This window comes from Tenacibaculum aquaeponti (assembly GCF_057221555.1).
Genome location: NZ_CM170147.1, coordinates 3,410,687 through 3,641,372, shown reverse-complemented (window position 1 = coordinate 3,641,372; position 230,686 = coordinate 3,410,687). Strand labels below are relative to the sequence as shown.

Annotated in this window: 203 protein-coding genes, 3 tRNA genes and 1 other RNA gene (2 of these 207 cut by a window edge); 116 read left to right on the top strand and 91 right to left on the bottom strand. The window is 29.1% G+C overall.

Annotated elements, in window-relative coordinates; all coding sequences use genetic code 11:
* From AC2TEO_RS16615 to AC2TEO_RS16595, 5 genes are all read right to left on the bottom strand, one after another.
* Nucleotides 1-1,380, bottom strand: partial view of a glycoside hydrolase family 3 N-terminal domain-containing protein gene (locus AC2TEO_RS16615; RefSeq protein WP_442265894.1) — the 5' portion only. 876 nt of this gene lie to the left of the window's left edge; 1,380 of the gene's 2,256 nt are visible here — the first part of the coding sequence; the start codon lies at nt 1,378-1,380; its stop codon lies beyond the left edge, outside the window.
* Nucleotides 1,381-1,392: 12 nt separating this feature from the next.
* Nucleotides 1,393-2,367, bottom strand: coding sequence for an SMP-30/gluconolactonase/LRE family protein (locus AC2TEO_RS16610; protein WP_442265893.1), 975 nt, complete (start codon nt 2,365-2,367; stop codon nt 1,393-1,395).
* A gap of 1 nt (nt 2,368) precedes the next feature.
* Nucleotides 2,369-5,575 carry a VCBS repeat-containing protein gene (locus tag AC2TEO_RS16605; RefSeq protein ID WP_442265892.1) on the bottom strand — a complete coding sequence of 1,069 codons (3,207 nt, stop codon included), beginning with the start codon at nt 5,573-5,575 and terminating at the stop codon, nt 2,369-2,371.
* A 187-nt stretch (nt 5,576-5,762) separates the two neighbouring features.
* Nucleotides 5,763-7,301 carry a RagB/SusD family nutrient uptake outer membrane protein gene (locus AC2TEO_RS16600; protein ID WP_442265891.1) on the bottom strand — a complete coding sequence of 513 codons (1,539 nt, stop codon included), beginning with the start codon at nt 7,299-7,301 and terminating at the stop codon, nt 5,763-5,765.
* Nucleotides 7,302-7,330: 29 nt separating this feature from the next.
* Nucleotides 7,331-10,366, bottom strand: coding sequence for a SusC/RagA family TonB-linked outer membrane protein (locus AC2TEO_RS16595; RefSeq protein WP_442265890.1), 3,036 nt, complete (start codon nt 10,364-10,366; stop codon nt 7,331-7,333).
* A gap of 234 nt (nt 10,367-10,600) precedes the next feature.
* On the opposite strand from AC2TEO_RS16595, the gene AC2TEO_RS16590 reads away from it, so the two are divergent.
* On the top strand, nt 10,601-11,473 hold the full coding sequence (locus AC2TEO_RS16590) for a helix-turn-helix domain-containing protein (RefSeq protein ID WP_442265889.1): 873 nt from the start codon (nt 10,601-10,603) through the stop codon (nt 11,471-11,473).
* 220 nt (nt 11,474-11,693) lie between these two features.
* A complete protein-coding gene (gene bglX, locus AC2TEO_RS16585; RefSeq protein ID WP_442265888.1) occupies nt 11,694-13,904 on the top strand; it encodes a beta-glucosidase BglX in 2,211 nt (736 codons plus the stop codon).
* A 136-nt stretch (nt 13,905-14,040) separates the two neighbouring features.
* On the opposite strand, the gene AC2TEO_RS16580 is transcribed toward bglX, so the two are convergent.
* Nucleotides 14,041-14,751: a S24 family peptidase gene (locus AC2TEO_RS16580; protein WP_442265887.1), complete on the bottom strand. Its 711-nt coding sequence runs from the start codon at nt 14,749-14,751 to the stop codon at nt 14,041-14,043.
* Between the two features lie 492 nt (nt 14,752-15,243).
* On the opposite strand from AC2TEO_RS16580, the gene AC2TEO_RS16575 reads away from it, so the two are divergent.
* The 5 genes from AC2TEO_RS16575 to AC2TEO_RS16555 all read left to right on the top strand — a co-directional run bounded on the left by AC2TEO_RS16575 (nt 15,244) and on the right by AC2TEO_RS16555 (nt 16,922).
* Entirely contained in the window at nt 15,244-15,408 is a 165-nt protein-coding gene (locus tag AC2TEO_RS16575; protein WP_299682998.1) for a hypothetical protein, read from the top strand.
* The gene (locus tag AC2TEO_RS16570; protein WP_299682996.1) at nt 15,383-15,634 is read left to right on the top strand and encodes a hypothetical protein; all 252 of its coding nucleotides are present in this window, start codon (nt 15,383-15,385) and stop codon (nt 15,632-15,634) included. The genes AC2TEO_RS16575 and AC2TEO_RS16570 overlap by 26 nt, the downstream gene beginning before the upstream one ends.
* 17 nt (nt 15,635-15,651) lie before the next feature.
* Nucleotides 15,652-16,299: a DUF3164 family protein gene (locus AC2TEO_RS16565; RefSeq protein WP_442265886.1), complete on the top strand. Its 648-nt coding sequence runs from the start codon at nt 15,652-15,654 to the stop codon at nt 16,297-16,299.
* A gap of 205 nt (nt 16,300-16,504) precedes the next feature.
* Nucleotides 16,505-16,639, top strand: coding sequence for a hypothetical protein (locus AC2TEO_RS16560; protein WP_299682990.1), 135 nt, complete (start codon nt 16,505-16,507; stop codon nt 16,637-16,639).
* A gap of 85 nt (nt 16,640-16,724) precedes the next feature.
* Nucleotides 16,725-16,922: a hypothetical protein gene (locus AC2TEO_RS16555; RefSeq protein ID WP_442265885.1), complete on the top strand. Its 198-nt coding sequence runs from the start codon at nt 16,725-16,727 to the stop codon at nt 16,920-16,922.
* Here the strand turns inward: AC2TEO_RS16555 and AC2TEO_RS16550 are convergent.
* Complete coding sequence (locus AC2TEO_RS16550) at nt 16,919-17,377, bottom strand: hypothetical protein (protein WP_442265884.1); 459 nt, start codon at nt 17,375-17,377, stop codon at nt 16,919-16,921. The two genes, AC2TEO_RS16555 and AC2TEO_RS16550, sit on opposite strands and share 4 nt — an antisense overlap.
* Before the next feature lie 19 nt (nt 17,378-17,396).
* The gene (locus tag AC2TEO_RS16545; RefSeq protein ID WP_442265883.1) at nt 17,397-17,690 is read right to left on the bottom strand and encodes an oxidase; all 294 of its coding nucleotides are present in this window, start codon (nt 17,688-17,690) and stop codon (nt 17,397-17,399) included.
* Nucleotides 17,691-17,971: 281 nt separating this feature from the next.
* On the opposite strand from AC2TEO_RS16545, the gene AC2TEO_RS16540 reads away from it, so the two are divergent.
* The 22 genes from AC2TEO_RS16540 to AC2TEO_RS16435 all read left to right on the top strand — a co-directional run bounded on the left by AC2TEO_RS16540 (nt 17,972) and on the right by AC2TEO_RS16435 (nt 39,998).
* Nucleotides 17,972-18,421, top strand: a complete 450-nt coding sequence (locus tag AC2TEO_RS16540; protein ID WP_442265882.1) for an N-acetylmuramoyl-L-alanine amidase — start codon at nt 17,972-17,974, stop codon at nt 18,419-18,421.
* Between the two features lie 9 nt (nt 18,422-18,430).
* Entirely contained in the window at nt 18,431-18,925 is a 495-nt protein-coding gene (locus tag AC2TEO_RS16535) for a hypothetical protein (protein ID WP_442265881.1), read from the top strand.
* Nucleotides 18,926-18,929: 4 nt separating this feature from the next.
* Nucleotides 18,930-20,099 (top strand): DUF2586 family protein, encoded by a 1,170-nt coding sequence (locus AC2TEO_RS16530; protein WP_442265880.1) that lies wholly within the window; start codon nt 18,930-18,932, stop codon nt 20,097-20,099.
* A 43-nt stretch (nt 20,100-20,142) separates the two neighbouring features.
* The gene (locus AC2TEO_RS16525; RefSeq protein ID WP_299682975.1) at nt 20,143-20,568 is read left to right on the top strand and encodes a hypothetical protein; all 426 of its coding nucleotides are present in this window, start codon (nt 20,143-20,145) and stop codon (nt 20,566-20,568) included.
* Between the two features lie 192 nt (nt 20,569-20,760).
* Nucleotides 20,761-21,051, top strand: a complete 291-nt coding sequence (locus AC2TEO_RS16520) for a hypothetical protein (RefSeq protein ID WP_442265879.1) — start codon at nt 20,761-20,763, stop codon at nt 21,049-21,051.
* Nucleotides 21,052-21,230: 179 nt separating this feature from the next.
* A complete protein-coding gene (locus tag AC2TEO_RS16515) occupies nt 21,231-23,408 on the top strand; it encodes a hypothetical protein (protein ID WP_442265878.1) in 2,178 nt (725 codons plus the stop codon).
* Nucleotides 23,408-23,980 carry a DUF6046 domain-containing protein gene (locus AC2TEO_RS16510; protein WP_442265877.1) on the top strand — a complete coding sequence of 191 codons (573 nt, stop codon included), beginning with the start codon at nt 23,408-23,410 and terminating at the stop codon, nt 23,978-23,980. Before AC2TEO_RS16515 ends, AC2TEO_RS16510 begins: the two co-directional genes overlap by 1 nt.
* Nucleotides 23,981-23,987: 7 nt before the next feature.
* Nucleotides 23,988-25,061 carry a contractile injection system protein, VgrG/Pvc8 family gene (locus tag AC2TEO_RS16505; RefSeq protein ID WP_442265876.1) on the top strand — a complete coding sequence of 358 codons (1,074 nt, stop codon included), beginning with the start codon at nt 23,988-23,990 and terminating at the stop codon, nt 25,059-25,061.
* Between the two features lies 1 nt (nt 25,062).
* Nucleotides 25,063-25,641 carry a hypothetical protein gene (locus AC2TEO_RS16500; protein ID WP_442265875.1) on the top strand — a complete coding sequence of 193 codons (579 nt, stop codon included), beginning with the start codon at nt 25,063-25,065 and terminating at the stop codon, nt 25,639-25,641.
* 2 nt (nt 25,642-25,643) lie between these two features.
* Nucleotides 25,644-25,829 carry a hypothetical protein gene (locus AC2TEO_RS16495; RefSeq protein WP_442265874.1) on the top strand — a complete coding sequence of 62 codons (186 nt, stop codon included), beginning with the start codon at nt 25,644-25,646 and terminating at the stop codon, nt 25,827-25,829.
* Between the two features lies 1 nt (nt 25,830).
* On the top strand, nt 25,831-26,145 hold the full coding sequence (locus AC2TEO_RS16490) for a hypothetical protein (RefSeq protein ID WP_442265873.1): 315 nt from the start codon (nt 25,831-25,833) through the stop codon (nt 26,143-26,145).
* Nucleotides 26,146-26,269: 124 nt separating this feature from the next.
* A complete protein-coding gene (locus AC2TEO_RS16485; protein WP_442265872.1) occupies nt 26,270-26,686 on the top strand; it encodes a hypothetical protein in 417 nt (138 codons plus the stop codon).
* Nucleotides 26,687-26,798: 112 nt separating this feature from the next.
* Nucleotides 26,799-27,173: a hypothetical protein gene (locus AC2TEO_RS16480; protein ID WP_442265871.1), complete on the top strand. Its 375-nt coding sequence runs from the start codon at nt 26,799-26,801 to the stop codon at nt 27,171-27,173.
* 26 nt (nt 27,174-27,199) lie between these two features.
* Complete coding sequence (locus AC2TEO_RS16475; protein ID WP_442265870.1) at nt 27,200-28,849, top strand: hypothetical protein; 1,650 nt, start codon at nt 27,200-27,202, stop codon at nt 28,847-28,849.
* Between the two features lie 18 nt (nt 28,850-28,867).
* Entirely contained in the window at nt 28,868-31,087 is a 2,220-nt protein-coding gene (locus tag AC2TEO_RS16470; RefSeq protein ID WP_442265869.1) for a hypothetical protein, read from the top strand.
* Between the two features lie 36 nt (nt 31,088-31,123).
* The gene (locus AC2TEO_RS16465; protein WP_442265868.1) at nt 31,124-32,380 is read left to right on the top strand and encodes a hypothetical protein; all 1,257 of its coding nucleotides are present in this window, start codon (nt 31,124-31,126) and stop codon (nt 32,378-32,380) included.
* A gap of 24 nt (nt 32,381-32,404) precedes the next feature.
* Nucleotides 32,405-34,522, top strand: a complete 2,118-nt coding sequence (locus AC2TEO_RS16460; protein ID WP_442265867.1) for a hypothetical protein — start codon at nt 32,405-32,407, stop codon at nt 34,520-34,522.
* 673 nt (nt 34,523-35,195) lie between these two features.
* The gene (locus AC2TEO_RS16455) at nt 35,196-36,065 is read left to right on the top strand and encodes a nucleotidyltransferase (RefSeq protein WP_442265866.1); all 870 of its coding nucleotides are present in this window, start codon (nt 35,196-35,198) and stop codon (nt 36,063-36,065) included.
* 10 nt (nt 36,066-36,075) lie between these two features.
* Nucleotides 36,076-36,540 carry a hypothetical protein gene (locus tag AC2TEO_RS16450; RefSeq protein WP_442265865.1) on the top strand — a complete coding sequence of 155 codons (465 nt, stop codon included), beginning with the start codon at nt 36,076-36,078 and terminating at the stop codon, nt 36,538-36,540.
* Complete coding sequence (locus AC2TEO_RS16445) at nt 36,533-37,615, top strand: hypothetical protein (protein WP_442265864.1); 1,083 nt, start codon at nt 36,533-36,535, stop codon at nt 37,613-37,615. Before AC2TEO_RS16450 ends, AC2TEO_RS16445 begins: the two co-directional genes overlap by 8 nt.
* Before the next feature lie 245 nt (nt 37,616-37,860).
* Nucleotides 37,861-38,355: a phosphoglycerate mutase family protein gene (locus tag AC2TEO_RS16440; RefSeq protein ID WP_442265863.1), complete on the top strand. Its 495-nt coding sequence runs from the start codon at nt 37,861-37,863 to the stop codon at nt 38,353-38,355.
* 371 nt (nt 38,356-38,726) lie between these two features.
* Nucleotides 38,727-39,998 (top strand): S8 family serine peptidase, encoded by a 1,272-nt coding sequence (locus AC2TEO_RS16435; RefSeq protein ID WP_442265862.1) that lies wholly within the window; start codon nt 38,727-38,729, stop codon nt 39,996-39,998.
* A gap of 93 nt (nt 39,999-40,091) precedes the next feature.
* On the opposite strand, the gene AC2TEO_RS16430 is transcribed toward AC2TEO_RS16435, so the two are convergent.
* The 6 genes from AC2TEO_RS16430 to AC2TEO_RS16405 form a co-directional block, all read right to left on the bottom strand.
* Nucleotides 40,092-40,457, bottom strand: a complete 366-nt coding sequence (locus tag AC2TEO_RS16430) for a hypothetical protein (RefSeq protein ID WP_442265861.1) — start codon at nt 40,455-40,457, stop codon at nt 40,092-40,094.
* Nucleotides 40,458-40,936: 479 nt separating this feature from the next.
* The gene (locus AC2TEO_RS16425; protein WP_442265860.1) at nt 40,937-43,258 is read right to left on the bottom strand and encodes a GH92 family glycosyl hydrolase; all 2,322 of its coding nucleotides are present in this window, start codon (nt 43,256-43,258) and stop codon (nt 40,937-40,939) included.
* Between the two features lie 394 nt (nt 43,259-43,652).
* Complete coding sequence (locus tag AC2TEO_RS16420; RefSeq protein ID WP_442265859.1) at nt 43,653-44,993, bottom strand: serine hydrolase domain-containing protein; 1,341 nt, start codon at nt 44,991-44,993, stop codon at nt 43,653-43,655.
* Nucleotides 44,994-45,058: 65 nt separating this feature from the next.
* Nucleotides 45,059-45,862: a helix-turn-helix transcriptional regulator gene (locus tag AC2TEO_RS16415; RefSeq protein WP_442265858.1), complete on the bottom strand. Its 804-nt coding sequence runs from the start codon at nt 45,860-45,862 to the stop codon at nt 45,059-45,061.
* 222 nt (nt 45,863-46,084) lie between these two features.
* A complete protein-coding gene (locus AC2TEO_RS16410; RefSeq protein ID WP_442265857.1) occupies nt 46,085-46,252 on the bottom strand; it encodes a hypothetical protein in 168 nt (55 codons plus the stop codon).
* Nucleotides 46,253-46,270: 18 nt separating this feature from the next.
* Nucleotides 46,271-49,603, bottom strand: coding sequence for a leucine-rich repeat protein (locus tag AC2TEO_RS16405; RefSeq protein WP_442265856.1), 3,333 nt, complete (start codon nt 49,601-49,603; stop codon nt 46,271-46,273).
* A gap of 583 nt (nt 49,604-50,186) precedes the next feature.
* On the opposite strand from AC2TEO_RS16405, the gene AC2TEO_RS16400 reads away from it, so the two are divergent.
* From AC2TEO_RS16400 to AC2TEO_RS16375, 6 genes are all read left to right on the top strand, one after another.
* Nucleotides 50,187-50,342 (top strand): hypothetical protein, encoded by a 156-nt coding sequence (locus AC2TEO_RS16400; protein ID WP_442265855.1) that lies wholly within the window; start codon nt 50,187-50,189, stop codon nt 50,340-50,342.
* Nucleotides 50,343-50,381: 39 nt separating this feature from the next.
* A complete protein-coding gene (locus AC2TEO_RS16395; RefSeq protein ID WP_442265854.1) occupies nt 50,382-50,546 on the top strand; it encodes a hypothetical protein in 165 nt (54 codons plus the stop codon).
* Nucleotides 50,547-50,615: 69 nt separating this feature from the next.
* Nucleotides 50,616-50,780, top strand: a complete 165-nt coding sequence (locus AC2TEO_RS16390; RefSeq protein ID WP_442265853.1) for a hypothetical protein — start codon at nt 50,616-50,618, stop codon at nt 50,778-50,780.
* 68 nt (nt 50,781-50,848) lie between these two features.
* Nucleotides 50,849-51,817: an ATP-grasp domain-containing protein gene (locus AC2TEO_RS16385; protein ID WP_442265852.1), complete on the top strand. Its 969-nt coding sequence runs from the start codon at nt 50,849-50,851 to the stop codon at nt 51,815-51,817.
* Entirely contained in the window at nt 51,814-51,993 is a 180-nt protein-coding gene (locus AC2TEO_RS16380) for a hypothetical protein (RefSeq protein ID WP_442265851.1), read from the top strand. Before AC2TEO_RS16385 ends, AC2TEO_RS16380 begins: the two co-directional genes overlap by 4 nt.
* 4 nt (nt 51,994-51,997) lie before the next feature.
* A complete protein-coding gene (locus AC2TEO_RS16375) occupies nt 51,998-52,882 on the top strand; it encodes a hypothetical protein (protein ID WP_442265850.1) in 885 nt (294 codons plus the stop codon).
* 13 nt (nt 52,883-52,895) lie between these two features.
* Here the strand turns inward: AC2TEO_RS16375 and AC2TEO_RS16370 are convergent, their stop codons facing one another.
* From AC2TEO_RS16370 to AC2TEO_RS16350, 5 genes are all read right to left on the bottom strand, one after another.
* Entirely contained in the window at nt 52,896-55,802 is a 2,907-nt protein-coding gene (locus tag AC2TEO_RS16370) for a sensor histidine kinase (RefSeq protein WP_442265849.1), read from the bottom strand.
* Nucleotides 55,803-55,908: 106 nt separating this feature from the next.
* Nucleotides 55,909-56,403: a DinB family protein gene (locus AC2TEO_RS16365; RefSeq protein WP_442265848.1), complete on the bottom strand. Its 495-nt coding sequence runs from the start codon at nt 56,401-56,403 to the stop codon at nt 55,909-55,911.
* Between the two features lie 26 nt (nt 56,404-56,429).
* Nucleotides 56,430-57,206 (bottom strand): alpha/beta hydrolase-fold protein, encoded by a 777-nt coding sequence (locus AC2TEO_RS16360; protein ID WP_442265847.1) that lies wholly within the window; start codon nt 57,204-57,206, stop codon nt 56,430-56,432.
* An 11-nt stretch (nt 57,207-57,217) separates the two neighbouring features.
* Complete coding sequence (locus tag AC2TEO_RS16355) at nt 57,218-57,745, bottom strand: peroxiredoxin family protein (RefSeq protein ID WP_442265846.1); 528 nt, start codon at nt 57,743-57,745, stop codon at nt 57,218-57,220.
* Nucleotides 57,746-57,778: 33 nt separating this feature from the next.
* Nucleotides 57,779-58,516, bottom strand: coding sequence for a LytR/AlgR family response regulator transcription factor (locus AC2TEO_RS16350; protein WP_442265845.1), 738 nt, complete (start codon nt 58,514-58,516; stop codon nt 57,779-57,781).
* 495 nt (nt 58,517-59,011) lie between these two features.
* Between AC2TEO_RS16350 and AC2TEO_RS16345 the strand changes: the two genes are divergently transcribed.
* The 6 genes from AC2TEO_RS16345 (at nt 59,012) to AC2TEO_RS16320 (ending at nt 65,356) form a co-directional block, all read left to right on the top strand.
* On the top strand, nt 59,012-60,154 hold the full coding sequence (locus tag AC2TEO_RS16345; RefSeq protein WP_442265844.1) for a helix-turn-helix domain-containing protein: 1,143 nt from the start codon (nt 59,012-59,014) through the stop codon (nt 60,152-60,154).
* A gap of 193 nt (nt 60,155-60,347) precedes the next feature.
* On the top strand, nt 60,348-62,273 hold the full coding sequence (locus AC2TEO_RS16340; protein WP_442265843.1) for a LolA-like protein: 1,926 nt from the start codon (nt 60,348-60,350) through the stop codon (nt 62,271-62,273).
* A 16-nt stretch (nt 62,274-62,289) separates the two neighbouring features.
* A complete protein-coding gene (locus AC2TEO_RS16335) occupies nt 62,290-62,844 on the top strand; it encodes a DUF6624 domain-containing protein (RefSeq protein ID WP_442265842.1) in 555 nt (184 codons plus the stop codon).
* Between the two features lie 16 nt (nt 62,845-62,860).
* On the top strand, nt 62,861-64,240 hold the full coding sequence (locus tag AC2TEO_RS16330; RefSeq protein ID WP_442265841.1) for a S41 family peptidase: 1,380 nt from the start codon (nt 62,861-62,863) through the stop codon (nt 64,238-64,240).
* Between the two features lie 241 nt (nt 64,241-64,481).
* Entirely contained in the window at nt 64,482-64,640 is a 159-nt protein-coding gene (locus AC2TEO_RS16325; protein WP_442265840.1) for a hypothetical protein, read from the top strand.
* Nucleotides 64,641-64,651: 11 nt separating this feature from the next.
* A complete protein-coding gene (locus AC2TEO_RS16320; RefSeq protein WP_442265839.1) occupies nt 64,652-65,356 on the top strand; it encodes a hypothetical protein in 705 nt (234 codons plus the stop codon).
* A gap of 203 nt (nt 65,357-65,559) precedes the next feature.
* On the opposite strand, the gene AC2TEO_RS16315 is transcribed toward AC2TEO_RS16320, so the two are convergent.
* From AC2TEO_RS16315 to AC2TEO_RS16300, 4 genes are all read right to left on the bottom strand, one after another.
* Nucleotides 65,560-65,633, bottom strand: a tRNA-Arg gene (locus AC2TEO_RS16315).
* A 14-nt stretch (nt 65,634-65,647) separates the two neighbouring features.
* A tRNA-Pro gene (locus AC2TEO_RS16310) sits at nt 65,648-65,722 on the bottom strand.
* A gap of 21 nt (nt 65,723-65,743) precedes the next feature.
* A tRNA-Ser gene (locus AC2TEO_RS16305) sits at nt 65,744-65,825 on the bottom strand.
* An 85-nt stretch (nt 65,826-65,910) separates the two neighbouring features.
* Nucleotides 65,911-67,971 carry an HD family phosphohydrolase gene (locus AC2TEO_RS16300; protein WP_442265838.1) on the bottom strand — a complete coding sequence of 687 codons (2,061 nt, stop codon included), beginning with the start codon at nt 67,969-67,971 and terminating at the stop codon, nt 65,911-65,913.
* A gap of 98 nt (nt 67,972-68,069) precedes the next feature.
* Here AC2TEO_RS16300 and AC2TEO_RS16295 point away from each other — a divergent pair, with 98 nt between their 5' ends.
* The 3 genes from AC2TEO_RS16295 to AC2TEO_RS16285 all read left to right on the top strand — a co-directional run bounded on the left by AC2TEO_RS16295 (nt 68,070) and on the right by AC2TEO_RS16285 (nt 71,414).
* The gene (locus tag AC2TEO_RS16295; RefSeq protein WP_442265837.1) at nt 68,070-69,245 is read left to right on the top strand and encodes an acetyl-CoA C-acyltransferase; all 1,176 of its coding nucleotides are present in this window, start codon (nt 68,070-68,072) and stop codon (nt 69,243-69,245) included.
* 18 nt (nt 69,246-69,263) lie between these two features.
* A complete protein-coding gene (locus AC2TEO_RS16290) occupies nt 69,264-70,031 on the top strand; it encodes a C40 family peptidase (protein WP_442265836.1) in 768 nt (255 codons plus the stop codon).
* Between the two features lie 88 nt (nt 70,032-70,119).
* A protein-coding gene (locus tag AC2TEO_RS16285) for an IS3 family transposase (protein ID WP_442265835.1) occupies nt 70,120-71,414 on the top strand; the annotation gives its coding sequence in 2 pieces (ribosomal slippage) (nt 70,120-70,486 and nt 70,486-71,414; 1,296 coding nt in all).
* Nucleotides 71,415-71,472: 58 nt separating this feature from the next.
* On the opposite strand, the gene AC2TEO_RS16280 is transcribed toward AC2TEO_RS16285, so the two are convergent.
* Complete coding sequence (locus tag AC2TEO_RS16280) at nt 71,473-72,717, bottom strand: tetratricopeptide repeat protein (protein WP_442265834.1); 1,245 nt, start codon at nt 72,715-72,717, stop codon at nt 71,473-71,475.
* A gap of 32 nt (nt 72,718-72,749) precedes the next feature.
* The gene (gene gyrA, locus AC2TEO_RS16275) at nt 72,750-75,239 is read right to left on the bottom strand and encodes a DNA gyrase subunit A (protein WP_442265833.1); all 2,490 of its coding nucleotides are present in this window, start codon (nt 75,237-75,239) and stop codon (nt 72,750-72,752) included.
* A gap of 299 nt (nt 75,240-75,538) precedes the next feature.
* Between gyrA and AC2TEO_RS16270 the strand changes: the two genes are divergently transcribed.
* The 4 genes from AC2TEO_RS16270 to AC2TEO_RS16255 are packed head-to-tail and all read left to right on the top strand — an operon-like array spanning nt 75,539 to nt 81,331.
* On the top strand, nt 75,539-78,097 hold the full coding sequence (locus AC2TEO_RS16270) for an ATP-dependent Clp protease ATP-binding subunit (RefSeq protein ID WP_442265832.1): 2,559 nt from the start codon (nt 75,539-75,541) through the stop codon (nt 78,095-78,097).
* Between the two features lie 55 nt (nt 78,098-78,152).
* Complete coding sequence (locus AC2TEO_RS16265; protein ID WP_442265831.1) at nt 78,153-79,079, top strand: septum formation inhibitor Maf; 927 nt, start codon at nt 78,153-78,155, stop codon at nt 79,077-79,079.
* Nucleotides 79,080-79,137: 58 nt separating this feature from the next.
* Nucleotides 79,138-80,274 carry a hypothetical protein gene (locus AC2TEO_RS16260; protein ID WP_442265830.1) on the top strand — a complete coding sequence of 379 codons (1,137 nt, stop codon included), beginning with the start codon at nt 79,138-79,140 and terminating at the stop codon, nt 80,272-80,274.
* Nucleotides 80,264-81,331 carry a nucleotidyltransferase family protein gene (locus AC2TEO_RS16255; RefSeq protein WP_442265829.1) on the top strand — a complete coding sequence of 356 codons (1,068 nt, stop codon included), beginning with the start codon at nt 80,264-80,266 and terminating at the stop codon, nt 81,329-81,331. Before AC2TEO_RS16260 ends, AC2TEO_RS16255 begins: the two co-directional genes overlap by 11 nt.
* Here AC2TEO_RS16255 and AC2TEO_RS16250 read toward each other — a convergent pair.
* Complete coding sequence (locus AC2TEO_RS16250; protein ID WP_442265828.1) at nt 81,293-82,651, bottom strand: UDP-N-acetylmuramate--L-alanine ligase; 1,359 nt, start codon at nt 82,649-82,651, stop codon at nt 81,293-81,295. The two genes, AC2TEO_RS16255 and AC2TEO_RS16250, sit on opposite strands and share 39 nt — an antisense overlap.
* Before the next feature lie 111 nt (nt 82,652-82,762).
* Between AC2TEO_RS16250 and AC2TEO_RS16245 the strand changes: the two genes are divergently transcribed.
* The 4 genes from AC2TEO_RS16245 to AC2TEO_RS16230 all read left to right on the top strand — a co-directional run bounded on the left by AC2TEO_RS16245 (nt 82,763) and on the right by AC2TEO_RS16230 (nt 95,239).
* The gene (locus tag AC2TEO_RS16245) at nt 82,763-85,666 is read left to right on the top strand and encodes a T9SS type B sorting domain-containing protein (RefSeq protein WP_442265827.1); all 2,904 of its coding nucleotides are present in this window, start codon (nt 82,763-82,765) and stop codon (nt 85,664-85,666) included.
* 9 nt (nt 85,667-85,675) lie between these two features.
* Complete coding sequence (locus AC2TEO_RS16240) at nt 85,676-86,626, top strand: PorP/SprF family type IX secretion system membrane protein (protein ID WP_442265826.1); 951 nt, start codon at nt 85,676-85,678, stop codon at nt 86,624-86,626.
* A gap of 10 nt (nt 86,627-86,636) precedes the next feature.
* A complete protein-coding gene (locus AC2TEO_RS16235; RefSeq protein ID WP_442265825.1) occupies nt 86,637-88,697 on the top strand; it encodes an OmpA family protein in 2,061 nt (686 codons plus the stop codon).
* Nucleotides 88,698-88,855: 158 nt separating this feature from the next.
* A complete protein-coding gene (locus AC2TEO_RS16230; RefSeq protein WP_442265824.1) occupies nt 88,856-95,239 on the top strand; it encodes an alpha-2-macroglobulin family protein in 6,384 nt (2,127 codons plus the stop codon).
* Nucleotides 95,240-95,977: 738 nt separating this feature from the next.
* Here the strand turns inward: AC2TEO_RS16230 and AC2TEO_RS16225 are convergent.
* Nucleotides 95,978-96,847 carry a hypothetical protein gene (locus tag AC2TEO_RS16225; protein WP_442265823.1) on the bottom strand — a complete coding sequence of 290 codons (870 nt, stop codon included), beginning with the start codon at nt 96,845-96,847 and terminating at the stop codon, nt 95,978-95,980.
* 169 nt (nt 96,848-97,016) lie between these two features.
* On the opposite strand from AC2TEO_RS16225, the gene AC2TEO_RS16220 reads away from it, so the two are divergent.
* The 17 genes from AC2TEO_RS16220 to AC2TEO_RS16140 all read left to right on the top strand — a co-directional run bounded on the left by AC2TEO_RS16220 (nt 97,017) and on the right by AC2TEO_RS16140 (nt 116,353).
* Nucleotides 97,017-99,296, top strand: coding sequence for a purple acid phosphatase family protein (locus AC2TEO_RS16220; protein WP_442265822.1), 2,280 nt, complete (start codon nt 97,017-97,019; stop codon nt 99,294-99,296).
* Nucleotides 99,297-99,709: 413 nt separating this feature from the next.
* Nucleotides 99,710-101,110 (top strand): type III PLP-dependent enzyme domain-containing protein, encoded by a 1,401-nt coding sequence (locus tag AC2TEO_RS16215; RefSeq protein WP_442265821.1) that lies wholly within the window; start codon nt 99,710-99,712, stop codon nt 101,108-101,110.
* Complete coding sequence (gene speB, locus AC2TEO_RS16210; RefSeq protein ID WP_442265820.1) at nt 101,097-102,038, top strand: agmatinase; 942 nt, start codon at nt 101,097-101,099, stop codon at nt 102,036-102,038. Before AC2TEO_RS16215 ends, speB begins: the two co-directional genes overlap by 14 nt.
* Nucleotides 102,025-103,005, top strand: coding sequence for a deoxyhypusine synthase family protein (locus AC2TEO_RS16205; RefSeq protein ID WP_442265819.1), 981 nt, complete (start codon nt 102,025-102,027; stop codon nt 103,003-103,005). Before speB ends, AC2TEO_RS16205 begins: the two co-directional genes overlap by 14 nt.
* 5 nt (nt 103,006-103,010) lie before the next feature.
* Entirely contained in the window at nt 103,011-103,283 is a 273-nt protein-coding gene (locus tag AC2TEO_RS16200; protein ID WP_442265818.1) for a hypothetical protein, read from the top strand.
* Nucleotides 103,284-103,298: 15 nt separating this feature from the next.
* Nucleotides 103,299-103,562, top strand: a complete 264-nt coding sequence (locus AC2TEO_RS16195; RefSeq protein ID WP_442265817.1) for a hypothetical protein — start codon at nt 103,299-103,301, stop codon at nt 103,560-103,562.
* Nucleotide 103,563: 1 nt separating this feature from the next.
* Entirely contained in the window at nt 103,564-103,977 is a 414-nt protein-coding gene (locus tag AC2TEO_RS16190) for a VOC family protein (RefSeq protein WP_442265816.1), read from the top strand.
* A 118-nt stretch (nt 103,978-104,095) separates the two neighbouring features.
* A complete protein-coding gene (locus AC2TEO_RS16185; protein ID WP_442265815.1) occupies nt 104,096-105,520 on the top strand; it encodes an ATP-grasp domain-containing protein in 1,425 nt (474 codons plus the stop codon).
* On the top strand, nt 105,520-106,488 hold the full coding sequence (locus AC2TEO_RS16180) for a succinylglutamate desuccinylase/aspartoacylase family protein (RefSeq protein WP_442265814.1): 969 nt from the start codon (nt 105,520-105,522) through the stop codon (nt 106,486-106,488). Before AC2TEO_RS16185 ends, AC2TEO_RS16180 begins: the two co-directional genes overlap by 1 nt.
* A 232-nt stretch (nt 106,489-106,720) precedes the next feature.
* Entirely contained in the window at nt 106,721-107,140 is a 420-nt protein-coding gene (locus AC2TEO_RS16175; RefSeq protein ID WP_442265813.1) for an HYC_CC_PP family protein, read from the top strand.
* A gap of 99 nt (nt 107,141-107,239) precedes the next feature.
* Nucleotides 107,240-110,959 (top strand): efflux RND transporter permease subunit, encoded by a 3,720-nt coding sequence (locus AC2TEO_RS16170; RefSeq protein ID WP_442265812.1) that lies wholly within the window; start codon nt 107,240-107,242, stop codon nt 110,957-110,959.
* Nucleotides 110,949-112,178, top strand: coding sequence for a TolC family protein (locus tag AC2TEO_RS16165; protein ID WP_442265811.1), 1,230 nt, complete (start codon nt 110,949-110,951; stop codon nt 112,176-112,178). Before AC2TEO_RS16170 ends, AC2TEO_RS16165 begins: the two co-directional genes overlap by 11 nt.
* On the top strand, nt 112,175-112,903 hold the full coding sequence (locus AC2TEO_RS16160; protein WP_442265810.1) for a heavy-metal-associated domain-containing protein: 729 nt from the start codon (nt 112,175-112,177) through the stop codon (nt 112,901-112,903). The genes AC2TEO_RS16165 and AC2TEO_RS16160 overlap by 4 nt, the downstream gene beginning before the upstream one ends.
* 23 nt (nt 112,904-112,926) lie before the next feature.
* Nucleotides 112,927-113,490, top strand: coding sequence for a DUF2911 domain-containing protein (locus AC2TEO_RS16155; protein ID WP_442265809.1), 564 nt, complete (start codon nt 112,927-112,929; stop codon nt 113,488-113,490).
* A complete protein-coding gene (locus AC2TEO_RS16150; RefSeq protein WP_442265808.1) occupies nt 113,487-114,197 on the top strand; it encodes a PepSY domain-containing protein in 711 nt (236 codons plus the stop codon). Before AC2TEO_RS16155 ends, AC2TEO_RS16150 begins: the two co-directional genes overlap by 4 nt.
* Nucleotides 114,198-114,199: 2 nt before the next feature.
* Nucleotides 114,200-115,900: an efflux RND transporter periplasmic adaptor subunit gene (locus AC2TEO_RS16145; RefSeq protein WP_442265807.1), complete on the top strand. Its 1,701-nt coding sequence runs from the start codon at nt 114,200-114,202 to the stop codon at nt 115,898-115,900.
* Between the two features lie 18 nt (nt 115,901-115,918).
* Nucleotides 115,919-116,353, top strand: coding sequence for a cation transporter (locus AC2TEO_RS16140; RefSeq protein WP_442265806.1), 435 nt, complete (start codon nt 115,919-115,921; stop codon nt 116,351-116,353).
* Between the two features lie 135 nt (nt 116,354-116,488).
* Here AC2TEO_RS16140 and AC2TEO_RS16135 read toward each other — a convergent pair whose 3' ends face one another.
* Both AC2TEO_RS16135 and AC2TEO_RS16130 read right to left on the bottom strand, forming a co-directional pair.
* Nucleotides 116,489-117,253, bottom strand: coding sequence for a hypothetical protein (locus AC2TEO_RS16135; RefSeq protein WP_442265805.1), 765 nt, complete (start codon nt 117,251-117,253; stop codon nt 116,489-116,491).
* A 141-nt stretch (nt 117,254-117,394) separates the two neighbouring features.
* Nucleotides 117,395-118,168, bottom strand: coding sequence for a helix-turn-helix domain-containing protein (locus AC2TEO_RS16130; protein WP_442265804.1), 774 nt, complete (start codon nt 118,166-118,168; stop codon nt 117,395-117,397).
* Between the two features lie 580 nt (nt 118,169-118,748).
* Here AC2TEO_RS16130 and AC2TEO_RS16125 point away from each other — a divergent pair.
* The 11 genes from AC2TEO_RS16125 to AC2TEO_RS16075 all read left to right on the top strand — a co-directional run bounded on the left by AC2TEO_RS16125 (nt 118,749) and on the right by AC2TEO_RS16075 (nt 134,184).
* Nucleotides 118,749-119,993, top strand: coding sequence for a tyrosine-type recombinase/integrase (locus tag AC2TEO_RS16125; RefSeq protein WP_442265803.1), 1,245 nt, complete (start codon nt 118,749-118,751; stop codon nt 119,991-119,993).
* An 8-nt stretch (nt 119,994-120,001) separates the two neighbouring features.
* Complete coding sequence (locus tag AC2TEO_RS16120) at nt 120,002-120,889, top strand: hypothetical protein (RefSeq protein WP_442265802.1); 888 nt, start codon at nt 120,002-120,004, stop codon at nt 120,887-120,889.
* A gap of 230 nt (nt 120,890-121,119) precedes the next feature.
* Nucleotides 121,120-121,413, top strand: a complete 294-nt coding sequence (locus tag AC2TEO_RS16115; RefSeq protein ID WP_253056035.1) for a helix-turn-helix domain-containing protein — start codon at nt 121,120-121,122, stop codon at nt 121,411-121,413.
* Between the two features lies 1 nt (nt 121,414).
* A complete protein-coding gene (locus AC2TEO_RS16110) occupies nt 121,415-121,735 on the top strand; it encodes a hypothetical protein (RefSeq protein WP_442265801.1) in 321 nt (106 codons plus the stop codon).
* Nucleotides 121,736-121,740: 5 nt separating this feature from the next.
* Nucleotides 121,741-122,949: a primase-helicase family protein gene (locus AC2TEO_RS16105; RefSeq protein WP_442265800.1), complete on the top strand. Its 1,209-nt coding sequence runs from the start codon at nt 121,741-121,743 to the stop codon at nt 122,947-122,949.
* A gap of 717 nt (nt 122,950-123,666) precedes the next feature.
* Nucleotides 123,667-126,036 carry an EcoAI/FtnUII family type I restriction enzme subunit R gene (gene hsdR / locus AC2TEO_RS16100; protein WP_442265799.1) on the top strand — a complete coding sequence of 790 codons (2,370 nt, stop codon included), beginning with the start codon at nt 123,667-123,669 and terminating at the stop codon, nt 126,034-126,036.
* The gene (locus AC2TEO_RS16095) at nt 126,036-127,466 is read left to right on the top strand and encodes an N-6 DNA methylase (protein WP_442265798.1); all 1,431 of its coding nucleotides are present in this window, start codon (nt 126,036-126,038) and stop codon (nt 127,464-127,466) included. Before hsdR ends, AC2TEO_RS16095 begins: the two co-directional genes overlap by 1 nt.
* Nucleotide 127,467: 1 nt before the next feature.
* Nucleotides 127,468-129,171, top strand: a complete 1,704-nt coding sequence (locus tag AC2TEO_RS16090; RefSeq protein ID WP_442265797.1) for a restriction endonuclease subunit S — start codon at nt 127,468-127,470, stop codon at nt 129,169-129,171.
* Nucleotides 129,172-129,191: 20 nt separating this feature from the next.
* Nucleotides 129,192-131,063, top strand: a complete 1,872-nt coding sequence (locus AC2TEO_RS16085) for an ATP-dependent nuclease (RefSeq protein WP_442265796.1) — start codon at nt 129,192-129,194, stop codon at nt 131,061-131,063.
* A gap of 5 nt (nt 131,064-131,068) precedes the next feature.
* Nucleotides 131,069-133,204 (top strand): AAA family ATPase, encoded by a 2,136-nt coding sequence (locus AC2TEO_RS16080; RefSeq protein WP_442265795.1) that lies wholly within the window; start codon nt 131,069-131,071, stop codon nt 133,202-133,204.
* Nucleotides 133,201-134,184, top strand: a complete 984-nt coding sequence (locus tag AC2TEO_RS16075; RefSeq protein ID WP_442265794.1) for a hypothetical protein — start codon at nt 133,201-133,203, stop codon at nt 134,182-134,184. The genes AC2TEO_RS16080 and AC2TEO_RS16075 overlap by 4 nt, the downstream gene beginning before the upstream one ends.
* A gap of 389 nt (nt 134,185-134,573) precedes the next feature.
* Here AC2TEO_RS16075 and ssrA read toward each other — a convergent pair.
* Nucleotides 134,574-134,971: a transfer-messenger RNA gene (ssrA, locus tag AC2TEO_RS16070) on the bottom strand.
* 401 nt (nt 134,972-135,372) lie between these two features.
* Here ssrA and AC2TEO_RS16065 point away from each other — a divergent pair.
* Complete coding sequence (locus AC2TEO_RS16065; RefSeq protein WP_442265793.1) at nt 135,373-136,911, top strand: helix-turn-helix domain-containing protein; 1,539 nt, start codon at nt 135,373-135,375, stop codon at nt 136,909-136,911.
* Nucleotides 136,912-136,929: 18 nt separating this feature from the next.
* Here the strand turns inward: AC2TEO_RS16065 and AC2TEO_RS16060 are convergent, their stop codons facing one another.
* Nucleotides 136,930-137,091, bottom strand: a complete 162-nt coding sequence (locus AC2TEO_RS16060) for a hypothetical protein (RefSeq protein WP_442265792.1) — start codon at nt 137,089-137,091, stop codon at nt 136,930-136,932.
* A 281-nt stretch (nt 137,092-137,372) separates the two neighbouring features.
* On the opposite strand from AC2TEO_RS16060, the gene AC2TEO_RS16055 reads away from it, so the two are divergent.
* From AC2TEO_RS16055 to AC2TEO_RS16035, 5 genes are all read left to right on the top strand, one after another.
* On the top strand, nt 137,373-137,585 hold the full coding sequence (locus AC2TEO_RS16055; protein ID WP_442265791.1) for a hypothetical protein: 213 nt from the start codon (nt 137,373-137,375) through the stop codon (nt 137,583-137,585).
* Between the two features lie 23 nt (nt 137,586-137,608).
* On the top strand, nt 137,609-137,776 hold the full coding sequence (locus AC2TEO_RS16050) for a hypothetical protein (RefSeq protein WP_442265790.1): 168 nt from the start codon (nt 137,609-137,611) through the stop codon (nt 137,774-137,776).
* Nucleotides 137,777-137,968: 192 nt separating this feature from the next.
* Nucleotides 137,969-139,177 carry an NAD(P)-dependent oxidoreductase gene (locus AC2TEO_RS16045; protein ID WP_442265789.1) on the top strand — a complete coding sequence of 403 codons (1,209 nt, stop codon included), beginning with the start codon at nt 137,969-137,971 and terminating at the stop codon, nt 139,175-139,177.
* Nucleotides 139,178-139,822 (top strand): DUF2459 domain-containing protein, encoded by a 645-nt coding sequence (locus AC2TEO_RS16040; protein WP_442265788.1) that lies wholly within the window; start codon nt 139,178-139,180, stop codon nt 139,820-139,822.
* Nucleotides 139,822-140,037, top strand: coding sequence for a DUF3820 family protein (locus AC2TEO_RS16035; RefSeq protein ID WP_095073421.1), 216 nt, complete (start codon nt 139,822-139,824; stop codon nt 140,035-140,037). Before AC2TEO_RS16040 ends, AC2TEO_RS16035 begins: the two co-directional genes overlap by 1 nt.
* A 44-nt stretch (nt 140,038-140,081) precedes the next feature.
* On the opposite strand, the gene AC2TEO_RS16030 is transcribed toward AC2TEO_RS16035, so the two are convergent.
* The 6 genes from AC2TEO_RS16030 to AC2TEO_RS16005 form a co-directional block, all read right to left on the bottom strand.
* Nucleotides 140,082-140,984 carry a transporter gene (locus AC2TEO_RS16030; protein ID WP_442265787.1) on the bottom strand — a complete coding sequence of 301 codons (903 nt, stop codon included), beginning with the start codon at nt 140,982-140,984 and terminating at the stop codon, nt 140,082-140,084.
* Nucleotides 140,985-141,124: 140 nt separating this feature from the next.
* Nucleotides 141,125-141,775 carry a DUF1361 domain-containing protein gene (locus AC2TEO_RS16025; RefSeq protein ID WP_442265786.1) on the bottom strand — a complete coding sequence of 217 codons (651 nt, stop codon included), beginning with the start codon at nt 141,773-141,775 and terminating at the stop codon, nt 141,125-141,127.
* Between the two features lies 1 nt (nt 141,776).
* Nucleotides 141,777-142,169: a ribosomal maturation YjgA family protein gene (locus tag AC2TEO_RS16020; RefSeq protein WP_442265785.1), complete on the bottom strand. Its 393-nt coding sequence runs from the start codon at nt 142,167-142,169 to the stop codon at nt 141,777-141,779.
* A complete protein-coding gene (gene creD / locus AC2TEO_RS16015) occupies nt 142,162-143,571 on the bottom strand; it encodes a cell envelope integrity protein CreD (protein ID WP_442265784.1) in 1,410 nt (469 codons plus the stop codon). The genes AC2TEO_RS16020 and creD overlap by 8 nt, the downstream gene beginning before the upstream one ends.
* Before the next feature lie 146 nt (nt 143,572-143,717).
* Nucleotides 143,718-144,014 (bottom strand): winged helix-turn-helix domain-containing protein, encoded by a 297-nt coding sequence (locus tag AC2TEO_RS16010; protein WP_442265783.1) that lies wholly within the window; start codon nt 144,012-144,014, stop codon nt 143,718-143,720.
* Between the two features lie 13 nt (nt 144,015-144,027).
* Nucleotides 144,028-144,642, bottom strand: coding sequence for a hypothetical protein (locus tag AC2TEO_RS16005; RefSeq protein WP_442265782.1), 615 nt, complete (start codon nt 144,640-144,642; stop codon nt 144,028-144,030).
* A gap of 70 nt (nt 144,643-144,712) precedes the next feature.
* Between AC2TEO_RS16005 and AC2TEO_RS16000 the strand changes: the two genes are divergently transcribed.
* Entirely contained in the window at nt 144,713-145,027 is a 315-nt protein-coding gene (locus AC2TEO_RS16000; RefSeq protein WP_442265781.1) for a hypothetical protein, read from the top strand.
* A gap of 268 nt (nt 145,028-145,295) precedes the next feature.
* Here AC2TEO_RS16000 and AC2TEO_RS15995 read toward each other — a convergent pair whose 3' ends face one another.
* The 3 genes from AC2TEO_RS15995 to AC2TEO_RS15985 are packed head-to-tail and all read right to left on the bottom strand — an operon-like array spanning nt 145,296 to nt 148,964.
* A complete protein-coding gene (locus AC2TEO_RS15995) occupies nt 145,296-146,240 on the bottom strand; it encodes a transglutaminase domain-containing protein (protein WP_442265780.1) in 945 nt (314 codons plus the stop codon).
* A gap of 44 nt (nt 146,241-146,284) precedes the next feature.
* The gene (locus tag AC2TEO_RS15990) at nt 146,285-147,628 is read right to left on the bottom strand and encodes a sensor histidine kinase (RefSeq protein ID WP_442265779.1); all 1,344 of its coding nucleotides are present in this window, start codon (nt 147,626-147,628) and stop codon (nt 146,285-146,287) included.
* Nucleotides 147,618-148,964, bottom strand: a complete 1,347-nt coding sequence (locus AC2TEO_RS15985; RefSeq protein WP_442265778.1) for a sigma-54-dependent transcriptional regulator — start codon at nt 148,962-148,964, stop codon at nt 147,618-147,620. Before AC2TEO_RS15985 ends, AC2TEO_RS15990 begins: the two co-directional genes overlap by 11 nt.
* A gap of 206 nt (nt 148,965-149,170) precedes the next feature.
* On the opposite strand from AC2TEO_RS15985, the gene AC2TEO_RS15980 reads away from it, so the two are divergent.
* From AC2TEO_RS15980 to AC2TEO_RS15965, 4 genes are all read left to right on the top strand, one after another.
* A complete protein-coding gene (locus tag AC2TEO_RS15980; RefSeq protein ID WP_442265777.1) occupies nt 149,171-150,421 on the top strand; it encodes an efflux RND transporter periplasmic adaptor subunit in 1,251 nt (416 codons plus the stop codon).
* 23 nt (nt 150,422-150,444) lie between these two features.
* Nucleotides 150,445-151,122: an ABC transporter ATP-binding protein gene (locus AC2TEO_RS15975; RefSeq protein WP_442265776.1), complete on the top strand. Its 678-nt coding sequence runs from the start codon at nt 150,445-150,447 to the stop codon at nt 151,120-151,122.
* A gap of 31 nt (nt 151,123-151,153) precedes the next feature.
* Entirely contained in the window at nt 151,154-153,601 is a 2,448-nt protein-coding gene (locus tag AC2TEO_RS15970; RefSeq protein ID WP_442265775.1) for an ABC transporter permease, read from the top strand.
* Between the two features lie 282 nt (nt 153,602-153,883).
* Nucleotides 153,884-154,759 (top strand): DUF4846 domain-containing protein, encoded by an 876-nt coding sequence (locus AC2TEO_RS15965; protein ID WP_442265774.1) that lies wholly within the window; start codon nt 153,884-153,886, stop codon nt 154,757-154,759.
* A 2-nt stretch (nt 154,760-154,761) separates the two neighbouring features.
* Here the strand turns inward: AC2TEO_RS15965 and kdsA are convergent, their stop codons facing one another.
* On the bottom strand, nt 154,762-155,580 hold the full coding sequence (gene kdsA, locus AC2TEO_RS15960) for a 3-deoxy-8-phosphooctulonate synthase (RefSeq protein ID WP_442265773.1): 819 nt from the start codon (nt 155,578-155,580) through the stop codon (nt 154,762-154,764).
* 64 nt (nt 155,581-155,644) lie between these two features.
* Here kdsA and AC2TEO_RS15955 point away from each other — a divergent pair, with 64 nt between their 5' ends.
* The 3 genes from AC2TEO_RS15955 (at nt 155,645) to AC2TEO_RS15945 (ending at nt 159,076) form a co-directional block, all read left to right on the top strand.
* Nucleotides 155,645-156,736, top strand: a complete 1,092-nt coding sequence (locus AC2TEO_RS15955) for a M20/M25/M40 family metallo-hydrolase (RefSeq protein ID WP_442265772.1) — start codon at nt 155,645-155,647, stop codon at nt 156,734-156,736.
* A 248-nt stretch (nt 156,737-156,984) separates the two neighbouring features.
* Nucleotides 156,985-158,481 (top strand): S8 family peptidase, encoded by a 1,497-nt coding sequence (locus tag AC2TEO_RS15950; protein ID WP_442265771.1) that lies wholly within the window; start codon nt 156,985-156,987, stop codon nt 158,479-158,481.
* Between the two features lie 199 nt (nt 158,482-158,680).
* The gene (locus AC2TEO_RS15945) at nt 158,681-159,076 is read left to right on the top strand and encodes a hypothetical protein (protein WP_442265770.1); all 396 of its coding nucleotides are present in this window, start codon (nt 158,681-158,683) and stop codon (nt 159,074-159,076) included.
* A 60-nt stretch (nt 159,077-159,136) separates the two neighbouring features.
* Here the strand turns inward: AC2TEO_RS15945 and AC2TEO_RS15940 are convergent, their stop codons facing one another.
* The 8 genes from AC2TEO_RS15940 to AC2TEO_RS15905 form a co-directional block, all read right to left on the bottom strand.
* Entirely contained in the window at nt 159,137-159,964 is an 828-nt protein-coding gene (locus AC2TEO_RS15940; protein ID WP_442265769.1) for a M57 family metalloprotease, read from the bottom strand.
* A gap of 1,513 nt (nt 159,965-161,477) precedes the next feature.
* Complete coding sequence (locus AC2TEO_RS15935) at nt 161,478-161,750, bottom strand: hypothetical protein (RefSeq protein WP_442265768.1); 273 nt, start codon at nt 161,748-161,750, stop codon at nt 161,478-161,480.
* A 1-nt stretch (nt 161,751) separates the two neighbouring features.
* Nucleotides 161,752-162,027 carry an ATP-dependent Clp protease adaptor ClpS gene (locus tag AC2TEO_RS15930; RefSeq protein ID WP_299680178.1) on the bottom strand — a complete coding sequence of 92 codons (276 nt, stop codon included), beginning with the start codon at nt 162,025-162,027 and terminating at the stop codon, nt 161,752-161,754.
* Nucleotides 162,028-162,035: 8 nt separating this feature from the next.
* Nucleotides 162,036-162,869 (bottom strand): 50S ribosomal protein L11 methyltransferase, encoded by an 834-nt coding sequence (gene prmA, locus AC2TEO_RS15925; protein ID WP_442265767.1) that lies wholly within the window; start codon nt 162,867-162,869, stop codon nt 162,036-162,038.
* Complete coding sequence (tpiA, locus tag AC2TEO_RS15920; RefSeq protein ID WP_442265766.1) at nt 162,870-163,628, bottom strand: triose-phosphate isomerase; 759 nt, start codon at nt 163,626-163,628, stop codon at nt 162,870-162,872.
* 158 nt (nt 163,629-163,786) lie between these two features.
* The gene (locus AC2TEO_RS15915) at nt 163,787-164,272 is read right to left on the bottom strand and encodes a TlpA family protein disulfide reductase (RefSeq protein ID WP_442265765.1); all 486 of its coding nucleotides are present in this window, start codon (nt 164,270-164,272) and stop codon (nt 163,787-163,789) included.
* Entirely contained in the window at nt 164,273-164,734 is a 462-nt protein-coding gene (locus tag AC2TEO_RS15910) for a TlpA family protein disulfide reductase (protein WP_442265764.1), read from the bottom strand.
* Complete coding sequence (locus AC2TEO_RS15905) at nt 164,735-165,811, bottom strand: ABC transporter permease (RefSeq protein ID WP_442265763.1); 1,077 nt, start codon at nt 165,809-165,811, stop codon at nt 164,735-164,737.
* Between the two features lie 64 nt (nt 165,812-165,875).
* On the opposite strand from AC2TEO_RS15905, the gene pyrF reads away from it, so the two are divergent.
* A complete protein-coding gene (gene pyrF, locus AC2TEO_RS15900; RefSeq protein ID WP_442265762.1) occupies nt 165,876-166,685 on the top strand; it encodes an orotidine-5'-phosphate decarboxylase in 810 nt (269 codons plus the stop codon).
* Nucleotides 166,686-166,951: 266 nt separating this feature from the next.
* On the opposite strand, the gene AC2TEO_RS15895 is transcribed toward pyrF, so the two are convergent.
* Both AC2TEO_RS15895 and AC2TEO_RS15890 read right to left on the bottom strand, forming a co-directional pair.
* Entirely contained in the window at nt 166,952-168,367 is a 1,416-nt protein-coding gene (locus AC2TEO_RS15895) for a RagB/SusD family nutrient uptake outer membrane protein (protein WP_442265761.1), read from the bottom strand.
* 18 nt (nt 168,368-168,385) lie between these two features.
* Nucleotides 168,386-171,373 (bottom strand): SusC/RagA family TonB-linked outer membrane protein, encoded by a 2,988-nt coding sequence (locus AC2TEO_RS15890; protein WP_442265760.1) that lies wholly within the window; start codon nt 171,371-171,373, stop codon nt 168,386-168,388.
* Nucleotides 171,374-171,608: 235 nt separating this feature from the next.
* Here AC2TEO_RS15890 and AC2TEO_RS15885 point away from each other — a divergent pair, with 235 nt between their 5' ends.
* A complete protein-coding gene (locus AC2TEO_RS15885) occupies nt 171,609-172,382 on the top strand; it encodes a LytR/AlgR family response regulator transcription factor (RefSeq protein WP_442265759.1) in 774 nt (257 codons plus the stop codon).
* 27 nt (nt 172,383-172,409) lie between these two features.
* Nucleotides 172,410-173,210 carry an ABC transporter substrate-binding protein gene (locus AC2TEO_RS15880; protein ID WP_442265758.1) on the top strand — a complete coding sequence of 267 codons (801 nt, stop codon included), beginning with the start codon at nt 172,410-172,412 and terminating at the stop codon, nt 173,208-173,210.
* Here AC2TEO_RS15880 and AC2TEO_RS15875 read toward each other — a convergent pair.
* Genes AC2TEO_RS15875 through AC2TEO_RS15865 form a run of 3 tightly spaced genes read right to left on the bottom strand, consistent with a single transcriptional unit; the run spans nt 173,190 to nt 174,367 of the window.
* Nucleotides 173,190-173,375, bottom strand: a complete 186-nt coding sequence (locus AC2TEO_RS15875; RefSeq protein WP_442265757.1) for a Lacal_2735 family protein — start codon at nt 173,373-173,375, stop codon at nt 173,190-173,192. The genes AC2TEO_RS15880 and AC2TEO_RS15875 overlap by 21 nt on opposite strands.
* Before the next feature lie 59 nt (nt 173,376-173,434).
* The gene (locus tag AC2TEO_RS15870; RefSeq protein WP_442265756.1) at nt 173,435-174,145 is read right to left on the bottom strand and encodes a DUF4197 domain-containing protein; all 711 of its coding nucleotides are present in this window, start codon (nt 174,143-174,145) and stop codon (nt 173,435-173,437) included.
* A gap of 51 nt (nt 174,146-174,196) precedes the next feature.
* Nucleotides 174,197-174,367, bottom strand: coding sequence for a C1orf53 family protein (locus AC2TEO_RS15865; protein ID WP_442265755.1), 171 nt, complete (start codon nt 174,365-174,367; stop codon nt 174,197-174,199).
* A 140-nt stretch (nt 174,368-174,507) separates the two neighbouring features.
* On the opposite strand from AC2TEO_RS15865, the gene AC2TEO_RS15860 reads away from it, so the two are divergent.
* Nucleotides 174,508-175,944 (top strand): hypothetical protein, encoded by a 1,437-nt coding sequence (locus AC2TEO_RS15860; RefSeq protein WP_442265754.1) that lies wholly within the window; start codon nt 174,508-174,510, stop codon nt 175,942-175,944.
* 41 nt (nt 175,945-175,985) lie between these two features.
* On the opposite strand, the gene AC2TEO_RS15855 is transcribed toward AC2TEO_RS15860, so the two are convergent.
* The 5 genes from AC2TEO_RS15855 to hutH all read right to left on the bottom strand — a co-directional run bounded on the left by AC2TEO_RS15855 (nt 175,986) and on the right by hutH (nt 184,714).
* Nucleotides 175,986-179,639, bottom strand: a complete 3,654-nt coding sequence (locus tag AC2TEO_RS15855) for an ABC transporter permease/M1 family aminopeptidase (protein WP_442265753.1) — start codon at nt 179,637-179,639, stop codon at nt 175,986-175,988.
* Between the two features lie 16 nt (nt 179,640-179,655).
* On the bottom strand, nt 179,656-180,549 hold the full coding sequence (locus tag AC2TEO_RS15850; protein ID WP_442265752.1) for an ABC transporter ATP-binding protein: 894 nt from the start codon (nt 180,547-180,549) through the stop codon (nt 179,656-179,658).
* 106 nt (nt 180,550-180,655) lie between these two features.
* Complete coding sequence (locus AC2TEO_RS15845; protein WP_442265751.1) at nt 180,656-181,204, bottom strand: DUF4136 domain-containing protein; 549 nt, start codon at nt 181,202-181,204, stop codon at nt 180,656-180,658.
* Between the two features lie 12 nt (nt 181,205-181,216).
* A complete protein-coding gene (gene hutU / locus AC2TEO_RS15840; protein WP_442265750.1) occupies nt 181,217-183,211 on the bottom strand; it encodes a urocanate hydratase in 1,995 nt (664 codons plus the stop codon).
* A 12-nt stretch (nt 183,212-183,223) separates the two neighbouring features.
* A complete protein-coding gene (hutH, locus tag AC2TEO_RS15835; RefSeq protein WP_442265749.1) occupies nt 183,224-184,714 on the bottom strand; it encodes a histidine ammonia-lyase in 1,491 nt (496 codons plus the stop codon).
* 77 nt (nt 184,715-184,791) lie between these two features.
* Here hutH and AC2TEO_RS15830 point away from each other — a divergent pair, with 77 nt between their 5' ends.
* The gene (locus AC2TEO_RS15830; protein ID WP_442265748.1) at nt 184,792-185,682 is read left to right on the top strand and encodes a LysR family transcriptional regulator; all 891 of its coding nucleotides are present in this window, start codon (nt 184,792-184,794) and stop codon (nt 185,680-185,682) included.
* A gap of 43 nt (nt 185,683-185,725) precedes the next feature.
* On the opposite strand, the gene AC2TEO_RS15825 is transcribed toward AC2TEO_RS15830, so the two are convergent.
* Nucleotides 185,726-187,891: a T9SS type A sorting domain-containing protein gene (locus AC2TEO_RS15825; protein ID WP_442265747.1), complete on the bottom strand. Its 2,166-nt coding sequence runs from the start codon at nt 187,889-187,891 to the stop codon at nt 185,726-185,728.
* Nucleotides 187,892-188,382: 491 nt separating this feature from the next.
* Between AC2TEO_RS15825 and AC2TEO_RS15820 the strand changes: the two genes are divergently transcribed.
* The 12 genes from AC2TEO_RS15820 to AC2TEO_RS15765 all read left to right on the top strand — a co-directional run bounded on the left by AC2TEO_RS15820 (nt 188,383) and on the right by AC2TEO_RS15765 (nt 200,449).
* On the top strand, nt 188,383-189,183 hold the full coding sequence (locus AC2TEO_RS15820; RefSeq protein WP_442265746.1) for a M15 family metallopeptidase: 801 nt from the start codon (nt 188,383-188,385) through the stop codon (nt 189,181-189,183).
* A 74-nt stretch (nt 189,184-189,257) separates the two neighbouring features.
* On the top strand, nt 189,258-192,683 hold the full coding sequence (locus AC2TEO_RS15815; RefSeq protein ID WP_442265745.1) for a methylmalonyl-CoA mutase family protein: 3,426 nt from the start codon (nt 189,258-189,260) through the stop codon (nt 192,681-192,683).
* Nucleotides 192,684-192,894: 211 nt separating this feature from the next.
* Complete coding sequence (locus tag AC2TEO_RS15810) at nt 192,895-194,031, top strand: helix-turn-helix domain-containing protein (protein ID WP_442265744.1); 1,137 nt, start codon at nt 192,895-192,897, stop codon at nt 194,029-194,031.
* A gap of 84 nt (nt 194,032-194,115) precedes the next feature.
* Nucleotides 194,116-195,762 (top strand): serine hydrolase domain-containing protein, encoded by a 1,647-nt coding sequence (locus AC2TEO_RS15805; RefSeq protein ID WP_442265743.1) that lies wholly within the window; start codon nt 194,116-194,118, stop codon nt 195,760-195,762.
* Between the two features lie 209 nt (nt 195,763-195,971).
* Nucleotides 195,972-196,172: a hypothetical protein gene (locus AC2TEO_RS15800; protein ID WP_095073506.1), complete on the top strand. Its 201-nt coding sequence runs from the start codon at nt 195,972-195,974 to the stop codon at nt 196,170-196,172.
* Nucleotides 196,173-196,330: 158 nt separating this feature from the next.
* The gene (locus AC2TEO_RS15795) at nt 196,331-196,828 is read left to right on the top strand and encodes a hypothetical protein (protein WP_442265742.1); all 498 of its coding nucleotides are present in this window, start codon (nt 196,331-196,333) and stop codon (nt 196,826-196,828) included.
* Complete coding sequence (locus AC2TEO_RS15790) at nt 196,821-197,189, top strand: hypothetical protein (protein WP_442265741.1); 369 nt, start codon at nt 196,821-196,823, stop codon at nt 197,187-197,189. Before AC2TEO_RS15795 ends, AC2TEO_RS15790 begins: the two co-directional genes overlap by 8 nt.
* An 81-nt stretch (nt 197,190-197,270) precedes the next feature.
* Nucleotides 197,271-197,639 (top strand): hypothetical protein, encoded by a 369-nt coding sequence (locus AC2TEO_RS15785; protein WP_442265740.1) that lies wholly within the window; start codon nt 197,271-197,273, stop codon nt 197,637-197,639.
* The gene (locus AC2TEO_RS15780) at nt 197,639-198,208 is read left to right on the top strand and encodes a hypothetical protein (RefSeq protein ID WP_442265739.1); all 570 of its coding nucleotides are present in this window, start codon (nt 197,639-197,641) and stop codon (nt 198,206-198,208) included. The genes AC2TEO_RS15785 and AC2TEO_RS15780 overlap by 1 nt, the downstream gene beginning before the upstream one ends.
* Before the next feature lie 11 nt (nt 198,209-198,219).
* Nucleotides 198,220-198,780: a glycoside hydrolase family 19 protein gene (locus AC2TEO_RS15775; protein ID WP_442265738.1), complete on the top strand. Its 561-nt coding sequence runs from the start codon at nt 198,220-198,222 to the stop codon at nt 198,778-198,780.
* An 87-nt stretch (nt 198,781-198,867) separates the two neighbouring features.
* Nucleotides 198,868-199,692 (top strand): mechanosensitive ion channel family protein, encoded by an 825-nt coding sequence (locus AC2TEO_RS15770; protein ID WP_442265737.1) that lies wholly within the window; start codon nt 198,868-198,870, stop codon nt 199,690-199,692.
* 67 nt (nt 199,693-199,759) lie between these two features.
* Entirely contained in the window at nt 199,760-200,449 is a 690-nt protein-coding gene (locus AC2TEO_RS15765; RefSeq protein WP_442265736.1) for a DUF547 domain-containing protein, read from the top strand.
* A gap of 37 nt (nt 200,450-200,486) precedes the next feature.
* Here the strand turns inward: AC2TEO_RS15765 and AC2TEO_RS15760 are convergent, their stop codons facing one another.
* The 15 genes from AC2TEO_RS15760 to AC2TEO_RS15690 all read right to left on the bottom strand — a co-directional run bounded on the left by AC2TEO_RS15760 (nt 200,487) and on the right by AC2TEO_RS15690 (nt 210,451).
* On the bottom strand, nt 200,487-200,678 hold the full coding sequence (locus AC2TEO_RS15760) for a hypothetical protein (RefSeq protein WP_442265735.1): 192 nt from the start codon (nt 200,676-200,678) through the stop codon (nt 200,487-200,489).
* Nucleotides 200,679-200,713: 35 nt separating this feature from the next.
* A complete protein-coding gene (locus tag AC2TEO_RS15755; protein ID WP_442265734.1) occupies nt 200,714-201,217 on the bottom strand; it encodes a Dps family protein in 504 nt (167 codons plus the stop codon).
* 292 nt (nt 201,218-201,509) lie between these two features.
* The gene (locus tag AC2TEO_RS15750) at nt 201,510-201,758 is read right to left on the bottom strand and encodes a hypothetical protein (RefSeq protein ID WP_442265733.1); all 249 of its coding nucleotides are present in this window, start codon (nt 201,756-201,758) and stop codon (nt 201,510-201,512) included.
* Between the two features lie 120 nt (nt 201,759-201,878).
* A complete protein-coding gene (locus AC2TEO_RS15745) occupies nt 201,879-202,010 on the bottom strand; it encodes a hypothetical protein (RefSeq protein WP_442265732.1) in 132 nt (43 codons plus the stop codon).
* 398 nt (nt 202,011-202,408) lie between these two features.
* A complete protein-coding gene (locus AC2TEO_RS15740) occupies nt 202,409-203,446 on the bottom strand; it encodes a helix-turn-helix domain-containing protein (RefSeq protein ID WP_442265731.1) in 1,038 nt (345 codons plus the stop codon).
* 238 nt (nt 203,447-203,684) lie between these two features.
* A complete protein-coding gene (locus AC2TEO_RS15735) occupies nt 203,685-204,491 on the bottom strand; it encodes a hypothetical protein (protein ID WP_442265730.1) in 807 nt (268 codons plus the stop codon).
* Nucleotides 204,488-205,768, bottom strand: coding sequence for an NADase-type glycan-binding domain-containing protein (locus AC2TEO_RS15730; protein WP_442265729.1), 1,281 nt, complete (start codon nt 205,766-205,768; stop codon nt 204,488-204,490). The genes AC2TEO_RS15735 and AC2TEO_RS15730 overlap by 4 nt, the downstream gene beginning before the upstream one ends.
* A gap of 36 nt (nt 205,769-205,804) precedes the next feature.
* The gene (locus AC2TEO_RS15725) at nt 205,805-206,512 is read right to left on the bottom strand and encodes a YqjF family protein (protein ID WP_442265728.1); all 708 of its coding nucleotides are present in this window, start codon (nt 206,510-206,512) and stop codon (nt 205,805-205,807) included.
* Nucleotides 206,513-206,576: 64 nt separating this feature from the next.
* Nucleotides 206,577-207,047, bottom strand: a complete 471-nt coding sequence (locus AC2TEO_RS15720; RefSeq protein WP_442265727.1) for an SRPBCC family protein — start codon at nt 207,045-207,047, stop codon at nt 206,577-206,579.
* Nucleotides 207,048-207,096: 49 nt separating this feature from the next.
* A complete protein-coding gene (locus tag AC2TEO_RS15715; RefSeq protein WP_442265726.1) occupies nt 207,097-207,990 on the bottom strand; it encodes a TIGR01777 family oxidoreductase in 894 nt (297 codons plus the stop codon).
* Nucleotides 207,991-207,998: 8 nt separating this feature from the next.
* Nucleotides 207,999-208,370 carry a hypothetical protein gene (locus AC2TEO_RS15710; RefSeq protein ID WP_442265725.1) on the bottom strand — a complete coding sequence of 124 codons (372 nt, stop codon included), beginning with the start codon at nt 208,368-208,370 and terminating at the stop codon, nt 207,999-208,001.
* A 2-nt stretch (nt 208,371-208,372) separates the two neighbouring features.
* Nucleotides 208,373-208,717 (bottom strand): hypothetical protein, encoded by a 345-nt coding sequence (locus AC2TEO_RS15705; RefSeq protein WP_442265724.1) that lies wholly within the window; start codon nt 208,715-208,717, stop codon nt 208,373-208,375.
* A 4-nt stretch (nt 208,718-208,721) separates the two neighbouring features.
* A complete protein-coding gene (locus AC2TEO_RS15700; protein WP_442265723.1) occupies nt 208,722-209,543 on the bottom strand; it encodes a thiol-disulfide oxidoreductase DCC family protein in 822 nt (273 codons plus the stop codon).
* Between the two features lie 21 nt (nt 209,544-209,564).
* Nucleotides 209,565-209,906 (bottom strand): hypothetical protein, encoded by a 342-nt coding sequence (locus AC2TEO_RS15695; protein ID WP_442265722.1) that lies wholly within the window; start codon nt 209,904-209,906, stop codon nt 209,565-209,567.
* 38 nt (nt 209,907-209,944) lie between these two features.
* Nucleotides 209,945-210,451 carry a GbsR/MarR family transcriptional regulator gene (locus AC2TEO_RS15690; protein ID WP_442265721.1) on the bottom strand — a complete coding sequence of 169 codons (507 nt, stop codon included), beginning with the start codon at nt 210,449-210,451 and terminating at the stop codon, nt 209,945-209,947.
* A 106-nt stretch (nt 210,452-210,557) separates the two neighbouring features.
* Here AC2TEO_RS15690 and AC2TEO_RS15685 point away from each other — a divergent pair, with 106 nt between their 5' ends.
* The 3 genes from AC2TEO_RS15685 to AC2TEO_RS15675 all read left to right on the top strand — a co-directional run bounded on the left by AC2TEO_RS15685 (nt 210,558) and on the right by AC2TEO_RS15675 (nt 212,171).
* A complete protein-coding gene (locus AC2TEO_RS15685) occupies nt 210,558-211,016 on the top strand; it encodes a hypothetical protein (RefSeq protein ID WP_442265720.1) in 459 nt (152 codons plus the stop codon).
* Between the two features lie 71 nt (nt 211,017-211,087).
* Nucleotides 211,088-211,570, top strand: a complete 483-nt coding sequence (locus AC2TEO_RS15680; RefSeq protein WP_442265719.1) for an RNA polymerase sigma factor — start codon at nt 211,088-211,090, stop codon at nt 211,568-211,570.
* Nucleotides 211,554-212,171, top strand: a complete 618-nt coding sequence (locus AC2TEO_RS15675) for a hypothetical protein (RefSeq protein WP_442265718.1) — start codon at nt 211,554-211,556, stop codon at nt 212,169-212,171. The genes AC2TEO_RS15680 and AC2TEO_RS15675 overlap by 17 nt, the downstream gene beginning before the upstream one ends.
* A 51-nt stretch (nt 212,172-212,222) precedes the next feature.
* Here AC2TEO_RS15675 and recQ read toward each other — a convergent pair whose 3' ends face one another.
* From recQ to AC2TEO_RS15650, 5 genes are all read right to left on the bottom strand, one after another.
* Nucleotides 212,223-214,328 carry a DNA helicase RecQ gene (gene recQ / locus AC2TEO_RS15670; protein WP_442265717.1) on the bottom strand — a complete coding sequence of 702 codons (2,106 nt, stop codon included), beginning with the start codon at nt 214,326-214,328 and terminating at the stop codon, nt 212,223-212,225.
* Between the two features lie 68 nt (nt 214,329-214,396).
* Complete coding sequence (locus tag AC2TEO_RS15665) at nt 214,397-214,948, bottom strand: TlpA family protein disulfide reductase (RefSeq protein WP_442265716.1); 552 nt, start codon at nt 214,946-214,948, stop codon at nt 214,397-214,399.
* Nucleotides 214,949-215,057: 109 nt separating this feature from the next.
* The gene (locus AC2TEO_RS15660; protein ID WP_442265715.1) at nt 215,058-215,690 is read right to left on the bottom strand and encodes an NAD(P)-dependent oxidoreductase; all 633 of its coding nucleotides are present in this window, start codon (nt 215,688-215,690) and stop codon (nt 215,058-215,060) included.
* Nucleotides 215,691-215,770: 80 nt separating this feature from the next.
* Nucleotides 215,771-216,553: a helix-turn-helix domain-containing protein gene (locus tag AC2TEO_RS15655; protein WP_442265714.1), complete on the bottom strand. Its 783-nt coding sequence runs from the start codon at nt 216,551-216,553 to the stop codon at nt 215,771-215,773.
* Between the two features lie 62 nt (nt 216,554-216,615).
* Nucleotides 216,616-217,038 carry a hypothetical protein gene (locus tag AC2TEO_RS15650; RefSeq protein WP_442265713.1) on the bottom strand — a complete coding sequence of 141 codons (423 nt, stop codon included), beginning with the start codon at nt 217,036-217,038 and terminating at the stop codon, nt 216,616-216,618.
* 111 nt (nt 217,039-217,149) lie between these two features.
* Here AC2TEO_RS15650 and AC2TEO_RS15645 point away from each other — a divergent pair, with 111 nt between their 5' ends.
* Nucleotides 217,150-217,806, top strand: a complete 657-nt coding sequence (locus AC2TEO_RS15645) for a DsbA family oxidoreductase (RefSeq protein WP_442265712.1) — start codon at nt 217,150-217,152, stop codon at nt 217,804-217,806.
* 195 nt (nt 217,807-218,001) lie between these two features.
* On the opposite strand, the gene AC2TEO_RS15640 is transcribed toward AC2TEO_RS15645, so the two are convergent.
* From AC2TEO_RS15640 to AC2TEO_RS15595, 10 genes are all read right to left on the bottom strand, one after another.
* Nucleotides 218,002-218,730, bottom strand: coding sequence for a hypothetical protein (locus AC2TEO_RS15640; RefSeq protein WP_442265711.1), 729 nt, complete (start codon nt 218,728-218,730; stop codon nt 218,002-218,004).
* 174 nt (nt 218,731-218,904) lie between these two features.
* Nucleotides 218,905-219,672 (bottom strand): tryptophan synthase subunit alpha, encoded by a 768-nt coding sequence (trpA, locus tag AC2TEO_RS15635; protein ID WP_442265710.1) that lies wholly within the window; start codon nt 219,670-219,672, stop codon nt 218,905-218,907.
* An 89-nt stretch (nt 219,673-219,761) separates the two neighbouring features.
* Nucleotides 219,762-220,937, bottom strand: a complete 1,176-nt coding sequence (gene trpB / locus AC2TEO_RS15630) for a tryptophan synthase subunit beta (protein ID WP_442265709.1) — start codon at nt 220,935-220,937, stop codon at nt 219,762-219,764.
* Nucleotides 220,938-220,965: 28 nt separating this feature from the next.
* Entirely contained in the window at nt 220,966-221,724 is a 759-nt protein-coding gene (locus tag AC2TEO_RS15625; RefSeq protein ID WP_442265708.1) for a hypothetical protein, read from the bottom strand.
* A complete protein-coding gene (locus tag AC2TEO_RS15620; protein WP_442265707.1) occupies nt 221,724-222,368 on the bottom strand; it encodes a phosphoribosylanthranilate isomerase in 645 nt (214 codons plus the stop codon). Before AC2TEO_RS15620 ends, AC2TEO_RS15625 begins: the two co-directional genes overlap by 1 nt.
* Nucleotide 222,369: 1 nt before the next feature.
* Entirely contained in the window at nt 222,370-223,158 is a 789-nt protein-coding gene (trpC, locus tag AC2TEO_RS15615; RefSeq protein ID WP_442265706.1) for an indole-3-glycerol phosphate synthase TrpC, read from the bottom strand.
* A gap of 155 nt (nt 223,159-223,313) precedes the next feature.
* On the bottom strand, nt 223,314-224,300 hold the full coding sequence (gene trpD / locus AC2TEO_RS15610) for an anthranilate phosphoribosyltransferase (protein ID WP_442265705.1): 987 nt from the start codon (nt 224,298-224,300) through the stop codon (nt 223,314-223,316).
* A 5-nt stretch (nt 224,301-224,305) separates the two neighbouring features.
* Nucleotides 224,306-224,887, bottom strand: coding sequence for an anthranilate synthase component II (locus tag AC2TEO_RS15605; protein WP_442265704.1), 582 nt, complete (start codon nt 224,885-224,887; stop codon nt 224,306-224,308).
* An 80-nt stretch (nt 224,888-224,967) separates the two neighbouring features.
* Nucleotides 224,968-226,359: an anthranilate synthase component I family protein gene (locus AC2TEO_RS15600; protein ID WP_442265703.1), complete on the bottom strand. Its 1,392-nt coding sequence runs from the start codon at nt 226,357-226,359 to the stop codon at nt 224,968-224,970.
* A gap of 179 nt (nt 226,360-226,538) precedes the next feature.
* On the bottom strand, nt 226,539-228,215 hold the full coding sequence (locus AC2TEO_RS15595) for a glycoside hydrolase family 9 protein (RefSeq protein ID WP_442265702.1): 1,677 nt from the start codon (nt 228,213-228,215) through the stop codon (nt 226,539-226,541).
* A 267-nt stretch (nt 228,216-228,482) separates the two neighbouring features.
* Here AC2TEO_RS15595 and asnB point away from each other — a divergent pair, with 267 nt between their 5' ends.
* Nucleotides 228,483-230,144, top strand: a complete 1,662-nt coding sequence (gene asnB, locus AC2TEO_RS15590; RefSeq protein ID WP_442265701.1) for an asparagine synthase B — start codon at nt 228,483-228,485, stop codon at nt 230,142-230,144.
* A gap of 99 nt (nt 230,145-230,243) precedes the next feature.
* On the opposite strand, the gene AC2TEO_RS15585 is transcribed toward asnB, so the two are convergent.
* On the bottom strand, nt 230,244-230,686 hold the 3' portion of the coding sequence (locus AC2TEO_RS15585; protein WP_442265700.1) for a CocE/NonD family hydrolase. Its footprint extends 1,489 nt past the window's final position; the window shows 443 of its 1,932 coding nt (coding positions 1,490-1,932); its start codon lies off the right edge, out of view; the stop codon is at nt 230,244-230,246.

Here is a 230,686-nt window from a genome sequence, read left to right as displayed (position 1 = left end):
AGACAAATCTCTACTGTACGATAATCCTTCTACGAAGTTGTAATTCACATTTGTTTTTTTAAAACTTGCTATTGGAGTTATTGTATGGGTTTTATCTCCATCGAAAGTCCAAGTTCCTAATTGTTCTCGTGGTTTATCAGCTAATGGTCCGATTACGGCAATTTTAGTTTCTTTTCTGAAAGGCAAAATATTTCCTTCATTTTTTAATAAAACAGAACTTTCAATTACAGATTTTTTTGCCAATTCTAAATGTGATTCAGCATATAAATTTCCAGTATGATTTTTATCTCTATTCGGATTGTCAAATAATCCCATTCTAAATTTTACTCGTAAAATCTCAGCTACTAAACTGTTGATTTGAGTTTCGTTTAATTTTCCTTCTTTTAGTAAATCTTTTATATGATTTTCATAGGAATTACTAGTCATTTCCATATTTAAACCAGCTGTAATTCCAATTTCAGCAGCATGTTTTTCATCTTTAGCAAATCCATGAGGAATCATTTCAGTTACGGAATTCCAATCACTAACTACAAAACCATCAAACTTCAATTGTTCCCTTAAGATATCTTGCAATAACTTTTTATCACCAGAAGCTGGAATTCCGTTAGTTTCATTAAACGAAGTCATTACCGTTTGACTTCCTGCTTCAAAAGCCGCTTTAAAAGGAGGCAAATACACATTTTGCATTAACTCCTTATTAAGGATTGCTGTGTTGTAATCTCGACCACCAATAGCTGCTCCGTAACCAATAAAATGTTTTGCACAAGCAATCATACTTGTAGAACTTGTTAAATCTTCTCCTTGAAAACCTTTTATATATGCTGTTGATAATTTTGATGCTAAATACGGATCTTCACCAGGAGATTCTGCGATTCTTCCCCAACGACTATCTCTAGCAATATCTAACATTGGAGCGAATGTCCATCGAATACCTGAAGATGAAGCTTCTACTGCAGCTACTCTTGAAGAAGCCTCTACAGTTTCTGGATTCCAAGATGCTGCCAATCCTAAAGGAATTGGGAAAATTGTTTTAAAACCATGGATGACATCTCTAGCAAAAATTAATGGAATTTGATTCGGACTTTCCTCTGTTGCAATTTTTTGTAATTCATCTACATAATCCGTATTCATTACATTTAAAAAAGCTCCTACTTTACCATCTCTCACCGCTTGTTTTAATTCTTCTGGTAACGAACCTTTTACTCTACTCGATGTTCCTCTTAAATTTAATTGTCCGATTTTTTCTTCAATGGTCATTTTAGCCAATAAAACTTGAACTTTCTCTTCAACAGGGTTATTACTTGTATTTTTTGTTTCTTCATTTTTACATGAAACCAACACTAATGCAAGTGTATATATGATTAATTTGGTTATTTTCATTTAAATAGTTGTTTATTTTAATTCAGCAATTTGAATACTTGGTTTCTTAAAAAAGTTGCTTTTAACTCCTTTTTCTTTTAGTTTAATTTTGAACACCGAACCTGCTAAAGGAAATTGTTTTTTCTCATCATCAGTCATATCTACAGAAGCTGTAGTTATGTATAATTCATCAAAATTATCGCCACCAAAAGCACATGAAGTTACGTTGTGTGCTGGTACTTTAATTTTCTTCTCTAAGGTTCCTGTTTTTGGATTGTACTTTGCCACAGCATTTCCATTCCACATACCAACCCATAACATGTCTTGATCATCTATTGCCATTCCATCAGGAAAACCATCTTTTGGATCGACAGTTACCACTACTCTTTCATTAGAAATTTCACTTGTTTTTTTATCATAATCGAAGGCACGAATTGTTCCTTTAGGTGTGTCGATATAATACATAGTAGATTTATCTTTTGACCAAACAATTCCATTAGAAATTGTAATTCCATCTAGCATTTTATCACTCTCTCCTTTTTCATTAATTTTATACAGGTTCGCATTTGGTTTATTTTGTGCTAAATGCATTGAACCTACCCAAAGATTTCCATTCGGATCACACTTTCCATCGTTAAAACGATTTTCCGTAATATCTGACTCAACATCTGACAACAACGATAATTCTTTAGTTCTTGTATTTACAACATAAATTCCGTCTTCTAAAGCTACAATAGCTTTATTTTTGTCTTCACTTGGGACAACAGTACCAATTCTACAAGGCATTTCTATTGAAGAATTCTGCTTTGAACTTGGATTATAAATATGTAATTTCTTTCCTTCTATATCGATCCAATACAATTCTTTAGAAATATGATTCCATATTGCTCCTTCTCCTAATTTTGCATCAATTTTAAACTCTAATTCTGCTTGTTCTTTAACTTGTTTTACATTCTCTTTGCACGCTATCGCGTTTAAAATTACCAAAAGGACTATTATTTTCTTCATCTTATTTTTCAACTTTTATAAACTGAATGTAATCGTTGTTTTTGATAGAAATTATGTGTTCTTCTCCTGCTATATGTATTCGCTGTAAATCTTTCACATCCCCATTTGTAAAGAAACCGCTTTCTGTAACCGGAACAGGATTTAAATTACCGTTTCCATCACCATGTAATAGCAATCCATAACCTGCATCGTTTCGAGGTGTTTCTACTTCTGAATTGTGTAAATTTCCTGCGATTAAAATGTCTTTATTACCATCACCATTATAATCATCTACAAGAATTTGATTAATGCTCGACAACTGTGCTTCTACAGGAAGCTTTTTAATTTCGAATTTTCCATTCTTATTTTCTAGATAAATACTGGCAAATGATTTTACTTGGTAATGCAACGAGTTTTCTAAATTCTTTTTCCCATAAACATCAATTAAAGTTGCTCTAGAAAACTCATCATAATTTTTAAATTTCTTTTTAATCCCAGGAACTTGTTCAGAAGAACATTGCCTTCCTCTTACAGGGTATTGCTTTCCTTTATTGTAGTAACTTAATACGATATCTGACTTTCTATTTTTATCAAAATCTTTCATGTAGATATCGAAAGTTTCATCTTCAGTAGCTTTATATTTATAGTTTAATCCGTTGTTTCCTAATACAAAATCTAAATCTCCGTCGTTATCAAAATCTCCACTTGCGATACTCCACCACCAACCTGTAGTATCTTTTGATAAACCTAATTTTTCGGAAACATCCGCAAACTTTCCTTTATTATTTTTAAATACTTTTATTGGCATCCATTCGCCAACAATGATAATATCGTCCCAACTATCATTATCAAAATCAACAACTAAAGCACTAGTTGCCATTCCTAAATCTTGAAAACTAGGCGCGATGTTTTCTGTAACATTATTAAATTGAACTGAAGTATTTGTAGATGTATTCTCGAGAATAAAAGAAGATGTTGGCATTGGATATTTCCCTGCTAATTGTCTTCCTAAAACTAAAACATCTTGTTTTCCATCTTTATTAAAATCAATTTTATACGCTTTAGATCCACTAATTTTTAATTCTGGAATTGATTTCGATTTCAAGAATTTTCCATTTCCATCATTTATATATAACCTATCTATAAATCTCTTAGAATCTGAAGAAAATTCGTAACCTCCGCTAACTACATATAAATCTTGATCCCCATCATTATCAGGATCAAAGAATAAAGTTCCTGTGTCTTCTGATAATTCATCTTTTTTGAAAATTGTGGTTTTATCTTCTTGAAAACCATCTTTGTTTTGAATAAATAATTTTGCTGATTTTCCATAAGAACCTCCAATATAAATATCTTCTAAACCATCGTTATTCACATCTGCAACTCCAACAGCTGGTCCTAAAGTTGACATTTTATGCGGTAACAAAACTTGCGTTTGAAAATCGTCGTGTTCGTTTTCAAAATGTTTGATTTCTTCAGATAATTTTTGATTGGTGGTAAATAATAAGTTTGCACTTTCCTTATTTATACTAACTTTTGCTATAGCTTTTTCTTTACTAAAAAATAATGTTTGGTTGGGTTTTATATTTTTTACAACCTCAATATTTTTTGTGTCCCAAATAACTTTTACACTATCTATTTTTGAAATATTTCCTAATCCGAATAATAATTCTGGAGCAACTGAAGATTGAAAACCTCTAGTTAATGTTAACTCTTGAACTTGTTTTTGATTTTTAGTAAAAACGAGAACTCTCGCGTTTATTCCGAAAGAATTTTGATAATCTCCTTTAAGTTTCACTTTTAAGAAGTTATTCTTTTCCGAAGCATTATTCTTAAAAATCGTGGCAACCTCATCAATATTATTCACAACTAAATCTAAATCTCCATCATTATCTAAATCTCCATAAGCTACACCATTTGAAAAACCTTTATGTTCAATTCCCCATTCTTGATTGACTTTTGAAAATTCTAATCCGTTATGATTTTGAAACATAAAATTATCAATCTTCTCACTTGGTATTTTTTTTGTTTTATCTAATAAGGTAAGATTATCGTATTTTTCATCACCAATACTATTAAAGAAATCTTTATTATTTACTTCTCTTCTTGTTCCATTTGTGATATATAAATCTTTATAACCATCGTTATTAAAATCGGCAAATAATGGAGCCCAACTCCAGTCTGTAGAAGAAGTTCCGGTTAAACGTGAAACATTAGAAAATCTTGGAATTCCATTTTCAATATATCCAGAATTTAACTGTAAGCAATTGTGCATATACTGATAATGAAAACCATATAAAACTGTTTCATAAAACAACCTTGGATTCATACTAGACATGTTGGCTTTTTGACGACGATTGTCATCAGAATCCATATCTGCTTGAAAAACATCCATAAAACCATCGTTATTGATATCTGCAATATCGATTCCCATACCATAAAAAGCTGTTTGTGAAGTAGCTTCTTTAATTACTTCTTTAAAAGTTCCATCTTGATTGTTGATGTACAAGAAATCTGGCACACTATAATCATTAGAAACATATAAATCTGTCCATCCATCATTATTAATATCTGAAGCTGTAATTCCTAATGAAAAACTATAGTTTTGAACTCCGCTTTCTTTAGAAATATCAGTGAATTTTCCATCATCATTTCTATACAACCTATCTGATTCTTCAGGTTTAATATTTTCCATACGATGCTTGTATACCATATTTGAAGTTGAAGGATGTGCTCGTGGATAATTAGCTATGTACGCATCTAAATCTCCATCATTATCATAATCGAAAAAAGTAGCTTGCACAGAATTTCCTGTATCAGCTAAACCATATTCTTCAGCTTTTTCAGTGAATGTACTGTCTTTATTATTGACAAATAATTGATTTTTTTTATCACCATCGATACCTGAAACAGAACAATAAATATCCATATAACCATCGTTATTGATATCGACCATTGTAGTTCCTGTATACCATCTATTATCTCCAGAAATCCCTGAAATATCAGTAATATCTTCAAATTTTAAATCACCTTTATTTAAATATAACTTATTAGAAACCTGATTTCCAGTAAAGAAAACATCTAATAATCCGTCATTATTAATATCTCCAATAGAAATTCCCCCTCCCATATAAATAGAAGTATAAGTGAAGTAATTAAATTTTTCTGTTTCCTTTAAATCATTACTAAAATTGACATTTGTCTCCTTAGAATCTACCTTAGAAAACATTTTAAAATTTATTTTTTTTTCAGTTTGAGGTTTGCATCCCAATAAAAGGGCAATAAGAAAAAAACTCTGAAAACTTCTCATAAATAACAGATAAATAATTAATAAAGCAGCATGAAAAATCATACTGCTTTACTAAGTTTAGATTATTAATTCAAATACAATCTACAGCTATGATATTTTATTAAAATTAGTATCCTGGATTTTGATCTGCATCAGTAAGTCCAGTATTCTTATCAATTTCAGTTTGAGGAATTGGGAATAAATCGTTTTTAGATGTATAACCAGTACCAGCTAATTCTGTAGCTGCTCTTCCCCATCTTACTAAATCCCAGAAACGTTGACCTTCGTGAGCTAATTCTAAGAATTTTTCATTCACAATAGCATCAAATAAACTACTCCCAGAAGTAGCAGGATCAATATCAGCTAAACCAGCTCTTTGTCTAATTTTATTTAACTCAGTTCTAGCAGCTGGGTCATTTCCTGCTTGATTGTATGCTTCAGCAGCTAATAACAATACCTCTGCGTAACGGAATAAACGGAAATTTGTAGTATAATTTAATTCACGAACTCCTCCTGAACTAGTATCTTCAGATTTTGTAGCGTACTTTAAACGTATAGCACCTTCATAATCCCAAATTACACCTCCTGTAGCTGAACCAGCATCTACTGCTCCACCTGCTGCAATTAACTCAGCTTCTGTCATTAAAGTTGCTCTTTTTCTCACTACATCACCACTAGTATCAAATGCCATTGCTAATTTATTCGTTGGTAAATTGAATCCCCAACCATTTAATAAACCAATAGAATTCACATCAAAAATCCCATCTCCTCTTGGCCCCATTAATTGGATATGTAAATTACTTTCGTTTCTACCTCCCCAAGCAATATTTCCCCAATCTCTTCCTGTAGTAGAAATATATCCTAATTCTAATAATGATTCTTGACCGAATTCATTATCTACAGACCAAACATCTGCTGGAGTTGCTTCTAAATCATGAGAGGGATCGTTTATTACTGATTCAAAAAATGGAATAGCTTGATTATAATTTCCTTCAAAAACTAAAACTTTCCCCATTAAAGCTTCAGCCGCTCCTTTAGAAACTCTAAACACATCTGACACTGCTGATTTTGATGGTAAAAACTGAATAGCATCTGTTAAATCTGCTTTAATTTGCGCATAAATTTCAGAACGTGGTGATTTACCTAAACCAAAATCTTCAGCACCTTGTGGTAATTGTAAACGTAATGGCACATCACCAAACATTGTGGTTAGCTCAAAATAACACCAAGCTCTAAAAAACTTAGCCTCAGCAGCTGCTCTATCTTTATTACTTAAACTACTACCATCTAAATTTTGAATAACTAAGTTAGATAATGCAATAGTTCTATAATACAAATCCCAAATACTTTGTATTGAAGAATTTGATGTAGATACATTTGTATAATCATCAATATCTTGTAATCGTTGCTGATCACCTGAATTTCCTCCGGCTGCATTTGCATCATCTCCTGGTAATAATTTCACTAAAAATGCACTATGCCAATCTCTAGCATAATTAAACTGCATTAGATCATAAATTCCAATAACAGCTTGCTCAACATTACTTTCTTCTAAAAAGAAAGTATCAAGATCTTGAACATTCTCTGGAGGATTGTTTGTAAAATCCTCACTACATGCAATAATTCCTAAGCAAATAAACGCTAATACAAAAATTATTTTTTTCATTTAATTAATTTTTATTTTGTTAAAAATGATTAAAAGTTAACTGAAAATCCAAAAAGTGCTCTTGCCGCTGTTGGATAAAAACCTCTATCTACCCCCGTATCATTAAAACTGAAGTTACCTACTTCTGGATCTAAACCATTATACCCAGTAAAAGTGAAAAAATCATCCAAAGACACATACAATCTTACTCTATTCATATGCAACTTATTTGCAAAAGTTTCCGGTAATGTGTAACCTAATTGAATTTGTTTAATTCTCATAAAAGAACCATCTTCTACAACCAAATCTGTGTCATATGCAGATGTAACATTTGCTGCAGAAGGGAAAGTAGCATTTGTATCTCCAGGACCAGTCCATCTTCCCTCAAAAAACTGAACTGGTTTATTTGTTATTGGTCTTGAAGGTTGATGATATGTTGCGAAAATATCATTCCCTATAGTTCCTTGAAACTGTAAATTAAAATCGAATGCTTTATAACCTAATCTTATATTACCTCCGAATAACATATCTGGATGCGGAGAGCCAATAAAAGTTTTATCAGCATTATTAATAATCCCATCACCATTAGTATCTACTTTATTAACTTCTCCAGTTGTAGCATCTATACCATTAGTTTCGAATCCATAAAAATACCAAGCTGGAAATCCTTCAGAAAACCTTGTAACACCATCATCATTTTGTGGTGCTCCTGCTCCAACTAAAGAAGTACCGTCTGGTAAAAATTTAATTTCTGTCACTTCATTATCTAAAGTTGAAATATTTGCATTAATTTGATAACTAAAATCACCTGAAGTCGTATCAGAATACCCAATTTCGAACTCAAAACCTTTATTTACTATTGTACCTGCATTAAATGAATTTGAATTAAAACCAGCAGAACCTGGAGTGATCAAACTACCATCTAGCACTATTAAATCTCTTGTTGTTTTCTGGTAATAATCTGCAGAAAAATTTAATCTACTTTCAAAAGCTCTTATATCAATACCAAAACCTAATTGTTCTGAAGTTTCCCAAACTAAATTCGGATTTGCAAAACCAGTAATTTGAGCTCCTACATTTCCTAAATAACTTAATGTAGCTCCATTATCTTCATTAGTTACTGCAATCACATCTGAATTTCCTGCTAAATTACCTTTGTTTCCGTTTTGTCCCCAACTAGCTCTGGCTTTAAAATAATTCACCTTAAAATCATCAGACCAAAAATCTTCTTTTGATATTACCCATCCAGCAGAAAATGATGGAAATATCGCAGCTCTATTTGCTGAAGGAAATTTATCTGACTTATCTCTTCTTACTGTAGCTTCAAATAAGTACTTCTCATTAAAATCATATGATAAGCGACCATACATTGAAACTAAATTATCCCTAAAAGTTCTAGTAATAGGTGAGTTAGGATCAAATGTAAATGCTGATGAATTAGGATTAAAACCTCTAAATAAATTTACTGGAGCAGATAATGATCTTGTTGTAAATGTAGGCCTTCTACTTTGTTCTGCTGAAAAACCTGCTAAAATTTTAAAATTATGTTGATCAAATGATTTTTCATAAGATGCAAAATTCTCCCATAACCATCTGCTAAAACGAACTTTAGAATCTCTAATATTATACTGAGTATTAGACGCTTCAGAAGCTACATAGTAAGCATTTGTATTGGTACTATTTAAAAATAAATTTTGTTCAACACCATATCTTGTTGTAAAATTTAACCCTTCAATTATTTTAGCCTTTAAATATAGTGTTGATAAAAATTGACTTGTACTACTTAAATTTTGTTGAATTGAGTTAGCAAAAGCTACAGGATTAATAACTTCTCCTGTTGAATAAGTTGGATAACCATAGACATTTCCGTTACTATCTCTTAAAACTGGTACTCCATTATCTCTTGATCTTTGTATTACACTTGCTGGAACACTTCCTACCTCATAAGTAACAGGCGTTAAAGGATCTATAATTAATAAATTTTGAATCACACCTCTAGTATCACTATTTTCAGAAATACCTCTTCTCTTTATAAATGCAGCATTAGCATTTCCACCAAACTCTAACCAATTTGTTATATCTGTTTTAATGTTCAAACGCATTGAATTTCTTTGAAAATTGGAGTTATCTCCCCCTACAATTCCATCTTGATCTGTATGACCAACAGAAAAATAATAAGAAGTACTTTTTGTCGCTCCTGACATACTAAAATCATAACGTTGCATAAATGCAGAATCAAAAGTTTCATCAATCCAATCTGTATCTACACCATTATCAACTACAGCTGTTATTCCTCCTTCATTCATGTAAGTTACGAACTGCTCAGCGTTCATTAATTCCATGTTAGTGTTTAAGTATTGCATACCTAACTGAGAACTAAAAGAAAACTGAGGACCTCCAACACGTCCCTTTTTGGTAGTTACAATTACTACTCCATTAGCTCCTTCAGTACCATAAATAGCTGCAGAAGCCGCATCTTTTAAAACCTCTATATTAGCAATATCAGATGGCGCAATATTGTCAATTGTAGTCACTTTCATTCCATCTACAATAAATAATGGATTTGAACTTCCACTTGATCCTGTACCTCTAATACGAATCTTAGTCTGTGAACCTGGAGAACCAGAAGACGAAGACACCGTTACACCTGATGCACGCCCCTGTAAAACTTGATCTACGCGTTGATTAGAAACACTTTGTATTTCTTTACTATCTATACTAGAAATAGCACCAGTTACCAAACTTTTCTTTTTAGTTCCATAACCTACTACAACTACTTCTTCTAATGTACTTGTATCTTCTTCAAGAATCACATTAACATTAGTTCTTCCATCTACAGCAATTTCAATTGTTTTGTATCCTAAATAACTGAAAACTAAAACATCATTAGGTTTTACATCTTTCAACGAATATTTACCATCAAAATCTGTCTCAGTTCCACGAGTGGTTCCCTTGACAATTATATTAACCCCAGGAAGCGGTCCGGATTTGTCGGATACAACTCCATTTACATTTTGTGCATTTAGACCGAAAGTAGATATCAGTATAAATGTTAGCAAGAAAAACGAAAAGATATTTTTTTTCATATTAATAAGTAATTTGGTCATTTTTTGATCAAAAAGCAATTTCAAAACATATTAATTAACATAATATCAAAATGTTTTGATACACTTTTAGCTACAAAAATTATTGTTTAACACAAAAGTATATCCAATATTAACTAATCGTTAATATAATTTTGTCATTCATTAATAATTTTTTAATATTATTGAACCATAAAAATTACAAACAATACAAAAACAAGCGTAAAATTTTACAAAATGAATAAAAACATCCACAGAGAAATCACACAACTATCTCCCTCAGATAGCTTTTTAGTTTACTATAGAATTAAAGATGATTTTGACTTTCCGATTCATTTTCATCCCGAATACGAATTAAACTTCATACACAAAGGCTCTGGAGTAAGAAGAGTCATAGGTGATCACATAGGAGAAATAAGCGACTATGAACTTGTTCTTGTAGGCCCTAATCTACCGCATTGCTGGGAACTACACAACTGTAAAGAAAAGGAAATACACGAAATAACAATACACATACACAATGATCTACTTGACGAAAAACTACTATCTAGAAGAGTTTTCAAATCAGTAAGAGATATGCTCAACAGATCTATTCACGGCATTTCATTTTCCGAAAAAACAATTAAAGAAATCATGCCTAGACTACTTGAACTACCTAAAACATCTGGAATAGACTACTTTCTAGAATTCATTTCTATACTTCATGATTTATCAATTTCTAGAAATCAAAAACTTCTATCCACATCTTTTTCAAACTACAACGATTTTGAAAATAGTGAAAAAATCAAAAAAGTATACGAGTATGTTCAAAACAATTTCAGTAGAAAAATTTCTTTAGACGAAATCTCTGAACTAGTTAACATGACTCCAGTCTCCTTCAATAGATTCATTAAAAAAAGAACAGGAAAAACCTTTGTATCATATATAAATAACACAAGAGTTAGCTACGCAAGCAGACTTTTACTTGAAACAGATTTAAGCGTTGGTGAAATCGCATATAAATGTGGATTTAACAACCTAGCTAACTTCAACAGAATGTTTAAAAAAATAAAAAACAACACCCCAAGTGAATTTAGATCAGAATTTAACGGAATACAAAAAGTTTTGTAATACTTTTTCATCATTTAAATAACAAAAAAATATTAAATAATTAAAAAAAATATCAAATTTTGATCATTTGAGTAAATTAATTAATGGATTTGTAGCTTAATTTTACACCACTTTTCTAAAAATACAGATCACAATGAAACATCACCTGAGAAAAACTACAATATATTATATGTCTTCTATATTTCTTTTTGGATGTTCTTACAAAAAAAACAATAACTCAATGATTGATACTAAAAACGAAACTATAAAAGAAAGAGTAGATTCTTTACTTTCTAAAATGACCCTTGAAGAAAAAGTTGGTCAAATGAATCAATACAATGGTTTTTGGGATGTTACAGGTCCAGTACCCGAAGCTGGAACAGCTAAACTTAAGTTTGAACACCTTAAAAAAGGATGGGTAGGATCTATGCTAAATGTAAGAGGCACCGAAAACGTAAGAGAAGTACAAAGAATAGCTGTGGAGGAAACAAGATTAGGAATACCTTTAATTATAGGATTCGATGTAATTCACGGATACAAAACACTAGCTCCAATACCTCTTGCCGAAGCAGCAAGCTGGGATTTAGAAGCCATTGAAAAATCAGCGAGAATAGCAGCAATAGAAGCTTCTGCTTCTGGAATCAACTGGACTTTTGCCCCTATGGTCGACATCTCTAGAGATGCTAGATGGGGAAGAGTTATGGAAGGCGCTGGAGAAGACCCTTATTTAGGATCAAAAATTGCGAAAGCTAGAGTAAAAGGTTTCCAAGGAGACGATTTATCTAAAAATAACACAATAGCAGCATGTGCAAAACACTTTGCTGCATACGGATTTTCGGAAGCTGGAAGAGACTACAACACCGTAGACATTGGAACTTCTACCCTTTACAATTCAGTACTACCTCCTTTTAAAGCTGCCGTTGACAGTGGAGTAAAAACACTAATGAACTCCTTCAACGAACTTAATGGAGTTCCTGTAACAGCCAGTAAATTCTTGCAAAGAGATATTTTAAAAGATAAATGGGGATTTAATGGCTTTGTAGTATCCGATTGGGCCTCGATAAATGAAATCATTATCTGGGGACACGCGGAAAACAAAAGACAAGCAGCAAAACTAGCATCAATCGCAGGATCTGACATGGACATGGAAGGTTACGTTTATATTAGAGAACTTACTAAATTAGTTCAAGATGGCATCGTTAAAGAAGAATTAATAAACGATGCCACTAGAAGAATTTTAACTGTTAAATTTGAATTAGGCCTATTTGATGATCCTTACAAATATTGTGATCCAGAAAACGAAAAAAATAACATTGGAAACAAAGAACATCATGATGCTGTTTTAGACGTTGCAAAAAAATCAATTGTTTTATTAAAAAACGAAAACAACCTACTTCCTCTTAAGAAACAAGGACAAAAGATAGCCTTAATCGGACCATTAGCAGACGAAAAAAACAGCCCCTTAGGAAGTTGGAGATTAGGCTCCGATGACAATACTGCCGTTTCTGTTCTTGAAGGAATGCAAAAATATAAAGGAAATACACTTTTATTTGAAAAAGGCCTAAACTTAACAGAAGAAAAAACTTCTTTTACCCAGCAAGTAAAAATAAACACAACAGATCGTTCAGAAATTAAACAAGCTGCTATCACCGCTAAAAATGCAGATGTAGTTGTTCTAGTTCTTGGAGAACACGGATTCCAAAGTGGCGAAGGAAGAAGCAGAACTGAATTAAACCTACCTGGACTACAACAAGAATTACTTGAAGAAGTTTATAAAGCAAACAAAAATATTATTTTAGTATTAACCAACGGTAGACCATTAACTATAGAATGGGCTGATGAAAATATCCCTACAATTGTAGAAACATGGCAACTAGGAACTCAGTCAGGAAATGCAATTGCTAGCGTTCTTTATGGAGACTACAATCCTAGCGGAAAACTTCCAATGACTTTTCCAAGAAATGTTGGACAAATCCCCATATACTACAACTACAAAAACACAGGAAGACCTAAAGAAGAACCTAATGTTTTTTGGTCTCATTATATCGACTCTAAAAACACTCCTCTATACCCATTTGGACATGGTTTAAGCTACACTACATTTAAATACAGCAACTTAAAAGTTCACGGAGAAATATTCAACATTAAAGACACCGTAAAAGTAACTGTAGATTTAAAAAACACAGGTAAGTTTGACGGAAAAGAAGTCGTTCAATTATACATAAGAGATCTGGTAGGAAGTATAACAAGACCAGTAAGAGAATTAAAAGGTTTTGAATTAGTTAACTTAAAAAAAGGAGAAAGCAAAACTATTGAGTTTAACTTGTCAAAAAAAGAACTTGGTTTTTTTAACAATGAAGGAGAACACGTAATAGAAGCTGGAAAATTTCTAGTTTTCATTGGAGGGAGCTCAACCACAACTCTTGAAAAAGGATTTGAACTCACTGAATAAGAAAATTTAAATTAATTTGTTTTTGGCATAATTTATGCTTACATTAAAGTACAGTACGGAAGACGTTCTGTACTTTTCTTTTTCATAGCAATTTTCCCACTCATTTTTTAATGAGTGGGTTTTTATATCACCAGAACTAAGCCATAGAATTCATTCTAACAGAAGCCTTAACCAAAGCCATAGCCCTAATTTTAGACATGTTAATATCTTTAGGTTGATGATGCTTGTTTTGAGACACTAACTTAATATAATCTTCACCTTTTTCTGATTTTTGGATATATTTCACACTTATAAATTCTTCACCAGCAACCTCTACCGATATTAAATACATTTCACCCCAAAAAATCTCTGATTGAAAATCATAAATTTGCTTATACGCCACAATATCACCACTTTTTAACAACGGATACATACTATCTCCAGTCACAAAAACCGCCCCATCACATTTAGGCAAATTAGGAATATTTAAAGTCCCAACAGGCTGAGTATCGCCATGAGATTGAAACAACTCCACTAAACCCGCAGCCGCTTCTACATTATATAACGGCACTGATTGCTTACCAATAGCATGATCTGTCTTTAATTTAAACACATTGTTTGCTACAACCTCACTATCTACAACCAAATCAGACTTAACCAACATCTCACCTTTTCCTGTTAACAACCACAAAGAATCAAAATGGGGATAATTTTCAATTATCTTAGTCAACCATTTACTTTGTATATCTGTCTTATTATTAAAAGCTCTACTTAGAACACCTTTACTTGCTCCTATTTGCTTTTCAAGAGCTGTAATTTTAATATTCTCATGATCAGCCAAAACCTTTATTCTATCTATAGTACCCATAATAATTTACTTTTATTCATATTCAACTTTTAAGAACAAACATAACCCTACTTATCCATAAGCCAATATAGCGCTATTTAAAATTACACTTAAAAACTTTACTCTAATTTATTCAGGAATTCTCGGGGGAAGTATCAAAAAAAATAAAATTTAATATAAAAAAAAGAAATAATTTTCTTCCTAAAGTTTTTTTATTGAAAATTATCAACTATATTTGTCATGAAATAATCAACTAAACAAATATAAAGAAATAAAAATCACTAAAACAAGATTTTAAAGTAAAAATAATTGAAAATTATCATTTTAATCAATTCTTCCAAGAATACTAAGAAAACAGGTTGAATTATTATTATAATAAAAAATTATAAAAAGTAAAAGAGATTCAAATTAAACAAAAACAAAACACAAATGAAAAAAGAAGAAAATTATCACTTAAAAAATATTCTATGAAAAACTTCCTTTTAAAAAACAGTTATACTAAAAACAAAATGTATGAAAACACAAAAAAAACTCCAAAAACGCATAGAGGAATACGAACTCATGCTAGCTCAGAACTTTGATGATGAAATTTATGCAGCATTATTAAAGGATAAAAATGAAATTGAATTAGAACTTAAAAAAAACCAAAAAAATGAGATTAAGAGAAATAGAAAATAGAATTAAAGAATTAAGAAACGCTATTGCTTATAGTAGAAACGAACAAAAAATTATGACTATTGGAGAGGGAATTTGCTGTAATCTCGAAATAGCTTCATGGTTTAGGGTAATGGACGGGCAAAGCTCTCAACCCAAATATACTGTTAGCGAAATTGTAAACGATAAGGTATTAGATATTAATGATTGCATTATAGAAGAAAACTGGATTAAACCTGAAATAATTTAAAAAAGAAAAAAAAGCTTATGAATGCCGCGATTAACCTCGACACATTAACTGAACATCAATTAGTAGCTGCTTTAGCAAAAAAACAACAAGAAAGAAAGTTAATTTATCAAAACAAAAGAGCTCAATTAGAAAAAGAAAATGAAAACTTTTGTAGTAAAACAGCTGAAAAATTTGCGATTCTTTCTAATCAATTAAAACAACTTAAAGACGAAACCATTAGAGAAGCAAATAGATTGTATAAAGAAATGTATAATTTAAACGGAAGACAACCAAAAGAAGTAAAATCATTCTCTAGAAAAAACAAAGAAGGCAATATAATGGTTACTGTAGATTATCAAGAACGTATAGAGTTTACAGAAGAAGCTAATGTTCATATTAATGCTATTAAAGAAATCTTTAAAAATAAGTTTGCAAACCGAAACAAAGGTTTATACAACATTTTAGATGGCTTGTTAATTAAAGGAAACAAAGGTGAATATGATCCAAAGTTATTAGCAAAAGCTCGTAAACAAGTTAAAGATATGGGAGACGAAAAACTAATTGAAGAATTTGAAAAATTAAGTGATTGCCAACGTGTTTCCGGGTCTTCTAAATACTGTCGCGTAAAGACTAGAGATGAAAACAATAAGTGGAAAGACATTAACATTCAATTCTCTAGTTTGTAAACCTTATGGAAAATTTCAGGCTTATTGTAATTGGTATTTCTTGTATTACATTACTGATTACAGTTGTTTTGATACAACTAACCTCGATTGACGTGAGTATGCTTCTAAAAATTCAAGCTAATACAGCTATGATTATGATTTGCGCAATAGTAATTCATTTTCTTTTAGAAGAAAAAAACAGTAAAAATAACTCTCAATAAAATCTATGGAATCTCAAAATTATTTAAAAAAGAAAGGAAAGAAAGCGTTAAAACTTGCTAAGGAAATAGAAAAAGACAAACTTAGTCAAGGCGCTAAATACAAAAGATTGAATAATAAAACAATTATTTTAAAAGATTAAAAACCAACTCGAAAGACTGTGTAAATAAAACTTTCACAGTCTTTTAAAACTTTACTACAAACCTCCATTTATAAACGAAATATCTATGGCAAGAAATAACAATTTAATTGTACTGAGAAATCAAAAAGTAAAACAACGTTTTAGTCAAATTTCAAATAAATATCCTAAATGGAAATACGACGCAGTATTAGAAACTTTATCTTTAGAGTTTTTTATAAGTAAACGAACTATCTCTGCAATATTAAATAATGAAGGCGCTTATAAAAGCGCCTTTTTAAACTAGTTTAAAATATAGTTACCAAGCTCAACTCGCTTTCTAATTTCAGTTGAAAATGAAATTTTGAAAGCGGGTTTTTCATATATAAAGCTCAAATCTTCTTCACCTGTTTGTGATAACTCTGAGAAGAAGCTTCCAGTAGCTCCATGCAACTTATCTACAGTTTCATCCATTATAGTTAAAATCTCCAAAGAACTAGGTTTATTTTTATCTAAGATATCTGTGTTATTAAACTGTTTAAAAAACACATAAACATCCACTACTGCTCTACCCTCAATAAAATCAACCGTCATTTCTTCATAATCAATCTTACTTATAGAAATGTAAACAGCTGGAAAATTAGTTATCCCATTTGCCTCTTCATCAGAAAACTGTCCTTTATAAATATCAATAATTTGAAAGAAATTCATGTTTTCCAACCTAGATGATAGCTCATTAAATATTTCTACTCTTACACTCATAATTACTTTTATTTTTTAATTATACTTCTTTATAAGGAGCATCTACAATAATATCTCCTGCTTGATTAAAATCCAATTGCTTTACTTCCATACCATCATATTGAAAATTTCTTCTGATTTGAGTAATAACATCTCTTGGATTTTCATCATTTAACATATTTGAAATTCCAACTCCTATTTCTGGATATTCTTTATATTCTCCTTTTTGAGCCAAAATAATATGCTCTTGATGTTGTAATGTAGCATCTGTAACTACAAAATCTCCGTTTACAATTAGTAAATCACCTGTTTCGTCTAATTTAAAATCATTCATATTTTTTTTAGTTTAAATTCTGATACAAAGTTGCTTTAACTACATGGATTTTTAAAACCCAAAATCAACCATTGCGAATCGAAATACAATCATTGTAAATCTACCTGCAAACACTGATAATCAAGTTGTCAGAACTCTAATTCCGTCCCATCTTTGCATCGTCAAACAACTCGAACGAAGTATAAAAACTATACTATTATAGAGTCACCAAAAGGCAGTTCACCTCTTCTTATGAATGAGGGAACTGCAAACCCTTCGGGGGAATTAAAAAAGAAAAAAGAATGAGAGAAATTAAACACATTGTTATTCATTGTACCGCTACTGTTGCAGGAAAAAAGTTTACAGCTAAAGATATTGACTTATGGCATAAAGAAAGAGGCTGGAAAGGAATAGGATATCATTATGTAATAGGATTAGACGGAACTATAGAAGAAGGAAGACCAGAATATAAAATCGGCGCTCATGTTAAAGGACATAATAGAAACTCAATCGGAATTGTATATGTCGGAGGTTTAAATAAAAGGCTTTCTCCAAAAGACACAAGAACAAGAAAACAAAAAAGAGCCTTAAGAGAATTACTATCAATATTAAGAGAAAAATATCCTCAAGCAAGAATTTTAGGACACAGAGATTTTTCTACAGACATAAATAAGAATGGTATTATAGAGCCTTTTGAATTCATAAAAGCTTGTCCATGTTTCGATGCTAGAAAAGAATACTGTAACCTTTAAAAAATAAAAATGAAGAGAAAAATTAAACTCTTAAGCTGTTTAATACTTCTCTCTCTTTTAATCAACTCTTGTCGAAGTTTTAAAAAGCTACCAGCAACACAAAACACTATTAAAATTAAAGATTCAATATATAAAGAATCTCATACAATAGACACCATTGTGATTGCCAGGAAAGCTGACACTGTAAAACTTAGAGAGACTATCAATAAACTTACTGAAGAAGCTATTGTAAAACGCTCAAACTACACCAAGCTGAGCATTAAAAGAGTGGGAAACACTATTGAAGCTGAATGTATTGCTGATGAACTAAAAGAACTTTTAGAATTACAGAAAGAAATTATAAAACACTATAAAGAAATTAATCAACAAAAACAGGAAACTATTGTGATTCCACAAAAATATATACCTGAACTGTTGAAACCCCTGATTTGGATTGGTGGAATTGTACTAATCCTTTTCCTAGGAGGAACGATTGTGAAATTTGTTAAACCAAAAATCCTATAAAAAAATGAATGGATTACCTAAAGTAAAAATTAATGTAAACAATGATGGTTTAGGGCAAGTAGCTCAAACCGAAGATGGCGTATCTGCTATGATTTTAACAGGAACTTCTGTTTCTGGAGGCGCTCAAGTTGGAGAATCATTTCAAGTATTTAGCTTAGACGAAGCTGAAGCAGCTGGTATCACATCAACTGCCAACCCTTATGCTTACAAACACGTACAACAATTCTATCAAGAAGCTGGCAATGGAGCTGAGCTTTGGTTAATGTTAGTTGCTGATGCTGTTTCTATGGAAGATATGGTTTCTTCAGACGAAAACTACGCTAAAAAATTATTAGATGATGCTAAAGGAGCTGTTCGCTTAATTGCAGTTTCTAGAAAATCTGATGGTTCTGCAACTATTGCAAATGGTGTAGATGCTGACGTTGATAATGCTGTAGTAAAAGCTCAAGCTTTAATTGAAAGTTATGCTGACAAATACAAAGAAGCTTCTGTTATTATTGACGGAAAAGACTTCAATGGAACGGTTGCTGACTTAAAAGATTATTCTACTTCAGATCAAGAATTCGTTTCTATCCTTTTATCAAACACAGACGGAAGTAAAAACGCTGCTGTAGGTTTATTATTAGGTAGATTAGCTAAAGATCCTGTAATGAGAAACCCAGGTCGTGTAAAATCTGGATCATTACCTGCAATTGAAGGTTTCTTTACTAACGAACAAGCTATTGAAGAATTAGAAAACGCATGGGATAATATCCACAATAAAGGATACATCTTTTTAAGATCTTTCGTAGGTCGTTCTGGATATTTCTTTAATGATGCTCCTACTTGTACTGTTGCTAGCGATGATTTAAACAACATCACAAGAGTTCGTACAATTTACAAAGCAAGACGTGTTGCTTATGGAGTATTTGTTAACGAAATCTTAGATGAAATTCCATTAGAAGCGAACGGTAAAATTGCTCCAGCTTTAATTAAGAGTTGGGAAGGTTTAGTAGACAATGCAATTAATTTAACTATGACTCAAAATGGTGAAATTTCTGCTGTTAGAACTTTTATCGACCCTGCTCAAGATGTATTAGCAACTAATGAAGTAAGAGTATCATTAGATATTTTACCCGTAGGATATGCAAAATATATCACTGTTGAACTAGGCTTTACTACTAGCTTATCGTAACCCCCTTAAAACTAACGTTTAACTTATTAATAAAATTTAAAAAATGACTTTTGATAGTAAAAGCCCTGAATATCGTTGGGCAGATGTACAAATTGTAATGTTAGGAAGAGTTCTTACTCGTGTCCGTGGAGTAAAATTTTCTGTAAAAAGAGAAAAAGAATATTTAATGGCAAGAGGAGAAGATCCTCACGCTATACAATATGGTAACAAAACTCCAGAAGGAGAATTAACATTATTACAAAGCGAAGTGGAAGCTTTACAATTATTATTAGCTCCAGAGGAAGATTTAACAGATTTACCTCCATTCGACATCACTGTTTCTTTCGTAAGAAACTCTGCTCCAGATAAAATTGCAACATATATGTTAAAAGGAGTAGAATTCACTGAAGATAACAGAGAATTAAAACAAGGTGATAAATTCATGGAAATCACTTTACCAATCATGTATTTACGCAGATTAGCTGCATAAACACCAACACTCGGTAATTAGTGTTTGTGAACAAAAGATTAGTTTTTTAGCTAGTGTATTTGTTTCATTCTTCAGGAGCAGGGCTAATAATATGTCCTTTATTAGAAAGCCTTGCTCCTTTCTTCAACAAACACTTTTACCAAAACAAGATTCAAAAACACAAATACTTTAAAACTATAAACATTTAATATTATGAAAATTAATAAAGAACAAATCAACAGCTGGAAGCAACAACACGGAGAAGTATTCGAAGTAGCCGTAGATGGTAAAAAAGGATATTTAAAAAAACCAGATCGTAAAACCCTTTCATATGCTATGACAAATGCACAAACGAATCCTTTAGGTTTTGCTGAAGTAGTATTAGAAAACTGTTGGTTAGGCGGAGACGATGATATTAAAACTAATGATAGTTTATTCTTCGCTGCTGCCGGACAAATTGACAAATTAATTGAAATAAAAGAGGCTGAGCTAAAAAAGTGCTAGAGGGTGCCCAAGGGGACCCGAAACATAACTGGATTACTTATGTAGATACACTTATGCAGTATCATTTAAATATTGAACCCTCTGTCCTAACCGATAAACAATGGGCAGAGAAGTTTAAACAATTAGAAGATATTAGACAAAAAGAAGCTAAAGCCGCAAGTTAAAATCATATTATAATCATGGAAGAATTACTTAAAGTACTAAAAGAACTAAATACAACCTTCGACAAAATAGTACAACCTATTTCTGAAACCATTGATAAAATAGAGAAGTTAGACGAAAATGTTAAAGAAGCTTCTAAAAACACAATCTCTTATCAAGAACATTTAGATAATTTAAAAAGCGGCTTTAGTGATATTCAAAAAGCCGCTTCAAAAACCCAGGAAAGTTTTAAAAACTTTACTGGAATTATAAGCAAAACTTTTGATCCTGTAAGAAAAGGAATTAATAAAACTGCAGAATCTATAAACGAAGTATACAATAATATTGCAGGGTCTGTAAACAAAAAATTTAAAGAAATTACAAACTTTGTAGATTCGAATTCAAAAAGAGCTGCCGATCTTATCAATAAAGGATTCAATAAAGCTTCTTTAGGAGTAGAGTCTTTTATTGAAAACTCTAAAAAACAATTTAAAGCATTAAGCTTTGCTGCTCTTTTTACATTAGGAACAGAAGGTATAATAGATAGCCAATTTGTTACTCATCTTATAAATTTTGGAAAAACAATTTATAATGTATCAACACAAATTAAAAATTTCTCAAGTGGTGTAGCTAGCTATATTTCTGAAGGTGTTAATAATTTAACAACTGCTTTATCAAATAAAATACAACCTCTAGCAGAAAAAACTTCAAAATTTTTCAATAGCTTAATTAACTCTTTACCTGGAAAAAGTGTAGTATCAAATATTGTAAAAATATTTGCTAATGGAATTGCAAAAATTGGTGGTGCTTCACTTGGATTAGTAGGCAAAGGATTAGCTTCATTAGCTAATACTGCATTAGGAGCAGCAAAAAAAGGAGCAAATGTAGTTTCAAAAATTATCTCTGCACCTTTTAAACTGATAAAAGCTACTGTTGAAAAATATGGTAAATTTAAAGCTAAATATGAAGCTTTTCAAAAAAAGTACGCTGTTCCTTCTCTAAATTTTAAAGGAATAAAAACAAAGCTAAAGTCAACATATGATAAAATTAGCAAGTTCGTTAAAAAATTTGGCGACAAAAAAAAACTAGCTAACCTTAACAAACTTTATAAAAAAGAGCTAAGTAGAATTACAAGTGTTTTTAAACCAGTCGCTAACAAACTAATTGATTTTGCTACGGAATTCGTTAAAGGCTTTAAAACTATATCTAAAGCAGCTGAACCAATAATTAGTATGATTGTTAATCTTGCAGGTACAGTAGGCGGATTTTTAAGAGCTATGTTCGGATTAAAAGAAGGAACTTCTGCAGCAGCTGGTGCAATAAGTATTTTTAAAAAAGTTTTAGATTTTTTAGTAACTCCAATCTCATACATAGCATTAGGACTAAATACTCTATTTGAAGTGCTAAAACCCGCTGCTCCAATAATTGGAGCCGTAGCTGGAGCTTGGTTAGTTTGGAATATTATCATGGGACTTAGCCCAATTACATGGATCGTTCTTGGTATTGTTGCTTTAATTTCCGTAATAGCCATTGTTATAAAATACACTAAAGGTTGGGCTACAGCATGGCAAGGTTTCAAAGACATATTAAGTGCAGTTTGGAGTCAACTAAAAGAAAACTTTAGTTTTTTCATAGATTCTATCGTTTACGGTTTTCAAAAAGCTTGGTATAACGTTGTTGACTTTGGACAAAGAGCAATTCAATATGTAAAAAATGTTGGGGCTGCTATTAAACTTGCTTGGAATGGAGATTTTTCTGGAGCACGTGATAAATTGAACGAAAAAATCACAACTGAAGCTGAAATCAAACTCAAAAAAATTGAAGAAGAAAGAAAGCAAAGAGTAAACGATTTTAAACAAAAAACAGCATCTAATGCATTACAAGCTCTTAACGGAGTAAGAAAAATGGGAAGCCTTTCTTTTGACTCAAAAGGATTTAAAGCCGACCTAAAGAAAATGCAGAAAGGTTTTAAGTTTCCAGATAAAGCTCCTACAAGTTCTACAACTAATAATACAACAACTCAAGGCATAAGTAACATTACTGATGGCGGCAAAAAACAAACCCATATTAATGTTCATTTTGATCGATTAGTTGAAAATATGGTTATTCAATCTGAAAACTTAAAAGAAGGAACTAACGATATGGAAGACATGTTAATTAAATCACTATTACGTGTTTTAAATTCTGTAAATCACATGCAAACAAATAATTCGTAATGATCAATATTTTTAACATTAGAGACTTTACACAAAAAGCTCATAATAAATCAGGAAAAGAGTTTGATAAATCTTTATTAAAGCAAAGTTTAAAAAACAAAAACTCTATTGGAACTGCTAGAATAGGTAGAACACATTTAGGAACTCCATTTTTTATGGATGTTGAAATTGGAGGAACTCGATTACCAAATGAACCTCTACTAACATTTAGCACTCAAAAAAGAATAATTCAAACTGTAGTTGTTGGTAGTCAAAACCGTGGTACAGTTAAAGAATTAATAAGTGCTAATGATTATAAAATTAAAATTGAAGGTGTTTGTATAGAACCTGGCAAACGTGAATATCCTACAGATCAGGTTAATAAAATCATAAAGCTTTGTCAACAACAAGAAGCTTTAGAATTAAAAAATGATTTAGCTCAACTATTTGGGATAGAAAAAATTGTAATAACAGGATATAGCATTGACAAAATGCAAGGTCAACCCTACTCTCAAAGATACACCATAGATGCAATCAGTGATGATGATTTCTTTGCTGAATTAAATAACAGAGATAAATTACTTTCAAAATAAAAAGAACATGTTTGTTTTAGACTGTAACATTAAAATAGGCGAATACACATTTAAACGTGTACACGATGTACAGATAGTAAAATCAGTAGACCTATTATCTGATACAGCTGTGATTAAAATGCCTGCCAGTGCGTTCTTTGATTCAAAAAACAACACAAAAGAACGAAAACAACTGGAAAGTGAAATAAAAACAGGAATGCCAGTAAGTATAAATTTATCTTACAAAGGTGTAGATGTGGAGCGTGAAGAGTTTAAAGGTTTTGTAAAACACGTAAGTCCTAAAAATCACATCGTAAATATAGAATGTGAAGATGCAGTTTATCATATTAGAAAGACAAGAATTAATAAAAACTTTAAAAAAACAACATTAAAAGAAGTTCTTGGTCATATTCTAGATGAAACTAATAAAACTCAAAACGATGTAAACATCGAATTAGGTGGAAATATTCCTGATGTAAATTTTGAAAAATTTGCTATAAAAAGCAAAAACGGAGCTCAAGCTCTTAAGAAAATAAAAGACGAATATGGACTTTCGATATTCTTAGACGATGATGGGAAACTTCATGCTGGTTTAAGAATGGATATAAATATTGGGAAATCTGCTAATTACCATGTTCAAAAAAATGTGGTAAGTCATGATTTAAAATACATTAAAAAAGAAGATGTAGAGCTGTATGTAAAAGTAATAGGTGTTCAAAAGGATAATACTAAAATAGAAACCATAGTTGGAGAACAAACTGGTGAGCAACGCACCTTGCATTTTTACAATTTAGGTACTGAAAAAGAATTAAAAGAAAGAGGCGAAGCTGAATTAGACAAACTTAAATACACAGGATATAGAGGCGATTTAACTAGTTTTCTAATCCCTTATGCTACTAGAGGTATGGGTGTTACCATTACAGATAACAGATACCCATACAGAAATGGGCAACAAAAGAACACAGATTCAGGTTCGACTCAATCTAACAATTCCTCTGTACAATATTTTGTTCCGAAAGTAACTACAACATTCGGACAAAACGGAGCAAGAAGAAAAGTTGAATTAGGAGCTATTATTGAACCAAAAGACAAAATCGGATAATATGGGAAGAGATAAAGATTTACAAGATGCATTCAGACAATTAGTTGCTAAAGAACCCGAAACATTCATTGCTACAGTGACAAAAGTTGACAAAGAAACAAAAACTATTGAAGTTATTGATACTGATGGTTTTGATTTTGATGATGTGCGATTAACTAGTGTAATAGACGATACAAATAAAGTAGTGCAATATCCAAAAGAAGAAACTACTGTTTTAGTTAGCAGAATTGGAAACGACGATAATACTCTTTTTGTAAGTGCTATAAGTGAAGTAGAGAGTATTGAAGGAACTATAGAAGATACTCACTTTTTAATTAACAAAGATGGTTATATAATTGAAAAAGGAGAAGATAACGTTCATTTCAATATCACAGACGACGGTTATCTTATTAAAAAAGGTAATGTCAGATTAAAAGACATTATCAATGAAATTCAAAATCAAATAGGAAGTCTTTGTGATGAAGTAAACAAAATTGTTGTTTCTGTTGGGGTTACTCCGAATGTTGCTGCAATAACACAAATTAAAACTGCTGTTACTAGTACTTTAAACACGAAATTAGATAAAATACTAAAACCTTAATTATGCCTTTAAATAAAATTGCTTTAGAAGCTCAAATCAAAAGTATTTTAGCTCCTTCTAACAATACCGAAAACAACTATGAGCAAGTAGCTGCAGACTTAGCAAGCGCTATAGATACTTATGTAAAAACAATGACCATAATTGGAGTTGGAAATCAAGGAGCTCCATTAAGCTTAACTATTACATAATATGAAAGAGTTTATCGTAAATCATATAGATATCATAATTGGTTATCTATTCGGAGCTGGCGGATTATTAACAGCCTGGACAGAAAGAAAAAAAAGAAGACAAGAGCTCATTAAAGAAGAAACCCAAAACCAACAACAAGTAGTGGATTTATATCAAGAAGCATTAGATGACTTAAAAAAGAGATATGACGAAAAATTCAACGAATTAGAAATAGAAATAAAACAATTAAGAACCAATTTAGACTTATGGAAAAGTAAATACAGAGGTTTAAAAGATGAATTTGAAGTTTATAAAAACGATCATAAAATAGCATAATATTTACAGAATTAACAAAAGTTTAAGGTAATCTATAGTTAAAAAGCACAGTATTAGCGATTAATTAAAATTCTAAAATTATTTTTCAAAGCTGTATTGAGAATCAAACAAAAAAAAATTAACAATGAAATTAAATTACCTAGAACTCCCATCGTTCATCCCTGTATCAAAATTAAATGCTATTAAAAACGGTTTTATAATTACAAAAACTATAGAAATAACACTCTCAGACGGAAGAAAGCTTTCAATACCAGAAGGATATATTATACAATCTACCAACATACCAAAATGGATTAAAAAGCTTTCTTTCTCTACTCAAAAAGTTTCGATTGCCACATTAATTTACGATAGATTATGGACTGAGCAAATTAGTGAAATAGAATATTTTGGTAACATTTACGAAGCTTTACAGTTTTCAAACAAAGAATTTCTTAAATGGAATAATGCTAGCAACCCTAGTAATAGATTTATAAACTTTGTCAAATATCAATTTTTAAAACACTTTTCTATTCGATACTATATTAAGAAAGGATTAGTTTAACCTCATCTACTTTTCTTTTAAAACTACGTCTAGTCAAACAAATTATAATAAAAAATATTACGAGCTAAAATTATTTAGCTTGAGTAACTATTTTATCTAACACTATAGAATTATGATAAATACAGTAACAGTTAGTAACAACCAATCTTTATTTGATATCGCTATTCAAACTACAGGTATAGCTGCTAACGCTTTAATTATTGCACAAGAAAATGGGTTATCTATTACTAATAACCTAACTGTAGGAAGTGTTTTAACTATTCCAAATAATATTATAGAAGATACAACTATAAAAAATTATTACAATCAACAAAATTTATCTCCTGCATCAGGTTTAACCAAAAGTGATGAAGGAATTACTCAAGGTCTTCAAGGAATTGGATACTGGATTATTGGATCTAATTTTAAAGTAGAAAGCAACGATATAAATAAAGAAGATATAGATGTTGTGATTAATGATGGATACCCATTATTTGAAAAATCTTAAAAGGCTATCAAACAAGAAAAAAACAAATGAAAACTAGTATAGACATATTAAAAACCTGGTTTCAAACTGGTGACAAACCAACTGAAAACCAATTTGAAAACCTTATTGATAGTTTTCATCATAAAGATGATGGAAATATCATTACACAATATCAAATACAAGATAACGGAAATATCTCTTTTACTTTTTCAGATGGTAATATTGTATCTATCGAAAAATTTGTTTTACCTAATACTATGCCTCAAAACTTTATTGACGGTTTAGTTGAAACCTTAAACTCTAAAGTAAATAAAGAAACTGGAAGACAATTATCTGATGAAAATTTCTCATTAGAATTAAAACAAAAATTAGAAGGCTTACAAAACTATATTCATCCAGAATTCCATCAAATTACAGATATAGAAGGTTTACAAGAAGCAATAGAAAGTAAAGTTAATATTGTACCTGGAAAACAATTATCTGATGAAAATTTTTCTACGGAAGAAAAAGAAAAATTAGCCAATTTAAAAAATTATATAGCTCCAGAATCTAAACCTATAAGTTATATAGAAGAACTAGAAGAGTCTTTAAGTAAAATCAATCAAGACCTAGAAAACAAAGTAGAAATCATTGAAGGCAAACAACTTTCTGATGAAAATTTTTCTACTGAAGAAAAAGAAAAGCTTGCTAATTTTAATATTAGCACCTTCTCTAGTGTGTCTGATGGTGAAAATAAAATTATTGCTAATGGTCAGGCAGATGAGTTGGTTTTTGATGGTGCAACTATTGACGTTGATAAAAATATAATCGTTATAGATCAACCTGAAATTCCTACTTCATTCCCTATCAGTAGTATTCAAAATTTAGAAAATGAATTAAATAACAAAGTAGACAAAGTTAGCTTAGATCCTATTGTTAAAAATCTAGAAAACCAAATTAATGAAAGAGTAACCGGAATTGAATTTCATGATGAATTAGATCAAATAAAACTTGAAATAGACAACAAGTTAAATGAAAATCAAGTTGATGATAAATTGGTAGAAATTAAATCTGAGTTAAACAACAAAGTAGATAAAGTACCAGGAAAGCAGCTTTCTACAAATGATTTCACAACCGCAGAAAAACAGAAACTTGCTGGATTAGGAAATCAAAGTCTTAAAATATATAAAGATTCAAAATCTGTTTTCTATGATCCAGAAGAACTTCAAGCTGGTAAAATTAATCTATTAGATCAATCATTTATCGCATATGAATTACTTAGGGAATTCAATACCATCAAATTAAACTCTACTCTAAGGTGCTACATTCCAGATAATGTTGAAATAACTCAAAAGAATTTCAATTTTTCAGTTGAACTTGGTTTAATTAGAAATTTAAATTCTGCTTATACTCTTTTCAATATAACTGTTATAAATTTTGAGCCCTCAAAATTAGTTTACTTAAATGATATTGTTTTAATAACCGACATAGTAACCCATAATGCTAATGGGGTTCGATTTATAACACAAAATATTGAAATCGATTGTGCTAAACCATTGCAAACAGCATACTCAAAAACAGAAACATACCCGAGAACATATTTTGATTATCCGTTATCAGAAACTCCTAATAAAACAGATAACAACAAATTGTTATTAAACTTTACTAACTCTCCATTTAGAATATGGACACAAGCATCAGTGGTGATGGTTTATTAATTTTTTCAAATTAAAAAAATGAAAACAAGTATCGACATATTAAAAACCTGGTTTCAAACTGGCGATAAGCCTACTGAAAATCAATTTGAAAACCTTATTGATAGTTTTCATCACAAAGATGATGGAAATATCATTACACAATATCAAATACAAGATAACGGAAATGTTTCTTTTACTTTTTCAGATGGTAATACAGCATCAATAGAAAAGTTTGTTTTACCTAATACTATGCCTCAAAACTTTATTGATGGCTTAGTTGAAACTTTAAATTCTAAAGTAAATAAACAAACTGGAAAACAGTTATCTGATGAAAATTTCTCGTTAGAATTAAAACAAAAACTAGAAGGTTTACAAAATTATATTCATCCAGAATTCCATCAAATTACAGATATAGAAGGTTTACAAGAAGCAATAGAAAGTAAAGTTGATATTGTTCCTGGAAAACAATTATCTGATGAAAATTTTTCTACGGAAGAAAAAGAAAAGCTTGCTGGTTTAGAAAATTATGTTGCTCCAGATTCGAAACCGATTAGTTATATCGAAGAACTTGAAGAAACCATAACAAAAATCAACCAAGACTTAGAAAACAAAGTTGATTTAATAGAAGGAAAACAACTTTCTGATGAAAACTTTTCTACTGAAGAAAAAGAAAAACTTGCTAATTTTAACATTAGTACTTTTTCAAGTATTTCAGATGGAGAAAATAGAATTATTGCTAATGGTCAGGCAGATGAGTTGATTTTTGATGGCATAACAATTGACTCTGAAGACGGAACAATCAAAATTGATAATTTAACTCATACATTGGGGACAAAAAACCATGATTTTTTACATGGTGTCTCAATAAATCAGAATTATAAAGGTAAAGGTCGTTTAGTAATGACCAATGGTTCAAATAACATATCTGGCATTGAAGGTACTGAATTTCTAAAAGATGGAAATGGTGATGTTAGCTTTTGGTACCAATTAACAATTATTACCCCTGAAAATGGAGCTATAGGAATAATTCTTAGTGAAATAACAAGTGATACATCGATGACTTTATCTGATGTTTATGAATATGCTACAGACACTTGGACAACAACTTGGAATTTCCCTTCTGGTGAATATACCTATTATGTTAATCTATTATCAATAGCAAAGGGTCAAGGTTCAAATGCACTAGGAGAAAGTACTTATGCTGGTTCAAATTGGTCTTTTGCAAGTGGAAATCAATCTAGAGCTACCGGTTCTTCTTCTCATGCAACAGGTGACAGAACAAGTGCTTCTGGAAGTGGATCAAGATCTTCTGGTCATATCACATCTGCTACTGGTCATTACTCAGATGCGTCAGGTTACAAAACATTGGCTTCTGGTAAAGCTTCGCATGCTGAAGGCACAGCTAACTCAGCTTCTGGTAATAATTCACATTCAGGAGGAATAGAAAATGAAGCTAATTCTTTTTCTGAAACTTCAATTGGAATGTATGGAACAAAAGCTTCTGATGGTAATCCTACTTCAATAGTTTTAACAGACAGAATATTTAATATCGGAATTGGTAACAGCAACACCAATAGAGCTGATGCTTTAACTGTTTTTAAGAACGGAAAAATAATTGCTCCGAGCTACAAAATCGCTGAAATAAACGAGCCTAAATCTTTAATTACAAAAGAATATGCAGACGCTAATTATTCCTCTAGTTCTGGTGCCACAGATTTAAGTTATAAACCAAGCCCTGTAAATGGAATTATTTACTCAAGCACAGGAAATGAAACTACTATACCTTCTGCAAATGCAACCAATGCAGGATTAATGAAATCTGATTTTTATGAAATCGGTTCTTTTAAACCCATATTAACAAGCGCATCTTCAGAGTCATATAGTTTTAATATACAAATAGCAAGTTATACAAGAATAGGAAACTTAGTTAGTTTTCAAATAATTTTAAATAATATTAATGATATAGAAACACCTCCTAATGGTACTTTATTTATAGAAAAACTTCCTTTTCCACAAGGCCCTAATAAACAACCTAATACATTTAATTATCAAGTAACTACATCTGGAGGTAATATTCCTTTTACTTCACTTGTAGGAACAAACTTCGGTGATGATAAAATAATGTTTAACAAAGGAACTGGAGAAACTTCTAATACTAATACTTGGTTTGGTTTGAGTTTTAAAAATGGTGTGATAAATGTATCTGGAACTTACACTACCAACGTTTATACCCATTACGTTTCGTCTCAAGTTAGATAAAATTATAATACTCTTTTTTTACTTAATTATAAACTAATGAAAACAAGTATCGACATATTAAAAACCTGGTTTCAAACTGGCGATAAGCCTACTGAAAATCAATTTGAAAATCTTATTGATAGTTTTCATCATAAAGATGATGGAAATATCATTACACAATATCAAATACAAGATAACGGGAATGTTTCCTTTACTTTTTCAGATGGTAATACAGCATCAATAGAAAAGTTTGTTTTACCTAATACTATGCCTCAAAACTTTATTGATGGCTTAGTTGAAACTTTAAATTCTAAAGTAAATAAACAAACTGGAAAACAGTTATCTGATGAAAATTTCTCGTTAGAATTAAAACAAAAACTAGAAGGTTTACAAAATTATATTCATCCAGAGTTCCATCAAATTACAGATATAGAAGGTTTACAAGAAGCAATAGAAAGTAAAGTTGATATTGTTCCTGGAAAACAATTATCTGATGAAAATTTTTCTACGGAAGAAAAAGAAAAGCTTGCTGGTTTAGAAAATTATGTTGCTCCAGATTCGAAACCGATTAGTTATATCGAAGAACTTGAAGAAACCATAACAAAAATCAACCAAGACTTAGAAAACAAAGTTGATTTAATAGAAGGAAAACAACTTTCTGATGAAAACTTTTCTACTGAAGAAAAAGAAAAACTTGCTAATTTTAACATTAGTACTTTTTCAAGTATTTCAGATGGAGAAAATAGAATTATTGCTAATGGTCAGGCAGATGAATTAGTTTTAAAAGGAGCGAAAATAGACACAGAGAATAATATTGTTCTTATTGGAACTAACAGTTTCGTCATAGAAAAAGAAATTAATCTCGACTACTTTAATACCATAGATGACAAAGAAATAAAAATATTATCTCTTTTAAAAAATCCTAAAACTAATAGTGTATTTGTTCCTAAAAATGTAACTATTACGGGTTATGCAGAACCTTTTACAGAATATGGTTATGCATTATCATTAGGTTTTGCCGATTTAACTAAAGAAAAGCCATACGAGAATACATTTCACATATTCCCATTAACAACTTTAAGTAATTTTTCAGCAGAAGCTCCATCAATTGTATACACACCTTTAACAATTCGATATAGTAACCTTAAAGATTATTCAACTGAATTTCAACAAGAAATAAGACTAATTGGTGAACCTAATAAGATTATCGATACTTTAAAAGGAACTATAACTATAAGAATCGAATATTTCACTATAGATATTAAAAAAGAAGAACCAATTATCTCAGAGACTGTTCCTCAGGCAACATTCTAGATTTTAAGATCCGATAAAAAGAAAATGAAGACAAGTTTAGACATATTAAAAAGTTGGTTTCAAACTGGAGACACTCCTACAGAAAATCAATTTGAAAACCTTATTGATAGTTTTCATCATAAAGATGATGGAAATATTATTACAAACTATGAAGTTCTATCTAACGGAGATGTTTCATTCACCTTTTCAGATGGCACCAATACACTAATTGAAAAGTTTGTTTTACCTAACACAATGCCTCAAAACTTTATTGATGGTTTAATTGAAACTTTAAACTCTAAAGTAAACAAAGAAACTGGTAAGCAACTTTCTGATGAAAATTTCTCATTAGAATTAAAACAAAAATTAGAAGGTTTACAAAACTATATCCATCCTGAATTTCATGAAATTACAGATGTGAAAGGTTTACAAGAAGCTATAGAAAGTAAGGTTGATCTTATTGATGGTAAACAACTTTCTGATGAAAATTTTTCTGCGGAAGAAAAAGAAAAACTTGCTAATTTAAAAAACTATATCGCTCCAGAATCTAGACCAATTAGTTATATAGAAGAACTAGAAGAGTCTTTAACAAAAATAAATCAAGATTTAGAAAACAAAGTAGAAATCATTGAAGGCAAACAACTTTCTGATGAAAACTTTTCTACGGAAGAAAAAGAGAAGCTTGCTAATTTTAATATAAGTACCTTCTCTACTATATCTGATGGAGAAAATAAAATTATTGCCAACGGACAAGCAGACGAATTAGTTTTCGATGGAGTTACTATAGATACTGAGCAAAATAAAATAGTTATAAATCAGGTTGAAAATCTTTCTGAATTAAATAACGATTTAAATTTAGCAGTAGCAGGAGCTCCTTTAAAAAACAATAATACTTTTCAAGTTATTCCATCTCAAATAGGGTATCCCGTAATTAAAGTTGGTGCTATTAAAATTAACGTACCTAAAGACATTCAGCTTAATTCTTTTACTTTATTTTTAGATATAAGCACAGGTTATCAAGGTCCTGATAAAGTATCTACAAGTATGATTATCAATGCTTTTATTTATCAAAACCCTGAAACTGGAACGAATTTCCATACAGAATCTGTTAGAACAATTGCTTCGGATAAAAAACATGACTATAATGTCCGTTTTGAAAGAGGAGAAAATGCAGCAATATATATTGGAGAACTAGATACTGATTTTAGATTCGCTAATGTTGCAATTACTAAAATTACTGGTAGATACAATGGTGGTTTAGATGACATTTTACTTAAAAGAATACAAAATGAATTTACAATAGAACAAACTGATACGTTTGGAACAATCACCAAAACTCTTAGTAATAATTTAATTCAAGGAAAAACTGACGAAAGCAAAGTAGACAAAATCACTGGAAAACAACTATCTACAAATGATTTCACAGATGAAGAAAAAAACAAATTAGCTAAAATTAATTTAAATAGTTTTAGTTCTATTACAGACGGTGTTAATACAATTTCTGCATCTAAAGAAAATGATGAAGTTACTTTTAAAGGAGTTACTATAGATTCAACAAACAATTCTATAGAAATTGATCAATCAGATCATCAAAATATTTTTCCAGAGTTTAATTTCTCATGGGGAAATGTATCAAGAAATTACACAAAAAGTTACACTAATGATTCAACTAAAACGTATTCAGGAAATGTAAATTTATTAGATTGTGAATTAACAAATGGCTCTAATAACTTTTTAAATTACGAACCTAAAATATTATTATACAGATATAAATCTAAAAAGAAAGTTACTTATTACGATAAAACAACTAATCAACCTTTCTTGTTTACTAAAAAGGCTAAATTTTATCATTATCAAGATTTTGGTAAAAGAAAAACAATTATTCCTATTACTAACAGAAGTTCAACTTTAGATTTCGGATTAGAACACTTCTTTAAAGATGAAATTTCTTCTACATCTAGTAGACTTTTAGCCATGGGAATGAAAAATAGTAATCAAAATACATTGTATAGGAAAAAGAGTCGTTCTCAAGCTCATTTTTACATAAAACTAAGGTTACAATTAACCTACAAAGGAAAAACTATGTTATCTCCTTTTTCTGAAACTTTAAGAGTTTTTATTGACAAACATGAAAAACATAAAATAAGTTTCGAAAGAGTTTAAAATATCTGATTAAATAGGTAACTCTTCGATGAGATACTCCTAAAATCGTAACTCTTTAACGAGATACGCAGAAAAAAAGCTCTTAAATGAGCTTGATGTCCTGGGAAAACGACAGTCACAATTGTGATTGTCGCCTTGGACACGAATTCAAAAAACTAAAAAATCATATATAAAAAAATGGTAACTCTTCGATGAGATACTCCTAAAATCGTAACTCTTGAATGAGATACGCAGAAAAAAAGCTCTTGAATGAGCTTGATGTCCTGGGAAAACGACAGTCACAATTGTGATTGTCGCCTTGGACACGAATTCAAAAAACTAAAAAATCATATATAAAAAAATGGTAACTCTTTGATGAGATACTCCTAAAATCGTAACTCTTGAATGAGATACGCAGAAAAAAAGCTCTTAAATGAGCTTGATGTCCTGGGAAAACGACAGTCACAATTGTGATTGTCGCCTTGGACACGAATTCAAAAAACTAAAAAATCATATATAAAAAAATGGTAACTCTTTGATGAGATACTCCTAAAATCGTAACTCTTGAATGAGATACGCAGAAAAAAAGCTCTTAAATGAGCTTGATGTCCTGGGAAAACGACAGTCACAATTGTGATTGTCGCCTTGGACACGAATTAAACAACAAAATAACATTTATTAAATAACAAGTATCATGGCAAGAAGCATTAATGAAATACAAGAAAGTATTCTTGAAAGCATTAATTCTGACACAGAATTAAATGCTTTAGAAGTATTAACCAATAATGAAAAAGATAATTTAACAAGTACTTCAAAGGTATCTATCTGGAGATTATTTGTATTTATTATATCTGTAAGTTTTTGGACAATAGAAAAACTATTTGACACTTTAAAACAAGAAATTGAAGAATTATTATATCTATTAAAACCACATAAACCAAGTTGGTACAGAAAAAAAGTATTAGACTTTCAATTTGGTCACGAATTAAATGAAAAAGATATTTATAATAATGACGGACTTACTCAAAAACAAATAGAAGATGCTAAAGTTGTAAAGTATGCAGCTGTAGTAGAAATTAACTCTATTTTATATGTAAAAGTTGCCGGAGAAAACAATACCGTAAGAGCAAAACTTTCAGATCCTCAAGAAGCTGCTTTAATTCAGTATATAAAATTAATTAGAGATGCTGGAGTAAAAGTAGTTCTAATTAACAGAGATGCAGATTTATTGAAATTAGAAATCGATGCATATTATAACCCATTAGAGATTGATGCTAATGGAGCTCGTTTAGACGGATCTGACAATGAACCTTTACAGAACAAATTAAAACAGTATTTAAAAGAATTTGAATTTAATGGGGAACTTGTTTTAACAAAATTAACAGATCAGTTACAACAAGTACAAGGTATAGAAATGCCAGTTATAAAAGAAGCATATTATAAGTTTGGAAACCAACAAGATTGGACTCCAATTAACGAGACTTATCAATCAGATGCTGGACACATGAAGATTAACGAAGATAACTTAACTATTAATTGGATACCTAGAGATGTCACGCTATAAAATATATGATATGGATTTTAATAAACTAGTAAGTTTATTACTTCCTACTTTCAAGAGAAAAACTAAAATTATAAACTTTTTAAAATCTCTCATAAAACCACTAACTGAGCTTTTTCAAATTTTTAAAAGATTTAGAAAAGATACTCTTTATAAAATTAATCATAATGGTCAGGTAGTGTATTTACAAAAAGTTTTAAATGACAGATTTGATAAAACACAAAGAAGAATTTACATATCAGACGGATTATTTAACAACCCTACTTATGTATATCCTCATGAAGATCAAAAAGATATTTACCTAAATACACAATACATTTTTAATCAAACTGAATTAGAATTTAAAGATGTTGATTTTGTTGTTGTACTTCCATCTGATATTTCGGTATCAGATGAGGAAGACATCCGAATGAGATCGTTAATTAATTATTACAAATTAGCTAGTAAAACTTATAAAATAACTACACAAGATGAATAGATTAGAACTTTTTGACGGAGGTTTTCCGTTAGCTACAGAAACTTTAGATTTCTTACAAGGTCAGAGTCATATGGCTTCAACTTTAACGGCACTAGGAGGAAGCGATACTTACATTTTATCAGGAGTAATTACTCAAGGGAGTAACGTTACTGATGGTATGATTGTTTATAAAGGAGAAATTTTACCTTTTACAGGTGGGCCGATTCAATCAAATGTAACCATAATTGAAGTTAAGGAAGAGGTAACATATCAAACAGATCAAGACGGAGACGGATTAGGTGATGAAAAATCAGCATATGTAAGAAGAAGGGCTGAATTTGGTACAGGTGGAGTTCAAACATTTAGCTTTTCTGAATTAAAACCATTTATTCAAGGTGTAGCAAATCAAATGTTTACCACATTCTTTAAAGATGTAAGATTACCTTATGTCGGTGCTATTGAGGATATTCCTGTTGGTTGGGAATTATGTGAAATCTTATCAGGACATTTCCCTGTAATTTATGATCCTACAAATCCAGATTATAACTTAATTGGTAAAACTGGTGGGGCAAATAGCAGAGTTTTAACACAAGCACAAATGCCTGCACATAATCACACTGGTACGACTTCTACAAACGGTCATCACTCTCATACTGGTAGCACCTCTGCCGCTGGAAATCACAATCACTCTGGAAACACCTCTTCTGCTGGTAATCACAGACATACTGGTAACACTTCTTATAATGGAAGTCATACTCATGGTATTAAGAATGATTATAATAGAACCCCAAGAAGTGTAGACACAAGTGTTGGTGAATGGGGAGGACATAACTATGGTATTGACCAATATATTCAAACTAATAGTGCTGGAAACCACAGCCATAGCTTTACCTCTAATTATGCTGGTACGCATACACATAGTATTACTACTAATACTGCAGGAAATCATACCCATAGTATAAATACTAATGCTACCGGAAACCATAATCACTCATTTACAACTCAATTGAAAGGAGGTAACCAAGCTTTTGATAACCGACCTAAATATAAAGTTATTGCTTTAATTAAATATGTTGGGATAAACCCAGTTTCTTAGATTAATTTTAATAATCTCCTTAAACCGCCTTCGGGCGGTTTTAAAAAATAATCTCATTTAAAATGTATTACAGTGTTTTTCCTATAACTAAACACTTTAAAATTACTTAACTTGTACTCTCATTATTCCCCCGCGTTCCCTTCAAGAAATCTAAACGCATTTAAAAGCCTCTTCTATGGAGGCTTTTTCTATTATATTTAAAAAAATAAAACCTTAAACTAATAAAAAACTTGTATTTTCATTTTATGAAAAAAACAATACTACTCTTAATATTTACCATAGTTAGTCTTTTAAGTTCTGCTCAAGAAAAAAATGAAAAATCAACTTATTTTTTTATTCGTCATGCTGAAAAAGAGTTAAATGTTAAAAATCCTGATTTAACTAAAAAAGGAGAGCAAAGAGCTTTAAACTGGGTTAAAATATTACATCACTATAAAATTGATGAAGTATTTTCTACTAACTTTAAAAGAACAATACAAACGGCATTACCCATAGCTAAAAAGTATAAATTACAAACTCAAATTTATCACCCATTCAAATTTAATATTGAAAAGATCTTATCTAAATATCAAGGTAAAAATATTGTTATTGTTGGGCATAGTAATACCATTCCTTCTCTTGTGAATAAATTTATAGGTCAGGAAAAATACAAAGATATTAATGAATCTATATATGGAAATTTATATATAGTTACAGTTGACAAAAAAAGTGTACACGATATTATGTTAAGTATTGAATAACTTTGTATCCAAAAGTTAAATCTAAATGGAAAATAGCTCATCTATTTATTAGATTCATAAAATTATGAAAAACATGTTTTTCATAATTTTATTTAGTTAAAAAAAAGTTAAAATTTAATATTTTTTAACATAATTTAACAAAATAAAAAAGACCTTATAATTTTTTAAAAATGATTGTTTTTTTAACCTCTAATTTAACTTAAAGCATGATTTTTACTAAAGCAACACTGTTGCTTTAAATTATTTAATTTCCACCTCACACACAAATAAAAAACTAAAAAACAAGTAGTTGACTCTACAAGTCTGTCTTTTTTTTTATCGGTTAATTTCTAAATTTGACCAATTTAAAAATTTAATTAACCCTTATAATCATGAAAAATTTTATCAAAATTTCTTTAAGTGCATTAGTAGTTTCAGCATTACTAATCACATCTTGTCAAAATGAAAACACATCAGACAATGATTTAAACACCAACATTGAAGCAAACGCTAAGGATGGTAACATTATTCCAGGCCAGTACATAGTTGTTTTTAAAGAATCTTCTGTAACTCCATCTTCTAAACTTTTGTCTAAAACAAGATTTACAAATAGAAATTTAAAAGCTAAAGCAGCAGATAATATTTCCGAAAAATCAATTTTAAAGATGAAAACTATTTTATCTGAAAATGGATTAGATCAGAATAATGTTTCAAATTACTACACTACAAAAATTTCAGGTTTAGCTGTAAAATTAACAGATGAAGAATTTAAAAAATTATCGCAAGATCCAAATGTAGCTGCAATTGAGCACGACAGAATCGTAGAGTTACCAGATTTCCAAGTAGAAGATGTACAATCTAAAGGTGTATCACAAAGAATGGCTCAACAAACTCCTTGTGGTATTTCAAGAGCTGGAGGTTTTACTAATGGTGCCTCTAAAGATGAATGGATTTGGATTATAGATAGCGGTATAGATTTAGATCATCCAGATTTAAACGTAGTAACAAATTCTACTTATGCTAGATCATTTGTTGGTGGTTCTGCAAACGATTGTAATGGACATGGTACTCATGTTGCTGGAACAGCTGCAGCAATTAACAATAATATTGGTGTTGTAGGTGTATCTGCTGGTGCTACAGTAGTACCTGTGAGAGTGTTTGGCTGTAGTGGTGGTAGTGCTACTTCTACTATTTTAGCAGGAATTAATCATGTTGGTAGGTATGATATTCCAGGTGATGTTGCTAATTTAAGTTTAGGTGGATACTTTGGTTCTGGTTGTGGTAGTTCTTCTTCATACATTAGTGCTATTCGTGCATTAGGAAATGCAGGTACTTTTGTTTCTATTGCTGCTGGAAATGATTCAGATAACGCAGCTAAGTATGATCCTGCTTGTATAAATGGGACAAATATTTTTACTGTAGCTTCAATGACTTGTAACCGTGGTTTTTCTTCTTTCTCAAACTATAACATGAACCCTATTGATGTAATAGCTACTGGTTCTAGTGTAAGAAGTACTTATTTAAATGGTGGTTATGCAACCTTAAGCGGTACATCTATGGCTGCTCCTCATGTTGCTGGAATTATGCACGCTAGAGGTGGTGCTCCAAGAACATCAGGAACTGTAAGTAATAGAGGAGAAAATTATCCTATTGCTGTAAGATAATTCTTACAAGAATTTATTTCATAATAATGCAAAAAACCATCTACTTAGTCGTAGATGGTTTTATAATTAATAATGTTAATTTTATTATTTATATTAACTTTCTATAATAAGATAGTGCGTTATTCTTTTTCTTTTAATGTAGCTCTTAACAATTCCAACATTGGGATCTTTAAATAGGTTATTTTGCTTTAATACAAAATGACCACTTTCATTTTCATCTTCAATCCGTACAATTGAGTTATTAGGTATTTCTTCAGAATTAATTTCAAACTTTCTTATCATTTGAACTTTATATCCTTTATGATTTAAATACCACATTATCTCTTTCTCTAAACTTAATTCATTAAAATTTTGTAATGTTTTTGCTATATGAAAAATATCATCTCCTGTTACCATACTCAAACATGCATGACCACATTTCTTAGAGAATAAAGGTTGTTCTATTACATCTTCTTTCATCTTATCATTTTTTTGTGATTTATTACTATATCCTTTCGTTTAAAACTAATTTAATTTTAAAAACGGTGTTTTACCTTGTATTAGTTATTTTAATAAAATTTATATTTGAATAACTTTCTTTCCCCCGGATCTTTGTAAAAAGATCAGGAAGTCTCTCGCAAAATTTGAGAGACTTTTTTGTTTTTTGTATATGAAGTGTTTATTGTAGTTCAGTTTGTTTCACAAATTTTACTTTGTTGATTTTCAATTCATATGAATTAAAAAAGCAAATTCATTTCAACAAAAATAACATCAGATTTAATGAAGTTAAAATTTATTATCAATGCTTGCTTTATTTCAAGTAACCATTGAAAAGCTTATAATGTGTTTATAATTCAATTTAAAAAATAAAAAACCTTTGAAAAGATTTTCAAAGGTTTTTTACAAAAGAAAATTAAGTACTTAATAATAAATATACTGTTAGTTTTTCTCTTTATAATTTATTTTTTGTGTTCGTTGCTCATTTCAAAAACAATTTCACCTCCATTTATAATATTATTATGATGTAAAAGAGTTCCATTTAATTCTTTCCCATTTATTATAACTCTTTTTACAAAAATATTATCCTTACTTTGATTTTTTGCTTTAATAGAAAGTGTTTTTCCATTTTCTAAATGTATCGTTGCTTCTTTAACTAAAGGACTACCTAAAGCATAATTTGGAGAACCAGGAGTAACTGGATAAAAACCTAAACTACTAAATATATACCAAGCACTCATTTGACCTGCATCATCATTTCCACATAAACCTTCAACGTTAGAAGCATACATAGTATCCATAATCATGCGAACTCGAGATTGTGTTTTTTCTGGATAACCTGTCCAATTATATAAATATGGAATATGATGCCCAGGTTCATTTCCATGAACATAATTCCCAATAATTCCATCACGTGTAATATCTTCATGATTTGCAATATATTTATCTTCAATTTCCATAGTAAATAATGAATCTAATTGCTGTGAAAATTTCTCTTTCCCACCCATCATCATTATCATTTTTTCTATATTCTGCGGTACATATAATCCATAATTCCAAGCATTTCCTTCAATAAATCCCTGACCATGTGTATCCATTGGATCAAATTTTTCTCTAAAATTTCCATCAGAAAGTTTTGGCCTCATAAAACCTATTGACGAATCATAAACATTATTGTAATATTCTGAACGCTTTGAGAAATTTTCCTCTACTGAAACTTCACCTACTTGTGCTGCCATTTGAGCTATACACCAATCATTATAAGCATATTCTAAAGTTTTAGATACAGAAGAATGACTTTTATCATCAGGAACATAACCTTTATCTATATAATCCCCTAACCCATCAAAATATCTGACCGATGCTGTATTAACCGAAGCTTTAAGAGCTCTTTCATGATTAAAATCTCCGATATTTTTAGCCATAGCATCGGCTATAACTGAAGTTGCATGATAACCAATCATACACCAATTTTCATTAGCATAATGTGACCATATAGGCAACATATTATGAACACTTTGATCGTGATGCGCTAACATAGATTTAATCATATCGTTATTCCTATTAGGCTGAGTTATGTTGAATAATGGATGTAAAGCTCTATATGTATCCCAAAGTGAAAAAATTGTGTAATTTGTAAAACCTTCAGAAGTATGTATATTTTGATCTAAACCTCTGTATTTCCCATCAACATCTTCATAAACTATTGGAGATAAATTAGTATGATACATTGCCGTATAGAAAGTTTCCTTTTGCTCTTTAGTTAACATTTCTACTTCGATTTTAGAAAGCTCTTCATTCCATTTTTCATTTGTTTCTTTATGTGTTTTATCAAAATTCCAATGAGGGATTTCAACTTCTAAATTCTTCATTGCTCCAGCAGAACTTACATTAGAAAGAGCAAATTTGATTTGAATTTTTTCATTCTCTTCAGTATCGAAGTTAAAATATGCGCGCAAATCTTTTCCCGCCATTTCAGGAAAGTTTTCATCTTGTTTAAAACGCCTGTAAAAACCATCGTATTTTACTTTTTCATATTTTTTATGTCCATAACTTTTAAAAGGTTTTGAAAATTTAGCGGCAAAAAATACTTTCTTATCTCGTGCCCAACCTTTAGTTTGCCTGTAACCTGTAATTGTAGAATCATTTTCTACACGAAGAAAAGTCCAAACATTTTTATTATCATGATGGTAAACATTGTAAACCATATCTAAAATAATATGTGCATTTTCCGACTTAGGAAATGTATATTGATGAAAACCAACTCTCTCACTGGCAGTTAATTCTGCTTTAATTTTATATGTATCTAAATCTACTTTATAATAACCTGGAGAGGCTTCTTCTTTGTTATGTGAAAATGTAGAGTAAAATCCTTTATCTCCTTCCTGTGTTTGTATTGGATCTAAAATTAACTTTCCAGTAGTAGGCATAACAAGAAAATCTCCCAAATCAGAATGTCCTGTTCCACTAAAGTTAGTATGTGCAAAACCAATGATAGTTGAGTCTTTATGTTGATAACCTGCACAATATTCGTAAGTTTCAGCATTATATCTACCATCTTCACTAAACATTACTTCAAAATTTGTTTGTGGACTTAATTGTACCATTCCAAATGGAGCTGTAGCACCAGGGAAAACATGTCCCATTTTACTAGTTCCAATAAAAGGATTAACAAATTTAGTGTAATCTGTTTTTGACTTTTTAGAATTACTGATTATTTCATCTTTTTTTTGGCAAGAGTTTAATACCATTAAACTCAGGAGAAGTACGGATAGTTTTTTCATTTTTTCAAATAACTTATATGAATAAATAATACAAGATCTTTTAATAAAATCTTATTTTAGGTATCAAATTAACATTAGTTTATTTTATAATATTCACGAATATAACAACAAAAACTACAGTACAAAATTTAATCAGGCTAACGTATGAAGACAATCAATCAAGCAGTAAAAAACAAAAAATAAACAACTAAAAAACAAGCACTTACAGATTTCAAAAAACACTTTTGTATTAAAAAGTATAATTAAACAAAATAAATAAAATCGTTTGTTTTTAAACATTTGAAATTCAACATTGAAGAACTCATTTTCTTAAACACAAAACAAAAATAATTAGTTTTTTTTAAAAGATCTTCACATTTATTTATTAAAAAATAAATTTACTATTTATTTAAATTCATTTTCTAATTTCTTTTATCCCTTCTATCTCAATTTTTTTATAATGAAAAATCAATTTATACTTACCTTCTTCTTTTCTAAACTCAAAATAATCTTCATCACTTGGCTCTCCAAAAAAAGTCTTTTCAGTTTCTGCTTTTAATACTCCATTTTTTTTACCATTCTGATACATGACTAGTTTCCTATTTTCAATTTTAAATTCAAAAATGTGATTATTAAACTCTTTAACTCTATATTTTCCTTCATACTCTTTAAGAACATTCTCTGAAATTTCTATTTCTTTTCTATTAATTTTTTTAGGTAATTCGTAAGGTTCATTTTTCATTATTTTATCCACGGTTTTTAAAATATCACCAAATGGTATTTCATCATAATTAGAAAAAAAAACGAATTCAAATTTTTTAGAAATGTCATATTCTGCATGAGATAAAATTCCATTTCCACCACCAGACCAGCTTATTTTATTTGAATGGTTTTTAATTTTTTCTCGATAAGATATTTTTTTAATGTGATTTATGAATAACATTAAATCTTCTACTGTTGAATAAATTTTAGCCTGATTTTTACCATCTTTTTCAATATTAGGAACTACAACTATTTCATTATCATTTTTTTCATGATTTTTAACTAAATTATTGAGATTGTTTTTCAATAAATTAAAATGAGCTCCTGTACTTTTCATTTCTAATGGTTGAAAATATTTTTCATCTAGATACTGAACAAAAGGTTTTTCTGTGAGTTTAGCAATTATATAGTAAAGTAACTGGTATCCTAAATTTGAATAAACAGTATCTGACCCTGGTTCAAACAATAGTTTTTCCTTTTTTATTAAAGCAATTATTTCTTCTGATTTCATTTCTATTAAATTATCTACTTTAATCGATAATTCTCTTGGGAGACCCGATTGATTTTCTACTAAATGTTGAATTGTTATTTTATTTCCATTAGGAAAATCAGGGATAAAATGAGATATTTTATCAGTTAATGAAATACGATTTTCTTGTTCTAAATCTATTATTGCAGCTTTCGCCATTAGTTTTGATATAGAATGAATATCAAATTGTGATTCTTTTTTTACATTAAGGCTACTTGTAGTACTTTCAGACATATTATATGTTTCAAAAAGTAAGCATTTCCCTTCTTGTTTGATTAATACTACTCCATTAAATTTTTTTAAAGTTTTTAGTTTTTGAAAATACTCATCTAACTTAATAGAAACGTTAGTAATCAGTTGTTCTTCTATTTCATTTTTTTTATTTTTAGAATTACATCCTATAAGTAGATAAATACTAATTAATATGAATATGAAATTATTATTGACTATTTGTTTGTTATTCATTCTTTGCTTTTTTTTTACAAAAAAACTACTCTTTTTAATGCTTTAATTGTAAAAAGGGAAACAAACTACTTGTGCCTTAACATAAATTCTGAAGGATTTTCGAAAAATTTTCTTGGAGTTACACCACAAACTTTCTTAAAATCTCTTATAAAATGAGATTGATCAAAATACCCATATTCATAACTCAATTGTGTAAGTGTGATTTCACTATTTTTAAGTTTAAATTTTACTAAATCTAAAATTCTAACAGTAATGATAAAACTTTTTAACGTGTAAAGAACTTCACTTTTAAAGATTCTATTCAAATATTGACGTGTTTTATTATAATGTGAACATAAATCGTTTACTGAAACTTTACCATTTCTTTTATAAATATGCTCACAAATACTTTTAACAAATTTCATTTTTTCAGTAAACATTACTTCTTTCTTATCAATATAATTATATATAAGATTTAATCTTTCCTTTATGTTTTTCTCTTCAAAAATTGTTTGATGAAATAATTCTAATTCTCTATTATCTTCTGATAAACTTACTATACCATTTGTGTTTAAATCAGAAAAAAAATAAGAATTCACCCAAGGTTGAAACTTAATTGTAACAAAAGAAAGTTTTTTATTTATCTGTAATTTATAAGGTGGTATATTTAAATTATGAATAGTAAACACCTTAGCTTCTAAAGGAATTCTTTTTTGATCTTTTCCGTAAATAAATTGCCCTTTTTGTTCTTTAAAAAATACCATATCATAACAGCAATCATCAATTAAGGGAATATATTCTCTTTCTTTATTCTCCTCTATTATTATATCGTAAAATTCTTTATAAATACACTTATAAGGTTCTTCTGGGATATAACTCTTTATCTTCATCAACTAATTTTAAATCTGAATTTTCTTCAAAATTACTTAAATGTTATCAAAATAAATATTTCGCTATCTACCCAAACAAATACGCACAAACACATAAACAATTCAAAAACAAAAAAATTAAAACATTATTAAAAATTACTCATAAAAAAACCTTTTGAGATTACTCAAAAGGTTTATAACATATAAATATCAATCTATTTTAAAACTATTTACTTAATTGCTTTAAAAACCATCTCCAGGAGGTTCTGGAGAAGCTGCTTGAGCTTTTTTAGGATTTAAAATCAAGTAAGTTCCTAACGCTGTTAACGCTGTATACTTACCATATTTACCGATCTTTTTCAATGCTTCTTTTCTTGTAATGTCTTCTTTATGTTGACTTGTTTTTTTCATAATAATTAAGAAAATTGTTTATTCTATGATAATTTTTTTAGAGACTTTACCTAAAGCAGAGTTTAATTTAACTAAATAAATACCTGTAGATAAATTATCTAATGTAATCTTAGTAGAACCTTTTGTGTTAATATCATTATTAACTAACTCTTTACCTGTAAGAGAAAATATTTTCACATTAGTTTCAACTTGCAAACCTGTAATTGTTATTTCTTGTTTTGCTGATTTATATATTTTAATATTAGCTACATTTTGAATAACATCTTCATTACTTAATCTTTGCGATGTTGTATGAATAAAATATTGACCTGCTCCGTTAATATTAGATTGAGTTGTAATCGTATGATTTTCTTCTGAAAGATTAAAAAAAGTATTATTCGTTCTATCTTCTAAATATATTTCAACTCCAGATGGTAAATTTGTTGTTGTTACAGAAAATGTAATTTCTTTATTAGCACTAGCTATTAAACCAATTGGAATTACCATAGTTTCTATATTTGAATTCGGTAATGTTTGAATAGCTAAATTTCTGCCATCGTTATCATTTAACAATTGAGTAAAAAGAGCAAAGTCATAATCTACACCACCAAATATCTTTGAATCATAACCATTATCAAAACCTTTAGTTTTTCCTTCGATATAAAACACTTTAGTTCCTTTTTTATCCTCTCCGCTTTCTATAAACAATTCAAATGAAGGGTTAGGTGTTTGCCTCATGAATGTATCTGTACTTTGATGACTTTGGTTAGAAGCAGCAAAAGTAACACTCCCATTTCCATTAGCTTCGACAAAGAATCCTTGAGTAGGTGCTATTTCAATAGGTGTAGAAGCATTATATGTTACATATTGGTTACCATCCCATAACCATATTGTTTCCTCACTTAACAAACCTGTATTAGCAACTGTAAAAGCGGTAGAATTCACATAAGATGTAAAAGGGTTACCTATTAAATTAAAATTATTTCTTGTTCCTGTAGAAATACTATTATTTATATTAACAGAATTAATTGATCCTGTAAATGATAAATTTCCTGCTGTTGCCAATTTTACTGAATATCCATGATTAGGAAGAGTGCCTGTAGAAGAAGCTGTAGCATAATTCCATGCCGAACCTATTAGATTAGAAAAAAAACCAATTCCTATATTATTTCCATTTCCTGTTGCAAATGAATTATTAATAATAAAATTATCATAAGTCTCTCCATTTACAGGCGATGAAATTAAATACCAATTCGTTGTCGGTAAATTTCTTGTGTAAGTAACATTTCCTGTAATTGAAGCATTAGCAATTAAACTAGCTCCAGAAGCAATGTTAATAGAGCTTACTGTAACTGCTGAAGAAATAGTTGGGTAATTTGTTAAGTTGTCAGGTATGGTTACCATAGAACTAGCAACTGGAATAGAATTAATATTCCAATTTGAAGCTGTATTCCAATCATTATTAGTTGCCCCTGTCCATGTAATAGCAGTATCAACCACAGAATTAAACCCTGTCCATAATGCTCCTGCATCTGTAACATAAGCTCCCATAGTACCCGATGGTATCGTTAAATTTACACCACTACGATTACCGAAAGTATCTTCTGATGGTGATGAAGCATGAGTTGCTATAGCAGGTGGGATTATACTTTCAGAAATAACACTAACCAAAGGGTTGTTATAAAAAACTCCCATCTCCATACTGGTAACACTATTAGGAATAGTTACACTTGTTAATTGATTTTGTGAAAACGCAAAAAGTTCTATCGTCGTAACACTATTGGGTATATTTATATTTGTTAATTGATTATTACCAAAAACACCTTCCTCTAGAGTGCTAATATTATTTGGCAAGGTGACATTGGTTAATTGATTTAGAACAAAAGCAAAATTACCAATACTTGTAACACTATTTGGAAATGTAATGTTAGTTAATTGATTATCTCGAAAAGCAGAATCCCAAATGGTTGTAACTCCATTAGGTATAGAAATACTAGTTAATTGATTATTCATTAAAGAAGCTGCTCCAATAACTAAAAGATTACTAGGTAAAGAAATACTCGTAAGTTGTTTATCTTTAAAGCTTATATAACCAATTTCTGTAACTGTATACGTTACACCATTATTAACTACTGTATCTGGAATATTTACTACAGTACCTCCAGCAACATCGTAACCGATAGTTTTTACTGTATTATTAGCTGTAGGAAGTACCTCATAAGTAATATAATTTTCTGTAAATGTTTGTACTTGCTCTGTAACACTACTAAACCCTGTCCATAATGCTCCTGCATCTGTAACATAAGCTCCCATAGTACCCGATGGTATCGTTAAACTTATTCCGCTGCGATCTCCGAAAGTATTTACCTGTACTGTAGGTGGAGTGCTACTTTCTGAAATAACATTATTTAAATTATTTGTTAAAAAAGCTCCAGCCCCTATACTTATTACATTATTAGGTATAGTAACATTATTTAATTGATTAACCTCAAAAGCGTAACCACTAATAACCTCTAAGTTATTTGATAGACTAACACTAACTAATTCGTTCGTTCGAAATGCCATATTCCCAATTGAGGTTATATTATTTGGTATTACAACATTTGTCAATTTATTAGTACGAAATACTCCTGATTTTATTTCTGATAATCCACTCCCAATTAAAACATTAGATAATAAATTATTACGAAAGGCTTCAATTCCAATTTCAGTAACACTATTAGGTATTTCTATACTTGTTAGTTTATTTGTCATAAAAGATTTGCTTCCAATTAATGTAACAGTATTAGGTATTATAACACTAGTAAGTAGATTATCATAAAATGCATAATCGTCAATTATAGTAACATTGCTTGGAATACTAATATTAGCTAATTTATTCTTACCAAACACTGCAAACCCGATTTGAGTTATATTATTGGAAATTGTAACGTTTTCTAATAAATTATCAAAAAAAGCATACCTATCAACAGAGGTAATATTATTAGGAATAATTAAATTCACCAGTTTATTTTTATGAAAAGCTTTTTCTTTTATTTCTATAATTCCTGTTCCAAGTGATACAGTTGTTAACTGGTTGTTTTCAAAAGCTTGTATACCTATAGTAGTTACATTATCAGAAACATCAACACTTGTTAACCCTTTATTTACAAAAGACATTGCTCCAATTTCTGTAACTGTATACGTTACACCATTATTTACTACTGTATCTGGAATATTTACAACAGTACCTCCAGCAACATTGTAATCAGTAGTTTTCACATTATTACTATTTGAGATAACTTCATAAGTAATATAGTTTTCTGTAAATGTTTGCGCATAACCAATAGTTAAAAAACTCATGGTTATTAAAAAAAATAATTTTCTAATCATGTTTTTTTGTTTAAAATCTTGCGCGAAGCTAAAGGAGTTTAAATGGGTACACTAATAGAATTAAACATCCGTGAACTCTAAATAAATTTTCGATTGATAGAAATTAATATTTAAGTTTTTATACATTTTTACTATTACCTATAGAATAAACCTCAAACACAACATTACTCTGTAATACATAAATAAAATACTTTAAAATTTAACAAAGTAAGTTTAACTTCTATAAAAACACCTTCTTTTTAAATTAACTTTTACGAATATTAATTGAAAGTACTCATCTCTTAAATTAAAGCTTTCAAAAAAAAAAACGCTATATCATTTTCCTAAATCATATACTAGTTTTATACCATGCTATAGCTAATTGTATGACAAGAAGGATAGTTATTTATAACAATATTTTAAATTCTAAATTTCAAATTTTACTAGGGAGTTTATGGTAATTACATATTGAATTTAAATGAAGAAATAAATATGCTTTTTTCTACATACAATGCCATTTTACAAACTTTAGGTAGCCGAAAATTTAGTAGGTAAAATGTGATACAACAAATTAATATAAGAGTAGGTATTAAACATTTTAAAAATGAAATTATTTAAAAAATTTACAAACGAAAAACTAGAAAAATCTGTATTAAAGAATATTACTGGTGGAAACTCTCGTGATCCTTATTATAATCAACGCACATATGATCCTAGATATGAAACGTATACAAAAGATATGGTACATGATGATAAATAAACACTAATACAATAAATAATTATTTAAATTTTACAAATCATGAAATTAATAGATTTTAAACCTCTTACAAAAGAAGAATTGTTAACTATTAACGGTGGTGTTTTAGGTGATATTACCGATCCTGACTTAGATGAAGATGGTAGTAAAATTACTGACCCTGGCGACGGTGAAAAATCACCTAATTACTGCTTAATTGCTCGTTAACTTTTATTTACAACCTATTAACTGATAGAGCAGTTAATAGGTTCTTAAACTTAAAAAAACTAAAAAAATATGAAAGCAACCTATTTTAAACCTCTTACAAAAGAAGAATTGTTAACTATTAACGGTGGTATTTTAGGTGATATTACCGATCCTGACTTGGATGGCGACGGTGAGAAAATTACTGATCCTGGAGACGGTGAAAAATCGTCTAATTACTGCTTAATTGCTCGTTAAAATTAATTTCTCATGAACCATTAAGGTTTATGAGAAATTTTAAAGACATTCTGTTCCATTAAAAAATCATGAAAAAACCTGAAATTCTTATTATATCTTCTGAGAAAGATTTAAATTTTAAACCAATTACTGAATGGCTTAGCTTTTATGATGCTAATTATTTTTGTATTAATATAGATAGAGATGTTATAAGCATATTTGATTACAACATGCAATCTAAAAACATGATTTTAAAAGTTACTAACGACTTTGAAAGTTGTAAAATTTCATTTGAATTCATCAAAACTATATTTATTAGAAATGGTAGTTTAAAATTTAAGATAAACAGTATTTCAGAATCGTTAAGATTTAAAAAAGGGATAAGCGATTATATTTTTTTTTATGATAAAACATTAGATAGTTTTTTAGAATATTATTTTTCACAAAATTTTAATGTAGTTGGTTTATGGAGCAATGCTTATATTAATAAACTTATTGTATTAGAAGAAGCCGTTAAAGTTGGGTTAAACATTCCTAAAACTTATTTAAAAACAAATTTAGATACACTTTCTTCACAACAATCTTACATCTCTAAAACTATAGCTTTACCACTAGTCATAGAGTCAGACTCTAAAAGATTTATGACCTATACTGGTAAGGTAGATTTTTCTAATAATAGAAAGAGTTTTATGACATCATTAATTCAAACGGAGATTAAAAAACTATTCGAAATTAGAGTCTTTGTTTTTTTAAAAAAGATGTACGCAATGGCTATCTTTTCTCAAATGAATGAAGAGTCTGTTGTTGATTATCGAGTATACAATCAAGAAACTCCTTATTTAGACGAGCCTTTTATTATTCCTAATGAATTAAAAATTAAAATCTTTGATTTAATGGAGCGACTAAAATTAAATACTGGTTCTTTTGATTTTATATATACTAAAACAGGAGAATATTATTTTTTAGAAGTTAATCCTATTGGTCAATTTGGCTATTTAGGTAATGTTTGTGGAATTGATTTAGATAAAGTTATTGCAGAAGAAATAATTAAACTATGAAAAACAGCAACGATTACAAAGAAAAAATGAAGGAAATTGCTTTTCCTATAGATGTACTTAACGTTAAGGCTTATCCGATAAAAGATTTAATTCCTACCGAAAAAAAACAATTTTATTCTTCAATTAACCGAGCTTTTTGGAGTTATTATTTTATTCCTAACAAAAAAACGTATTAATTCTATGTATGGCATTTCTAGTAGTGTTTCCTTTGTAAAAGGATACAGAAAAAGTTTTTTAATAAACTTTAAAAATCTTGATATATTTCATATAAATAATTCAGAAGCTGGAGAATTAATAAAACTTATTAAACAACGTTTTTTTAAAGAAGAAGAAATATCTTCGGATTTAATTTCATTTTTAAAGGAGTATAGAATGATTTATAAAATTAACTCTAAAATCACTCAACAATTTCCTCCTAAAAAAATAGAATACAACTCAAAACACCTTATTGAATATTTAGTTCTTGAACATAAAGATGATTTAACTGTACAGAAAGCTTTAAAAATTTGTTCTTTCTTTAAAATACCACATTTAGTAATTGTAACAAATAATGATTTAACTAAAAAAGTAAATAGTTTTTTAATCAATAATTCTTATCCAGAATCTGTGTCTATTGTTTCTGATAACGTAAAAATTTATGCTCAAGAAAATAAATTCCGAATATTGTATATAAAAAAAGACACAAAACCTTTTGTACACATAGATTCAATGGAATTAAATTCTTCTTTATTTTTAGAGTCGCAATTTTCTCATAATTACTTTAATAAAAAGATATTTATTGATGAAAATGGAAATATTAAAAACTCTCCAAATTCTGATATTTCTTTTGGAAATATTTATTCATATCATATTACCAAAGTAATTAAGAAAGCTATTTTTAATCCTAATTTCAAAAAATATTGGAAGGTTAAAAAAGATATATGTGCTATTTGTAAAGATTGTGAATTTAGATATATGTGTGTAGATGATAGAATTCCATATCAAAAAAACAAACATGAATGGTTTCATAAAACGGCATGTAATTACGATCCTTACACGGCTACTTGGAAAGAATTAAATAATTAAATTAGTTTTTAGCTTAACAAAGTTTATAAGGAATATATATTGTAACAATAGTTCCTTGCTCATTGTATTTTCTTCTATCTTCAATGGTTATTGAACTTTTCATATTAAAATCTTTTGACAACATTTTTATACGTTCTGAAGTTATTAATGTTGATAATGATTTTTTATCATGAAAATTCTTTTTTTGGAAAGAATCAATACCAATACCATTATCTATAATAGTACAAATTAATTTTCTCTCTTTATATATTAATTTAATATTTATCTGCCTATTTTCTTGTAAATTAGTAAAGGCATGTTCAATAGCATTTTCTACAAATGGCTGAATAAGCATTGGAGGAATTTTAATTGCCATTTCTTTTAAAGAACTATCTACTGTAATTGTAAACTCATAGTTTTCATTTTCTAAATTTTGAAGTGAAATATAATTCTTTAAAGCATCTAATTCTTTTGATAATAAGACTGTTTTATCTCTAGAATTTTCTAAAATTACACGAAGTAGTTTTGAGAATTTAGATAAATAAGAAATTGATTTTTTGTCTTCTTTGTTCAGAATCATCCCCTGAAGTATTGATAACGAGTTAAATATAAAATGAGGAGTCATTTGAGAACGCAATAATTTTTGCTCTATAATTGCACTTTTTATTTTAGATTTTTCATTCTTCAGTTTTAACCAGAAAAAATAAATTATAATCAATAATATCCCTGTGCTTATCAAAAGATAGAACCACCATTTTTTCCAATATGGTTTTTTAATAAAAAACGAATATGATAAAACTTCTTGTAACTCTTTTTGATTATGATTTAAATAAGAAGCATTAAAAGTGTATTGCCCTGGAGGCAAAGATGCAAATGTAATTTTTCTGTTTTTAGTTGAATACCAAGTATCATTTAATCCTGTTAACCGGTATGTATAAATCAGTTTTTCTTTAAAAGATAATCCTTCAATATTAAATGTTATTCTGTTTTCATTATGAGATAATTCTATGTTAGGTTTATTAACGATAATAGAATCATTAACAATTATTTGGTTAATTTTTAAATTAGGAGTTTTAACATATTGTTTATCTAATACATTTTTAGGACTTTTAAAAAGTCCACTGTTAGTGGCTAACCATAAAGTATCCCCAATAATTTCAAGATCATTTATTTTACTATCATGATTTATGTTCTTCAGAGAAATACCTTCTATTAAATATCCTGTTTTAGTAAATTTAATTTTATTAATACCTCTATCTGTAATTGCCCATAAATTATTTTTATCTTCTAAGTATAGCTTTTCAATATTGTTACTAAATAAACCATCTTTTTCTCTTATCGTTTTAATAGTATCTTTTGTATATGTTACGATACCATTACCAAGAGTAGCTAAAAACATTTTATTTTTATTATACTTTTTCTCTATGTCCTGTATTCTAAAGTTAAGATGTTTATGCGCTACTTTTTCTATGGTAGTATCTACTTCTTTAAAAAGACCGTTTGGAGTTGCTATGTATGCGTGATTATTAAAAAGAGAAACATCTATACATCTCTCAGATAAACTAATTTGCTTTAACTCTCTATCTTTAATCTTAGTTATTTTACCAATGTGTGAAGTTAATAGTGTTCTATTTTCAGGTAACGATAAATTTAAGGTATACCCTAAATTAGTTTCTAAATTAATTTTATGATTTAAACTTCGTTTCATAAAAGAAGAAGAAATATAATACAGTTCATTGGTTATATTATCAAATTCAACCATAACTGAAGTCTTTCTATGCTTAAACTCATATAAATTTCTTAGACTACCGCTAATAGTTCTTTTAATTACTCTTCCATCAGAAGTTCCAATTATTAATTCTTCCTTATTGTTTTTAGTAAGTGTTTTAATACCATAACTTTCAGTATTCACAAATTCTATTTCTGGTCTTTTTATATAATAAACGCCAGATTCAAGCGTAGTAAACCAATATCCTCCTTCGTTATCTTTTAAAAAACTTGTAACAGTTGTATTGTTTAAAAAATGTTTTTTCCTATTCCCTTCTATATCATATACAGTAGCTCCTCCATTAATAAATGTAACAATAAATTCATTTTCACTAACAGTTCCCAAACTAAGAGGTGATCTTCTTAAATTAGAAATAATTAATTCTTTTCGATTATCTTTAACAACTTTTACTTTTTGATTGTTTGACAAAATAAAGGTACTATCGTTGAAACGTAACCCGTCAAAAAAATTATCATTTAAGAGATATTTAAGTTTACAATCTTTTTTTTTATCATCGAAAAAATAAAAGTTTTTATCGTTTTTTATTACAAAACATAACTCTTTAACTTCACTGGATATTTTTTTGTTTTTTTTAGTTATTTCACCTAAACTGTTTATAATAATTTCACCAATTATATAACGTCCTGCTAGGTGTAAATTTCCTTTATCATCAAGGTATAAACTTTCAATAATTTGATGAGGGTTATTAATTAGTTTTTTTAACTGGTTATTATATTTATAAGATGTGAAATCTGTTTTTCCTTGATTAAAATAAAATAGTTCATTAGTATTTCTAGTCCAACACCAAATTTGTCCATTTTCTTGCGGAAAAAAATCAAGAATTACGTTTCCTGGTATTCCATGTTCTTTTCCAAAATTTTGAAATTCATAACCATTATATCTTGTTAATCCTCTATCAGTTGAAAACCACAAATAACCATTAGAGTCTTGATATGAATCATAAATTTCATTACTCGCTAAACCATTTTTTAAATTAAAGTTTATATAATTATAATTGTTTGAATCAGATAAATTGAATTTATAGTTACGATAACTTTTCTTATTCTCTTTCAATTTAATCTTCAGAGGAGTTATCTTTAACTTAGCACTTGTTGTTACTGTAAGGGATAAAAAAACAATAAATAAGCAAGTCTGTTTAATACTTTTAACCATGTATTGTTTGTTAGTTTACATGAAATGTAATAGTTTGTGCTAAGCTATTGTTTTTTAATAAAATTCTTAATCAGATTCAACTATATTTTATTTAAAAACATATTTTTTATAGATTTAAAACTCTTTTTAAAATCGCAATCTGTCCATTATGCCAACTTTGATGTTGAGGAAGCCACATAAGCGCCTCATATTTCATATTTACCGAAGGGTTAGGCACAGCAGTTTCACTATCCAAATCTTCAATGGTAATATTTTCTATAATTTCTATAATAATATCCATAGTAAATTTATAAACCTGGATTAATTCTTCTACAGTAGGTTTATCACTATCATAATTACTTGGTTTAGATCCTGGACCATAAAACTTTATATAATTAGGAAGACTTACTTTTTCTTTAAATTCATCATTTGCTCCAATTATTGATGCAACCCCATGTAAATAATTTGCCAAAATAATATGTCCCAATTGCCAATTAAGATTCGTATTTATTATATCTGGAGTAATATTCCATCTATCTTTTGAAATATTTTCTATTAATTCATTTGTTTTCTTATTTACTAAAAGAATTTGTTCTTTAAGTTGATTTACTTTAGTTTCCAAAAAATATTTTTTTATTTTAATTATTCTTACACTACTTTTTTTAGTATCTTATTTATAATTTTTGCAGCTAGAGAAGGGTTTTCTAAAGGAAATAAATGTCCAGTATCTAGTGTAATTACATCAAAATTGGGAAAACTTTTTTTCCACCATCTAACATCAGTTTTACTAAACATATTACTTTTTTTCCCATAAATAAGAGTACCTTTTAATTTTTCTATTCCCAAAGGAACTTTTGTATATGTACTACGGTATATTTCAGATTCTATTTCTTTAGAAAAAGAAAGTTCAAAACCTTTTTCTGTTTTTTTTAAACCATATTTAATGTAATCTATTAAGCAATTTTCATGAAATGTTTTAAACAGAGTTTTAGATTTAAAATATGCTTTAGCTTCTTCTCTTGATTTAAAAAAAGATTTTCTTTTTAAAGTACTTTTAGCTGGCCCGATATAACCAGAAAGCCCTACTCTTTTCATTATTTCAATTATTTTTCTTTTCCTTGGATGATATAAAATAGGTTCTATAACAATGATATTTTTGAAAAGTTGAGGTTTTTTTGAAGCTGCTATTAGCATTAAAACACCTCCTGTAGAATGTCCAATACCTGTAATAGGTTTATTAAATCGTTGTTCAATAGAAGTTATAAGTTCATGGGCTAAATTCTCTAGGTTACTATTCAAAAGAAACTTATTATGCCCCATTCGTTCTATGTAATTTATTTCTGCATTTTCTATCATGTTAAAAAGCGAATTAAAACATTGTGCTGGAAATCCATTCGAATGGGCAAATTGAATTTGATTTTTCATTTTTTAATAGCTTACATTTTCAATTCTCTTTTAATTCTTTCGAATATTATCTTCTCATCTCCTTTTTTATATCCTATTTTATGTAGTATTATTTTCTTGTTTTTATCAATTATCATTACCTGTGGAACTCCATACCATCTATTTAATAAACTATTTCTAAGGCGATAATTTTTATCAAAAAACATATTAAATTCCCATTGATTTTTTTTTGAAATCATTTTAGCAACACCATATTTTTTTGGACTATCTTCAGATACTACTATAATTTTTGAACGATTTTCTATTAACTTAAAATCGTTCATTTTTTTAAAATTATTCAGTTCTTTAATACATATACTACAAGTAGAAAGCCAGAAAAAAATTGTAATTGGACCATCATAATTTAAAAGTGCTTTACAATCTAAAGCAGATTCTTTTCTATTTTCAAAAGGGATTAGGTAAGTTTTTGAACTAAAATTAGCAATTTCCCCTATTCTGTATTGTTGCCCATAGTTTTTAAGACTAAAAAGGATAAGAATAAATATTATAATTATCTTCATTCTCTTTACAAATCTTTATACATGTTATTACCTTTAATTACTATTCCACTTTAAAAATTCATTCAAAAACTGTTCTCTTTTTCTAGAAGACACAGGTATCTTTTTGCCATTTTTTAAGTAAATGGCTCCAGATTTGTCATATTTATCAATAAAATCTAGATTAACTATATAAGATTGATGTGGACGTGTAAAACTAACTTTTCCTAATCGCTCCTCAAATTCTTTTAAAGTTTTAGAAACCACATATTTTTTATTACTATTACAATAAAAAGTAGTGTATCCTTTATCTGATTCACAAAACATTAATTCATTTAAATTTATAACTTGAAAACTATCTTGAAGTGATAAAATCAGTTTAGAATTTTCATTTTTCCAAACTTGTTTTGCTGTTTTTAACTGTTTTCTTTGTTCTGAAAAAGACAATTGCTCAACTTTGTTTAATGCTTCTTTAAGTTCATCAATATCTACAGGTTTCAAAATATAATCTACAGCTCCTTTTTTTAAAGCTTTTAATGCATGCTCTTCGTATGCAGTTATAAAAATGGTTTTAAAATTTAAATTTTCTGTTTGTTCCAAAAAATCAAATCCACTACCATCAATAAGATTAATATCTAAAAAAACCAATTCTGGTTTACAAGCGTTTGCTACAACAACTGCATCTTTTACAGATTCACATTCTCCAATTACTTTTACTTTGGCATCTACTAATTGTAATAAGTTTCGTAGTCCTTTCCTTATATATTCTTTATCTTCTATGAGCAATGCTTTCATCAGATTATCTCTTTGTTATATAATAGATTATAGATTCAATCATTGTTATTTATTATTATTTTCACACTTAATCATTACTTTATTATTAAAACTTTTTTTGAAAAGAAAAAGAAAATTCTTAATTACAAAGAAGATCGATTCTTTCAATTTAAAAGCTTTAAGTTTAACAATAATATTATTAAGCTTATATATCTTAAAAGTAATGTACCATGTATAATGGGCTCTAAAAAATAAAAATAGCATTTGTAAGGATTATGAAAAATAGCAATTATCTTTTTGAAGTATTTCCATTAATATGCGCTCTAACTCATTAAATATTCGACAAAAATCAACACATCAAAATAAAATCATTTTATTTAAACAAACACGCTACCGCTTTACACAGTATAAACTCTAGTGAGTCGTCCTAAAATAGGTTTACACCTATTTAATTTTTATAATAAATATTTACATTAGTGCGTTTATTGCAAATTGACAACAATTAAACTAATTTAAATGATTACATCCAATCCCATTTTATTTACTATTATGTGTGTATGTGGTTTACAAGCAATGATTTTAAGTGGTTTAATTGCTTTTAAACATCCTCGAAGATTAGCAAATATCTTTCTTGCTTCACTTGTGTTTTTTTATGCACTCATTGTTGTAAATATCGTTTTGGTAAATGTGTTAAAAGATCAAGGTTTATTATATGTATTTCGCTATATTCAAATGGAGATGCTTTTCGGAAGTGGTCCAGCTCTTTATTTTTATACAAAGTGCATTAGTGACCATAAATTCAAATTTAAAAGATCTAATTTCTTACACTTTTTACCACTTGTTTTAGAATTTATTTTTTATAGAACTTCTTTCTATAGAATTGGCTCTGATGGATTGTATTTAAATGAATTACCTACTTACTCATATGTATATCTAACTCAACAGTGGCTTGGAGTGTTTTCTATTTTTGTGTACAGTTTTATTTCATTACGCATTCTTATAAAACATCAAAAACAGCTAAAAGAATATTATTCTAAAATTGAAAACATCTCCTTAAAATGGCTTCAAACCCCTATTATTATTTATGTGAGTTACCAAATTTTATGGAGAATTATTTCGGATACAGATCGATTTGTTTTTGATAGTTATTATCGAGAATATTATTTTTTACCCAATTTTGTGATACTTGCAGTCATTAATTGTTGGATCGGTTTTAAAGGGTATATTCAAAAAGAACGTGACCTTGTAAACCTAAAATCGTTACCTCTAAAAATCAAAGAGCAATCCTATGAAAAAGATACTATTGAAAAAGATACTATTTTTTTATCCAAAATAAACACTTTAATGGATACTCAAAAACCCTACTTAAATCAAGAACTCAATCTTTCCATGTTGTCAGAATTGCTAGAAATGAAACCCAAACAAGTATCATTAAAAATAAATCAAAACTTCTCTAAAAATTTCTATGACTTTGTGAACTCTTACCGAGTTAAAGAGTTTCAGGAGCGAGTAAAATCTAATAATAATCAAAAACTTTCCTTATTAGGTCTTGCTTACGATTGCGGCTTCAATTCAAAATCCACCTTCAATAGTGTGTTTAAAAAACAAACAAAACTTACGCCTACTCAATATATTAAAACTCTAAAAAATTACTCTTAAAGGTAATCCTTACTTCTCCATTATACTCACAACGGTTGTTTTACTTTAATAAAAGCTGATTCTTAAAACAATTATTAATAACATTAGTTGTTTTTTAACAAACATTAACACTTATATACGTCCGAATAGAAGCATTCGGACGATTCAATCTCTTCTTACAGATAGATTTGCTGCTTTTAAAAAGGAATACATTATGAAGAAAATACTAATTATATTTTTTATAGGTATAACCAGTTTCTCTTTTGGTCAATCTATAGAAAAGATAATAGGAAAACATTTAGAAAGATTAGGAGGAAAAAATAGATTACTAAAACTAACTGGAACTATTGAAAAAAGAAATATTCATCTCGAACAAGCAGGAGTTTCTATTGAAAGTATTGTGGCTATTGATAAAAAAAAAGGAGTAAAAACTGAACTTAAAGCTTCTTCTGTTTCTGGAGAGAGTACAGAAGTTTTCAACCTAAAAGATGCTTATAAAATAGAAAAAGGAAAAGTTTCAAAAACTAGCCGCAAAAGAGCAAAATATTTAGCTAATATAGTTTCTGATTTCCCTAGTCCTTTATTAAAAGGGAGTTTTACACTTCTTAAAAAAGACAAATACAATGGAGTAGACTGCTTCGTAATTAAGAGGTCCGATGGTAATATTTATTGGATTAAGAATCATGATTACACACTTGCAAAATCAGAAACGAACTTATATCATGAAGAATTAGGTTTAGTTACTATAACTTCTGTCTTTTCAAATTATAAAAAAGTAAATGGTATTTTGTTTCCTTTTGAACGTGAAATTATAGAATACCAACAACGTATTACAACTGAAAGTATTGAGCTAAACCCTAAATTAGAAAAGAGTTTTTTTGAGGTATCTTCTGATAAAACCAAAAAAACATCCAAAATAAAGAAGAAGGCAATATTACCAAGTCCTGATAAAATTCCTCAAGAGGTATTTAATAAAACTAAAAGTTATTTCGCTGCTACGGAAAGCATGAGTACTTTAGAAGCAATGTACAAAGAAGATAGATTACTTAAGAACTTTTATTACGATCTATATTCAACAAATTTAGCCATAGCTGGAAGATATAAAAAAGCTTTAGAAGCTAGAGACTTAGCAAGTAATTATACTCGTTCATCAAAAAAAACTGTAAATCTAGATCAGTTTAAACCATACAAAGCTATTAATGAGATTACAACTTTAGGAGACCAACATCAAGCTATTTTTATAAATGAAGCTCATCATGTACCTCAGCATCGTGCGTTTACTCATCAACTATTACAAAAATTATACAATAAAGGTTTCCGCTATTTTGCAGCTGAAACTTTAATGCCAAAGGATACTGGAATCATTCAACAAAAAGAACGTATGCTTTCTTATATTAATGAACCAGAATATGCTGATTTAATAAGAACTGCTATTACGATAGGATATAAAATTATTCCTTATGAGCAAGAGAATCCAAAAATGGTAACCTTATCTGATAGTCAAAAAGCCCAGAGGCAAAGTATTATTGAAAGAGAAACAGCTCAAGCACAAAATTTAAAAGAAAGGATTTTTGATATTGATCCAAAAGCAAAAGTATTAGTACATGCGGGGTATGACCATATTATGGAAAAAGAACACTTTGGATTAGATATGATGGCAAAGTGTTTTAAAGAATTGACAGGTATAGACCCACTAACAATTGACCAAGTTGGATTGATGGAGAAAGGAAACTTTAAATTTTCTGATCCAAATTACCAACATATAATTAATAAAATAAATCCAGAAGAATATTTAGTTTTAAAAAACAAAAGCAAAGAGTATTGGGTGACAGAAGACAAAAAAGGAAAAGTAGACATTCAGTTAATTCATCCTAGGACAAATTATAAAAATCAAAGACCTCTGTGGAAGTCTCTTAATGGAAAACGTAAGCATATCACCATTACTTCCCCTAAAATGGTAAAAAAAGGGATAGCAGAGGTTTTTGTTTCAGATGAAAAAAACGGAGTTCCTATAGATCGAATTTATTTAAATAAAAAAAGACCTTCTCTAAATTTTTATTTACCAAAAGGCAAGTTTATTCTTGTTATCACAAATGAAAAAGGTAAAACCACCTATAAAAAATCTATTCATGTTAAATAGTATAAAAACTAGAAATATGAGGAAATTGTTAATTTTAGTCATTTTTTTAAAAATATGCAGTTGTAAAGAAGTTAACTCAAATAAAAAAATAACAACTAAGGATAACTTAGAGTTAATCAATATCTATAACGATGATCAAAATGAACGAAAAATTGATACTATAGATTGGCATAATCTTCATAGAAATGACAGTATTCGTAGAATAAGGGTACAACAATTATTAGATTCAGGAAAAATCAAAACTGGTAAAGATTACGCAAGAGCAGCCATGATTTTTCAACATGCCCGAGATGATTCTGTAAGTTATGCCAAAACAGTTGAACTTATAAAAAAAGCAATAGCTATTGATTCTACGATAAATAAATCACTATATGCTGCAGCTATAGATCGTTATCTTTTAAGTATTGGCAAACCTCAAATTTATGGAACCCAATTCTTTAAAGAAGAAGGTAAACCTTGGATACAAGAAAATTATGATTCTCTTAAAGTAGATGATCAAGAACGTAAAAAATATGGTGTAAAAACTCTTAAAGAACAAAAGGAAGCCTTAAAAAAAATGAATAATCAATAATAAAAAAACAGTTTTAATGAAAATCAAATTCATATTTATTTTTTCAATCATTAGTTTAAACATAGTTTATAGTCAAAATAAGTTTTCAAAAGCTGATATATTATCAGATTTAAAGTATTTAAAAACTTCTCTAGAAGACACCCATATAAATTTATATGCATATACCAGCAAAACTGAATTTGAAAAAAATTACAGTAATATTAAACAAGAAATTAAAAAAGATAGTTTTAGTGTCCTAGAAACTACAAAAACATTTCAAAAAATAGTTTCTAAAGTTAATAATGGACATACTAGAATTCCTTTTCCTGTTCAATCATATGTTACATATGCTCAATCTGGAGGAACTATTTTCCCTCTAGAAGTAGCTGTTGAAAATGGTAATGTTTATGTTAGAAAAAACTGGTCAAAAAACGCAAGTATTAAAGTTGGAGATGAACTTATAAGTATTAATAATACACCTATTGACAAAGTACTCCAGAAGATTTATCCACAAATCTCAGCTGAACGATTATACTTTAAGAACGCTCAATTAGAAAACTTAACTCTCCCTAGATTTTATTGGTTGACTTTTGGTGAGCTACAAACTTTTGAAGTTGATATTATTCGAGATGATATTAAAACCTCTTATAATTTGCAATCAATAAAAGCTATAGAAGAATATGAAATGAAGCGTGATGATATTCTTAAACACAATATGCTATTTAAATTATTGTCAAAAGAAATAGTATATATAAGACCTGGAGATTTTGGTGGTGATATAGATAAATACAAACAGTTTATAGATTCTTCGTTTGTAGAAATAAAAAATAAGAAACCTGAAAATTTAATTATTGACTTACGCAATCATTCTGGTGGAGATGATGCTTTTGGTGATTTTTTGGTATCCTATATTGCTGACAAACCTTTTAAATGGTCATCTAAGTTTCAATTAAAAACTAGCAAACATTTAAAAGAACACACAAGAAAATATAAAGATACAACTCAAAGATATTGGAAATCTATCTTAAAACATAAAGATGGAGATATCTATGATTATGACTTTGGCTTTTATAAACCGCAACCATTAAATAAACGTTTTCAAGGAAAAGTTTACGTGCTAGTTAATAGACAATCTTATTCACAATCAACAGTAACTGCTGCACAAATACAAGATTATAATTTTGGAACTATAGTAGGTGAAGAAACAGGTGAATATCCAAACTTATACGCTTCAATTTATAATTATCAATTACCAAAAACAGGGATTGTTGTAGAAGTTTCTAAAGGAAAAATTAATCGAGTAAGTGGAATCGATAATAAGAAAGGAGTTATTCCTGATATCATTATTAAAGATCATCTTTTAGATGAAAAGGATGAAATTTTGGAAGAATTGCTTGACAAAATTCCCCCTCAATAAGCATTTGTTATTTAAAAAATCATACTTGTACAAATGAGAAATCTAGTATACCGGTTAAAATTACGGATTGAAATATTCGGAATATTAATGATATTCGGATGCCATTTACAAGAATAACAATCGATCTTAGGAGAAAAATCCATTTATACAAAGAAAGTTGACTCACTTTTTCAAACCCTTAATGAGCAAAACCTATTTCACGGTGGTGTAGTAATAAACTATCTACGAAAACTACTTAAGGTTGGCTGATAGAACTTGGAATCTTCCATTTGACAAAGATGTAAAGTTAGACGCAGCTTCGGTGAACAAATCTATGATAGCTGCTTTGTTTTTAGTAATAATAGGAGACAGAACTAACGAGATGCAACTCGCACAGAAAATTGTAAACATATTAATTTAATGATAATAAGCATGAAAACAAAAATTATAATACTTCTCACTATAACTCTATCTTTCTCAAATTGTAAAAAAGATAAGACAGTAAAAGGATTTTGGATTGTTAAATCAGTTATGGTTGGAGATGAAATAATGACTCCAAATTCGAGATGGATGAAGTTTAATTCTGATTTTACCCAACAATCAGGAAACGGCTGGTTTCAACATTCTATTGGAACTTGGAATTTTAATCAAAATTCACAAGAACTATCAATTAAAAACACTAATGGTTTAACAGATCAAAATGAACCTTTTAAGGTTTCTTTTGACACTAATAAAATGATTTGGAAACGAATTGAAGAAGGGCAAAATGTAAAAGTAACTTTAGAAAAAACAAATCAGCTCCCAAAAACTTATGGAGATAAATTATTAGGTCTATGGAAATTAGAAAAATCGAATGGTAATGGAATTTTCTTTGACGAATCAGTTCAAAATAATGAATATTTATTTTTACGTTGGGACAAAAGATTTTTAATCAATTCTTCTAATGGAAGAATACGTGGAATATATAATGTTCATGGACATAAACCTGAAATTCAATTTATTCCTTATAACGATAAAATTAAAAGAAGTTTTTGGAAAGTTGAATATAATGATAAACAAATATCCCTAAGACTTTTAAATTCTGACAGCTTAGTTGTAAAAATCTTTACTAGGATACATGAGTTTCCTGGTAATTAAAAAACTACAAACAGTGTCCTTTAAATTTTCCTAATGATACCTTATTATGAAATCTAACGATTAAATTACCTTATCAATTAATAACTACATAATTTTAATTTGAATATAATAGTAACAAATTAATAATAGTTTTTTTGGATCAAAAAACAAGCAATTTTAAAACAAGAAAGACTTCCAGTTTCCTGAAAGTCTTTGTTTTCTTGTGATCGCGACAGGATTCGAACCTGTGACCGTCTGCTTAGAAGGCAGATGCTCTATCCAGCTGAGCTACGCGACCAATAAGTCTTTTTGTCGGGGTGGCAGGATTCGAACCTGCGACCTCCTGCTCCCAAAGCAGGCGCGATGACCGGGCTACGCTACACCCCGAGGTGTTTTTACAATCTTTTGCGGAGAGACCGGGATTCGAACCCGGGCATCCCGAAGGATGACAGCTTAGCAGGCTGCTGCATTACCACTCTGCCACCTCTCCTTTAAGTTTTGAAAACTTAAAAATTGCGAGTGCAAATTTAAGATTAGAAAAAGAATCTCACAAGTTTTTTTTAGAAAAAAAAATATTATTCTGGATACTCAACTCGTAAGTGATAGATATTCATCAACTTACTCTTAATAATTTTTTTTATTTTTTCTATTTCTCTAAACGTAATATCTGAATTTATGAACTGATTCATGTTTTTTTGGCCTTCCACTACTCTATCTATAAGTTCATCTATCGATTGTGCTGATGGTTTTTTCAAACTCTTAGAAGCTGCCTCTGCAGCATCACAAATCATTAAAATTGCTGTTTCTTTAGAAAATGGTATGGGTCCTTGATATCTAAACTTCTTTTCATCAACTTCCATATCAGGATTATTTTCTTGTTCTTTCTTATAAAAATAATATACTAGGCTTGTTCCATGATGTGTTCTAATAAAATCTATAATCCTATCTGGTAAGTTGTTCTTTTTAGCTATTTCAATCCCTTTTATAACGTGATTTAAGATAATTTGAGCACTATCTTTAGGTGATAAATCATTATGGGGGTTTACACCTGTAATCTGATTCTCTGTAAAATATTTCGGGTTTACCATCTTACCAATATCATGATACAAGGCTCCTGTTCTTACTAACATTGAATTTGCTCCTATCTCATTTGCTGCTGCTTCAGCTAAATTAGCGACTTGTATTGAATGTTGAAAAGTTCCTGGTGCTTTTTCATTCAATTCTCTCAATAATGGTGAATTTGTATTGGATAGTTCTAATAATGTTACATCTGAAACCAACCCGAATACTTTTTCATAGAAATAAATAAAAAAAACTGCTAAAAATGATAATAAACCATTCATAGCAAATAATCCAAAATAAATCCCTTTAATACTACTTACATTTCCTTCTTTTATAATTGAAAACGCAAAGTAGGTTAGCATATAAATCAATGTAATTTGAGCTACAGAAATAAATAAACTAGCTCTTTTATATAACTCTGAAGTTGAAAGTACAGCTACAATTCCAGCAATAATATGCAAGTAAATAAATTCAAAACTATTCGGCACAATAAAACCTAATAACAATACAGTTAAAATGTGTGTAAATAATCCTAAACGAGCATCGAAAAAAGCTTTTAAAACTATCGGTAAAATTGTTAATGGAATTACATATAAGTAATCTGAATTGTATTTAACCAACAAAGTTTGAACAAAAATCATCAGTAAAATATTCGAAAATATAAACGTGATTTTGCTATTATTATCAAAAATTTCTTTTCGGTAACGATGCAAGAACAAAAGAAGCATTAACAAAGCTAAAGACACCAAAATTGTATATCCAAAAACCAACCAGTTATAGTTAGATTTTGTCCAAATTTGAGACTTAGACGCTTCCTTTAAAGAATTTAACTTATTTAAATTCTCTCCTTCAACTATGTCTCCCTTTTGAATAATTAATTCGTCTTTATTAATCTTCCCTTTTGTATAGGAGATCTCTTTTAAAGCTAGATCTAATTCTTTCTGAGAAAACTCTTCATCGAAAGTAACATTAGGCTCTAAAATTTCTGAAAGTTTCTTAATTACAAAATCTCTTCCATAATCTTCTTTTAAAACAGATAATTCATTTACAATGATAGAAAGTATATCTTTCGATTGAATTAGTTTAGAAAAAGGGATATTAGATATTTCATTAGATTTCCTTAAAACAATTGTAGGACTACTATTTACTTTTCCTTTAGAAACCTCATCTACAAAGCCAAATTCATAAATTTTATTAATTACCGATACCCCCTTTTTTTTCAACCTATTAACATCATGTTCAGACAAACTATCTGAAACCTGAAGTGCATTTATGGCAGAAATAAATTCATTCTTAGTATACTCAGAAACTTCTGTATCAAAAGAAAAATACTGTTGAACAGATGATTTGATTTGATTTATTTCTTCAGAAATCTCATCTTTAGTTTTTTGTGTAGCAAAATCAAACGGAGCATATAAATTGTTATAAGACCAAGGTTTACCGGGGGAATAATCATAACGAAACTTTCCTCCTTTAGGTAATAAATACACAATAAAAAAAGCGGTTATAACAAAAAGAAAAACTCTGTAAATCGCTGAATTGTTTTTGTATAGACTGTTAATTATTTTATTCATTACCCTTAATTAATTATGTAAATATAACCTTTTGATATTATTTGAGAACTTATCATAAAATAGTTATTTTCGCATAACAAAAAGCAAACAAATTTAACATGAAAGAAGTAGTTATAGCCTCTGTTGCCAGAACTCCAATTGGAAGTTTCTTAGGAACTTTATCAACAACTCCTGCTCCAAAATTAGGTTCGGTAGCGATTAAAGGCGCTTTAGATAAAATTAATTTAAAACCTGAATTGGTTGATGAGGTATTTATGGGGAATGTTGTTTCTGCTGGTTTAGGACAAGCTCCTGCTCGTCAGGCTGCTATTTTAGCAGGAATTCCAGATACAGTTCCTTGTACTACAGTAAATAAAGTTTGTTCTTCTGGAATGAAATCAATCATGCTAGGAGCCCAAGCAATCGCCTTAGGTGATGCTGATATCGTTGTTGCTGGTGGTATGGAAAACATGAGTATGATTCCTCATTATCAACATGCAAGATCTGCGACTAAGTTTGGTCCAGTAAAAATGGAGGATGGAATGCAAAAAGATGGGTTAGTAGATGCTTACGAACAAGTTGCAATGGGAGTTTGTGCTGATGAATGTGCTGTAGAATATGATTTCTCGAGAGAAGATCAAGATAACTTTGCTATCGAGTCTTATAACAGATCTGCTAAAGCATGGAGCGAAGGAAAATTTGCTGACGAGGTTGTTCCTGTAGAAATCCCTCAAAGAAGAGGTGAACCTGTTATTTTTAGTGAAGACGAAGAATATAAGAATGTAAAAATGGAGAAAATTCCTGCTTTGCGTCCTGCTTTCACTAAAGAAGGAACTGTTACTGCCGCTAATGCTTCTACAATTAATGATGGTGGTGCAGCGTTAGTATTAATGTCTGCTGAAAAAGCTCAAGAATTAGGCATTACTCCTTTAGCTAAAATTAAAGGATATGCTGATGCCGCTCATGAACCAAAATGGTTTACTACTGCACCAGCAAAAGCATTACCAAAAGCTTTAGCAAAAGCTGGTGTTGCAATTGAAGATGTAGATTATTTTGAATTAAATGAAGCTTTTTCTGTTGTTGGTTTAGCTAACACCAAAATTTTAGGTTTATCTACAGATAAAGTAAATGTAAATGGTGGAGCAGTTTCTTTAGGACATCCATTAGGTGTTTCTGGAGCTAGAATTGTTATTGCTTTAACATCTATATTAAAACAAAACGACGCTAAAATTGGTGCTGCTGGTATTTGTAACGGTGGTGGTGGTGCTAGCGCAATGGTTATTGAAAGAATCTAAAATATAAAGATTTTCTATTTGTACGGAATTTGTAATTTAAGTATTGTACCGCTTCGACTGGAGCCAACTGATGTATCTGAAATGGTAAATCAATTGGTTTTCGGTGAGCATTTTACTGTTCTTGAGAAATTTAAAAAATGGAGCAAAATAAAGCTTTCTTACGATGGCTATGAAGGATATATTGATAATAAACAGTATGAAAATATCTCCGAAGAATTGTACCATCAATTAGATAATCAAGAACAATATTATTCAGGAGAATTAATTGATTTTATCTTTGATAAAGACAATAATTTAACAACCGTTCCTTTGGGTGCTAGACTTCCATTTTATAAGGATAAAAGTTTTTCATTAAACGATAAGAAATTTTCTTATGAAGGAAAAGTTAACCATGGTGTATTAAATAAAAATTCTATCATTGAAACTGCTTATCACTTTTTAAATGTTCCATATTTATGGGGTGGAAAAACTCCTTTTGGTATCGATTGCTCTGGTTTTACTCAAACCGTATATAAATTATGTGGTTTTAAACTTTTAAGAGACGCGAGTGAACAAGCTACTCAAGGAGATGTTTTAAGCTTTATTGAAGAAAGTGAACCTGGTGACTTAGCATTTTTCGATAATGATGAAGGAACTATTACTCACGTAGGTATTGTAATGAATGATTACAACATTATTCACGCACATGGTAAAGTAAGGATTGACAAACTAGATCATAGTGGGATTTATAATACTGACACACAACAACACACTCATAAATTACGAGTTATAAAGAAAATAGTATAAAATAAAAAAAAGGATAGTTTTTCAACTATCCTTTTTTTATTTTATATCTGTCTCGTCCTGAAATAGCGTTACACAAATTTGTAACCTTATGAACGACAACATTTACCGCAAACGTACTCAGAAAGATTATACGATGAGTTTTAAACTTTCGGTTGTATCGGAAGTAGAAAAAGGCGAATTAACCTACAAACAAGCTCAACTTAAATATGGGATTCAAGGAAGAAGTACTGTTTTAGTATGGTTGAGAAAATATGGTAACTTTGATTGGACTGATCAAACACCATCTAATATGCCAAAATCACCAGAACAAAAATTATTAGAGTTAGAGCAAAAATTACGTCAATTAGAAAAGCAAAACAATCGTTTAAAAGCTCAAGCAGCAGCATCAGAGAAGAAAGCGATACTGTTTGATATGATGATTGATTTAGCTGAGAAAGAGTATAATATTCCTATTAGAAAAAACTCCAAAACCGAGTAATTGATATGTTTGTTTTACAAAAGAAAGAAAGTATTTCTTCTACCTGTAAATTACTTGGGTTTAGCAGACAGGTCTATTATCGAGCTAACTATAGAGTTAAGAAATCTCAATCAATAGCCAATAAGGTTGTTGAATTGGTTAAGCGTGTAAGAATGGAACAACCAAGTATTGGGACAAGAAAACTGTATTATCTTCTTTCGGAGGAATTAAGCAGTTTAGCTGTTGGAAGAGATCGATTATTTGATATTTTACGAGCTAATAAACTATTGATAAAACGACAAAAGAGTTATCACATTACAACCAACTCTCATCATCGTTTTAGAAAACATACTAATCTTATTGAAAATCTGGAAATAAATAGACCAGAACAAGTATGGGTAGCAGATATTACATATTTAGGCAATCGTAAGAACCCTATGTATTTATCATTAATTACAGATGCATATTCTAAGAAAATCATAGGATATCATTTGGATAAAACTTTAGAAGTAAGCTCAACGGTAAAAGCCTTGGAGATAGCTATGAAAAATAGAGTATATCCAGAGAAGGAACTTATCCATCATTCAGATAGAGGATTGCAGTACTGTAGTAACATCTATCAAAATATTTTATCAAAACATAATATTAAATGTAGTATGACAGAATCATACGATCCATATCAAAATGCGATAGCTGAACGGGTTAATGGAATCTTAAAACAAGAGTTCTTTATTGCTACCACAAATCTAGATATTAAGATAATGAAGAAAATAGTAAAGCAATCAATAACTATTTATAACTCTAAAAGACCGCATTGGTCATGTCATTTTAAAACTCCTAACCAGGCACATCAACAAAATAAAATGAAGATAAAATCATATCGAAAAAAAACATCATCTAAAGCTATAGATTTAGATGATGTTTAATATATTTAATCAATAAATAACTGTAACGGTTATTTAGGACTAGTCAATCAAACAATTATTATTTCATTGATTTGTATATAGTTCTAAATTCTTTCGCTTTCGCTCCCATTTCTAAAACTTCATAAATACTCATTAAAGACTTAACAGTATCTACACTACGGTTTAAACTATCAGCCTTTTCTAAATATGGTAAAGCTTCCTTATAAACCTCTTTCTGTCTTAATGCTAACTCGTCATACTTTTTAAAGTTTGATAAGTTTTTATTCATTTCTTCTACTATAGTTTTCTCTTCCTCTAAAATTACAGCAGATAAATTCATATAAGCATCAGCATAATCTGGCTTTAATTCAATAGCTTTCTTATAATATTTAACAGCATCTTCTCTTCTACCTTGATTCGTATTTACCACTCCTAAATTGTAATACAATGTAGGGTTTTTAGGATCTAAACTAATAGCTTCATTCATTAACTCCCCAAATTTATCCATTTGGTTTAAATCAATGTATAATTGAGCTTCATTTAAAAGCAAGCTCAAATCACCTGGTAAAGCTTTTCTAGCAGCAGACATAGCTGCTAAAGCCTCATCTGTTTTACCTTGCTCTTTTAATATTAAAGCTATATTCTTTTTTATAATTGCGAATTTCCCTTCAGAAGTTTTATCTACAGGCTTAATAAAACTACCTGTTTTAACCATAAGATCTCTATTATCTTTAGTTCCCAGGTTTTTTTCTTCTCCTGTTGATTTATCTGTAGCTAAATACATCACTTCTTTACCCGTGTATCCAACTTTTTCTAACTCTCTATAATATTTTAAAGCAGCATCATAATCTTTTGCTTGAGTAGCACTTACTGCAGCGTTATAAGCAAAAGAAGTATCTCTAGGACTTAATTTATATGTTAAATAAAAGAACTTTGCTGCTTCAACGTAATTTTTATCATTATTATAAAAACCTACAGCTTTATCTGAAACCGATTGTATAATCTTATTTAACATTGGTCTTGCTTCAGATGAGTAACGTTCTTTTCCTATTTTTTTCTCATAATCAAATAATTGATTAAAAGAATTAGATGCTTCTTCATATTTTTTAATCCCTAATAATGCTTGACCTGTTAAAAAGTAATATTTAGTTTTATACTTATCGTCAGCACTCTCTATGGTACTCGTTAGAGAATTACCTATGGTAAGCGCCCCATTAAAATCATTTTTATTTATGGCTTTTTCCATAGATTTTAGCTCTTTTTTCTGTCCGAAAGAGGCTATTGTAATTAAACCTAAAGAAAGTGCTAAAACTTGTTTTTTCATTTTTGTTGTTTTAGTTATTGTTATACAGTTCTTTAATTCTCATTAATTTGGTTTTCAATTTCCGTGCCATTTTCATCCTCTTCATCTTCATGCATAACTTTAGCTACTGCTGCAATACTATCATTATTCTTAATATTTATTAGTTTCACTCCTTGCGTAGCTCTACCCATAACTCTTAAATCTTCAACAGCCATTCGAATAGTAATTCCTGATTTATTGATTATCATTAAATCATTAGAATCATCTACATTTTTTATAGCGACCAAATTACCTGTTTTTTCGGAAATATTCAATGTTTTCACACCTTTTCCTCCTCTATTAGTTATTCTATAATCTTCTAACTTAGAACGCTTTCCATATCCTTTTTCAGACACTACTAGAATATTGCTTTCCATATCATTTACAGAAACCATACCAATAACCTCATCTTCTTCACTTTGTAAAGTAATACCTCTAACTCCAGATGCAGTTCTTCCCATTGGTCTAGTTTTTTCTTCCTCAAAACGAATCGTTTTTCCAGAACGTAACGCCAACATTACTTGACTATCTCCAGTAGTTAATTTAGCTTCTAACAACTCATCTCCTTCTTTAATAGTAATAGCATTAATACCATTTGCTCTTGGTCTTGAATATTGTTCTAGAGGAGTTTTTTTAACCTTCCCTTTTTTAGTAGCCATAATTACATAATGATTATTGATATAATCTTCATCTTTTAAATCATCTGTAACCAAAAATGCTTTTACCTTATCGTCTTGTTCAATATTAATAAGATTTTGAATAGCTCTACCTTTGGTATTTTTACCTCCTTCAGGAATTTCATAAACACGCATCCAGAATACTTTACCTTTCTGAGTAAAGAAAAGCATATGTTGATGGTTTGTACCTACAAAAAGGTGCTCTAAAAAGTCTTCATTTCTGGTTGTAACTCCTTTTTGACCTCTTCCACCTCTGTTTTGAACTTTATATTCATCTAAATTCGTTCTTTTTACATATCCTGCATGAGAAATGGTTACTACCACTTTAGAATTAGGAATCATATCCTCTATTCTCATATCTCCTCCAGCATATTCTATAGTAGACTTTCTTTCATCACCGTATTTATCTCTTATTAAGATTAACTCATCTTTAATAATCTGATATCTTCTTGGTTCATTTGCAAGAATATCTTTTAAATCTGCTATAGTTTTAACAATTTCATCGTATTCTGCTCTTAACTTATCTTGTTCTAGTCCTGTTAACTGACGTAATCGCATTTCAACGATAGCTTTTGCTTGAATTTCAGTTAACTCAAAACGTTCAATTAAGCTTTCTCTTGCTTCATCAGCATTTGCAGAACCTCTTATAATGGCAATTACTTCATCTATATTATCAGAAGCTATTATTAAACCTTCTAAAATATGAGCTCTCGCCTCTGCTTTCTTTAATTCGTATTGTGTTCTACGAACAATTACTTCATGTCTATGTTCAACGAAATAATGAATTAACTGCTTTAAATTTAATTGCTCAGGTCTTCCTTTTACAAGTGCAATATTATTTACACTAAAAGAAGTTTGTAACTGCGTATACTTAAATAACTTATTAAGAACGATATTAGGAATTGCATCACGTTTTAGAACATAAACAATCCTCATTCCTTTACGATCCGATTCATCACGAATACTTGCAATTCCTTCAAGTTTTTTATCATTTACCAAATCAGCAGTTTTTTTAATCATTTCTGCCTTGTTGACTTGATATGGAATTTCAGTAACGATAATACACTCCCTTCCTTTTACTTCTTCAATAGTAGCTTTAGCACGCATAACAATACGCCCTCTTCCTGTATGAAAAGCATCTCTTACCCCGTCATAACCATAAATAATACCTCCAGTAGGGAAATCAGGTGCTTTAATGTGTTGCATTAACTCATCTATTTCTATCTCTCTATTATCTATATAAGCAACAGTTCCGTTAATTACTTCAGTAAGGTTATGAGGAGCCATGTTAGTTGCCATACCTACAGCAATACCTGAAGCTCCATTTACTAGAAGGTTAGGAATTCTAGTTGGTAATACAGTTGGTTCATGTAAAGTATCATCAAAATTAAGTTTTAAATCTACAGTCTCTTTTTCAATATCTGAAAGCATTTCTTCAGAAATCTTCTGCATTCTAACCTCTGTATAACGCATAGCTGCTGGACTATCCCCATCAACAGATCCAAAATTCCCTTGTCCGTCAACCATCATGTAACGCATACTCCAATTTTGAGCCATACGCACCATTGAATCATATACTGAAGTATCTCCGTGTGGGTGATACTTTCCTAGCACTTCCCCTACTACTCTTGCGGACTTTTTATATGCACCTGTAGATCTAATTCCCAATTCATGCATTCCAAACAAAACTCTCCTATGTACAGGTTTTAAACCATCTCTTACATCTGGAAGAGCCCTAGAAACAATAACCGACATTGAGTAATCAATGTAGGCTGACTTCATTTGCTCTTCAATATTGATTGGAATCAACTTTTCACCATCTGCCATATTAATCTTTTTTTAAAAAATTAGTATTTGTTTTATAAAAAAGTGAATTTTACTTTTATAAAATTCACTTTTCGTTATAACTTAATCACCTCCGATAAGCAACGCAAGATATTATTTTAACTAAAACTTGCCAAGTTTTCTTATTTTATTTTCATTATATTTATTAACAATTGAAAAGAATTTTTATGAGATAATTTCTTTTACTCAAACCTGCCTTTTTGTCTTTTTTTTTCACTGGCATTGTTTTTGTAATTTTTCTACAAAATTCTTACTAACTTTACAACAAAAGAAATTAATTTATGGACGAAAATTTTTCACCAGGAGTTAGAGATGTTATCACTTTTAGTAAAGAAGAAGCTTTACGATTAGGCCATGATTTCATAGGCACTGAACATCTTTTACTTGGACTTATTAGAAAAGGAGATGGAAAAGCTATAGATATATTATCAACTTTTGATATTGATTTAGATTTAGTTCGCAACAAATTGGAAAGATTAAATCCTGTTTCTGCTAATGAACTTAATCAAAAAAACAACTTACATCTAACTAGGCAAGCTGAAAAAGCTATAAAAACTACTTTTTTAGAAGCTAAGTTATATCAAAGCAATGCTATAGACACTGCTCATTTATTATTATGTATTTTGCGTAATGAAAATGACCCGACAACTAAGTTACTTCAAAAATATGATGTTGACTATGATCAAGCAAAAGCTCTTTACAAAGAATTAAATATTGAGGATGGAGATTTACCAATTAATCCAATTGCTGAAACTCCAGGTGATGATTTTGCTGACGATAAATCTGAACCATACGGGCAACAACAAAATCCTAGGAGTAAAACTAATAAAAAATCAAAAACTCCAGTTTTAGATAATTTTGGAAGAGACCTTACAGCTTTGGCTGAAAACGGGAAATTAGACCCTGTTGTTGGTAGATTAAAAGAAATAGAACGTGTTTCTCAAATACTAAGTAGGCGTAAGAAAAACAACCCTATGTTAATTGGAGAGCCAGGAGTTGGTAAATCTGCAATTGCTGAAGGGTTAGCTTTACGAATTGTTAACCGAAAAGTGTCTCGAATTTTATTTGACAAAAGAATTGTTTCTCTTGACTTAGCAAGTCTTGTAGCCGGCACAAAATATAGAGGGCAATTTGAAGAGCGAATGAAAGCTTTAATGAACGAACTTGAAAAGAATGATGATATTATTCTTTTTATTGATGAAATTCACACTATTGTTGGCGCTGGTGGAGCAACTGGATCATTAGACGCATCAAACATGTTAAAACCAGCTTTAGCGCGTGGAGAAATTCAGTGTATTGGTGCAACCACTCTTGATGAATACAGAACTAATATTGAAAAAGACGGTGCATTAGAACGTCGTTTTCAAAAAGTAATGGTTGACCCTACAACTGTAGAAGAAACAATTCAAATTCTTCATAATATTAAAGGAAAATACGAAGTACATCATAATGTTGAATTTACAGATGAAGCTATTGAAGCTTGTGTAAAATTAACGAATAGATATATGACAGATCGCTTCTTACCAGACAAAGCTATTGACGCTTTAGATGAAGCTGGATCTCGTATTCACATTACAAATATTGTTGTTCCTCAACAAATCTTAGAATTAGAAGCTAAGCTTGAGGAAATAAGACAACGTAAAACTAAAGCTGTTAGTGGACAAAAATACGAGGAAGCTGCAAAACTAAGAGATGACGAAAAAAACATTGAAGCAGCATTAGATTCTGCTCAACAACAATGGGAAGAAGATTCTAAATTACACAGAGAGACTGTTACCGAAGATAATGTTGCTGAGGTTGTTTCTATGATGACAGGAATACCTGTAAATAGAGTTGCAGAAGCAGAAAGTAATCGTTTAGCTGAATTACCTTCTTTAATTCAAGGAAAAGTAATTGGTCAAGACGAAGCCGTTACAAAAGTAGTTAAAGCAATTCAACGTAACAGAGTTGGTTTAAAAGACCCTAATAAACCTATTGGTTCTTTTATATTTTTAGGCTCTACAGGCGTTGGTAAAACTCAATTAGCAAAAGTTTTAGCTAAAGAACTTTTCGATTCTGATGAATCTTTAATCAGAATTGACATGAGTGAATACATGGAGAAATTTGCCATTTCAAGATTAATTGGAGCACCTCCAGGTTATGTTGGATACGAAGAAGGTGGACAGTTAACTGAAAAAGTTCGTCGTAAACCTTACTCTGTTGTTCTTTTAGATGAGATTGAAAAAGCACATCCTGATGTATTTAATATGCTTTTACAAATCTTAGATGATGGACATATCACTGATAGTTTAGGAAGAAAAATCGACTTCAGAAACACAATTATTATAATGACTTCTAACATTGGAGTTAGAAAATTAAAAGATTTTGGCGGTGGAGTTGGTTTCGGAACTAAATCTAAGAAAGATCAGGAAGACGAGCATGCTAAGAGTATAATTGAAGGAGCACTTAAAAAATCATTCGCTCCTGAATTCTTAAATCGTATTGATGATGTAATTATCTTTAACTCTCTAGAGCGTGAAGATATTCACAAAATTATCGATATCGAATTAAAGAAACTTTTATCTCGTATTTCTGAATTAGGTTATCATTTAAATCTTTCTGAAAAAGCTAAAGATTACATTGCTAATAAAGGATTTGATAAGCAATATGGAGCAAGACCTCTAAAAAGAGCAATTCAAAAATATATTGAAGATGCTCTAGCTGAAGAAATTGTAAACTCTAAATTAGATGAAGGTGATTCTATTTTTATGGATCTAAGCGAAGAAACTAAACGCTTAACTATAAAAATTGAAAAAGGTGAAAAACCTAAAGAAACCCGAACTGAAATAGACGAAGAATAAAAAAAACTAAAGCCCAAGTTAATCAACTTGGGTTTTTTATTTATACATTTTAAAAATGAAAAGATTAGCAACTATTATAACTTCGACACTTATAACTTTAACAATATATTCATGTATAAATTCAAACGCAAGTGAAATTAAACATTCAGCAATAATTGTAGAAAAAACAAGAACTGTATCTCCTGAAACAAAAAAATATTGGTATGATGGTAATGCTGAAATCTCAAGCTATAAGCTTTCACAAGCAAGATATGGAGAAATTCACGAAGGAACTGCTACTTTGATTTTTGTCACCGAACCATTTTCACAAACCTCAAACACTAAAGCAGATTACCCTAACCCCAATAATATTCCTGTTCTAAAATTAAATATGAATAAGAAGTTTAATACTGGAATTTATCCTTATTCAATGATGAATAGTACATTTTTCCCTTTTGAAAAAGATAATTATTCATTAAAAATAGCTTCATCAATGCAAGAATGGTGTGGTATGACTTATGTTGAAATGAAAAACAATAAAGACCACCTTCTTTTAAACTTTAATTCTTATTTTGAAGGAGCTTCTTTTCTAAATAAAAAAATCAAAAAAGTACTTTTAGAAGATGATTTATGGTCTTTAATCAGACTAAACCCTGAATTACTTCCTACTGGAGATATAGAAATCATACCTTCTTTCTTTTTTTTAAATTCAAAACATAAAGAATTTAAAAGCTATATCGCAAATATTGAATTAAATAAATCAGAAGATATATCAACTTATAAAATTTCATACTCAAAACTCAACCGAACTTTACAAATCAGTTTTGAATCTTCTTTTCCTCATAAAATATTGAACTGGAAAGAATCACACAATAGTGGTTATGGAAAAAACAAAAAAATATTGACTACAGAAGCTTCATTAATGAATACTATTAAAGTTGACTATTGGAATAAAAATCAAAATAAAGATTCTATCTGGAGAAATAAATTAAATTTGAAATAGCTAAACAAATAAAAAAACCTCAAGAGTATTCTTGAGGTTTTTAGTTATTTTTACCCCAATGGGAATAAAAACTACATTACTTAGAGAACATATTGAAGACAAATCAGTTGTTTGGTTTTCTGAAACTAATCAATACATCGTATTAGAAAATAAAGTAGCAGAAATAATTTTTAATCTAAATGAAGGAATCTCGATTGAAGAAATTAGTAAGGGACTTGAACAAGAACTTGAAGTTTCTTTTGATGACGCTTTAGATTTTACTGAAAAGATCTATTCAAATGTTTATTTATCTAACATTAAGAAAAATGAAAATTTAAATGAAACAGAAAGAAAGCATGAAATTCCAACTTTTCAAATTTCGAAATTCTACAAAATAAATAACTTAGTTTTTAAAGTAGATTTTCTTTCTGAATTTGAAGAATATTTAGTCCACCCTAAATTCTCTCATTTAGAAATTGAATACCAAACAGACAGTGATTACCATTTTCAAGTTTTTACGGAAAAAAACATCACTCATCTATTGATAGATAACAATCACATTGGTTCATGGCATAGAAAAGATATTCATTATTTTCAAGGAAAGTTCTCAATGTATATTGTTCAATATATACACAACAAACCAGAAGATGAATGGATGGGAATTTTTCATGCTTCAGGATTAGGAAATAAAAATAAATCTTTACTTTTATTAGGAGATTCTGGTAACGGAAAAAGTACATCTCTAGCAATCTTACAAGCCAACGGATTAACTTGTTTAGCCGACGACTTTGTTCCTATAGATATTAACAAACAAAATATTTATACATTTCCTTCTGCGATTTCTATAAAGAAAAACAGTTTGGAAACCCTACTACCTATGTATCCTGAATTAGAAACTTCTGCTGAGTTTCATTTCAAAAGATTAAATAAAATTGTTCGATTTCTACCTCCAAAAACAAATACCTCTGATTACAACTTACCTTGTAACGATCTTGTTTTTATTAAATATGAAAAAAATAGTGATTTAAACTTTAATTCTATTTCTAAATTAGAAGCTTTCCAACAGTTAATTCCTGATTCTTGGATTTCAAGTAAACCTGAAAATGTAAAAGTATTTTTAAAATGGTTCTCGAATACCAAATGTTATCGTTTAACTTATTCTGACAATGAAAAAATGGTAAAAACCATTAAAAATTTACTTAACGATGACATATAAAGAAACATTATTTTTTATTGGAAAATGTTTAACTATAAACCATGAAGCTCACAATAAACGTATTGTAGAAGAACATTTAAAAAATAATACTGTTGATTGGGACAATATTGTTAAGCTTAGTACAGAACATTATGTTTTTCCTGCTCTATATTGTAATTTAAGAAAAGCTGATTTTTTAAAATATTTACCCGAAGATTTGGTCGGGTATATGAAACATATTGCTGATTTAAATCGAGAACGTAATACACAAATAATTCAGCAAGCCAAAGAGATTAATGAATTGTTACTTTCTCATAATATTACTCCTATTTTTTTAAAAGGAACAGGTAATTTACTTGAAGGTCTGTATGACGATATTGCTGAGAGAATGGTTGGGGATATTGATTTTTTAGTTAACAACAACAGCTTTACTGAATCTATTAGGGTATTAAAAAACGATGGATACTACAAATTTCATAAGGATAAATTTGACACCACAATAACAAATAGGCACTATCCAAAAATGATAAAGAAAAATAAAATTGCATCTACTGAAATTCATTATAAGATGGTAAGTTCTTCTAAAATTTCGGAATTCAATTATGATTTTATTTTTCCAAACATCAAGAAAAAAAACATATCCACATTGTCTTACAGCGATAATATTATTTTAACGACCTGTAATAAACAATTTAATGACAATGGTAAAATTTTTAAGAATTTCAATTTAAGAAGTTCTTACGATATCTTTCTTCTATCAAAAAAATGTTCACCTATTACATCTGTAAAAAAACTCAAAAACCATAAACATCTAAACAATTTTCTATATAGTAGTTTTAAAATTTTTAATGAACCTAACTCCATTAGTTATGAAAATACCCTACTTGCCCAAACTTTCTTTTCTAATCAAATAAAACTTTTAGAACACCCAATGTCAAAGCTTAAAAAAAAGCTTGTTTCATGGCGAATATTTAATACTAAAGCCTTTAAAACAATTTTTAAATCAACCTACAAAAAGGAATATAGAATATATTTAAAATCAAGAATCCACCATTTTTTTAACTTCTTCAAAATCTAAACCACCATAATTACCCGAACTCATTAACAATAAAACAGAATCTTTTAAATTCTTTTTAAACAAATATTCTTTAAACTGAATTGGATTGATAAAAATCACTAAATCTTCTCTTTGAAAAGAATCTGCTATTTGTTTCTCTGTTACTTCATCTAATTCTTTAATCTTAACTGCGTGAGGAGAATAAAACACAATAGCTTCATCTGCTTTGTTTAGAGTGTTTTTGTATTCTGATAAAAAATCAGCATTCAAGCTACTATAGGTGTGTAATTCTAAACAAGCAATAAGTTTCTTATTTCTATATTGATCTTTTACAGCCGTAGTAGTAGCTTTTACTTTAGAAGGCGAATGAGCAAAATCTTTAAAAATAATAGTAGAATCATTCTCAGCTATTTTTTCTAATCTTTTACTCGCTCCTTTAAAAGACATAATAGCTTCATAAAAATCTTCTTCATCTACTCCCATATGCTGACAAATCCATTTAGCTCCAGCTATATTTTGTAGATTATGATCTCCAAACACATCTAAAGGTAAATCTCCTTCTACTGTATTTAAATAGGTAATCCCATTTTCTATAAAATGTTCAGGTAAACTATACGGATACCTTTTTATAGAATTTGTCGAGTTTTCAACTACTTTTTTTACATTTTCATCTTCTTCACTATAAACCATAATACCTCCATTTACTAATGAGTCTGTAAAAATCTGAAACTGCTCTATATAATTTTCAAAAGTTGGAAATACATTAATATGATCCCAAGCAATTCCACTTAACAATGCAATATTTGGCTTGTACAAATGAAACTTTGGTCTTCGATCTATTGGTGAACTTAAATATTCATCTCCTTCTAAAACAATAAAATCATTTTCCTCTGTTAAGTGTACCATTGTTTCAAACCCATCTAACTGCGCGCCAACCATGTAATCTACTTCTTTATCATGGTAGTTTAAAACATGTAAAATCATTGAAGTAATTGTAGTTTTTCCATGAGAACCTCCAATAACTACACGAGTTTTATGCTTCGATTGTTCATATAAAAACTCTGGATAAGAATAAATTTTCAAACCTAATTCTTGAGCTTTTATTAATTCTGGATTATCAATTTTAGCATGCATTCCCAAAATTATAGCATCAAGATCTTTATTAATCTTATCAGGAAACCAACCAAAACTTTCAGGTAATAAACCTTTAGCTTCTAATCTAGATTTAGAAGGATCGTGAATTGTATCGTCACTTCCTGTTATTTGATATCCTTTTTGATGTAATGCGATAGCTAAATTATGCATTGCACTACCACCTATTGCTATAAAATGTACTCTCATCAGATCTCTTATAATGATTGGCTAAAATAATCAAACTAAATCGTAAATATTAAATAATTGCAGTCTATAAATTTTATAGTAGCTTTGCTTTTCAGCTATTGCTTTTGTAAAATGAAAACTAGACCAAATACTATAACTCTTTCACTTATTGTGATTTTTTTTAATTTATTTTTTTCTTACTCACAATGCGCAGGAAATGATGCTTCTGCAACTATTTGCAACAAAGAATTAGACACTAATTATCAACAATTTAACCTTTTCAATCAATTAAACGGTTCACCTACTACTGGGGGAACATGGACTAGCGAAAACCCTATAAATAGATTTGCTTTAAATTCTAGTACTGGAATATTAAACCTTTGGAGTATCAATCGTTTTGGTGAGCATAAATTCATTTACACGAATGATGATTGTGGTGAAAGTGCTACTGTAACAGTTTTTTTAGGAGGATATCCTGGTGAAGACAACATAGATGGAGGAGCAAATGCTTGTGAAGACGACACTGCTGTAGATTTATTCTCTTTTTTAGATAATGATTTAATTAGTTTAAGTTCAGATATTAATGGAACTTGGAGTGTTGGTACTGGAACACCGCCTATTGCTTTAAATGGCAGCTTCTTCAATGCAACAGTTGCTGGTCGTGGAACTCATACATTAATTTATACTGTTGACACAATAGATTCGTGCCCCTCTAGAACAGCAACAATCATATTAGAAGTTCACAGAGCTTCAGATTCAGGAATTGCTTCTGAGCTTAATATTTGTGACACAGACAATTTAAGCATCTATAGCAATTTAGATTTATTTGATTATTTAGCGGGTAATGATAGTGATGGTATTTGGTCAGATAATGACACCACTGGACAAATTACTTCTCTAACTGATCATATCATCAATGTTGAGCAAATTTACAACGATTTTGGACCTGGATTTTATTCTTTTACTTATACTGTTTTTCCAATCCATGGAGTTTGTTCTAAAACTTCAAGTACTGTAAATATTTTTATTCCTGAAATCTCTGGAAAATTCTCCGTTGAAAAGTTATGTGATATAGAAAACACAACTATTAAAATTATACATGAAGGCTCTGAAGAAGCTCAAATGGTTTATAATATAGACTATGAAATAATAGATAAAAACACCGGATTAGTAGTATATTCAGATACACAAAATGACGTTCCCTTTTCTATTTTTGATGATGATTTAGGTACAAGAACCTTATTTGAATACGAATTTGAGCTTAGCTCATCTATTTTATCTCCTGGAAGTTACACCATAAGAACCGTAGCTATAAAAGATCTCAGAAATATTATTTGCGATACATATACTGTTGAAGAGTTTGACTTTACAATTTATAACGCAAAAGTTAATGTAGAGGATATTTGTTTCGATACTGATATAATAGATATCGATATTTCTGAATTAACCAACAATGACGGAACAATTACCAACAGTGAACACACACTTAGCTATGTAGTTTCTAATAATGTTAATTCTGATTTAATTGTAGTCAACGATTTAAATGTTTTATTTACTGATGGAAAAGCTACTTTACCTTTAGATTTTTCATCTTTCCCACCACAAATAGCAGAATATACAATCGATATAACTTCTCCAACAGCTATTGGTTTAAACTGTGTTGAAGAAACTTTTACCATCAAAAGAGTTCCTGAAGACATTACTCTCGATCTACAAGTAGATAACGCTTGTAATGCTACAGACATGAAAATCTTAATTGATGCTCCTAATTTAAGTAGCGGTGAATATACTATCACTTATGAGGTTACAGAATTAAATAGCTCTACTAAACTTATAGAAAATACAATTGTTTTCTCAGGAGGAAATGCAAATTTCAATGTAGATATTTCCGGATTAGCTCAAGGAAATTACAATGTATTATTAAAAAGTGTACAAAATGACACTGATCCTTGTAGAACACAATTTGAATTCGAACTCACAGAATCCTTCTCTATAAATGGTATTCCTGATGCTCCCGTTTTAGAAGAGAACCAAACTTTATGTTTATCTGATTTTTTTCCTAATCAACCAACTCTAAATAATATTACTGTAGATGAAGGAGAAAATCTAACTTGGTATGAAAATTCCAGCACTACAACTCCTTTAGATATAAATACAGCTTTAGAGGACGGAAAAACATATTTTGTAACAGCTAGTGACCTTAACAATAGTTGTGAAAGTTCAGATCGTTCTGTAGTAAACATCAAAATTATAACAACGGAAATGGTTAGTTCTACTGATACTAATCCTACTTTTTGTGGTTTAGATAACCCTACTCTAGCTGACTTTAATGCATCAGTTTCTACTGGTACTGTTATTTGGTATGATGCTAATACTGGAGGATCTATATTAGATTCTTCAACAATTATAGAGAATAATAAAAGCTATTTTGCTGTGTCAAAAATAGATGACTGTGAACATCATGAACGGTTAGAATTTATTGCATCTGTTATTACTCCTCCTACTCCCGAATTTACTGGTGATACACAACGTTGTGGATTAAGTAACCCTACTTTAGCTGATATTGCTTCAGAAATCACAATTGTTAGTGGGTATGATTTATTATGGTATGATGCCAATGAAGGCGGGAATGAATTAAGTGAAAACGATCCTATTGAGCAAGATACTACTTACTTTGCTGTTTATGTTGATCCGACAACTGGTTGTGAAGGAGAAAGAGCTGCAATAAATATCGATTTATCAGATTGTAACCCTGAAGACTATGACTTCTTCATTCCTGATGGTTTTTCTCCAAATAACGACGGAACTAACGATGATTTTTATATTCCTTTTATTGAATTTTTCTATCCGAATTACGAATTAGAAATTTTTAATAGATACGGTCAATCTTTATTTAAAGGAAACATTGATAATCCAAAATGGAATGGACAAAACGCTTCTGGATCGGAAGTTACTAGTGGTGTTTACTTTTATATACTTAACTACAATAAAGACAACTTAAAACCTAAACAAGGAAGAATTTACTTAAGTAAATAAAAATAGCTAATGAAAAAATTAATATATCTTATTTGTATTTGTTCCTTTTTTGAGCTCTTTTCTCAACAAGATCCTCAATACACACAATACATGTATAACCAAAACATTGTAAATCCTGCCTACGTTACAAACAATTTAGGAGTTATAAATTTTGGTGTAATGCATAGAAGACAATGGACTTCTGCAGTTGGAACACCTAAAACCTATAATTTTTTTGCACATGCACCTTTAAGTAATAATATAGAAGCTGGTGTATCTGTAGTTACAGACGACATTGGTGATGGAGTTTTAAAAGAAAATAATTTTTATGCAGATTTTGCTTATATGATAAATATTGCTGAAGGACATAAATTATCATTTGGTTTAAAAGCCGGTTTTACTAGTTTCAACACCAACTTCAATAATTTCAGGTTTCCTGATGAAAATATAAGTTCTGGTTTCATCCCTACTGATTTAGCTTTTGAAAATCAAAATAAAACTTTTGTAAACTTTGGAGCAGGTTTATTTTACTTTACTGATACATATTATATCGGAGCTGCTATTCCAAACTTAGTAAAAGGAGAACATTTTGAAGAAAATAATGGATTAAACAGTATTGGTGGCGAAGAAATTCATTTGTTTGTAAATGGTGGTTATGTTTTTCAAGTTTCTGATCTTTTTAAATTAAAGCCATCATTTATGGCCAAAGCTGTAAAAGGATCTCCAATTGTATTAGATACAGCTGTAAATGTTCTGTATAACCACAAATTTGAAGCAGGCTTAGCTTATAGAGTTAATGACGCTGTAAGTCTAATGTTTAACTTCCGCCTTTTTGATTCTTTGAGAATGGGATATGCCTTTGATTACACCACAAACAATTTAGGAAGTTTTAACTCTGGAACTCACGAATTCATGCTATTGTTTGATTTTGACACATTGGGATTAAAAAAAGGATACGACAAATCACCAAGATTCTTTTAAAAAGATTACTATGAAGAAAATAAGTTTTTTACTACTATTCAGTTCTGTTTTTATTTGCTTTTCTCAAAGTCAATCTCTTAAAAGAGCGCATAAATATTTTGAAAGAACATTTTATACCGAAGCTATTCCTCTGTATGAAAAAGCTTTAAAAGAAAGAGAAAGTTTTGAAGCAATAAAAAATCTAGCAGATGCTTACTACTATACATATAATATGGAAAAAGCAACTGTAAATTATCGTTACTTACTTAAAAATTACCATAAAGTTGTTTCTGAAATTTATTATCATAGATTTTCAAATTCATTAAAAGCATTAGGTGAATACAAGAAAGCAAATAATGTTTTACTGAACTACTATAAAACTAAAGATGAAATTAAATACACTCAACTTCAAAAAGAAATTGAGTATTTAGAGAATATTGAAGCTTTAGGGAATCGCTTTTCTATAAAAAATTTAGGTATTAATACTCCTGATTCTGAATTTGGTGCAATTCAAACAGGTAATTCAATCATATTTGCTGCTCCAAGAAAAGAAATTTACGGAAAACGTTTTGGTTGGAATGGACAACATTATTTAGATATTTATCAGGTTAATGCTAATCAAATTTATTTAGGAGACAGTATAGCACAACCTTTTTCAGAGAAAATTAACTCTAAACTACATGAGTCTAATATCATCTTTACCAAAGACGGAAAAACAGCTTACTTCACTAGAAATAATTTAGTAAAAGGAAAAAGAAATACAGACGATAAAAAAGTTACTCACGTTCAACTATACAAAGCAGAATTTATTGATAATGAATGGAAAAACATCACCTCACTATCTTTTAACTCTAACACTTACTCTACCGAACATCCTGCTTTAAGCCCAGATGAAAAAACTTTATATTTTGCTTCTGACATGCCTGGTGGATTTGGCGGATTTGATTTATACGCTGTAACGATTGATTATGACGGAAGTTTTGGAAAACCAAAGAACTTAGGAGAAAAAATAAACACTCCAAATAAAGAGCAATTTCCTTACATAAGCGAAGACAATAAACTCTATTTTTCTTCTAACGGTCACCCTGGTTTTGGATCTTTAGATGTATTTGTTTGCTCAATTTCAGATGGAAAAATATCGAAACCTGATAACATCGGATTTCCTGTAAATTCTGGTTATGATGATTTTTCATTTAATATTAACTCTAAAACTAAAGAAGGTTTCTTTGCTTCTAATAGAAAAGGCGGAAAAGGAAGCGATGACATTTATAAAATAGTAGAACAAAAGCCATTAAAAATTGAACCTTGTTCTCAATTCATCTCTGGATTAATTACTGATAAAGATTCGGGTGTAATTCTTAATGATGTACAATTGATTTTAGTAGATGAAAATCAAAAAGAAATCACGAAGATAAACACTTCTAACAGTGAAAAATTCAAGTTCAAGGTTAATTGTCAAACTACTTATACAGTTAAAGCTTCTAAAGTTGGATACAAAACCAATCAAAAAACAATAATTCTAAGGAAAGTTAGAAATAAAGACAACGATGCTTCAATGACTTTAAAATCTTTAGCAATTATAGAAAAAGAAAAAAGAGAAGCGCTTTCTTTAAAATTAAAAAAAGAACAAGAATTAAAACTAAAAAATGCTGAGAAGCTAAAATTTGCAAAGGATAAAAAACGTAAAGAAATCGTTGAGAAAGAAAAAGATATAGAAAAGCAAAAAGACAGAATAGTTATTAAGACAGACGAAATCAGTTTCGATTATAATTTATGGTATTTAAGACGAGATAGTAAAAAAGCTATTGATCGAGTTATTAATTTAATGAAAAAATACCCTGATATGATTGTTGAGGTAGGAACACATTCAGATATAAGAGGTAATAATCGTTATAACTTAGAATTATCTCAAAAAAGAGCAACAGCAGTTCGTATGTATTTCATGGAAAAAGGTATTGAACCTGATAGAATTTCTGCTATTGGTTATGGTGAAACACAACCTCTTGTAAAATGTAAGACAGAAGAATCTTGTACAGAAGAACAACATGAAATAAATAGAAGATGTGAATTTATTATAAAGAAAATTCTATAATTCTTCTTGTCTTATCAAAAATTGGTATAGCAATTGATTTAATTCATACACTAAATAAAAAGATAGTTTAACTTCAAGATCTAACTAGTTTACTTATTTAAACTTTAGTATATTGAACCTATCTGAGTACTTTGTAAAAAAGTATTAAAAATCATACCATGAAAAATAAATCGATTGCAATACTAATGCTTACGTTTTTCTCTACCGTATTATCTGCACAAAATAACTATGAAAAGTTATGGAAAGAAGTGCATCATTTTGAATTATTTAATCAGCCTAAATCTGCATTAAAAGTTGTTGAAAAAATTTACAAGCAAGCAAAAAAGAAAAATAATGCTCCACAAATTGTAAAAACACTTTTATATAAAAGCAAGTTTTCGTTGACTTTAAATGAGGATGCACAATTAAAAATTATTTCTCAGTTTAAAGAACATATAAACCAAAGTAACACTCCAACAAAAAACGTATTACAAAATATTCTTGCCAATATGTATTGGCAATATTTTCAAAGTAATAGATGGAAATTTTATCAAAGAACAAAAACAGCTTCTAAAGTTGATGAGTCTGATTTTAGAACTTGGGATTTAGAAACACTTTTTGCAGAAATTCATTTAGAATTTCAAAATTCATTAGCACAGAAAAACGAACTTCAGAATATTGATATTAAAACTTTTCATTCTTTACTTGTTAAAGAAAAGAATTCAGAAAAATATCGTCCAACATTATATGATTTTTTAGCACATAATGCTTTAAGTTTTTATGAAACTGATGAAACAAGAATTACCAAGCCTACCTATCAATTTAAAGTAACAGAAGAAAAACTAATTTCTGAAGCCGAACAATATGCTTCATTAAATTTAGAAAGTAAAGATAAATTGTCTTTACAATTTAATGCCTTAAAAATTTATCAAGATTTAATTGCTTTCCATTTACTAAAACAAAATATCAATGCTTTAGTAGATGTCGATTTAAAACGTTTAAACTTTGTAAAATCTAAAGCTACTTTTTCAGAAAAAAATGAATTATACTTAAAAACTTTATTAGACTCTGAAAAGAAATTTAATTCGCATGAAGCCTCTGGTTTATATACTTTTGAAATTGCGAACAAGTACCATAATGATGCTAATAAATATAGTAGTTCAAAAAACAAAAACAAATCTTTACGTTTTAAAAACCAAGAAGCTTTAAAGCTTTGTAATGCTATTATTCAAAAGTTCCCAAAAAGCTTTGCCGCGGATAAAAGTGAGTTATTAAAATTAAAAATAAAGAAGAAAAACATTTCAATTACTGCAGAAGAATATATTCCTTCTCAAACATTTTCTAGAGTTTTAGTAAACTATAAAAATATCGATCAACTTCATTTTTCTATATATAATGTCAACCAAAAAGAATTAGAAGAAATCAAGAAATCATTTCCTAATAAAATACAGATTAGTCGTATTAACAAACTAAAAAAAATAAATACTTGGTCTCAAAAACTTCCTAACGAATTCGATTATCAAAGTCATACCAATGAAGTCATTATTCCTAAACAAGAAAAAGGTACATATATACTTGTTGCCTCAATTAGCGAAGAATTAAATCATAAAAATATTTATGGTTTTGCTTCTTTTCAAGTTTCAGATTTAACTTTAGTAACAAGAACTCAAACTGGAACAACGGTTTATCAAGTTGTTGATAGAAATACTGGTAAACCTATTGAAAAAGCTCTAGTAAACTTCAGCAATAAAAAAAGAAGACATGGAAAAAGTATTAATGTTTCATATTTCACCGATGCAAATGGAGAAATAAAATATAATCCAAAAGATTATTATGGAAATGTTACTGCTAAAATCACATACAAGAATGATGTCGTATTAATAGATAACCTATACTTAAGAAGATTGTATAACGATTTTCATGAATCTACAAGACAAACCGAAACTTTTTTATTTACAGATAGAAGTATTTATAGACCTGGACAAACTGTATTTTTTAAAAGTATTTCTTTAGAAAAGTTAAAAAATAAATCAACAGTAATTGCAAATCAGAATATTGAAATAGCAATTAAAGATGTTAACAATGTTACGTTGCATACATTAAGATTAAAAACGAATGAATTTGGTTCTGCATCAGGAGAGTTTATACTTCCAAACTCCGGTTTAACAGGAAGTTTTCAAATTGTTACTACCATAAACGGAAGAAGAAGTTATGAATACATTTCGGTTGAAGAATACAAACGACCTAAATTCGAAACTGACTTTAAGCCAATTACTACTTCTTTCAAAATGTATGATAGTATTAAAGTTGTTGGTTTTGCAAAATCTTATGCAGGAACTAATATTACTGATGCAAAAGTCACTTACCGTGTTCATAGAAAAGTGCAATTTCCTCGTTGGTATTACTGGTATCGTCCTTCTTTTAACCATTCTGAATCGCAAGAAATAAGAAATGGTGAAGTGACTACTAACGATAAAGGAGAGTTTGAAATTGTTTTTAAAGCCTTACCAGATGAAAGCGTAGCTAAAGATCAATTACCTATTTTCAACTATGAAATCACAGCAGATGTTACCGATCTTAACGGAGAAACAAGAAGCAAAACTACGATAGTTAAAGTAGGTTATCATAGTTTAGTTGCTACTATTAATATTGATGATAAACTAAATAAGAATGATAAAAAACATTCTTTTGAAATTGATAGTAAAAATTTAAATGGTGAATTTGTTCCTGCTGTTGGTGAAATAAAAATCTATAAATTAAAAGCACCTAAACATCCTTTAAGACAAAGACCTTGGATGAGTCCTGATTACCAAACCATTTCTCAACAAGAATTTGAAGAAAAGTTTCCTCACGATCCGTATAAAAATGAAAATAATCGCAGACATTGGGAAAAAGGAGATTTAGTTTTTAATGAAAAGTTTAATACTGAAAAAGCTAAAGAAATTTCACTTAAAAAAATTAAAAACTGGATTTCGGGAAGTTATGTTATAGAGTTATCTTCAAAAGATAAATTCGGACAAGCTGTGAGTGATAAAAGTTATTTCACTGTATTTTCAGATCGAGATAAAGTTCCTGTAGATAATCAACTATTTACTTTTAGAACCGATAAAAAATCATACAAAATTGGAGAAACTGCTAAAATAACTGTAAGTACAAACTCTAATGATCTTACTGTAATGTTGTTTGTAGAAAAAAAACATGAAGTAATTTCTTCTCACTATATACATTTAAACAAAAACAGTAAAACCATTGAAATACCTGTTACAAAAGAAGACTTAGGAGGTTTTGGCGTTCATTACCATCTAGTAAATTACAATGATTTTAAACAAGGAAGACAAATTATTGATGTTCCTTATCCAAATACAGATTTAGAAATTATAACTAAAACCTTTAGAGATAAATTACAACCTGGACAAAAAGAAACTTGGTCTTTTACAATAAAAGGAGCTAAAAAAGAAAAAGTATCAGCCGAATTATTAGCTGGAATGTATGATGCTTCTTTAGATCAATTTAAAAATCACGAGTGGGATTTTTACCCTATTGACAAACCTAAATATTATAGTTCTAGCCTAAGTAGTTCAAGAGGTTTTGGAACTACACGTTTTGCTTTTCAAAACTTAAATCATAACAATTACACAAATTATCCTTCTTTAAAATACGATAGTTTTAATTGGTTTGGTTTTAGCTTTAATAATAGCAATTGGGTTAACAAACAATATTTGAGTCGATTAGGCCGCCCAACACAAGTTAAGAAATCAGGAAGTTTTACTGGTGCAGTTTCGGGTATAATTCGTGATGAAAGCGGACCTCTACCGGGTGTTTCTATCTTAGTTAAAGGAACAACTAATGGAGATGAAAGTAATATTGATGGTGAATTTTCGATTAAAGTTAACAATGGTGATGTTCTAATATTCAGTTTTGTTGGAATGAAAACTGTAGAAGTTCCAGTAAAAAGCTTTTCTAAACTAGATATTTACATGGAAAGTGATAGCGTACTAGAAGAAGTTGTTGTTGTAGGATATGGTGAAACAAGAGAAAAAGTAGCTGTTGCTTCTTCTGCAACTAAAATAAGAGGTAGAGCTTCAGGTATAGAAGCTTCTAATAAAAACTATGATTCTATTGATTCTAGAGGATGGACTCCTAAAGACTCTCAAGAAAAGTATAGCACAAAAAATGAAAAAACATTATCGAATATAAAAGCACGTAAAAACTTACAAGAAACAGCTTTTTTCTATCCTAAATTGTTAACTGATAAAAACGGAGATGTTTCTTTTACATTTACAATGCCAGAAGCCTTAACAAAGTGGAAACTACAATTATTAGCGCACACTAAAGCATTACATTCTTCTACTGAAGTTTTAGAAACAGTAACTCAAAAAGAATTAATGATTGTACCAAATGCACCTCGTTTTTTACGTGAAAAAGATCAAATTACAATTAGTGCTAAAATTAGTAATCTAACCGATAAAACACTTCAAGGTGTAAGTCAATTAATTTTAACTGATGCTATCACAGGAAAAGCTATTGATACTGATTTACAAAACAAACAAGTACAAAAAAGTTTTTCTGTAGATGCTAACGGAAACACAAATGTATCTTGGAACCTAGTTATTCCAGAAACAATTCAAGCTGTTGAATATAAAATTGTAGCACAAGCAGATCAATTTAGTGACGGAGAACAAAATGTACTTCCTGTACTTTCTAATCGAATGTTGGTTACAGAAACTCTACCAATGTGGGTAAGAGGAAACCAGACTAAAACATTCACTTTAAACAAATTAAAAAACAATAGTTCTACAACATTAAAACATCACCAACTAAGTTTAGAGGTTACTTCTAATCCTGCTTGGGAAGCTGTTCAGGCACTTCCATATTTAATGGAATATCCACATGAATGTGCAGAACAAACTTTTTCTCGTTATTACGCTAATACATTAGCTAGTTTTATTGCAAACAATAATCCCAAGATTCAGAATGTATTTAATCAATGGAAAAATAGTGAGACTTTAATCAGTAATCTAGAAAAAAATCAAGAATTAAAATCACTAATCATTCAAGAAACACCATGGTTACGGGACGCACAATCAGAAAATGAACAAAAGAAACGTATTGCCTTACTTTTCGATTTAAACAAAATGCAAAATGAGCAAAGTAACACAATTAACAAATTACAACTCATGCAAATGGAAAATGGCGGTTTTCCATGGTTTAAAGGATCAAACTATGCTAGTCCGAACATTACAAATCACATCGTAACAGGATTCGGTCATTTACAAAAACTTGGTGTGACAAATGAAGGTACTGTTTCAGAAGACATGATTATAAGAGCTATTCAATTTTTAGATGAACATATTGAATATCAATATAATTTACTTTTAGATAGTGCTAAACGTGTAAAAGTTTCTAAAAATAAAAAAGCATATGATGAATTTTTAGCTCAACAACATATCGGTTATTTCGAACTTCAGTATTTATACATGAAAAGTTTCTTTAAAGATTATAAAACTTCAAAGAAAACTAAAAAAGCTATTGATTATTACACTAAACAAGCTGCAAAATATTGGAATAGTTTTAATTTATATGGAAAAGGTTTAAATGCTTTAATTCAATTTAGAAATGGCAATAAAAAATCTGCCAATTTAATTTTAAAATCTTTAGAAGAAAACAGTATTACTTCAGAAGAATTAGGAATGTATTGGAAAGAAAATAAAGCAGGTTGGTATTGGCATCAAGCGCCTGTAGAAACTCAAGCTTTATTAATTGAAGTTTTTGCTGAAATTAAAAATGACACTAAAATTATTGACAACTTAAAAGTTTGGTTACTTAAAAACAAACAAGTAAATCGTTGGAAAACCACAAAATCTACCTCTGAAGCAATTTATGCGTTACTTTTACAAGGCACAAATTGGCTAGCTTCTGACGAGTTAGTAACTGTTACTGTTGGAAATAAAATCATCGATCCAACTCAACTTGAAAACACTAAAATTGAAGCTGGAACAGGTTATTTTAAAACTTCTTGGAACGGAAAAGAAGTTACTCCAGATAAAGCAAAAGTTACCTTAACTAAAAACAACAAAGGTATTGCTTGGGGTGGATTATACTGGCAATATTTTGAAGATTTAGATAAAATTACACACGCTAAAACGCCTTTACAAATCACTAAAAAATTATTTAAAAAGGTAAATTCAGATTCTGGTAAAGAATTAAGAAAACTATCGGAAACTGATTTGGAAATTGGTGATTTGATTACTGTAAGAATTGAATTAAAAGTTGATAGAAATATGGAGTTCATTCACATGAAAGACATGAGAGCTTCAGCTTTTGAACCTGTTAATGTATTATCAAAATACAAATGGCAAGATGGTTTAGGTTATTATGAAAGCACTAAAGATGCAGCAACTCACTTTTTCTTTGATCGTTTGCCTAAAGGAGTTTATGTTTTTGAATATGATGTTCGTGTAAATAGTAAAGGTAACTTTAGTAATGGTATAACTACCATACAAAGCATGTATGCACCAGAATTTACAAGTCATTCTATAGGAACTCGTGTTTCTGTAAAATAAACTTCTTCCTATACAGAAACTTAATATTATAAATAAAAATATATAATTAATCTTTATAACATATAGCCAAGTGACACTAAGAAGACCTCAATACTTGATTTAGATTGAGGTTTTCTTAGTCATATATTTATTTAAAAAAATGATCGACAATAAAAGTTTTGTGTTTTCACTAATTAATACGAATGCTTAGAATAAAAATCAAGGAGAGTTTGATATAAATCTCCTTCATTAATTAACAGATGGATATGTAGAATTAATATTATGTAGAGGAAAAGTTGCTTTACTTTTTAGATCAAAACTATACGAGTGATATTTAGCATAAAGCTAAGGGTCGTAGAAATAGTAACTATTTTAAATTTCAGAAAAAAAATAAAATTTGTACTCTTCAAAAAACTTAAGAAGATTAATGTCTGTGTATAAGAACACAACTATTAAATTAATTACTAATCTGCAACCTCAGTAAATATTCAAATTCCTTATTATTTAGTATACTTTCTTTTTTGAAAAAGTCTTCAGATTTAATTAATTCTAATATCATTTTTCTATCTGCGTTCTTAAAACACAACTTTTTTAATAGCATTGTATTGGTGATCATAACTTATAATTTTGGGGATTGTTATTTAAACAATTTAAAATTATAAATTACTTTAATAAAAAACAGGGTTTTATAGACGAATGAACTTAATATAAAGATAACACCAATAGTTACAATGATTAAAGTGATATAAATTTGAAATTTCAACCGGTAATTTCTTTAATTTTTAAAGTTTTTTTCTGTTTTAAATAAACTACAATACCAGTTAACACTATCAATGGAGTAATACCGTGAGGTAACCTATATATTACCTGATACAAATTTTGATGAAGAGATTGTATAGGAAAATCCCAATAAAAATTAGCGGCTACTCTAGCCAAAGCAGTCAACAAGCCCCAAACTACTGCATAAATCAATACATACTTACTTAACTTCGGAATAAAAATCAAGACCGCTATAACAAAGTCTAAAATTCCTGCTATATATAAAAATGAAAGCGCAAAAGATTCAGAGCATCCAAAGATATTTATTACCATATCTACAAATTTCCCCGGTACAGGATACACTCCAAAAGCATACAAACCATGAGAGAAAAATGTTACTACAATTAATATTTTTAAAATGACAATTAGTTTTTGTTTATTATAACCTTCTTTTAAAGAATACAATAGAACAAACGGCAAACCAAATTGAATACTATGTTCGAAAAATTGAGCAAAATGATAAAATTTTTCTTTGGTTAAAAGAATAGTTAAAATAACCAAACTTACTCCTCCTATAAATATTGGAATCTTTAATATTTTTTTATTAGACTTTGTAATTAACAAACTTGAAATTGCAGCCATCACATATAAAAACCCTTTTCCTATAATTAATGATTGTACTAAAAAATCAGTAGTACTACTTGTAGCATAAATTCTCCAAGAAACACCAAACCAATTTTCAATTATAGGCTTTAAAAGAGATTCATCCCAGAAAAAAGTTCGATAAGGAGCATCCCAAAAAAGATGTTGCCAAGCTCTACCAATAAAAATAAAAAAAACAGATAGTTTAAGGAGATTAATTTTATTCATACCCCAAATTAAGTGTAAACAATGTTAACTGATAAAAACGGAGATGTTAAATTTACTTGAAGTAATAGTTAAGTGATTTAATTTTTAATTAACAATTGAAAATCAACATAAATCATTTTATAAGTTTTATACATTCGTTGCAACTTAACCAATTAACCCCTACTTCAAAATGAAAAAAATTTTATCATTAGTAATTCTTTTATTAGTAGGATTCAATCTTAATGCTAGCAACGATAAATATCGTTTAACATTAAGAGGAAATCCAGCTACTTCTATCGTTATTGGATGGAATCAAATTTCAGGTAGTAACCCACAAGTATATTTTGGAACTACAGATTATGGAACAAATTATAGTAATTATCCTTATTCTGCTTCACCTAGTAGAACTTCTTTTTATAAAGGAATGAATAACCATTTTGTCCGTTTAACAGGGTTAAACCCTAATACTGCTTACTATTTTGTAATTAGAGATAGTGAAGGAGTAAGCAAAAGGTTATGGTTTAAGACTGCTACTTCAGATAACAGTAAACTTTCTTTTATTGCTGGTGGAGATTCTAGAAACAACAGAACTCCAAGAAGAAATGCTAACTTATTAGTTTCTAAATTAAAACCAAATGCAGTTTTATTTGGTGGAGATATGACAGATGACGACACTAATAGTCAATGGCAAACTTGGTTTAATGACTGGCAATTAACTATTGCCTCAGACGGAAGAATGTTTCCTATTATTACTGCAAGAGGTAATCATGAAGATAGTAATAATAGTATTTATAACCTTTTTGACACACCCTCTTCAAATATATACTATGCTATTACTTTTGGGAATAATTTAGTAAGAACTTATACTTTAAATACAGAAATTTCTATTTCAGGAAATCAAACAAGTTGGTTGCGTAGTGACTTAGCAAATAACTCAAGTACAAAATGGAAAATTGCTCAATACCACAAACCTATGCGTCCGCACGTTCGTTTTAAATCAGAAGGAAATAGTCAATACAGTAATTGGGCACGTACTTTTTATGACAATAAAGTACAATTAGTTGTAGAGTGCGATGCACATACAGTAAAAACTACTTGGCCAGTTAGACCTTCTACTAGTTCTGGAAATGATGAAGGTTTTGTAAGAGACAACACTAACGGAACAGTATATGCTGGTGAAGGTTGTTGGGGAGCTCCATTACGTTCTAATGATGATAATAAAGATTGGACTCGTAATTCAGGGAGATTTAATCAATTTAAATGGATATTTGTTGATGAAAAAAAAATTGAAATCAGAACTATTCGTGTAGACAATGCTGCAGATGTCGGTTCTGTTTCTAATAGTAATCCTTTTCAAATTCCTTCTAATTTAGATATTTGGAATCCCTCAAACGGTAGTGTTGTTACCATAAACAGGAATACTTCTGGAGACGGAGATTCTGATAACGATCTTAAAACTATTGAAGTTGCCATTGCTTCTGGGAATGATGATGTTGAAGAAAGTGAAAACGGTTCAATTTACACTAATAGTAGTGACTTAGAGCTTGTTTATGATAGCTATAATAATAATGGATATCAAAAAATTGGCTTACGTTTTACGAATGTAAACCTTCCCAAAAATGCAACTATTTCTAATGCTTATATACAGTTTAATGCAGATGAGAGCAATAGTACTAATGCCGAACTTGAAATAAGTTTACACGATAACAGTAACTCTCCTAGTTTCTCTAATTCTAATAATGTTTCTTCAAGAACCACTTTTAATTCAAAAATAGTTTGGAGTCCTAGTTCTTGGTCTAGTGGTCAAAATGGAAGCGCACAACGCTCCCCAAACTTAAAAGCGATGGTTCAAAGTTTAGTAAATAAAAGTGAATGGGCTTCTGGAAACAATCTTAGTTTCATTATTAAAGGTAAAGGAATAAGTTTAACAAACACTTCTGCTAAACGTGTCGCAGATTCTTACGAAGGCGGATCTGGAAAAGCAGCTCGATTAATTGTTTCCTATACAACAAATGAAAACCCTACTAATCCAAACGTTTGCTCGAGTATTCCTGAATGGAAAAGTGGTGTGAGATATTCAATAGGTACAAAAGTGGTTTACCAAGGTAATTTATTTGAGAAAACATCTAGCGAATGGAAATTTTTGAATACCTGTGAAACTATAACTAATCGATCTTATTCTAAAAATAATCTTAACTACCCTCCTACACTATCTGTTAATGATTTTGAAATAAAACCAAATCCATTTACAAACTACATTACTATTTCTATGAAAAAAATGTATATTCGCGCGCCGATAGAAATCATCATATATGATGTAAATGGGAGAATTGTATTCCAAGAAAAAAGCATGAAAGATATTAATGGTAGTAAAATAATAACACCAAAATCAGAAGCTTCAGGAATATATTTCATACATATTAAAGAAGGTGATGAAATTATAATGAAGAAAAAACTTATTAAGAAATAGATAATTAATCAAAAAAAACCGGGAGAATTTTTTTTGATCTTTATTCCGCTAATTCTGAAAAATGGATTAGCGGTTTTTTATATCAAAATATTATAATGCAAAAAAGCAATAATTATTATTTTGTATTTAAAAAAAGTTTACATTTGATTTACCTATGGTAAAATAAAATGTTAAGTTTTACTTATTTCGTAAACAATTTTTTAAGGAAGATAAAAAATTGTTTTGTGTTTGAGAAACACAACGAAAAAATTAAGGTTTCTTCCGATCTTACTTTAAACACACTTCAAAATCTTCGTTTACGAGGTGTGTATTTAGAACTTAGAGTTTAGTACCTCAATTTCAATTTTGGTTATATCAAATCAAGCAATTAGATAGCTAAAGGGTTTGTTATCTATAATTTTAATTGAAATTAAATGAATACTAAATATAAAGATTTAATCGAACAAACTTTTGATTTTCCACAAGAGGAATTTCAAACAAAACATGAAGATTTGTTTTTTCATGGTATCAATTTAATGGAGTTAATTAAACAATATGGAACTCCATTAAAATTCACGTATTTACCTAAAATTTCCGAAAACATTACAAAAGCACAGAAGTGGTTTAAAAATGCTATGGAAAAATATGACTATAAAGGTACATACAACTATTCTTATTGTACAAAAAGCTCACACTTTAAGTACGTTTTAGATGAAGCATTACAAAACAACATCCATATAGAAACTTCATCTGCTTTTGATATTGATATTGTTAAATCATTAAAAAAACAAGGAAGATTAAAAGAAGATGCCTTTGTTTTATGCAATGGTTTTAAAAGAGATCAATATATAGCTAACATTGTCAGCTTAATTGAAGGAGGACATAAAAATTGTATTCCTATAATCGACAACTATGAAGAACTAAATTTACTTTTAGAAGAAACAAAAAGTAAACTTAATATTGGAATTAGAATTGCTTCTGAAGAAGAACCTAAATTCGAATTTTATACAAGTCGCTTAGGAATTGGCTACAAAAATATAGTTTCTTTTTATGAAAAAGAAATAGCAAACAATCCTCAAGTAGAATTAAAAATGTTACATTTTTTTATCAATACAGGAATAAGAGACAACGCTTATTATTGGAATGAATTATTAAAATGTTTAAAAGTATACACTCAATTAAAAAAAGTATGCCCTACTTTAAATAGTTTAAATATTGGTGGAGGTTTTCCTATTAAAAACTCATTAGCTTTTGAATACGATTATCAATATATGATTGAAGAAATTATCAATCAAATTAAAACTGCTTGTGATGAAGAAAATGTTCAAACTCCTAACATTTTTACAGAATTTGGAAGTTTTACCGTAGGTGAAAGCGGAGGTGCTTTATACGAAGTTTTGTATCAAAAAAAGCAAAATGATCGAGAAAAATGGAACATGATAAACTCATCATTCATTACTACTTTACCAGATAGCTGGGCAATTAACAAACGTTTTATCATGCTCCCTGTAAATAAATGGGAACATAAATATGAACGTGTATTATTAGGAGGTTTAACTTGTGATAGTGATGACTATTACAATTCAGAACAACATGTTAATGCTATTTATTTACCAGTATACGAGAAAGAAAAACCATTATACATTGGTTTTTTTAACACTGGTGCTTATCAAGAATCTATCGGGGGATTTGGAGGATTACAACACTGTTTAATTCCACACCCAAAACACATTCTGATAACAAAAAACCAAAACGGAGATATTACAACTCAATTATTTAAAGAACAACAAAAAAGTGAAGAATTACTTTCAATTTTAGGATATGAAAACGAATAGAACTTATGCAGATATTCCTGAAAAATATGGGAAATTAGAAACCGCTAAAATAGTTTTAATACCTGTTCCTTATGATGGAACTAGCACATGGCAAAAAGGATCCGATAAAGGACCAGAAGCTTTTTTGCAAGCATCTGAAAACATGGAACTATACGATATAGAAACCAATAGTGAAGTGTACAAAGAAGGAATATATTTAGCTAATCCGATAACCGAAGATTCTTCTCCTGAAGCTATGGTTGAAGAAGTACATCAAGTCACTAAAAGATATATCAACAAGAATAAATTTGTAACTCTTTTTGGCGGAGAACACTCTATATCGATTGGTTCCATTAGAGCTTTTAATGAATGTTTTAATAACTTAACTGTTTTACACATTGATGCTCACGCAGATTTACGCAAAGAATATGAAGGAAGCTCTTGTAATCATGCTTGCGCAGTTTACGAGGCAAATCAAAATACAAATCTAGTTCAAGTGGGTATTAGAAGTATGGATATATCGGAAACCCGTATTATGAACAGAGATAAAATCTTCTTTGCTCATGAAATGGCGACTAATGAATATTGGATGGATGATGTTATTGAACAACTTGGTAAAAATGTTTTTATCACTTTTGATTTAGATGCTATTGATCCTTCTATAATGCCTAGTACTGGAACTCCAGAACCTGGAGGATTATTTTGGTATGAAACCTTAGAATTTCTTCGAAAAGTATTTGAAGAAAAAAATGTTGTAGGATTTGATATTGTTGAATTATGTCCTAACGAGCAGGATAAATCTTCAGATTTTTTAGCTGCTAAATTATATTATAAAATGTTGAGTTATAAATTTAACTCTAATGATGGAGATGATAATTATGAAGAAGAGGACACTAACGATTCACCTTTTAATAAACTAACAAAATTCAAAGACAATGATGAATACTAATACACATCCAGTATCTGAATTCATAGAAAAATACTTTCTTCACTTCAATGCAGCAGCTTTAGTTGATGCTGCTAAAGCTTACGAAAAACAATTAGAAGATGGTTCGAAAATGCTAGTATCATTAGCTGGGGCTATGAGTACAGCTGAGTTAGGTAAAATCTTTGCAGAAATCATTAGACAAGATAAAGTTCAAATTATTTCTTGTACAGGAGCCAATCTTGAAGAAGATATTATGAATTTGGTTGCACATTCGCATTACAAACGTGTACCAAATTATCGCGATTTAACACCCCAAGATGAATGGGATTTATTACTAAAAGGTTTAAATCGTGTAACAGACACCTGTATTCCAGAAGAAGAAGCTTTCAGACGATTACAGAAACATATTTTCAAAATTTGGAAAGATGCGGAAGAAGATGGTGAACGTTATTTTCCTCATGAATTCATGTATAAACTTTTGCTTTCTGGAGTTTTAGAGGAATATTATGAAATAGATATTAAAGATTCTTGGATGTATGCCGCAGCCGAAAAAAATTTACCAATGGTTGTACCAGGTTGGGAAGATTCTACAATGGGTAACATTTTTGCTTCATATGTGGTAAAAGGAGAACTTAAAGCGTCTACCATGAAATCGGGGATTGAATATATGACTTTCTTAGCCGATTGGTACACAAAAAATTCTAAAAATGGTATAGGATTTTTCCAAATAGGTGGAGGTATCGCAGGTGATTTTCCAATATGTGTAGTACCAATGCTATATCAAGATTTAGAGAGAGAAGACACACCTTTTTGGAGTTATTTCTGTCAAATTTCGGACTCTACAACAAGTTATGGTTCATATTCTGGAGCCGTTCCAAATGAAAAAATTACCTGGGGAAAACTAGATATAGATACTCCTAAATTTATTATAGAAAGTGATGCTACTATTGTAGCCCCATTAATATTTGCTTATATATTAAAAATGTAACTCTTATGAAACGAATAATTGTTGATTATGAAAAATTAACAGCAAATATATTAGACTTGCTGATAGAAAAGTATCCAGATGGATATGACTACGATGACATTATTTCTTTTCAAAATTCGAAAGGAGAAACCATTAGTGCTGTAGAAGTAAGAACTGATGACACTATTTATTTAGTGAAAATCAGCAGAAAACTTGAAAAAACTATGGATGATTATATGGAAGATGAAAATTCTTTTGATGAAAATAATCTTGATGATTTTACTGATAACGATTTTTAATTTAAAAACTTAAACATGAATTATTACAGTACAGAACAAAGCATGTCTGCTTTCGGTGTATATGCAGGTTACAAAGATGGGTATTATACTTTTGTTTTAGAAAATAATGATATTATTGATTTTGATGAGATTAATAAAATGATATTAGTTCAATTCGATTTAAAATCAAATGAATTTAAAGGCAAAAAGTTTGAAATTATTTATAAAGAAATCATCGATGATTTAGATGATGAAGATTTTGTTGTATTTAAATTACAAGAGATTAAGTTGATTAAATAATATGAGTGCTTCTTTTCACATTTCCCTTCCATGTAAAAACATTGAAGAAACAATAAACTACTATCGCGATCAATTAGATTTAAAAATTGGGAGAAAAACCAATAACTGGGTTGATATCAATTTATTTGGTCATCAAGTAACATTTGTTTTATCAGAAAAATTCGATTTTCAATTCCCTTTCTATTCTTTAGATAATGAGAAGTTACCTTCTTTTCATTTTGGTGTTGTTTTAGATCATGATGCTTGGGAAAATATTTATGAAATTTTAAATAGACAATGGTCTTTTGACACGATTATAAAAAAGACCTTCTTTGAAGATAAAAACGGTGAACAAAACACCTTCATTGTTCAAGATCCTAATGGCTATTACATTGAGTTCAAAACTTTTAAAAAATCTAATGAGATTTTCATGTAACAGCTAGTAAACTTCATTTAAAAATTAAAATCAATTCTTACACGATTCTAACTGAATTGATTTTAATTTTTTCTATTATAAAAAATTTAATTGTAAAAAGTAATACATATTTTAATTCGTGATTAAGTACACTGAAATTATAGAACCAAATACCTTTGAATCTGAAAATCACTGGTATGAAAAATCTTTAAATGCAACTATACATCCAATGGTTAGTTATTTTTTAAACTTAACTAATGATAGAATAGTAAAACGTTACTGCCATTTAAACCCTAAGGTAAACTCAAACGATTTAAAAGAGATTTTGAGTTATAACCCAAAATATTATCATCTATCAGGAGCTGATTTACTACATGTTACTACCGAAAAAGGTAAAAGACAAATGGTAATTATAGAAAATAATTCTTGTCCTTCCGGACAAAAATCTATGCCTCTTTTAAATGAATTTAAAGAACAAGGTGGATATAGAAAGTTTATGGAACACACTATTAAACCTTTACTTAAAAAGAAAATAAATAATGCTGTAGCTGTTATTTACGACAAAAATTATATGGAAGCTTCTGGTTATGCTCATGCCATGTCAGATATGCTAAATAAAAAGGTTTACCTTGTTCCTTACTATAATGACTTAGATAAAAATCATATAGATATTTCTGGAGATTTTATTCGTTTAAACATTAACGGAGAATGGATACAATTAGATTTAGTTTTTAGATATTTAACTCAAAAACCATGGAATCGTCTACCTATATCTTCAAAAACTAAAATCATTAATCCAACTATTGTTTGTTTAGCAGGAGGAAGAAATAAATTAATTGCTTCAAAAGCATATTCTTTTTATAATTCTGAATTACAACAAAAAAATTTAAAAATTATAACTCCTCATACAATTTGGGATGTTAACAAAAATGAAGTCCCTTTGTGGGTTGATAATCTAGGTGGTAAAGCTGTTGTAAAAATTCCCTATAGTAATGCAGGACAAGGAGTTTTTACTATAGTTAACCAAGAAGAATTAGATAATTTTATGAAAATGGATTTTGATTATAATAAATTCATTGTTCAAAGTTTAGTAGGAAACTATAATTGGAGCTCCACTACGTCGGAAGGAAAGTATTATCATGTAGGGACAGTTCCTAACCAAAAAGGACAGTCATTTGTTCTAGATTTTAGAATGATGATTCATGCTACCAAAGAAGGATACAAACCTATTTCTATTTATTCAAGAAGAGCTAAAGCTCCTTTAAAAGACACATTACAAGACGGTAAAGCTTCATGGGATATTTTAGGAACAAATTTATCTTATAAAAAAGAAAATGGTGATTGGGGTTCAGATACAAATAGACTCTTATTAATGGAAAGAAAAGAATTTAATAATTTAGGTATAGGGTTAGACGATTTAATCGAAGCTTATATTCAAACTGTTTTAACTTCTATTGCCATAGATAAAATGGCTATTCAATTACTGAATAAAAAAGGGGGGTTTAAACACAAATTATTTAAGTCTTTAAACGATGATGATTCTTTAATTAAAGAAATAATATAATGGCTAAATTCGAAAAAATTCCAATCATCAAAAAAATTAAACTAAATGAATATGATAATAATTCTTTATCGCATCGTTGGATACATTTAGTTTCTAACGGAATTGCTCAACCAATTTACGTTCCTGTAATTATAGGCAAAGGAATAAAAGATGGCCCTGTACTAGGAATAACAGCAGTAGTTCATGGTAATGAGCTAAACGGTATGTCTGTAATACAACGATTATTTAATTCTATTAACTTAGAAAAACTTTCTGGAACAATAATCGGTATTCCTGTTGTTAATGTTCCCTCAATTTTAGTTAATGAGAGAAGATTTGTTGATGGTGTTGACTTAAATAGAATTATGCCTGGTGATAAAGATGGCAATAGAAGTAAAGTTTATGCTAATAGAATTATAAATAGAATTATTAAAAACTTCGATTACTTACTAGACCTACATACTGCTAGTTTTGGTAGGGTAAATTCTTATTACATTAGAGCAGATTTATCTTCTAAAATAGCAAAACAACTAGCTTTAATTCAAAACCCCCAAATAATACTTAACGCTCCTCCAAAAGACGGAACTCTTAGAGGTGCTGCTGCTGACTTAGGTATTGATGCCATCACTGTTGAAGTTGGAGATCCTGATAAATTTCAAAAAGGTATGATTCGATCAAGCTTAACTGGTGTTTATAATACTCTTTCTTTTTTAAGTATGTATGATGACCCTATAGACAAAGCAGAGCAAAAAGCACTAATTTGTAAAAAATCATATTGGATTTACAGTCAAGTTGGTGGTATAATTCAAGTTCATTGTGAATTAACTCAACTTTTAAAAAAAGGAGATCTAATAGCAACAGTAAGAGATGTTTTCGGTACAATTTTAAAAGAATATTTTGCACCAGAAGACGGTATTGTTATTGGTAAAAGCACCAATCCTATTGGACAAACTGGTAGTAGAATTATTCATTTAGGTATATTAAAATAATTTATAAAAACTCTTCATATTCTGAAGAGTTTTTTATTATATAATAAAGTTTAAAATCCTATTTTTTCAATTACCTCTAGATATAAAAACTAAAAACATTAAATTGTTTTTAACAATTAATTTATCTGTAATCTATTAATTGCATTATAGTTAAAATTAGCATAATAATTAGCGAATTAAATAATTCTTTTTCCATTAGTTATATAATATTTGTAATTTTGTTTCGTAACAAATGAACATACTTATAAATAAAATAGTATCTATTTTAATGGCATTAGTAGTAGTATTTTCTACAATGTCGTTTACTATCAATAGTCATTTTTGTGGTGATACATTGGTAAATACAAGCTATTTTAATAAAGCAAAAACTTGCGGAATGGAAATAACGCAAGAAATAGATAATGAAAGATGTTCTATTACCAAGAAAAACTGTTGTAAAGATATCACACAGCTAGTAGAAGGTCAAAATAACCTAAAGAAAACTTCACTTGACAAAGTATCTTTCAATAAACAACTTTTCGTTCTATCTTTTTATTATTCATATATTAATTTATTTGTAGGATTACACAACAAAGTAATTCCTTTTAAAGATTACTCACCTCCACTCGTTATTAAAGACATTCAGGTTCTTGACGAAGTATATTTAATTTGATTACAAACATTTAGACAACCTATCCTTTGAAAACTCAATGGAGTTTTTCTTATACAAGGTATTTAACATACCTATATCTAATTGTTTAAAATCATTTTTATGCTCAACAAAAGCATCAAATTCTTAATAGAAAATAAACTCTTTTCAGTTTTAATTTTCATCATATTTATTGGATGGGGAATTATAACCGCACCCTTTAATTGGAATACAGGATTTCTACCTAATGCTCCTGTCGCAGTAGATGCTATTCCTGATATTGGAGAAAACCAACAAATTATATTTACAAAATGGGAAGGACGTTCTCCTCAAAATATAGAAGATCAAATCACTTATCCCTTAACCACATCCTTATTAGGAATACCAGGAGTAAAAACTATTCGAAGTTCTTCTATGTTTGGTTTTTCAAGTATTTATGTAATTTTTGAGGAAAATATTGAATTTTATTGGAGTCGCTCTCGTATTCTCGAAAAACTCAACTCACTACCAAACAACCTATTACCTAACGGTGTAAATCCTACTTTAGGACCAGATGCAACAGGTTTAGGGCAAGTTTACTGGTATACACTAGAAGGTAGAGACAAAAACGGAAACGTAACAGGGGGTTGGGACTTACATGAACTAAGAAGCATACAAGACTACTATGTAAAATACGCTTTGTCATCTGCTAGTGGTGTATCTGAAGTATCATCTATTGGTGGATATATTCAAGAATATCATATTGACGTTAATCCTGAATTAATGCGTCAGTACAATATAGATTTACAACAAGTTGTAAAAGCTGTTAAACAAAGTAATCAAGATATTGGAGCACAAACTATAGAGATTAACCAAGTAGAATATCTAGTTCGAGGCTTAGGTTATATAACATCTATAAAAGATATAGAAAATGCAGTGGTTTCCTCTACCAATTTTACACCTATAAAAATTAAAGATATTGCTAAAGTTTCAATCGGCGCAAAAGCACGTAGAGGAATTTTAGATAAAGAAGGTGCAGAAGTCGTAGGTGGAGTTGTTGTAGCTCGATATGGTGCAAATCCTTTAGAAGTAATTAATAATACTAAAGAAAAAATAAAAGAATTAAGTTCTGGATTACCATCAAAAGTATTAGCAGATGGAACAACTTCACAACTAACCATTGTTCCCTTTTATGATCGTTCTGAATTAATTCAAGAAACATTAAACACTCTCAATGAAGCATTAACACTAGAGATACTAATTACGATTTTAGTAATTATTATAATGGTATATAACTTAAAAGCATCTTTATTAATTTCAAGTTTATTACCAGTTGCTGTTTTAATGGTTTTTATTGCGATGAAAGCTTTTGGCATTGATGCTAATATTGTAGCCCTATCTGGAATTGCTATTGCTATAGGAACAATGGTTGATGTTGGTGTAATTTTATCTGAAAACATTTTAAATCATTTAGAAAAAAATAATCTCCCTATTAATACTGTAGTATATAATGCTACAATTGAAGTATCTGGTGCTATAGTTACGGCTGTAATGACAACCATTATTAGTTTTTTACCTGTTTTTACAATGATTGGTGCCGAGGGTAAATTGTTTAGTCCATTAGCCTTCACCAAAACCTTCGCGCTAATTATGGCCTTGTTGGTCGCTTTATTCTTAATTCCTCCTTTTGCTGCAATTATTTTTAAAAGAAGAAGTAGTTCTAAAAACCTTTCTTTTTTGATTAATATCATATTAACAACTTTAGGAGTATTTTCTATCATCCTTGAGCAGTGGTTAGGTATATTTTTAATTGCTTTTGGAATTACTAGTATCTCAAAGTTATTAGGTAAAATTTCAGATAAACAAACCAACCTCATAAATATTATTATTGTAACTATATTAATTATCTTATTATTAGCAGAATACTGGAGACCTTTTGGCTTAGAAAAAAGCTTACTTTTTAACGTATTATTTGTAGCAATTATCTGTTTTGGGTTATTAGGTGTTTTTTCTTTACTACGGAAGTATTATAGTTTGATTTTACAATGGGCATTAGCTAATAAAATACTTTTTTTAACTATTCCTACAACAATTACTATTCTTGGTTTTTTAATCTTTAAAAATACAGGCAAAGAATTCATGCCTTCTTTAAATGAAGGCTCTTTTTTACTCATGCCTACATCTATGCCACATTCAGGAGTTGAAGAAAACAAACGTGTATTACAACAATTAGATATGAGTGTTGCTAATATTCCTGAAATTAAAACAGTAGTTGGTAAAGCCGGACGAACAGAATCTGCTTTAGATCCTGCACCACTTTCAATGTACGAAAATGTAATTATCTACAAACCAGAATACAAAGTTAATTCTAAAGGAAAACGTCAACGCTATCAAGTAAATAACAATGGATTGTTTGTGCTAAAAAATGGTAAAACTGTCGCTAATCCAAATTTAACAAATCTTACTTCAGAAATATTTTATTCTAATGTTTCTACTAATGAGTTAATTGAAGATAGAAATGGTGAATTTTATCGTAATTGGAGACCACATATAAAATCTACTGATGACATTTGGAATGAAATTGTTAAAGTGACAAAATTACCTGGTGTTACCTCAGCGCCAAAATTACAACCTATTGAAACACGATTAGTAATGCTACAAACAGGTATGCGAGCACCAATGGGAATAAAAGTAAAAGGGCAAAATTTAAAAGAAATTGAAACTTTTGGAGTACAACTAGAAACAATTTTAAAATCTGTTGTAGGAGTTAAAAAAGAAGCTGTATTTGCTGATAGAATAGTTGGTAAACCCTATTTATTAATTGATATTAATAGAGAAAAAATTGCACGTTATGGAATTTCTATACAAGAAGTACAAAATGTATTAAAAGTTGCTGTTGGGGGTATACCTTTAACACAAACTATTGAAGGTAGAGAACGTTATACAGTACGTGTACGATATCCGAGAGAACTTCGTAACACTCCAAATGATTTAGAGCAAATTTATGTACCTGTTAAAAATGGAAATCCAGTACCTCTAAGCGAATTAACAAGTATTAAATACGAACAAGGCGCACAAGTTATTAAAAGTGAAGATACCTTTTTAATTGGTTACGTGTTATTCGATAAACTAAACAATTTTGCAGAGGTTACTGTTATTGAAAATGCACAAAAAACTATACAACAAAAAATAAAAAGTGGTGAATTAATTGTGCCAAAAGGTATCAACTTTCAATTTACTGGAACTTATGAAAACCAGATAAGAGCTGAAAAAACTTTAACAATAGTTGTTCCGTTGGCATTACTCATCATCTTTATCATTTTATATTTTCAATTCCGTTCAACCACAACGTCTTTAATGGTTTTCACAGCTATCGTTGTAGCATTTGCAGGCGGATTTATAATGATGTGGCTTTACGGTCAATCTTGGTTTTTAAATTTCAGTTTTTTAGGGCAGAATATTAGAGATTTATTTCAAATGCAACCAATTAACTTAAGTGTAGCAGTTTGGGTAGGCTTTATTGCCTTATTCGGTATTGCTACTGATGATGGAGTTGTAATGGCAACTTATTTAAAGCAAACTTTTAATAAGAATAAACCTGCAACAGAATTTGACATACGAAAATCAGTAATAGAAGCTGGAGAAAAACGTATTAGACCTTGTTTAATGACAACAGCAACAACAGTTTTAGCATTACTACCTGTATTAACATCTACAGGAAGAGGAAGTGATATTATGATACCAATGGCTATTCCTGCATTTGGTGGTATGATTATAGATATTACCTCGTATTTTTTATTACCTGTTTTATATTGTTTACGAGAAGAATTTTTATTAAAAAAGAAAAGAAATAATGAAAACTAAAAACATATTAGCACTTGTATTTATTTTAGTTTTTAATTGTTTTTCTAAAGCACAAGAATTACAATTTTTTATTAAAGAAGGCTTAGAAAACAATCCTAAAATTAAACAGTTTGAATTACAATACAAACGAATTTCAGAAAAAGTAAATGAAGTTAACTCTTTACCCAACACCAATATAGGTTTAGGATATTTTGTTAGTGAACCAGAAACACGAACAGGTGCACAACGCTTTAAAGTTTCTATTAATCAAATGTTACCTTGGTTTGGTACAATAAGTTCACGAGAAAATTATGTAAGTTCGTTAGCAGACAGTAAGTTTGAAGACATTACAATTGCTAAACGAAAATTAATAGCTTCAATATCTACCGCTTATTACAATCTACATACAATTAAAGCTAAGCAAAAAGTTTTAATCGAAAACATAAACTTATTAAACACCTACGAAACTATGGCTTTAAAATCAATAGAAGTAGGAACGGCATCAACTGTAGATGTTTTACGTTTACAAATTCGAAAAAATGATTTAAATCAATCAAAAGAAATTTTAGAACAATATTTTTCAACAGAACAAACTTCACTTAACAAATTATTAAACAGAGATAAAAGTATTTTTATAAATATAGATTCTGAGTTAAAAATTCCATTAAAAGACCAAATAATAAATATTGACAGTTTACAATTTCATCCTGAATTAATAAAATATGATAAACTATACCAATCAATTGAAAAGTCTGAACTCTTAAACCAAAAAGAAAGTAGTCCTATGATTGGCTTTGGATTAAATTATATTAATGTTATCCAAAGACCTAATATGAATTTTAACGATAATGGAAAAGATATTGTTATGCCAATGGTAACCCTTTCAATTCCTATTTTCAATAAAAAATATACTTCTAAAACTAAACAAAATCAAATTCAACAAGAAGAATTAAATGTACAGAAACAAGAACGTCTTAATAAATTAGAAACTTTACTTAACAAAGCTCTAAATCTCCGTTTATCTGCAAAAATAAGTTACAAAACACAAACCAAAAACTTAAAACAAGCCAAAAGTGCAGAAACCATACTTGTTAAAAGTTATCAAACTGGTACTATTGACTTTAACGATGTTCTCGATATTCAAGAATTACAGTTAAAACTTCAACTTAATCAAATCAAAGCAGTACACGATTACTATATACAAAGTACTATTATTAATTATTTAATTCAGAATAAATGAAACATATATATAACATAGATGGTATGTCTTGCGGAAGCTGTAAAGCTAACGTAGAAAATAGCTTAATTGATATAGAAAACATTACCAATGTAAATGTGAATTTAAAAAACAAGGAAGTTGAAATAACAATGAGTAAGCATGTTAATATATTAGAATTACAAAATGCTTTACCTGAAAAATACACTATTTCAGAAAAAAAATCTGTTAAAAATAAACCTACAAATACCTTTGTAGATGATGAAATAGATCTGGGTAAAAGTAAAATCGAACAATTAAAGCCTCTTTTTTTAATTTTATTATACATTTCTGTTTCTAGTATATTAATTCATTATAAAAACTGGAGTTGGAGTGGTTTTATGTTCGATTTTATGGGACTATTTTATATCGTATTTAGTTTTTTTAAAATGTTAGATTTAAAAGGTTTCCCAGATAGTTTTAGAATGTATGATCCATTAGCAAAGCGAGTTCCTATATATGCTAAATTGTATCCTTTTATTGAAACTTTTTTAGGCTTAATGTTTCTACTTCGTTTTGAAATAAAAGTAGCCTTAATACTAACTTTATTAATTTTAGGAATTACAACTATTGGAGTAACAAAAACTTTACTAGATAAGAAATCGATTCGTTGCGCTTGTTTAGGTACTGCTTTAAAACTCCCTATGACAGAAGCTACTTTTATAGAAAATGCTATAATGATAATTATGGCAATAATAATGCTCTTTTAACCCATCTTTAAATCAGAAAAATCATGAAACAAATAGTATTCTTTATAATAATTATTATGTTTTCTTTTAGTTGTAAAACAGAACATAAAAAACATAACCAAGAACAAACAACATCAGTATCTTCAAAGAAAAAAGTTTTAAGTCCTCATACTTCAGTAATGGAAATAATAGGAAATGCTCATATTCATATAGATTATTCTTCACCAGGAGTACGAGATAGAATAATCTTTGGAGGATTATTAGCTTACGACCAAGTTTGGCAAGCTGGAGCACATAACGCTACATGGCTTGAAACTAATAAAGATTTAGAAATTAACAAAACTATCTTACCAGCAGGTAAATATGGTTTCTTTACTATTCCTTCTAAAAATAAATGGACTTTGATCTTTAACTCAAATTGGAACCAACATGGTAAAGACGAGTACGATGAGAAAGATGATATTATTAGGCTTAAAGTAAAGCCAACATTTTTAGAGGAAAATGTAGAACATTTAAAATATGAAATAAACAAAACAAATGATGAGTCTGGTGAAATTAAATTGTCTTGGGAAAAAATAACTGTCAAATTTAATTTTAATGTAAAATGATAAAAAGACACATAGCTTTAAAAATAAGGAAAGCTCATCGTTATTTAGGTTTATTTTTAGGAATTCAGTTTTTATTATGGACGCTCAGTGGATTATACTTTAGTTGGACAGACATAGATGCAATTCATGGTGATCATTTTAAAAACTTAAATTATCAACCAAAAGCTTTCACTAACTTAATAAGTCCATCTCAACTAACAATTTCTGAAGGAATTAAAACTATAGAACTAAGAGATATAAATAATACTCCATATTATTGGGTTAATAAAAAACAACTATATAATGCGATTAATGGTATTAAAAAAAATCGAATATCAAAAAATGAAGCGTTATATATAGCAAAAAACCATTTAAAATCGGACTTAGAAATTATCTCTATTGAAGAGATCGATAAAGTTGATAAGCACCACGAATACAGGGAAAAATTATTACCAGCCTATGTATTATCTTACAAAACAGACGACTCATTAAAAGCTTATGTTTCTATTATAGATGGAAAATTTCAAACACTAAGACATCGTAATTGGCGTTGGTTTGATTTTTTATGGATGACCCATACAATGGATTATGAAAGTAGAGATAATTTTAATACTATGATATTAAGAATATTTTCTCTTTTAGGATTAATTACAGTTTTAAGCGGCTTTTTATTGTGGTATATATCTTCAACTACAATTAGAAAGTTAGTAAGAAGAAATAATAAATAAAGATGAAAAAATATATCATTTACATCATAATTTTAATGATTGGATTAATTTTGGGGAAAGTATTATTTGGTTACTCAGCTGAAACTAATCACAAGCATAATAACGAAGTAAGTATATCGCAAAAATGGACCTGTTCAATGCATCCTCAAATTATGCAACCTGAAGCAGGAGATTGCCCAATATGTGGAATGGATTTAATTCCTGCTGAAGCTGGAGCAGATGGTTTATCAACTAATCAATTTAAACTTACCAAAAACGCTATGGCTATAGCAAATGTGCAAACCACTATTATTGGTAATACCTCACAAAATTCAGATAACACAATACAATTATCGGGAAAAATTACTGAAAATGAAGAAGTCAATGCTGTATTAGTAAGTTATTTTTCAGGAAGAATAGAACGATTACATGTTAATTTCACAGGTGAAAACATTAAAAAAGGACAGTTATTAGCTACCATTTATTCGCCAGAATTAGTTAAAGCTCAACAAGAATTACTTACCACATTTGCATTAAAAGAAACACAACCTGAATTACACAAAGCAGTCCGTAATAAACTAAAATTATGGAAGTTATCAGAAAATCAAATAAATCAAATTTTAAAAACTAAAAAAATAAGAGAAAACTTTCCTATATATGCAAACACATCAGGAACAGTTTCAAAAAAGCTAGTAGAACAAGGCGATTATGTAAAACAAGGTCAACCTTTACTAAAATTAATCAATCTTAAAACAGTTTGGGCAAACTTTGATGTTTATGAAAATCAAATCAGTAATTTTAAAGTAGGACAACCTATAACTATTACAACGAACTCGTATCCTAACGAAGTTTTTACTTCAAAAATATCTTTTATCGATCCTGTTTTAAATCCACAAACAAGAACAGTAACAATTAGAGCTATTTTAACCAATAAAAAAAAGCTATTTAAACCTGAAATGTTTGTATTAGGAAAAATAGACAAAGAACTAAAAAACCTTAAAAAAAAGATAATCATACCCGCTTCGGCAATTTTATGGACTGGTAAACGCTCAATCGTATACATAAAATCTGACACAAATAATCCTGTATTTGAAATGAAAGAAATAGTACTAGGTGAAAAATTAGGTGAGAATTACGAAGTAAAAACCGGTTTACAATTAGGAGATGAAATAGTAACAAACGGTGTATTTACTATTGACGCATCAGCCCAATTACAAGGTAAAAAATCTATGATGAACCATCAAAAGATGATTAGTGAGCAATTTGATGTTAATGAAAAATTCACTTCACAATTACAAAAAGTTTACAACACATACATTAACCTAAAGGATAATTTAGTAAAAACAGATTTTAACTTATCTAAGAAAAGTGCATTAAACTTTCAAAAAGCATTAAAAGAAATTGACGCAAAACTATTAGTAAACAATAACGCCCATAAACAATGGATAATGTTCTTTAACACTCTAAAATTAAGTAGTAATGCTATCTTAAACTCTAAAAACATAAAAGAACAACGTAAGCATTTTAAAGAATTATCTGAACATTTTATTTCAACTGTTCAATCTTTTGGTATAAACGAGATTAGTTATAAACAATATTGTCCGATGGCAGATAATGATAAAGGCGCATTTTGGTTAAGTAAAGAAAAACAAATATTAAATCCATATTTCGGTGATATGATGTTGAAATGTGGAGAAGTAAAACAAATAATAAATAATAAATAATAAATAATTTTTCAAAAGATGAAAAAAGTAATTTTAAGTATTGTAATTATTGCAACTGTTGGTTTAGTTAGTTGCAAAAACGAAGTAAAAAAGGAATCTACTAAAACAGAAAAAACAACTAGTAATGAATTAGCTTCTACAAACTCAACATTTGGTGTACGTGGTAACTGTGGTATGTGTAAAAATACCATTGAAAAGGCAGTTAATAAAATAAACGGGGTAAAATCTGTAGAATGGGATAAATTAAGAAAACAAGTAAATGTTTCTTTTGATAAAGCCAAAACTAATTTAGATGCAATTCATAACGCTATTGCTGCTTCTGGATATGATACGGATAAAATTATGGGGAGCGAATCTGCTTATGAAAATTTACCTGCTTGTTGTAAATATGATCATGAAATGGAAATGAGTTTAAAAAGCGATGTGAAAGCGGATGAAAATTCTAATCATTAAAATCATTTACTATCTATTTTAACAGAAAACAACAAACCCTGTAAACATAATGCTTACGGGGTTTATTTATAGGAAGTCTTATCTTCTCTAGTTTATAAAAGATTTATAAACAGTGAACAATACTTTTTATTAAGTTTAATTACTTGTTGTTAGAGTAACTGTATTTGCACCTCCATTAGTAACAGTATTATCATTATATTTAGCGTAAGGCCTAAAATAATAAGTAGTACCAGCGGTTAAACCAGAAATAACTTCTGTAAATTCAGTAATTAAAACAATTCCTTTATTATGAATTCCATCATAATCAGAATCTGCTTTAAAAGTACTATTAGAAAAATCTTGGTTTATACTATACTCATACCCTATTTCCTTAGGCATCTCTTTAGTTAGATTTGATAAGTTTAGTATTGGGGTAATTTCAGTTTGAGATCTAAAGAATGGTGTATCTTCTATTTCTAATGTAATGGTTCTTGTACTACTAACATCAACATTCGTACTTACCTGAACTTCATTACCATAAAAGAAAGTACCATTTTCATATTTAAAATAACCTCTAATAAAATATGTTTCGTCTTTAATTAAATTTTCAATATACCCTGTTGCATTAGCACTTGCATCATGTACATTTGATGTGTTTGAAGTTGATACAGTTGGATTAGAAGTTCTACCAAAAACAAACCCCTTTTCAATAACATTTCCAAAAGAAGTATCCTCAACATAAGTTGCAATTAAATTTACATTTACACTTCCATCTTTATTAATAAAAAAGTCGTTAGTCGTGTTTGTTATAAAACTTCTTTTATCTACTATTTCAGGTTCATTTCTATCTGAAGAGCAATTAAAAAAAATTAAAGAAACAAATACTAAAACGATTGACTTAATTACATCTTTTACTTTCATAAATAATATATTTTGAGTTTTAAAATTTTTTGCAAAAATCTGTAATAGTGATGAATGTAATAGTATTAAAAAGAAATAATGAGTTCTGAAATCAGATTTCAGAACTCATTATTTCTTTTTAAGTATAAATCGTAAGGCTTGTTATTGTTGATTTTTAAATTTTGTAGGGGTCGTACCTGTTTCTTTTCTAAAAGCATCATAAAAAGCACTTTTACTTTTAAAGCCTACCTCTAAACTAATTCCTTCAATACTATAATCATTGGAATTAACATTTTTCAAAATGTCTTTAGCTTCATTAATTCTAAAACCATTGATGAAAGTTTTAAAATTTTTATTAGAAACTTCATTAATAACTGTAGATATTTTTTTAGGATGTTTATTAGTAAGATTAGCTATATCTATAATAGTTAAATCAGGGTTTTTATATATATTTTTTGAAATAATCATTTGTTCAATATGATTAAAAAGAACTTTATCAGTTTCATTAATTTCAACTTCATTTTTAGATTTACTTCTTTTTTCTGTAATAAAATCACTTTCTTGAACTAAGTTTTTAACGGTTTGTTGTCTAATTCCATGAATACATATCCAATACAGCAATCCAACATTAATAATTGCTTCAGTAAGATCTAAATAATAGTTGTTAAATTTTGAAGTAAAATGAATTATAAGTGTAAAGAACACTCCTACTAACATAAACGATTTTGCCCAATAAAGTTCTTTTCCTATTGTAGATGTATATTGATTATTAATTTCAATTGTATGCTTTTTTAAAAAAACATGTGTTAAAAAGTAAATAAACACAGTATATATGTGCCCTCCAATATGATGAATAAAACCAAAACTTTCAGAAAACCTAAACTTTTCTAATTCTTCGGATACATTAAAATATATCAGTAAGTCTATTACAAACATTAAAATTCCGGGAATTAAATAAATATAGATTCTGTTTGATTTAGGAAGTAATGAGAGGTTTCTTATATATAAATAAAACAAAGCAAAAAGTAGCCAATCAAAACTCAAAGGCAAATTATTTAGAAAGGTAAAATTTTCATCTAAACTTAAAAGATTAGTTATTGGTTTAAGGTAATTTATTGAATACAAAAAAATAAACAAGCTTAAAAGTAAAGTTGGATTATTTTTCTTTTTATCTAAAAAAATTAAAAGTAAACTAAAAATAAGTCCTTGAATAAGTCCTAAGATAAAAACTACAGTCTGTATTTTATTTAAAACATCCATAATATCATCAATAATTTCAGCGAAATTACATTATTCTGTTATTCTATATGGATAAAAAAACCTCAATTATTTTTAAACTAATTGAGGTTTTAATTAGTGGAGACGCCGAGAATAGACCTTCTTTTGCTTTACTATACCTTAATCCGCGCTACAACTACTATAAATACTGATTCTGTAAAATTTTTATAATTCTTTTTATGCTGAAATAGATGTTAAACACTACCTTTATTGACACCTAAATTGACACCTGTAAGCTATGACATACACATTCAATCTAAAAGAAAAAAGTAAAGATGGATTAACACTAATCTATTTGAAAGCCTATTTTAAAAACGAGGGTAAAAGATTTGTATACTCAACAGGAGAATTTATCCATCCAAAAGAATGGGATATAAAAAACAGACAACCAAATAACCTTACAGGAAGAACTTCAAAAGCCGATTCTCATCGAACAATAAAAAGACAACTTGATCGATATTCTAACTTTTTTATACAAGTAACAGAAACTTTCAAAAACACCAATCAAGAATTAACTGTTGAAAAAGTAAGAAAAGAATTTGACAAGGAATTCAAAAGAGTAGCTAAAGGAAAAAATAAGTTTTATGAAGCTTATGATGAGTTTATGTTATTCAAGCAAAAAAATCAAGAATGGTCTAAGGCTACTATTAAGAGATATTATAATATTAAGTCATTGCTTGAAGATTTTGAAAAAACAAAAAACTATAAAATCACTTTTAATACCATAAATCAAAAATTTTATACTGAGTTTACAGATTTTTGTATGGTTCATAGAGGGCATATCAATAATACTTTTACTAGAAATGTTGGATTAGTTAAAACATTTCTTTACTGGGCTTTAAAAAATGGTCATACCTATAAATCTGATTTTATAAAATTTAAAAAGAAACCAAAAGTAATAACCAATCAAATTGCACTAAGAAAAGAAGATTTAGAACTTTTATTAAAAGTTGAAATGCCATCTAAAAAATTAGAACGAGTTAAAGACATATTCATTTTTTCATGTGTAACAGGAATGCGTTTTGGTGAGTTAAAGTTTGTTTCAAAAAATACCATTAGCGGTAAAGTACTATTACTTAAAGAAGAAAAAGGTTCTGGTAAAAAAAGCAGAGAGATACCACTTAGCAATATCGCTTTACATATTTTAAACAAGTATAATTATACCTTACCTCTAATAGGTAATCAAAAATTTAATGACTATGTAAAAGAAGTTTTTGAAAAAGCTGGATATACACATAATGTTGTAAAAACATCTACAAGAGGCAAAGAAATACTTCGAGAAGAAATGCCTTTTTATAAAAGAATAAGCTCCCATACAGCTAGAAGAACATTCATTACAATGATGAAAAGAAACGGAAAAAGTGATAAACTTATCGCCGAAATATCTGGTCATAATGATATGAAAACACTTAATCAGTATTATCAAATTTCAAATGAAGATGTTAAAGATGCAGTACATGATACATTTAATATAGAGATATAAAAACAGCTATGAATTACGGAGAACAATTTGTTGAGATATATAATAAAAAATTTGCGTCTATTTGTTTAAACGCAAAAACGCAATTTGAGAGTTACTATAATACCAATTACTCTTTTGTTAAGGTAGAAAAAGTTCTTATAAAACAATTAGTAGAAGAGATTGATAAATTATTAAAGTCAAATAATTTAGAAAGAGAAATATATGAAACTTGTGATAGAATAATTAGAGGAAGTAGAAATCATTATACTTCAGAGGTTACTTTATCTTTAATTAATGATGAAATATATGAGATATTTGATCAGTTTACTTCAAAGAGTAAAGAAAAGGTGAATTACGAGGAATTCATATATGTATTCGCAAACAGGAAAGCCATATATGATTACTTTTCTTTTTTAGAAAAAAATAAAGAAGAGTTGACAAAAATATTTGATAATCAAAAAATAGGTAATTTCTTTAATGTGGTTAAAGCTAACAATGAGTTGTATAAACTTAATGATTTAAAAAAAGAGCCTCAAAAAAAAGATTCTCAAAAAATAGATCCCAAAAATAAAGTCATACAGAAGAAAAAAGTATCTGTTTATCATTTAACACAAAATGAAAAAATGATTTTACTTCATGTTCTTTTACATGAATTTAAAGATTCAGGGTTACATAGTTTAAGTACTGAGTATTTCAGAGTTTTATCTTTAACTTCAGAATGTTTGACGGAACAAGATGTTCAAAAAGCCAACACAAACCATACTAAATATAATTACTTCTATAAGGGAGTTAATGCTTCCGATAAACCTTCTTTTGAAAAAAGTATCATGATAGATGAAATTTTAAAGAAGATAGAAACAGTTAAGAATATTGAAAAGTTTAAAAGAGCTTTAGTTCGATATAAAAACTCAAAATAATTACCAGCAAAGTATAGGTGGTATTGAGCGCAAGATGATTTTTAATTACTTAAAAATAAACGAATTAAATATATGTTTAATGGTATTAGACTACCATTAAACCATCGATTATACCTTTTATTTTATCATTAAACACATAATCTTTGTGATATCAAAACATAAATATTCAATCCATGGATATTACTAATTACTGAATATGATGTGTTTTTAATTTATTAAAAAAATATATTATGAAAAGTATAATCGTAACAACACAGGAAGAGCTTACAAAAATAATTGATACAGCTGTTTCAACTAGAATGAGTTCTCTTGAAAATTTAATTAACAAAAAATTAAATCCTGAAAAAGAAAATGTAACTGTAAAAGAAGCTGCTGAAAGACTTAATGTTTCAGAGTTAACAATTCGAAACTATATTAAAAGAGGTACTATTGAAGCTTCTAAAATTGGTAGAAGAATTGTCATCAATCTAGAAAGTTTGGATAATACATTGGAGGAAGTTAAATCTTTAAAATATAGACGTTAGTATGGAGGATTTAAACTTACAAAATCAGAGTTTTACTAATAATTTAATTCTCATTGCTGATAATATACAATCAGAAATTTACAAATTAAAGATTAACAGATTTGCGGATTCTTTACTAAACAAGCATTTGGATTTCTATATACAAGAAATAGATAAAATCAAAGATTTAGCTGTATATAACCCGCGTTTTAAATGGCAACTTATTGAACAAGAAATAGATTCTTGTTTCAAATCGGATAATTCAGTTACCGGTATAAATATTGTTTTTGATTGGAAAGAAACATCTATTCCTAACAGACCTTTAATTAAGTTAAAATTATAAGATTTATGGAGTATGTTAGAATAGGAACAGATTATTTTAAGATTTGTAACGTACCATTATTTAGCGGTGATACAAATAAAACATTAATCAAGTGGACAAAAGGAGAACTTATTACAGATAAAGGAAAAGATTATTTAAATACTATAAAAAAGTATGATGGTTTTATCACAATTCCAGATCATCAAAATTATCAACAAGAAATCAGTTCTTTCTATAATCAATATGAAAAAATCGAACATAAACTCTCAAAAGGTTCATTTCAAATAACCGAAGGGTTTTTGAAACATATTTTTCAAGATCAATATGAATTAGGCATAGATTACCTTACTATTTTATGGCAATTACCAACTCAGATATTACCTATTTTATGCCTAGTGAGTAATTCTAGAAACACAGGTAAAACTTCATTTTTAAAATGGTTAAAATTGATATTTCAAGGTAATATGACTATAAATAAAAATGAAGATTTTAGAAGTAGATTTAATAGCGATTGGGCATCTAAACTTATTATTTCTGTTGATGAAGTTCTTTTAGATAAACGAGAAGATAGCGAGCGAATTAAGAACTTATCTACAGCAGGAACTTATAAACTGGAATCTAAAGGAAAGGACAAAGTTGAAACTAATTTTTTCGGAAAGTTTATTTTATGTTCTAATAATGAAGAAAATTTCATTCAAATCGACGAAAACGAAATTCGCTACTGGGTAATTAAAGTGAATTCTTTTCAAATTGAAGATGTTGATATGCTAGAAAAGTTAACCAAAGAAATTCCTCATTTTTTACATTATTTAAATAATCGAAAAATAGTATCGGAAAGAAAAACTAGAATGTGGTTTACGAAACAACAAATTTATACGCCTGCTTTAGACAAAGTTGTAAAAGGAAACAAGACCTATTTAAGTCAAGAAATTAAAGAAATTATAATTGACGATTTTGTTGCGTTTGAAGCTGATGTTTTGCGTTATACCGCAACAGATTTGTTTGAAAAACTAAATAAAGGAGTAAGAACTAATCGTTCAAGAATTTCTAAATGTTTAAAAGATGATTATAAACTAGAACCATATAATGGTAGTTATAAGAAATATTTTTTTACGCTAAACACTTCACAAAAAACAATTGTTGATTTTGAAACCAAAAAAGGGAGATACTATGAGTTTAAAAAAAGTGATTTTTTAGAAAATTCGTTGACTGTTGATAAAACATCCCATTTATGAGTGAAAAAGCAATGCTCAGTGGGTGACAAGAGTTCAACAGTTAGTCAACACAAAACACAAAATGCGTATGTTGACTAACTGTTGATTTTTTGTTGATTCTTTATCCGTTTGTTTTACTTGCTTTTAAAGTAATAGTTCAACAGAGTGACAGAAACTAGTATTTTTTAGTTTTTATCAATATTACAATTTTGCGTTTATACGTTGCGCTTTTTGCGTTATTTTAAGTGTAATTAGTAATAAAGAATAAATGTGTACTAGATAGCTTATTTGTAAGAGATTTTTGTTCTACTGTTTTTTTTTTCTTTTAATTGCGCTTTTGCGTAGAAAGCGCAATTAGTAAGAAATGCTTTAATATACCAGTTTGACTTAATTATATTTAATAATAAAACTATATGTTTGTAATATGCTTTATTTGGAGAGGAAGCAATAGGAGCTTTTCGCCTACCATTTAAGGCATTTTTTATGTAATAAAATTTCTTTTTTTTTAAAAAAAAACGAGGTAAATCCATAATTGTAGTAATTGTTTTTTACATTACGTTATATTAAATAGAATAGTATAGCTTTTTTTGAGTAACGTAAAAACGTAAATAGAATAAAAAAAGCTAATTATTGTTTGTGTTTTTATATGTTTCTAATCAGTTTTATAGAGATTTATAGGAGAATTTTATTTAAGCTCAATATGGCTTAAATCAATTGCTTTTATTATTTTTAAAACCTATGAATAAAAAAAGCTTATCAGAAAGAGACATTTGCTCAAAGTTTATTAATCCTGCAATTGTACAAGCAGGCTGGAATATGCGCACACAAATACGAGAGGAAGTCTCATTTACAGATGGGCGAATTATTGTTCAAGGAAAACTATATGCTCGTGGAAAACAAAAAAGAGCTGACTACATTTTATACTACAAACCAAATATTCCTATTGCAATTATTGAGGCTAAAGACAATAAGCATAAAATTGGTGATGGTATGCAACAAGCTTTGGAGTATTCAGAAATACTACAAATACCATTTATATTTACATCTAATGGTGATGGTTTTGTCTTTCATGACAAAACAGGGTTATCTGCACAGGTAGAACAAGAAATTGGACTTCATCAATTTCCTTCTCCTGAAGAACTATGGTTAAAGTATTCAAAGTTTAAAGGATTAGATACACCAGAAGTACAACATGTAGTAACTCAAGACTACTATACTGATGATAGTGGTATGACACCAAGATACTATCAACAAAATGCTGTAAACAGAACAGTTGAAGCCATAGCAAAAGGACAAAGCCGAATTATATTAGTAATGGCTACTGGTACAGGAAAAACCTATACTGCGTTTAATATTATATGGCGACTTTGGAAAAACGGAATAAAAAAACGCATCTTGTTTCTAGCAGATAGAAACGCATTGTTAACGCAAACTAAAAATGGAGATTTTTCACCTTTTGGTAATGATGTTATGCACATTATTAAAAATAGAAAGATTGATAAATCGTATCAAATATACTTTGCATTATACCAAGGTTTAACTAGCAATGATGAAACTAAAAATGCATACAAAGAATTTAGTAAAGATTTCTTTGATTTAATAGTCATTGATGAGTGTCATAGAGGAAGTGCATCAGAAGCTTCTGCCTGGAGAGATGTATTAACTTACTTTGATTCTGCTACACATATTGGTTTAACTGCTACACCAAAAGAAACCAAGGATGTTTCAAATATGGAATATTTTGGCGAACCTGTGTATACCTATTCTTTGAAGCAAGGTATTGATGATGGTTTTTTAGCTCCATATAAAGTAGTTAGAATTGCAATGAATGTAGACGAAGGCTGGAGACCAACTGCTGGTTTACTGGATAAATATGGTAACGAAATAGAAGACCGAATTTATAATCTTAAAGATTATGATAAAACACTTGTTATTGATGAACGTACACAAGTAGTTGCTAAAAAAATAACAGAATATTTAAAAGCTACTGATCGCTTTGCTAAAACTATAGTGTTTTGTACAGATATAGACCACGCTAATCGAATGCGACAAGCATTAATTAATGAAAATGCTGATTTAGTTGCAAAGCATTGGAACTACTGTGTTAAGATTACAGGTGATGATGAAGTAGGTAAGCAAGAATTAGATAATTTTACAGATGTTGAAGAACGTTTCCCTGTAATTGCTACCACTTCTAAAATGTTAACCACGGGTATTGACACCAAAATGGTAAAATTTATTGTGCTAGAATCAAATATAGCTTCAATGACTGAGTTTAAACAAATTGTTGGACGTGGAACAAGAATTAGAGAAGCTGAAGGAAAAGTATTTTTTACATTAATGGATTTTAGAAAAGCAACCAACTTGTTTGCAGACCCTGATTTTGATGGCGATCCAGTACAAATTTACGAACCTTTAGAAAGTGAAACAGTTTTGCCACCAGAAAATGAAGAGTCATCAGAAATTATTGAAAATTTAATTGAAGAAAATACCGAGTTTTCATCTCCTATTCCTAACATCGACATAAATGACGATGAGGAAAAAATAAGAAAATTCTATGTTAATAAAATACCTGTATCGGTAGCTAATGAACGTGTACAGTATTATGGTAAAAACGGAAAGTTAATTACTGAATCATTAAAAGATTATACCAAAACTAATATTAAAAAAGAGTTTAGTTCTATTGATGACTTTATACAAAAATGGCAAACTACTGAACGCAAAGAAGAACTAATTACTGAACTCGCTGAACAGGGAATTCTTATAGAGGCACTTAAAGAAGAAATAGGAAAAGATATGGATGCTTTTGATTTAATTTGCCACGTAGCATATGATAAACCCGCCTTAACCAGAAAAGAGCGTGCTAATAATGTTCGTAAGCGCAATTATTTCACAAAATATGGAGATACGGCTCAAAGAGTATTATTATCATTACTTGATAAATATGAACAAGAAGGTATTGTGTCTATAGAACAAGGATCCATACTAAATGTGCAACCTTTAAGTCAAATGGGTTCAGCTGTAGAATTGGTACGCGCTTTTGGTAAAAAGAAAGATTTTTACCAAGCCATTAAAGAATTAGAAAACGAAATATACAACATAGCTTAATGAGTAACATTACAACAAACATAAAGAGCATTCGCGATATAATGCGCAAAGACACAGGAGTAGATGGAGATGCACAACGTATCTCTCAAATGGTGTGGATGCTTTTTATGAAAATATTTGCCGATAAAGAAGAAGAATGGGAAATTACCATTGACAATTACGAATCTCCAATTCCTGAAAACTTAAAATGGCAAAACTGGGCGGCAGATGATGAAGGCTTAACAGGGGATGCTTTAATGGAATTTATAGAAACAGATTTATTTCCTACCTTAAAAGATTTAGATATCTCCATAAGTCCGCAAGCTAAAATTATACGCTCTGTTTTTGACGACACTTATAATTATATGAAAAACGGGACACTCTTCCGTCAAGTAATAAATGTTATTAATGGAATAGATTTTAATGACTCTAAAGAGAGCCATCTTTTTAATGATATTTATGAAGGCATATTAAAAGAACTACAGTCTGCAGGTTCATCAGGTGAGTATTACACACCAAGAGCAGTAACCCAGTTTATGGTAGATATGATTAACCCTTTATTGGGAGAAAGCGTATTAGACCCAGCCTGTGGTACTGGTGGTTTTTTAACTTGTACAATTGACTATGTAAGAAAACAAGTAAACGATTCTAAAGAAAGAGACGTTTTACAAAAATCTATACGAGGTGTTGAGAAAAAACCTTTACCACACTTATTGTGTACTACCAATTTAATGTTACACGGTTTTGACTTACCAGCAGTGCGTAGAGATAATTTACTAAGTAAGCCTTATGCCGATTGGGGAGCAAAAGACAAGCTAGATATTATACTCTCTAATCCGCCTTTTGGAGGTGTTGAAGAAGATGGTACCGAAACCAACTTTCCTAAAAAATTTAGAACCAAAGAAACTGCCGATTTATTTTTAGCCTTAATCATAAAGCTTCTAAAAAATAACGGACGTTGCGCTATTGTATTACCCGATGGTACTTTGTTTGGCGAAGGAATGAAAACACGTCTAAAAGAAGAACTGTTGACCAAATGTAACCTACATACTATTATACGTTTACCTAATGGTGTATTTAACCCTTACACCAGTATTAAAACCAATTTGTTGTTTTTTGAAAAAGGAACACCTACTAAAGAAATTTGGTATTACGAACATCAATACCCTAAAGGTGCTAAAAGCTACAATAAAAGTAAACCGATTAACATTAAAGAATTTGATGTAGAAAAAGCGTGGTGGAACAAACGTGAGGAAAACAAATATGCTTGGAAAGTTTCTATTGAAGAGATTAAAAAACGTAATTACAACCTAGATATTAAAAACCCCTACCAAGAAGTTGACACTTTAGAAAGCCCAGAACTTATTTTAGAAAAATTTAGGACTACGGAAAAAAAAATAGGTAGCATACAAGACAAAATTATTAATGTATTAACCGAAGCTTTAAAGTAATATGCAACTACTACAACACTTTAAAGAACTAACCATTCATCCTAAAAATACTGAAGAATTAAAAGGGTTGGTTTTACAATTGGCAATTCAGGGTAAGTTGACTGCGAATTGGAGAGAAAAAAATCCTGCTATTGAACCTGCTTCAGAATTATTAATAAGAATTCAAAAAGAAAAGACGGAACTTGTTAAGAAAAAAAAGATAAAAAAAGAAAAAGTACTACCTAAATTAACTGAAGAAGAAATCCCTTACGAAGTGCCTAAAAGCTGGGTTTGGTGTAGAGTTAGAGAAACAGGATTTACACAAACTGGAAGTACACCTCCTAAAAAGAACCCTGAGAATTATGGAAATTTCATTCCTTTTATTGGACCTGCTGATATTTCAAATCAATTAATGAAATATCCAGTTGCAGGATTATCCAAATTAGGAATTTCGATTGGGAGATTAATTCCAAAAAACTCGTTAATGATGGTTTGCATTGGGGGAAGTATTGGAAAATGTAACATTAATCAAATTGATGTTAGTTGTAATCAGCAAATAAATACCGTTACACCAATATTTATTCCTTCTGTTTATATTAAAGCTGTTTGCCAGTCACCATTTTTTCAAAAAAATGTTTTAGGAAAAGCATCAGGTTCCGCAACGCCAATAATTAATAAAGGAAAATGGGAAGCGTTACCAATCCCACTTCCACCACTAGAAGAACAAAAAGAAATCGTAAAAGTAGTAGAAACCCTTTTTAAGGAAGTAGAACAATTAGAGCAATTAACGGTACAACGTATTGGTTTAAAAGAAGATTTTGTGACGTCTGCATTACACCAACTTACTACCAATAACGCAAAACAAGTATGGGCTTTTTTACAAGACCATTTTAAAAGTTTCTTTAATGAAACCACCAACATTAAAAAGCTACGAGAAACGATTTTACAATTAGCAGTACAAGGTAAACTCACAGCAGATTGGCGTCAACAACAATCATTGAGCGGAGCCAAAGTAGAAGATGCTTCTATTTTATTAAAACGTATACAAGAAGAGAAAGCACAACTCATAAAAGACAAAAAAATTAAAAGGAAAAAAATCTTAGCTCCTATTACCGAAGATAAAATTCCTTATGAATTACCTAATGGTTGGGTTTGGTGTAGGTTACAGGATTTAGTAAATGTTGGAACTGGTTCAACACCAGCAAAATCAAACTCTTCTTATTATGATGGTACAATACCTTGGTATACAAGCTCTGCTACAAATGATTTATATGCAAAAGAATCAGAAAAGTTAATTACAGAAAAAGCATTACAGGAAACGAATTGTAAAGTTTTCCCAAAAGGGACTTTAATTATAGCTATGTATGGTCAAGGAAAAACACGTGGACAAATAAGTGAATTAGTTATTCCTGGAGCAACTAATCAAGCTGTTGCAGCAATGGTTTTCTACAAAACTTCGAAAGACTCTAAAGAATATATTAAATACTTCTTTAGAAAAATTTATGATGAAATTAGACTTTTAGCAGAAGGTGGAGCACAACCCAATTTAAACGTTAGTAAAATTAAAAATACAATTCTTCCACTTCCACCACTAGAAGAACAAAAAGCCATTGTAGAAAAAGTAAATGCTTTAATGGGTTTATGTGATGCTTTAGAGGAAGAAGTACAACAAAGCCAAGAACATAGTGAGATGTTAATGCAGAGTGTTTTGAGGGAGGTTTTTTAACCTAATAATATAAATTAACTATGAGGTTAAAAGAAGTTCACATAAAAGGAACCTATAAAAATTTACAGGATTTTAAAGTTAGGTTTGAAGGCGATAATTTTTTAGAAGTATTTGTTGGTAAAAATGGAACAGGTAAATCTAATTTCTTCGAAGCCATTTTAGAAATATTTAAGCATTTATCAGAAGAGGATTATCCGATGACTTTCAATTATTCAATAATCTATGAAATAGAAGGAGAAACCATTTATTTAGAATGGAAAGATGTTAAATGGATAAATGAAGAACAACAAGATACGACACCAGATAAATTAAAACTGCCTGAAAACATTCTAGTTTACTATTCTGGTCATAATAAAACTATAAGCAGTCTTTTAAAAACATCCAATGAAAATCATAAAAAGCTTTTAGATACTAAAAGAAAAAATGAAAACTTATTAAGCGAGGTAACTAGACGTTTTACTGGTATTGATAATCAATACAAATCTTTATTGTTGAGTGTGTTATTATTACAAGAAGACACCAATAAAGCCAAAATATTTATAAAAGAAAAATTGGGCATTGAAACTATTGGAAATGAAATAAGGATAGACTTCAAAAGACCTAATTATGCCAATAGTAAGGATAAATTTCAATTTGATGAGTTTGATGAGACTAAAAGGTTTTGGTCTCCAGAAGGTTACTTTAAAGCTCTATTAAATAAAATTTGGAGTGTTACTAAATTTGATTATCAAGGACGAGCTAGAAACGAAGGAAATATAAATGAAGATGAATATATATTATATAAATCTTTTAGCAAATTCCAGGAATCATTCAATCACTATAGTCCTCTAGATTTATTTATTGCTTTTGATAATTTAAAAACTATTGGATACTTAAAAGATATTAAAATTGATATTACTTTAAACTCAGGTAAAACGATACAAATTGACCAATTTAGTGATGGTCAATTTCAATCCATTTATATCTATGCATTAACTGAGCTGTTTAAAGATAAAAACTGTATCACTTTATTAGACGAACCAGATTCTTTTTTACATCCAGAATGGCAACATAAATTTTTAAGTCAAGTAAATGAAATTAGTGAGGCTTCTGCTAAAACTAATCACGTTTTAATGAGCAGTCATAGCGCAGTAACATTGGTTGGTGATTTAGAAAAAAAAGTAAACTTATTCAGATTTCAAGAAAATGATTTGAAATGTCATAAAGTAGGAAAGAACTTTGCAGTAAGCCAGTTATCAAGTGAACTCTTTAAAGTGAATTACGATAAACAGTTACTAAGTATTATGCATACGCATAGTCAAAATAAACCAATTCTGTTTACAGAAGGTTTTTCAGATCCTATTGTGCTATATGAAGCTTGGAATCGTTTATATGATTATGAACCTCCATTTGATATATGTTTTGGATTTGGGTGCGAATATCTTCGAAAGATATTAAGTAGTGATAAATTTCAAACAGAAATGAATGGTAAACCTATTTTTGGTTTGTTTGACTTTGATGAAGCTTATAATCATTGGAATTCTCTTAAAAGCGATGGAGCTTTATTGGAAGCAGATCCTTACAAGGGTATTTGTAAAAAAGTTGAAACTAAAAATAGCTATGCTTTTTTAATTCCAGTTCCCAATATATCTGAAATAAAAAAACAAGTTATAGCTAATGAAAGAACTAATGAAACCTACGGATATCAATCAAAAGTAGAAATGGAACATCTTTTTTATTGCGATCAAACAAGTGATAAATTTACCACTAAAAACAAAGTTGGTGGTGGTCAAGTTTTAGAAATAAGTGACTCTCAAAAAATGGTTTTTGCACAAGAGGTTGTGCCAACAATAGATGATATTCATTTTGAAGTATTTAAACCCATGTTTGAATTTATTATAGATAAAATTTAGATGATATGAAGGGATTTAAGTTATTAGCAATACGCCCTTTGGAAGGGTGTGACACAAGGTTTAGTAAAAATCTAAATAAAGGAGAAATTTACAAGTTTTACCAAGAATATCAGTTTTTGGATGAAACTGGTGATAAAATTCAATTTAACTCTAAAAACAAAAACAGTAATGTAGCTGAAATTGAAATACCTGAAGATGAATTTGATTTATATTCTCCAATTAATTCAGATTTAAAAATTAATATTTCAGCTATTGTTGGTAAAAATGGAAGTGGAAAAAGTACGTTGATAGAATTGTTGTTTGTAGCTGCGTATTTATTAGCGTTGGATAAAGAGATTTTAAAACACCGTATTCATGAAGATGAAATTTCAAAAAATGTAAAAGATAGAAAAAAAGGAATATACGAAGCGCAATCGAACACTAAGATATTGATTTCAAAATTACGCGAAGAAGTTTTAGAAACTACAGAAACGGTAGAAACGCTCTCAAAACTTAAAAAGAAGATTTCTCAGCTTAATTGGAACGAAAACCACTTAAGGTATCTAACCGATTTAGAAAAAGAGATTCTTCAAATAAAAAAAGAACTTAAGGTAGAAATATATTATCAAATAGATGGCGATATTATACAATTCAGTTTTGATGGAAATGGAAATAGCCAATTTAAACCTGTAAATAAATCTGGTAAAAATAGTATTAAAGAAAATTTTATAGATTATTTCTTTTATTCATTAGTGTTGAATTATTCACAATATGCATTAAACTCAGAAGAAACTGGTGTTTGGATTCAAGAACTATTTCATAAAAATGATGCGTATCAAACACCAATCGTTATCAATCCAATGCGAACAGGAGGAAATTATGATATCAATACTGAAAACAATTTAGCGCGTCAGCGTTTACTAGCTAATATTTTGGAACCTTTAAATGGGGAATCTCCAGAAAATAGTATGAGGCAGTTAGCTAGTGGTCATCTAGCAACTAGGTTGAAGTTAGAACTTAATACTAAAAAGTTTGAAAATGATTTTGGGAAAGAAGAAGTATTAGAAAATACAACACACCAAAAAGAATGGGCATTTATAAAAGATACTTTTTCATTGGAGAGTTCGATAAGAACTAAAACCATTTATGATAAATATGCAAGACAATACATTATTGATAAGTTAATAAGTATGTCTGACAAGTATTCTCAATATGGTGAATTTTGTAAGGGTGATGAATTTTTAAATATAGAGGGGTATTTAGATGCCTTAAATATTGATTGTTCCCATATTACATATAAATTTTTTCAAGCTGTAAATTTTCTAAAATATAATTATGCTAAAGATTTAGTTATTTACAATGACAAAAACGAAGGATATAATAATGTAATTAGTTTGTCAAAGTTTATCAAAGAAAATAGTGACGGAGAATGGTTAATACACTGTATTCCTCCTCCAATTTTTAAAACAGAAATTTATTTTGATAATAATGATGAGAACAATTCTTTAAAAAGATTAAGTTCAGGTGAAAAACAATATATATATTCTATTAGTTCTATAATGTATCATCTAAGATACTTAAATTCAGTTGACGGAGACAAGGTTCGTTACAAATACCAATACATAAATCTAATCTTCGACGAAATAGAATTGTATTATCACCCAGAATTACAACGTAGTTTTATTAATGATTTGCTAGAAGCTATTAAAAGATGTAATCTTAATGATATTGAAAGTATCAATTGCATTTTTGTTACACATTCGCCATTTATTCTTTCTGATATACCTGTTACAAATATTTTAAAATTAGAAGATGGAAATATAAATAATACAATGGGTGAAACATTTGCAGCAAATATTCATGACTTATTGGCTAGTAATTTTTTTTTAGCAGATGGCTCTATGGGGGTATTTGCTAAGAAAAAAATTGAAGAAGTCATTGATTGGATTAATGAGAATGACAAAAATCACAAAGAAGGCAAAGGTTATGATAGAGAAGGAATTGTTAGAGTAAAAAAAATAATTAAGCTTATAGAAGAACCTGTTTTAAGGAACAAGCTAACTGAAATGCTTAGTGAGATTGAAGTTGATGAAAACTTTATTAATGATATGATTCATAAACAGACAAAATATCTACGAGACATTTTAAATAGAAACGAATGATTTTTTTAGATCCATACGCACCACATATATTAACTGCTAAAGAACAGCATTTAGAAAAACTTTTTCCAATAGTAAAAAAAAGAGTTAATGATTTACCAACAGGTGAGTTGAAAACGTTCCTTAATGAAGCACGAATTAAAAGAATATTAACGGATTTACCAAAAGATTTGAGTTATCATCATTATTCGTTATTGTATGCAATAACAGGTGTAAATACTACAGAATGGAAAGATTATTTGAGGATAAAGAAAAAAAGGGCTAAAAATAGAAATACTGCCGAAAATCATGTTTTTGATAGGTATAAAGAATTAATATTTAATATTAATTCTATTTTTAAATATAAAGGTAGTTTTGGTAAAAAAGAAACTGAATATTCTACTTATGATTTAGCAAACTCTTTAAATATTCAAACTTGTGTTTATTGTAATAGAATTTATACAAAAACGGTTATAAACCCTAATAAAATTACAAGACCAGAATTTGACCATTGGTATCCAAAAGAAACATATCCATTATTGGCTTTGTCTTTTTATAACTTAATACCAAGTTGTCATATTTGTAACAGTAGTGTTAAGGGGTCAATTGAAATGAATACTACTGATTTTTTACATCCTTATATAAAAGAAGATACCAATTTAAAATTTAGTTATTGGATAAAAGGTTTAAACCAGTATAAGTTTCAAATAAAAAGAATACCTAATTCAAAAGAGGATAACACAATTAAGGCTTTTAAATTGGAAGAAATTTATGAGACACATAAAGATGAGATTCATGATTTAGTTAATTTAAGAAAGCTCTATTCGGTGGATTATCTCGTAAAATTAAGGGGGCTATTGTCTAAAGTGGATCAAAAAATTTCAAACGAGGAAATATATAGATTAGCATTTGGTACTTCATTAGATGAAAAAGACTTTCAAAAAAGACCTTTAAGTAGGATGAAGCGTGATATTTTAGAAGAATTAGGTATGTTAAACGATTAGTTAAAGAAAATGACTAAAGCACAAACCAAACAGGTATTTTACTAGATGATTCATAAACTTGTATTTGTGAAGCAGAAATAATTAATAGGTTAGTAAAAACCACTTATGAATTGAAAAATAATACAAAAACTACTTATATTTCAATGGGATTTTGAACAAAAGTATCTATTATTAAGAAAGACGATAACTCCCAAATGAATGTTGTTTTGAAACTTCATTAAAATAATATGTTATATTCTATAAAGAACATAAAATTTTATCCGATGTTTTATGCGTTTTTGAGTAGTGAAAATTGAGGTAATAGAAAGGTTTAATAGTGATTTTAACTGTCACCTAAATTGACACCCGTAAACAACAAACCCTGTAAACATAATGCTTACAGGGTTTATTTGTGGAGACGCCGAGAATCGAACTCGGGTCCAAACAAGTAGCTCAAGAGCTTTCTACATACTTAGTTTTTATTTAATTTTCGTCTAAAAGCTGACTAAAAACAATCCACTTTTAGCTTATCTTCTTAAGTTTCGAAAACTTATCGAAGTACTAAGTTTTCTATGTTTACTTTTATGATGCCCAGAAATGAAACGCCGTAAACCAAGGCTTTCCGTGGACATTTAGCTTGTACACCTTGTGTACCGAGGCTTGAATCTTACTATAATTCAGATTATTAAGCAGCTAAAGCGTAATTATTTTCGCCATTTAAATTGTTGAAATAAGTTTAACGAGCATCATTTCAGTCCTCGGTATGCTTACAATTTCACTAATCTTGCTGTCAAAACCAGTCGTCCCCAATATGTCAAAGAATTAATTTAATACCAACAAAAAATGTACCAGTAGTTAAGTACAGACTTTTTGACATTTAATACATATTTCTTCAAATTTTTATTCTTCTCAAAAAATGCAGGTGGCAAAGATAAAAAAACAAACTTTTAGAAAACTAGTAAATCAAATTTATTAATACATAAAATTAATGCATTCTTTTTTATTAAACACTTTTTTATACATTTGATCATCTTCTGTAAATATTTATAGTAAAATACTATGCGAAAATATTACCTAACAATATCTATAATATTCTCATGTTTTTACATTTTTTCTCAAAATGCAAAAACTCTCAAAAATCCTCTAGAAGCTAAAAAACAAAAATTCAATTTAAGAAAGAATATAGGCATAGATAGTGTACTTTTTTACATGAATGAACTTATAAATTCTAAAAGTATTACATATAAAACTTATGGTTATGCTGCAACAGAATATTTAAAAACAAAAGAAAAAAGGAAACTAAATCAACAATTTTTTAAAGATAGTATTTACAAATATTTACCCCGAATTGCAATTTCACCAGAGAACTATTCTATACTTTTTGATATTTATATTCTTTTAGGTAACACCAATAAAAGAAGAAAAAAGCTAGAACAAGCACTAAGATATTATTTAACAGCTGAAACTTTTGCTAATAAAGCAGAAGACATTGAAAGAATGGTTAAAATTCAATCAAATATTGGTTTAATTTATCAAGATATAGGTTCTTTAAACAAATCTGTTCTTCAATTAAAAAAGGCTCTTAATTTTTTAGATGATCATAAGAAAAGTTTAGGCGAAAAATATTATCAAAGACGTTTTAAGACTTTATCTAATCTTGGAAACGTATACAATACTATTTATCAAGAAAAAAATACTAATAACGTATATTTAGACTCTTCATTAAATTGTTTTCGTAATATTCTTAACGATAAAAACTTTAAACTTACTGCTGACAAAACTGCTAAAATAGATTTATGCTTAGGTACAACCTATAGTTTGCGAAAAGAATATGTTCAAGCAACTGATTTTTTTGAAAAAGCATTATCATATTTTAAAAATAAAAAATCTCAATCAGACCTTTATAAAACACATTACAACTTAGGAGTTAACTACTTTAATTCAGGTAATTTAAATAAAGCTAAACAAAACCTCTTAGAACTTTTTAAAGTTAAAAAAAACGATGATTTAGATACTAACTTAGTTAATGCTCATAATTACATTTCTCAAATTTATTTAGAAGAAGGTAATATAGATTCTGCTCGATATTATTTTAAAAAATACAAAAAAATATTCACTATAGTTTCAGAAAATGAACAACTTCAAAAAAAGACAACTAAAAATTTAATTCAATTTAATGATTTAGAAAAAAGAATTAAAAAGCTTTCAAACGAAAATCAAAATTACAGTATTGCCATATCTTTTTTAATAGCTCTACTTATTTTAAGTATTTTTTTAATAGCTAAAAATAATAAAGAAAAGAAAAAGACAAGACTGAGATTAGAAGAATTACTTCTAAGTGTTACAAATAAAAATATCGAAAAAGAAAGTAATTCAAATATTACTATAAATGATAAACAACATCAAGAGATTATTAAAGGGCTTAAAAAAATTGAAAATAATTTATATTTCTTGAAAGAGGAATTTAATTTGTACAATGCTGCTAAAAAAATTGGTACTAATACTACATATTTATCTAAAGTAATTAAAGTATATAAGAAAATGAGTTTTAGTGAATATACCAATCATCTTAGAATAAATCACATCGTAAAAATATTAAGTACAGACAAAAAGGTAAGAGCTTATACTACACAAGCTATTGGTGAAATTGGAGGTTATAAAAATGCAAAATCTTTTACAAGAATTTTCAAAAAACACACAGGTATTACCCCGTATCAATTTATAGAAAAAATTAATACGGAAGTTTAACCTTAGTCAATTAATTTACTACAAACAATCTTCGTTACTTTTTTTCTTAGGCCTATCTGCTGTAGGATAACAATCTTCGTCTCCAGAGGTATCCAACTTACCTTCTTTTGCCATAATACTAATTAAGGCTTTTTTACTTAGTTTATACTTTTTTAGGTCTTCAATTGATAATGATTTCATATGACTATTGTTTTGATATTCTAAAATTAAACTATTTATCTTTCCTTTTCTTACTTTTTATCCATCGTCTACCACAAAACAAACAAAACACTAATAAACAACAACTTAAACAAATAAAACATGGGTACAATTTAAAAATTACACCTCCATTTTTTATAAATAACATCTATTCACATTTCTTTTTCTTCTAAAAACAAGCCAACTTTGGATTGAGTTAACTTAAAAATGCGAAACCTGAAAAGCATTAAAATAGAGTAAGGGAAACTATAAAACTTTAGATTATGATTAAATCAATTTCAAAAATTGGAACTCTTTTAACAAAAAAAGCACAACAATCTATTAAAGGTGGAGGTCCTGGCGACCCTAACTGGTGTAAAAATAGAGATAACTGGGGGCCTAAAAATAAACATTATGCTTGTCATCAAAATCAAGAAGCTGTTTACGACTATAACTTAGGATATTGTGTATGTAAGGATATTGCTTACGATTTATAATCAACTATTAAAATTGAATAATCATGTTAAAATCAATCACTCAAATAGGTACTATTTTAAATAAAGTAGATCAATTAAAAATTAATGGAGGAAATAAAAAAATTCCAGATTGCCCAGATGGACAACAACTTTCTTGCCATCCATTAGTTGGTTGTCATTGCGAAGCTATTAACACTACTCCAAGAAACTAATTACTTTCTTTTTTTCGGACATAAACTCCTATTATATAATAGGAGTTTTTTTATTATTTATTAAAAAAAATCTTTATTTGGTTTACTGTTAAATACTACTTGTATGGCTGATTAAAATCGTTATTTTTGCATTGCTTTGTTGTAATTTACAACAATTAACACTTAAATTGTTTAAATTTTAAATAATCACCCATGAAATTTGGAATAATAAAAGAACGTAAAAACCCTCCAGATAAAAGAGTTGTATTTTCTCCAAGTAAATTAAAAGAATTTAAACAACAATTTCCTCAAGCTGAAATCGTTGTAGAGAGTTCTGATATTAGAGTTTTTTCCGATCAAGAATATAAAGATGTTGGTTTTGAAATTGTTACTGATCTTTCTGACTGTGATATTTTGTTAGGCGTTAAAGAAGTACCAGTTGAAAACTTAATTCCAAATAAAAAATACTTTTTCTTTAGTCATACAATAAAAAAGCAACCTTATAATAGAAAACTATTAAAAGCAATGCTTGAAAAGAACATTGAAATGTTCGATCATGAAACTATTATTAAAGAAAATGGAGCTCGTTTAATTGGTTTTGGTAGATATGCTGGATTAGTTGGTGCTTATAATGGTTTTAGAGCTATCGGACTAAAGGAAAACACTTTTGAATTACCAAAAGTAGAATCTTTAGAAGATTTAGATGCTGTAAAAGCAGAATTGAATAAAATTACACTTCCTAATATTAAAATTTTACTTTCTGGGACAGGAAAAGTGGCTTATGGAGCCAAAGAGATTTTAGATCATTTAAAAATTAAAGAAGTAAGTGATGCTTTATATTTAACTTCAAAATTCACAGAACCTGTATATTGTATGGTAGATGTTATGGAATATGCAAAAAGATCTGATGGGAAAGTAGGTAACAAATTTGAATTCTATAAAGACCCTACCGGATACGAAAGTAATTTCATGCCGTATGCAAAAGAAACAGATTTCTTTATTGCTGGTCATTTTTATGGTGACGGTGCTCCGTATTTATACACAAGAGAAGATGTGAAATCTAAAGATTTTAATATTAAATACGTGGCAGATATTTCTTGTGATGTAGATGGCCCAGTTGCAACCACATTAAGAGCATCTACAATTGCTGATCCTATTTACGGTTACGATGCTGCTTCAGAAACAGAAATCGATTATAAAAATAAAAATGCTATCACTGTAATGGCTGTAGATAATTTACCATGTGAACTTCCAAAAGATGCTAGTGAAGGTTTCGGGGAAATGTTCTTAAATCATGTGATTCCTGCATTTTATAACAATGATGAAAACGGAATTTTGGCTCGTGCAAAAATGACAACAAATTCAGGTGAATTAACTGAACGTTATAGTTATTTACAAGATTACGTTGATGGTAAAGAATAGATGAAATATGTTAAGAAAATACTGAAATATACTGCATACTCATTATTGGGTATTCTTTTATATATCGGTGTTTCTATTCTTATTAGTTTCATTACAGTAAATGATGAACCTTTGGTAAATCAAACAAAGTTTGTGTATTTAAGTTCTAATGGAATCCATTTGAGTATTATTATTCCTAAGCAAAATCTTTCTCTTGATTTAAATAATGAATTACAGCTAAATTCAACTGATAATTTTGTTCGTTTTGGTTGGGGTGATGAAAATTTTTATATGAATACGCCTACTTGGGCAGACTTTAAATTTAAATATGCTTTTGGAGCTTTATTTTTAGATAATCCAACGTTAATAGAAGTTTCTTCTCATCGATTTCAACAAAAAAAATGGGTTAAAGTTCCTGTGAATGAAACCCAACTTTTTAAACTCAATATATTCATTTCTGAAACTTTTCAAGTAAATCAAAAAGAAGAAAAAATCATACTTACACAAACAATGTATCCAAATTCTAAACTGTATAAAGCTAAAGGTTCTTATTCTCCTTTAAAGACTTGTAATACTTGGGTAAATGATGGTTTTAAAAGTAGTGGAATGAAAGCTTCATACTGGACTTTATTTGATTTTGGATTACTAAACAAGTATAAAAAATAATGGAAACCGATAAACAGTTTTTGGTTGACACAGCCAATATGCGAATGCCTTTTGGAAAATATAAAGGAACATATTTAATTGACATTCCTGAATATTACATGGTTTGGTATAAAAACAAAGGCTTTCCTAAAGGAAAACTCGGACAAATGATGGGACTTGTTTATGAATTAAAACTAAACGGATTAGAAGATATTTTAAGAAAAATAAGAAAATAAAAAAAGGCGTTTTAAAACGCCTTTTTTTATTTTATGGTAATAATTTAAATCGATAAATTATATGTTAATCCAGCAGTATAAATTTGAGAATCACCTAAGTTTCTTCCATCAATTACTCTACCATAACCAACACTTACACCTAAAGAAGGAATAATATTTTTATAAACAGTAATTCCTACTCTACTATAATCTACATTAGTTTCTGGGAAATTTCCTCTAAATGCTGGAGAAGCAATATCTACTCCTTCTTCAGAATTTAAATAATCTGCCCAAGCTTCAACATAAATAAAACTACTAGAATATCCGATTTTACCTGTAGTTACAAATGCATTTGGAACACCAAATTCTCCTCCTGGAGTTAAATCATTATCTGCATCTCCTCTGAAATTATATCCAGCTAAAATAGTAGAGAAAAAACCTACATCTGTGTTTAAATGTAAACCAGCTGTAACATCAATTCCAAATGCTCCACTACCAAGACTTAAAATTCCGTTAGGCTCATAACCTGTTGGAATTACAGCTGTAACACCTGTAATAATATTTAAATCTGCTTTATTAAAATTAAACTTGTGTGCATTTAACTTTAAAGCAATAGAAATATCCTGTAAACCTGAAATAGAGTTTTCTCCATTTATAGGATCTCCCAAACCACTTGTATTATCTGCAGAAATAAAAGGTAAGTTAACCGCTACAGATAAACGATCTGTGATTCCATATTTTGCATACAAAGAGAAAATGTTTTGGTTAATTTTTTCATGTACTGGAACTGCATCGACTTTTTCTTTTCCTAAATAGAATTCATCAAACTGACTTCTAGAGTAAGAAGCTGTAACAGAAAGTGATCTTTTTTTTGGTGTGAAACCATCTAACATTCCTTGTGCATTGGCCATTGTTGATAAGCCTACCATCCCTAAAACTGATAGTGCTAATCGAAGGTTTTTTGTCATTATTTGAGTTTTTTAATATCGGTCTTTGGTCGATAAAAAAACATAGCATTACAATTAAATCTCTTTTTTAACATCTATTTCTCATTCTTAAAACGTTGAGTAAATCATTATTCTCTTAGTAAACTCTAACATACAATAATTTAACTTTCTCTTTTAGTTTTAAAAAAACTTAAAAAAGCATAAAAAAAGATCCATAAAAACATACCAAAACCTATAGTAACGTACCAAGCTTTAGGTAATTTAAAGCTGTACATTGTTTTTTCTACTAAAGAAATTGGTGCTGTAACTATATCCCAAGAATTAAAACGTAGAAAACGTCCTAAATAAATTCCGAAACCAGAAAGAAAACAAACAATTGGTATAAAAACATCTGCTATTTTCAAGCTCCATTTTTTCACAATAATTTGATATACATCTTTTAATGTTAGCATAGTTATCATAAGACCTGTTATTGCCGAACAAAACAGAAACAACAAATCAAACCATCCTAGTGGATTTTTTCTACTTGTGTTTAAATGAATAAAATCAGTGATAATATATGGTGCATTGGGTAAGAAAAATAACCAAATTACAAACAGTACTAATTGTTTCGCTTTTGATTTATTTTCAATATCCCTTTTAACCGCATATTCTGTGATAAAAAACGGAATTAATGCCAAAAAGATATTCCAGAGCATAAATGTAAAAAGCAAACTTTGTGTGATTTGCACTCTTAATAAAACTAAAAAAGTACACATTATCACTAGCATTAAAACGCCATTTTGCTGTCTTGTTAAATATTTTGTAATCATATTATTTATTTTCCTTAAAATATTTTTCTCTTTTCACTTCAATAAAATAGACTGTGATTATTCCTAATGTATACGCTATTAAATCTCCAAAAGAAAAAGTACTTCCTATTACTATTCGCATTAGTTTGTTATCCTGTACACCTAAAATTTCAACTATTTTGAAATACTGTAATATTTCAACTAAGAATGAAAAACATAAAACTCCAATAGCTATTTTTTTAGGTTCAACATTTATGAATGATTTTACAAAATAGTAGAGTAAAATCACGACTAGGAAATCTCCAAACGTGTGTCTTATAAATCCTGATGTTTTTGCTATCGCTAATTCTACTAAAAAGAGAATTATACAGATTATAAAACTTTTACCATCGAAACGAAATTTATTCTTATCCATTTTGCCAATCTATTTTTCTTGAAGTGTACATTACTGATGCTAAAATTACAAATAACCCTACACTACCTACTAATAAAGCATAGTTTTCTAACTGAATAATTACAAAGATAAAAGTGTAAAGTATCGTTAACGAAGTTCCTATAAAAAGAGGAAATTTTAGCACTTTTAAAATTGATTTAGAGTATAAAGAAATTAATAAAACTACTGCTGTAGATGCTATTAAATATGCATTTAAAAAATTACTGTGTTCTGATATTGAAATTAGCAAAGTATAAAACATAACTAAGGCAATACCAATCATTAAATATTGAAACGGATGAATTAAAATTTTACTCATTGTTTGTATTAAAAAGAACACTAAGAAAGTAAGTCCGATTACTAAAAATCCATATTTAGTTGTGCGTTCACTTTTCTGATATTGATCTACAGGAATCATAAAATTTACGCCAAAAGCATACTCTTTTAAATTTAAAATTCCACTAAATGATTGTTGAGGAAATGGTCTATTAATATCTAACACTTTCCATTTAGCATCAAAACCATCATCTTTAATTTTATCAGGATTATAAGGTAAATACTCTCCAAGAAAATTGGCTGTTTTCCAATTCGACTTGATATTTACACTAGTTTCTTTTCCTATAGGAATAAAACGAATTTGTTTGCTTCCGTTTACATTCATTTTTAAACTAAAACTCACATCTGAACTCACAGGTAAATCTGCTTTTTTGATAGATTTACTTTCTAACTTATGTAAACCAACATAACTATAATCGTTTGCTGAATGTTCATAAACTTTTCCTCTAGATACATTTCTTTTACCATCATATTTAGATTCGAAAGCATAGGTATTTTTATGAAACATAATTTCTACTAAACTACTTACTCCTTTAAAATTTGATGTTTCTATGATTAAACGAGATTTTTCCCATAAAATATCCTCTTCTTTAATATCAACTTCGCTAAAATCAGGTTTTGTAAAACTTCCATTTAAATTGATTTCACTTTCATAAACAGCAGTTTCATAAATTCCTCTCTTCTTTTGCTGAGGATTTACTGTAGTTTGAATATCTAATTTTTTAGGAAAAAAGTATCCGTAGTTGATATGCGTAATTGTTTCCTCTTGATGTGATTTGGTATCTGGATTATAAATCTTCTTTACACTATATGTTTTATATGGAATTTTTAACATTGGTCCGTATAACAACACTTCTCCACCCCACTTTTGATTGATCTCCGCTATAACTTCTTTCTGCCTGTACTTACGTTCCCTAATTAAATCTTTCACGTATGATAATGGGATTAAAAGAACCAATATTAATACTCCAATCATTAACATTCTTGCTGAAATTGATTCTTTTACCCACTTTCCTACTCGACTTGCTTGATTTTCTACTTTTTCCATTTTATTTCTATTTTATTTTAATAATGTGTTTTCTTTTTTTAAAAACTACCCTTCTATTTTTTATAGTTGGGTAGTTTATTAGCAATTTCCCCGTTGGCGATTTATTTAAAGTACTTTGAAATTCAAAGTTTAAATTCAAAAAAAATTTACTCTCCTTTGAGTAATCTTTCTAAAGCTTCTACATGCTTCTTAAATTCTTCCTTTCCTAATTTGGTTGCGTAATATTTTGTATTAGGTTTTCTACCTATAAATTGTTTTTCAACTCTTATAAATCCTACTTTTTCCAATGCTTTAGAATGGCTTGCTAAATTTCCATCCGTAGCACCTAAAAGTTCTTTAAGTGTTTTAAAATCTGCATACTCATTTACCACCAAAACCGACATAATTCCTAGTCGTATTCGATGATCGAAAGCTTTATTTATATTATTTAATAAATTCTTCAAAGATGCAGTTTTACTATTCTTGTTTTCTTTCGTATTTAAAATACATTAAAATGCCATATACAATATGCATTACTCCGAAACCTAAAACCCAAAACCAAAAACCGTATCCTGGGTAAATAGCACACAGTAATCCTAAAATTATTTCGGTATAACCTAAATATTTAACATAGCCTAAAGTATATTTCGAAGCATTAGTTAATGCCAAACCATAAAATAACAACATTAAAGCACCAGTTTGTCCATAACGTTGTTGATTTAAAATTGTGAGTGTATAAATGCCTCCTGCAACTAAAGGAATAAGAAAACTTAACAGTAGTCTCTTTGTTGTTGCATCCCATATACGTTCTCCATTCTTTTTAGCTTTTAGTGTAGTTAAATAAATAGCCGTTGCAATACTAAAAAACAACACTAAAAACATATCTAATAAGACTAACTTAAAAACTTTACCGTCTAAAATTAAATATCCCCTATCACTATTTGCAACTAACCAATAAGCATAAGCTGCACCAATTAGTGCATAAGTTCCCGCTAAAATTCCAGATAAACCACTTAACGAAATAAATCGTGAAGATTTATTCATCAATTTCTTGATTTCTGTTATGTCTTTTAAATATTCTTCTGAACTCATATTAAAGTACTTTGAAACACAAAGTAAAAATAAAAAAAACACTTACACAAAAAAAAGTTTCTTTTAATTTATGAAACCTGCAGTTATTAAAGAACAAGTTGGTTTTGGCGGTGGAAGTACAGAATTGCAATTTGTTGGTAATAATCCGAGTACTACTGCTAAAATCATTTACTACTTGAAAAAACGTCATACACTCGGAAAAATGACGTTAACTATCAAAGATCAAAATGATAAAGAGTTAATTACTCTTGTGCCTGGTAAATCAAAAGGTATCAATGTTGTAAACTGGGGATTCAGACAGAAAAACCCAAAAGTTGCTGCTGGTAAAAACTTTACTTTTGGTGGTTTTACAGCACCTGGTGTACCTGCAGGAAGGAAGGTATAAAGTTGTACTTAAAAAAGGAAGAAAAGAGTATGTAAATACTATTGAAGTGAAAAACCTTCTTTATCTCAACTTGAGAATAAAGAAGTACTAGAAACTCGATTACAAAAAGCTAAAAAGGATTTCGAAAAAATCAAAAATAAAGAGGTTTCAAAATTCGAAAAGCGTAAACTGAAAACTGATAAAAAGCAAATTAAACTACTTAGTAAAGAAGATTTTATTGCAAAGAAATAATAATAAAAATCCCCTTGATTTCGTCAAGGGGATTTTTTTATTGTATTAAAAATTCTGCTGCAACATCTTTTCCGAGTAAGAAAAATATTTTATCTGCATTCACAGAAGGTTTAGTTCTTAAAATATAATATCCTTCCTTTTTTATTGGTGTAGGAATAAAAGGAGAACCTTCTCCCATCCATAAAAAATAACGTTGATTAATCGTATTCAATTTAATTTGCACTCTTCCTTTTTCATCTCTTTTTAAAATACCTTCAGGTTCTACTAAATCCATTCCTGAATTTAAAAACTTATTACTCAAAATAGGTTGATTATAAAAATCCTCTTTTGTAATTCTTCCTACTCGCAATCTCCAAATACTTTCTTCTGGTAAATGTGTTTTGAAATACTTTTCTTTAGGAATATTGTAATAATACGGATTGAATTTTCTAATCCATCTTCCATTAAACTCTGCTCCTGCTCCCCAAGTTGCATCTATATAAACCCAATTCTTATTAATTTTAACTGCATTCCAAGCATGGTTTGCACTTCTTTGAGGCTTTCCTATGTCATGAAATGAATTTCTCACATACCCTGGTACAACTTCATTTTCAATATTCAAAAGTGTACAAACTTGAGCAAATGTTCTAGCAAAACCTTCACAAACAGCTTTACGAGAAGTCAATGTTTTTTTCACTATTCTTTCGTTAATAGCTTTAATTTTCTGCTGTTTTTCTTCTTCTGTTCGATATCTAAATGAAGTTCTAGTTTGTCTGTTCGGGTTGTAAAACTCTTTTAAATCATAACAAATATTTTTTGTTAACCAAGCATATAAAGCTTTAGTTTTATATTCATCTGTATTAAAATCTCTATTTATATTTTTTGCTAATTTTTCAGCTGTCATTAAACCCGAATATGTATCGGTTATTTTTTTTATTTCAGAAAAATCTTGGGCTTTAGCAACTAAAATTGAAAAAAAAAGAATTGTAAATAATCTCATCATAAACTTCACTTATCAATAACTATACCTTTAAAAAGAAAACTTCATTAAAAGTACAAAGAAAAAACAGTTCCTTCTCCTAAATTACTTTTCACTTGTATTCGTCCTTTATGTAATAACATAATTTGTTTACATAAACTTAATCCTATTCCACTACCTGTTTCCTTACTAGTAAAAAATGGTACAAAGATGTTTTCTTGTATATCTTCAGAAATTCCAATTCCGTTGTCGTAAACTTTAATAATTATACTTCTATTTACATTTTCAATAGCTTCTACTCGAATATGTGCACCTTTTTTTTCTTTACAAGCATCGACAGCATTCAATAATAAATTGATTAATACTTGTTCTATTAAATGAACATCGATTTGTAATGATAAACGTTCATTTGTATTGATAAAATCAATCTGTATTCCTTTAGCTTCGATAGAAGGTTGCATTAATAATTCGATATTTGTAAACAACTCTGTAACTCTTATTTTTTGCTTATTTAGATTGGTTACTTTATTAAGACTACGATAAGTTTTTGCGAATTTTAATAAACCTTCACTCCTATTTTTTATGGTTTTAATTCCAGCGTTTAAATCTATCAATTCTGTAGCTTCATCTTTTTCTTTCAGAATTAAATCTTCAAGATTTCTCTCCAAAGTATTTGCCAAAGATGCAATCGGTGTAATAGAATTCATGATTTCATGTGTCATTACACTCAGTAATTTTTTCCATGATTCCGACTCATTTTTATTTAGTGTATCATCTATATTTTGAATTACCAAAAGTTTAAATGTGTCTTCTTCAACTTCAAAAATTGTATCAGAAACTAATGTCTTTATTTTTTCATTTTCAGAAGTTATAATTACTGAATCTCCTTCTCTGTGAAAAGTCTCAAAAATTGTAGTGAATAACTCTGGTTTTCTTCGTTCTATAAAACTGATATTTTTAAATGAAGGAACATCTAAAATCTTAAGAAAAGAATCGTTACTCCACAATACATTACCGGTTTCTAAATCATAAGCAATAATACCAATATCTACCATTTCTAATATCTTTTGAAGATATACATATTGTGCATGGTTTTGCGCATTAATTTCCTTGATCGTTTGATGAACTTGATTAAAACCTTTATACAAAAAACGAATATCTTTAGCGGCTACATCTTCAGAAAAACCTCTAGAAAAATCACGATATTTAACCGCATTAAAAAAGTCTTCAATAACTAAAAAACGACGTTTTATAAAAGTATATGTGTTATATATAATCACGAATAATCCTATACCTAAGACAATCGCGTAAGTAAACTCATTTCTATATGAGAAATATACTAGCGTTAGAATTAAACTTACCATAAGTATAACTCTAATGAATATTTTTATAATGAAACTTTTATAATTCATATTTAGCCAATCGTCTGTACAAAGCTGCTCTAGTAATTCCTAATTCTTTTGCTGATTTTGAAATATTACCTTGGTGTTTTTCTAAAACTGTAAGAATTGCTTTCTTTTCTACTTCTTCTAAATTCAAGCTTTCATTTTCACTAGTTTTTTGGGTTACAGATCGCTCTATAGAAGAAAATACCAAATCTTCAGGTTTTAAAACAGATCCATCTGTCATAATTACTGCACGTTCTAAAACATACTGTAATTCTCTTACATTACCAGGGAAATCGTGGCTCTTAAGCTTGCTAATAAAAGCTGGATCGAAAGTAAAAGTACTTTTGTTATACTTTTCTGAATAATGTGCAACAAAATGCCTAGATAACATTGTTATATCTGTACCTCTTCTTCTTAATGGAGGAACTATAATATCAACTGTATTAATTCTATAAATTAAATCTTTTCTAAACTTGCTTTCATCTGCTAACTCAGCAGGAGTTACATTGGTTGCACAAATCAATCGAATATCTATTGGAATTTCCTTATTAGCCCCTAAAGGAGTGATACACCTATTTTGTAAAACAGTTAATAATCGTACTTGTTGACCTAAAGAAATATTTCCAATTTCATCTAAAAATAAGGTTCCTCCATTTGCTGCTTCGAACCGTCCAATTCTATCTTCATTTGCTCCTGTAAAGGCTCCTTTTTTATATCCGAATAATTCACTTTCAAAAAGCGTTGTAGTTAATGCTCCAACATCAACTTTCACAAATGGCTTATCTTTTCTATTAGAATTATCATGAAGTGCTCTTGCAATTAAATCCTTTCCTGTTCCATTCTCTCCAAGAATTAAAACATTTGCATCTGTCGGTGCTACTTTTTTTAATTTAGTAAAAACATCTTGCATGACTTCGCTTTCACCAATAATAGCAGTAGTATTTGTTTGTAAAGGAAGAACTTTTTTCACCTTTTTCTTATCTACAATTGTAGCAATTGCATCAAGTAATTTTTCATTCTTCCAAGGTTTCATTAAAAAATCAGATGCTCCTTCTTTTAAACCTCGTATAGCTAAATCAATATCAGCATAAGCTGTCATTAAAATAACTGCTGTTTCTGGTTGATATTCTTTTATTTTTCGTAACCAAAAAATCCCTTCATTTCCAGTATTTACTAAACCATTAAAATTCATATCAAGAATTACAATGTCATAACTAGCTTTTTCTATTTGTGAAATTATATTACTCGGATTTTTTTCAGTGACTATTGTTTTCACCAAAGGTTTAAGTAGCAAACGTATTGCAGTAAGTACATCTGCATCATCATCTATAACTAAAACTGTAGCTTTTTTTAATACCATTACCACAATATTACAATTTTATACTAAGGTTTTAAAAATTAGAAAAACAAAAAAACTTGATTTATAAAAGTGTACACTTTTGAACATTTAGTGTATCAAAAACGAACACTTAAAAGAAAATAAAAAAACTTAAACCACTGATATACAGGTAATTTTGTTTTTGGCATCATATTGACTATGAAACGAATAACGAAAAAGTTATTACAATGGACATTCAACTTCAAAAGAAAAAATTCTCAAATCAACATATCGCTATTGTAGCTAGTGTGATTATGTTTCTTGCATTACTATTATACATTTTTAAGCAGTCATCTGGAACTACTAAATTAAATGTAAAAAAGGAACGTATAGCTGTGAGTACTGTAATTAATGATGTTTTCCAAGAAAATATTCCTGTTAACGGAATTGTATTACCTATCACAACTATTTATTTAGATGCTTTAGAAGGTGGTAATGTTGTTGAAAAATTTGTTGAAGACGGAGCTAAACTAAAAAAAGGACAGCCTATTTTGAAACTTTCTAATACAGATTTAGAATTAAACCTGATTAACCAAGAAACTTCTGTATACAATTTATTAACGCAAATGCAAATTTCTCAAAATGCTGCTCGTCAAAACACCATCAATAGAAAAAATAGATATACTGATGTAGAAAGTAGTCATATTGAAGCTACTCGAGAATACAAATTGAACAAGAAACTATATGAAAAAGGAGTAATTTCTCGTCAAGATTTTGAATCTTCTGAAAATAATTACAACTATCAAAAAGAACGATTAAAATTAGCAAAACAAGTTTTATCTGAGGATTCTATTGCTTCAAGTTTAGAAATCAACAAAGCCAAAAGTTCCTACAGAAGAACTCAAAATGCTTTAGAACTGATGCGTAAAAAAGTAGGTGATTTAATTGTTCGTGCTCCTATTGATGGACAACTTACTTCTTTTGATACAGAAATCGGACAATCAATTAATAAAGGAACTCGTTTAGGCCAAGTTGATGTTACTTCTGATTATAAAGTTAGAATTGCTATGGATGAGCATTATATTTCTAGAATATATCCTGGGCAAAAAGGAAGTGTTATCCTTCATAATAAAACATATACCTTAGTCATTAAAAAAGTTTTTACTCAAGTTAATAATGGAAAATTTCAAGTAGATATGAAATTTGAAAAGGAAGTTCCTAAAGGGATTCGAAGAGGACAAAACCTACAAATAAAAGTAGCTTTAAGTGCAGAAAAACAAGCTTTACTTGTTCCTAAAGGAAGTTTTTATCAGCAAACTAATGGAAATTGGATTTTTAAAGTTAGTGAAGACGGAAAAAGAGCTTACAAAATAGCCACACAATTAGGTAGTCAAAACACCAGATTTTACGAAATCTTAAACGGTTTAACTCCAGGTGATAAAGTAATTACCTCTAGTTATGAAGCTTATAAAGACGTAGAAGAATTGATTTTACAATAAAAAAATATTAAATAGAAAGTATTATGATACAGATTACTGACTTACAAAAATTTTACAAAACCGAAGAAGTACAAACTATTGCTTTAAACAAATTATCTTTTGAAGTTAAAGAAGGTGAATTTGTAGCTATAATGGGACCTTCAGGATGTGGGAAATCTACTTTACTTAACATTCTTGGTTTATTAGATGATTCAGATGGTGGAAGCTTTAAGTTTAATGGAATAGAAGTTTCTGACTACAACGAACGTAAACGTGCAAACTTAAGAAAACATAATATTGGTTTTGTTTTTCAGAGTTTTAACTTAATTGATGAACTTACTGTTTTTGAAAATGTAGAATTGCCTTTAATCTACACCGGAGTAAAAGCTAAGGAGCGTAAAAAAAGAGTTGAAGAAGTTTTAGAAAAAATGCAAATCATGCATCGTAGAAATCATCTTCCTCAGCAATTATCTGGTGGACAACAACAGCGTGTTGCAGTAGCTAGAGCCGTTGTAAATAATCCGAAATTAATTCTAGCAGATGAACCTACTGGTAACTTAGATAGTAGTAATGGTAATGAAGTTATGGATTTACTTATTGATTTAAATGAGTCTGGAACTACAGTAGTTATGGTAACACATAGCGAACATGATGCTAAATATAGTCATCGAATTATTCGAATGTTAGACGGACAAAAAATAACTGAAAACATTTTAGCTTAATTATTAACCTTTAAAAACAAAGCCTTACGTTATGCTTAAAAATTATTTTAAAATAGCATGGAGAAATATTATGAAAAACAAAGTGTTTTCATTTATAAATGTTATTGGACTTACCATAGGTTTAAGCGCCTCTTTTATTATAGGCTTAATGATTTATTATGATTTTACTTTTGACAATTTTCATAAAGACAGTGATCGAATTTATAGAGTCGTTTCTAACTTTAGCGGTCCAAACGGAAAGTTTTTTAATTCTGGAGTTACTCTAGCTTTAGAAGATGCTATTAAAGAAAATTCTAACTTTGAAGTTATTAATGGTTTTACAATTGAACGTCCTTCTATTGTAGAAAACAAAGAAGAAAATATTATTAAAAAATGGCCAAATCATGTCATTTTCACCACACCTGAATACTTCGATATTTTTGACTATAATTTTCTAGCGGGAAATAAAAATGAAGCTTTGGTTAATCCTAATCAGGTAATTTTAACAGATACAAGAGCCAAAGAATATTTTCCAAAGCTAAATCCATCTCAAATAATTGGAAAAACTTTAGTTTATAATGATTCTTTACAAATAAAAGTTAGTGGAATTGTAGAAAACTTAAAAGGTAGAACCGACTTTATTTTCCAAGAATTTATATCAAGACCAACAGTTTTAAATACTCGTTTAAGAGATGATTTTATAAACAAAAACTGGAATGCAACAAACTCAAGTTCTCAATTATATTTAAAAGTATATTCTGGTACAAACCTAGAACAGATACGAAAAGAATTAAACGATTTAGCAGAAAAACATTTAGATGAATTTTCTCGTAAATACAATCAATCTAAAGAGTTTGTATTACAACCTTTAAACGATATTCACTTTAATAATAGTTATGGAATTTATGATTGGGAAAGAAGTCAACCAAGTAAACCTTTATTAAGAAACCTAGGATTAGTTGCTATTTTCTTGTTATTGTTAGGTTGTATTAATTTTATTAACCTCAACACTGCTCAAGCTACACAACGTTCAAAGGAAATTGGTATTCGAAAAGCTTTAGGAAGTTCAAGAAAACAGTTAATTATACAATTCATGGGGGAAACATTCTTACTGGTTTTTTTGTCAGGTATGCTTTCACTATTATTATCTAAATGGTTAATTCAAGTATTTTCAGACTTTGTTCAAGATGGATTAACTTTCTCTTTATTTGCAACCCCTATAATTATAATAGCAATTATTATACTATTACTAATTGTTACTTTTTTATCTGGATTTTATCCTGCTTTGGTGATATCTAAATTCAATGTAATTGCTGTATTGAAAAACAACTTAGGATCGGGAGAAAAAAAGGCTTTATTAAGAAAATTCTTAACGATATTTCAATTTACAATTGCTCAAATTTTTATTATAGCTACTTTATTGGTTGGAAAACAAATCAATTTCTTATTGAGTAAAGATGTAGGGTTTAAAACTGAAGCTGTTGCTTCTATTTATAATCCAAGAGGAGAACAAGAATTAGCAAAAAAAGAACTGTACTTACAAAAACTAAAAGCTATTCCGCAGATTAATAAATTAAGTATTGGTGGTGTACCCCCAGCATCTAATAGTTATAACACTTCTACTGCAACGTATACTGAGGGAAATGAAAAAATACAGTCTGACATTCAATTTATTTTTGGAGACACAAATTATGGTGAATTATTTGAACTGAAATTACTAGCAGGTAAAATGTTTAGAAATGACACTGTAAGAGAATTAGTTATTAATGAAACAGCTAGAAAAACATTCGGATTTAAAACACCAGAAGATGCTATTGGAAAATCCTTAGATTTTGGAGGGTCAAAAACTCCTATCGTTGGTGTTATGTCTGATTTCAATCAGCAATCGCTTCGATCAAATATTACTCCTTTAGCTCTTACAGGAGATTGGTATAGATCCAGATATAGTAGGTTTATGGCTGTTCATGTAGCATTTCATAATTTATCTGCTGAAGATTTAAAAACCACCTTAACTAAAGTTAAAGCAATTTATAGCGAGGTATACACAGAAGTTGAAGATTATCGAATTGAATTTATGGACGAAACAATTGCAAAGTTTTACAACAAAGAAAATAAGATTTCTAAACTATTAAGCTGGGCTACTGGACTTTCTATTTTAATAAGCTGCTTAGGTTTATGGGGACTTGTAATTTATACTACCAATAGACGTGTTAAAGAAATTGGAATGCGAAAAGTTTTAGGAGCATCTATACTACAAATCAACACGCTTTTGTGTAAAGAATTTTTAATACTAGTTAGTATAGCCTTTGTATTGGCCTCTCCTGTAGCTTGGTACGGGATTCATAAATGGCTTCAAGATTTTTCTTACAGAACAGACATTGGATTTGTAACTTTTCTTGTGAGTGGTTTTACCATGATTGTATTTGCTCTAATAGTAATTAGCATAAAAACTATTCAAGCCGCAAGTTCTAATCCTGTAAAATCATTACGATCCGAATAAATGCTATATAATTTTATAGATAAACAATCACCTGTAATTGCAATTACAGGTGATTGTTTATCTATCGACTATTTACTATTTCAAATTCTCTTTTAAATTCTTTCAAACTTCCATACACTCGGATAACGCATAATTTCAGCGTTTTCTTTTTGAGCATAAACACTAAGGAAAAGGAAATTTACAACGATGAATATTACAATATTTTTTATTTTCATTCTGTTTTAAATTATGGATGCAAAAATATTCTTTAATTTAGAAAGCAAAAATGAATCTTAATAAGCTATGAAAAAAAATCTTCTTTTAATTGTCGCATCAGTACTAATACTATTTATTTTAATGCGAATGAATCCGAAGGGAAAACAATACACTAATCAAATTGAAGCCTTTATTTCATTACCTAAAGAAAATTTAATTAATAAAGATGGAAAAACAATTAAATCTCGTATAAAACCACCTAAAGGTTATGAGCGAAATACTATAAAAAACAACTCTTTTCAATACTACTTAAGAAACTATAAATTAAAGAAACACGGTTCTGAAATCATTAATTACGATGGTTCTAAATATTTTGCTCAAGATTGGCACGATGCTATTTTAGAGGTTCCAGTTCCTAAAAATGGTTTGCAACAATGTGCAGATGCTTTAATGAGAATTAGGTCTGAGTATTTATGGAATCAAAACAGGAAAGATGAAATAGGTTTTAAATTTACTTCTGGTCATTATTGTTCTTGGAAACAATACGCTGCTGGTTATAGACCAAAAATCAAAGGTAACAAGGTAAATTTTCATAAAACAGCGAAACCTGATTATTCTAAAACCAACTTTTACAAATATTTAAACTTAATTTATACCTATTCAGGAACTGCTTCTTTGCATAATGAACTTGAAAAAGTAAAAATTAAAGACATTAAAATTGGTGATATGTTGGTAAAACCTGGATTTCCAGGACATATCGAAATTATTGTAGATGAAGTAAGTAATGAAAAAGGCGAAAAACTTTTTTTATTAGCCCAAGGAAACACACCTGCACAGAGTGTTTGTTTACTTAAAAACTTTGAAGATACAGATATCTCTCCTTGGTATAATTTTTCTTCAAACGCACCAGTTTATACTCCAAGTTATTATTTTGAAAAACCAGTTTTTGTTCGATTTAAATAAAATTAAAAAGTATTTACAAGCTTTTTAATTGCTACTAAATTAGAAAGTAATTGTTCTAAATAATCTAAATGTAACATATTAGCCCCATCAGATTTAGCATTAGCAGGATCAAAATGTGTTTCAATAAATAAACCATCAACATTATTTACAACTCCTGCTCTAGCAATAGTTTCAATCATATCTGGTCTACCTCCTGTAACTCCAGAACTTTGATTTGGCTGTTGTAATGAGTGAGTTACATCTAATACCGTTGGAGCAAATTTTTTCATCGTAGGAATTCCTCTAAAGTCTACTAATAAATCTTGATATCCAAACATTGTTCCTCTCTCTGTAATCCAAGCTTTTTCACTTCCAGAATCTTTTACTTTTTTAACAGCGTGCTCCATAGCTTCTGGACTCATAAATTGTCCTTTCTTTAAGTTTACTACTTTACCAGTTTTTGCTGCAGCGACTACTAAATCTGTTTGACGAACTAAAAATGCAGGAATTTGTAATACATCTACATATTCTGCTGCTTTATCAGCATCTAAAATTTCATGAATATCTGTAACTGTTGGTACATCAAAAGTTTCAGAAACTTTTCTTAAAATCTTTAAAGCTTTATCATCACCTATACCAGTAAAACTATCAATTCTACTTCTATTCGCTTTTTTAAAACTCCCTTTAAAAACGTAAGGAATTTCTAATCGATCTGTAATAGCAACAATCTTCTCTGCTATTCTTAAAGCCATTTCCTCTCCTTCTATTGCACAAGGACCTGCCAGTAAAAAGAAATTATTAGAATGGGTATGCTTTATTTTAGGTATAAGATTTAAATCCATGATCAAAATTTTGGCAAATTTAAGGAATAATATTAGCTATCTTTAGCTTTTAATTTATTTACTTATGAAATCTATTCTTTTAAAATTACCTCTCATATTTTCTTTATCTATTTTGGTTAGTTGCGCCATTAATTTGAAAAGTGCTAATGGCGCAGATGGAACTAAAGGAGAAAATGCTACTAATGGAAAAATTGGAAAAAACGGAGGAAACGGAGAAAACGGTCAAGATCAAGCTTTAATTAATCTTTCTAAATCTCCAGAACAAAACACACAAAAAACAAAAACACCAAATATTGATACTACATTAGTAAGAAATCATTTATATACTTTAGCTTCTGATGAAATGGAAGGAAGAGCTACAGGAACTCCTGGAATTGAAAAAGCTGCCCAGTATATAGAAAATGAATACAAAAAAATTGGTCTCAAAACATTTCAAAACCTTAAAACATACCGTCAAAATTTTGAGCAAAAAGGCATAAAAATGTTTAATGTAATTGGTCTTTTAGAAGGAAAAAGTAAAAAAGACGAAATTGTTATTGTATCTGCACATTACGACCACTTAGGTGTTAAAAAAAGTGGAGATGGAGATCGTATTTATAATGGTGCAAATGACGATGCCTCTGGAGTTGTTGGAGTTTTGACTTTAGCTAAATACTTTGCTGAACAAAACAATAATGAAAGAAGTATATTGTTTGTATGTTTTACAGCAGAAGAAATGGGGTTAATAGGTTCAAAATATTTTGGAAAGCAAATTGATCCTAAAAAATTTGTAGCTGGTATAAACCTAGAATTAATAGCTAAAGAACCTAAAACTGGACCAAAAACAGCATGGCTAACTGGTTTTGAACGATCTAATTTTGGGGAAATTATTCAGAAAAATTTAAAAGGTACTGGTTATAAATTATTTCCAGATCCTTATAAAAGTTTCAATCTTTTTTTTAGATCTGATAATGCATCTTTAGCTCGATTAGGAGTTCCTTCTCATACTTTCTCTACAACACCAATTGATATTGATCCTGATTATCATAAAGTAACAGATGAAGCCGAAACTTTAGACGTATCTATTTTAACTGAAACTATTAAAGCTGTTTTTGTAGGAACTGCATCTATTATAAATGGAAAAGACACACCAACCAGAGTAAAACTTGAAAAATAAAATACCATATTACTAATTACAACTCATAAAAAAAGCATATCTAACAATGTAGATATGCTTTTTTTATTAAATATTCTTTTTTAACACAAAAACACATCTAGATCAATAAACACAATAGCTAAAAGCATTCACTTAACAAAGTTTTTTATCAAAAAACACAAAAAAACATACTCAAAATAAATATTTGATAATTTTTTTATGATTTTTTTAATATATTCGTGTCAACAAATTAAAAAACCCTTCAAAGAATGAAAAAACTATTATTTACCCTAGCGGTAGCTGGGGTTATAGTTTCGTGCTCTAAAAATGACGAAACTATAGATCAACCAATTCCTGAACAACAAACAGAATTACTTTCTAAAAGTAAAATCAACACAATCATTCAAGAATCATTGGAAACTAAAGGTGATTTCGACTGGATGGACACTAATGCACAAACTATCTGGAGTGCTGTTAAGCATGGTAATAACTTATTAACCATTGGATATGGTAGTGATCCTGGACAATTTCAGAGAAGCACTGCTTCTACAAATATTAAAGATAAACTTATCAATCTAGTAAGATCTATTGAAAGCAAAGATAACTCTACTGCTTCTAGAGCTACAGACGATTTATATATTGATGATAATATTAATGTAATAGATATTAAGGTTGAAAATATTGCAACTATAGAAGCTTTATTAGCTGACCAAACTGTTCGCTATTTGGAACCTGCTTCTTATAAACTTGAAGAAGATAACGGATTAAGCGCAAGATCTGGTGAAGGATTTGGGTGTGGTTTCAGATCACAAAGTATTGCTTCTGCTGATTATAGAACCGTATCTCCTGCTGCTAGAGTACCTTGGAATTTTGACATTCACAATATTCCTTCTGCTTGGAATTATAGCACTGGTAGAGGAATAACAGTTGCCGTTATAGATTCTGGCTTATCTTCTGGACAAAGATTTATGAATCAAAACTTCAACACAGGACAATCTTCTGGTAGAACAGTACAAAAATATGGAACTTTTGTAGATTCAATTTGGCCTTGGTCGAATAATTATGATGGTGTTAACGATAAATGCGGACATGGTACTAGTATGGCATCTGTGGCTACAGCTCCTAGAAATGGTAATAATTTACCTGTTGGAGTTGCATATAACGCGAACTTAGTTAGTTATAGAGCTGTACAAAATGTATTGATAGATGATTATCATGAAAAAAGAGGTGTTGCTGAAGCATTAACTGCTTTAGGTAATAGAAGTGATGTGAAAATAATTTCAATGTCAATAGGTTCTCCTTTTAGTATTTCAAGAGTAAAAGATGCAGTTAGATATGCCTATAATAGAGGAAAAATGATTATAGCTGCTGGTGGTACTTCTACTTCTTTAACAACTTGGTACGGAGTAATTTTTCCTGCTAGTATGGATGAAACAGTTGCTGTTACTGGTTTAAAAGAAGGAAGATATGAAAGATGTGGGAACTGTCATTCTGGTTCTAAAATAGATTTCACAATTGAAATGGAAAGAAATTCAGGAAATTTTGTTCCTGTATTAAGTTCTTACGATAATGCTGCAAATTATGTAGGAGGTTCTTCTGTAGCAACGGCTACAACTGCTGGTATTGCGGCTTTAGTATGGTCTAAAAATCCTACATGGACTAGAGCACAAGTATTAGATAAAATGAAACGAGCTGGAGAATTTTATCCTAACAGAAACTCTAGTTTTGGTTATGGAAATATCAACGCATTAAAAGCTGTACAATAAAAACAAATTTTATACTTTCTTTATTAATAATTATCTTAAAAGTCTTGCTTTATATAAAGCAAGACTTTTTTCTATTAAATTACAACAAACAGAAAAATCAATTTTACTTTGGCATGAAGTTAGCTTATAGTTTTATATATCTAAAAACAGATGTATAAATAACTTTTATAAATTTGCATCATAAATAAATTAAATCAAAATGAAGAAAATTACTTTTATCATTTATTTCCTTTTCATTTCTATTGGACTTTTTAGTCAAAACAGAGAAGGATCTATATTTTATTCTTTTGTTGAAAAAACAGACTCTGAATATAAAATTAACGTAGACATTTATGAAGTGGAAAAGGTTGAATTTATTAAGATAGAACTTGTTGATGAAAATAAGAATGAGTTAGTCGTAGAAACAGCTGAATTAGCATTAAGAGAAGGAAAATACTATTTAAAATTTAATAATACAGAAAAAGAAGTCGTACCTGAGGACATAAACTTATCTATTAAAAATGAATATAACGACATTAAGTACCCTCAAATAAACATTAAATTATTAGATAAACTACTGAGAATAGTAGATTATTCACAAAAAGTATTTTATTAAAAATAAAAATCCTGAGAAATAATTCTCAGGATTTTTTTTATAAATAATATAAATTACTACTTAGTATAAATACTGTAATGCAATAATATCGTTTGGACCAAACTCACCATCATCACTTGAATTAAAACAAGCAATCATAACTGAAGTAGGATCATATCCAGCAGGAGTTCCAGGTACTGGATTAGCTCCAACACCAGCACTACCTTCATTTACATTTTGCCCACAACTTTGTCTTGTTTGATAATCTGTATGACGGAAACCTACAGAGTGACCTATTTCATGAGTAATTACATGCTCATTTACATTAGTTGTAAAACCATCTAAGCCGAAAATTTGAACAAACTTAAATGGGTTTCCTCCAGAAGGAAAACCAGCAGAACCTCCTGAACCATTTTCGTTAGGATTATTGTAAACTACCATGTCTTGTGGTTGATAATTAGTTCCAAAAGTTAAGTTAAATCTAATACTTAAATTTAATCTGTTATAATTGTTCACAGCCCATTGTAAAGCTGTTCTTGCCTTACTAGACAAACCAAAACCTCCACCACCAGTGTACCCGATGATATCAATAACAGTATTTTGAGCCACTAAATTGTTAGTGTAATAATTTCTTCCTGAAAGATCTTGTAAATTAGGAAGACTGTTGATTTTTTCTTCAGTCATATGAATATCACCTTCAACCTGGTACATAGGAGTAGTTTCACCAGAAGGCAACACAAAATCAACTTTCTTTACGTTATTTGTATTCATATCAAAATTTGCTAACCTTGATACAAGAGTAGAAGAAATACCATTATCAGCTACAGCTTCTGGCTGATTATTGTCTTCTGACTGACATGCGAAAAAACTCGCACCAATTAATAATAATGCAACTCGGGAGAATTTCATTTTTTTCATCTTTAAATTGTTTTTTAATGGTTAATAATTAAATTTTTAACGAAATTATAACTTTTTTTTTACCATTTTAACATCTATATATTATTTCACAAGATTTACTTAAATGTTAATAAAACAACAAGATAGATAAAAATTTAACATTTTTATCTAAAAAAAACAGTAATCAATTATCCTACAATAGTATATAATTTGACAACTAACTTATTCATTTTCAATTTCATTTTGCAACTTAAATTAACACTAATATTTAAAATTAACATTTAGTTAACGATACAAACATTAAAAAGCATCACTAAAACAAATCCTATAAAACCTATCAAAAAAATAGGAAATAAATAAAAAACTCTACTTTAAAATTCATAAAAAGCAAAAAAAAATCTCAAAATGAGATCTTTTAACAATTAACCAAACTTAAATTATTTATACTTTTTTCTATTACTCTTGTTATTACAATATGAGCTTCTTCTTTAGAAGAGAAATTCTCTGGGGGAAGAAGCTCTTGGTTTTGGGGATTATATTAAGGTATTGGGGATTACCTAGTTTTATTTTAATTATATTTTTATATAGTTATGACACATTTAAACATAAAAAGTCACTACTAAACAAAAAAAGAAGACTTCAAAATTAATTGAAGCCTCCTTGTCTAACCAAACTTAGTATAAAAACTAACTACTACTATTTTTATTTTATATTCTTGAAAATTTAAAAATCATTATTCTTTTATTATAGTTATTAAAAAAGGGACTTTAAAAGTCAAAGCCCCTTTGTCTAACCAAACTTAGTATAAAAACTAACTACTACTATTTTTAACTACTATTAACTATTTAAACACTTTTTTGTGTTTTTTACATCTTTATAACTTAGGGATTATAAAATTGTAATTTGGGAATTACTATATATTGTTAATGAACTTATCTAATTTTAAAACAGTTATTATACTGTTACATTTATTTGACACACTTTTTTTTAATTGGTCACAAAAAAAGGAGATTCGAAATAAAATATTTTAAATCTCCTTGTCTAACCAAACTTAGTATAAAAACTAACTACTACTATTTTTAACTACTACTAACTATTATACTTTATGTGTTGTTATATTACTATAACTAGGGATTATAAAATTGTAATTTGGGAATTACTATATATTGTTAATGAACTTATCTAATTTTAAAACAGTTATTATACTGTTACATTTATTTGACACACTTTTTTTTAATTGGTCACAAAAAAAGGAGATTCGAAATAAAATATTTTAAATCTCCTTGTCTAACCAAACTTAGTATAAAAACTAACTACTACTATTTTTAACTACTACTAACTACTATACTTTAAGTGCCGTTATATTTCTATAACTAGGGATTATAAAATTGTAATTTGGGAATTACTATATATTTTCAATGAACTTATCTAATTTTAAAACAGTTATTATACTGTTACATTAAATAAGACACATCTTTTTTTGATTGGTCACTATAAAAAGAAAAAACTCAATTTAATTGAGTTTTTAGTGAAGATATTTTCTTAAAATTATTCTATGTTCGGGTATAGATTTATCGTAGTTTTCTACCAACAACTCTAGTATTTCTGGGGGCTTCACCCCTACTTCTTTCTTAGACAAGAATTTGGAAACATATAAATTATAGCCATCTATTTTTTTTTCAAAAATTAAAAAATGTTCGCTATTCAATTCTGTAAAAGCTATTTCGTTTCCAGAAAAAGTGTTTGATTGATCTTCAGAAAATTCTGAAAAATCGTAGTACTTAAGTACATTCTCCATGTTATACTATTTCAGCAGATAAACCTAATTCTAACAATTTAGAACATCTTGGTTCTAAATCTTTATATTCTCCTGTTTTAACAGCACACTTACCTTTATAATGCACAAGTATTGTACATTGTTCTGCTTGTTCTAAAGTATGATCACAAACATCAATTAAACTATCTATTACAAAGTCAAATGTATTTACATCATCATTATACAAAATAATTTCATGCTGACTAGTTTCTTGTACTAGCACATCTAATTCTTCTTGTATTTTTTCTATCGTACTCATCTTCAATTTTACTTAATATACTTTAACGACACCCAGTTATTTCTTTTAATAACTACATCTAAGGTCATTCCGTATTTAGATACTTCTTTATCTATAATTGGAATATCTTCCTTATAAAATCCACTTAAAAGTAATATTCCTTTCTCACTTATACAACTCATATAAGCATTCATATCTTTTAAAAGAATATTTCTATTAATATTTGCGATAATGACGTCATATTTTCTATTAACTAGTAACTCTGCATCTCCTTCTAAAACAGTAATGTTTTTACAAGAATTTCGCTCTACATTCTCTAAAGAATTTACATAACACCAATTATCAATATCTATAGCATCTATAGGGTTAGCACCTTTCATTTCAGCAAAAATTGCTAAAACTCCGGTACCACATCCCATGTCTAATACTTTTTTATCTTGTAAATTTAAACCTATAAGATGTTGTATCATCATGTATGTTGTTTCATGATGACCTGTTCCAAAACTCATCTTAGGTTCAATAACAATATCGTATTCTAAATTTGGATTTTCATGAAAAGGAGCTCTAATACTCACCTTATCTTCTACTTGAATTGGGTTAAAATGTTTTTCCCATTCTTCATTCCAATTAGTTTGTTCAACTTCTTTGAATTCGTAAGTTATTTCAAATTCCGTTGATTCAAGTATAAAGATTTCCTCTAAAACATCTTCTTTCCAATCTTTCTTTTGAATATAAGCTAACAAACCCGTTTCATTTTCAACAAAACTTTCAAAATTTTTCTCACCTAATTCAGCTATTAAAATTTCAATTGCTGGCTGTTTCGGTTCTACTACAAAAGAATACTCTATATATATATTATCCAATTAAATTGATTTTACAATAGCAGAAAAATCTTTTTCTTTTAATGAAGCTCCTCCAATTAAACCTCCATCAACATCTGGTTTAGAAAAAATTTCTTCTGCATTATTTGGTTTTACACTACCTCCATAAAGAATAGAAACACTATCAGCCAATTTAGCATCATAAGCTTTAGCCAATAAACCTCTAATAAACTCATGCATTTCTTGAGCTTGATCTGCTGTCGCTGTTTGTCCTGTTCCTATTGCCCATACAGGCTCATAAGCTAAAATGATATTTTTAAATACTTCTGCCTGTAACCCGAAAAGCGCTTTTTTTAATTGGCTTTCTACAACTGAGAAATGATTTTCATTTTGTCTGTCTTCTAATTGTTCTCCAAAACAAAAAATAACATCTAAACCTTTTGCTACTGCTGTATTTACTTTTTGAGCTAAAGCCTCATCTGTTTCGTTAAAATAAGCTCTTCTTTCCGAATGCCCCAAAATAACAACATTTACTCCAATATCTAACAACATATCAGCAGAAATCTCTCCTGTAAAAGCTCCATTTTTAGCTTGGTGTAAATTTTGAGCAGAAACTTCTAAAACACTCTTCGCTGTTTTCTTTACAGCATGTTGTAGATTCACGAATGTTGGAGCAATAATTACACGGGTATTATCTAACTTTACTCCTTTTAATTCTTTTTTTAACCCTTTAAGCAACTCTTTAGTTTCATTTAAAGTGTTGTTCATTTTCCAGTTACCTGCTACAATTTTTTGTCTCATTGGTTTTGTTATAAATACTTCTGTTATTGAAGGTTGATTATTATTAGTTTATTAGCACATTTATTTTAAAAAAACTTTGTAGTGCAATCACACAAAACTACTTTTTTAATAACGAAGTTTAAAGATTAAGCTTTAGTTTTTTTACGAAAACGTAATAATTATTTGAGGGCATTTAAAACCCTAGAGTCATTAACTCTAATCGCATTAAAGACTTCAATACCTCCTACTTCATTTATAATTAAATATCTTGGAATCCATGATAAATCTAAAAATTCACCTAAATCTCCATCCCAACTTGAAGGTAACAAATAATGTTCTCCATTAATTCCATATTTACTTATTCCATTCTGTAAATCAGTTAATGAATCATCTATAGATAAAAATAAAAAAACTATATCTGGATTATCTTTTTGAAGTTGTGAAACTTTAGGCATAGATTTAATACAATCTGAACACCAAGAAGCCCAAACATCAATTAAAATCTTTTTTCCTTTATATTGATTTAAAACATTCTTGAAAGTAATTGAATCATTTGATAATGTTACCAATTGATCTTGCAAAGCCTTTTCAGAAAACGAAGATTCTATTCTTGGCTTACAGCTTAAAAACACCATCAAAATAAATAATAAAGAAAGTAACTTCATTTATTTTAATTTATCTGATACTTTGGATGTTTTAAAAACTTCTATATTTCCTTGCTCATCTATTTTTAGAAATCTAGGAATACTTTTTAATTTTAGAAATTTCCCTAAACTTCCTTCTCCTTTTTCAGGGATGTAATAAAATTGTCCTTTAGGTTTTACATACGCTAAACCTCGCTTCCAATCGTAATATGAATGATCTACCGATAAAAAAACAAAACTGAATTCAGGATTTTCTTTTTGAAATTTTAAAACATCATCAAAACTATCCTGACTCACAGGACAATAACTAGCGAATATTTGAGCAAAAATCTTTTTCCCTTTATTACGTTCTAAAACTTCTTTAAAGGTTATTGTTTCTCTATTTAAAGTTTGAATTTTCTCATTTAATGCAGATTCTGAAAACACTTTCGGTGAAGTACAACTTGCGAAGAAAACTATAATTACCAAATAAAAATATTTCATTTAATTCAATTTTACTCTTGGGTCTAACCAAACATAAATGATATCTACCAAAATATTGATTATTATAAATATACTTGAAATCACTAATACACTTCCCATAATAACTGGTAAATCTAAAGTATCTAAAGCATTAACGATCTCTTTTCCTAAACCATTCCAGTTAAAAATATATTCAATAAAAACTGCTCCTGCTAACATTGAAGCAAACCAACCTGAAATTGCAGTAACAACAGGGTTTAACGAATTCTTTAAAGCATGATTTTTAATCACTTTAAAATTAGATAATCCTTTTGCCCGAGCTGTTCTTATATAATCCTGATTTAAAGTTTCTAACAAGGAATTTCTCATTAATTGGCTTACAACAGCTAGTGGTCGTATTCCTAAAACAATTGATGGTAATATTAAATTTTTCCACTGTATATGTGTTCCTTCACCAAAATCATCTACGACAAATAAACTTCCTGTCATTTCAAGTCCTGTAAATTCATGAAGTACAAATCCGAAAAACCAAGCGAATAAAATTGCCGAGAAAAAGGAAGGTAAACTCATTCCTAATGTACTTAAAACAGCTATTAATTTATCTAAAGTAGAATTTTTATAAACTGCAGAAAACACTCCTAATAAAATTCCTAAAACAATAGCCATTATGATAGCAAAACTTGCAAGAACTATAGTATTAGGTAATGTTTCTTTAATTACTGAAGTTACAGATTTTCCATTTTTTTGAAAAGATTCCCTTAAATAAGGATATTTTACAACTATACTTAAATCACCAATGGAAAAAATATTTTTAAATGTATATTTTTCTGAAGCTAAAGAAGTATAATGATTTTCATTTTTGCTATGAAAAGACAAAGGTGACAAATCATTCAAATAATATAAATATTGAGTTCCAACTGATTGATCGAAACCATGCTTTTTTCTAATAATCTCTAGCTGTTCACTATCTTCTCTTTGTCCCATTAACATTCGAGCTGGATCACCAGGTAAAATATTAAAAAGAAAGAAAACAACGGTTACTACTCCTAAAAGTGTTAGAAAACCATAAAAAATCTTAGTTGTTATATACTGAAACATTTGAAAACAAAGATAACAGAAACTTTAAAATAGTTACTTTTGCCTAACTTTTTAACAACAAACAATGACAACTGAACAATTAGTAGCTGAAATACGACAAAAAAAATCGTTTTTGTGTATTGGGTTAGATGTAGATTTAAATAAAATACCCAAACATTTATTAGCGTTAGAAGATCCTATTTTTGAATTTAACAAAGCAATTATAGATGCTACTCACCATCTTTGTGTCGCCTATAAACCGAATACTGCTTTTTATGAAGCTTATGGTATTAAAGGATGGAAATCTTTAGAAAAAACAATACAATACATAAACGAAAATCATCCTAATATTTTTACGATTGCTGATGCTAAGAGAGGAGATATTGGAAATACTTCAACAATGTATGCTAAAGCTTTTTTTGAAGATTTATCTTTTGATTCAGTTACAGTTGCTCCTTACATGGGGAAAGATTCTGTTGAACCTTTTTTAGCTTTTGAAGACAAACATACCATTTTATTAGCTTTAACTTCTAATGCTGGGGCTTTTGATTTTCAAACTCAAAAAGTAGAAGGGAAAGAAGTTTACAAACATGTTTTAAACACATCTAGAAAATGGAGAAATGCTCATAACTTAATGTATGTAGTTGGAGCTACAAAAGCTGAGTATTTAAAAGATATTCGTGAAATTATACCAGACAGTTTCTTATTAGTTCCTGGAGTTGGTGCTCAGGGTGGAAATTTACAAGAGGTTTGTAAATATGGCATGAATTCTTCTGTTGGTTTATTAATCAATTCTTCTAGAGGAATTATTTATGCCGGAAACGACGAAAACTTCGCAGAAGCAGCTTCAAAAAAGGCTAAAGAATTACAATTGCAAATGAATGCTATCTTATAAAAAATAAAAAAGTCAAGGTTAACAAACTTCCTTGACTTATTGGTTGATTAATTCAAACAACTATACATAAAAACAGTTGTTAATTCAAAGATAAACACTAAAAATGTGCCTTAAATTAGTTTTGATGTAAGTTGCTTAAATTTTGAACTAAATGATCGAAAATTGATTTCAAATCATTCTATAAAAAAACTGAAGCTGTCTAAAAAGACAGCTTCAATTAATTACTAATTAATACTAAAATTTATAAAACAAATTTATACTTTAAATTAGTATCCTGGATTTTGAGCTAAGAAAGGAGATAAATCTCTAACCGCTTGAGGGATTGGGAAAATTGTGCGATCCATACCTGGAGCAGATAAATTTGCATCTGGCTGCCCTGGTCTTCTTAAATCCATTCTATTTCTCATTAAATCCATTCTTCTTTGTCCTTCGAAAGCTAATTCTTTTCTTCTTTCATTTAAGATGATATCTAAATCAACAGTAGTTAAATTAGGTAAACCAGCTCTAGTTCTTAATGTATTGATATCTGCTAAAGGAGTAGCTCCAACAGTAGAACCAGCTCTAAAGTTACCTTCTGCTCTAGTTAAATACATTTCTGTAATTCTAATTACAGGAGCGTCATCTGCATTATTATTACCATCAGGGAATTTACTAGTAAACGTTCTCACATTTCCTTGTGCGTCATTACCTGTTTGATTTAAAGTAGTAAATCTTAAATCTCCTGGTTCTGCAGCATAAGCTGCTAATAAATCATCAGAGAAAGGAGCATCTCCTCTACCTAATGGATTTGGATTAGTTAATCCAGAAAAACCTTCACCACTATCTTGAGCATCGTCTGCATTATTTGCTAACGTAAAGATATGTTCCATAGAACCTCTTTGATTATAAAAAGTATAATCTGTAGCTAAAGCATAAAAACCATCATTAATTACTTCATTTGCCATTTGAGCAGCTTCAGCAAATCTCTCTTGATATAAATACAACCTAGCAAGTAAAGCTTTGGCTGCACCAGAAGTTGCTTTAATTCTTGTTGTAGGTGCTCCTAAACTAGGAATAATAGCTAATAATTCAGATTCAATAAAATCGTGTACTTCACCTAAAGTAGCTCTATTAACCTCTAAACCAATCTCAGAACTAATTACTAACGGTACACTTAAATTATTTCTTCCTTCAGCTACTTGTAAAGGCTGACCAAAGAATGATGAGATATTTAAATATACTAAAGCTCTCATAAATCTAGCCTCTGCTATAGCTTGAGTTCTTTGTGCTTGAGTAAAAGTTTCATCCTCTACTAAAGGAACATTATCAATTACCAAATTTGCTGATGCAATAGTTTCGTAATTATCATCCCACATACCATTAATTGAGGTATTAGTAGATAATGTAGTATACTGTCTTATTTCATTAAATGTAGGAAATGTTCCTTCAAAATCAACATTATCAGATTGCCATTCTCCACTTAATTGTAATGTACCATTTAATACATCATCTTGCTGAGCAGCACTATACATTCCTTCTAAAGCTCCTAAAGCTAATGTTCCATTAGAGAAAACAAGCTCAGTTACGGGAGAATCTTCAGGTAATACATTTAATTCATCTTCACAAGACGTAAAAATCAATGACGATACTGCAAGACTTAAAATCCCTGCTCTTTTTAGTATTATGTTTATATTATTTTTCATGATTTACGTTAGTTAAAATTAAAAAGTGATATTTACACCTAAAGTATAAGTTCTTGCTTGAGGAATATTAAAGAATTCCTCTCCAATTGCTCCAGCTCCATCAGCGTTTCTTGAAGTTTCAGGATCATATCCATCTAAACCATCACTTTTAATTGTAAGTAAGTTTGTAGCTGTTGCATAGAATCTTACGTTACTTAAGAAAATGTTATCTAATAAGCTATGAGGTAAACTATAAGCTAAAGTTACATTTTTAAGTCTTGCAAAAGATCCATCTTCTAATTGTAAAGTAGAATCCTGTTCAAAAACCCCATAAGTACTACTACTTGTAGAAGGGATAAATGCATTATCTCCAGGATTTTGCCAAATATTTAAAACTCTTGTTGTTTTATTAAATCCAGATCTTGGATTTTCTGAAAAACTTCTTGAAGCTAAGAAAATATCATTTCCAACAGAGAAGTTAAATAAAGTACTCAAGCTCCAGTTTTTATATTTGAAAGTGTTTGTTAAACCACCAACAAAATCTGGGTTTGCTTTACCAGCAACAACTCTATCTGCTTGAGTTGGATTATTCGTAATGTTACCATTAGCATCTAACCACTCAGCATCACCAGTTTGAGGATTAACTCCGACATATCTAATTAAATAGAATGAGTTAGCAGATTCTCCTTCTATTGCTCTCTGACCAGAGAAACTACCTCCTTGAGCAACAAATCTGTTTCCTCTTTCATCAATATTATCATCTGGTAATTTAGTTACCTCATTTTTGTTATATCCAACATTTAAATTAGTTGTCCATTTGAAACCACTCTCAGTATCAAAGTTAACAGAAGTAATATCTACATCAACCCCAGTATTTTGAATTTCTCCAATATTTGTAGCTACAGCATTTAAACCTAAATTGAATGTTGGATCAACAGGCACATTTAAGATTAAATCATCAGTGATTTTCTTATAGAATTCAACTCCTACAGTTAATCTTCTATTTAAGAAAGATGCAGAAATACCAGCATCAAATCCTGTTGTAGTTTCCCAACGTAAATCAGGGTTAGCTAAACTATTAGGTCTTAAACCTGGATTATTATTATAAGGAGAGTTAAAGAAAGTACCTAAGCTAGCAAAGTTTCCAATTCTATCGTTACCTGCTGTACCTGCACTAACATTTAATTTTAAGTCTCTAATCCAGTTTACATCAGCCATAAAGTTTTCATCAGAAATATTCCATCCGAAAGCTGCAGACCAGAATGTACCAAATTGATTATTAAATCCAAATCTTGAAGAACCATCTCTTCTTAAAGAAGCTTCTAAAACATACTTCCCATTGTCATAATCATAAGATGCTCTACCAAAATATGAAACTAATCTTGAAGTAGTACCATCTGAACTTGTTGTTGTGAAAGTAGATGCTGAAGTAACATTGATAAATGAGTCATCTAAGAAACCTGTACCAGCTACATCAATATTTCTAATATCATTTTGATCGTAAGAATAACCTGCTAATAAGCTTAAATTATGCTTTTCTCCTAACTTATTATTATATAAGAAAGTTGGAGTAATTGTAAATCTATTCTGTTGAGAAATTCCGTTAAAAGCCTCTCCACCTGGAGTTAACAAATCAACTTCACGAGTTTGAGCTTCAACAAATCTTCTATCAACTCCAAAATCTGTTTTAAATGACAATCCGTTTAAAAGAGTAGAAAAATCAATATCAGCAAAAGCATTACCAGTAATTCTAGTTTCAGTTGCTAAATTTAAGTTTAATAATTCTTGAGCAATTACATTACCTCCACCAACGTTTCCAGCAGTAGTAAAGTTCCCATTTTCATCGATAGGATTAACATCTTGTCTTTGTAAGTTTGCAATTGTGTAAGGTGCAGCAAAAGCATTCTCTTGAGGTGTTCTGTCAAATTTATTAACAGAAATACTTGTGTTTAAACCTAAAGTCAACCAGTCGTTAGCTTTAGTTTTAATATTCCCTCTAAAACTAGTTCTTTCTAATTCATTTCCTACTAAGATACCTTCTTGATCTTCTCTTGTAACACCTATATAAAAACTAGATTTTTCATTTCCTCCGTTTACTCCTAGATTGTAGCTTTGAGAAACTGCATTTCTAAAAACGGCATCAATAAAATCAAAATTACCATCAAAAATAGTTCTTGTAGGAGCTGTTATAGCACTAAATTCTCTAAACTGTTGAGCATTTAATAACTCTGGAGTATCAGTTACACTAGAGATAGATGTTGAAAAATCTAAATTTACTTTAACACTACCATCTTTAGAACCTGTTTTAGTTGTAATAATTACAACACCATTTGCTCCACGTGAACCATATAAAGCTGTTGCAGCAGCAGACTTTAATACAGAAATATTCTCGATATCATTAGGATTAATACTAGATAATGGGTTTAATCCTTGCCCACCACCTTGAGCACCAGTTAAGAAACTATCACCTAAAATTACTCCATCAACAACAAACAAAGGTCTAACATTAGTACCAATAGAATTTGTTCCACGAATTCTTAACTCAGGAGCAGCACCAAGAACACCAGAAGAAGATACAACTTGCACACCTGAAGCCTGACCTTGTAAGATATTTTGTGGAGAATCAGTAACTAAATCTTTAATAGCTTCTTGATTTACCTTAGAAACACTCGTAATAACTTTTTTCTCAGATTGAGCTCCATAAGCTACTACAACAATTTCTTCAAGGAAATTATCATTTTCTAAAGTAACATCAATCTTGTTAGAAACTCCTACTTGTCTTTCAACAGTTTTCATTCCTACAAAACTAAACACTAAAACATCTCCAGTTTTAGCTTTGATAGAATACTTACCTTCTGCATCTGACTCAGTTCCTTTAGAAGTATTCTTAATAATTATGTTAACCCCTGGTAATGGACCAACATCATCTGATACAACTCCACTTACTGTTTTCTCTTGTGCATTTACTTTAAGTATAACGCTCAAAAACAATAGCAAGTACATTGCATTTTTAAAACGAAATTTCATAAAATTATTTAATTTAATTGATTAGGGGGTTAAATTTATCCCGTATCCTTCTTTGTTAAGATTCTTTTGAAGTAAAACACCTTTTTTTTGATGTAAGTAATCGTTTTTAACGGATAAAATTTACAAATGTTAAAATCTAGTTATATGAGTGTTAAAGAATACAATAATTTAGCTCAAACCTCATTTACTTTTTATAATTTCGCTAGCCGATCAACTCAATAATAATGAAGTTAACATGAACATAAAGTACATTATAGTTGATAATCAAAAAGTTGCCAGAACTAGAATAGAAAAATTGCTAAATAATTATCCCTCTTTTGAATTAATAGGTAGCTTTTCTGATGGTACTGACGCTATAGATCATATTAATTATCTGAAACCCGATGTTGTTTTTCTGGATATTCAGATAGGTGATGTATCTGGTTTCGATATCATAGAACACACTACAAGTGACACAAAGCCTTTATTTGTATTTGTTACAGAACATGGTGAATTTGCGCACAAAGCTTTTGATTTTTTAGCTTTTGATTATATTGTTAAACCTTTTAGTGATAATAGAATTTATCAATCGATAAACAACATAGTTAATCACAAAAAAAAGGATGAATTATTAAATATACAATCTAGTATTAAAGATATACTATCTATAATTCAACAAAAAGAATCTCCAGAAAATAAAAAGATTAGTATTAAATCTGGTAATAAGATTTTATTTGTAGAAACAGACACTATTAAACATATTTCTGCTTCAGGTTATTATGTAGAAATTTTTACTACAGACAACAAAATGCATTTATTAAGAGAATCTTTATCTAGTTTAATTAGTAGATTAAATTCCCCTAAATTTATGCGTATTCATAGATCTACTATTATTAATTCTAATTTTATAGATGAAATAATAGTTTCAAATTATGGAGAAACAGATGTAAAAATAACAGGTGTAAAGACAACCTTTAGAGTTAGTAAAGGATATAAAAAAGAATTTCAAGAGTTAATGGGAATAAAATAATCTAAATTATTTATTATTTTCGATTAAATGAATATTGAAATTACAGACCAACTTAATAGATTAGTTACACTAAAAAAAGTTCCTCAAAGAATTATTTCTTTAGTTCCAAGTCAGACTGAACTTCTTTACGATATGGGTTTAGAACATAATATTGTTGGCTTAACTAAATTTTGTGTACATCCGTATCATTTGAAACAAACAAAAACTATAGTTGGTGGAACAAAAAATATAAAAGTTGATAAGATAAAGCAATTAAAGCCTGATATTATTTTATGTAATAAAGAAGAAAACACTAAAGAAATTGTTGAAATTTGCGAAGAAATTGCTCCTGTTCATGTTTCTGATATTTTTACACTTAACGACGCCATTGAATTAATTAGACAATATGGTGAATTATTAGCATGTAGAACAGACTCCCAAAAAATCATTCAAAAGTTAGAATTTAAAATTTCTGATTTTAAAGAATTTATGAAAGATGTTGAACACAAAAAAACAGCATATTTTATATGGCGAAATCCATGGATGGCAGCAGGAAATAACACTTTTATAAATCATATTCTTGAACTTAATAAGTTCGAAAATATTTATAAAAATAAAGAAAGATATCCTGAAGTAGAATTAAAAAAAATAAGATTAGAAGGAGATCCTGACCTTGTTTTCTTATCTTCTGAGCCTTATCCTTTTAAAGAAGAACATGCATTTGAAATTGGACGATTTACACATCATGCAAAAACTGTTTTTGTGGATGGTGAATTATTTTCTTGGTATGGAAGTAGGCTTTTAAAATCTTTTGAATATTTCAAAAAATTACACCAGAGAATTGTCTAAGTATTTTACTCTATTAATTTTTTCTAAAACTTTCATAGCTTTATAAAAAGCCATGTCACTTTTAACTTCATCCACATATTTATAATCATTAGATTGCTCTATCAGTTTAAGATAGCGCTCTTCTAAATGTTTTTTATATTGTGATAATTGAATTAAACGCGACATGGCTTTTCATATTTACTTTTAAATATAAGAATAAATTACTGAAAAACAAACATTTAAACTTATTTATTATCTTGTAAAGCAAACACTTTCCTTAATAAATCTGTGTTACGCAAACCTATTTTATTTCTAATTCCTTTCTCTTCTACTGCAATCATAGTATACACTCCATCTAATGCTTCTGTAGTAACATAGTCTGTTAAATCTGGATTTACCCTTTTTACAAAAGGAATAGCATTGTATTTAGATATTAAATTTGCCCAAATTTTATCTGCTCCAACTCTTCCAAAAGACTTTTTAATAACAGGATTAAATTTAGAATATAATGCTGTTTGGGTTCTTCCTTCTAAATAACTTGTTGCAGCTCTATCATTTCCTAATAATATGTTTTTAGCGTCATTAAACGTAATATCTTTAACCGCAGTAACAAAAATTGGTGTAGCTGTTTTTACCGCATCTTCTGCTGCTCTATTTAAAGCTTTTATTCCTTCATCCGCTAACTTACCTAAACCAATCTTTCTTAAACCATCATCTACTGCTTTTAATTCTTTTGGTAAAATAATTTTAACTAATTCATTTCTATAAAAACCATCTTTAGCTGTAAGTTTTGTTACTTGATGTTGAATACCATTATCTAAAGCCTGTCTTAGTCCTTCTCCTATTTGAGCCTGTGTTAAACCTCCTGTTTGAGGTAGTTGACTTGCTATTTTCTGTAATTCATCACACCCTACAAATTGTAACGCTATACATATTATTAAAAGTCTTTTTATCATATTTTAAAAATTTATTTACTTCCTAATTAAGATACATCATTTTATATAAGGTCACTCTTTTTTAAAACTATCTGTTTTTTTATCATAACCATATGGACAATGTTTACATCCGTTTTTACAACAATATCCTCTTCTTAAATGATACTCTTCTTTAAAAACTCTATATCCTTGTTCGTTTATATAATATTCGTCTGGGTTAGCTTTTAAAATTTTATTTCTCATAAATGCAAAAATAACACTTAGAAAGATTTTTAAACAATTAAGAAACTTTTTAACATCTTTCATAAAGTTAGCCTTATACTTTATAATGATTATCACCAACTTAGCCAAAAATTAACACTCATTATTAAAATTTCAAACCAATGAAAAAAAGATTTATTTTGGCTATGACATGCCTCAGCTTATTATGCAACAGTTGTAATTCAGACAACAACACAGAACTACTAAATGACTCACAATTTTCAACTAAAATTTCACAAAAGACATCGAATGAACAACTTTCTATTACTCAAAAAATAGGTACTATTTTCGACAAAATGCTTTTGGACCCTAGTGTTAAAAAAGCTTTATTTTCTTTAACCCAAGAAAAAATCCCTACATATAATGGTGCTACTTTAAAAGGATCAACTTTTAAAAATCATTCTCTTTTATATTCGGATTTTGTCACTGAAGACCATGTTATGTTACTGTATAACAGCCAATTTAAAAAAACTCACCAAGAAGAACCAAATGAAGATGTTTTAAATAATAATTTCATTATACATTCTAATTGGGTTTTTGAAGATAATATTATTATGCTTTCCAACAATGATATAATTGAAAATCATATTATGATGAACATAAAGACAGTAAATGATCGAATTAGAATTGAAGGAGAGCGTTCAATAACTTTTGAAGAACTTTTTAATGAAACTTCTAAATTTTTATACGAGGATCAAACCATTGAATTTAATTATGTAATGGAAAAATATCCTAATTTGTTTTTTAGCGCTAATAAATCTTATTTAAGTAGCTACAACAGTAATATGAATTTTCCTTTAACCAATGTTAGTATTCATAGTACACCAATTTGTAATGGTAGCAGTACTAATCCTAATAGTGTACGTTTAACTCTTATTAAAGATGGAGAAAATGTATTGAATAATTATTATTACAGAACTAATATTAGTTCTGCTCAGTTGCAAACCTTAAGTGGAGTTGTAAAAGCTACATATAACGCAGGAGGAACTGGAAATTTAACTTTAGATTCTTCAAATAGATTTTTTACTTACACAGACAACAACCCTATAAACACTACAGATAGATATATTCTTGTTATAAATTACAATAATATTATAGGAGGAACCAATTACTTTAGTATCTCTACAACCAACACCCCTCATTTAGAACTTTTTATGCATTATGAAACCAAAGAAAATTTAGATTATAGTGTTTACAGACATCAACAATATTTGCACTCGTTGAATAACAATACTCATCTTGTAACTAGAGTTTTTCATGGCAACAATGAACCTATTACTCTAAACCCTTGGCTATCTAAAGGAATTTCTTCATATAGTTTAACACTTACTGAAGTTTCTACAGGAATAACAGAAACTTTAACAGGTTTAAATTTGAGTGGTTTTGACTTTGCCGTAGATTTAAAAAGTCGTTTTAATATGTATATAGGAACAAATTTATCTCCTCAATACATAAGAAATGAATACACTTTACAAATGGTAGCTAACGACTGTAATAACACTACTATAAGCAAAACTATAACATTTTATGTAGATTCAAGAGCAAGATTACATCCGTAATAAAACTAAAAAAAACCTCCTTTTTAAAGGAGGTTTTAAATTTATAATTTTCTTCTATTATCACCAGATTGAGTATCTATTAACTTATTGTATGGATCTACTCCAACTTCAATCGGTTTTTTATCTACAATAATAGAAACCGTATTGTTTATTTGAGTAATCTTATGTTTCTTTAAGTACAATTCAACTTTTTTCTTTTTTCCGTCAACTTCTTCCTCTGTGAAAACACCTACATCAATATAATCTGCTAAAGGAACAGAAAGTACTGGTTTTTTCATTTTTTCGGATTTGTAAGAAATAGTATCACCTATTTTTTCTCCATAATAACGTTTACCTAAATCATCATTTCTATACTTACTCACATTAAATGTAATATCTACTTGATATTTCCCATTTTCTAGTTCTTTTGAAGAAGCTTTCACTATTTTATTTCTATATAATGTAATTGTTTCAAACATGTCTTTAATTACATATTTTAAGCTATCTGGTGTTTTCTCTCTTATATAATCAACCATTTCTATTGAGGTTGTATATGGAGCTTCTTGAAACTTCACCTTTTCCACATAAGATTTTAAAGCTTTATTTAAATTCTCTTCTCCAATATAGTCACTTAATGCATAAAAGACTAAAGATCCCTTTTGGTAACGAATATAACCTTGTCCGTCATTATACATTAAAGGTTTTTCCCTTTTTCGTTCGAAGGTTCTTTGCGTTAAATAACCATCTAAAGCTTTCTTTAAAAATTTACGCATTTCTGTTTTACCTGCTTTATGCTCTAATACTTTTAATGACACATACTCTGATAAACTTTCTGAAAGCATTGTAGCTCCTAAAACATCTGCTCCAATTACTTGATGTGCCCACCATTGATGTGCTAATTCATGAACTGTAACAGCAAAAGGATAATCTACTCCTTGATCTTCTTTGTCTACAGCTGCAATAAATCCAATAGATTCTGAATAAGGGATTGTATTTGGAAATGATTGTGCAAAACTTCCTGCTGTTTTAGGAAATTCTATAATTCGAACTTGTTTGTGTTGATACGGACTAAAGTTTTTTGAATTATAATCTAAAGAAGCCTTAATACCTTCCATCATTCGATCTAAATTAAACTCATGTCCTTTATGATAATAAATTTCAAGGTTTACATCCTTCCATTTATCTTTTTTAACTTCGTATCGTGCTGAGTTAAATGCATAGAAATTTAAAATTTTACTATCCATTTTGTAATTAAAATACCTTCGACCATCTTTCTTCCATTCTTTCTGTAAATATCCTGGAGCTATTGCTATTTGATCTTCACTTGTAGATACAGTAGCTTCAAAATCTATCCAATCACTATCTTTTGAAATATAAGTATCTCCTAAGGCTGTACTATCAGAAGGATGAGGTTTCAAATCATTTTTAGGCAAACCATACTTTTTCCTAACCTGATCATCTTTCAATTCACTTCCGTCAGAATAACCAAATGAAGGAAAAATACCACTATTCATAAAAGTTCCGTTTTCTCGTACAGGAGAGTTTTTTCTCCAAAATGTGTTTGGTTTATTTTTTACAGTGAAATTTAATTCTAAACTATCTCCAGGTTGCAAAGGACTCTTTAGCTTATAAATATCAAAGTTCTGAATAGTGTCCTCTAATATTAAATCTGCTTCTTTATTAAATTTAAAAGTACTTGGATAATTATTATGATTTAAAAAGAGACTATCAATTACTTCCTCCGTTTTATTTATCATTTTATAAGTACCAGAAGAATTAAAATCGTAAGTACTTGGATATAAATCCATATTTACATTAACTGCTACAATTCTTGGCTGTGCTTTACCTTGATACTTCTTATAATTTTTTTCCCATTTTACTCGAAGTTCTTCATTTTCTTTACTAGAAAATCGTTTGTTTTTTATATTATTTTCATAATAAATTCTTCCCCCTAAACTTGCAAAAGCAATCAAAGCAACTGTTAATATTAATCCTTTCTTGAAATTAAAACGTTGCATAAAAATAGACAGACGTTCTTTTATAGAATGTGGAATTCCACGTACCCAAAACAAACTAGTTAATATCAATAAAACTAAACAAAATAAACTCCAATAAATTTTGTAAGTAAAATATCCTCCCAATGAAGATCCGTAACCATTCATATCTGAATAATTAAATCCAGCTCCTTGATTGAATTTAAATATCGATTGCTCTACACCTATACTTCCTAAAAGAGGTATACCAATACTTAAAACTAATAAAACTACCAATCCAACATATGGATTTCTTAACATTGTTTGCACAAACAATGCTAAAACTGCCCAAATTGCGAAATGCCAAAATTTCAAAACATATAGTTCATAAAAATAGTGCCCAAACTCATAATTATAATATCCTTTATAAGTTTGATATATTACACCAGATAACATTACTAATGTTAAAATTACTAATTGAACTTTTAATAAAGCAGTTAATTTAGATAACCATAAAACCCAGTTTGGAGTTGGTGTAACATCTACCAAATGGTTTGCATTAACCATTCTTCCTCTATGTACAAGTAAACCTGCATATAAGAAAGTAATTATAATCATAGAAAGATTAAAACCATTCATACTAACTCGTAACATTTTCCATGTTACAGGTAAAGTTTTAGTTCCAAACACCAATCCTGTTTGTGATAAACCTAAAATAGCTATAATAACACCAACTAAAGCTATTGCAATAAAAGGCAATGATTTCACTACATATTTAAAATCTATCGTAGAAAGTTTCCAAACATTTTTTAAACTATGCTTGAAAGAAAAATCGTGAGTAACTTTTGGTAAATTTATTCTCGTAATTCCTCCAAAATTCTTTTTAATTGCACGTATCTCTTTTTCCTTTTTAAACCAATTAAATGTAACCGGACTTTGACTAAAAGAAAACTTTTTAAATACAAATCCGAAAATTAAAGCTGAAACACCTAACCAGATAAGTCTATTATAAATAATTACACTTCCAATTGGTAATTGAGCCTCATTCTGTTCTGCGATAGTCCAATAACGTGTGTAATAATCTAATGCGCCAAACCCATAAGGATCTATCAAACCAGTTAATAATCTATTATCCTGTTCTGAAACCATAGATACCATTAATCCTTGAATAAGCATTACTGCTAACACACTAATAAAACCAGCAGCAATATTTCTACTAAAAGTTACTATTGCAAAAACAATAGCTCCGAATAATATTAAATTAGGAATAACATAAACAAAATAGGAATGTAAATAAGCTATAAAACTAAAACTGCCAACTATTTCAGGATTTGTTCCAGGCAATCGAAATCCAATAATTAATCCAAAACCAATAGCAAAAACAACCAGGGTTACAATGGTTAAACCACTTAAAAACTTTGCAAATAGATAATTAGTTTTAGTAAAAGGATAGGAATATAAAATAGAGTGCATCTCACTCTTATAATCTCTAAAAATAGTAACACCAATTATAGAAGGCAATAAAAAGAAGATTAACTGACTCATTCCATTAAACAAATCATTAACTCCTTTAGGTGAATTTACTATTTTATGACTTCCTGTACTTACTGTTATACTATCGAAAATTCCAGCACTAGCTGCTGAAAAAAATATAGATATTAAAAAAAGTATTGCTAAATATATATAAAAGGCAGGTTTCTTAAACCAATACCTTACTTCGTGTTTAAATATTGTAGAAAACATAATTTAATAGTATTAGTTAAGCTAAAGTAACTTGAGGTTCATCTGCCTTTAATGCGATAAAATACACATCATCTAATTGAGCCGCTACAGCTTCAAAATCGTTTGAAGGTTTTTCTTCTGCATAAACACGAATATTTAAAGTATTATCTTGATTAAAAGTAGATGACAATACATTAAACTCTTTTTCACTCTGTTCTAAATCATCACGATCTATTTTTTTGGTCCAAATAAAACCTTCAATCTCACTAGTAGCTTTTTCTGGAGTTAAATGTTTTAAAATTTTTCCACCATTTAAGATGGCCATATCATTACACAACTCTTTAACATCCTCAACAATATGTGTAGAAAAAATTACAGTACTATTTGTTCCTACTTCTCTTAACACATTTAAAAAACGACGTCTTTCTGCTGGATCTAAACCTGCAGTTGGTTCATCAACAATAATTAATTTAGGGTTATTTAATAATAATTGAGCAATACCAAACCGTTGTTTCATTCCTCCTGAATATCCTGCTACATATTTTTTTCTAACCTCATATAAATTTGTAATCTCTAAAACTTCTCTTACTAACTTTTCGCGATCCGATTTCGATGCAATCCCCTTCAAACTAGCAAAATAATCTAACAGTTCTTCTGCAGACATTTTTGGGTAAACACCAAATGATTGCGGTAAATATCCTAATACTTTTCGAAGTGAAATTTTATCTTCTAAAATATTAACTCCATCAAAAGTAATTGAACCGCTATCTGGACTTTGTAATGTGGCAATAGTTCTCATTAAAGAAGATTTTCCTGCTCCGTTTGGCCCTAATAATCCAAACATTCCTTTTCCTATTTCTAAATTTAGGTTATCAATAGCTTTTACACCGTTTTTGTAAGTTTTAGTTAAATTTTTTATGGTTAGTTTCATTGTGATAAATTTTATAATAAGTAGATTAAAAAGAAGTTTTGTTACAAAAAAAACGTCAAATTAAGAAAATTCTTAATTTGACGCTTAACCCTTCTGTATTATTTTATCAATTATTTTTTTTACTTCCTGGAGGATACTTAGCAAGAATATCTTTTACAAATTTTTTAATTCGTTCTTCTCTCTTTTCTGCATTTCTTAGTGCTAATGCTCCAGAACCTATTCCTTGCCAAATTAACTCTTTCTCCTTAGCATCTATAACATCAATAAATAAAGTTCCTTCAGTATATTGGTTTACATTTAATCGACCAGCTCCTCCCCACATCCATGGGTTCCAACCCCAACCATAACCAAATCCATAATTAAAATTATCATTAATATTAACTCGTTCACGAGATTTCGTAAATAAACTTATCAAAACATCTGGGTTAGATGACTTTTGCATTCCTTTAGCTAATAGCTCTGCTTCTATAGCTCGCATTATTCTTTTCTTATCAAGATCTGAAACCTCAGCTTTATCTATACCTGGTTTGTAAAAAGCAAAAGTTTTCTTATCATCGAAATTTGCTTTTGTATCATAATCTGAAACAACTCGTATAGAATTGCATGAAGTAAAAATTAAAAAAAGTAGCGGTAAAAAGAGTTTAGTTAACTTCATAATAGTAAACGTTTAAATATTATCAAATAATGCATCATCAACAATATTAGGCAATGTTACTTTTAAATTTTCTTCTACTTTCATAGCGCGTTCAATTGCAAAGATAGCTTCTTTATTTCTTGCCCAACTACGTCTAGCTATTCCGTTATTTACATCCCAAAAAAGCATTGACTTCAAACGTTTTGATGCTCCTTTACTTCCATCAAGAAGCATGCCAAATCCACCATTAATAACTTCTCCCCAGCCGACTCCTCCACCATTGTGAATTGAAACCCAAGTTGCTCCTCTAAAACTATCTCCAATTACATTATGAATTGCCATATCTGCCGTAAACCTTGATCCATCATATATATTAGAAGTTTCTCGATATGGAGAATCTGTTCCGGATACATCATGATGATCTCTTCCTAAAACAACTGGTCCTATTTTCCCTTTCTTAATTGCCTTATTAAAAGCTTTAGCTATTTTAATTCTTCCTTCAGCATCTGCGTATAGAATTCTTGCTTGAGAACCTACTACTAATTTATTTTCTTGTGCTCCTTTAATCCACTGAATATTATCCGCCATTTGTTGTTGAATTTCTACAGGAGAATCTTCCATAATTTCTTGTAACACTTTACAAGCGATTTCATCTGTTTTCTTTAAATCTTCCGGTTTTCCTGAAGTACAAACCCAACGGAAAGGTCCAAAACCATAATCAAAACACATCGGTCCCATAATATCTTGTACATAACTCGGGTATTTAAACTCTCTTCCAATTGTTGGATTAGGATTCATTACATCTGCTCCCGCTCTACTCGATTCTAATAAAAATGCATTTCCATAATCAAAGAAATACGTTCCTTTGGCTGTATGTTTATTTACAGCTGCTGCATGTCTTCTTAAAGATTCTTGTACTTTCTCTTTGAATTCTTCAGGCTGATTTGCCATCATTTGGTTTGCTTCTTCGAAAGATAATCCAGCTGGATAATATCCTCCAGCCCAAGGATTATGCAATGATGTTTGATCTGAACCTAAATCTATATGAATATTAGCTTCATCAAACTTTTCCCAAACCTCAACAACATTTCCTAAGTAAGCAACAGAAACCACTTCTTCATTTTCTTTCGCTCTTTGAATCCTCACAACAAGCTCATCTAAATCTGAAATTACTTCATCTACCCAACCTTGAGAGTGACGAGTATGTACAGCTTTTTCGTTTACTTCTGCGCAAACCGTGATACAACCTGCAATGTTACCTGCTTTAGGCTGTGCACCACTCATTCCCCCTAAACCTGCAGTTACAAATAAATTTCCTTTAGGTGTCTTTCCTAATTTTCTAAATCCATTAAGTACTGTAATTGTTGTTCCATGTACAATACCTTGTGGACCAATATACATGTAACTTCCAGCAGTCATTTGTCCGTATTGAGTAACTCCTAAAGCATTAAACTTCTCCCAATCATCTGGTTTTGAATAATTCGGTATCATCATTCCATTAGTAACCACAACTCTTGGTGCATTTTTATTCGATGGAAATAATCCCATTGGATGACCAGAGTACATTACTAATGTTTGCTCATCATTCATTTCAGATAAATACTGCATCGTTAACAAATACTGGGCCCAGTTTTGAAAAACGCCACCGTTTCCACCGTAAGTAATTAATTCGTGAGGATGTTGTGCGACAGCATAATCCAAATTATTCTGAATCATCAGCATAATAGATTTCGCTTGAGTAGATTTTCCTGGATATTCCTCGATAGGACGAGCATACATTTTATAATCAGGACGAAAACGATACATGTATATTCGACCATACTTTTCTAATTCTTCCTTAAATTCAGGAAGTAACTCTGTATGATGTTCTTTTTTAAAATAACGTAACGCATTTTGTAAAGCTAATTTTTGCTCTTCTTCAGATAAAATTTCTTTACGTTTTGGTGCGTGATTTATAGTTAAATCGTATTCTTTTTTTGAAGGTAAAACTGAAGGAATACCTTGTTTTATTTGCTCTTTAAATGTCATCTTCCTATTTTTTTAATTCACTATAAATTGTTGCGTTTTAACCATATATACCAATGCATTAATATCATCTTTCAATACACGATCTTCTTCTAATTTGGCTACTTTCTCTCTAATTAACTTAAAGTTTTCTTCAACTATTTCCGAAAATGTATTCGGCCTTCTAAACTCCATAGCTTGTGCGGCATACATTAATTCAATAGCTAAAATTTTATCTATGTTTCCTAAAATCTGGTTGAATTTTCTTCCTGAAATACTGCCCATAGACACATGGTCTTCTTGACCTAAAGAAGTTGGAACACTATCTGCCGACGGAGGAAAACACAATGACTTATTTTCGGTGACTAAAGCAGCTGTTGTATATTGCGGAATCATAAATCCAGAATTTAAACCTCCCGCTTCTGTTAATAATCTTGGTAATCCATATTTTCCTTCCAATAATAAATAACTACGACGGTCAGAAATATTTCCTAATTCAGAAGCTGCAATTGATGCATAATCTAAGGCCATAGCTAATGGTTGTCCGTGGAAGTTTCCTCCAGAAATAGCTTCTGTTTCACTTAAAACAATTGGATTATCAGTTACTGAATTCATTTCTATCTCTGCTAATTCTTTTAAGTGCTGATATGCATTTCTAGAAGCTCCGTGTACTTGAGGGATACAACGTATAGAATATGGGTCTTGAACTCTATCACATTCTAAATGATTTTCTACATTTTGTGAATTTTTTAAAAACATTCGCATTCGATTTGCTACTTTTAAATTCCCTTTAAAAGGTCGAATACTATGCAACGCTTCTTTAAAAGGTGAAGCACTTCCCTGAAAACCTTCTAAACTCATTGCTCCTGCTAAATCTGCCAAATCTAACACATATTCCATTTTCTTTAAACCTAAAATAGCGTGTGCTAAAATAAATTGGGTTCCATTTATTAGTCCTAAACCTTCTTTGGCTTGTAATTGTAATGGAGTTAAATTATGAGCTTTTAAAACTTCTTTTGACGATTTAATCTCATTATTAATCCAGAACTCTCCTTCTCCTAATAAAGGTAAAAACAAATGAGAAAGCGGCGCTAAATCTCCTGAAGCACCAACAGAGCCTTGCTTTGGCACAACAGGTAGTAAATCATTTTCAATAAAGTAAATAATTCTTTCAATCAATTCTAATCGTACACCAGAAAACCCTTGACATAAAGCATGAACTTTACAAATCATCATGATTTTAGACAAAAAACTTTCTATTGGTTCTCCCACTCCAACAGCATGAGTAATTAGTAAATTTTCTTGTAACTTACTTGTTTCTTCGGGTGTGATTTGCACATCGCATAGAGGTCCAAAACCTGTGTTAATTCCATAAACAGCAACATCTGAATTTGCCATTTTTTCTACCTTAGTTCTACATGATTGCACTTTAGCCTTGGCCTCATTATTAATCTCTGCTTTCAATTCACCCTTGGCAATTGAAATAACTGCATCTACTGTTAAATTATCTATACCGTATTTAAACATTATAATCATTTTCTATTTACAAAGTTATTTTTACTTTTGATAACAAACAACATCATTTAAATCAACAATTAATAACTATGAGTTATCAAATAGAAATTCGACATATTAAATATTTTTTAGCTGTTGCTGAAGATCTGCACTTTAGAAAAGCTGCTGAACGACTATTTATTTCTCAACCTGGTTTAAGCAGACAAATCAAACAAATGGAGGATGATTTAGGAATTCAATTATTTATTAGAAATAACAGAAAAGTTATTTTAACTTCTGCTGGAAACTATTTAAAAAGAGAATTCACTCAACATTTAACAAGTATTAGTAATAGCATAAAATATGCAAAACTGTTGCAAGATGGTAAATTAGGTGAATTAAAATTTGGTTATGTAGGTTCTGCTATGCAACGAATTATTCCAGATATTTTAATTCAATTTAAAGAAGTTCTTTTAGATGTTAAATTTGGTTTTAAAGAAATGGATAACCAAAAGCAAATTGAACACCTACTTTCTCAAGAAATTGACATTGGATTTGTGCGCTTAGATCGTGTGCCTAGAGATATTGCTATTAAACCTATTTTAAAAGAACCTTTTTGTCTTGTATTACCAAAAGAACATATTATAAATAATTTGAACTATAAAAATTTATCACAGCTAAAAGATGAATCTTTCATTCTGTTTGATCCATCTTACAGTCCATCTTATTATGAAAAAGTTTTACAAATATTTGATGAAAGTGGTTTTGCTCCTATCGTATCACACAATACAATTCATGCAGCTTCCATTTATAAGTTAGTTGAAAATGGATTTGGATTATCTATAGTTCCAAAATCATTGCAACAAGGTTATGATTCTAATGTAAAATTTATTGAATTAACAGAAATATCACAACGTACAACCTTATCTATTGTTTGGAATAAAAAAAATAGAAATCCGATACTTCAATCCTTACTACAAGAAATACAAAAGCATGTTTAAAATGAATTTAAACACGCTTCTTTTTATATAATTCCTTCTTTATTTAACGAATAATTATCTGTTTTATAATCTGCTGTTTTTGAGTATCTATTTTTAAAAAGTAGTTTCCACTAGACAAAGAATTTACATCAAAATTGATATTATAAATTCCTTTTCCTTGACGTTTTGTTTTTAATAAACTCTTTACTTTTTGTCCATTTGTATTATACACAGAAATTGAAACTTGAGTTTTATTTTGAAGTAAATAATGAATATTACCAGATTGACTCATAGGATTTGGATAAACTCCTAAAATTACTAAATTTTCGTTTTCTTCATTAGATACATTTGTCCCTATTTCAATAGGTTTTACTCCGTAAACAACCCTAGAACTACTTTTCGCAGGAGTATTGGTCGACTGAATTCCACAATCGTTTTTATTCACGTAATATCCTTTATGAAAAAACTCTCCTGAATTTGGACGAGTTATATCATTAATATAAAACCAATCTGCTTGTACTTTATTTTCTTTTACATCTAAAATAAAATATCCATGTGCATCTAAATCAACTTCTTTAATATGTCTGTTAAGTAATTTTGTATAAAATTCAGCTAAACCAGTTGCAATTCCTCCATAGGCATCTAAATTTTGAGAAGTTACACTTGGTACTACAAATTCAGAACCTATACACTCTCTGTTATATCTTAAATTACCCGCAAAAGTACTATGAATATCTCCTGTTAACACAACTACATTTTTTATATTATTATCATTAATATGCTTGTATAAACGTTCTCTATCTTTCTTAAAACCATCCCAAGCATCATTTGTTGGAACTCCGTTGTAACTCATCATCATTACTTGATTACCTATAATTTTCCAAGTCGCTGAGGAAGCAGATAATTTACTTAATAACCAACTAAATTGCGTTGCTCCTAAAATCGATACATATGTTGCTCTTTGTGCTAGTTTCTCTTGAGAAATAATTGATGTTGCTTTAATTAAAAGACTTTCTAATTTTTCTTGATTTTTTCTTGAAGCTAAATTTCTATTTCCATAATTCTTGTAGTTATAAGCAATAGTTGCAAACTTTTCAATCACAAAATCTAATTCTTCCTTCGTTAATTTCTCTTCTTGAATAAAATATGGAGCAATTTTATGAATAGCTTTTTTAAAATCATTTACTGAATTTAAAGGATCTTCTGCTATAATTTGTTTTACTTTATATTTTAATTCTTTTTTAGATTTTAACGTAATACGTTGTGAAGTAACTGTTTCTCCTCTTCCTTCAATTCTAGTGTCTAACATTAATAAATCAGCTAAATTTCCGTAAGAAAAATCTCTATACAACCTGTATTCTTGAATCGAATTTGCTCTTACAGGCATCCATTCAAAATAAGCCTTATAAGCGTTGTTTTTTCTTACTTCCCAACTTCCTTCTGTAGAAGGATCATGATTTTCTGCTCCAAACTTATTTGCATCATTGGAAAACTCGTGATCATCCCAAATTAAAATAAAAGGATGTTGCTGATGTATCCTGCGTAACATCGGATCTAATCTGTAATACGAGTAACGGACACGATAATCACTCAAAGAAACAATTTCATTTTTGGGTAAATGTCCTCTTCCAACTTCATCACTATATCCATATCCTCCAGTTTCATATTCATAAATATAATCTCCTAAGTGAATAACAGCATCAATATCTGTTCTCTCTGCTAATTCTTCGTAAGTATTAAAATATCCATTCTGATAATTTGAACATGACACTACTCCAAACCTAACATTGTCTACATTTCCTGTTGGTGAAGTTCTAGTTTTTCCTATTTCTGATTTTTTATTTAAAGCTTCGAATTGAAAATAGTAAGTTGTATTTGGATTTAAATTTGTGACATCAACTTTTACCGTATAATCTTTTCGTTCATCTGTAGTAACTTCTCCTTGTTGAATTACATCAGACATTGTTGGATTAGTAGCAACTTTCCATGTAACGTTAACATCAGGTTGATTTGTCGTAACTCTAGTCCAGATAATGACAGCGTCCTTTAACGGGTCTCCTGATGCTACTCCATGATAAAAAGGAACTAAACTCGCATTGAAAAAACTCTCAATATTATCTGAACTAAAACGATCAATTTTAGTTACTATTGCTGAGTTTTGAGCTAAAAGTGTAAAAAAAGGAGTCGTAATAAATAGTGCAACAAGCACAAAAAAATTAATTTGTTTCATTTTTCGGGGTTAATTTGTTAATCTGTTGCGAAACTAATTTTTAAAGCGCTAACTTGCTATGCATGCATAATAATTAACTCAATGATAATTCTGTTAACATTTTTATATTTTTAATAACCTAACAACTAACATTTCAATGATAATTTCTTTACATAAAAAATGTAAGCCAGTTGTAAATAATGATAAATTACTTTGATTATAATCTCTAAATATATCGTTCCTAAAGGTTTTACTGGTATTACTTTATATCCGTTTATTTTTCTTAAAAACTCTTCAATTAAAAATGATAAAATCACGATTAATCATGAGAAAATTCATCTGCGACAACAAATAGAAATGCTTATTATTCCTTTTTATATTTTCTATGGAATTGAATGGTTTTTTAAATTTTTAAAATATAAAAATAGTTATCTTGCTTATCGAAATTTAAGCTTTGAGCGAGAAGCTTACTCATTTGAAACAGACATCAATTATTTAAAAAACAGGAAATTTTGGGCATTTATAAAACATCTATAAAATTTTCATCAATACTATTTTTAAGCATTTTCTTTAACTGTAAAACTGAAAAGAAAATTAAAAAAGAAGAAGTTATCGAAATAGCTAAAGCAGCTATCGTTAAAAAAGACACTACTCCAAAATACCCAAAGTATTTAACAAAAGAATATGTATTAGGTAAATTTGATTATAAAACGCACCCTGACTTTGGTAAAATACCGAAGAATTTGTCTTCTAGCGAAATGTATTTAAGAAAAGAAGTGTTAGAACAATTTCTTAATATGGTAAATGCCGCAAAAAAAGAAGGTATTAAATTAAAAGCAGTTTCAGCAACTCGAAATTTTCCACACCAAAAAAGAATTTGGGATTATAAATGGACAGACAAATACAAAAAATACCCAGAAGACAAACGCGCTTTAAAAATTTTAGAATACAGTTCTATGCCAGGAACTTCAAGACATCACTGGGGAACTGATGTTGATATTAATGATTTAGAAGATGAATATTTTTTACAAGGAAAAGGTAAAAAAGAATACGAATGGTTAATGAAACACGCAAACAGTTTTGGTTTCTATTTAGTTTATACATCAAAAGATAACGGAAGAACTGGATATAACGAAGAAAAATGGCACTGGTCTTATGCTCCATTATCATCAATTTACTTAGAATTTTACAACCAAAACATTACACATCAAGACATTACAGGATTTCAAGGTTCACAGTTTGCAAAAGACATTCACATGATTACCAATTATGTAAATGGAATAAACCCAAAAATATTGACTTATAAGCCCTAAGCTTTTCTTAAACATTGCTTAATTTTTTTGAGATTTTCGTAAATTGCAACTCAAAATAACAACTAAATTTACGAATGGAACAAATAGCTCCTTATAAACCCAAGCATAAAGTAAGAATTGTAACTGCTGCTTCATTATTTGATGGTCATGATGCTGCAATAAACATAATGCGTAGAATTATCCAGTCTACTGGTGTAGAGGTAATTCATTTAGGTCATGATAGAAGTGTTGAAGAGGTAGTAAACTGTGCTATTCAAGAAGATGCTAATGCAATTGCTATGACTTCTTATCAAGGTGGTCATAACGAATATTTCAAATACATGTACGACTTGCTTAAAGAAAAAGGAGCAAGTCATATCAAAATTTTTGGTGGTGGTGGTGGAGTAATCCTTCCTGAAGAAATTAAGGAATTAATGGATTACGGAATTACTCGTATTTATTCTCCTGACGATGGTCGTGAAATGGGATTACAAGGTATGATTAATGATCTTGTACAACAATCTGATTTTGCCATTGGTGATAAATTAAACGGAGAAGTTAATCATTTAGCTGAAAAGGAAATCGGAAGTATAGCTCGTGTAATTTCCTCTGCAGAAAACTTCCCTGAAGTTTCAAAAGAAACTATGGATATTATTCATAAGAAAAATGAGACTTCTAAAACTCCAGTATTAGGTATCACAGGAACTGGTGGTGCTGGTAAATCGAGTTTAGTAGATGAATTAGTTCGTCGTTTTTTAATTGATTTCCCAGAAAAAACTATCGGTTTAATTTCTGTTGATCCGTCTAAAAGAAAAACAGGTGGAGCTTTATTAGGAGATAGAATTCGTATGAATGCTATTAATAATGAACGTGTATATATGCGTTCTTTAGCAACACGTCAATCTAATTTAGCTTTATCTAAATATGTAAATGAAGCCGTTGAAGTTTTAAAAGCTGCTGAGTTTGATTTAATTATTTTAGAAACTTCTGGTATCGGACAATCTGATACTGAAATTATAGAACATTCTGATGCTTCTTTATATGTTATGACTCCTGAATTTGGAGCTGCAACTCAGTTAGAAAAAATTGACATGCTTGATTTTGCTGATTTAGTTGCTATTAACAAATTTGATAAAAGAGGTGCATTAGATGCATTACGCGATGTTAAAAAACAATACATGCGTAATAATAATCTTTGGGATGTACACATGGATGATATGCCTGTGTATGGAACTATTGCTTCTCAATTCAACGATCCAGGAATGAACTCGCTATACAAAGCGATTATGGATAAAGTTGTTGAAAAAACAGGAGCTGATTTAAAATCTACTTTTGAAATTACTAAAGAAATGTCTGAAAAGATATTTGTAATTCCACCAGCCAGAACACGTTACTTGTCTGAAATTGCAGAAAATAACAGAGCTTACGATAAAAAAGTAGATGACCAAGAAAAGGTTGCTCAAAAGTTATATGGAATCTTCAAAACCATTGAAAGTGTTTCTGAAGGAACTGTCGCTTTAGATAAATCAGGAATTGATGAAACTTCAATTCAAAAAACAGACGAAAACAGTGATTTTCTAAAATTATTAATCGCTGAATTTGATCGCGTAAAAATGAATTTAGACCCATATAACTGGGAAGTCATTTTAAACTGGGCAACTAAGGTTAAAAAATATAAAGATCCTATTTATACGTTTAAAGTACGTGATAAGGAAATTAAAATTGAAACACACAGCGAATCGCTGTCACACAGTCAAATTCCAAAGGTAGCTTTACCTAAATATCAAGCTTGGGGAGATTTATTACGCTGGAATTTACAAGAAAATGTTCCTGGAGAATTCCCATATACATCAGGATTATATCCTTTCAAGAGAACTGGAGAAGATCCAACCAGAATGTTTGCTGGAGAAGGTGGACCAGAACGTACGAACAGACGATTCCATTACGTTAGTTTGGGAATGCCAGCAAAGCGTTTATCTACTGCTTTTGACTCAGTTACTTTATATGGAAATGATCCTGGACATAGACCTGATATTTATGGTAAAATTGGAAATGCTGGAGTATCTATTTGTTGTTTAGATGACGCTAAGAAATTATACTCTGGATTCGACTTAAGTCATGCTATGACTTCTGTATCAATGACTATTAATGGTCCGGCTCCAATGTTATTAGGGTTCTTTATGAATGCTGCAATTGATCAAAACTGTGAGAAATACATTAAGGAACACGGTTTAGAATCGAAAGTAGAAGCAAAATTAAAAGAGTTATACGACGATAAAGGTATTGCTAGACCAAAATATAACGGTGATTTACCAGAAGGAAATAATGGTTTAGGTTTATTACTTTTAGGTGTTACTGGAGATCAGGTTTTACCCGCAGACGTATATGCAGAAATTAAAGCCAATACATTATCTCAGGTTAGAGGTACAGTTCAAGCAGATATTTTAAAAGAAGATCAAGCACAAAATACGTGTATTTTCTCTACAGAATTTGCTTTACGTTTAATGGGAGATGTTCAAGAATACTTTATTGAGAAAAATGTACGCAACTTCTACTCTGTTTCTATTTCTGGATATCATATTGCTGAAGCTGGTGCAAATCCAATTACTCAATTAGCTTTAACTTTAGCTAATGGATTTACCTATGTAGAGTATTATTTATCTAGAGGAATGGATATTAATAAGTTTGGTCCAAACTTATCGTTCTTCTTCTCAAATGGTATCGATCCAGAATATGCTGTAATAGGACGTGTAGCTCGTAAGATTTGGGCAAAAGCTTTAAAATATAAGTACGGAGCAAATGCACGTGCACAAATGTTGAAATATCACATTCAAACTTCTGGACGTTCTTTACATGCACAGGAAATTGATTTTAATGATATTAGAACTACGTTACAAGCATTATATGCAATTTACGACAACTGTAATTCGCTACATACAAATGCTTATGATGAAGCTATTACAACACCAACAGAAGAAAGTGTTCGTAGAGCAATGGCAATTCAGTTGATTATTAATAAAGAATTAGGATTAGCTAAAAACGAGAATCCAATTCAAGGTTCATTTATTATTGAAGAATTAACTGATTTAGTTGAGGAAGCGGTATTAACTGAATTTGATAGAATTACAGAACGTGGTGGAGTTTTAGGAGCAATGGAAACAATGTATCAACGCTCTAAAATTCAAGAGGAAAGCTTGTATTACGAAACTTTAAAACACACAGGAGAATTCCCGATTATTGGTGTAAATACGTTCTTGAGTTCTAAAGGATCTCCAACGGTTACTCCACAAGAAGTTATTCGTGCAACAGAAGAGGAAAAATTATTCCAAATCAACACTAAAGAAAACTTAAATAAAGCAAATAAGCAAAAGGTACAAGATCAATTAAAAATTGTACAACAAGCTGCCATTCAAAACGAAAACATTTTTGAATGTTTAATGGAAGCTGCTAAAGTTTGTTCATTAGGTCAGATTACATCAGCATTATTTGAAGTTGGTGGACAATACAGAAGAAATATGTAATAATATATACGTCAACCTGAACTTGTTTCAGGTTTTCATTTATAAACTATTTCTTAAATAGCTTTATGAGATTCTGAAATAAATTCAGAATGACGCAAAACCAGATATTTATATATAAAATTAAGAGCAGTAGAAATGTTAAGTTTTTACTGCTCTTTTTCTGTAAAGAAATTATATTGTTGAACTAAAATACATTCCAAACCTAAAATTAATGTGTGAACTAAATTTAAACATTTTTAATCTTCTTATAGTAGCGTCGATTTTTATAGGTACGACATTTGGAACTTTACTAATTTTTACGAAACGTATCAATAAAAAAGCTAACTTACTTCTTGGCTTAATTGTTTTTATTATCGTTTTGTGGAATATTTGGGTTATAAGTTTAGATTTTCAGTTCACTCGTTATTTCACTTATTTTTATTTAATTCCGCTACACTACTCTTTAGCTCTTGGTCCATTAGTATATTTCTATGTAAAAAGAATCACTAATTTTAGTTTTCATTTCTCTAAAAAAGAACTCCTTCATTTTTTACCAGTAGTTATAGAACTTAGTGTCCATTTTCTAATTAGTATAGAGGCTTTTACAGATCAAAAAACGAGTATTGAGACAGCTATTTTTCATCAAATAATTCCAATTATTCAATTTCTTGCTATTATTTCCGTTGTTTCGTACAGTATTTTTGCTTTAAAAGAAATCAGAATTTATCACAACTGGCTTAACGAGAATTATAGTGACAACGATGCATATAATTTAAAATGGTTATATCGATTAATCGTCATATTCGCTATAATTTGGATATTATGGTTTCCATATACTTTTATAGATTATTTAGTGTTTAATTTTCAGTTAGGTATTAGTGATTATTATCCTATTTATATAGCCCTTTCTATAATTACAATTTGGATTAGCACTGAAGCTTTTTTAAGATCTGAAATTGTTTTCCTAGAAGCAAACAGAAAAGAGGTTCTCCACAAAAAAGAAGATCCGACTGAAGAAATTCTTGAAAAAGCATCTTGGTTAAAAGAGGAAATGAAAAAGAATCGTTTTTACTTAAATTCTGAATTAACCTTAAAATCTCTTGCAGATAATCTTAATATGCATCCTAACATGTTATCAAAAGTAATTAATGACGGATTAGATAAAAATTTTTCAGACTTTATTAATGAATATCGTGTTAATGCAATTATAAAAAAATTAGAGAGTGGTAATTATGATCATATTACTTTATTGGGATTGTCTTTTGAATGTGGTTTTAATTCAAAAACGACTTTTAATAGAGTATTTAAAAATATAAAAGGGATTACTCCTTTGCAATATAAAAAGTCCATAGAAAACAACTCTAAATAGTATTAAATGAGTCCCATTTTATAAATTGGAGCGTTTGACTTTTTTGTTAAACCTATGTTTGTTAGCAATAAAACACTAATAAACATGAAATTAAATTTTAACTTACTGTGTATTGTTTATCTCTTTATTGCTTGCAATACTATAAGTTCTTCTCAGAAAAAAAATCAATTAGAAACACCTGAAAACACCTTGTTTTTTTCTAAGGCTGATTTCAAAACTAATAAAATCACGTCAGATAATTATACAGATGATTTCACATTACATAAAGATCAATTTTTAAATATTCACTTTACGTTAAAAGAACCACTTATAAAAAGTCTTCAAAAATTAGCTCCTCATTTAACTGATGAACAATTATTAGACAATGGAAATTTTCAATTTACTTTTTTAGTAAATGATAAAAAAGTACATGTCGAAAACTTAAATAAAGGTTCCGGTACTTTAGATACTAAAACCAATCAACTTACCTATATACTCCCATTAATTTACCCTGAGCAAATTGATTTTTGGAGTTGGTTTATGTGGTTAAAGTTTATGAAATTAAGTGGTGGTGAAGATATTTTAACAGAAGGGAAACATTCGCTGACTGTAGAAGTAAGACCTTATTTGAAGGATCAAAAATTAAAAACAGGACCTGTTTTATCTAAAGGAACTATTAAAATTGAAGTCGCTAGAATTAAAATTGACGAAAATTTAGTCCCTGTTCAAAAAATAAAAACAATTAATGATTGGAAAATTTCAAAAGCCAACTATAATAAGGGTAAGATTGAAGCTTTAAATAGAAAAATTGCTGAGAAAAGATTTAATCAAATTAATGGAATTGTTGTCATAAAAAACAATGAACTTTTAATTGAAGAATATTTTAATGGTGCAAATAGAAACAGTTTACACGATGCTAGATCTGTAGGAAAATCTTTTGCTTCTACACTATTAGGAATAGCAATTCAAGAAAATTATATTAATAATGAAAAAGCCCTTTTAAAAGATTTTTACGATTTAAAATCATTTAAAAACTATACTCAGAAGAAAGACAGTGTCACTTTAGAATCCTTGTTAACTATGAGTTCAGGTTTTCTTGGCGACGACACAAATTATAATAGCCCAGGAAATGAAGAAAAAATGTATCCAACTAAAAACTGGGTTAATTTCACATTGAACTTACCCATGGAAAAAGATAAAAAATTAGGTGTTGATTTCACTTACTTTACTGCTGGAGTAGTTGTTTTGGGTGATATAATTCATAAATCAGTTCCTGAAGGTTTAATTTCTTATACTCACAAAAAATTATTTAAACCTCTTGGAATTACTAATTACAAATGGCAATATACACCTCAAAAAGTGGGAAACACAGCTGGTGGAATTCAATTAAGAGCTATCGACTTTGCTAAATACGGACAATTATATAAGAACAAAGGAGTTTGGAAAGGTAAACAAATTCTTAATGAAAAATGGATAGAGAAAACCTTATCAAAAAAAGTTTCTCTCACTAATATTGGATTAGAACACGAATATTATGGTTTTCTTTTTTGGAATAAAACATACACTATAAACAAAAAAAGTTATGAAGTTTCATATTGTAGTGGTAGAGGTGGGAATAAAATTTTCATTTTTAAAGATATTCCTTTTGTAATAGTTATTACATCTTCTGCATATGATATTCCTAATGCACATTCTAATGCAGATAAAATAATACAAGAATATATACTTCCTGCTGTAATTGACGACAAATAAAAACTATTGAATATTTCTGATACAAAAACTGAAAATTTGAAAAAATTATCCCTAAAAATTACATCTCTAAAAATAGATTTGTAAGCCTTATAAAATCTGATAAAATTTAAATCTAGAGAATAACTAAAAACAAAATATTTCGTAAAACACTGTAACAAAAAGACTTATTATTCTTCTTATATGTGTAATCAAAATTATAAAAACAATAAATGAGTAAGACGTATTTTATTTTTAGTTTAATCTTCGCAACAGGCTTAGGAACTTCTTTAGGAGTTAATTTCGGAACTTTAACTGGAAATCTTTCAGTAGGTATTTTACTTGGTAGTATAACAGGTTTATTATTAGGTTTTGGAGTGGGTTATTCTCTAAAAGCTTATGTTGAAAATTATAAAATTCAAAATACATTATAATACCACAACACAACTAACCTTTAGAAACTTATAAAATTTAATCCTGAGTAAACATTACTCAGGATTTTTTTAGTTAAATAATTCTCAAAAACAAGCTGTTATTTATAAGTTTTGAATTTATTTTATATTTTTTGTTCCTATTGTTATTATGTAAAACTATGAAGTTTTTTCTCCTTCCCTTTTTTAAATTTATACTTAGCTTTTCATATTTATATTCTCAAAATTTTAAATCAGAATATGAGTTATTCAATAAAATAATTAACTATACACCTAAAGAATTTAAAACTATTACGAATTTTAAATATTTTCCAAGTGAATATGAAGGGAAATTGAGTTCTATAGCATTATTAAGTCGAATTTATCAATTTCAAAAAAAATTAAAATTAACTGTAAACCAAATACATGAATTAGAAGAAAGAATCGATCAACTTTCACTCTCTTTTTATTTAGAAAACAACCCCATTCTAATTGAATATTATGGCGGATATTCTGGTTGCAATGAATCTCCTATAGCTAAAAAAACTTTTCAAAATAAAGAAGTAATGATCATTAAGTTCTGTCATACTTGCTCAGATCAATATAACAAAGTTATAGGACAATTTATTGATATATTTAACTTCAGAACAAATCAATTATTAAAAACTAACAATGAATGAAATCTTTCAATGGGTATACGAACTCTTAAAATGGATGGCTAAAGTTACGGGCTTCAGTTACAATGAAATCAACATTATTGTGTACTACATTATTATTCCTTCTTTGTTTCTTTATTTACTTAGTAGAATAATAAAAAATTACACTGTAGTTCTAGGCTTTATTGCTTTTGTTATCGTCACATTATTTTTTATAAAAGATTTTAAATTATTTTCTGATAATCTCTTTAAACAATCTGTAAACTTTTTAAACTGGTTCGAAATTATAGGTTTAAATTATACTCAAGCTTCTGTAGTTATTTGTGTTTTCATTCCATTTCTTATCATTTTAAGCTTACTACTATATCGTAAAAAACATACTTAAATATTTAATATTATTACTTAAATCCTCAAGATTTTTGAGTAATTTAACCCTAAATTTAAACGACCAAAGCTCCTATTTTACATGAAAAAAACAAACATTGTCTTACTCATAGTACTTTGTATTATTGGGGTTTTTAACCTGATAAAAGTTTTTACTTTAGATAGCCATTTAAAAAGTGCTAAAGAATCTTTACAAAAGGCTCAAGGTGAAGTAGAAAATGCCCAACAACTAAATAATAAAGCACAAAAAGAAATACAAGGTTTAAAAACTGCTATAAAAAAATATGAATTCAAAAATGAAGCCTTACAATTAGAAATTGATTCTATTGTTTTAACTAAAAGAGCCAAAGCTCCTAAAGATTGGGCAGATCGCCAAAGTATAAAGAAGAAACAAAAAGAAATTACTGCCCGATTAGAATACTTACGTCAAAAAAATAATGAATTTGAATAATGAAAAAAATCATCAAATTAACCTTCATCATTTCCCTAATACTATCAACTTTTAGTAGTGTTTATGCTCAAAATAAAGTAAAAGACACCATTACTATTGGTAAAGAATATGCTCGTTCTCGTAAACTTCCAATCACTGTTAATAAAGGAACCGTTATTATAAACCAGATCGATTCACTTCATTTAGTAAATCAAATTCGATTTCATTATTATGAAGAATTGCGAAAAGAATTATTTAAAAATGATTTCGGTAAAGACATTGAAAATATTGTTTTAAAATATGAACGTATTGTAGAAGAAAATAATAACTTATTCAATCAATTAGAACTAAAATCTAAAACGCAATCTGATTTGTTTCAAAAAACAATAAATGAATTAAAACTTTCATTAGATGAAACAGATCGTACCTTAAGTTTAACTCAAAAATCCTTAGATAATGCCAATACTTCTTTGGAGTTAAGCATGAAACAAATAGAAAGCGCTCAACGCAGACAATTTTGGAAAAACTTCGGATTAATTGGTGGCGGTATTGGAATGGGACTTCTTTTAGGTTTATTAATTGCTAACTAAACAATAATGTTATGATAAATAGAAAATTCTTCTTTGATTATGTAAAACAAAGACTACATTTTGGTCGATTAAAACAAAGTCAGGTAAATGGTTACAATCAGATTTTAGATTATTGGGAAGACGAAAATTTAAAAGATGTAAGGTGGCTCGCTTATGTTCTTGCTACCACGTATCATGAAACTGATAAAACGATAAAACCTTTGCGAGAGTATGGAAAAGGTAGAGGTAGAAAATATGGGATTCCAGATTCAGAAAATGGACAAACATATTATGGTAGAGGTTATGTACAATTAACTTGGAGAAAAAATTATCAGAAATATTCAGATATCCTAGAAATTGATTTAGTTAACAATCCAGATTTAGCTTTAGATCAAGAAATTGCTACAAAAATTCTATTCCATGGAATGATTAATGGGGTTTTTACAGGAAAATCTTTAAAAGATTATTTCAACGAAAATAAATCTGATTGGTATAACGCAAGAAGAATTGTTAACGGAACTGATAAAATGTATACTATTGGCGATTATGGCAAAGAGTTTTTTGCTGCTATTTCGTTCAATTATATTTTATAGCCTTATCATTTTCTTGACATCTCATTTCAATTAATTAAATTTAACTGTTGTATAAATATTTCTTTAACTTTTAAATAAAATCAATATATGGAAACTATTGATTTCAATGAGGTTTTAAAACTTATTCAAGAAAAAGCCATACTATATTTCCCTAAATTACTTTTAGGTGGACTTATTTTATGGATTGGAATGAAACTAGCAAACCGATTGGTAAATTTCTTAACTAAAGTATTAGAAAAGGCAGGTTTCGATGATACCATTCGTCCATTTCTTGTTTCTATGCTTAGTTTTATTTTGAAAGGAGCTTTATTGCTTATTGTTGCTTCTATTTTAGGTGTAAACCTATCTAGCTTAGTTGCTTTACTTGCTGCTATTGGTTTCGCTATTGGTATGGCTTTGCAAGGAAGTTTAGGGAATTTTGCTTCTGGTATATTAATTTTAACATTAAAACCTTATAAGTCTGGAGACTGGATTCAAGTTGAAGAAAAGTTTGGAAAAGTTGAAGAGATTGGGATTTTTAGTACTACTATAGTTTCTCCAGGTCATAAAACATTAATAATTCCTAATGCTAAAATTACTGATGGAGTTGTAACTAACTACTCTAAAAAAGGAATGGTTCGTTTAGAAATTAACGTAACTATGCCTTATGCTGAAAGTTTTCCAAGAGTAAAAGAGATTATAAAATCGACTTTAGTTAATGTAAATAATATATTAACGGAACCAGAAACTGAAATTGGAATCGAAACTTTTGATTCTCACAGTATAGAATTAACGATTCGTCCGTATGTTCATCCTGAAGATTTTTGGCAAGTGACTTTCGACACTCATGAGGCCGTGAAAAAAGCTTTTAGTGATAATAAAATTCAGGTTGCTTATTCTGAAGGTGTTGAACTTGGTAACATAGGTGAATAATTGAAATGACTTTGTAAGCATTTAGGAAGAATCAGTCTAATATTATAATTAATTATGAATTAGACTAATGGAGTATTATTCTTTAAACCATATTTCTGAGCAACTTTTACTAACTGTTAAACAAAACAAAGATACGACGAAGCTAAAGTTAGAACTTTCATTCACTCCTTTCAATGAATTAATAAATAGCTTAAAAAATGATGAGGAAAAAAAAGCGTTTTGGATTAATATTTATAACGCCTACTTTTTAATTTTAAGGAAAGAGTTTAATATATCTAAACCTAAAATATATACTGAAAAAATAATTAAAATAGCTGAACATTATTTCAGTTTAGATGATATAGAACACGGGATTTTAAGAAAGTATCGTTACAAATATTCATTGGGTTTTATAGCTAATTTATTTGCTCCAAAATTAATTAAACAACTTGCTGTAAATTCAATAGATTATCGTATTCATTTTGCTTTAAATTGCGGAGCAAAAAGTTGTCCTCCTATCGCTTTTTATAATACTGAAAATATAAATAACCAACTCGATTTGGCTACACAATCTTTTTTAGAGTATGAAACAGAATATATTCATGCTAAAAAAGAAGTTCATACAACAATGCTTTTCAAATGGTTTTTAAAAGATTTTGGAAATTTTAAGGGAATTAAAAAGATTTATAAAACACAGTTGAATAAAGATATTTCTGATTATTCAATAAAATTTAAACCCTATTCTTGGGAAGAGAACCTGAATAATTTCACACAATAAAAAAAAACCTTATGCTCTAAACATAAGGTTCTTCTTTTTAAATATATAAATGACAGTCATCGCACATTTTAACCTCTCCATAATACGTTTCTCTGTATTTGTGTAACGTAGCTATTGGTAGAAATAAAAAATATTTTTTGATGTATGTTACTTTCGTCATTAATCTTCCCATTTTAGGAGAAAATCTGTTTTCTAATTTTGTTTTTCTTTTAATGTGAAATAATTTCATGTATATATTTTATGTTATTATGTTGATTATAAATTTTAGGCTAATACAATATCGGCCTTTAATTGAGATACTTTACTTTTAGTCCAAGCATTTAACATCCAGCTTGTTTTCTCTAAATCTTTAACGTATCCTCCGATTAAATCTATTGTTCCTTCATCGTGTACTTTTTCAGCTTTCTTAATTACTATATTCATTTGATATAATAACTTCTTATGATCTTCTAGTAAAATCATTACCATATCTCTATCTGTTTGAAATGGCGAATTTTCTGAAATTGATGATATTTTTAAATATCTACTGTATCTGCTGACTGGATGAAATTGCAGAGTTAAAATCCGTTCGGCTATTTCATCTATTTTTCCTCTTGCGTCGATATACATTTCCTCAAATTTTTCATGCAACTTAAAAAAGTTTTCTCCTACAATATTCCAGTGAAAATTTCTTAATTTTTGGTAGTATATATGATAGTCTGCTAATAACTGGTTTAACTGTTTAGCTACTAATAAATTTTCTTCTTTATTTCTTGTTAAATAATTCATTATCTTAATGTTTTTTGCGCAATCACTATATGGATTGCTATTCGTAGTTTTTTAAAAAAGCCCTGCACTGTTATGTACAGAGCTTGTAGTAGAGTAATGGTATTACTCTGATTATTGGGGAAACCAAAATCTATTGAAAATCTTTATTGGTAAATAAATTGAATTTGAATCCCTCTTCTTTATCCTTAGTAAAAATTATTTTTACTTTTATTTTTAATAAAAACTCTATGCTTTATATCGAGTTTATTACAAAAGAGTTAGAACGCTCTAGGTATTAAAGTAATTGAATATTTTAATCTGTTGTTGTAAGTATAAACTCAAACTCCTCGTTATTATCGTCTATTGCTGTAATTTTAAAATCTCGATTTTCATTTAACCTTACTTCTCCAGTTAAATTATCTAAATTATTTAGCGTAGTCGTATCCATTAATATCATATCTGGATTTGCCTTTTTCTTTGCGAGTAATGAAGTTTCCTTATCTAATTCATAATTTACCATATAAGCATGGTCGAAATACTCATCTTTATCAAAATCTGTCATAATTATTTTAGTTACTTCTATTGGAGTATCTATTCGATCTTGATTTAATTTGTAGCGATCTTTTTTATCGAACCTAACAGGCGCTTCTTTTAACGTAATTACTTTTACATTTCTGTAAGTTCATTTATCGTTTTCTAAAACTTTTATTTTTCCTTCTTCAACAATTTTAATAAAATCTGTTTTAACTATATCTTGTTGAGAGAATAACATTCCAAAACTAAAAATCATAGCTGTTAAAAATACTTTTTTCATAATGTATATTGTTTTTAAAGTGAGTAGTAAATTGCTTTTTAGATGCTTACTATTTGACATCTTGCATTTATGCTTTTAAACAAATACATTACAAAATTAAGCAGGCTTTATCTTCTTCTTTAGCTCATTTAATTTCATTCTTAACTCATTTAATAAAAAGCTTTATTTATTTAAAAATTTATAATAAATGAATCAATATAAATTATCACTTTTTCTCATTTAAAACTTATATTTAATAGGTAAATATTGAAATATGAAAAAAATAAATAAATATTTAAAAATTAGACGAAAACGTTCTAAACCAATAGATCAAAAATATTATAAAGCCAATAATATTGTAGTTATTTTAGGTGTTATTGCTTTAATCGGTTTTATAATCCTTGCTATAATTTTAAATTTTAAGCGATCTTAATTTTAGATTCTTTTTTGTTTTTTAAAAACTGACTGGGAGTTAAACCATATTTACGCTTAAAGATTTTTGAAAAATAACTTCTACTACTAAAACCTATGGTATATACTACTTGAGATATGTTATAGTCTGTATTATTAAGTAAATCTCTTGCTTTTTCTAAACGAACATGTCTTAAATATTCAATTACAGTTCTAGAAAATAATAATTTGAAACCTTCTTGTAATTTTACTTGAGTAAGCCCAATTTCATTTGCCATGTGTTCTACTGTATAATCTTCAGAAACATTTTTTGTGACTTTGGCAGCTAGCTTTCGAATTAATTTAATCTCTTTTTTTGTTAAATCTGTTACAAACTCTTTTTGTTTTTCAACATCTTTATTGTGTTGTAACATATGTTCAGATAGGATCTGGTAAATGATTCCTTCTTTCATTAGAATGCGAATCATTCCTTTCTGTTTTATCTTATTTAATTGTTTTACAAGATTAGAAAGTTTTAAATTGTAAGTTCCAAAGTAAGCAAAAGTATTTTCATGTTGTTTATCATGAAATACTTCATATAGTTTTTGATTAAGAATTGAAGCATCATTTAACCGCTTATTAATAAACTCTTTTCTACTTACTTGTATAAGGTTAATGTGATTTTTCACATCTTTTTCAAAATAACCAAAATTATATCCACCTTTTTTACTTGTAATTATTACTGGTTGAAACTGATCTAATTTTCTTTTTTTATCTTCTAATTCAAAGCGATGTAGAGAATATCCTTCTAAAGTGTAAACGAAATGAATAGGATTATACATTGTAGTATCCATAATCAAATGAATATCATGAAAAAAAGTAATATCATATTCTAAAAGACTTCCTCCCCATTCAAAAGTTATAAAAGTAATTTTCCCAAAAGCATTTTCGTTATTTACATTCAAGATATATTCTCCCCATCTTTCAGTGATTTTTCCTCCAATAATTTCTTGAATTTGTTTAACAGTATCTTCTGTTGTTGTTGCAGTAATATGAATTTTTTTCATGTTTTAAAATAGGTACAAACAAATATATTAAATATCACCTACTAAAGTATTCCTTAGCTTCCACAGAAACTTAAGAAACTTCTAATAAAAAACTGGTATTCCTTTTTTAATATCTTTTTAGTTTAGAAAAACACAATTAGATAAAAATATTTAAAGTCATCTTATAAAATTCAAACCTTATTCTTGGGAAGAAAATTTAGACAACTTCGTATCCCAAGCTAAATAATAAATTCAAGTATTATAGTTTCCAATTATAAAGTTTGAAAGGAGACTTTATTAAACTGGTTTTACCAAAAGGTGTAATTTCAACTTTGTTCTCAAAAGCGTGTATTAAAAGATCTTTTTCGTCTATTTTTCCTATCACACCTTTGTCTTCATATAAAACCGATACTTGAAAACCAAAATGAAGAATTGTACCGGGTTTAATATTATCTGTTTCTTCTACATATTTATAGAGATTTCTTGGTCCGCAATAAGGAATTTTATGTCCTAGTTGTCTCATACCATAAATTGCTAATTCAGCGCAATCACTACCAATGGCTAAGTCAGTTTGGTGTCCATAATCTGGAATAGTTTTCGGCGGAATAATAAATGGTAAGTTTAATAGCTCTGTTAAAATACCAGTGTAAGAATTATCTCTTCTAACTATGATTTGAATAATCGATTCAGACTCAAAATGAATTGGTTTATTCGATTTTATTAAACTTTTAGGATTCTTAAACCTCCCGTAATAATAAGTTCCAGATGATAGGTTTGATAAATCAAGTATTTTATTTTCTGACTTATTTTGTACTTCAGAAACCTCATAATCTATCTTTAGTATATTTTGTTTCTTACTTGATAAATTATCGTATTCTTTTAGAACTGGCTTGATATTATACCACTTTCCATGAGCATCTGTTTCTAGTTTTATATGATCTCCTTGAATTATTCGAATTGTTGATTCATAAACAGGAAGATTATGATTTATAGATACTCGTATTTTAGAGTTAAATGAATTTTTTCCTATGAATAGTAGAAATATATAACAACTTATTATTTTCATCTATACCCTAAAAGAAAAAGTTCTGTAATACAAGTATCATTATACTTAGTTCCTTTATACACTTCTAAAATAGTAATCGTTACTTTTTTTATTTTCAGATATCCTTCACCAAAATCTCCAACCTTGGTTACTAAATCATAAAAATTATTGGTATTGATACTCGAGTATTTTTTGTCTTCAAAAGTTTTTTCGAAACTTGAGGTTTGTGTCTTTTTAGGATCATTATAATCAACAAACTCCATTTCAACTTTTATCTTTTTTAAACGATTATTCTCTAAATATGTACTTGCATTTTTAGTATAGCCGTTGACTAAACAAATCGCAGCTAAATTGTAATTATCTAACTCAACTTCTATTTTTTCACCTATTCCAGCTCCTTTTTTTCCTTCAACCCAAACAGTTTTAAAATTACCATCAAATAAGTGTGATTTTTTATAATTACCTTTTAATTGAGAAGAAACTTTTATCTTTTTAAGATACTTTTTATCTATTCGATTCTTCAACAAAAACTTAGAATACTTCTCGGATTCGTTTCTATAAGAAACAAATAGTGGTAATTCTTTCTTTAAATCAAAATTACTTTTACTAAGCGAGTAAACGCCTTCGTTTTCTTGAAGTTCAATTCCTTTAAACTCTAACTTTCCTCCTTTATTTATAACTTCTGTAGCATCTACTTGTATATTCATTGTTTGAACTGTTCCATTTCCCCATTTATGAGCAGGACTGAAGTCATAAATAAATTTTCTATCATCATAATTTTCAAAAAAGCTTTTACTTGTAGACCAATCTGTAAAACTGTTTTTAACCTTATAGCTTACTTTAACTGTAATTATTTCATCTTTTTCTATTGAAAAATTCATCACATGCCATTTTCTTTTTACTGAAACTTTTTCATTATCAAAATTTCTAGTCTCAGATTCGAAAACAGAAAGATCAATTTGACTTTTAAATGGTAACTGTTTAGCATTGATTGAAAAATTAAAATTCGATAACAAATCTTCATCAAACCCCCAATCTGAATCAGTAATAAATTCTACAGGAAAACCATATGTAATATCTTCTTTAGAGTAACCTATATTTTTTAGAACATAATTTACCATTACATAGCTATAATCACCTTCTAACTTAATTTTTAAATCCTCATTGATTAATTTAACACTGGCATGTTCCATTAAAATAATATCGCCAGTTTTGTGAAACGTTGAACCATCTATTGGTCCGCCATTGGCAAAAATTTTAAGTGTAATTATAAAAAATAAAGCAAATATCTTTTTCATAGTTATTCATAGTTTTAAAATGTAAACTTAAAAAAATTACAGCGATTTTTTTCCTTCTACAGAAACTTCTGAACCTTCTAATAAAAATACTGATGTTGGTTTTTTATCTTTTAGAAACTCAAAATCATCTCCATAATTTGTTTTGAAATCTAATTCTACTTCTGTTTTATGTACTGGATAAAACTGCCACGATGGGTGTTTTACTTCATATTCTGTAGTTTCTCTTACATTCTTTTCTGAATATCCCCAATAATGTTCAGCTATGAATTCAATTTCTGAACCTGGTAATATTTCTTGTTGTTTGGTTGAAGCTTCTACAGCAATACGATTCCATTTTTTTTGCTTCTTCCATTTATATTCAACATTTATCTTTTCCTTAGTAATATTCCAATGATGTTGCATTGGCAACGTCTCATAATGTTCGTTATAAATTGTATTTGCTACGAAAGTAATTGCAGATTTGGGTACAATTTCTTTAATAAAAACAACTCCTCTTTTTGTTTCTCCTTCGTGTTCTCTTTTTACATAAAACCTTAGGTTGACTTCTTCAAAATTGACATGAAAAGGGACTTTTATACCTAATAATTTTGTGTTCAAAAACATAAAACCAACCACACTCACATAACATTTTCCATCAAAGAAATCTAGCGATGTTCCTTTTGGTACATAAGATTGTAATATTTCTGGATTAACTGAATAATTAATCATCACTAACTTTCGCCATTCTGCTTTTAAAAAACTCATATTTCAAATGTATTAAATAATATTACCTCAACTTTTTAAACTGAATTTTAATGCCGCGTTAAGATTACATAATCTCTTTCCATTTACCCGATTCAGCATAAGACTTTATCGTATTATTTCTTTCTACTAAAAAGCGAATCATGTACTTTTCTAAGAAAAGATAATCTACAAATTTACCAAGTAATCCAAAAGGTGAAATATATTCCATAACATCTACCAATAATGTGGTATTATTTTGATACGAAAAGAAATGTTCATGTCTAAATTTCTTAAACGCTCCTTTCACCATTTTATCTGCAAAATAGCTCGACGGAACACAACCTGTAATTTTAGATGTAAAATTCTGATAAACTCCTAAATGTTTTGCGCGCCAAGTAACAGTTTCTCCTAATTCTATTAATCCTGATTTTCTTCCAGCTACTACTTTTTCATTTGTTTCATGAGTTGAAATTTTATGCAACTCAATACTTCTTGATAAATCGAAAACTAATTGTTTCGGAGCTTTTATTTTAGTGAATAACATGATTGTTGGCATAATTTTATTTTTAATTGTTCAACTTCTATTTACTACTTTTCTTATTTCATCATATTTTAAATTCATAAAAATTATCCGTTTGAAATTGAAACCCTAAATCCAATAATTTTTTCGGATACACATTTCTACTTTTTAATAACAATTCCGTTTCTGTTCCAATAAATTGTACTCCTAGTTTTAACATCCATTTTGGTGATGGTAAACCCAATGGAACTTTTAATTTTTGTCTCAATTCTTTTTGAAATGCTCTATTCTCAATAGGATTAGGAACACACAAATTGTAAACTCCGGATTTTTGAGTAATTAAAAAATCTATGGCGTTTATATAATCTTGCTCTGAAATCCAACTGATATATTGTTCTCCATCACCTTGCTTCCCTCCTAACCCTAGTTTTGTCATTCTTTTCATTATTGGAAATGCTCCACCTTTATTTCCAATAACAATAGATGTTCTTGTAATTATTTTTTTAGTTTTTAGTAATTCAAAAGCATTAAAAACTTGTTCCCATTTCTTGCATACATCCATAGAAAAATCTATTCCTATTTCTCCGTCATCTTCAGTCATTAATTTATCTTTTGAATGCCTGTAAATCGTTGCTGAAGAAGACTGAATAAAAACTTTAGGAGGAAACTTTAACTCTTGGATAACTTCACATAATACGCTTGTACTTTGTAATCTACTTGAATAAATTTCAGCTTTATTTTTAGCTGTATATCTACAATTCACCGATTTGCCGGTTAAGTTGATTAATAGATCTGTGTTTTCTAAAAAGTTAGTCCAATAACCTTTTGTTTTTCCATCCCATTGTAAGTAATTTACATTTTCAACATTTAACTGTTGTGTTCTAGTTAAAATGTAAATCTGATTTTCTTTCTTTTTTCTATAGTATTCGGTAAGCAACTTCCCCAAATATCCAGCTCCTCCAGCGATAACGATTTTCATAACTAACCCTAATTTTGTGTTCTTAAATTTTCTCTTTTACTTGCTTTTCTTCCTTTTAAAAAAAACATGATAAATACAATCATTACTACACCTAAATAGACTGAAAAACCTCCAATTTTTGCACTAAGTGTTTCTACTAAATCTTTGTAATCTGTTAAGGAATAAATTTTTATAATTTTTAAAGCAAAGCCAATGTTTACTAAGTAAAAACCAATCTTAAATAGTTTATTTGTAGCCATAGCAATTTCTTGTTGCTGATTGAAAATATCTAGCATAAATATTTTACTATTCTTAAATAAATGTTGCGATACAAAAGTGGTTAATCCAGTACTTATTGGTAAATAAATGGCATAAGCTATTAATACTAATGTTGTGTTCATAATTACTTGTTTTTAAAATGTTTGTGTGATATATATATTGTGATTAGATTTATTCCGTGTAGAAAGGCAATGAGTAATAAAATAAGACTCAATCTTCCAGAAATTTCTTCTATCAATTCTTGAATATTTACGATGTTATTTAAACTATTTAGCGTGAAAACAACAATTCCTAAATTCAATAGATAATAGGCTGTTCGTAAAACTTTATTGATTCCGTTTGCGAAATTTAGATCGTTTGGAAAAAAATTAGTGATGTATGTTTTTCCGTTTTGATAACATTCATTTCCAACATAAACTATGGTAATTCCAGAGATGAGAATGTAAACTATGTAGGTTACAATATCCATAGTATTATCCGTTTAAGATGAAAAATAAAATGATCGCTCTATATCCAATCCAAGTCCAACTTAAATAATTTGGTAACTCTAATAATTTGATTCTTCTTTTATGTTCAAAAAACATGAAACCAACAACTCCAGAAAAAGCAAATAAAATCAACCATTGTGGAAAACTAACTATACTATTTAATACGATTAATTGAAACAAACCAATACAACCGATTAATGAAACAGTAATGAGGTTTCCGGTATAATTCAAAATGCTTTTAAAATCTTTATTGATAATAAATACAGTTTGAGTAACTATTAAACCTAATGCTAGCCAAATTTCTCTTGTAAAACTCGCTTTTGGTAAAGCCTGAATCATATGCGAAAATTGAAATAAGGTTATTGCAGTTATTAAAGTTCCTAAAACAATAAATAACAATCTGTATTTCACATTAAAATCTGGAGTGCATTCTAATTCTTCAAATGCTTTCTTTTCTGAAGGAATAATTACTTTTCTATTATAAGAAATCAAAGAATATAACTTTGATAATCCATATTTAATAGGTTTGAAGTTTCCTATTTTTTCTACAATTGGAAATGAATTTCCTATTACTTTTAATAAACTATCGATACCATAAGTAACTTGTTTATTTTCTCTATCGACTAAAGCTATTTCATTTACAGCTCTTTTTACATCTATAAACTTTCTCTCTTTTGCTGTTATTTTACCGAAAGACTTTCTTCCCTCTGTATCTAACATTTTAGCTTTAACAAAAACGCTAGTATAAAAGTTACATAACGGACAATCGGTATCGTATAATAATGTATGTTGATTTAAAGTTTTCATATTTTCAAAAATTATTGAAAGTTAACAGTCAAATTTTTTTAACTCTATAAAAGCAGTTAAACTATAAGCTAGAATTAAAGGCAGCCTAATAAAAAATATTGATAAAAGAAGACCATTGAAATTTGGATTTTTTATCAAAAAAATGAAATAAACTAAAACAATTAGTAAATAACTTCCTATAAAATATTTACCTTTTATATTTAATGTTTCCCATCTTAATCCCAAGGAAATAGCATATAACAATTGTAAAAAACCCAAAGGAATAGCGAATAGAGCAGCAAAGCCTAAATTGTTACTATCAAAAATACCTGAGAGTAATAAAATCGTAAAAATTAACATTAGTATTCTATTTATATATTTCATAGTTTCAGAAATTATTGAAAGTTTGTTTTTAAATTTTTTTACTTTTTTATTAATTTGGTAAAATTAGATAATAACCAGTGCTCGTCTGCTTTAATTGCTTTCTCCAATAATCCATTAAACATACCTGTTACTGATAAAATATCTTTCATTAGTTTACGAAAAACCTCAGCATCTTCAGAATCTTCACTTACATCGTTTTGCAACTCTTCTAATACTTTAAGTACAGGTTCTATTTCTCTTTTCTTACGTTCTTTGGTTACTTGTTTAAACAGCTCCCAAATATCTTTATCAGCTACAAAAAACTCTTTACGCTCTCCTGCTACAAACTCTTTTCTTACAATTCCCCAATCGATTAATGCACGAACATTCATATTTACATTTCCTCGAGAAATTTTTAAAGCTTCCATAATTTCATCTGCAGATAAAGCTTTATTAGTCGCTAATAATAACGCATGTACTTGAGCCATCGTTTTATTTATGCCCCAACTTGTTGCTAAACTACCCCAAGTTTGTATGTACTTTATTTTTGCGTCTTCTAACTTCATGGGACAAATATATATGTTTTTTCTAAACTTTCAAAAAATATTGAAAATTAAAAATATTAAAATATATTTTTAATATCTCTAAAATTGTAAATTTGAAAAAAAAACTATGTCTAAATACATCTACATTTTACTCATTTTGTTCATTATTTCTTGTTCGAATGAAGATAATAACCTTCCTACAATAGAAATGGAAAAATTTTATGGCAAATGGTATACTAGAAAAGGGTGTGAAGATCAAAACTTCATGATTTTTTCTGAAAATGGAATTTACTCAAATCGATATTCTTTTAATGAAACATGTGCTACAAACGAAAGTAATACTTTTGAAAGCACTGCTAATTATACAGTAATAAGAAATGAAATAAACTATGATTTTTTAACTATAGGTGAAGTTATAATTGAAGGATCTAACGACAATACCGCAACAACCGTAACTGATATAAATTACTCACAAGAAAGAGTTATTGAACTTACTGATGAAATTATGGTAATAGAAACTGAAATAAGACACGATTATAGGGAAACCAGGTACTACACTACTACTTTCTATAGAAGTCCAAATTAATTTTATTATTTTTTTACTTTCTATGTAATATTTTTAAACCTGAAATTACTAATCAGGTAAAGAATATATTTTTGAGTAACGATTTTTATATTACATCAATATTACCTCATTCAGGAATTATAATTAAAATCTGTAGAGCCTACACAGATTCTGAAGAAGATTTTGAAGATTTCTATCAAGAGGCTTGTTTACAAATTTGGAAAAGTAGAAATGCATTTCAAGAGAAATCGAAATGGTCTACTTGGGTATACAGAATTACTTTAAATGTTTGTTTAACCTTAACAAAAAAAAATAAGAAAAAACATTTAAATAGTGATCATTTTTTAGAACCATCTGAAGGAAATAAAGCTTTTGAGAATGAACATTTGAATTTATTATACGATGCTATTAAAAGGCTTTCTGAAGTAGATAGAGCTATTATTTTATTACATCTTGAAGAAAATCCTTACAAAGAAATTGCTGCAATTATTGGAACTAGCGCTAACAATATTGCTGTTCGAATTAACAGAATTAAAAAACAATTAAAAATATTACTTGATGGAAAAATCAATTGAAAAGATATGGAATGAAGCTTTTATTGATGAACAATCTTTAATTGCTCCGAGGATTAATAATTTATACAATCAGAAATCAAAATCTATAGTGAATAAAATTAAAAGAACCTATGAATTTGATAATAGAGGTTTATTACCAATCGCTGGAATTGTAGCAATTGGAGGAATATTATTATCGGAAACCATTATTGGTTTGTATGGAACTATTTTGATTCTATGCTTGTATTATTATAATACAAAACTACTAAGTAGATTCTCTAACTTAGATGTAAAATCAGATAATTTAACGTATTTAAAAAACTACAGAAGAGTAGTAAAATCAGTTTCTTTAGCAACAAAACGAATGTTCATTTTTGTAATTCCGTTTGTTGTTTTATCAATTTTCATTTTAGCGTTCTTTGTAAAAGAAAAAAGTTTCTTGTCTCGATTTATTAAGGAAGGAACTACATTTTTAGAAATTATAGGAATTGGCGGATCGATAGCTCTTATTTTTTCAATAATTGCTATGCTGGCATTTAAACTTTCAACTAAGTTATTATATGGTACTTTATTCTCTAAATTAGATGATCTAATTAACGAAATCGAAGGATTAAAAAGTTAATAAACTATAATCGTCATCTCAGTTTATGAAGATGACGATTTTTATTTAGTATCAAATTGATTTCTTCTGTAAAATAGTTAAAGCTACTCGAATTTGTTCATACGGAACTTTCTCACCAAGAAATTCAAAATACGGCTTTAATGCAGTTTCATTTTTCAATACTTTTTTCGCATTTGCAACTTCTTTTATTGTTTCTGGTGAAGTAAACTGGTCTAAATTAATATCTTTTCCTTCTAGATATAATTTAGATAAATGCGAAAATATTGTTGGCGTTTTTAAAGCTCTAGCTTCTGCGATTTCTTCAATAGTTAAACCTTGACTGTATAATTTATAGGTTTCTAAAGCTGTGTTTTTTTTACCTCTTTTCTTTTCTTGAAGGAAGTTTTTAATCTCTTCCATAAACTCACCTCCATATACTTCAAGTTTACGCTGCCCTACTCCACTAATAGATAAAAACTCATTATCTGTTAACGGACGTTCTTTTTCTATTTCACGTAATGTGGCGTCATTAAAAACTAAATAAGCTGCAATATTTTCTTCCGTTGCTATTTTATAACGTAATGCTCTTAAACGCTCAAATAAACTGTCTTTTTTAACAGTCTTAGTTGTTTTAGCTACTGTTCTTTTTTCTTCTTTTTTGATTTCTAAAGGTGATGTTAATTGAATTTTTTCTCCATCGAACAATACCTTTTTAGAAAAATCTGTTAACTGTAAAGCATTATTTAAATGAAATGCAATTTGACAATAACCTTGATTGACCAATTGCACTAAATAATGCTGCCAATCTCTCCAAGAAATATCCTTTCCTACTCCGTAGGTTTTTAGTGTGTTGTAATTTTTATCTAAAACTGTAGCATTTTGTGCTCCTCTAAGAACATCAATTACTGTTCCCATCGCTTCTTTTCCTTTCAACCTGAAAATCGCTGATAAGGCTTTTTGAGCAATTACAGTTCCATCAAAAAATTGAGGCGGATTTTTACATACGTCACAATTCCCACAGTTTTCTTCAATTAGCTCTCCAAAATAACTCAATAAAATCTTTCTTCTACAAACTGTAGCTTCTGCAAACTGTTTCATTCGATCTAGTTTTGCTTCTTGAACTTCTTTATTCGTCGTATTTTCTATGAATTGACGCAATTGTATTACATCTGCATAACTATGAAATAATAAAGCCTTAGCCGGTAAACCATCTCTTCCTGAACGTCCAATTTCCTGGTAATACCCTTCAATATTTTTAGGCATATTATAATGAATTACCCAACGTACATTCGATTTATCGATTCCCATTCCGAAAGCAATAGTTGCACAAATAATTTGAACATCATCTTTTACAAAAGCTTCTTGAGTTTTTGCTCGTTCTTCAAAAGATAATCCAGCATGATATGCTCTTGCATCTATATTTTGTTCTTGTAATTTTTTAGCTAATTGCTCCGTTGCTTTTCTACTTAAACAATAAATAATTCCAGCTTCATCTGGAGTTCTTTTTATAAAATTTACAATCTGCTTAATTCTTTCATTTCCTGGACGAACTTCTAAACTAATGTTAGCTCTATTGAATGAACTGATAAAACGTGTAGCGTGAGTAATTACCAATTGTTCTACAATATCTTCTTGTGTTGCCTTATCTGCTGTTGCTGTTAATGCAACTATTGGAACTTCTGGTAACGATTTTTTTAGAAAAGCAAGTTGCTTATATGATGGTCTGAAATCGTGTCCCCAAGACGAAATACAGTGTGCTTCATCTATAGCGATACAACTTATATAAGTCTGATTTAAAACATTTTGAAGTAATGGTAAACTTTCTGGAGCTACATATAACAATTTAATTTTTCGTTCTGCAACAGCACTAAAAACAGCGTCTTGATCTTCTTTAGATTGACTACTATTATAAAACATCGCCGGAATACCATTTGCTCTTAAACTATCAACTTGATCTTTCATTAAAGCAATTAATGGTGAAATAACTAAAGTAACTCCTTCAAAAAATAAAGCTGGTAATTGGTAACAAATTGATTTACCTCCTCCAGTTGGCATAATTACAAGTGTATCTTTTCTATTTAACACATTTGTAATTATTTTTTGTTGATCTAATCGAAAACTATCATAACCAAAGTTAGTTTTTAACTTCTCTAACAATTCTACTTCTTGGTATTCCATTCGGCAAAAATAGGTATAAAGAGGCGTTTATTTTTAGTTATATTTATTGAAATTAAAGGTAAAAAAAGTTAATTTGCTTCTATCAATTTATCGATACTTTCTCTAAAACCTTTACTATTCCAATTTGCAGACCCTGATTTATCTACCCTAATATTTCCTTGCGTATCTATTACAAAAGTTCTTGGGATAGAAGTTACAGGTGGTAGTTCTTTTGGAAAATCCTGATTGGATTGATAAACAGGAAACTCATATCCATGTTTTTTAAAGAAGTCGTTTAGTTCTTTAGCACTATCGTTAGTTATAAATACAAATTCTACTTTTTCTTTGTAATCATTATAAAATTCTTGAATGTAAGGTAATTCTGCTATACAAGGAGGACACCAAGTTGCCCAAAAATTTAAAAAAACAACTTTTCCTTTAAATTCAGAAAAATTGGCGTCATAAGTATTTAAACCTGTTAGCTTCCAGTTATAATTAAATATTCTTGCACTTCCTTCTACCTTTTCTACTGTAGGTGAAAAAGATATTTGTCTTATGAACCAAACTCGACTTGGTTTATATAAAATTAAAAATAACAAACCTATAAAAAGGACGTTAGATAATGTAAAGTATTTCTTCAAATCTGTTTAAATTAAGAAAAAGTACGAGCAAAAGTACTCATACTTTTTTTCCCTTGGTCTATCAATTTAAAAAAAACTAACATGTAGTAATCTAAAACTTTAGTTAAACTTAATGAGAAACTCCTGGCGACTTTAACAAGTACATATTGGTTCTCAGCTGTTTTAAAATAAAATCTGCTACATCTGCTCTTGATATTTTTAACTTTAAAGATTGTAAACTAGATGGAAATCCGTGTAAATATTGTTCTGTTTTTTCTCCGTCAGTAAAAGCACTTGGTTTTACAATCGTCCAGTCTAAATTACTTGCTCTTACATATTTTTCTTGTAATTCGTGATCTAGAAAAACTTGCTTTAAAAACCATCCGAACATAATATACTTCCAAAAGAAATTTAAATTATTATTGCTTTCTCCTGTACCTAAAGTACTCTGACAAATTAATCTTTTAACATTATTTTTTTCCATGGCTTCTATAATATTTTTTGTTCCGAAAGATCTAACTGAACTTTTTCTACTCTTACCAGAACCCAAAACAATAATTACAGCTTCCTTTCCTTTAATGGCTTCACTTACATCTTTTTTATTAAAAACATCTCCTTCGAAATATTGTAGTTTTTTATTACTCACTTCTGATAGTTTACGTTTATCTCTACAAAATGCTGTTACATCGTAACCTTGTTCTAACGCCTGATTTACAACATGCTTACCTACTGTTCCTGTTGCTCCAAATATTATAAGTTTCATATGTATTTATTTTAAAATTACACCACAAAATTATTTGTAATGTCTATCTTAAAATTGAACAAAACCGACAAAGTGAAGATTTAAGCAATTTGATTTAAATAAAATTTTGGTGTTTGACCTGTGTAACTTTTAAAGGTTCTTATAAAATGAGATTGATCTGAAAATCCGCTATCTAAACCAACATCTAACAAAGTATCGAATTTAGATTGACTTAATAAATGAATAGAACTTTGAAACTGAATAATTCTGGCAAACTGTTTTGGTGTTAAACCTACATAATTGATGAAATTTCTTTCTAAGGTTCGTTCTGTTATAGGAACTATCTCTAGAATTTCTTTTACTTTTATTTGGCCTTTTTTCTCTATAATAATTCGAATTACTCGTTCTATCATAGCATTTTCTGAAACTGTATTCGCCTTAATTAAACTTCTTATTAAGTTAAATAAAATTGAAATCTGCTGATTTATTTCAGAAGTTTTTACTAATTCGTCTCGATAAAAGTTCGTATTTACATGATCTAATTGTAATAAATCGTAACAGTCATCATTAAGAACTTTTGGAGCAATTCCTAAGAGATATTTTGAAGCAAATGGATATAGTTGAACTACAATATATTCGTGAACACCTTTTACACCCAAAGAAATAGGCTGTAATGTTTGTCCGTATAAAAACAACTCTGAGAGTTTTTTCTCTTTTGGAAATAAATAAAAACCTTCATCAGAAGATTGATACATAATGCCAGGGTAACCATCTGCATACAAAGGAATGTTCGTATGAGAATTTTCATTTGTATTACTTCCAATCATAATACAATTCACATAAGGAAGTATATCGTTTGGTAATATGTATTCTGTCTTATACATTAGGAAATCCTAAAAATATAAATTTTACTTAAGTTTTTTTTAAACTCGTATTAAAATTAGATCTAACTCAAAAAAACAAAAATTAATAAAGCGGCTATAAAACCAAAAATACTTGTAAACCAACCCAAAGATTTAGATTGTGTCCAACCAGATAAACTTACAACAGTTATTTGAGAAGCAATACCAATCATAAATGCGATAAAAGATATTATTCTAGGAAACATAATTTTTTCATGACTTGCTTCTAAAGGATAACCTTTAGTAGTCATCAATAGGATTTTCGTCATTCCAAAAATTGCTATTAAAAATGCTAATGAAGAAATTACAGAAGTTTTAAAAATTATACGCTTTAGCTTTGTATCAAGTTTTCCAATTAATAAGGTTACAACGGTTGTTAAGGAAAAACCTCCTAAAAAAGTACATATAAGAATAAATTGTCTTGCTAATTCGTTCCAATATTCAAAAGATAGATTATCTAGTTGCATTATGTAATAATTATAAGCATTAAAAAATAGTGTAAGTTTCAACTATCTTTTCCTACAAATAGAAAAAATAGTATCATTTTTTAGATCATAAAAAAAGATCAAAATAAACTTATGAAAAATACATTAAAAATAGATATAGTTTCTGATGTTGTTTGTCCTTGGTGTACAGTTGGATACAAACACTTAAAAAAGGCAATTGATGAATTAGGTATTGCAGATCAAATAGAAATTGAATGGCAACCTTTTGAGTTAAATCCACATATGCCTGAGGAAGGACAAGATTTAACAGAGCATATCACTCAAAAATATGGTTCAACAAAAGAACAACATGAAGCATCTAGAAACAGGTTAGTAGAAGCAGGAGCTAATGTTGATTTTAAATTTGATTTTTATGAAAACATGAAAATCGTAAATACTTTTGATGCACATGTTTTATTAGAATATGCTAAGCAATTTGGAAAACAAACAGAATTAAAAATGCGCTTAACTACAGCCTATTTTAGTGAGCGTAAAGATGTTTCTAAACAAGAAGTTTTAAAACAAGCTTTATTAGATGTTGGACTTAATGCAGAAGAAGCTTTAGCTAAATTAAATGACGATAACGCTCGTTTTGAAGTTCAAAGTAACAAACAAAATTGGCAAAACTTAGGTGTGCGTTCTGTACCGACTATTGTTTTTAATAGAAAAGAAGCGGTAACTGGAGCACAACCTATTGGAGTATTTAAAAATATTTTAAGAGAATTAACTACACAACCTTCAGCAATTTAAGGTTGATATTAATTATATGTTTGGTCGAAAACCTCACTAGCTTTATGTTAGTGAGGTTTTTAATTATTCTTTAACTTCTTTTTTGAATTTCTTATCGTTCTTACTTTTATCATCAAACAATAATCATCTTAAATTTTTCTTTGCGTTTAAACCAAAATGTGTAATAGAAACTTTACCAAAATTATACACCACAGATCAATTTTGAAAATCATAAAAATTTAGTTTTTTAGCATTTTCTATATTGTAAATTAAATCCAAATTATCTTTATTTTTATCATTAAGAAAGTGCCAGTCATGATTCATTTTTGATTTGTAAACTTCATAATCACATCCTCCATTTTCCGTGATAGCTACTTTATTTACTTTAAAAGTCCCTTCTCCTAAAAATTCACGATTAAGATTCCAAAACTTCCACTTCCCAACTTTATATTCATAATTATAATTCGTTGGTACAACACCGCAAAAAGTAAAACTTGCTTGTTCAAACTTTCCTTGTCCATAGATATTACCAAAATCATAGATCCAATCAAACCTATCAATATCTGTTAACACATCATATTCATCATCAGCAATTCCTATTTGAAATTTTCTAATACTACCTTCAGGATTTTTATGTACGATATAAATCGTATCCCTATTAATTAAGATTCTAACATTTTTACCTATAATTCTGTAATAAGTGGCTTCTTTTAGTTCATCTACTTCTTCTAGTTCTGTTAAATTATTTATTAATTTCTGTATTGCTAAAAATTCTAAAGAATTTGGTTCTATTAAAATAAGTTTTCTATGAAAATCTGTCATAGTAAAATCTTTTCTAAATTCTAAAGTATCGTTATCCTTTATAATTTTATCTCTTTTATTACTACAAGAAAACATGAAACAAATCAATATTGATAAGCTAATTTTAGTAATATAATTTTTCATATTTATTTTTAAAACTTCCAATCTACGACAAATACACAAAAATTTTATCTCAACCATTAATAAATATGAAGTAACATTAATTTAACAAGTAATTATTCATAAAAAAACTGAAATATTCAAACTAATTCAGTTTAAATATTTCAGTTTTTAAAAATTATAAATTAAGGTATAGTTTTATCCTTTAATTCCTTTTACGAAATCTGCAATTCCATCAACTCCATTTTTATCTAAGCTTTTAATAAATGCTGAACCGATTATGGCTCCATTACCATATTCACAAGCTTTTGAAAATGTTTTGTTATCTGAAATTCCAAAACCAATAATCAATTTACTTTTTAAATTCATTGCTTTAATTCGCTCAAAATAATCAATTTGTTGTTGAGAAATTTCTCCTTTTGCTCCTGTAATTGCTGAAGATGCTACCATATAAATAAAAGATTCAGTTAAATCGTCTATTTTACGAATTCTTTCTTCAGAAGTTTGTGGCGTGATTAAAAACACATTTGTTAATCCGTATTTTTTAAATAATGCTCTATAATGTGATTCGTATTCAACCATTGGTAAATCAGGAAGAATTAACGTATCAATACCACAATCTACTACTTTCTGGCAGAAAGCTTCTTCTCCGTATTTTATGATTTGATTTACATATCCCATTAATACTAATGGAGTTGTATTCGTATCTTTTATCGCTATTAATTGTTCAAAAACAACATCTAGGTTCATTCCATTTTTTAAAGCAACAGTACTACTATGCTGAATTGTTGGTCCGTCTGCTAACGGATCAGAAAAAGGTAAACCAACTTCGATAAAATCTACACCGTTACTTCCTAATTTATCTATAATTTCAGCAGTTTGATTTAATTCTGGAAATCCTGCAGTGAAAAATATAGATAATAAATTATGTTCTTGTTTTTGAAATATTTGTTGAATTGAGTTCATGATATATAATGTCAGTTCGAGCGGAGTCGAGAACTAATTTAATTGTCAAACCTTTCGACTCCGCTCAAGGTGACAACACTATTTTTTTATTATTTCAAATGCTTGATATAAGTTTCTAAATCTTTATCTCCTCTTCCTGATAGGTTAATTACTACCGTTTGATCTGGCTTTAAATCCATTTTTGGCAAAACAGCTAAAGCGTGAGCAGTTTCTAACGCTGGAATAATTCCTTCAATTCGGGTTAACTCATACGCCGCTTGTAATGCTTCATCGTCTGTTGCATTCATAAACTTAGCTCTCTTTGTATCATGTAAAAAAGCATGTAATGGCCCAACTCCTGGATAATCTAATCCTGCAGAAATAGAATAAGGCTCTACAATTTGTCCGTATTCATCTTGCATTAAAATTGTTTTACTTCCGTGAATCACACCTACTTCACCTAATTGAGAAGTTGCTGCACTTTCACCAGAATTCACTCCTAAACCAGCAGCTTCAACAGCAATTAATTCTACTTCTTCATCTTCTAAATAATGATAAAAAGCTCCCGCTGCATTACTTCCACCACCAACACAAGCAATAATAGTATCTGGATTTTCTTTACCTGTTTTTTCTTTCAACTGCCATTTCATTTCTTCTGAAATAATAGCTTGTAAACGCGCTACCATGTCTGGATGTGGATGCGGACCAACAACTGAACCGATTAAATAAAACGTTTCTGGGTTTTGAATCCAATAACGAATGGCTTCGTTAGTTGCATCTTTTAAAGTTTTACTTCCACTAGTTGCAGGAATAATTTTTGCTCCTAACATTTTCATACGAGCAACATTTGGTGCTTGACGTTCAATATCAATTTCACCCATAAATACGGTACACTCTAATCCCATTAAAGCACAAACTGTTGCGGTTGCTACACCATGTTGACCAGCTCCTGTTTCGGCGATAATATTAGTTTTACCTAATTTTTTTGCGATTAAAATCTGACCAATCGTATTGTTTACTTTATGAGCTCCAGTATGATTTAAATCTTCACGCTTTAAATAAATAGTTGCTCCATATTTTTCAGATAAACGCTTTGCTAAGTATAACGGACTAGGTCTACCCACGTAATCTTTTAACAATGCTTTATATTCCTCTTGAAATTCTTCTGATTCTATAATTTGAATATAATTATCTTCAATCTCTTTTACATTTGGGTGTAACAATTCTGGAATAAATGCGCCTCCAAATTGTCCGTAGTACCCATTTTCATCTGGATTATATTTCATGATACTTTTATTTTGTGTGTTGTGTTTGTTATTTCTTAACTATTATTTCTTCGTTTTTAATCCACTTTTCAAGTAATTGTTTATTCGTACTTAATTCAACTAAATAAAACTTAAAAAATGAAGCAAAAACTGTTGATTTCTGTATGGTTTCTATACCTACTTTTCCATCTAAATAATTGGAATGAATGAGATATAATTCTCCTTTTTTCTTAAGAATATATCCTACATGACTTTCATCAAAACCAATAAAATGAATCCCTTCGGATAATACTTCTTTTATTTTCTGAATGATTTTGTCTGTCTCATGATCAAAAACCTCAATTACTTTATTGTCTAAAACTAGTGTTTTAGCTTCGTTAATGGGACTTTGCTGTGCTAATTGATATCTATTTATATTGAATCCAATATGTTTTAATGTTGTTGAAATAAAATATCCACATGCAATTTCTCCTTTTTTAGGCATTGATGTATGCCCCTCAAAAGACCAAACTGTTCCTTCCCATTGAGGAATAATTCTATGCAATAATGCTGTTTCAAAAAACTGACTTAAAGAATCGAATTGCTTACGCGCTAACAAATTTCTTTTTTGTTCAAGAACTGTATTTCTTATTTGCTGATATGTTCTTGTCTTATCTTCAGTTAAAACAAATTCTTGAAGATTTTTAATTTGATGAATTTTAGGTTGATTTTTTTCTTCAACTATCTTTTCTACTTTTTCTTTTTCTTGACTTTTACAAGAAATTAGAACTGTAGTAAACAGTATAAAAAATTGACCTAACTTTCTCATTATAAAACTTGATTAATAAACTTCTTCAAATCTTTTACCGACTTTAAACCAGGTTTTTTTTCGAACTTACTGTTAACATCCAAAGCATAAACTGGTAAATCTGTTTTTATAATTTCTTCCACCTTTGTTACTTCATGTAATCCAATTCCGCCACTTAAAAAGAATGGTTTCTTAGAATTATAATCTTCTAAAACTTTCCAATCGAACGTAACTCCGTTTCCTCCGCATTCCTTTCCTTTGGTATCGAACAAGAAATAATCGACTACAGCTTCATAAGGTTCTAAAACAGAAAAGTCGAACTCATCTTTAATTCCAAAAACCTTGATGATCTCTACTTTTGGTAATCGTTTTTCTTCTCGACTGCTCTCGAGGTGACCTTTCAATTCTTTTATATATTCGACAGATTCATCACCATGTAATTGTAAAGCTTCCAATTTATATTCTTCAGCAAGAGAAACTAAAATCTCTAAATACTCATTTACAAATACGCCTGTTTTTTTTATTCCTTTAGGAATTTCAGGAATGATACCTTCAAAATTTCGTTTTGATTTTTCGTAGAAAATAAAACCTAAATAATCAGGCTTTAATTCAGCAACTTGCCGAATATTATCTACATATTTCATTCCGCAGATTTTTAATTTCATTTTATCTAATTTGATTGATGAAATCTAAACAAGCTTCTCCTGGATTTTCTTCTTTCATAAAGTTCTCACCAATTAAGAAACCTTGGAATCCGTATTCTTTTAATCCAGTTACAATTCTAGGGTTACTAATTCCACTTTCAGAAACTTTTACTGCTGAACTTGGGATTTGGTTCGCTAGATTGATAGAATGCTCAAGATCTACTTTAAATGTTTTTAAATCACGGTTATTGATTCCTATAATCTTATGATCTAAATCTGAAATCTTGTCTAAATCTTGCTGATTATGTACTTCATATAAAACTTCTAATCCTAAATCGTTGGCTAACTGACCGTAATTCTTAATTTCTTCAGCAGTTAAACAAGCTGCAATTAATAGAATAACATCTGCTCCAATTGCTTTAGCTTCTACAATTTGAAATCCGTCTACAACAAAATCTTTACGCAAAATCGGTTTAATCGAATTTACATTTCTAGCTTCCATTAAATCGGCCATTGTTCCACCGAAAAAAGAAGTATCGGTAAGTACAGATTGCGCCGCTACGTTTGCATCTAAATATCCGTTAGTAACTTCAGCAACGGTAACTTTATCATTAATAATTCCTTTTGAAGGAGATTGACGCTTAAATTCTGCTATGATTCCAGTAGAATTTTGTGCTGTTAAAGATGCTTTTAATGAAATTGGAGTTCTTTTAAAACTCGGACTTTCAACTAGTTTTTTAACAGGAACTTCTGCCTTTATTTTTGCTATTTCCTGTTTTTTAAAGTTTACTATTTTCTCTAAAATTGTCATTATTCTATTTTTTCTGTCACTTCGAGTGAAATTATTTGTAATGAAATGAAAAATAATTTTGTATCGAGAAGTTAACAAACTGTTCTCAATACATTTTTTCTTCTGATTTCGATTTTACTCAATCATCCGTAAAAATACTCGAACTGACATTTTATTTAATTCACTAATTTTTCTAAACACGCTTTTGCTTTTCCTCCAAATAACGAATCTTTAGCCTCTTCAAAAGCTACTGAAAATTCTTTTTCTGGATTTACAATAGTTAAGGCAAAAGAAGCATTGGTTAAAACCACATTATTTTGTGCTTCTGTTCCTTCACCGTTTAAAATCGATTTAAATATTTTCGCTGCAGCTTCTACAGAATCTCCTCCGTAAATATCAGATTGTTGAACTCTATTAATTCCAAAATCTTCAGGAGTAATTAATTGTTCTCCCGCTTTGGTAAATAATTTGAATCCTCCAGTTAAAGAAATTTCATCATAACCATCTAACGCATGAACAATACCGTAGTTAGTATCTTCTTCTTGTAAGATATAGTTATACAATCTTGCCACTTCTAAATTGTATGTTCCTAATAATTGATTTTGGGCAAAACTAGGATTTACTAAAGGACCTAACATGTTAAAGAATGTCTTTAATTTTAAAGCTTTTCTTATTGGTCCTACAGCTTTCATTGCCGGATGAAACTTAGGTGCATGTAAAAAACAAATATTTGCCTTTTCTAATTGCGATTTTAAAACTGATTCGTCGTTGGTAAACTTATACCCGAAGCTTTCTAACATATCTGAAGATCCAGATTTAGAAGACACTGAATAATTTCCGTGCTTCGCAACTTTTTGTCCAGTTCCTGCAACAATAAAAGAAGTTAATGTGGAAATGTTAAATGTATCTTTTCCATCTCCACCTGTACCTACAATATCAATAGTATTAAATTCAGATAAATCAACTTTTACAGCTAACTCCAATAATGCTTCTCTAAAACCTGCAAGTTCTTCTACTGTAATTGGACGCATCATGAAAACCGTCAAAAAGGAAGCTAAATGTGCATCGTTATATGCTGATTTAGCAATATTGATTAAAATCTCTTTTGCTTCTGATTTCGATAATCTTTTATGCTGATATAAATCGTTTAGAATCGATTTCATTTGAATTAATTTTTAGAAACTGAATTAATAAAATTACGCACCAACTGTTCTCCTACTTCTGTTAGAATGCTTTCTGGATGAAATTGTACAGCACTAATTTGATGTTCTTTATGACGAATAGCCATAATTCCACCTTCTTCATCTATTGCAGTAACTTCAAGTTCTGCTGGTAAATCTTCGTTTGAAGCAATCCAAGAATGATAACGTGCAGCTGGAAAAATCTCTGGAACTCCATTAAAGATTACAGCTTCTGGCTTTGTAACTTTCATATCTGTTGCAACACCATGAAATACTTCATTCATGTTGATAATTTTTCCTCCAAAAACTTCAGTAATTGCTTGTAAACCTAAACACACGCCAAAAATTGGCTTTTTGCCTGCGTAAGTTTTAATTACTTCTTTTAAAATTCCTGCTTCATCTGGAATTCCAGGACCAGGTGACAACATGATTAAATCGTATTCTCCAACATCTTCTATTGAAATTTCGTCATTTCTGTAAACATCTGGATATTTATCGGTAATTTTTTCAACCATATGCACCAAGTTGTATGTAAACGAATCGTAATTATCTAAGATTAATATTTTCATTTTTTTCAGTATTTGAGCTAAGTTTTCAGTAAAAAATTCTTGATTATCTTCAAACCTTTCACCTATTACTTGATGCTAGTTTATATTTTTTCTGCTAAGGTTAATGCTTTCTTTAATGCTGCTAATTTGTTATTTACTTCTTGCAACTCTTTTTCTTCATCTGAATGAATTACAATTCCTGCTCCTGCTTGATAATACAACACATTGTTTTTACTTACAAATGAACGAATACCAATGGCTAAGTTTACATCTCCATCTAAGCCTAAAATTCCTACTGCTCCACCATAAAAACCACGTGACTGATTTTCATATTTATCAATCAATTGCATTGCTTTATATTTTGGCGCTCCGCTTAATGTTCCTGCAGGAAAAGTATCTCCGACAACCTTTATTGGATCTCCATTTAAATCTCCTTGTACTGTAGAAACTAAATGAATTACGTGACTAAAATATTGCACTTCTTTAAATACTTCTACTGTTACATCAGCAGCGTGTTTACTTAGGTCGTTACGAGCTAAATCAACTAACATTACATGCTCGGCAGTTTCTTTTTTATCTTCTGAAAGTTTTTTCCCCAGCTTAATATCTTCTGCCATATTACCCGTTCTTCTGAATGTTCCAGCAATCGGGTTAATAATAGCTTTTCCTTCATTAATTTTAATCTGAGCTTCAGGTGAAGATCCCATTAACTTAAAACTTCCATAATCGAAATAGAACAAATACGGTGATGGATTTATAGATCGTAAAGCTCTATACACATTGAACTCATCTCCTTTGTATTGTTGTTGAAATTGACGAGATAATACTAACTGAAATACATCTCCTCTTTTACAATGTGATTTTGCTCTTTTTACATTTTCAATAAACTCTTCTCCTGTTAAATTCGAAGTTTCATCTCCAACTATTTCGAACTTCTGTGTATTGAATGTTTGAGCTTCAATAATTGTTTCTATTTCACTTAATCGAGAAGTTTCTCCTTCTTCTAAATTCTCAATTAATTTCATTTCATCATTGAAGTGATTAATCGCAATCACAAAACGATAAAAACTATACTGCATCATAGGAATTGCAGAAGGTGCATCTGGATTATTTAATTTGATAGTCTCAAAATACTGAACACTATCGTAAGTTGTGTAACCATATAAACCATTGAATGCTTTTAATTCTGGCTCACAGTCTAATTCTATTAACTGTGTAAAGTCATTAAATAATTCATTGAAGTTTCTATCGATTTTATCTTTTTTCACTTCTTTATTCTTGTGAAAAACTGAAAATTCATCTTTATCTGCTTTAAAAGAAACCATTGGTTCTATACAGATAAACGAGTAACTTTCTTCTTTACTATGATAATCTGAACTCTCTAATAATAAAGTATTTGAATATTTATCTCTCAAACGTAAATACAAACCAACAGGTGTAACCGTATCTGAGATTTTTTGTTCAAAAAGTGTTTTAAATTTTATAGGTTTCATTGTATTTAGTCAATAAAAAAAGGCTTATCCATGAGATAAGCCTTTTTTAGTTAATATTTATATATAACAAGATGGTCTCACTAACGCAAGTTATGAGTTTTCCACCACCAGTTATTTAATTGTATCGTTTTCATTTACGACAAATTTATAAAGTCTTTTTTACCTAAACAAGTATTTATTTATTTTTTTGTTTGATAATATTGAAGTGCATTTATAACATAAACCATAGGAGCATTCCAATTGATTGTTACTTCATTAGATGCATAAGAACACCAACTATCTGAATACGATTTTGCAGGCATTTTACTCATGTATTTGCATTTATCTTGCTGCCCTGATTGAGGACCACCAACTACCATACCTGGCACAGGTAAATTTACCTTATCTGCTTCAGAAGTTCTGTGGTGAGGATATTTTGGAGGATTAGTTCCTGCTCCTGTGATATAAGAAATTCCTGTTCCATTTCTTCCTAGTAAATAATCTAAACCAATAAAAACGGCTTCTAAATACGATTGCTCGTAAGCTTTTAAAACATACATTAACTGATTTCCTGCTACTCCATTACTTCCCCAAACATAATCTTTTCCGTTCATTGCTATTCGCATTGGAGAATTCCTAACTCTTTCTTTTAATTCGTCTGCTTTGCTTAAAAACTTACTTTTTGCTTTTTTAAATGGAATTCTATCCTTAAAATTCTCACCATATTTTACAAGAGTGAATAATGTTAAAGCACTTGCATTTTTCCACCAAGGAACTTCATTGGAAATAGTTTCAACTGAAATATCTTTTGCAAACTCTTCTCCTCCAGTAACCACAAACAATTCAGTGGCGGCCCATTGAAACTCACCTTTTAAATCAAAATCTTCATATTGCCCCGTGCGCACACCTTTTGGATTTGTAAAATAATCTTTAGGATGCTTTTTCGCCCATTTATATGCATTTAAAGCTGCTGTCAATAATTTACTACTATAGGTTTCTTTTCCTTTTACATTTGAAAAAGTTCTAGAAGCAATCGCACAAACTGCCGCAAAATTAAGAGCAGCTGAAGTACTCTTTTTAACTACATATCTATCTAAATTGTATTCATGAGGCATAATTACTCCAGAAAATTTTAATCCTGAAAGCTTATGATACACTCCTCCATCATTAGGATCTTGCATAGCTAACATCCAATCTAAATTCCAAATTACTTCATCAAGAATGTCTGGAATATCATTTGTGTTTTCTGGAATCTGATAACTTTTCCTATTATAATATTCTTGAAAATTTTCAAATGCACTTAATAAAGTATACGTACTTATTCCACTATTAGTAACATACATATTGTAATCTCCAGCATCAAACCAACCTTTTGTAGCAGAAATAACTGTTCCTTCAGGTCTTTCTTTACTTGCCGCAGATTTATGTATAATCACTTTGTTATCTTTTAAACCGCTTGGTCTTTTCCATACTCCTGCATATTCTTCTGTTAATTCTGTTGAAGCTCTATTAAAGTAATAATACTTAAAAACATCATCAGCTAGTTTCTTGTATGGATTTTTAAGAATTTTAATGCTTGATTGTACTCCTGAAACAGACACAGTATATTTGCCTTCTTTGTTTATAGATGTGAAATCTATAATTCCTACATATTCATTCGCATCTTTCCAAAAATTATCTACTTTCAATTTCCCTGATTGAATCACATTGTTTGATTTATCTTTTATTTGATATACAGTTTTAACTTTTGAATTCGCATTTACAGCAATTAATTTTGTTCTACCAATAGTATAACCTACTTGATTCACTCTTATTTCAAGTTGATTTTCTTCTGAAGTTTGAGAAGCTAATTTTATCGTAACAACAAGTAATAGCATTTTAAGGAGCACCTTCATCATTGTTTCACTTTTATCTTAATATAGTTGAATAATATTACAAGTTAACATAAAAAGACAATTGAAAAATAGCAAACTTTAATTCAAATTAAACATTTTACTTAAAAAAGTTACATTTAAAATCAAAAAATATCAAAATAATTAAAAATTAAAATCAATATTTATTTTTTTGTTTTTAATAATAAGTATATTAAATTAATTTGCTCCATAATTAAAAGTAAAACATCTAAATAAAAAAAATAAAAGATTATGTGTGGAATTGTATGTGCGTTTGATTTAAAAGAGAAATCTGATCTATTAAGACCTCAGATTTTAGAAATGTCGAAAAAGATTCGTCATAGAGGGCCAGACTGGAGTGGAATTTATAGTGATGACAAAGTTATTATGTCTCATGAAAGACTTGCCATTGTAGATCCAACATCTGGGCAACAACCTCTTTTTAGTAGCGATAGAAGATTTGTTTTAGCTGCAAATGGAGAAATATACAATCACCAAGAGTTAAGAAAACAATTCGAAGATAAATACGATTTTCAAACAAAATCTGACTGTGAAGTAATTCTTGCTTTATACAAAGAAAAAGGAGTTGAATTTTTAGATGATTTAAACGGAATTTTTGGTTTTGCTATTTATGATGCTAAAACTGATGAATATTTAGTAGCTAGAGATCATATGGGGATTATTCCTTTATATATTGGTTGGGATAAAAAAGGAACTTTTTATGTAGCTTCAGAATTAAAAGCTTTAGAGGGTTTTTGTAATAAAGTAGAAGTTTTTCCTCCGGGGCATTATTATACTCGTGAAGACGGATTACAACGTTGGTACTCTAGAGATTGGATGGAATATGAAGCAGTTCGAGAAAACCAAACTAGTATAGATGAGTTAAGAGATGCTTTAGAAGCTGCTGTTCATCGTCAATTAATGAGTGATGTTCCTTACGGAGTGTTATTATCTGGAGGGTTAGATTCTTCAATTACATCTGCCATTGCAAAAAAATATGCCTCTAAACGTGTAGAAAGTGGTGATAAGGAAGAAGCTTGGTACCCACAATTACACTCATTCTCTATTGGTTTAGAAGGTTCCCCAGACTTAGCTGCTGCTAAAAAAGTATCTGATCATATTGGAACAATTCATCATGAAATTACATTTACTATTCAAGAAGGATTAGATGCTATTCGTGATGTAATTTACAACTTAGAAACCTACGATATTACTACTATTAGAGCCTCTACACCAATGTATTTAATGGCTCGTGTTATTAAATCTATGGGAATAAAAATGGTACTATCTGGAGAAGGTGCTGATGAAATTTTTGGAGGATATTTATATTTCCATAAAGCCCCAGATTCAGAAGAATTCCACAAAGAAACAGTTCGTAAACTAGACAAATTATATCAGTACGATTGCTTAAGAGCTAACAAAAGTTTAATGGCTTGGGGAATTGAAGGTCGTGTTCCTTTCTTAGATAAAGAATTTATGGATATTGCTATGCGAATTAACCCTGAAGATAAAATGATCAACGGAGAACGTATGGAGAAATGGGTATTGCGTAAAGCTTTTGAAAGTTATTTACCAGAAAGTGTAGCTTGGAGACAAAAAGAACAATTTTCTGATGGTGTTGGATACAACTGGATTGACACTTTAAAAGAATTGGTTGAACAAGAAGTAACAGATGAAATGATGAAGAGTGCTCATCATAGATTCCCAGTACAAACACCAAGAGCTAAAGAAGAATATTATTATCGTTCTATTTTCGAAGAACATTTCCCTAGTGAAACAGCCGCTTTAACAGTGCCTTCTGTACCGTCTATTGCATGTAGTACACCAACTGCTTTAGCTTGGGATGAAAGTTTTAGAAACCAAAATGAACCTAGTGGTAGAGCAATTAAGATGGTTCATGAAGATGCTTATTAATACAATTTTTATTTTTATATTTTAGTGATTGATAAATCCCGAGCTAAGTTTTTGTCCTTTTGCTCGGGATTTTCTTTTTTTAATATATCCTCCTGAATTTTATTTTAAAACAGAAAATTCAATACTTGAATCTGTAAATACAGTATGTGTTTGCGTTTTAAAATCTTTTGCTTCAGCTTTATAAATATTATCCACATAAGTTTGCGGATTTAAATCTATCAAAGGAAACCAAGTACTTTGCACTTGAATCTGTAATTTATGACCTTTCTTAAACGTATGAAAAACGTCTTGTAATGTAATATTTACATCTGTTTTTTTGTTTGGAGAAAATGGTTCTGGCTTTGAAAAACTATTTCTAAATCTACCACGCATTACTTCACTACGCACCATCATGTGATAATTACTTAGTTTTAAATGCGTTTGCATGTCTTCATTATCATTTTTTAAATCTGAAGGATGTACGTCTACAACTTTTACAATCCAATCTGCTGCTGTACCAGTTGTAGCTACTTTCAATTTTGCTAAAATATCTCCAGCTAATG

Bases quoted from the DNA above. Each gene is read 5' to 3' on its own strand.
- AC2TEO_RS16335 (WP_442265842.1), top strand. From the start codon at position 62,290: ATGAGGAAATTGTTAATTTTAGTCATTTTTTTAAAAATATGCAGTTGT.
- AC2TEO_RS15805 (WP_442265743.1), top strand. From the start codon at position 194,116: ATGAAATTAAATTTTAACTTACTGTGTATTGTTTATCTCTTTATTGCT.
- AC2TEO_RS15725 (WP_442265728.1), bottom strand. From the start codon at position 206,512: ATGAGTTTTTTAAAAGCAGAATGGCGAAAGTTAGTGATGATTAATTAT.
- AC2TEO_RS16465 (WP_442265868.1), top strand. From the start codon at position 31,124: ATGAAAACAAGTATCGACATATTAAAAACCTGGTTTCAAACTGGCGAT.
- AC2TEO_RS16175 (WP_442265813.1), top strand. From the start codon at position 106,721: ATGAACATACTTATAAATAAAATAGTATCTATTTTAATGGCATTAGTA.
- AC2TEO_RS16165 (WP_442265811.1), top strand. From the start codon at position 110,949: ATGAAAACTAAAAACATATTAGCACTTGTATTTATTTTAGTTTTTAAT.
- AC2TEO_RS16180 (WP_442265814.1), top strand. From the start codon at position 105,520: ATGGCTAAATTCGAAAAAATTCCAATCATCAAAAAAATTAAACTAAAT.
- AC2TEO_RS16265 (WP_442265831.1), top strand. From the start codon at position 78,153: ATGAAAAGATTAGCAACTATTATAACTTCGACACTTATAACTTTAACA.
- AC2TEO_RS15660 (WP_442265715.1), bottom strand. From the start codon at position 215,690: ATGAAACTTATAATATTTGGAGCAACAGGAACAGTAGGTAAGCATGTT.
- AC2TEO_RS15945 (WP_442265770.1), top strand. From the start codon at position 158,681: ATGAAGAAAATTACTTTTATCATTTATTTCCTTTTCATTTCTATTGGA.
- AC2TEO_RS16155 (WP_442265809.1), top strand. From the start codon at position 112,927: ATGAAACAAATAGTATTCTTTATAATAATTATTATGTTTTCTTTTAGT.
- AC2TEO_RS16420 (WP_442265859.1), bottom strand. From the start codon at position 44,993: ATGAATAACAAACAAATAGTCAATAATAATTTCATATTCATATTAATT.
- AC2TEO_RS15990 (WP_442265779.1), bottom strand. From the start codon at position 147,628: ATGAATTATAAAAGTTTCATTATAAAAATATTCATTAGAGTTATACTT.
- AC2TEO_RS16590 (WP_442265889.1), top strand. From the start codon at position 10,601: ATGAATAAAAACATCCACAGAGAAATCACACAACTATCTCCCTCAGAT.
- AC2TEO_RS15750 (WP_442265733.1), bottom strand. From the start codon at position 201,758: ATGACAGATTTTGATAAAGATGAGTATTTCGACCATGCTTATATGGTA.
- AC2TEO_RS16485 (WP_442265872.1), top strand. From the start codon at position 26,270: ATGAAATTAAATTACCTAGAACTCCCATCGTTCATCCCTGTATCAAAA.
- AC2TEO_RS16505 (WP_442265876.1), top strand. From the start codon at position 23,988: ATGTTTGTTTTAGACTGTAACATTAAAATAGGCGAATACACATTTAAA.
- AC2TEO_RS15785 (WP_442265740.1), top strand. From the start codon at position 197,271: ATGAAAAAAACAAACATTGTCTTACTCATAGTACTTTGTATTATTGGG.
- AC2TEO_RS15810 (WP_442265744.1), top strand. From the start codon at position 192,895: ATGTGTGAACTAAATTTAAACATTTTTAATCTTCTTATAGTAGCGTCG.
- AC2TEO_RS16095 (WP_442265798.1), top strand. From the start codon at position 126,036: ATGAGTAACATTACAACAAACATAAAGAGCATTCGCGATATAATGCGC.
- AC2TEO_RS16530 (WP_442265880.1), top strand. From the start codon at position 18,930: ATGAATGGATTACCTAAAGTAAAAATTAATGTAAACAATGATGGTTTA.
- AC2TEO_RS15985 (WP_442265778.1), bottom strand. From the start codon at position 148,964: ATGGTATTAAAAAAAGCTACAGTTTTAGTTATAGATGATGATGCAGAT.
- AC2TEO_RS16075 (WP_442265794.1), top strand. From the start codon at position 133,201: ATGATTTTTTTAGATCCATACGCACCACATATATTAACTGCTAAAGAA.
- hutH (WP_442265749.1), bottom strand. From the start codon at position 184,714: ATGTTTAAATACGGTATAGATAATTTAACAGTAGATGCAGTTATTTCA.
- AC2TEO_RS15640 (WP_442265711.1), bottom strand. From the start codon at position 218,730: ATGAAAAATTATATTACTAAAATTAGCTTATCAATATTGATTTGTTTC.
- AC2TEO_RS15950 (WP_442265771.1), top strand. From the start codon at position 156,985: ATGAAAAAACTATTATTTACCCTAGCGGTAGCTGGGGTTATAGTTTCG.
- AC2TEO_RS16110 (WP_442265801.1), top strand. From the start codon at position 121,415: ATGGAGGATTTAAACTTACAAAATCAGAGTTTTACTAATAATTTAATT.
- AC2TEO_RS15730 (WP_442265729.1), bottom strand. From the start codon at position 205,768: ATGAAAAAGATATTTGCTTTATTTTTTATAATTACACTTAAAATTTTT.
- AC2TEO_RS16000 (WP_442265781.1), top strand. From the start codon at position 144,713: ATGAAACCTGCAGTTATTAAAGAACAAGTTGGTTTTGGCGGTGGAAGT.
- AC2TEO_RS16495 (WP_442265874.1), top strand. From the start codon at position 25,644: ATGCCTTTAAATAAAATTGCTTTAGAAGCTCAAATCAAAAGTATTTTA.
- AC2TEO_RS15795 (WP_442265742.1), top strand. From the start codon at position 196,331: ATGAAGTTTTTTCTCCTTCCCTTTTTTAAATTTATACTTAGCTTTTCA.
- AC2TEO_RS16225 (WP_442265823.1), bottom strand. From the start codon at position 96,847: ATGAATAAAATTAATCTCCTTAAACTATCTGTTTTTTTTATTTTTATT.
- AC2TEO_RS15710 (WP_442265725.1), bottom strand. From the start codon at position 208,370: ATGAACACAACATTAGTATTAATAGCTTATGCCATTTATTTACCAATA.
- AC2TEO_RS16045 (WP_442265789.1), top strand. From the start codon at position 137,969: ATGAAATTTGGAATAATAAAAGAACGTAAAAACCCTCCAGATAAAAGA.
- AC2TEO_RS16460 (WP_442265867.1), top strand. From the start codon at position 32,405: ATGAAGACAAGTTTAGACATATTAAAAAGTTGGTTTCAAACTGGAGAC.
- AC2TEO_RS15895 (WP_442265761.1), bottom strand. From the start codon at position 168,367: ATGAAAAATAATATAAACATAATACTAAAAAGAGCAGGGATTTTAAGT.
- AC2TEO_RS16375 (WP_442265850.1), top strand. From the start codon at position 51,998: ATGTATGGCATTTCTAGTAGTGTTTCCTTTGTAAAAGGATACAGAAAA.
- AC2TEO_RS16145 (WP_442265807.1), top strand. From the start codon at position 114,200: ATGAAAAAATATATCATTTACATCATAATTTTAATGATTGGATTAATT.
- AC2TEO_RS16450 (WP_442265865.1), top strand. From the start codon at position 36,076: ATGGATTTTAATAAACTAGTAAGTTTATTACTTCCTACTTTCAAGAGA.
- AC2TEO_RS16565 (WP_442265886.1), top strand. From the start codon at position 15,652: ATGAATGCCGCGATTAACCTCGACACATTAACTGAACATCAATTAGTA.
- AC2TEO_RS16435 (WP_442265862.1), top strand. From the start codon at position 38,727: ATGAAAAATTTTATCAAAATTTCTTTAAGTGCATTAGTAGTTTCAGCA.
- AC2TEO_RS15800 (WP_095073506.1), top strand. From the start codon at position 195,972: ATGAGTAAGACGTATTTTATTTTTAGTTTAATCTTCGCAACAGGCTTA.
- AC2TEO_RS15940 (WP_442265769.1), bottom strand. From the start codon at position 159,964: ATGAAATTCTCCCGAGTTGCATTATTATTAATTGGTGCGAGTTTTTTC.
- AC2TEO_RS16295 (WP_442265837.1), top strand. From the start codon at position 68,070: ATGAAAGAAGTAGTTATAGCCTCTGTTGCCAGAACTCCAATTGGAAGT.
- AC2TEO_RS16195 (WP_442265817.1), top strand. From the start codon at position 103,299: ATGAATTATTACAGTACAGAACAAAGCATGTCTGCTTTCGGTGTATAT.
- AC2TEO_RS15905 (WP_442265763.1), bottom strand. From the start codon at position 165,811: ATGTTTCAGTATATAACAACTAAGATTTTTTATGGTTTTCTAACACTT.
- AC2TEO_RS16160 (WP_442265810.1), top strand. From the start codon at position 112,175: ATGAAACATATATATAACATAGATGGTATGTCTTGCGGAAGCTGTAAA.
- AC2TEO_RS16065 (WP_442265793.1), top strand. From the start codon at position 135,373: ATGAATGAACTTATAAATTCTAAAAGTATTACATATAAAACTTATGGT.
- AC2TEO_RS16405 (WP_442265856.1), bottom strand. From the start codon at position 49,603: ATGATTAGAAAATTATTTTTTTTAATAACCATGAGTTTTTTAACTATT.
- AC2TEO_RS15735 (WP_442265730.1), bottom strand. From the start codon at position 204,491: ATGAAAATAATAAGTTGTTATATATTTCTACTATTCATAGGAAAAAAT.
- AC2TEO_RS16455 (WP_442265866.1), top strand. From the start codon at position 35,196: ATGGCAAGAAGCATTAATGAAATACAAGAAAGTATTCTTGAAAGCATT.
- AC2TEO_RS16060 (WP_442265792.1), bottom strand. From the start codon at position 137,091: ATGAAATCATTATCAATTGAAGACCTAAAAAAGTATAAACTAAGTAAA.
- AC2TEO_RS16130 (WP_442265804.1), bottom strand. From the start codon at position 118,168: ATGTTTGTAATAGACTTACTGATATATTTTAATGTATCCGAAGAATTA.
- AC2TEO_RS16490 (WP_442265873.1), top strand. From the start codon at position 25,831: ATGAAAGAGTTTATCGTAAATCATATAGATATCATAATTGGTTATCTA.
- AC2TEO_RS16020 (WP_442265785.1), bottom strand. From the start codon at position 142,169: ATGGATAAGAATAAATTTCGTTTCGATGGTAAAAGTTTTATAATCTGT.
- AC2TEO_RS15825 (WP_442265747.1), bottom strand. From the start codon at position 187,891: ATGAAACAAATTAATTTTTTTGTGCTTGTTGCACTATTTATTACGACT.
- AC2TEO_RS16025 (WP_442265786.1), bottom strand. From the start codon at position 141,775: ATGATTACAAAATATTTAACAAGACAGCAAAATGGCGTTTTAATGCTA.
- AC2TEO_RS15595 (WP_442265702.1), bottom strand. From the start codon at position 228,215: ATGCTATTACTTGTTGTTACGATAAAATTAGCTTCTCAAACTTCAGAA.
- AC2TEO_RS16200 (WP_442265818.1), top strand. From the start codon at position 103,011: ATGAAACGAATAATTGTTGATTATGAAAAATTAACAGCAAATATATTA.
- AC2TEO_RS16400 (WP_442265855.1), top strand. From the start codon at position 50,187: ATGAAATTATTTAAAAAATTTACAAACGAAAAACTAGAAAAATCTGTA.
- AC2TEO_RS15830 (WP_442265748.1), top strand. From the start codon at position 184,792: ATGAGTTATCAAATAGAAATTCGACATATTAAATATTTTTTAGCTGTT.
- AC2TEO_RS16040 (WP_442265788.1), top strand. From the start codon at position 139,178: ATGAAATATGTTAAGAAAATACTGAAATATACTGCATACTCATTATTG.
- AC2TEO_RS16340 (WP_442265843.1), top strand. From the start codon at position 60,348: ATGAAGAAAATACTAATTATATTTTTTATAGGTATAACCAGTTTCTCT.
- AC2TEO_RS16525 (WP_299682975.1), top strand. From the start codon at position 20,143: ATGACTTTTGATAGTAAAAGCCCTGAATATCGTTGGGCAGATGTACAA.
- AC2TEO_RS16105 (WP_442265800.1), top strand. From the start codon at position 121,741: ATGGAGTATGTTAGAATAGGAACAGATTATTTTAAGATTTGTAACGTA.
- AC2TEO_RS16215 (WP_442265821.1), top strand. From the start codon at position 99,710: ATGAATACTAAATATAAAGATTTAATCGAACAAACTTTTGATTTTCCA.
- AC2TEO_RS16545 (WP_442265883.1), bottom strand. From the start codon at position 17,690: ATGAATGATTTTAAATTAGACGAAACAGGTGATTTACTAATTGTAAAC.
- AC2TEO_RS15870 (WP_442265756.1), bottom strand. From the start codon at position 174,145: ATGATAAAAAGACTTTTAATAATATGTATAGCGTTACAATTTGTAGGG.
- AC2TEO_RS16440 (WP_442265863.1), top strand. From the start codon at position 37,861: ATGAAAAAAACAATACTACTCTTAATATTTACCATAGTTAGTCTTTTA.
- AC2TEO_RS15695 (WP_442265722.1), bottom strand. From the start codon at position 209,906: ATGAAATATATAAATAGAATACTAATGTTAATTTTTACGATTTTATTA.
- AC2TEO_RS16410 (WP_442265857.1), bottom strand. From the start codon at position 46,252: ATGAAAAAAACAAGTCAACATAAAGAAGACATTACAAGAAAAGAAGCA.
- asnB (WP_442265701.1), top strand. From the start codon at position 228,483: ATGTGTGGAATTGTATGTGCGTTTGATTTAAAAGAGAAATCTGATCTA.
- AC2TEO_RS16475 (WP_442265870.1), top strand. From the start codon at position 27,200: ATGAAAACTAGTATAGACATATTAAAAACCTGGTTTCAAACTGGTGAC.
- AC2TEO_RS15685 (WP_442265720.1), top strand. From the start codon at position 210,558: ATGTCTAAATACATCTACATTTTACTCATTTTGTTCATTATTTCTTGT.
- AC2TEO_RS16610 (WP_442265893.1), bottom strand. From the start codon at position 2,367: ATGAAGAAAATAATAGTCCTTTTGGTAATTTTAAACGCGATAGCGTGC.
- AC2TEO_RS16515 (WP_442265878.1), top strand. From the start codon at position 21,231: ATGGAAGAATTACTTAAAGTACTAAAAGAACTAAATACAACCTTCGAC.
- AC2TEO_RS16535 (WP_442265881.1), top strand. From the start codon at position 18,431: ATGAAGAGAAAAATTAAACTCTTAAGCTGTTTAATACTTCTCTCTCTT.
- AC2TEO_RS16005 (WP_442265782.1), bottom strand. From the start codon at position 144,642: ATGAGTTCAGAAGAATATTTAAAAGACATAACAGAAATCAAGAAATTG.
- AC2TEO_RS16360 (WP_442265847.1), bottom strand. From the start codon at position 57,206: ATGAAAAATCAAATTCAATTTGCCCATTCGAATGGATTTCCAGCACAA.
- AC2TEO_RS16425 (WP_442265860.1), bottom strand. From the start codon at position 43,258: ATGAAAAAACTATCCGTACTTCTCCTGAGTTTAATGGTATTAAACTCT.
- AC2TEO_RS16500 (WP_442265875.1), top strand. From the start codon at position 25,063: ATGGGAAGAGATAAAGATTTACAAGATGCATTCAGACAATTAGTTGCT.
- AC2TEO_RS16260 (WP_442265830.1), top strand. From the start codon at position 79,138: ATGGGAATAAAAACTACATTACTTAGAGAACATATTGAAGACAAATCA.
- AC2TEO_RS16030 (WP_442265787.1), bottom strand. From the start codon at position 140,984: ATGACAAAAAACCTTCGATTAGCACTATCAGTTTTAGGGATGGTAGGC.
- AC2TEO_RS15860 (WP_442265754.1), top strand. From the start codon at position 174,508: ATGAAAAAAAGATTTATTTTGGCTATGACATGCCTCAGCTTATTATGC.
- AC2TEO_RS15965 (WP_442265774.1), top strand. From the start codon at position 153,884: ATGAAAAAAAATCTTCTTTTAATTGTCGCATCAGTACTAATACTATTT.
- trpD (WP_442265705.1), bottom strand. From the start codon at position 224,300: ATGAAATCGATTCTAAACGATTTATATCAGCATAAAAGATTATCGAAA.
- AC2TEO_RS16140 (WP_442265806.1), top strand. From the start codon at position 115,919: ATGAAAAAAGTAATTTTAAGTATTGTAATTATTGCAACTGTTGGTTTA.
- AC2TEO_RS15815 (WP_442265745.1), top strand. From the start codon at position 189,258: ATGGAACAAATAGCTCCTTATAAACCCAAGCATAAAGTAAGAATTGTA.
- kdsA (WP_442265773.1), bottom strand. From the start codon at position 155,580: ATGGATTTAAATCTTATACCTAAAATAAAGCATACCCATTCTAATAAT.
- AC2TEO_RS15705 (WP_442265724.1), bottom strand. From the start codon at position 208,717: ATGGATATTGTAACCTACATAGTTTACATTCTCATCTCTGGAATTACC.
- AC2TEO_RS16555 (WP_442265885.1), top strand. From the start codon at position 16,725: ATGGCAAGAAATAACAATTTAATTGTACTGAGAAATCAAAAAGTAAAA.
- creD (WP_442265784.1), bottom strand. From the start codon at position 143,571: ATGGAAAAAGTAGAAAATCAAGCAAGTCGAGTAGGAAAGTGGGTAAAA.
- AC2TEO_RS15930 (WP_299680178.1), bottom strand. From the start codon at position 162,027: ATGAGTACGATAGAAAAAATACAAGAAGAATTAGATGTGCTAGTACAA.
- AC2TEO_RS16035 (WP_095073421.1), top strand. From the start codon at position 139,822: ATGGAAACCGATAAACAGTTTTTGGTTGACACAGCCAATATGCGAATG.
- AC2TEO_RS15790 (WP_442265741.1), top strand. From the start codon at position 196,821: ATGAATGAAATCTTTCAATGGGTATACGAACTCTTAAAATGGATGGCT.
- AC2TEO_RS15875 (WP_442265757.1), bottom strand. From the start codon at position 173,375: ATGTCGCGTTTAATTCAATTATCACAATATAAAAAACATTTAGAAGAG.
- AC2TEO_RS16220 (WP_442265822.1), top strand. From the start codon at position 97,017: ATGAAAAAAATTTTATCATTAGTAATTCTTTTATTAGTAGGATTCAAT.
- AC2TEO_RS16230 (WP_442265824.1), top strand. From the start codon at position 88,856: ATGAAAAATAAATCGATTGCAATACTAATGCTTACGTTTTTCTCTACC.
- AC2TEO_RS15780 (WP_442265739.1), top strand. From the start codon at position 197,639: ATGAAAAAAATCATCAAATTAACCTTCATCATTTCCCTAATACTATCA.
- AC2TEO_RS15970 (WP_442265775.1), top strand. From the start codon at position 151,154: ATGCTTAAAAATTATTTTAAAATAGCATGGAGAAATATTATGAAAAAC.
- AC2TEO_RS15600 (WP_442265703.1), bottom strand. From the start codon at position 226,359: ATGAAACCTATAAAATTTAAAACACTTTTTGAACAAAAAATCTCAGAT.
- AC2TEO_RS15765 (WP_442265736.1), top strand. From the start codon at position 199,760: ATGGAGTATTATTCTTTAAACCATATTTCTGAGCAACTTTTACTAACT.
- AC2TEO_RS16445 (WP_442265864.1), top strand. From the start codon at position 36,533: ATGAATAGATTAGAACTTTTTGACGGAGGTTTTCCGTTAGCTACAGAA.
- AC2TEO_RS16380 (WP_442265851.1), top strand. From the start codon at position 51,814: ATGAAAAACAGCAACGATTACAAAGAAAAAATGAAGGAAATTGCTTTT.
- AC2TEO_RS16355 (WP_442265846.1), bottom strand. From the start codon at position 57,745: ATGAAGATAATTATAATATTTATTCTTATCCTTTTTAGTCTTAAAAAC.
- AC2TEO_RS16430 (WP_442265861.1), bottom strand. From the start codon at position 40,457: ATGAAAGAAGATGTAATAGAACAACCTTTATTCTCTAAGAAATGTGGT.
- AC2TEO_RS15885 (WP_442265759.1), top strand. From the start codon at position 171,609: ATGAACATAAAGTACATTATAGTTGATAATCAAAAAGTTGCCAGAACT.
- AC2TEO_RS16550 (WP_442265884.1), bottom strand. From the start codon at position 17,377: ATGAGTGTAAGAGTAGAAATATTTAATGAGCTATCATCTAGGTTGGAA.
- AC2TEO_RS16135 (WP_442265805.1), bottom strand. From the start codon at position 117,253: ATGAAAGTAAAAGATGTAATTAAGTCAATCGTTTTAGTATTTGTTTCT.
- AC2TEO_RS16150 (WP_442265808.1), top strand. From the start codon at position 113,487: ATGATAAAAAGACACATAGCTTTAAAAATAAGGAAAGCTCATCGTTAT.
- AC2TEO_RS16255 (WP_442265829.1), top strand. From the start codon at position 80,264: ATGACATATAAAGAAACATTATTTTTTATTGGAAAATGTTTAACTATA.
- gyrA (WP_442265833.1), bottom strand. From the start codon at position 75,239: ATGGCAGATGGTGAAAAGTTGATTCCAATCAATATTGAAGAGCAAATG.
- AC2TEO_RS16205 (WP_442265819.1), top strand. From the start codon at position 102,025: ATGATGAATACTAATACACATCCAGTATCTGAATTCATAGAAAAATAC.
- AC2TEO_RS15755 (WP_442265734.1), bottom strand. From the start codon at position 201,217: ATGAATTATTTAACAAGAAATAAAGAAGAAAATTTATTAGTAGCTAAA.
- AC2TEO_RS16385 (WP_442265852.1), top strand. From the start codon at position 50,849: ATGAAAAAACCTGAAATTCTTATTATATCTTCTGAGAAAGATTTAAAT.
- speB (WP_442265820.1), top strand. From the start codon at position 101,097: ATGAAAACGAATAGAACTTATGCAGATATTCCTGAAAAATATGGGAAA.
- AC2TEO_RS15935 (WP_442265768.1), bottom strand. From the start codon at position 161,750: ATGGAGAATGTACTTAAGTACTACGATTTTTCAGAATTTTCTGAAGAT.
- AC2TEO_RS16115 (WP_253056035.1), top strand. From the start codon at position 121,120: ATGAAAAGTATAATCGTAACAACACAGGAAGAGCTTACAAAAATAATT.
- AC2TEO_RS16345 (WP_442265844.1), top strand. From the start codon at position 59,012: ATGATTACATCCAATCCCATTTTATTTACTATTATGTGTGTATGTGGT.
- AC2TEO_RS16580 (WP_442265887.1), bottom strand. From the start codon at position 14,751: ATGGGTACTATAGATAGAATAAAGGTTTTGGCTGATCATGAGAATATT.
- AC2TEO_RS15675 (WP_442265718.1), top strand. From the start codon at position 211,554: ATGGAAAAATCAATTGAAAAGATATGGAATGAAGCTTTTATTGATGAA.
- AC2TEO_RS16125 (WP_442265803.1), top strand. From the start codon at position 118,749: ATGACATACACATTCAATCTAAAAGAAAAAAGTAAAGATGGATTAACA.
- AC2TEO_RS16415 (WP_442265858.1), bottom strand. From the start codon at position 45,862: ATGAAGATAAAGAGTTATATCCCAGAAGAACCTTATAAGTGTATTTAT.
- AC2TEO_RS15975 (WP_442265776.1), top strand. From the start codon at position 150,445: ATGATACAGATTACTGACTTACAAAAATTTTACAAAACCGAAGAAGTA.
- AC2TEO_RS15995 (WP_442265780.1), bottom strand. From the start codon at position 146,240: ATGATGAGATTATTTACAATTCTTTTTTTTTCAATTTTAGTTGCTAAA.
- AC2TEO_RS16570 (WP_299682996.1), top strand. From the start codon at position 15,383: ATGAGATTAAGAGAAATAGAAAATAGAATTAAAGAATTAAGAAACGCT.
- AC2TEO_RS16170 (WP_442265812.1), top strand. From the start codon at position 107,240: ATGCTCAACAAAAGCATCAAATTCTTAATAGAAAATAAACTCTTTTCA.
- AC2TEO_RS15770 (WP_442265737.1), top strand. From the start codon at position 198,868: ATGGAAACTATTGATTTCAATGAGGTTTTAAAACTTATTCAAGAAAAA.
- AC2TEO_RS15700 (WP_442265723.1), bottom strand. From the start codon at position 209,543: ATGAAAACTTTAAATCAACATACATTATTATACGATACCGATTGTCCG.
- AC2TEO_RS16090 (WP_442265797.1), top strand. From the start codon at position 127,468: ATGCAACTACTACAACACTTTAAAGAACTAACCATTCATCCTAAAAAT.
- AC2TEO_RS16330 (WP_442265841.1), top strand. From the start codon at position 62,861: ATGAAAATCAAATTCATATTTATTTTTTCAATCATTAGTTTAAACATA.
- AC2TEO_RS16055 (WP_442265791.1), top strand. From the start codon at position 137,373: ATGATTAAATCAATTTCAAAAATTGGAACTCTTTTAACAAAAAAAGCA.
- AC2TEO_RS16390 (WP_442265853.1), top strand. From the start codon at position 50,616: ATGAAAGCAACCTATTTTAAACCTCTTACAAAAGAAGAATTGTTAACT.
- trpC (WP_442265706.1), bottom strand. From the start codon at position 223,158: ATGACAATTTTAGAGAAAATAGTAAACTTTAAAAAACAGGAAATAGCA.
- AC2TEO_RS16240 (WP_442265826.1), top strand. From the start codon at position 85,676: ATGAAAAAATTAATATATCTTATTTGTATTTGTTCCTTTTTTGAGCTC.
- AC2TEO_RS15620 (WP_442265707.1), bottom strand. From the start codon at position 222,368: ATGAAATTAAAAATCTGCGGAATGAAATATGTAGATAATATTCGGCAA.
- hsdR (WP_442265799.1), top strand. From the start codon at position 123,667: ATGAATAAAAAAAGCTTATCAGAAAGAGACATTTGCTCAAAGTTTATT.
- AC2TEO_RS15760 (WP_442265735.1), bottom strand. From the start codon at position 200,678: ATGAAATTATTTCACATTAAAAGAAAAACAAAATTAGAAAACAGATTT.
- AC2TEO_RS16085 (WP_442265796.1), top strand. From the start codon at position 129,192: ATGAGGTTAAAAGAAGTTCACATAAAAGGAACCTATAAAAATTTACAG.
- AC2TEO_RS15650 (WP_442265713.1), bottom strand. From the start codon at position 217,038: ATGCAACTAGATAATCTATCTTTTGAATATTGGAACGAATTAGCAAGA.
- AC2TEO_RS16520 (WP_442265879.1), top strand. From the start codon at position 20,761: ATGAAAATTAATAAAGAACAAATCAACAGCTGGAAGCAACAACACGGA.
- AC2TEO_RS16320 (WP_442265839.1), top strand. From the start codon at position 64,652: ATGAAAACAAAAATTATAATACTTCTCACTATAACTCTATCTTTCTCA.
- recQ (WP_442265717.1), bottom strand. From the start codon at position 214,328: ATGGAATACCAAGAAGTAGAATTGTTAGAGAAGTTAAAAACTAACTTT.
- AC2TEO_RS16470 (WP_442265869.1), top strand. From the start codon at position 28,868: ATGAAAACAAGTATCGACATATTAAAAACCTGGTTTCAAACTGGCGAT.
- AC2TEO_RS16605 (WP_442265892.1), bottom strand. From the start codon at position 5,575: ATGTTTTCTAAGGTAGATTCTAAGGAGACAAATGTCAATTTTAGTAAT.
- AC2TEO_RS16280 (WP_442265834.1), bottom strand. From the start codon at position 72,717: ATGAAAAAACAAGTTTTAGCACTTTCTTTAGGTTTAATTACAATAGCC.
- AC2TEO_RS15625 (WP_442265708.1), bottom strand. From the start codon at position 221,724: ATGAGAAAGTTAGGTCAATTTTTTATACTGTTTACTACAGTTCTAATT.
- AC2TEO_RS16270 (WP_442265832.1), top strand. From the start codon at position 75,539: ATGGACGAAAATTTTTCACCAGGAGTTAGAGATGTTATCACTTTTAGT.
- AC2TEO_RS15655 (WP_442265714.1), bottom strand. From the start codon at position 216,553: ATGTATAAGACAGAATACATATTACCAAACGATATACTTCCTTATGTG.
- AC2TEO_RS16190 (WP_442265816.1), top strand. From the start codon at position 103,564: ATGAGTGCTTCTTTTCACATTTCCCTTCCATGTAAAAACATTGAAGAA.
- AC2TEO_RS15720 (WP_442265727.1), bottom strand. From the start codon at position 207,047: ATGCCAACAATCATGTTATTCACTAAAATAAAAGCTCCGAAACAATTA.
- AC2TEO_RS15690 (WP_442265721.1), bottom strand. From the start codon at position 210,451: ATGAAGTTAGAAGACGCAAAAATAAAGTACATACAAACTTGGGGTAGT.
- AC2TEO_RS15850 (WP_442265752.1), bottom strand. From the start codon at position 180,549: ATGAAACTAACCATAAAAAATTTAACTAAAACTTACAAAAACGGTGTA.
- AC2TEO_RS15715 (WP_442265726.1), bottom strand. From the start codon at position 207,990: ATGAAAATCGTTATCGCTGGAGGAGCTGGATATTTGGGGAAGTTGCTT.
- AC2TEO_RS15890 (WP_442265760.1), bottom strand. From the start codon at position 171,373: ATGAAATTTCGTTTTAAAAATGCAATGTACTTGCTATTGTTTTTGAGC.
- AC2TEO_RS16235 (WP_442265825.1), top strand. From the start codon at position 86,637: ATGAAGAAAATAAGTTTTTTACTACTATTCAGTTCTGTTTTTATTTGC.
- AC2TEO_RS16120 (WP_442265802.1), top strand. From the start codon at position 120,002: ATGAATTACGGAGAACAATTTGTTGAGATATATAATAAAAAATTTGCG.
- AC2TEO_RS15855 (WP_442265753.1), bottom strand. From the start codon at position 179,639: ATGTTTTCTACAATATTTAAACACGAAGTAAGGTATTGGTTTAAGAAA.
- hutU (WP_442265750.1), bottom strand. From the start codon at position 183,211: ATGACATTTAAAGAGCAAATAAAACAAGGTATTCCTTCAGTTTTACCT.
- AC2TEO_RS16510 (WP_442265877.1), top strand. From the start codon at position 23,408: ATGATCAATATTTTTAACATTAGAGACTTTACACAAAAAGCTCATAAT.
- AC2TEO_RS16370 (WP_442265849.1), bottom strand. From the start codon at position 55,802: ATGGTTAAAAGTATTAAACAGACTTGCTTATTTATTGTTTTTTTATCC.
- AC2TEO_RS16575 (WP_299682998.1), top strand. From the start codon at position 15,244: ATGAAAACACAAAAAAAACTCCAAAAACGCATAGAGGAATACGAACTC.
- AC2TEO_RS16080 (WP_442265795.1), top strand. From the start codon at position 131,069: ATGAAGGGATTTAAGTTATTAGCAATACGCCCTTTGGAAGGGTGTGAC.
- AC2TEO_RS15910 (WP_442265764.1), bottom strand. From the start codon at position 164,734: ATGAAATATTTTTATTTGGTAATTATAGTTTTCTTCGCAAGTTGTACT.
- AC2TEO_RS15740 (WP_442265731.1), bottom strand. From the start codon at position 203,446: ATGAAAAAAATTCATATTACTGCAACAACAACAGAAGATACTGTTAAA.
- AC2TEO_RS16595 (WP_442265890.1), bottom strand. From the start codon at position 10,366: ATGAAAAAAAATATCTTTTCGTTTTTCTTGCTAACATTTATACTGATA.
- AC2TEO_RS15645 (WP_442265712.1), top strand. From the start codon at position 217,150: ATGAAAAATACATTAAAAATAGATATAGTTTCTGATGTTGTTTGTCCT.
- AC2TEO_RS15865 (WP_442265755.1), bottom strand. From the start codon at position 174,367: ATGAGAAATAAAATTTTAAAAGCTAACCCAGACGAATATTATATAAAC.
- AC2TEO_RS15915 (WP_442265765.1), bottom strand. From the start codon at position 164,272: ATGAAGTTACTTTCTTTATTATTTATTTTGATGGTGTTTTTAAGCTGT.
- AC2TEO_RS15955 (WP_442265772.1), top strand. From the start codon at position 155,645: ATGAAATCTATTCTTTTAAAATTACCTCTCATATTTTCTTTATCTATT.
- AC2TEO_RS16250 (WP_442265828.1), bottom strand. From the start codon at position 82,651: ATGAGAGTACATTTTATAGCAATAGGTGGTAGTGCAATGCATAATTTA.
- AC2TEO_RS15745 (WP_442265732.1), bottom strand. From the start codon at position 202,010: ATGAAAAAAGTATTTTTAACAGCTATGATTTTTAGTTTTGGAATGTTA.
- AC2TEO_RS16480 (WP_442265871.1), top strand. From the start codon at position 26,799: ATGATAAATACAGTAACAGTTAGTAACAACCAATCTTTATTTGATATC.
- AC2TEO_RS16540 (WP_442265882.1), top strand. From the start codon at position 17,972: ATGAGAGAAATTAAACACATTGTTATTCATTGTACCGCTACTGTTGCA.
- AC2TEO_RS16560 (WP_299682990.1), top strand. From the start codon at position 16,505: ATGGAATCTCAAAATTATTTAAAAAAGAAAGGAAAGAAAGCGTTAAAA.
- AC2TEO_RS15775 (WP_442265738.1), top strand. From the start codon at position 198,220: ATGATAAATAGAAAATTCTTCTTTGATTATGTAAAACAAAGACTACAT.
- bglX (WP_442265888.1), top strand. From the start codon at position 11,694: ATGATTGATACTAAAAACGAAACTATAAAAGAAAGAGTAGATTCTTTA.
- trpA (WP_442265710.1), bottom strand. From the start codon at position 219,672: ATGAACTCAATTCAACAAATATTTCAAAAACAAGAACATAATTTATTA.
- AC2TEO_RS16350 (WP_442265845.1), bottom strand. From the start codon at position 58,516: ATGAAAGCATTGCTCATAGAAGATAAAGAATATATAAGGAAAGGACTA.
- AC2TEO_RS15605 (WP_442265704.1), bottom strand. From the start codon at position 224,887: ATGAAAATATTAATCTTAGATAATTACGATTCGTTTACATACAACTTG.
- tpiA (WP_442265766.1), bottom strand. From the start codon at position 163,628: ATGAGACAAAAAATTGTAGCAGGTAACTGGAAAATGAACAACACTTTA.
- AC2TEO_RS16245 (WP_442265827.1), top strand. From the start codon at position 82,763: ATGAAAACTAGACCAAATACTATAACTCTTTCACTTATTGTGATTTTT.
- AC2TEO_RS16600 (WP_442265891.1), bottom strand. From the start codon at position 7,301: ATGAAAAAAATAATTTTTGTATTAGCGTTTATTTGCTTAGGAATTATT.
- AC2TEO_RS16395 (WP_442265854.1), top strand. From the start codon at position 50,382: ATGAAATTAATAGATTTTAAACCTCTTACAAAAGAAGAATTGTTAACT.
- AC2TEO_RS16050 (WP_442265790.1), top strand. From the start codon at position 137,609: ATGTTAAAATCAATCACTCAAATAGGTACTATTTTAAATAAAGTAGAT.
- AC2TEO_RS15980 (WP_442265777.1), top strand. From the start codon at position 149,171: ATGGACATTCAACTTCAAAAGAAAAAATTCTCAAATCAACATATCGCT.
- AC2TEO_RS15880 (WP_442265758.1), top strand. From the start codon at position 172,410: ATGAATATTGAAATTACAGACCAACTTAATAGATTAGTTACACTAAAA.
- AC2TEO_RS16300 (WP_442265838.1), bottom strand. From the start codon at position 67,971: ATGAATAAAATAATTAACAGTCTATACAAAAACAATTCAGCGATTTAC.
- pyrF (WP_442265762.1), top strand. From the start codon at position 165,876: ATGACAACTGAACAATTAGTAGCTGAAATACGACAAAAAAAATCGTTT.
- trpB (WP_442265709.1), bottom strand. From the start codon at position 220,937: ATGAAATATAATCCAGATGAAAATGGGTACTACGGACAATTTGGAGGC.
- AC2TEO_RS15845 (WP_442265751.1), bottom strand. From the start codon at position 181,204: ATGAAGTTAACTAAACTCTTTTTACCGCTACTTTTTTTAATTTTTACT.